The organism is Cedecea sp. NFIX57 (genome assembly GCF_900177785.1).
Lineage (GTDB): Bacteria > Pseudomonadota > Gammaproteobacteria > Enterobacterales > Enterobacteriaceae > Cedecea > Cedecea neteri_C.
This window is the reverse complement of the sequence record NZ_FXAS01000003.1, coordinates 1-227,510: the sequence shown is the minus strand read 5'-3', so window position 1 is coordinate 227,510 and position 227,510 is coordinate 1. Positions and strand designations below refer to the sequence as shown.

The following is a 227,510-nucleotide window of genomic DNA, read 5'->3' as shown; positions in this document are numbered from 1 at the left end:
CCGGCCTGCGGCTAAATCTGTTCGCTATTCTCATCGTCGTGCTTGGCGCGCTGGTCACCGCAGTGGTCTACACGCTATTTGATGTGCCGTTGCCGGTGGTGCTGGGGATCTTCTCCGGTGCGGTCACCAATACACCAGCGTTGGGTGCCGGGCAGCAGATCCTGACCGATCTCGGCACGCCTGCACAATTGGTTGACCAAATGGGGATGAGCTACGCGATGGCCTATCCGTTTGGGATTTGCGGCATCCTGCTGACCATGTGGCTGTTACGCATGGCCTTTCGCGTCAGCGTTGACAAAGAGGCCCAGCAGTTTGAGGCCAGCAGCGGCCAAAATCACGCCCAGCTGCACACCATGAATATCTGCGTTGCCAACCCAAACCTGAATGGTCTGGCAATTCAGGACATCCCTATTCTTAACAGTGACGAAATAATCTGCTCCCGCCTCAAGCGCGGCGAACTGCTGATGGTGCCTTCTCCGGGGACGATCGTTCAGACTGGCGACCTGCTGCACCTGGTCGGGGCCGAAAAAGATCTGCACAAAGCGCTGCTGGTGATCGGCAACGAAGTGGATACTTCGCTTTCTACGCGAGGCACGGATCTGCGGGTTGAGCGCGTGGTGGTGACCAACGAAAAGGTGTTAGGCAAGAAGATCCGCGATCTGCATCTGAAGCAGAAATACGATGTGGTGATATCCCGCCTTAACCGCGCCGGGGTCGAGCTGGTGGCCAGCAGCAACGCCAGCCTGCAGTTTGGCGATATCCTCAATCTGGTCGGACGGCCTCAATCGATTGATGCGGTGGCCGCAGAGGTCGGTAACGCGCAGCACAAGCTACAGCAGGTGCAAATGCTGCCGGTGTTTATCGGCATCGGGCTCGGCGTACTGCTGGGCTCCATTCCGCTGTTTATCCCCGGCTTTCCGGCCGCGTTACGCCTTGGGCTGGCTGGCGGGCCGCTGATTATGGCGCTGATCCTCGGGCGCATCGGCAGCATCGGTAAGCTTTACTGGTTTATGCCGCCGAGCGCGAACCTGGCGCTGCGCGAGCTGGGTATCGTCCTGTTTCTGGCGGTGGTTGGGCTCAAGTCCGGCGGGGATTTTATCGACACGCTGCTGGTGGGTGACGGCGTAAGCTGGATTGGCTACGGCATTCTGATCACCGCGGTGCCGCTGATTACCGTCGGCCTGCTTGCTCGCCTGCTGGTGAAGATGAACTACCTGACGCTGTGCGGCATGCTGGCGGGCTCGATGACCGACCCGCCTGCGCTGGCCTTTGCCAATGGGTTGCATGCGACCAGCGGAGCCGCCGCGCTTTCTTACGCCACGGTTTACCCGCTGGTGATGTTCCTGCGCATTATTACGCCTCAGCTGCTGGCGCTACTTTTCTGGGGGCTATAGCTCACCGCCGCCCGACTGTTCGGGCGGCACTCTCGAATGATCCCGGCGGAGGTGGTAATCCACCTGATATTCGCTGGCATTTCTGAACATCACCGAATAGTTAAGAAATTCGCCTTTGTCGCTGTAGGAGAGCGAAGTGATGCGCAAAATCGGTGTCGCCTCGGCGATGTTCAACAGTTTTGCCGTTTTGGTGTCGGCAAGCACCGGCGTCAGCGTTTCATAGTTGCCGCTGATGACTATCTGGCATTCGTCTTCGATATAGCTGAATTTTGATCCTTCAAGGTGGGCCAACGACAGGTTGCGGAAGATTTTGACCGGCATGTAACTGTCTTCCACCATCAGCGGCTTGCCGCCGACGGCGCGCACGCGGCGGGAGTAATAAATTTTTTCGTCGATCTTAATGCGCAGTAGGCTGGCTATCGCCGGGGGCGCGGGCATCACGTTAAACTCCAGCACCTCACTCAGCACCTCTTTGCCCTGGCTGCGCATCACTTCCACAAAACCCGTGAGGTTGGTGGTTTCGTGGTGAACATCTTTTTTGGTGACCCAGGTGCCGCTGCCCTGGCGGCGCGTGACCAGTCCCCAGCCCACAAGCAAATCTACTGCTTTGCGAATCGTCATACGCGACACGCCAAATTCCTCGGCAAGCTTCTTTTCCCCAGGCAATGGGCTGCCGATGGTGTAGTCGGCAGAATTAAGCCGCAGTCTTAGTCGGTCAGCAATGGATTTGTAGATCATAGCTGGACATCTCCAGGCGTTATCCCGCCGTTATATGTCGGTTAATTGTCTAGTTTTAACTTTAAAAGTAGACAACTTTGACCAAATAAAAACCATGAATACGATCACGAATCGCTGCGCCTGACGCGGCGTGCCACCGCCCGCGCTCATATCCTCAGCTTCAGGCCAACTAAAAAAATAAGGCCGCCTCTTACTCTACGAAGTTGTTACATGAGGATTTAAAAATGCTCAGTCAAATACAACGCTTTGGTGGTGCAATGTTTACCCCGGTTTTGCTGTTCCCCTTTGCCGGGATCGTGGTCGGGCTTGCCATCATGCTGCGCAACCCGCTGTTTGTTGGCGAAGCGCTCACCGCACCCGACACCTTGTTTGCTCAAATTGTTCATATCATCGAAGAAGGCGGCTGGACGGTGTTCCGCAATATGCCGCTGATTTTCGCCGTGGGTCTGCCTATTGGTCTGGCAAAACAGGCCCAGGGACGTGCCTGCCTGACGGTACTGGTCAGTTTCCTGACCTGGAACTACTTCATCAATGCGATGGGGATGACGTGGGGACACTACTTCGGCGTCGATTTTAGCCTTGAACCCACGGCGGGCAGCGGCCTGACGATGATGGCCGGGATTAAAACGCTCGACACCAGCATCATCGGCGCGATTGTTATCTCCGGCATCGTCACCGCCATCCACAACCGCTACTTCGATAAGCCGCTGCCGGTGTTCCTCGGTATTTTCCAGGGCAGCTCTTTCGTGGTGATTGTAGCCTTCCTGGTGATGATCCCCTGCGCCTGGCTGACGCTGCTCGGCTGGCCAAAAGTGCAGCTCGGCATCGAATCGCTACAGGCGTTTTTACGCAGTGCCGGGGCGCTCGGCGTCTGGGTATACACCTTCCTTGAGCGCATTCTGATCCCGACCGGGCTGCACCACTTCGTCTATGGCCCGTTCATCTTCGGCCCGGCGGCGGTTGAAGGCGGCATTCAGGTGTACTGGGCGCAGCACCTGCAGGAATTCAGCCAGAGCACCGCTTCGCTGAAATCCTTGTTCCCGGAAGGCGGCTTCGCCCTGCACGGTAACTCGAAAGTGTTTGGCTCGGTGGGCATCGCGCTGGCGCTCTACTACACCGCCTCGCCGCAGAACCGCGTGAAGGTTGCCGGGCTGCTTATCCCCGCGACGTTAACCGCCATGCTGGTCGGCATTACCGAGCCGCTGGAATTCACCTTCCTGTTTATCTCTCCGCTGCTGTTCGCCGTTCACGCCTTCCTGGCCGCCTCGATGGCAACGGTGATGTACATGGCGGGCGTGGTAGGCAACATGGGCGGCGGCCTGCTTGACCAGTTCCTGCCGCAAAACTGGATCCCGATGTTCCATAACCATGCCTCGATGGTCTTTACCCAGATAGGCATCGGTATCGCCTTTACCGGCGTCTACTTCGTGGTTTTCCGCGCTCTGATTCTGCGTTTCAACCTGAAAACGCCGGGCCGGGAAGACAGCGAGATCAAACTCTACAGCAAGGCTGATTACCAGGCGGCACGGCAGCAAACCAGTGCGGCAGTCAGCCAGGATGCGAAGCACGGGCAGGCGCATGGCTTCCTGCAGGCGCTCGGCGGCGCGGCGAATATTGCCAGCCTGAACAACTGCGCGACTCGTCTGCGTATCACCCTCGGCGATATGGCTTTGACCGAAGCCGACGACGTGTTCAAAGCCCTTGGTGCCCACGGCGTGGTACGCAGCGGCAACGGTATTCAGGTGATTGTCGGGCTGCATGTCCCGCAAATTCGCGACCAGATTGAAACCCTTATCAAAGAGCAAGCTTCAGACGAACACCTATCCATGACGGAGGCAGTATCATGAAAAAATTCTCGGTAGTTGTAGCAGGCGGCGGCAGTACTTTTACTCCAGGCATCGTGCTGATGCTGTTGGCTAACCAGAACCGCTTCCCGCTGCGGGCGCTGAAGTTCTACGATAACGACGGCGCACGCCAGGAAACTATCGCCGAAGCCTGCAAAATCATCCTGAAAGAGCAGGCGCCGGATATCGACTTCAGCTATACCACCGACCCGCAGGAAGCGTTCAGCGACGTGGATTTTGTGATGGCGCACATCCGCGTGGGCAAATATCCAATGCGCGAAAAAGACGAGAAAATCCCACTGCGCCACGGCGTACTCGGCCAGGAAACCTGCGGCCCGGGCGGGATAGCCTACGGTATGCGCTCCATCGGTGGCGTGCTGGAGCTGGTGGATTACATGGAAAAATATTCGCCAAACGCCTGGATGCTGAATTACTCCAACCCGGCGGCCATTGTGGCGGAAGCGACCCGTCGCCTGCGGCCGAACTCAAAAATCCTGAATATCTGCGATATGCCTATCGGCATCGAAAGCCGCATGGCGCAGATTGTGGGCCTGAAGGATCGCAAAGAGATGAAGGTGCGTTACTACGGCCTGAACCACTTTGGCTGGTGGACCCACGTAGAAGATAAAGACGGCAACGATTTGATGCCTAAAATTCGCGAACATGTGGCTAAATATGGCTATGTACCGCCAAAAGACGAGCATGGGACCGAAGCCAGCTGGAACGACACGTTTGCCAAAGCAAAAGATGTCTGGGCGCTTGATCCGGACACGCTGCCGAACACCTATCTGAAATACTACCTCTATCCTGACTATGTGGTGCGGCACTCAAACCCGGAGCGCACCAGGGCAAACGAAGTGATGGATCACCGCGAGAAACACGTGTTTGGTTCCTGTAACGCCATTATCAGCGCCGGGAAATCCTCTGCGGGTGAGCTGGAAATTGACGAGCATGCTTCGTACATCGTTGACCTGGCGACGGCAATTGCCTTTAACACCCAGGAGCGGATGCTGCTGATTGTGCCGAACAACGGGGCCATCAATAACTTCGACCCGGAAGCGATGGTGGAAATTCCTTGTCTGGTAGGCAAAGACGGGCCGGAGCCGCTGGTGGTGGGGAACATCCCGCAGTTCCAGAAAGGGTTGATGAGCCAGCAGGTCGCCGTCGAAAAACTGGTGGTGGATGCCTGGGAACACCGCTCTTATCAGAAACTGTGGCAGGCGATTACCCTGTCGAAAACCGTGCCGAGCGCCTCCGTTGCCAAAGCGATTCTTGATGATTTGATTGAAGCGAACAAAGACTACTGGCCTGAATTGAAATAAGTTTTCTTAGGCTATTACGAAGCGCGGCGGAGACGTCGCGCTTTTTTTATGGCGATGCTTCCCAGATTGCCTTCCCCAGTCTGGACATTTTTTGTACCCGGCGATAAAGTGGTTAGGGTTATTAAGGTTAGATTGGTTAGTTGGGTTATTTGGAGGGCGCGATGGTATCAAGGCAAACCGGACGTATTGAGAAGAAAAAAGACCGGGTGCTGTTTGACAGCGAGAGCGTGAAACTCACGCTTGCAAAAGGCGTTCGCGAGCAAAACAGCAAGCGCGAAGCCGGGCTGACCCTGCAGCTTGCGCTTCGCGGTGGCGTTTCCGGGCTGGAAGAGCTGCATACCCAACTCACTCATCTGCTGGAGGCAACCGAAGAGCTACAAACGCAACAGCAGGCGCTGGAGCTTAATGACGGTTATGAAAAGCTGGTGGAACTCTATGGCGAGAAGCTTATCGGTGAGGGCGCGCTTGTCGCCCATGAACCAACAGCAAGCTACACTGCAGATTCATCAAAGCGTTACGCGGCACAAAGCAGTTTTCTTCCTCCGGCTCAGCAGCGCGAGGTGATTAACCAGGCCCGCCTGGCACAGGCGCGGGACAGGCTAACGGACGAAGGTTGGCTGACTACCCATGAAATCGCCATGTTGGGCGGTTACTCGACGAAGAATGTCTCGGCTCAGCCAACGCGCTGGAAGGCGGCTGGAAAAATTTTCTCGGTCATCAAACGCGGCGTTGGGAATGTCTATCCGCGCTATGGCCTTGATGAAAACTACCGTCCTCTACCTGTAATGAAAGTCATTCTGGATGCCTTCGCTCAGCACAAAACGGCCTGGGGGCTGGCAGAATGGTTTGCGACTTCTAACGGCCTGCTGGCGGGAAAAACACCTGCCGAAATGATTGCTACTTATCCGGCGAACGTGCTTCAGGCCGCTGAATACGAGGTCAGGAGGCTGCAGGATGGCGCCGAAGGATGAGGCCAAAACGAGAGCCCTTTTTGGCGAGCCTGTGCGGCTTGCCCCTGAACTTCCTGAACCGGGAGACGCGATCCCGATTTTTAAAGAAACTTTGCCGGCGGGAAAGATCCTTTATCGCTGTCATGCCCTGATCTGGCCTGGCAACGGTTTTAATCCTGGGCGCGAACTGACCGGTAACGATTGCGGTGCCAGGTTCAGCCCCTTCAAAGATAGGCAGGGGCGGCTGGTGCCGAGTCTGTATGCGGCAGACAGCATGGCAGGAGCGCTGGCCGAAACGCTTTTTCACGACCTGATTGGCGGCGAGCGGCGGGGGTTTTTATCCATCAGGCCGTGGCGGCACTGGGGAATGAGCCAGCTGGTGCTCAGGCGAGAGCTGACGCTGGTGACGCTTAAAACGGCAGACCTTTACCGGATGGGGTTATCAAAGCAGCTTTTTCTGTTAAGCGACCGCCCGGTTTACCCGCAAACGCAGCGCTGGGCGCGCGCGATTCACGATCAAAATCCCGCCATTGACGGCATGGTCTGGAAATCCCGACAGCATGATGACAGCAGTGCTTTCCTTTTTTATGGCGACAGAACTCGTCCTGAGGATTTAGCATTTCAGCACGAAGCTTGTGGGATATTTTCAACGCCAGAAGTGGTGGAAGAGATTGTGAAGATGGCAGACAGGCTCGGCATTGTGCTCAGCGACGAGTAGTTCGCTTTGGCAATCCTTCACACTCTGCATCACCATTCATTTTTTATTGCAATCCTCACTCCCCGCAAACGGTAAAAGCATGCTAAATATTAGTTTTCCTTCGCTAAGTAACGTGCCGCCGATGTTAAAGCCAACTCTTATTCTGGTTGCCCTCTCTTTCTGTGCCAGTTCGTTTGCTGCGCAGCAGGATGTTTTGCCGCCCACCTGGACCAGCCAGCTTGGAGTGGGGATGAACGTTGACTGGGCGGTAACAGAGCGAGGCATCCGCGAATTTGACCCTCTGACGGTGCGTGACTTTCAGCAGCGAGGCTTTGGCCATGTCCGTATTCGCGTTGCGGGGCCAATAACCCATCAGAAACTGGTGCATTTACGGCGCATCGTTGATGCCTGCGAGCAATACCATATCGTGCCGGTGATCAGCTACCGGGCAGCGGAGCTGAAAGCGAAACCGACCGCTGAAAATGCGGAAGATATTGTTGAGTGGTGGACGACCGTGGCGCGCTTTTTTGCCAAAAATGACGATTCGCTGGTATTCGATATCATCGGGCAGCCGGAGGAGAAACTCAGCGCCAACCCTCAGTTGCTCAACCAGATTTACGACAAAACCGTGAAGGCGATTCATAAAATCAGCCCTCAGCGGCATATCTTTGTTGCGCCACGCAACCACGCCTCCCCGGAAGCGCTGGCCACGCTTAAAATTCCTGAATCCCGCCATGGACTGGTCATGGCAGACTGGCACCTGATGCCGGGCGGCCCAAAAAACTGGAACGGCAAAACCTGGAACGGAAAAAACCAGTGGACGACGGGGACGGATGCGGAAAAAGCGGCGATCCATGCCCGCATTGAAACTGCCGTGCACTGGCAGCAGAAAACCGGCCACCTTTCCTGGGTCGGCAACTGGTCTCCTGGCAGTAAACTGCCGGTCGATCAGCAGGTTGCGATGGCGACGTTTGTCGCCTGTGAATTGCAAAAAGCGCAGATTCCGTATGCAGTCAACGGCGATGAGAAATTCTACGATGGGGAAGAGGGCGCCTGGCGGCCCGATATGGCGCCAGTGCTGGACGCCATTCTCAAGCCTCAGTGCCAGTAATTATCACTCAGCGTGAATTATCTGTTGCTGCATTTCGGGTAATTATGTATTTTTATGCATATTAACTGCATAAAAACATCATATATCCAGGGGCTTCTATGTTTACTAAAGCGATGAAATCAGTAGTGGCTGGCGGGTGTTTGCTCGCGGCATTGTTCAGTTCTGCTCAGGCGCTGGCGCAAACCTACGTCGTGGGTTCCGGTGGCACCTACCGCCCGTTTGAATACGAAAACAGCCAGAAACAGCTGGAAGGTTTCGATATTGACATCATCAAAGCCATCGCTAAAGCCGAAGGGTTTGATATCAAGCTGGTTAACACGCCGTGGGAAGGTATCTTCGCCACGCTGAACTCCGGCGATCGCGACATCATCATTTCCGGTATTACCATCACTGACAAACGTAAAGCGATGGTCGATTTCTCCACACCGTACTTCCCGGCCGAGCAATCTATTGTGGTACCGACCGATTCTAAAGTGGACTCCGTAACTTCGCTGAAAGGCAAAAAAGTGGGCGTGGTTAACTCCAGCACCGGCGACATTGTGGTGTCCGACGTTCTGGGTAAAAACAGCACCGACATCAAGCGCTTTGACAACACGCCGCTGATGCTGCAGGAACTGACAGAAGACGGTATCGACGCCGCCGTGGGCGACGTGGGCGTGGTGAAGTACTACATCAAATCCCACCCGGAAAAACCGCTGAAGCTGGTGCCGGACAGCAAGTTTGAGCGCCAGTACTTCGGCATCGCGGTTGCTAAAGGCAACACCGAGCTGAAAGGCAAAATCGACGCTGGCCTGAAGAAAATCATTGCCGACGGCACCTACGCTAAAATTTACGCCACCTGGTTCGACAACAACGTTCCAACCCTCCCGGCAGAGTAATTATCAATCGGGGCCGTTCCGGCCCCAAAAAGGACAGGTATGACCGGATTTCGCTGGGAGATAATCTCAGAATATGCGCCGTTGTTTATGCAGGGCGCGCTGATGACCATCAAGTGCACCATTATCTGCGTGATTTTAGGCACAACTTGGGGGCTGCTACTTGGGCTTGGCCGTATGGCTCACGCCGATGACGGCCCGTGGAAGCACGTGCTGCGTTATGCCGTGCAGTGGCCGGTGCGCGTTTACGTCAGCGCGTTTCGCGGCACGCCTTTGTTCGTGCAGATCATGGTGGTTCACTTTGCGCTGGTGCCGCTGTTTATTAACCCGCGCGACGGGATCATGATCACCAGCGGGATGATGTCCGTGGACTTCGCCCGCGACCTTCGCTCCGAATACGGCGCGTTTCTCTCCTGCGTGGTGGCGATCACCCTCAACGCCGGGGCCTACGTGTCCGAGATTTTCCGCGCCGGTATTCAGTCCATCGACAAAGGGCAGATGGAAGCGTCACGGGCGCTGGGCATGGGCTGGGGCAAAACGATGCGTAAGGTTATCCTGCCGCAGGCGTTCCGCCGCATTCTACCGCCGCTGGGCAACAACGCGATTGCCATTGTGAAAGACTCATCGCTGGCCTCCGCCATCGGTCTCGCCGACCTGGCCTACGCGGCGCGTACCGTTTCCGGCGCTTACGCGACCTATTGGGAACCGTACCTGACCATCTCCGTGGTGTATTGGGTGCTGACGTTCCTGCTTTCGCTGCTGGTGCAACATATGGAAAAGAGGTTTGGCAAAAGTGATTCACGTTAAGGATTTACAGAAACAGTTTGGCAAAACTCACGTACTGCGCGGCATCTCCTGCGATATCGCGCCTCAGGAAGTGGTTTGCGTGATTGGCCCTTCCGGCTCCGGCAAAAGTACGTTTCTGCGCTGCCTGAACGCGCTGGAAAAACCGGACGGCGGCGAAGTCGTGGTTAACGGTTTTGCGGTACACGACCCAAAAACCAACCTCAACACGCTGCGCGAAGGCGTGGGCATGGTGTTCCAGCGTTTTAACCTGTTCCCGCACATGACGGTGCTGGAAAACCTGATTATGGCGCCCATGTCGCTGAAAGGGCTGTCCAAAGCGGAAGCGGTGAACCGCGCCGAAAAGCTGCTGCAAAAGGTAGGGCTGCTGGACAAAATCGACGCTTGGCCTTCGAGCCTTTCCGGCGGCCAGCAGCAGCGCGTGGCGATTGCCCGTGCGCTGGCGATGGAGCCGTCGATTATTCTGTTCGACGAGCCAACTTCGGCGCTGGATCCTGAACTTGTCGGTGAAGTGCTGGCGGTGATGAAACAGCTGGCGCAGGAAGGGATGACGATGATTATCGTGACCCACGAAATGGGCTTTGCCCGCGAAGTGGCGGACCGGGTGATTTTCATTGACCAGGGCGTGATTCAGGAACAGGGTGTGCCGGCGCAGATCTTTAGCGCGCCGCAGAACCCGCGAACTCAGGCCTTCCTCAGCAAGGTTCTGTAAAAAAGGGCGCTTATGCGAAGGGCGCTTATGCGCCCTTTCTCGTTTTTATGCAAACTGGCGGATATGCCGGTCGATAAGCGCCAGCAGCCTCTGGTTATCCACGGTTTGCAGCAGCTTCACCGGCTTGCCCTGCGGGGCGTCAACGTTCACCGCCAGCCGTAAATGTTCCGGACCATAGCGCAAGGTTCTGCCGCGACTCAGCCCGCTCAGAGAGACATCCACATAATCTTCCGTCCAGCTCACCAGTTCCGGCTCAAGCAGCCAGGCGACGGTCAGTACGTCGTGGATCCAGCAGCCAGGCAATTGGCGAGTTTGCATGGAAAAATCCATCCACGGGCGAATGGTGTCCACGAGAAAATGGCTCAGGCGGTTATCGCAGGTGGCCAGCGTGTCTAAATCCTGGTGCGTCATCATAGTTTGGGTGGTGACGTCCATCGGCACCAGAACGATGTTTGCGCCGCTGGTTAGCACAGCGTGTGCGGCCTCCGGGTCAACGCCGAAGTTGGTGTCCTTCAGGTAGCCGTCAACGTTAAACACGCCGCCCATGATCACAATCTCTTTTACCGCGCTCGCCATCTGCGGGTAAAGCTGCAAAGCCAGCGCCACGTTGGTCAACGGGCCGATAGCTATCAGCGTGATTTCACCGGGATTTGTACAGATAAGTTCGCCCATCTCATGCACCGCCAGCGGGGCTACTTCGGCCAGCATTTGCGGGGCATTAACGTCCTTCCACAGGTGGCGCAGGCCCACTTTATCGACTTTATGATCCAGATGTTCCCTCCACGGTGCTGAAGGCTCGATCAGCGCGCGCGAAGCGCCACGGGCGACCTCAACGGACATACCCAGGCGAGCAACTAAATCTGACGCGACGGCGTAGCCCACTTCGCTTGGCGTATTGCCGGACACGGTGGTAATCAGCTCCAGAGAAATCTCCGGCGCCGCCAGCGCCAGGGCAAGGGCCAGACCGTCGTCTACGTTAGCCCCGGCAACGCCGTTACCCGGATCGCAATCGATAATTAAACGCTTCATGTTACTTATAACTTCCTGCTGTGGTGAGGGAGCGGCAGCCGCAGGACTCGCCAATCTCCAGCTCAAAATCGAATTCGTGTTTATGCGGCTGCCCGTCCCACTTTTTCAACATCTCAATGGCCTTCTTCGCCATCTGAGTGACCGGCTGGCGAACCGTCGTTAAAGAGGGCACGTTGAAGGCCGATTCCAGGGTGCCGTTGAAGCACACCAGGGCCAGGTCTTTCGGCGCGGAAAGCCCGTGTTCAGACAGCGCTCTCAGGCAGCCAAAGGCCTGCTGTTCATTGGTGGCAAACAGCGCGCGGGGCAATTTGCCAGCCAGCATTTGCTGTGTGGCGTCGTAGCCGCCCTGGCGGGTGTAATCCGTTGAAAAAATCCATTCAGGGCGCACGGTAAGGCCCGCGTCTTCCAGCGCCAGCCGCCAGCCGCTGATGCGATCCTGAGTGTTCAGCATCTCCTGCGGCCCGCAAATAATGGCGATATCGCGATAGCCGTGCTCAATCAGATGGCGGGTTGCGCGCCGCGCGGCGTGCTGCTCGTTAACCTGAATCGAGCAAACGTTCAGCTCCGGCTCAACCCTGTCCAGCATCACGCAAGGTGTGCCGCTGGCCTGGATAAGATCGATGTAAGGGTGCCTGTCGACGCTGGTATAAATCAGCCCGTCCACCTGGCGATGCAGCAGGTTATTGATAAGCTCCAGCTCGCGGGCGCGGTCATCGCCGGAATCCCCCAGCAGCAAGACCCGGCCATCGGCAAAGGCCTCCTGCTGGAGCGCGTGCGCCATGGACGAGATAAAAGGGTTGGCGATATTGGGCACGACTAAGCCATAGGTGCGCGTGGTGCCGCTGGCCAAGGCCCTGGCAATGCCGTTTGGGCGGTAGCCGGTTTTCTTGATGGCGGCGAGCACGCGCTCACGCGTCGCCTGCGCGACCGGACGCGGGCCGTTGTTAATCACGTAGCTGACGACCGCGACGGAAGTCCCTGCTTCTTTGGCGACTTCAGCGCGGGTAACGCGGTGTACTTGAGGCTTAGTCACTGAATACCTGCTTTATTTGGCTGGCGGGCGATAAACGGAGCCACAGCATAAAGCTTTGCTCCGTAAAAATCGCCGTCAACTCTGTGACAAATCAAATAGCGTCTTCCGGCAGATTAAGGTCGCGCCCCCGGGTTTCCGGCGCAAAGAAGGTGGTCACCAGCCCGATGCCCGCCATCACTGCAAAGTAGAGCGCGATAGGCCACCAGTGCCCGGTCCAGGAGAGCAGCGCGGCGGCAATCAGTGGCGCAGTTCCGCCGGAAAGCATAGACCCCAGCTCTTTGGCAAACGCCATCTTGGTATAGCGATTTGTCACGCCAAAAAGCTCCACGCCCCAGGCCGCCTGCACGCCGAAAATCCCCAGTGAAGCCAACCCCATGCCGACGACAATGGTTGGAATAACGATCATCGGCTCGCGTGAGTCCAGCAGCATAAAGGCCGGGAAAGCGTAGAGAATCAGCAGCAGGCAGAACCAGCGGTAAACGATCCGGCGGCCAAAGCGGTCGGAGAGCCAGCCGGCAAAAGGAATAATGGCGAAGCCCAGCACCGAGGCGATCAGCACCGCCAGAGTGGGGACGGATTTATCCACCGCCAACACTTTGGCGACGTAGCCAATGATAAAACCCTGGGCGAGATAAGAAGGACCGTTCTCACCAATGCGTAGCCCGACCATGGTCCAGAAGGCGCGGGTCCGCTGCCAGAAACTGCGTGGATCTTTCTGCTGCTCGGCCAGCCCCTTTTCCCGCACCTGTTTACGCTCGGCTTCCAGCAGCGCTTTTTGGCGCTCAAATACCGGGGTTTCACGCAGGTGCTGGCGAATAATCAGGGCAACAGCGGCAATCAGCATGCTGCACAGGAACGGAATACGCCAGCCCCAGGCAAGCAGCGTCTCTTTATCCATTTGCAGCACCAGCAACCAGGTCAGAGAAGCCAGCAGCGTGCCGCTGTTGGAGCCCAGCCCGATAATGGAGGACACCAGGCCACGGCGTTTCACCGGGGCGTATTCACCCAGCATAACGGTGCCGCCGGACAGCTCCGCACCCGCGCCAAGCCCCTGGGCAAAACGCAGAATAACGAGGCAGGTTGGCGCCCAGACGCCAATTTGCGCGTAGCTCGGGATCAGGCCAATAAGCGTGGTGGAGCAGCCCATCAGCGCAATGGTAATGACCATCACCATTTTTCTGCCGTAGCGGTCGCCCAGCCAGCCAAACAGCAGGGCGCCTATTGGCCGGGCAACAAAGCCTACGGAGTAAGCGGCAAAGCTGGAGAGTAGCGCCATGACAGGCGTGGCATCCGGGAAGAACACATCGCCAAAAATGATCCCGGCCGCCAGGCCATAAAGCGCGAAGTCCGCGTATTCCATTGTGGTACCGAGCCAGCAGGAGAAGGTGGCGCGAATAAAATCACGTTTACCTTCCGGCGTGGCCAGGCGCTCTTCTGCCGCGTGCTGTGCATCGGCCGGAGGAGGGGAAAAAGTGCTTGTCGTCATTAGAGTTCTCACAGAGATCGAACGTTATCTGTTGGCGAAGATGCCATTTTTAATCATTTCTCGCAGTGTATCTACGCGCGTAGATTGATCAAATAATTAAACCGGAAGTGAGAGTAAGGTAACTAAATGACAAAAATATGACGGGGAAGATGACCCTCACCCTAACCCTCTCCCTGGAAGGGAGAGTGGATGGAACAGCGTGCTGGGTAAAGTGAGGAGCTAATCAGATGCCGGATTTTCTCCCTCGCCCCTCCGGGGAGAGGGCCGGGGTGAGGGGCCGTAAACTAAACTGTCTCACCATGATGCTGAAAACGCTGCGCCAGCGGCAGCCAGCAGCACAGGATCAGCACGCCCATCGCCGTCATCAACATCCCGATGCTGTACTGCCCGGTTTGCGGCATCAGCGCGGAGAACCATGCCATCACGCCGGAGCCGATGTTTTGCAGGCCGCCAACCAGCGCCCCTGCGGTGCCGGCGAGGAACGGGAATGGCTCCATCGCGCCGCTGGTCGCCAGCGGGAACAGCATGCCCGCGCCGAAGAAGAACAGCGCCGCAGGCACCAGCAGCGTCCAGATATTCATGATGCCAAACCAGCCAGGGATCCACATCAGAATACCGGCGAACAGGCAGCTTAATACCGCCTGCCACATCAGGCTGGAGAAACGCACGTTCTGGCGACCCGCATACCAGGAGCCAAAAAACGCCGCCGGAATAGGCAGAATAAACAGAATGCTGACCACCACGCCGTTCAGGCCGAGTACGCCGCCCATCAGCACGCCGGAGCAGGCCTCAAACACCGCCACGCCCGCCAGGCCACCGACCAGCATCAGCAGATAGCAGTTAAAGGAGATATTACCGAGCAGCATTTTGTAGCTGCGCATCAGACGCGGCGGCGTGGCGTCAACCGGGCGGGTTTCAGGCAGCCAGCGCCACATAGAAAATGCCACAATGGCACACAGCAGCAGCAAGAAGCCGTAGCAGGCCCGCCAGCCCCAGACGCTGTCCAGCATCCCGCCAATAACCGGCGCCAGTAACGGGCTCACCAGAATACCCATGTTCAGCAGGCTGTTGGCCTGGCGTAAATCACCGCCTTCGTAGAGATCGCGCGGCATGGTTCTCGCCATCACGCCTGCGACCCCGGTGCCCATGCCCTGCAGGGCGCTCGCCAGCACCAGAATATGCAAATTAGTGGTAAACAGCGCGCCGAGCGTCGCCAGCATGAAAATCACCATGCCGGCGAGGATCACCGGGCGGCGGCCAATGCGATCGGAAAGCGGGCCATAAAACAGCTGAGACACGCCGTAGGTAAACAAATAGGCCGCCATCACGCGCTGAATTGCGCCGCTGCGCACGCCCATTTCATGAGCCATATCGGGAATAGAAGGAATATAAATCGTCTGTGTCATCTGCCCGACAGCAACCAGCAGAATCAACATCATCAGCAGGTGGATATTGGCTAACTTTCTCATGGCGTCCGATCGTTTACCTGAAAAAAGAGAGAGGCTTCGCAGCGTATTTTGCTGTGTATGTTTTGAAAGCGAGAGGAATCTATCACAACGGAAGCAATAAGCCAGATGATGAGGCTGTTTTAACAACAGATTTACGTGTTCGTTTGTAAAGCGAAAGCGGCAATTTTTATTGCCACCAAATGCCTGTTTTTGCCCCGCAACGGTGCAATCTTCGTTAACCCTCAGGGAATTACATTTATTTACATGTTAAATACAAATGCGTATATTTCTCATCCGCATTTAATGGTGCGCGTCTTTATAAAAATCAAGAAAAAGTGCCGGCTACGGAAAACGCCGCAGCACTGCAAAAATGAGGGTTTAACATGGCATTGGTTAACTTCTCCAGGGATCGGTTCACGTTACGGGCAGGCGGCCCATCACTCCTGGCGGCGGCTATTGCGCTCGCGCTACTGCCTTCTGTGCAGGCAGAAGATACCATCACGGTGAATACTCAGGGGGATAACCCGCTGGCAGGACAGGAACAGGATTACAGCGTCAAAACCACCACCACCGGCACCAAACTGCTGCTGGTTCCGCGCGATATTCCGCAATCCGTTAGCGTCATCAGCCAGCAGCGTATTCAGGATCAGGATCTGCAAACCATCGGCGAGGTGCTGGATAACACCACCGGCATCAGTACCAAACTGGTGGACAGCAGCCGCGCCACTTACTTTGCGCGCGGCTTCTTCATCAGCAACTATGCCTACGACGACATGCCGACACAGGTTAGCGACGTCTGGGACTTTGGCGATACCGGTTCGGATACCGCCGTGTTTGAGAATATTGAAGTGGTGCGCGGCGCGGCGGGGCTGATGAGCGGCAGCGGTAACCCTTCGGCGTACATCAATATGGTGCGCAAGCACGCCGACAGCCGTGAATTTAAAGGCAACGTCTCCGCTAGCTACGGCAACTGGGACAAGCAGCGCTATGTGGCCGATCTCTCCGCGCCGCTGAGCGAGTCCGGCAACGTGCGGGGCCGCGTGGTCACCGGCTACCAGGACAACGATACCTGGCTGGATAAAAGCCATTACCGCAAGAAATTTATCTACGGCGTAGTGGATGCCGATTTGACCGACTCCACCACGCTTTCTGTCGGCTACGACTACCAGGAAAGCAATGACGACAGCCCGACCTGGGGCGGCCTGCCCACCTGGTACGCCGATGGCAGCCGGACAAACTTCAGCCGCAGCGCCACCACCGCACCGGACTGGGCTTACTCCAACAAAGACGCCACCAAAGTGTTCGCTAACCTGGTCCAGCGCTTTGATAACGGCTGGGAAGCGCGAATTAACACGCTGCACGCCGAAACCAACTTCGACTCTAAGCTGATGTACGTCACCGGCTTGCCGGATAAAGTCACCGGGGCGGGCACCAGCGCTTACGGCGGCTGGAACCGGGGCGAGCGTAAACAGGATTCGGTGGATGCGTTTGTGCGCGGCGGTTTTGACCTGTTTGGCCGCCAGCACGAGCTGATGTTCGGCGGCAGTTACAGTCGCCAGCGTAACCACTATGACAATGCCATGCCGAACACCGGCTTGCCTTACGGTGGCATCGCAATGGACAGCTTCTACAGCAGCGTCGCAGACCCAAGCTGGTCAGCCTTCTCGCTGTACAGCAAAGATGTGGTGCGCCAGCAGTCCGCCTACACCGCGGCACGTTTCTCGCTGGCTGACCCGCTGCACCTGATTGTGGGTGCCCGTTATACCGAATGGGATGCGGACTACAATCCGTCCACCGCGCCGCAAACCAGCCTGAGCAGCAAAAAACACGACGTGACGCCGTACGCGGGCCTGGTTTACGACATCAACGACACCTGGTCGGCGTACACCAGCTACACCTCCATCTTCCAGCCGACCGACAAGCGCGACGTTAACGGCGATTATCTCGACCCCACCACCGGGAAGAGCTACGAAGCGGGCGTGAAAGCGGACTGGTTTAACACGCGCCTTACCACCTCATTGGCGGTGTTCCGCATCGAGCAGGATAAAGTGGCACAGTCGCTTGGCACGCCGGTTAACGGCAACCCTGGTGAAACGGCGTATAAGTCTGTGGACGGCACTGTAAGTCGCGGCGTGGAGTTTGAGCTGAACGGTGCGCTGACCGATAACTGGCAGCTCACCTTTGGCGCTTCCCGCTATGTCGCGGACGACAACAACGGTGACGCTGTGAACCCGGACCAGCCGCGCACCACGATGAAGCTGTTTACCCGCTACCAGCTGCCGATGCTGCCGGAAGTGACCGTGGGCGGTGGCGTGAACTGGCAGGGTAAAACCTGGCAGGATGCCTACGGCCCGAACGGCAACACCCGCATCAAGCAGGGCAGCTACGCGCTGGTGGATCTCTTCACCCGCTACCAGGTGACAAAAAACTTTGCCGTACAGGGCAACATCAACAACCTGTTCGACAAAGAATATGAATCCTGGCTGTCTGACTATGTGGTTTATGGCGCCCCGCGCAGCTTCTCGCTGACGGCAAACTACAGTTTCTAAGCGTTATGGGGAGGTCAGTGACCTCCCTGACTTTTCCCGCGCCAGCGCCAGGAAAGCGGCCAGCCCGGCAGAAGGATGCCGCCTGCCGGAATAGTAAAGGCAAAGCCCTGGGAAGGACGGCGTCCACGCTTCCAGCAGGCGCACCAGCTTGCCAGAGCGGATTTCGTTGGCGACGTTTTGCTCCATGAAAAAGCCAATCCCGACACCTTCCAGCACCGCCTCCCGCGCCAGCGAGGCCTCGTCCAGCGTCAGCGGGCCGCGCACGTCAATGGGCGCGACTTCGCCCTGTTTTTCCAGATGCCAGCGGTAGAGCGAGCCGTCCGGCAGCCGGACGCGAATACAGGCGTGATTCAGCAAGTCGCCCGGCGTTAGCGGCGTGCCGTGCTCTGCCAGGTAAGCTGGAGACGCGGCCACGGCAAAGCGTTGGGGTTGCCCAAGCGAAAGTGCAATCATATCGGCGGGCACCAGCCCGGCCACGCGCACGCCAAGATCGAACCCTTCCGCCACGATATCGACCAGCTTTCCTTCGGTCACAATATCGACCTGCATTTCCGGATAGCGACGTAAAAACTCAAACACCAGCGACGAAAGCACCTGGCGAGCGGCAAAAGGCGGTGCGTTGATGCGCAGCACGCCGGACGGCGTATCGCGGTGCGCCCGCACACTTTCAAGGGCATCGTTCAGCCCCTGAAGAGACGGGCTAACTCTCTCGATAAACAGCCTCCCGGCCTCCGTCAGCGACACGCTGCGGGTGGTGCGGTTGAACAGGCGCACGCCAAGTTCAGCCTCAAACTTTGCCAGCGTATGGCTGAGCGCCGTGGTTGAAACGCCGAGGTCGATAGCCGCCGCGCGGAAAGATCCCCGGCGGGCGATGGCCTGCACGGCTTCGATATCGGCCAGGGCTATACGCGACATTGTCCCGATTCCTTCATCATTTCATCCCGGTTTGTCCCAATTGTTTAAATTATACCGCGTTCTTAGAGTAGTGATACGGCAGGTAAATCGACTTTCTGGAGAACGTAAAATGACTGACTTTTTGACACTGAAGGGCAAAAGAGCGCTGGTGACGTCCGGCACGAAGGGCGCAGGCGCGGCGACCGTAGCGCTGTTCCGCGAGCTGGGCGCGCAGGTGATGACCGTGGCTCGCCATGCGCCTGAAAACGTTCGTGACGACGAGTTTGTCGCGGCGGATCTCGCCACGCGTGAGGGCTGCGAGCAACTGGTAAAAGCGGTGCAGGCGCGTCTCGGTGGCGTGGATATCATCGTGCATATGCTCGGCGGATCCTCATCCCCGGCTGGAGGCTACGCGGCGCTGGACGAAGCGCAGTGGCAGCGCGAGCTGGCGCTTAACCTTTTCCCGGCGGTGCGGCTGGACAGGGCGCTGCTGCCGGGCATGACGGCGCAGGGTTCGGGGGTGATTATCCATGTCTCTTCCATTCAGCGGATTTTACCGCTGCCGGAAGCGACCACGGCCTATGCCGCAGCCAAAGCGGCGCTTTCCGCCTATAGCAAAAGCCTGTCGAAAGAGGTTTCCCCGCAGGGCGTACGGGTGCTGCGCGTGGCGCCGGGCTGGATTGAAACTGAGGCCTCTGTCCGCCTGGCGGAACGGCTGGCGCTGCAGGCGGGCACGGATTACGAGGGTGGGAAGCAGATCATTATGGATTCGCTGGGCGGGATCCCGTTGGGCCGCCCCGCAAAACCAGAAGAAGTGGCTAATCTGATCGCCTTCCTGGCCTCAGACCGTGCCGCCGCGATCACCGGCACGGAGTACATCATTGACGGCGGAACGGTGCCAACCGTTTAGAAATGCACTGGCTGGCCGAAACCGTCGCCGCTGTCGGTGCTGTTATCCCGGCGGCCTCTGGCTTCCAGCTGGTCGGCGCGGATGCGGTCCCGGATGTCCTGGCGCTGTTCCGGCGTCAGGTAGCGGCTGTTGTAGTAGGGATCGGGCCACGGCGAGCGCATAAAGCTGTCGTCCAGCCGCTGCCTGTCCTGGCGATCTATTCCTGAATTGTTCGATGACGAACAGGCCGCCAGCAGCAGCGGAGCCAGCAGAACGAGTGCATATTTAGAGGCCATTTTTCTTCCTGAAGCGGCAAGCAATGAAAGTGAGGCAGTATCGCGCATCAACCTGGTGATGTGCGTTATCTGCCGCCAATATTGCGCAGCTTATCACGAAATAGTCAGCCGCTCAGAATGCCGACAGCGCCTGCGAGCAGGCCATGCCGTGCTGATACAGCTCCTCCGCGTAAAAGTCCGGCACCGGGCTGTCTTTAATCGCCTGGGCCACGGCGGCGACGTCATAATTTACCGTTTGAACCGCTAGTTTTAACTTACCCTGACGGTAATGCCCCTTCAGCCAGGTGGCCTGCGGCTCACCGGGTTTGATTCGCCCGACGGCACCGGTATTGGCGACGATTAGCCTGCGGCCATCGCTGCGCGCTAATTCGCGAATATCCGCGTAGTGCGTATGCCCGGAAACCATCACATCGAACTGATGCGTGGTTTGCCACTTCATCAGTTGGCTGCAGGAAAACTGGCGATGCACATACTCCGAGAGCGAATCCGGGCTGGCGTGAACCAGCAGAAATCTGAGCGGCCCGGCGTGAAACGTTCTCGACCGCGGCAGGGCGCTGAGCCAGCGGCAGTTGTCTTCCGTCAGCGTTCGTTTGCTCAAGGCAATGGCCTGTTCACGGGCTTGTTGTTCCTGGACGGAGTGCTTAGCCAGCGGCGTGACCGGCTCGTCCATTGCCACGCGGCGGTCGTGGTTGCCCATCACCACCGGAATGCTGCGGCTGCGAATCAGGTTTATTACTTCATTCGGCCACGGCGCAAAATCAACCAGATCGCCCAGACACCAGATTTGCTTGATGTGGTGGCGGTCAATGTCCTGCAAAACGGCCTCAAGTGCTGGTAAGTTGGCATGAACATCGCTGAAAAGTGCAAAATGGAAATCAACATCTTTAGCGTTCATTGGGCTGACTCCCGGTGCGGTCCCGCAAGGTGAGAATAACAATTAGCGCAACGAAGAAAGCGAACAGCGCGGCGCAAACCAGCATCAGCGAGAAGCCGCTGGCGTAGCTGTGGCGGATCAGCGTGCTTAGCGTCTGAGCCTGTTGCTCCGGCCACAGCGCAAGGGCGCGCTGCACATCTCCGGCCACGACCTGAGTCATAAAATCGTCCCGTACCGGCAGGTTGTTTGCCTGCATTACGGAGGTCAGCGTATGGCGCGTATGCCCGGCCAGAATCGCCCCCAGCAGCGCAAAACCTTGCAGAATGCCGGAGAACCGCGCCGTGGTGCTGATCCCCGAAGCCATCCCCGCCCGTTCGTGAGGCACGGTGCCCATAATCGCCTTCTGCGTTTCGCCGTTGAGGATGCCGCCACCGCTGCCCAGCACGGCCATACCGGCGATAACTAGCCAGGGCCACTGCGCCAGCACGCCGCCGGCGATAATCAAGTTGCCGACGCCAACCAGTGCTAATCCAGTGGCTAAGATCCAGCGGGCAGCCATGCGATGTGCCATCCAGCGCGCTACCATCGGGAAGAACAACATGGCGAGGGCGAACGGCAACATGCCGACCCCGGAGGCCAGCGCGGTTTTACCCTCGACGTTTTGCAGCATCAACGGCAGCAGGGATGTCATCACCTGTGCCGTCGCCGCGTAGGTGAACATCGCCAGCACCGCGCCAATAAACGGCAGCGAACGGAACAGGCGAAGATCGAGCATCGGCTGAGTTTTGTAACGTTCGACCAGCGCAAAGAACAGAAAGAACCAGGCTGAGGCGATAAAGCGCCCCATCACTTCGGGGCTGCCCCAGCCGTGCTCCGGGGCGAGGATCAGCGCCCAGGTGAGAGAAAACATGGCGGCGATAAACAGCGAAATACCATGTATATCCGGCTTACCGGCGGCTGGATTGCTGGACTCTTCAATGGTCCGCAGCACCGATATCGCCAGCAGCAGGCAGATGGGAATGTTGATGTAGAACGCCCAGCGCCAGCCGAAATACGCGCTGATGATACCGCCCGCCAAAGGCGCAAGCACCATGGTGATGCCCATCATGCCGCCCCAGATGGCCCACGCACGTCCTCTTGCCTGCGGCTCACGGAAAGTGTGACCGATGATCGCCAGCGCCGGAGCCAGTAAAAAGGCCGAGCCTACGCCTTGCAGCGCGCGGGCAATATTCAGCATCAGGATGGTGGTGGCCGCCCCGCAGGCGAGTGACGCCAGGGCAAACAGCGCGATGCCGAATAAAAAGATCCGCCGCCTGCCGAAGCGGTCTGCCAGCGAACCGGCGGGCAGCAACAGGGAAGAGAAGCAAAGTACGTACGCGCCAATCACCCACTCCATATCGACAAACGTGGCGTCCAGCCCGCGGGCGATGGTCGGCAGCACGACGCCAACGATATTCGTGTCGATGACCGTCATCGCGCAGCCCATGGAGGCAACCAGCAACACGGTGGTGTCGTTTTTGGCCACGGGCGCGGCCAGCACAGTAGACATAAAAGCTCCGAAAACACGGGAAAAACACGCTTTAAGCTTCGCGATCCGGGGCGCGGTATTCAATTTCTACGTTAGGCATTATTATTAGTTAATGCCTAATAATCAGGAGTAAAAATGGAGCTTCGCCACTTGCGCTATTTTCTCGAAGTTGCCCGAACGCTCCATTTTGGCGCGGCGGCGGAAACGCTGAACATCTCCACGCCGACGCTGTCGGTGCAAATCAGCCAGCTTGAGCGGGAGTTTGGCACGCCGCTATTTTTGCGCACCAAAAGGCGCGTGCAACTGACTCAGGCCGGAGAAATTTTCCGCGAAGAAGCGGAAGCCACGCTGCGGCAGGCTGAATTGACGCGTGAGCGGGTGCTTAGCGCTGCACGCGGCGAGCAGGGCTACATTCGCGTCGGCTATGTGGCGTCTTCGCTTTGGTCGGGCACGCTCAGCGCGGTGATGGGGGCGTTTCGATCGCAATACCGGGCCGTCTCGCTTGGCGCACGAGAAGTGCTGATGGATAGCATGGCGGCGGAGCTGGTGGAGGGCAAAATTGACGTTGGGTTTGTGCGCGCCCGGGTTGCGCTGCCGTCGGAAGTCGGGCATTTGCTGGTGCAAAGCGACTGTTTTTGCCTGGCGCTGCCCGCTTCCCACCGCCTTGCTTCAGGCAAGGAAGCTATCGACCCCGCCGCTCTGGCCGGGGAAAGTTTTATTCTGCCGGAGCAGACTTCCGGCTCACATGAAGTCGCCCGACGTGGCGGATTTGTGCTCAGCGATGCCATCCGCTCCAGCACGCTGACCGAAGTGCTGGCGCATATCGCATTGGGCAACGGCATCGCGGTTATCCCGGAGATCATGGCGAAAACTATCGGCGTGCCGGACGTGGTCTATCGCCCGATTGCCGGGGCAGAAATCCCTTCGGCGATCTGGATGCTTTACCGCAAGCGAGAGCGCACGCCGCTGATTAAGCGCCTTATTCGCTTCGCAAAAGAGCACGTTTCGGGTGGGTCAGGAAACGTTTGAACACACTCTTTCACCCCCGGGTTTCATTTGGCGGTTAATCTTGATCCAGAGCAGTTCTTAACCTGACCTGAACCCTGGAGAAAGCATGATCAAGCCTCGTTTGTTTATCCCGGCCTTAAGCCTCCTGCTGCTGAGCGTGGGCGCTGCGGCGGCGGACAATGTCATTACCCCGGTACGCGGCACCATTGACGCGGTCAATGATTCTTCACTGCAAATCACCACCCGGCAGGGGGAAAAGCTCTCCGTTGGCCTGACGGACAAGACCCGAATCAACGGCGTGAGCGAAGCGAAGATGAGCGACATCAAGCCTGACAGCTTTGTTGGCACCGCTGCCGTGCCGCAGGCAGACGGCACGCTGAAGGCGCTGGAGGTGCACGTTTTTGCCCCGAGTCTGCGCGGTTCCGGGGAAGGGTTTAATCCGTTTGAATCTGCCAACGGCCAGGTAAACACCATGACCAACGGCACGGTCGGCACCCTCGTGAACAGCCACGGGCGCACGATGACAGTGAAATTCCACGGCCAGCAGAAAACCGTGCAGGTGCCGGACGACGTGCCGGTGGTGCTGATCAGCCCCGCCGACAAATCCGTGCTGAAGCCGGGCGCGAAAGTGGTGCTGTTCGCCACCAAAGACGACAAAGGCCAGGCCGTCGCGCGCGGGATTTCCGCCGGGGTTAACGGGCTGACGCCGCCGATGTAATTTATGGTGATGCTTGTTTGGATCTATACAGGCTGAATCGCTGAGCTGTATTTTCCCCTCTCCCTTTCAGGGAGAGGGCCAGGGTGAGGGTCTAGTGAATATTATTTCCGGCCGGGTTATCGATCATTGCCAGACCGGAATCTGTGCGTACAAAGCGGGGCGCTCGCAGGCTTAAACATCTGGATTAGCAGAGCGTTGCAATATTTTCGCAGGTTATCTAATTCTGCTACAAGGAGAGGCATAACCCTTTACATCATTATTTCAGTGATGAGTTTTTCAATAAAATATTCCAGCACCAGAGAGGGGCAAACATCATCTATTAATGTATAAGATTTTTATCGCACTGGAAATGAATAAGACGTATTGCGGATTTCTGGACGACTGCATGAAATAAATTGCACTCTAAAACATTAATGTGCTTTGGTGGAAATATTTTAATATTCTCAACCAATCATTTTACTTAGATATTTTTGATATTTTAATTTTGGCGGAAAGTCACAGGAGTCGAACCTGCCCGGCGCCGCTGGCGGCACCAACTGGAGTTGAAGTCCAGCCGCCTCACCGGAGACGACGACCTTCCGCGCCTGCATTGCTACATGGAGGCGGGGCGCAGTATACCGGGTTTCCTGCTGCTACCCAATGGGTCAGTAAGAATATATCCCGCGCCTAAAGCGAAATTATTTACTAAATCAGTCTAACAGCCTGGGAATCACTCTGTTGACGCGGTTCGCCAGGCGATATCTCTCATGGCATCTCTTGCCGTCAGGCTAATACTACTCAGTTGGAAGAAGCCGTGGATCGCGCCCAAATAACGCTGGCAACTTGCGGTAACACCTTGTTCTGTAAGGCGGGAATAAAGTCGCTCACCTTCATCGCGCAGGGGATCGTATTCGGCGGTGATGATATGCACCGGTGGCAGCCCGGCAAAATCCTCGCGCCACAGCGGGCTGGCTTCCGGGTGCATCACATCCGTTCCCGGGAAATAAGCTTCAAAGCCGCTGAGCAAGGTATCGCGGGTGATGACATAGTCTTCGCCGTTCTGCCGGTAGCTTGGTAGCGTGGCACCGGCATCGAGCATGGGATAAATCAGCATCAGGTTGGCCGGGAGCGATTCCCCGGCCGCTTTCAGGCGCAGGGCAGTTACCAGGGCGATATGCCCGCCCGCGCTGTCTCCGGCAAGCGTGATACGCTCACTATCGACACCTAAATTCATGGCGTGCTGCCTGATTAATATGGCGGCACGCTCGGCATCATCATGGGCGGCAGGGTAAGTGTGTTCGGGGGCCAGGCGATACTGCACGGCAATTACCCGGCATCCGCTGTGAAAAGCTAACTGGCGGAGCTGATTATCGTGAGTGGCAAACCCGCCGCTGACAAAGCAGCCGCCGTGATAATAAATCACTGTCGGCAGTGTTCCACTGGCGTTGAGTGGGGAAACGACCCGCAACGGCATTCCCTCCAGTGAAATATCTTCCACCTGGACTCTGGTTTCCGTTTCACCGGCAAGCACGGTACTGGCGATATAGCCCGCCCGGCGGTCGGCAAAACTTTGCTGCCGGGAAGAGGGGCGGCCGGCGGCAATAAAGTCATTCACCAGCCGGGCAATAGCGGGTTCAAGAGCCATGATACGTCCTTTTACTGGATGAATATCCATATCCTATGCTGACAAACTGGTCGGGTAAACCCATTATTTATGGCGGGGTAGGGTTCAGCCAAAAAAGAACCAGGCCGTTTTGATCAGCCCGTTTTCTACTTCAAAAACCGCCATGCTTTCAATCGGTTCATCGCTCAGGCCGTGGATCTTCTCGTGGTCGAACACCTTGTTGCCCATCGCGGTACGGGAAATGATTTCTGCGCGCAGGGCCGGGTTATTGAAGCGGTGCTCTTTATAGAAGGCATAAAGGGCATCGCGCCCTTCCAAAGAAGGCGTAGTGGCTGGCGGACGGTAAGCGGTGAAGTCTTCGCTAAAGCAGGCGGCAAAGGCCTCGAGATCGTGAGCGTTGTACGCCTCGAACTGGCGGATGACGGGTTCTGTGACTGACATAAAAGTATCCTGATAAGAGAAGCTGGCGGGCTGCCAAAGTGTTGTTATGTGCCGGAACAGAGTCTCTTGCCGAGTGGAAAATGTCTAATGGAAGAAGAGGGCAGAGTGTGCGTTGGCATGACCTGCTACGGAAACGCCTCTTCCCCAGTCTCCCTTAGCAATACTCATTAACAACCGGTTGCATTTCATCCAGCTACAATCCGGCGTCTAAAACAATAACGGGTTGGCAAAAATGAAAAAATTTTTCGGGATGATGTTGGTGGGTGTGGCTGCGCTGTCGGCGGTGGCTTGTTCAAGCAGTTACGTGATGTCGACTAAAACCGGCGAAATGATCGTGACCAAAGGCAAACCGGAGCTGGACAAGCAAACGGGGCTGACGCGTTACTACGACGCACAGGGCGTGGAGCATCAGATCCAAAACGTTCAGGTTGTGCAGATGATTAAGCGCGGCTGATTGCCGGGAAAAATAACCGGCCAGTGAAGGCTGGCCGGTAGGGCAGATTTATTCCCCTTCGCCAGGGAATAAGAACGGGTTGATGCTGCTGCGGGCGAAGCCTTCCTGCTCCATGCGGGCATCGAGCACCAGCGAGGCCAGATCGTCGGCGACGGCTTCCACTTTCGGATCCTTCTCCTGATAGAGAATTTTCAGGTAGGTGCCGCAGTCGCCGCAGCTTTCGGCTTTAATCGCCGCCTGTTCGCTGTCCAGCGACCAGTAGTTTAAGTCGCGGGTCTGCTCGCAGTTGCTGCACTTCACGCGCACCACATGCCATTCGGTTTCGCACAGGTTGCAGTGCAAATAACGCAGGCCGTTAGTGGTGCCGATATGCACCATGCTGGAGACTGGAATCGAGCCGCAAACCGGGCAGAACTGGCGCTGTTCGCCGTATTCGGCTTTGGCTTTGCCGGGGATAAGCGTCGCCATTTGCGCCCAGTAGAGCGACAGCGCAGCCCAGATAAACGGTGCCTTGTCGCTGCTGACTAACGCGAAGTCGGCGTTGAACAGCGCGGTGGCCATCTCTTCCAGCTCCTGCGAAGAAGCCTTTTCAAGATTTTCAATCACCGCTAACGCCGGGCCGTCCATTTCTGGCTTCAGCTCGGCAATCAGCGACTGCAGCAGGCGCTGCCAGTGCGGGTCACGCGGCAGGACGTGAATATCCAGCGGCGGCTTGCCGGTTTTAGCGGCTTCGGCAATTAGGGCGGTTAAATCCATCTCCAGCGGGTGGTCGTACAGCACCACTTCCTGCGCATGGGCAATCAGCGCGGCAAAGCGCAGATAGTCGCCCAGCGGGTTGCTGGCAGCCAGCTCGCGCAGGCGTTCGGCGCGGCGGTTGTAGAGATTTTTGAGCCTGGGGAATAATAACGGCGGAATCACTTCCGCCGTGCGTTTCTCGCTCTTCTCCAGCTCATCTTGCGGGATTATGCGAATACTCATTCAGATGACTTTTCCTGTTTCTGGCGGACTTCGCGGTACCATTTCGGGTGATGTTTCTTTGCCCACGTCGTGGTAACCCAGCCCTCCACCATCGCGGTGATGGTGCCTTTTACCCAAAGGGCGGCGTAAATATGCACCATGATAACCACAATTAACGCTACCGCGGCAAATGAATGCAGCATTAACGCAAATCGAATAACCGGAATAGGGAAGACTGGCGCAAAGTAAGGACGCCAGATAATCACGCCGCTCGCCAGCAACAGCACCAAGAAAATAATCGCCGCCCAGAACACGCATTTCTGGCCGAAGTTATAGCGCCCGGTGTCTCCCACTTCCTCGTTGACGACGATCTTACGAATATTCTTCGCCCAAAAGATATCATCCCGATTGATTAGGTTGTGGTGCCAGTAACGGAAAAACATGATGATGAAGGAGGCGAACATTACCACCCCAACGAACGGGTGGAGGATGCGTGCCAGCTGCGGCGTGCCGAGAATGCCCATCAGCCAGTTGAAGGACGGGAAGAAAAAGCCCAGTCCGCTCACCGCCGCTAGCACGAAGCAGAAGGCGGTGATCCAGTGGTTGATGCGCTCCGGCGCGCTGTAGCGCTGAATGGTCGGTTGCTTTTTCATTTACGCACCTCGTCGTCGTCATGGTGCAGATTATCGTCCTCTTCATCGGCACGGTTCGGGCCGACCCCAACGTAGTGGAAGACGCTGGCGGCAAAGGTCGCCGCAAAGCCGATGGCGGCCAGCGGTTTCCAGACGCCTTTCCAGAACTTCACGGTTGGGCTGATGGACGGGTTCTCCGGCAGGCCGTGATACAGCGTCGGCTTGTCCGCATGGTGCAGCACATACATCACGTGCGTCCCGCCAACGCCTGCCGGATCGTACAAACCTGCGTTGTCATAACCACGGGTTTTCAGTTCCGCCACGCGCTCGCCGGCGAGGGTCTTCATATCTTCCTTCGAGCCGAAATGAATCGCCCCGGTCGGGCAGGTTTTCACGCATGCAGGCTCCTGGCCCACGGTGACGCGGTCTACGCACAGGGTGCATTTGTAGACGCGGTTGTCCTCCGGGTTCAGGCGCGGCACGTCGAACGGGCAACCCGCAATGCAATAGCCGCAGCCGATGCACTGTTCAGACTGGAAGTCGACGATGCCGTTGGCATACTGAATAATAGCCCCTTCCGACGGGCACGCCTTCAGGCAGCCCGGATCCGCACAGTGCATACAGCCGTCTTTGCGGATCAGCCATTCCAGTTTGTCGTTCTGCTCCACTTCCGAGAAGCGCATCACCGTCCAGGATTTGGCGGTCAGGTCCGCCGGGTTGTCATACACCCCGACGTTGTGCCCCACTTCATCACGGATGTCGTTCCACTCCGAGCACGCCACCTGGCAGGCCTTACAGCCGATGCAGGTGGTGACGTCGATAAGCTTGGCGACCTCTTGCTGGTGATCCCGCGCCTGAGGCGCGGGCGTGAAGCCGTTAGTGGCGGAACGACGGATAATGTCCTGAGATTGATAAGCCATAATTCGTCTCCGTTACACCTTTTCCACGTTGACCAGGAACGCCTTAAACTCCGGCGTTTGCGTGTTGGCATCCCCGACAAACGGCGTCAGGGTGTTGGCGATAAAGCCTTTCTTCGCCACGCCTTCGTAACCCCAGTGAATCGGGATCCCGATGGTGTCCACCTTCTGACCGTGAACGTCCAGCGTGCGAATACGCTTGGTCACCACCGCTTTGGCCTTGATGTAGCCGCGGTTGGAGGAGACCTTCACCGTGTCGCCGTGGGCGATGCCGAGCTTGTTGGCAAGCTTTTCGCCAATCTCGACAAACTGCTCCGGCTGCGCGATGGCGTTCAGCAGGGCGTGCTTGGTCCAGTAGTGGAAATGCTCCGTCAGACGATAGGTGGTGCCGACATACGGGAACTTGTCGTGCGTGCCCATTGCTTCCAGGTCATCTTTAAACACGCGGGCTGCCGGGTTGGAGACCACGTTCGGGTGCAGCGGGTTAGTGCCCAGCGGCGTTTCAAACGGCTCGTAGTGTTCCGGGAACGGCCCTTCTGCCATCTTGTCGAGAGCAAACAGGCGACCCAGCCCTTCCGGCTGCATGATAAACGGCCCGACGCCGCTGTCCGGTGCGGCAGTGCTGTAGTCCGGCACGTCGATACCGCCCCATTTCGCGCCATCCCAGGAGATCAGGCGGCGTTTTTCATCCCACGGTTTACCCGACGGGTCGGCGGAGGCACGGTTATACAGAATGCGGCGGTTAAGCGGCCACGCCCATGCCCAGCCAAGCGTGTTGCCCAGGCCTGACGGATCGGCGTTGTCGCGACGTGCCATCTGGTTGCCGTCCGGCGTCCAGCTCCCGGCGAAGATCCAGCAGCCGCTGGACGTCGTACCGTCGTCGCGCAGCTGAGCAAAGGAGCTGAGCTGCTGCCCTTTTTTCACCAGCACCGCACCGGTGGCCGGGTCAATCAGGTCTTCCAGCGCTTTGCCGTTGCTTTCCATGGCCACTTCTTCCGGCGCCGGGTTGTCCGGCGTCAGGTACTTCCAGGTCATGTTCAGTACCTGCTCAGGCACTTTGCCGCCGTCGCGTTCGTACATGTGGCGCAGGCGGGTGAAGATGCCAGAGAGGATTTCGCCGTCGTTCAGCGCTTCCCCTGGCGCATCCGCCCCTTTCCAGTGCCACTGCAGCCAGCGCCCGGAGTTGACGATGGAGCCGTTCTCTTCCGCGAAGCAGGTGGATGGCAGGCGGAACACCTCGGTCTGGATTTTCGACGGATCAACGTCGTTCATCTCGCCGTGGTTCTGCCAGAAGTTGGACGTTTCGGTGTTCAGCGGGTCGATGGTGACCAGGAACTTCAGCTTCGAGAGCGAGGCCACAACCTTGTTCTTGTTAGGGAACGAGGCCACCGGGTTAAAGCCCTGGCACAGATAGCCGTTGACCTTGCCCTGGCTCATCATCTCGAAGTACTGCAGCACGTCGTAGCCTTTGTCCCACTTCGGCAGCCAGTCGTAGCCCCAGCCGTTTTCTTTCGTCGCTTTGTCGCCAAAGAAGGCTTTCATCATCGAGACGAAGAATTTCGGGTAGTTGCCCCAGTAGTTCACCTGGCCTTTCAGCAGCGGTTTCGGCGTGTTGGCTGCCAGATAGCTGTCGATATCCACCTGTTTTTCGCTCGGCAGGTTCATATAACCCGGCAGGCTGGTGGAAAGTAGGCCAAGGTCGGTCAGACCCTGAATGTTGGAGTGGCCGCGCAGGGCGTTAACGCCGCCGCCTGCCATTCCCATGTTGCCGAGCAACAGCTGGATCATCGCCATGGTGCGGATGTTCTGCGCGCCAATGGAGTGCTGTGTCCAGCCCAGGGCGTACAGGAACGATGCGGTTTTATCCGCCACGCTGGTTTCGGCGATGTACTCGCACACCTTCAGGAAGTCTTCTTTCGGTGTACCGCAGATGCTGGTGACCACGTCCGGCGTGTAGCGGGAAATGTGCTCTTTCAGCAAATTCCACACGCAGCGCGGATGCTGAAGCGTCAGGTCGCGTTTGGCGAAACCTTCTTCATCCAGCTCGTAGTTCCAGGTGGTTTTGTCGTACTTGCGGTTTGCCGCGTCGTAGCCGGTGAACAGGCCGTCGTCGAAGCCGAAGTCTTCACGCACAATCAGGTTGGCGTTGGTGTAAGACTCGACGTACTCGCGGTTAAATTTGTTGTTGTTTATCAGGTACAGCAGCACGCCTGACAGGAAGGCAATGTCGGTCCCGGAACGGATAGGCGTGTAGAAATCCGCCACCGAAGCGGTTCGCGTAAAGCGAGGATCGATAACAATCAGCTTCGCGCCGTTGTGAATTTTGGCTTCCATCGCCCAGCGGAATCCCACCGGATGCGCTTCTGCCGCGTTCCCACCCATCACCACGATGAGGTTGGCGTTTTTGATATCAACCCAGTGGTTGGTCATCGCACCGCGACCAAATGTTGGAGCAAGACTTGCTACCGTTGGTCCGTGTCAGACACGCGCCTGGTTATCCACGGCAAGCATGCCGAGGGCGCGGGAAAATTTCTGGGTTAAATAGCCGGTTTCGTTGCTGGATGCGGAGGCGCAAAGCATCCCCGTGGAGAGCCAGCGGTTGACCGTGGTGCCCTGTTCGTTCTTTTCGATGAAATTGGCGTCGCGGTCTTCTTTCATCAGCTTCGCGATGCGGTCAAAGGCATCGTCCCAGCTGATTTGCTGCCATTTATCGGAGCCTGGCGCGCGGTAAGAAGGTGTTTTCAGGCGGCTTTCGGAGTGGATGAAGTCCACCAGACCGGCCCCTTTCGGGCACAGAGCGCCGCGGTTTACCGGGTGGTCCGGATCACCTTCGATATGGAAAATTGAGGCTTTTGCGTTTTTTGCGCCGTCGCCGAGGCTATACATCAATAGCCCACAGCCCACGGAACAGTATGTGCAGGTGTTACGGGTTTCACGGGTGCGTAGCAGCTTGTACTGCCGGGTTTCCGCGAGCGCAGCGCCGGGGGCAAAACCCAGTGCTGCTGCCGTGGTGCCTGCCATACCGCCAGCGCAGATCTTAAAGAACTGCCTTCTGCTGACCTGCATGGATCGCTCCTTACATTTCGACATTTCACATTGCTTAGGATTTATTTTTGCGGGGTTACCCGCAAAGGTTCACAATTGGAACCAGTATAGATTTTGATGGCTTACTTCCCTTCATCCGGAAGGGGTATTAAGTAGAATACCACATTGGTACTGAGGGTGTTCTCGAATGGTTAAAACAAAGTGAACAAATTTCACCACTCTGAAAAAGAAACCGTGGCGCAGATCGCTGGGGCAAGCACCGTTGAGCTTTGGCACCGGGGCAATCTCACCGTAGCCGAAACCGACTGGCTGGCGGAGGAAGTGCCTGTCGCGCTGGTCTACAACGGCATTTCACATGTTGTGATGATGGCTTCCCCCAAAGACCTCGAAGCGTTTGCGCTCGGGTTTTCCCTGTCCGAGGGCATCATTGAAAGTCCCGCAGAGATTTACGGGATGGATGTGTCGCCGTCCTGCAACGGTATTGAAGTGCAGATCGAGCTGTCCAGCCGCCGCTTTATGGGGCTGAAAGAGCGCCGCCGTGCGCTGGCCGGGCGAACCGGCTGCGGCGTTTGCGGTGTCGAGCAGTTAAACGATATTGGCCGCCCTGTGCCGCCGCTGCCGTTTACCCAGACGTTTGCCCTGGAAAACCTGGATGCGGCGCTGAAAAAAATGCGCGACTACCAGCCCATTGGCGAGCTAACCGGCTGCACTCATGCGGCGTTATGGCTCGATCCTGACGGGCAGATCCTCGACGGAAGGGAAGATATTGGCCGCCACGTAGCGCTGGATAAAATGCTCGGCGTTCGCAGCCGTAATCCGTGGCAAAACGGTGCCGCGCTGGTGTCGAGCCGGGCTAGCTACGAAATGGTGCAGAAGGCCGCAATGTGCGGCATTGAAATCCTGTTCGCGGTGTCTGCGGCCACCTCATTAGCCGTTGAAGTTGCGCAGCGTACAAATCTGACGCTGGTGGGCTTTAACCGGCCCGGACGGGCAACGGTTTATACGCATCCTGAGCGGCTGCGTTAGATTTTAGCGGACGGATTTCATCCGTTCGCTGGCAAGATTATAAACCTGGCTTCTTTCGCGTTTCCCAACGGCAACGACGGCGATCACCAACACTTCATCAATGACCTGATACACCAGCCGGAACCCGCTGGATTTCAGTTTGATTTTGTAGCAATCCTTCATGCCACGAAGTTTTGCTGCCGGGATGTGTGGGTCCTCGCAGGATTTCTTTAGCTTTTTGGCGAACTGCTGTTGTATGGCTTTATCAAGTTTGTGCCATTCTTTCAACGCGTCTTCCCTGAACTTCACCGTATAGCTCATAAATAACTGTCCAAATCCACGTCAATCAGTGGCTGGTTGTTACGTTCATTGACCAGCTTCACCAACTCCTGGTCATCCAGCGCATCAAGCATTTTTTCATAAAGCTCGGCTGGTACGCAGTAAAACGCCGGCTGGTTGCGATTTAGTATTGCAACGGGGAAGCCGTCTCCAGCGTTAACCGTCGCCATCGGATTTTTTTTCAGTTCGCTAACGCTAGCGCTGGTGTCGCTCAGGATGATGCTAGGCATAAGTCACCTCTTAAGACTGTTTAATGGGTCTTTATTATAGATCTAAGAGACCTGTTAACAAGTCTTTTGGGCGTTTTTTGTTCTTTTTTAGATAGCGGCTATAGTTACTGCGAGTGATAAGGGATAAAAGTTAACGACGTTTTTCTTCCCTAACTAAAACTTAGTAGTATCTTTATAAACCCTATTTGGTTTTAAATAAATTATGTCTCTACATCTCAGCAAATATCAATTATCTGGGGGCTCCATGCCATGGAATTTATAGAAAAATTAAATACACTTTCAGCAAAAATAAAACAGCAAGCTGGCGCTATACAGACGGAGGAGGCAACAAAAACGGCCTTTGTTATGCCATTTATCCACAGCGTGCTTGGTTATGATGTTTTTGATCCGACTGAAGTTGTGCCTGAATTTATATGTGATGTTGGAACGAAAAAGGGCGAGAAAATCGATTATGCCATTCTTAAAAATGGAGAAGTGCAGATATTAATTGAATGTAAGAAGATTGGTGAGCCACTTAATATTAATCATGCATCGCAACTTTTCCGTTACTTCCATGTTACTAATGCACGCATCTCTATTTTAACCAATGGGCAGCTTTATAAGTTTTACACCGATCTGGACTCACCTAACAAGATGGATGAAAAACCCTTTCTTGAGTTTGATTTGCTGGATATCGACGAGTACGTTTTGCCTGAGCTGCTAAAGCTAACAAAGTCTGCATTTGACGTTGAGTCGATTATCAATGCAGCGGGTGAATTGAAATATGTAAGTCATATTAAAAAATTGATAGCACTGCAGTTTTCTGAGCCAGAAGATGACTTTGTGAAATTTTTCGCCTCCAGAGTTTATGATGGCATGATCACGCAGAAAGTCAGGGAGTCATTTACCGAGCTTACGCGTAAGGCCGCTAGTCAATTTTTAAATGACCAGGTCAATGAGCGATTAAAGTCAGCAATGAGTGGCGTACAGCCTTCGGGTGTGAAAGATGTTCAGCTATCTGTTAATGACGTGGAGACAGAGGAAAAAACAGAAGACAGTGAAATCGTCACCACGGTTGAAGAGTTGGAGGGCTACCATATTGTCAAAGCGATTGTTCGCACCGTTGTTGAAGCTAATCGTATAAATCATCGTGATACAAAAAGCTACTTTGGTATTTTGCTGGATGATAACAACCGCAAGCCTATATGCCGCCTGCATTTTAATCGCGCGCAAAAATATATTGGTATTTTTGACGAGGCTAAAGCTGAGACACGGCATCCTATATCAAGCCTTGATGATATTTATCTCCATGCAGAGATATTGAAAGCTACCGCTTGTTCCTACAATTAAAGAGCATACTCTTCGTTCCTGAAGAATAAGGCGAAAAACAGGCAGAGGAGAGTGTGTATCCCCTCTCCCTGCCAGGGAGAGGGTGAGGGTCATTCCTCAGAACAGGCCCAGCGGTTTGTCGGAATAGCTCACCAGCAGACACTTCGTCTGCTGGTAATGCTCCAGCATCATCTTATGGGTCTCGCGCCCGATCCCCGACTGTTTGTAGCCCCCGAACGCCGCATGCGCCGGGTAGGCGTGGTAACAGTTGGTCCACACGCGCCCGGCCTGAATGCCGCGCCCCATTTTGTACGCCAGGCTGCCGTTGCGGCTCCACACGCCCGCGCCAAGGCCATATTCGGTCTCGTTTGCCAGCTCCAGCGCCTCCTCCACGGTTTTAAACGTGGTGACGGCGAGCACCGGGCCGAAGATCTCCTCCTGGAATACGCGCATGTTGTTTTTACCGAACAGGATGGTCGGCTCAAGGTAGTAGCCCGCCTGCAGGTCGCCCGTCAGCGCTTTTCTGCGCCCGCCGGTGAGCACGTCCGCACCTTCTTTCTTGCCGATGTCGATATAGTTGAGGATGGTTTCCATTTGCCCCTGAGACACCTGCGCGCCCATCTGGGTGCGGCTGTCCAAAGGGTTGCCGCTGCGGATGGCTTCTACCCGGCGAATGGCCCGCTCGATAAAGCGCTCGTAGATAGATTCCTGCACCAGCGCGCGGCTTGGGCAGGTACAGACCTCACCCTGGTTGAAGGCGAATAGCGCAAAGCCTTCCAGTGCCTTGTCAAAGAAGGCGTCTTCCTCTTCCATCACGTCGGCAAAGAAAATGTTCGGGGATTTGCCGCCTAACTCCAGCGTGACCGGGATAATGTTTTGGGTGGCGTACTGCATGATCTGCTGGCCGACTTCGGTGGAGCCGGTAAACGCCACTTTAGCGATGCGTTTAGACGTCGCCAGGTATTCACCAATTTCACCGCCCGCGCCGTTCACCACATTAACCACGCCAGGCGGCAGTAGATCGCCAACCAGCTCCATCAGCAGGAGCACGGAGAGCGGGGTCAACCGCGCGGGTTTCAGTACGATGCAGTTGCCCGCCGCCAGCGCTGGCGCCATTTTCCAGCTCGCCATCAGCAGCGGGAAGTTCCACGGGATAATCTGCGCCACCACGCCAAGCGGTTCATGGAAGTGATAGGCGACGGTATCTTTATCCACCTCACTGATGCCGCCTTCCTGGGCACGAATGCAGGAGGCAAAGTAGCGGAAGTGGTCGATAGCCAGCGGCACGTCGGCGGCGCTGGTTTCGCGAATCGGTTTGCCGTTGTCCCAGGTTTCTGCCGTCGCCAGCAGCTCAATGTTTTGCTCCATGCGATCGGCAATTTTCAGCAGAAGGGTGGCGCGCTCCTGCACGGACATCTGCCCCCAGCCTTTTTTGGCTGCGTGGGCGGCATCCAGCGCCAGGTCGATGTCGGCCTTGCCGGAGCTGGCGATTTCGCACAGCGGCTGGCCGGTCACCGGGGTGAGGTTTTCATAGTATTGACCACCAACCGGGGCAACCCACTGGCCGCCGATGTAGTTGTCATAACGAGGTTTAAGCTTGAGCGGGAAACCATACTCGCCGGGGATAATACGGGTATCGGGAGGATTGTTTGTCATGGCAGTCTCCTTGTGATGGTTCACTCACTAGGGTAGTCCGGGCTGCCTGTTTCTTCGCCATTTCGCGTCGGCTTTACGACACGCTTCACGGATTCCCTGCGGAGAAGAGGGCAGACCTCTTCCCGCAGAATGGAAAATCACGCAGCTAAAAATAGCGCCTTATCGCGCAGCAGATGGTCGTTGCCGCGCCGCCGGGTGAAGCCAATTTTGTCGAAATACTCCAGAATCTGAATCGCCAGTTTGCGGCCCACGCCCAGCCTGTCGCGGAAGTCAGCGGCGTTGGTCGCGCCGTGGGTTTGATCCAGCTCGCGGATCAGATCGGCAAACGCCTGCAGGCGATCGTTGCGGTAATAACGATCTTTCAGAATCGCGGTGACCAGCCCTTGCTGAGCGGCGGATCTTAGCAGCTGGCGCATGGCCTGCTCTTCCTCGCCGGTTTCTTTGGCCAGGTCGCGCACCCACCACGGCTCGTCGCCAAAGAGGACGTCGACTTTATCCCACACGGCCTGTTGTGTAGCGGAAAACCCTGGCTCATGCCCCGGCAGATGCAGCCAGCCCTGGCGGCTCATGAGCAGGCCTTCACCTCGCATTTTTTCGATGAGCGACAGCACCAGGCCTTCGTCCTCTGCGGGCAACGCCATGCGGCGCAGGCGTTCTCGCCCCGGCCCCGGCTGATCGTCATGCTGTTGGTGGTAGCGAGCCAGCGCGTCGAGCAGTTTTTGCTGCCAGATAGCGGCCACGTCCGGGCTTAGCAGCGCGTTGCCTGCCTGCAAATAGCCTGGCTTCGCAAGCAGGGCCTGAAGCCCTTGTGTTGTTAACTGACGCGCCCAGCCAAATTCGTTGAGCAGCACGGCTCCGCGAGTCAGATGTGTTCTCAACGCCTGTTGGTCATCGGTGACTGCTGCCAGCTCACCCAGCCAGCTCAGGAAAGCGGGCTGGCGTTTACCACGACGTGGCGCATGGAGCAGCACGGCACGGGCCCCGGCGAGCGTGGTGCGGGCGCTGATATCGCGCAGCACCAGGCGGTCGTTATCCGCCAGCCACAGCGGCACATCCAGCACCAGCTCGGCTAAATTACCTTCGAGCAGGGAAACACGCCCGGTTACGTGGCGAGCAGAATGGTGAATATGCAGCGGCTGCCACTGCTGGAGCGGCTGCAGGGGTTGCAGCTCGACGATGACGCGCTCAACCGGCTGCAGCGGTTTTTCGCTTAACAGCCAGTCGCCCCGGCTGATATCCGTTTTTTCCGCGTCACCGCTGATATTCAACGCAATGCGCTGCCCGGCCATGGCGCGGGTTACCGGCTGGTTTTGAGCATGGAGGCCGCGCACGCGCATCGGTTTTTCTGTGCCGGTCAGCCAGAGTGAATCACCGATATTAACTTCCCCGCTCAGCGCCGTGCCGGTCACTACCAGTCCTGCGCCCTTGACCGTAAAGGCACGGTCGATGGCAAGGCGGAAGCGATGTGCAGTGGCGTGAGGGCGTTCGCCCAGCCCTTTGAGATGCTGCTGTAGCGCTTCAACGCCTTCCCCGCTGGTGGCGGCGGTAACAAAAATAGCGGCATCCGCCTCACCCAGCAGCGTGACAACTTCATCGCGGACCTCTGCAATGCGGCTGTCGCTCACCCGGTCGGCTTTGGTCAGCGCGACGGTAATCTTCGGGTTACCTGTCAGCTGTAAAATCGCCAGATGCTCGCGGGTTTGCGCCATCACGCCGTCGTCGCAGGCGATGACCAGCAGGGCATGATCGATGCCGCCGACGCCCGCCAGCATGTTGGCCAGAAACTTTTCATGCCCTGGTACATCGATAAAGCCGATAACCCGGCCATCCGGCTGCGGCCAGTAGGCGTAGCCGAGGTCGATGGTCATGCCGCGTTTTTTCTCTTCCGGCAGGCGGTCTGCGTTTACCCCGGTCAGCGCCTGAAGCAGGGTGGTTTTGCCGTGGTCGACGTGCCCGGCGGTGGCGATAATCACTGTGCGAGTCCCTCCAGCAGTAGTTCTTCGTTTTCCAGGCAGCGTAAATCCAGCCACAGGCGGCCTTCGGCCACGCGGCCAATCACCGGCCTTTCCAGCTCACGCAGAGTTTGCGTCAGCATGGTGAGCGTTGTGCCGCGTCCGTCTTTCGGCGTGAAAGTCAGAGCTGCGCCCGGCAGGCGATCAACGGGCAAAGAGCCGCTACCGATTTGCGACAGGCATGCCTCAACGCGCACGTCGAACTGCTCGCCAAAGCGCTCTTTAAATGCGGGTAGCAGGCGGCTGGCCTGCTGGTGGATCTCTTCGGCGCTGCGGGTCAGCAGGCGCAGGGTTGGCAGGCGTTCAACCAGCGTTTCCGGGTGTTGGTACAGCCGCAGTGTGGCTTCCAGCGCCGCCAGCGTCATTTTGTCGGCCCGCAGCGCACGCTTCAGCGGGTGGCTCTGAATGCGCTCGATTAGCGCCTTTTTGCCGACGATGATCCCGGCCTGCGTGCCGCCGAGCAGTTTGTCGCCGGAGAAGCTCACCAGGCTCACACCGTCGGCAATCAGCTGCTGCGGCATTGGCTCAGGCGGCAGGCCCCACTGGCTTAAATCGACCAGCGAGCCGCTGCCCAGGTCGGTGACGACCGGCAGGTTCAGTTCGTTACCCAGCGTAACCAACTCGGCCTCGCTGACGGTTTTGGTGAAGCCTTCAATGTGGTAATTGCTGGTGTGAACCTTCATCAGCAGCGAGGTGTTTTCACCCGCTGCCGCGCGGTAGTCTTTCAGGTGTGTACGGTTGGTGGTGCCGACTTCAACCAGCGTGCAGCCCGCCTGGCGCATGACGTCGGGGATGCGAAACGCGCCGCCAATCTCCACCAGTTCGCCGCGCGAAACCACCACTTCGCTGCCGTTGGCACAGGCCGCCAGCATCAGCAGGACCGCCGCCGCATTGTTGTTGACGATGCAGGCATCTTCCGCCCCGGTCAGCTCGCAAAGCAGATCGGCAATGGCGCGATCGCGGTGGCCGCGTCCGGCGTCGTCCAAAGAATATTCCAGCGTGACGGCGGAGCGCATGGCTTCTGTCACTGCCGCAATAGCTTCTTCTGCCTGTAAGGCCCGGCCAAGATTGGTGTGCAGTACCGTGCCGGTCAGGTTGAACACGGGCTGGAGAGCGCTGCGCTGGCTGGCCTCGAGCACGCTACGCGTTTTCTTCGCCCAGTCTTCGCTCCAGTCCGGCAGTGTGTTCGCCGTGCGGATGTGCTCGCGCGCTTCGTTTTGCAGCGTTCTCAGCGTGGTAACCACGCGGGTGTGGCCGAACTCGGCAAGCAGGGCGGTAAAGGCGGCATCGCGCAGCAGGCGGTCGGTCGCCGGAAGATGGCTAAAAAGTGTTTGAGCTGTCGTCATGGCAGGGGCTGAATTAAGAAATTTGTGGGCGATATTACAGGGGACAACGTCCCCTGTCCTGGCCGCAGATCATGCCGCGGGCGGTTCGGTACGGGCAAAACTCTCGCGCTGGAACAGCTGTTCCACCAGCTTGACCAGGTGCGGGCGGTTCACACACCAGCCTGGCGCAACGCGGCGGAAATTGAGATAGCCCACTGCGCAGGCCGCAGAAATACTGGCCAGATTGAGCGGCTCTGCGGCCAGCGTGCCGTCGGCGGCGTATTCTTCCAGCAGGTCGAGGGCGCGGCCAATCTTCTCGCGCTGGCGCACCAGGACTTCTTCAGACTGCTGTTCCGCCGGGCGCAGTTTCTCACGCACTGACGTTAACGCCGCATCCAGAATGCCATCGGAAAGCGCCTCAAGCTGGCGCACTTTCAGTGCCGCCTTTGGGTCGTGCGGGATAAGCGCTGGCGCAATGTTCAGCAGCTCAAGGTATTGGGCGATGATCGGCGAATCAAACCAGCGCTCGCCTTCATCGGTAATAAGCGTTGGGACTTTGCCTAGCGGGTTGTACTGCGGGGCCGGGCTGTCGCCAACCCACGGATTGACATTAATAAATTCAAAACTGAGGCCTTTTTCAAGCAGGATGACCGAGATCTTTCGCACATAGGGGCTGGTGTAGTTACCGATCAGTTTCATGACATTATCCGTTTTTGCCAACTTGAGGTAAGTATGAAACAGATACCCAACATTGGTGAAAAAGTCTACGCCTGCGGCGCTTTTATGTAATCGACGAAGGCGCGAAGCGCACTGGGCATGTACTGGCGGCCTGGATAATAGAACTGGAACGGCGGCAGCTCAGGCAGCCAGTCCTCAAGCATCGAAACCAGCCTGCCGCTCGCCAGATGGTCTTCTACCTGCTGCTGATAAAGATAGCCGATGCCTGCGCCGCACAGCACCGCTGCCAGCTCGGAGTCGAGATCGTCCACGATGATGTTGCCGCAGGGCGTCACTTCCAGCTTGCCTTCCGGCCCGTAAAACTCCCAGCAATAGGGGCGGCCGCTGTGAAAGCGGAAGGTAACGCTGCAGTGATTAACCAGCTCGCGTGGGTGCACTGGCGCAGGGTTTTGCGCCAGATACTCCGGTGTGGCAACCACGCAAATCCTCGCTTTTGGGCCGATGGGGACGGCGATCATGTCTTTTTCCACCGTGGTACTGAGGCGTATCCCGGCGTCGTACTCCTGCTTCACGATATCCACCAGCCTGTCGTCGGTGGTCACTTCGACTTTGATGTCGGGATAGCGGGCGGTAAACCCGGCGACCAGCGGCATCAGCACAAGGCGTGAAGCCAGCCGCGAACTGTTAATTTTGAGGGTGCCCATCGGCGTGTCGCGAAATGAGTTCACCTCATCGAGAATGGTATTAATTTCGTCGCAGGCCGGGCGCAGGCGCTCGTAGAGGTTGCTGCCAGCCTCGGTTAGCGAAACGCTGCGGGTGGTGCGGTTGAACAGCCGGATTTTCAGGCGCTGCTCGAGCTGCTTGATGCCGTGGCTAATTGCCGAAGGAGAAAGCCCCAGCTCGTCTCCGGCGGCACGAAAGCTTTTGTGCCTCGCCACGGCGATAAAGGTCGCGAAGTCGGTAAAATTCAGCGCCATTAGTGAAAATTCTTCATTAACTCATCTCAAATACTACGTTTTACAGAATTATCCAGCGGTCGTAAAGTGAACGCACATCCCCACTGACTGAGATAACTCCATGAAATCAGAGAATATGTATATTGTTTGGGCGCACCCACGCAGCGAATCGCTAACCGCGCAGGTGGTACAGGAAATTCAGGGCGAGGCGGCGGAGCGCGGCATTAATGTCTCTTCTCTCGATTTGTACCGCAGCGGCTTTAACCCGGCGCTGGGCGTGGAAGACGAGCCGGACTGGAACAACCCGCAGAAGCAGTACTCCCCGGAAGTTCACCGCCTGTTCGGTGAACTGGAAGATAAAGACACGATGGTGATCGTGTTCCCGGTGTGGTGGTACAGCTTCCCGGCCATGCTTAAAGGCTACCTGGATCGCGTGTGGAACAACGGTCTGGGCTACGGGCCAGGCAGTAAGTTAGGCGGGAAGAAAATCCGCTGGGTGGCACTGGTCGGCGGTTCACAGGCCGGTTTCGTGAAGTACGGTTGGGAAAAAAACATGACCGACTTTATTAGCGGCTCAATGAGCTACCTTGGCATTCAGGATGCAAAAATCGACTTTCTCTATAATACCATCGGCGTGGAAGAGGGGATTGGCGACAGCGACGCCCATTACCAGCAGCTGTTTGCTCAGGCGCGTGGCATTGTCTCAGATTTAGATAACTAACTTTTCATTCCTGCGCGGCATTCAACGCCGCGCTTTCTGCCAGCCGCTTCGCTGTAATTTACTTTCATCCTTTTCTTGCCCGCCGTTTGTTGTCAACGCCCAGATTTTAACTGGATCACATTAGGATTAACCTGCCTAAAAATACTTTGTGAGTTAGATCACAAATAAATAACAAAGGTGTCATAACTAAATGTGATGTTTATCACATTAAAAGGTCAGTCAGGGTTAAAAATTCCACGGTGTACTTTTTTTACACTGCAATTATGTGATCATCATCACTCAATGTGGATGGGTGATCCCTGAGTATTAGTGATCTAACTCACATAATTGGGCGGTTGCTGGACAGCTTAACGATTCAGTGCCAGATTCGCGTCACTTTACTGCATAAGGCCGGCGACCCTGCCGCTACGTTAACAATAAACCTCGGGCTGCTTTTCAGCGCGGAACACCAACAAGGGGTATGTGTATGTCATCCGATATCAAGATCAAAGTGCAAAGCTTTGGTCGTTTCCTCAGCAATATGGTTATGCCAAATATCGGGGCGTTTATCGCCTGGGGTATTATCACGGCCTTATTTATTCCTACCGGATGGTTGCCAAACGAAACGCTGGCGAAGCTGGTAGGCCCGATGATCACTTACCTGCTGCCGCTGCTGATCGGCTTTACCGGTGGTCGCCTGATTGGCGGTGACCGCGGCGGCGTGGTGGGTGCGATTACTACCATGGGCGTTATCGTCGGTGCAGATATGCCGATGTTCCTCGGCGCAATGATTGCGGGTCCTCTGGGCGGCTGGGCAATCAAGCACTTCGACAAATGGGTCGACGGTAAAATCAAATCCGGCTTTGAAATGCTGGTGAACAACTTCTCTGCCGGTATCATCGGGATGATCCTGGCGATTCTGGCATTCCTCGGCATCGGCCCGGCGGTTGAAGTCCTGTCCAAAGTTCTGGCGGCAGGCGTTAACTTCATGGTTGTGCACGACATGCTGCCGCTGGCGTCTATCTTTGTAGAACCAGCCAAAATCCTGTTCCTGAACAACGCCATCAACCACGGTATCTTCTCGCCGCTGGGTATTCAGCAGTCCCACGAGCTGGGCAAATCCATCTTCTTCCTGATTGAAGCGAACCCGGGTCCGGGTATGGGTGTTCTGCTGGCGTACATGTTCTTTGGGCGCGGTAACGCCAAGCAGTCTGCTGGCGGCGCGGCTATCATCCACTTCCTGGGCGGTATCCACGAAATTTACTTCCCGTACGTGCTGATGAACCCACGTCTGATCCTGGCCGTTATCCTCGGCGGTATGACCGGCGTGTTCACCCTGACCGTGCTGAACGGCGGCCTGGTATCTCCGGCATCCCCTGGTTCCATCCTGGCGGTACTGGCGATGACGCCGAAAGGCGCGTACTTCGCTAATATCGCGGCTATCTGTGCGGCAATGATTGTTTCCTTCGTGGTCTCCGCCATTCTGCTGAAAACCAGCAAAGTGAAAGAAGAAGACGACATCGAAGCTGCGGCTCGCCGTATGCAGGAAATGAAAGCCGAATCCAAAGGTGGCGCAGCGCCGCTGGCGGTAGGTGCTGGCCTGTCTAACGACCTGAGCCACGTGCGTAAAATCATCGTTGCTTGTGACGCAGGTATGGGCTCCAGCGCCATGGGCGCAGGCGTGCTGCGTAAGAAAGTGAACGACGCTGGCCTGAAAAACATCTCCGTGACCAACTGCGCGATCAACAGCCTGCCGGACGACGTTGACCTGGTGATTACCCACCGTGACCTGACCGAGCGTGCGATGCGCCAGGTGCCGCAGGCACAGCATATCTCCCTGACTAACTTCCTCGACAGCAGCCTTTACGCCAACCTGGTTGAGCGCCTGTTGGCTTCTCAGAACCTGAGTCAGAAAGAAGAAAAAGTGATGCACAGCCTGGAAGACAGCTTTGTTTCCAGCGAAGACGCGGTGTTCAAGCTGGGCGCGGGTAACGTGTTCCTCGGCCTGAAAGCCAGCAATAAAGAAGAAGCGATTCGCTTTGCCGGTGAACAGCTGGTGAACGGCGGCTACGTGCAGCCGGAATACGTGGACGCGATGTTTGAGCGTGAAAAACTGACCCCGACTTATCTGGGCGAAGGTATTGCGGTTCCTCACGGCACCGTGGAAGCGAAAGATCGCGTGCTGAAAACCGGCGTGGTGTTCTGCCAGTATCCTGAAGGCGTTCACTTTGGTGAAGAGCCGGAAGACGTGGCTCGCCTGGTTATCGGGATTGCTGCCCGCAATAACGAACACATCCAGGTGATCACCAGCCTGACCAACGCGCTGGATGATGAGTCGGTGATTGAGCGCCTGGCGCACACCACCAGCGTTCAGGAAGTGTTGGATCTGCTGGCCGGTAAGAAGTAGGACCCTCACCCCAACCCTCTCCCTGAAAGGGAGAGGGAGTAAACGGGGGAAGTTCTGGATGTTCCCTCTCCCCTTTGGGGAGAGGGCTAGGGTGAGGGGATTCGCATACAGTATCCTTACCCCAGCCCTCACGGGTGAAATAATCAGGAAGGTTAACGCAATGAAAGCATTACATTTTGGTGCAGGTAATATCGGTCGTGGCTTTATCGGTAAACTGCTGGCGGACGCCGGTCTGCAGCTGACTTTTGCCGACGTAAACCAGGTGGTTCTGGATTCCCTGAACGCGCGTCACAGCTACCAGGTTCACGTAGTGGGCGAGCAGCAGCAGATTGATACCGTCTCCAACGTGAATGCCGTCAGCAGCATTGGCGATGACGTTGTGGCCCTTATCGCTCAGGTTGATCTGATCACCACCGCCGTCGGCCCGGTTGTGCTGGAGCGCATCGCGCCAACGCTTGCCAAAGGCCTGGAGCTGCGCCGCGCGAACGGCAACGAAACGCCGCTGAACATCATCGCCTGTGAAAACATGGTGCGCGGCACCAGCCAGCTGAAAGAGCACGTCAAGAAAGCGCTGTCTGCCGAGGCGTGGGCGTGGGTTGAGCAGCACGTTGGCTTTGTCGATTCTGCGGTTGACCGCATTGTGCCGCCGTCGGAATCCGCCACTAACGATCCTCTGGAAGTGACCGTGGAGACCTTTAGCGAGTGGATTGTCGATAAAACCCAGTTTAAAGGTGACCTGCCGAACATTCCTGGCATGGAACTTACTGATAATCTTATGGCGTTTGTCGAGCGCAAGCTCTTCACGCTGAATACCGGGCATGCTATAACCGCGTACCTCGGTCAGCTGGCCGGGCACCAGACTATCCGCGATGCCATTCTTGATGAGAAAGTGCGCGCCGTAGTGAAAGGGGCGATGGAAGAGAGCGGCGCGGTGCTGATTAAGCGCTACGGCTTTGAAGCCGACAAACATGCCGCGTACATCAAGAAAATCCTCGGTCGTTTCGAAAACCCGTATCTGAAGGATGACGTGGAACGCGTTGGCCGCCAGCCGCTGCGTAAACTCAGCGCGGGTGACCGCCTGGTTAAGCCGCTGCTGGGGACAATTGAGTACGGTTTGCCTCACGTGAACCTGATTAAAGGGATTGCGGCGGCAATGCACTACCACAGCGAGCAGGACCCGCAGGCGCAGGAGCTGAAACAGCTGCTGGCGGAGAAAGGCCCGCAGGCGGCGCTGGCGGAAGTGTCCGGTCTGGATGCGAACAGCGAAGCCGTGACTGAGGCGGTGAAGGCGTATAACGCCATAGCGTAACCCTATGCAGGCGCGGTGGATACCGCGCCTGAAACATGTTTAGTGATGCAGGCAAAAATGGAAGAAACCCAGGCCTTTGAAAACCGCGTGCTTGAGCGACTGAATGCCGGCAAAACCGTAAGAAGCCTGCTGATTGCTGCCGTCGAGCTGTTAACCGAAGCGGTAAATATCCTGGTGCTGCAGGTGTTCCGCAAGGACGACTACGCGGTGAAATATGCGGTTGAGCCCCTGTTGGACGGCGACGGCCCGCTGGGCGACCTTTCGGTACGCCTGAAGCTTATCTACGGACTGGGCGTGTTGAATCGCGCTGAGTACGAAGACTGCGAGCTGCTGATGGCGCTCCGCGAAGAGCTGAACCACGACGGCAACGAGTACAGCTTTACCGATGACGAAATGCTTGGCCCGTTCGGCGAGCTGCACTGCGTGACGGCGCTCCCGCCGACGCCGACCTTCGTTGACGGCAGCGATCCTGAGCTGCTGGCGATGCAGCGTCAGCGCTACATGCAAATTGTTCGCTCCACAATGGTACTTTCCCTGACAGAGCTGATCTCCCGGATCAGCTTAAAAAAAGCCTTCCAGAAATAGCCGCTTTTCGCCCTGTCCCTCAGGATCGTGTATCCTTGCCAGCAAGCCATCTTTATTCACGGTAAGTCAAAATGAAAGAAATCGAAAAAGCAGAAATTAAACGCCTTAGCGACCGTCTGGACGCTATCCGCCACGAAATGCCAGGCCTGCACCTGATCAACGAAGCGGAAAAATATGCCGAGCTGGAAAAAGAGCGGCAGAAGCTGGAAATCGAAATTGCTCGCCTGCAGGCGGTGCGTAACCAGAAGCTGAGCAAAGAAGCGCAGAAGTTGGTGGCGCTGCCATACAAGCGTGCGATTACCAAAAAAGAGCAGGCTGATATGGGCAAGCTCAAGAAAAGCGTGCGTGGCCTGGTGATTGTTCATCCGATGACCGCTCTGGGTCGCGAGATGGAACTGACCGAGATGACCGGTTTCTCCCGTACGGAATTCTGACCGCGCTCTCTTTTCGGTGAAATAAGCCGATAAAACCCGCCTCATCAGCCTCTTAAATCTCCACCTGGCTCTATAGTTAAGTGCCGGGTGTGGATTTCTTCTGCCCCAGCCCCACCACTGGACAATTTGCCCGTCTCAACGCGAGGCCGCAGGGAACGCCAACCCTTTGTTTATCTTTCTTGCTGCGAGAGTAAACATGAAAAATAAGGCTTTGACTCTGGTTCCCGTCTGTCTGGTCGGTTTCACCGGCGCGCTTCCTTTATCCGCCTCCGCCGCCTGTTCGTCGTCAGCGCCGAATAGCGGGGATACCGTGACCTGTAGCGGTTCGGGTATTCCGCCGGTGGTTGCCACCGCAGGCAGTAATAACGTCACGATTAATCTCGACTCAACCGTGAGCGGGAGCTATTCGCTGACCACCCAGGCGACGCCGTTTTCGGTGGACAGCGGCAGTAATATCAACAACGCCGGGGCGCTGACTCTCTCTGATAACGGCACGGGCGTGGCGAACCGTGGGGCGCTGCTGCTGGGCGTGAATAACGGTAATACGCTGACTAATGGCGCGACGGGCACGCTGACCACCACCGGGGCCTACAACGACGGCATGGCCGCTAACGGCAATAACAATACGCTGATCAATAACGGCACTATCATCACCAGCGGCAATAACTCTTACGGCATGACCGCGGCCTGGGGGCAGAGTAATCCTGGCGCTGCAGGAAATACCATCACCAATACCGGTACTATCTCCACGTCGGGGAATAACGCCAGGGCCATTTCGCTGCTGGGTGGCAGCGGCACGGTGAACAACAGCGGGACACTGACCACTTCCGGGCGGGACGCGCCCACGGTGTTTTTGCAGGGTAACAACGGCACGCTAAACAACAGCGGCCTGATTCAGACCACCGGCACCGCCTCTTCCAGTGGCAGCGTGGACGGCGTGGTAGCGAACACGCTCGGCAGCAGTTTTAACACCACGATCAACAACCTGGCCGGCGGGCAAATCATCAGCAATAACGGCATCGGTATCCGGTCGACTAACGGCAACATCACCATCACCAACGCCGGGCTGATTCAGGGGGGAAGCGGCACGGCGATCCTTAGCGGCAACGGCAGCATTTCGCTGATCCTCCAGACCGGCTCACAAATTGTTGGCCTGGCCGATGGCGGGCTGGGCAATAACAGCGTGACGCTTGAGGGGGCAGGCAGCGCCACAAATGATTTTGTTAACTTCAAAACGTTAACGATGAATGGCAGCGACTGGACGTGGGCCGGAAATGGCTCATTTGCTACGGCATTGATGCAAAGTGGAACCTTTGATTTAGCCGGAACGCTCGGCAATGCTTCCGCGCCCGTGGCGGTGACGGTGGTCAACGGTGCTACCCTGGGGGGTTACGGTATCGTCAATGGTGATGTCGTTAATGGCGGCAGAATTGCTGTCGCAAATGCATTAACAGCACACGCCAACGAAATGCCCGGTAACTTCCAGATTAACGGCAACCTGACCAACACAGGGCTTGTTCAGCTTGGTGGCAGCGGCGTGGGGAATAGCCTGACCGTAGCCGGAAACTATAGCGGTCAGAACGGCATGATTGCGCTGAATAGTGTTCTGGCGGGGGACGGGGCTGCGTCGGATAAGCTTATCCTCAGCGGCGGTAGCGCTTCGGGCAGCAGCACGTTGAAGGTCACTAATCTCGGCGGCGCCGGGGCGCCAATTGTGGCCGATGGTATCCAGGTGGTGCAGGCCACTAACGGCGCGACCAGCACGGCGAATGCCTTCACTCTTTCGGGGGGCACCGTTAGCGCAGGGGCATATTCCTATTATCTCGCCAAAGGCGGCGTCTCCGACGGCAGCGGCGGGAGTTGGTATCTGCGCAATACTGTCGTACCGGACTCGACAACGTCGGTCACCCCGGCAGAAGAAACGCCTGAGTCCATCGTGGATGCTTCTCACGGCAATGAGACGCTGAACGTTTACCGACCAGAAGTTGCGCTGTACGCCGAAGTGCCCGCCGTTGCTCGCCAGCTTAACCTGCAGCAGATCGACACCTTCCACGACCGCCAGGGTGAGCAGAGCCTGCTGAGCGGCGATAACAAAGCACCGGCCTTCTGGGCCAGAAGCTGGGGAAGCCACGCGGATATTCATCAAAGTGGAGATGTGAACCCGTCCTTCAATGGCACATTGTGGGGGCTGCAGCTGGGGCAGGATTTGTATACCGCCACTGAGGATAGCGGGGCGACGCATCACCTCGGTATCCTGTTCGGGTTCTCCAGAGCGACCGGGGACGTTGATGGTTTTGCACTGGCGAAACAGGGCATGCGCGTCGGCAAAATGCAGCTGAATAACTACAACTACGGCGGCTACTGGACAAGGGTTGCGGCCTCCGGCTGGTATACGGACGCGGTGTTAATGGGCAGCGCGCTGCGGCTGAATACTAACTCGGTCAACGAGGTGAGTGCTTCTTCCAGCGGCAATGCGGTGACCGGCTCTGTTGAGACGGGGTTGCCCGTATCCCTCGGCGAAGGGGTGACGCTTGAACCTCAGGCACAGCTGGTCTGGCAAAGAACCTCGCTGGATTCGCTGCATGATGGCGTCTCCGATGTTCGCTGGAACAATGGCAACACCTGGCAGGGACGGGTTGGGGCCCGGCTGCAGTGGGCGTTTGAGGCGAGCGGCGTGAACTGGAAGCCTTATCTGCGCGCCAATGTGCTGCGGTCATTCGGTCAGGATGATGAAACCGCTTTCGATGGCAGCACGACGATCGCTAATAGCATTGGGCAAACGGCCGGTCAAATTGGAGCGGGGCTGGTGGCGCAGGTGAGCCAGAACGGCAGCCTATATGCTACGACAGGCTACCTGACAAACTTCGGCGGCGAGCGGCAGCGGGTAGTGACGGGGAATGTCGGCGTGCGCTGGATCTGGTGACTGCCCAGCGCCGCTTTTATTATGGTTACTTTGTGTTCAGTTTTTTTGAAAGAGATAAGCGAATTGTTCCGCTAAAAAACAAAACACGGCGGCGCTATTCTTATCTCATCGAAGGCAGTCAGCCTTCCAACTAAACAAAATGCAAAGGTAATTATCATGAAAAGCATCAAATATTTTGCCGTAGTTATGACTCTCGCTGCTTCCTTCTCCGGTTTTGCTGCGGAAGCACAGCCAGCTGCCAGCCAGAAAATGGGCACCGTATCGGTCAGCGGCGCGTCTAACCTCGACAGCCTGCAACACCAGCTGCAGCAGAAAGCCGAGCAGGCAGGCGCGAAGTCTATCCGCATTGTTTCCGCCGGTGGCGATAACAAAATGTACGGCGTGGCTGAAATCTACAACTAAGTCTTGAATCACGCAGTATGGGCCGCCTCGTGCGGCCCGTGTTTTATCTGAACTCCCGGGCCAACAGGCCAAAAATCCAGTCATCCTGCCAGCGTTCATTCAGCCAGTAGTTTTCCCGCAGCGTGCCTTCCTGCTGAAACCCGACTTTCTCCAGCACTTTCTTCGACGGAACATTTCCGGCGGTGACCGTGGCCACAAGCTTGCGGATGCCTATCTCCGCAAACGCAAAGGCGCACACCTCGTACAGCGACTCATACCCGTAGCCTTGCCCGTGAAACGACGGGTCGAGTAAAAAGCCGACTTCCGCGATATCGTCCTCGCGCAGAATAAAACCGGTGACGCCAATCGGCACGCCGGTTTTGCGGTGACGCATCACCATACAGAGCCAGTGGCGGCTGCCCGGCTGCCATCCGGGAAGACGGGCGTCAAAAGCCTGGCGGATCTCTGCCTCCGGTCGGTTATCGGCCACGTAGCGCATGACGTCCGGCTGCTGCTGCAGGTAGCGGAAAAATAGCCAGTCGGCTTCGGTAATTTGGCTGAGCGCCAGGCGAGGTGTCAAAATTGTCGACATGGCGTTAATCCACAATAAACAGGACGGCACCTGATGCCGTTGAGGAGCGGTGAGGCTCCGCGCCGTCTGCCACCTGGTAGCTCATACCTGGGGTTAGCGTAAACTGGCGGCCATCTTCGAGCTCAGTTTGCAGCTCGCCCTTCAGGCACAGCAAAACGTGTCCTTTTTGGCACCAGTGATCGGCCAGATAGCCGGCGGTGTATTCCACCATGCGCACGCGGATCGGCCCAAACTGCTGCGTGCGCCACAGCGCTTTGCCGGTAATGCCGGGATGTTCGGTAGGGGTGAGAGTTGCCCAGTCGGTGGTAGTAAAAGGCAGGTCGGTGATGTTCATGCGGCTCCTGATTATCGTTGTTGTTGTCTTACCCTCCTTTTGATAGCAGTAAATAAAAAGCGGTGCCAGCGTGTGGCACCGCTTAAGCGTTATTCCCAGCGTGATAAATCATCCCTCGTCAGCCCCATATCCCTGAGTTGCTCCGGACTCAGCTCGCGCAGCGCCCGCAAAGCCTGGCGGCGCTGGCGGCTGCGGCGAAAATACTGGTAAAGCATCACCAGGCCATAAAACGGTCTGCGATGGTGGTTCTCTTCAAAGCCCATGATGTGACTCCTTGCGGTTTGCCTGGAGTTATCATGGGGCCAGCGGGCAAAAGCAGACAGATTCAAAAATTACTTTTCTTTAACATACAGAAGGGCTAAAACATGAGCTGAATGGTATTTATTGCGCCATTCTGTATCGGTTTTTCCTTCTGTATGGTTTCCGGTGAGGATACAGCATGACGCGTTACCAACATCTTGCCACGCTGCTGGCTGAGCGCATTGAGCAGGGGCTATATCAAAGCGGGGAGCGTTTGCCCTCGGTGCGTAGCCTGAGCAGCGAACATGGCGTCAGTATCAGCACCGTGCAACAGGCGTATCACGTCCTGGAAGACCAGCAGCTGATTTCCCCTCAGCCACGTTCCGGCTACTTTGTTTCACCGCGCAAAGCCGTGCCGCCGCTTCCACGCCTTTCGCGTCCCGCGCGTTGGCCCGTGGAAGTTAAGCAATGGAGTGAAGTGCTGGAGATGATTAATCTCCGCTACAGCGGCGAAGCGCCGGGATTTTTCAGTGGAGCGCCTGATTTCACGCAATCGACCGTCAAGCCGCTATTGCGGGAAATGGGCAGATTGAGCCAGCATCAGGCCGCTGAAGTACTGGGTTATGACGAAATTCAGGGCACCAAAGTGCTGCGTGAACAAATTGCCCGTCTGTTGCTGGACAGCAACTGTGTGGTGAACGCTGACGATATTGTGGTGACCAACGGTTGCCACGAAGCGCTGTCGATTGCCATTCGTGCGGTCTGTGAACCGGGGGATATCGTGGCGGTTGAGTCGCCGTCATTCCACGGCACCATGCAGATGCTGCGAGGCTATGGCCTGAAAGTGGTGGAGATCCCAACCGACTCTGTGACCGGGATGAGCCTGGAGGCGCTGGAGCTGGTGCTTGAACAGTGGCCGATTAAAGCGATTTTTCTGGTGCCGAACTGCAATAACCCTCAGGGGTTTATTATGCCAGACGCGCGTAAAAAGGCCGTACTCAGTCTGGCGAAACGCTACGACATTGCCATTATCGAAGATGACGTTTACGGCGAGCTTACCTACGAGTACCCACGCCCGATGACCATTAAATCTCTGGACGTCGGTGACTGCGTTTTACTTTGTGGCTCATTTTCTAAAACGCTGGCACCCGGCCTGCGTATTGGCTGGATTGTTCCCGGCCGCTATCTCGACCGCGTCCTGCACATGAAGTATATCGGGACCGGCAGCACGTCGGTCTTTACTCAGCATGCGATTGCCGGGTTTATCCGCGAAGGCCACTATCACCGCCACCTGAGACGTATGAGGCAACAATACCAGCGGAATCTCGATCACTTTTCCTGCCGTGTGAGGCAGTACTTCCCCTGCGGCATTTGCGTAAGTCGACCGCAAGGCGGTTTTCTGCTTTGGATTGAGCTGCCGGAAAACGTTGATGTGGAACGCTTTAACCTCCTGCTACGGGAAGAGAAAATATACGTCGCCAGTGGTTCACTCTTTTCTGCTTCCGGCAAATATCGCAATTGCCTGCGTCTTAACTATGCTTTGCCTCTCGATGCCGTCACCGAGGCGGCGCTAAAGCGAGTGGGTGAAATCGCCGAGCAAGCGCTAGAAAATACCTGACTAAATCGCTCTTTTTATCGCCATTGATTCCCGGCGGGCTGCTTTACACTCGGCTGTAATGGCGAAGTTTGGCCTTGGCATTAATAACCATAAAAAATAGCCGCCTGGGGCGGAAAAAACAGTTTTTTCTGCGTTCGGCAACGTCAGGCCGGACATCGACAAAGGACTATCATGAGCAGCGCAACATTGCAGATGCGGGAGCACTTTGAGACGTGTCTGGGAATTATTCGGCAAGCTTCGCTTCAGATCCTGCCGCTATTGAATATTCGTGCCGCCGAAGGCAAAGATCCGCAATGGTTTTTCCAGCAGCTGGAGCAGGCCCGCATGGCGCTGGGAAGCTGGGGGGCGGTGGCAAAGCGGCTGAATCTTAACGACTCTGAGATTTCACAATTTACGCTGCTCCTACGCCATTTACAGCAGCTGGTGCCGCAGTATGAAAGCGGGCAGGAAGTTAGCCAGAACCAACTCCTCGCTGCCCTGCGGTTCACCAGCTATCTGGAGCATGTGCGCTTCAAGCAGCCCCTGCTGGGCTATTCCACCGAGCTTTCCTCCGACGTTGACGGGCTACAAAAAGGCGCCCAGCAGCAGATGCGCGCCATTGAGTTAATGTTGAAAGGGCTGGTTAATCAGGCCTGGGAAAGCCAGGCGGAGCTGGTCAATCAGCTAAAAAGCCAGTTTGGGGCTGACAAAGTTCGCCGCTGGCTGAAGCGAGGCGAGCGGGGCGACGTGCTGAGCGGCATGAAGTTCAGCGAGCTGGCGTTGATGCTGGTGGATAAGAAAGAGTTCGCCCATCACTACGCCAAAATTTACCAAAACTCGCCTCAGCTGGGTTTTCTGATCGACCAGCGTAAAACCCTGCAAATTTTTCTCGATGGCACCCGTCAAATCCGCAATGACCTGATGCACAAGCAGCCGCTGACGACCGTGCAGGTGGCTTTGTTGGACAGCTATTTCGGTGAAATCAGCGGCCCTGTCCAGAAAGCCTTTAGTGAAGGCCGCACCAAAGTGAATCCTTCCTCGCTGCTGGACGCGGATGATGCCGCGCTGCAAAGCTACCTTGAACAGGCGCGTAAAAATCATGCGGCTCAGGGCGGTGACCCGGAAGAGATCAGAGAATCCATTGAGCGTTATGACCCGCGCACGGCCAAAAAACAGCATGACACTACCGACATGATCTCCACCGCGCTTTGGGCATCTGTAGGGATTGTGGTGGTAGCGGTGGCGGTGATTGGTCTCTATCTGTTGAGTGATGACTCTTCAAAGCCTGAGGTGACGGCGGCTCCGCCAATCGTGAGTGCGCCGGTGCAGCAGAAAGAGCGGCCGGAATCCAACAGCCCGCGGGACATGCTCGCCAATATGGGTATCACCTGGGATGAAAATAACCTGCGGGCGGCGATTAACCGTAACGACGCCCGTATTGTGCGTCTGTTCATGCAGGGCGGGATGAACTGGAAAGTCTATTTTGCCGAGCAGGCATTGGCGGTGGATGACCGCGATGTGCTGACCATTTTGCTGCAGTATCGCCCGCAAATGGATGAAACCCGGCCCTGCCGCAGGCTGATCGGCTCCACCGAGTTAGGCATGAAGAAAGGGCAAAAGCTGACTTCGCTGAGAAAGCAATTCCTCGCCAGCTTCTGCAGTTCTGCCCCGGCGGTACAGCGCCAGAAGGAAGAAGTTGAGCGCGCTCAGCTGCGCCTGGCGGCGCAGAAGCAGCGTTATGAAGATGCGACCGCTCAGGGGCTGGAGCCGGAGCCGGTGGACGAACAGACCGTCAAAATTCAGCAGGCGATATACAACGCGATGCGCTAGCCGTGCCGGGCAGCCTTCGGGCTGCTCAGCGCCTTAAAGCAGCCCTTTATCACGGAACGTCGCGGCGGTGGCTTCATTCAGATCGTAGCTCGCCAGGTCCTGCGGGCTGACCCAGGCGTACTGCTCAAACTCTTCGTTAATGGTTATCTCGCGGTTTTCGCTGGTACAGTCGAACATCAGGTAAATCATGTACACCTGCTCTTTGCGCCCATCGGCGTAGGTTTTCATCCGCACATCATCGCGGAAGGTCCACGGCTCGATATGCGAAATAATCAGCGCTTCGCCCAGCTCTTCCCGAATTTCACGCCGCAGCCCTTCTTCCATGGTTTCACCCGGCTCAATGCCGCCGCCGGACAGCGCCCACTGGCCGGGAAACACCCCGCGATCTTGTGGCATTTTGCACAGCAAATATTGGCCCTGATTCTGAATAATCGGGCAGGCAATCACTCTTTGTCGCATGGTTATCTCCCTGAAAATAAGCCGCTGTGTTATAGCACAGATAAGAAAAAGGGTCTGCGCGCTGGCAGACCTTTGGGGGGAAATTTTATCCGTTAATACAATAATATTTTTATAATAATTCCATTTAATATATTTATTAGATGAATGTATAAAATTAAATAAAGTGAGTTAGCTTTATGCTGTGAGTGAAAAATAATGACCAGGGTCTAAGTTTTTACTGAAAATATAAAAGATATTACGCGCCGTATGTATATGCCGCTTATCATAAGCGGCGCTCAAGATGAGCCTCGTGAACAATATACCAGGAAGGTATTTATGCCGGCACTTCAGTTTCCCTGTACGATATTTAAAACCCAGAAAAAGATGGATGACTATACCGCCAGCGATATGCAATGCGGCGATCTGTCTGACATCGTTTTGAAGGCGCGGTTTCATCTGTTAGACGTTTCCACCAGGGTAAACCCTTACACATTGACGACAATCAGTCCCTTCGCCCAGCCGCACTTAATGTTCCCTGGCTATCTAAAGGAAGGTGAAAAACTGACCCAGAGGGAGTGCGCAGAGATCCTTTTTGATGAGTTTCGGCACCTATCCCGTCCGTTTGCGTTGCACCGCCCGTACAACTTGCTGATCGAGCTGATGATTACCCATATGCAAAAAAATAGTGACGAATCGTTCTGTCATCCATTACTGGATAGCGCGTTGGAGGCGCATATTTTGAGTGATAGTTCGCCTGAAAACAGCACGCGACTTTATTTGCAGGAAGCTTTTAGGCTATTTATTGACTGGGAGAGAGGCTGTTATCCTGCCGGGAACAAGGGGCAACTGACAGATGCAGTTAAGAGTGGAAAATTGCCAAAGTTTGACCGCTTCCAGGACAACTTTAACGGCCTAGGCATCACCGTGCACGATACCTGGGCAACGCATATCACGATTAAGTCTCTGGTGGTTGGTAAAGAGCGCTATCGTGCCGTTGTGCATTATAAAGTCCAGGACCACTTTGGGCTGGATGATGACGATATTTCAAAGGTGAAATTTAGCCAATTTCGATTTTTCCGGATCTGGTTTGTCCTTCAGCGCTACAGCCAGTTTGCCTTTAAACCCTTTATGACCAATATGGAGGCCACCATCGAAATTACCGGAGGACGTAATGAAAGTAAGAAATAATAAAACACTTTCCCTGTTATTTTTTGTGGGCTGTGTCTTAGCAGGTAACCTGCTATGGCAGTCACTTCGCACGGTTGAGATTGTCGCTGTCCATCAGAGAAACGCCTATAGTGATGTTTTAGTTAAAAATTTCCCTTTTACGAGTAGAGGTAAAATAAACTGGTGGCTGGAAAATAAAGAGATGCTGAAAGCGAAGTATGATATCCCAAGACCTGCATCTTACGGTGGCTATACGATTATTTTTTGGCTTTTCGGTGAGGGCTATAAAGAAGAAGGAAAGTATGACCGACTCTGTTTCGATGATATGGAAACAAAAGTCAACTGTATTGATAAAGACTCAGTTTTTAGAATCAGTAATAGTAAAAATACAGGATTAGAGCTCACTGTTAATGGCAGTGTCTACAGGCTGGAAGAGAATGGCAATCTTATAAATATATATTGAGAGTATATTTTTTATTGATTTAATATCAAGCGAGTAACTTGTATCGCCGGGGGCTAAATGAAATACAAAAATAAGAAAGCACTTTCCTTGCTAGTTGTGGTGGGCTGTGTCTTAGCAGGTTACCTGCTATGGCAGTCACTTCGCCCGGTGGAGATTGTCGCTGTTCATTACGATGGTAACTATAGCGATGTTTTGGTTAAAAATTTCCCTTTTACGAGTAGAGGTAAAATAAACTGGTGGCTGGAAAATAAAGAGATGCTGAAAGCGAAGTATGATATTCCAGGGCCTGCATCCTACGGCGGCTATACGATTATTTTTTGGCTATTCGGTGAGGGGTATAAAGAAGAAGGAAAGTATGATCGACTTTGTTTCTATGATATGAAAACAAAAGTCAACTGTATTGAGAAAGATTCAGTTTTTAGAATCAATTACAGTAAAAATAGAGGGCTTACGTTCACAGTTGATGATGGTATTTACAGGCTGGAAGAAAATGGCAATCTTATAAAGATATATTGAGAGTATGTTTTTTATTGATGATTACTGTGGCGGGAGGCATTAAAAATGCAACACTATTTATGCTATTCAAGCATAAGAACATCTCTCAGCCCGGTTGGTGAAAATCACACAATCCGGGCTGAGTTTCCTCAACTTGATCTGTAAAACCCTTTAGAAGCGATACTGAATCCCGACGCCGTAGGTGTAGCTGTCGTTACTCAGGCCGGCTGACCCACTGCCCTGAGTCCAGGTTTCCCCGGTATTATTATCGCGGGTCTTGGTTGACGCTTTTGCTTCAGCAAAGCGTGTCCAGGTTAATTCCGTGTACAGCCGGGTATTTGGCGTGACGTAATAACCGGCCGAGACGGTTGCAGCGTAATAATTGGAATGGCTACTTTTCTCGCTAAAGCTCAGCTGACGCATATAGTGCTCGTCATTATCCTGGGCATTAACCAGCGGGCTGAATTTAAATTGCCCTGCAATATCAAAGTCCTGATAGCGGTAGCTACTGGTTAGCCCAATATAAGGCACGCTGAATTTCTGGCTATAGCCAATCCCCGGTTTCCCGGCAGTGAATTCACCGACAAGGGCTCCGTTGAAATAATTGTATGAGCCGCCTCTGGCCGTCCAGCTATAGCGAGTTTCCTGATAACCGGTGACGATGCCGAGGCTATAAGCAGGTTCTTTTAACAGCCAGCCGGTCAGGTTGAGATCGAACTGATTGGCGTAATTCAGGCTGGTATCCGGGTGGGTAGATTTGTCGCTCCAGTGGCTCTGGCCAGGCGTTTGCCAGTCATAGTCGGACATATGCGAGCCGCGAGAGGCGAAGGTTGTCCAGCCGTTAGCATTGAGGGTGATGTAGCGCTGTGCGTCCCAGCTAATACCGCCTTTAATAATAGGTGTATTTTTGATTTTCCATTTCAGTTCACTTAATTTACTGCCATCGCCTTGATTATAAACGAGCTCTTTAGATTCTCCGTTTAAAACGCTGGTGGAAATATTCGTGCTAACTGCATCGGGTGAGAAATTAAAGCTGGTTGAAGCGAGTAGCGCCGGGCTAAACAGCAATGCGGCGGCTACAGGCAGGTATTTTTGCTTGTGCATGATGTATCGTTCTGTTTTCTATAACATTGGTTTGGTGTTGCAAAAAATAAACCTGTACGGACAGGTTAAAGGCCGTAAAGGGTTATTGTTGCGCGATAAATTATGTTGTTGAAAATTATTATTAGTTTGTCTTGCCAGGCAAAACGGGGGCTATTTTATGGACTGCGACTTGACAGGGGAAAGATTATTTTCTACCGCTTAATATTTGAGCTGTGAATCGTTTGATTTTAAAGAAAATTAAAATTGTAGCTTTTTGTTACAAGGATATATCATAACTATTCATATGTATTTATTGAGAAAATTTAGCTTAAGTCATATTTGGAGGGTTTAAATAGGTAAGCGAGCTAATAATTATTTGGCGATGAAAACTCTGCTGCCCGTAGCATATTCATTTCATTCTCTTTTTTACATGACACTTGCTACTGCGCCGCTGAGCACTCGGCGTAATATCGAAAAAATGTAAAGCTGCTACTCTGCATGCCGACACTACACCCAGACACTTTGACCAGGAATGACTTATGGAGCCGTTACTGACCACCCCGCGCCTGACGCTGCGCAAGTTTACTCGTGCGGATTTGCCTGTTTTTATTGAATACCGTAACCAGCCGGAAGTCGCTCGCTACCAGAGCTGGGATGGCTATAGCGAAGCCGATGCCGAGGCATTTTATGCTCAGCAGGCACCGCTGGACTTTAATACCGATGAAAGCTGGTTCCAGATTGCGGTCGTCCGTAGCGATGATCAGCGTTTATTGGGGGACGTTGCCGTTCACTTCTTCGATGAAGGCCAGCAGGCAGAGCTGGGCATGACCTTTGACGAACGGCACCAGCGCCAGGGCTTCGCTTTTGAAGCTGTGCGTGGGGCGATTGAACTGCTGTTCACCACCTTCAACAAACATCGCCTGGTGGCGACGGTTGATGCCAGGAACGAAGCCGCCGCCGGCCTGTTGGAGAAACTGGGTTTTCGTCGCGAAGCACACTTTCATAAGAATATTTTCTTTAAAGGTGAGTGGGGGGATGAATATGCCTATGCGCTGTTGCGCAGCGAGTGGAAATAAAAAATGGCCTGCTTAGCGGGCCATTGTTATTTAGCCGAGACTAATGGCCGATAATATCAATGAATGAGTGTAATATTCACTGAGCGTTATTTTATGATTTTGTGCGTTTTAATTTAGCGCCTAAGGCGATGTTTAGCTTTTGTTTAACCTTCAATTTACATTCTTATTATACTGATCCCACTTCCTTTCAGGTATGCATTCGCGGTCTTCCGGCGGCGTGCTTCTATTCGTCTTTCAAAAAATAAAAATGTTCCGGAGATTTATCTGTTAAAAGTATTGTCCGGAGCAGTGGCAAGGACATCAATATGTCAGATCTAAACATCACTCTTGATACCGCGGCCCTGACTCATCCGCTTTCTCAATGGGGCAATACAGCGGCAGAATCCGTTGTGGGCGACCTGGAGCAGGGCAAAGTTATCTTTCTTCCCCAACTGGCATTTGTGCTGACCGAACAGGAAACAGCGCTGCTTAACCCGGCTGTCGTGGATCCGAAACGTAAAAACATCAGCTACCAGCCGCTAAAGGATAAGCTGACCGGCGTGGCCGTTGTTGAACAGGAACCAGAAGTTCGCGCATTGTTAAAACGCCATTACGAATCCTGCCTGCAGCTGATTGCCACTCTTCTACCCGAATACCAGCAGGTGCTGCATTCGCCGACCAACAGCCTGCGTCTGCATCCCGTTAAGCAGTGGACGCAAAACACGTCCTGGCGTAAAGACGACAGCCGCTTGCACGTAGATGCGTTCCCGTCCCGGCCTAACTACGGCGAGCGCATTCTGCGTATTTTCACCAACATCAATCCGGCCGGTGAAAGCCGTAGCTGGCGAGTGGGCGAAGCCTTCCCGACGCTGGCCGAGCGTTTCCTCCCGCGGCTGAAAAGCTATTCCCCGGTAAGCAGCTGGCTGCAGAACGCCGTCGGCATCACTAAAAGCCGCCGCAGTTACTACGACCACCTGATGCTGCAAATGCACGACGCGATGAAGGCCGATGCGGGCTACCAAAAGCAGGGGCCGCAGGTCGCCATCGACTTTCCGCCGGGCAGCAGCTGGATTTGTTTCTCTGACCAGACGCCGCATGCCGCCATGGGCGGGCAATTTATGCTGGAGCAAACTTTCCTGTTGCCGGTGGATTCGATGCAGAATCCGCAGCATTCCCCACTGAAGGTGCTGGAAGAGTTGTTGCATAAGCCGCTGATATAACACGTTGAGCAGCCAATAAAAAAAAGGCCAGAGTTACCTCTGGCCTTTTTGGTCTATCCCGAGAGGGATTAACGCATAGTGACAAACTCTTCCGCTGCGGTCGGGTGAATCGCCACGGTGTTGTCGAAGTCTTTCTTGGTTGCGCCCATTTTCAGCGCCACGGCGAAGCCCTGCAGGATTTCATCCATGCCGAAGCCAATGCCGTGGATGCCGACGATTTTCTCGTCCGGGCCAGCACAGACCAGCTTCATGCGGCATGGCTGGCGGTGAGAGGTCACGGCGGTGTACATGGCGGTGAAAGAGGATTTGTAGACCTTCACGTTATCGTCGCCGTACTGCTCGCGCGCCTGCGGTTCAGTCAGGCCAACTGTACCGATTGGCGGGTGGCTGAACACCACGGTCGGCACGTTGCTGTAGTCCAGATGCTCGTCCGGCTTGTTGTTAAACAGGCGCTCGGACAGGCGACGACCGGCGGCAACCGCCACTGGGGTCAGCTCAACCGCACCGGTGTTATCACCCACGGCATAAATCCCCGGCACGCTGGTGTTCTGGAACTTATCAACCTTGATGTAGCCTTTGGCGTCCAGCTCAACACCGGTCACCTGCAGGTTGAAGTTGTCGTTAGCCGGTTCGCGGCCAATCGCCCAAATCAGGGTGTCGACGGTTTCCGCCCGGCCGTCTTCCAGCTCCAGCGTCAGGCTGCCGTCTGCATTTTTCACTACCGCCTTTGGAATCGCGTTGGTGTGCAGGGTTGGGCCTTCTGCTTCGATGACTTCCAGCAGCGTTTCAACGATCAGCGGGTCAAAGGTACGCAGCGGCGCGTGTTTGCGCACGAAGAGGTGCGTTTCTGAACCCAGAGCGTTGATCACGCCCGCGATTTCCACCGCGATGTAGCCCGCGCCAACAACCGCCACGCGTTTTGGCAGGCCCGGCAGCTCGAAGAAGCCGTCGGAGTCGATGCCGTACTCAGCGCCAGGGATGTTCGGGTGGCTTGGGCGGCCGCCGGTAGCGATCAGAATATGGTCTGCGGTGATGGTTTCGCCGTTAACTTCCACGGTGTGGGCATCCACGAACTTCGCAAAGCCGCGAATCACGTCCACCTTATTCTTGCCCAGTACGTTGTCGTAAGAGGTATGAATACGGTCGATATAGGCGGTGCGGCTGGCGATCAGCTTGTCCCAGTCGAAGTGGTTCAGCGTGGTGTCAAAGCCGTAGTCCGGGCCGTAGTTGTGGATCGCTTCGGCGATCTGCGCCGCGTGCCACATGACTTTTTTAGGCACGCAGCCGACGTTCACGCAGGTGCCGCCCAGATCTTTCGCCTCAATCAGTGCGCATTTCTGCCCATACATTGCCGCACGGTTAATCGAGGCGATACCGCCGCTGCCGCCGCCAATAGCGAGGTAGTCATAATGTTTGGTCATGATGTTTCCCTTTTGAGTCGAAAATTAGGCGCGATTGTAGCGCGCCGGGATAAAGGTTCTACCAATTGTTGTAATAGCCACGTCATACTTCAAGCTGCAGCGGTGTTGGCTGCACTCCTGAACCCCAGTCACTTACTTTAGTAAGCTCCTGGGGATTCACTCCCTTGCCGCCTGGCCGCAACTCGAATTATCTAGTGGCTAGCTTTCTTATTCAGGCACAATCCAGCTCAACGTGGTGGAGCCGGTCCCCGTTGGCACCAGCTTTTTGTGCAGCCACGGCAGGACGTTCGCCATCTGCTGTTCCAGCTTCCACGGCGGGTTAATCACGATCATGCCGGAGGCCGTCATGCCGCGCTGATCGCTGTCCGGGCGAACCGCCAGCTCGATCTGCAGGATGCGGCGGATGCCGGTCTCTTCCAGGTCGCGGATCATGCGTTTTATTTGCTGACGCAGCACCACCGGGTACCACAGCGCGTAGGTGCCTGTCGCAAAACGCTTATAGCCTTCGGCGATCCCTTTCACCACGTCCTGGTAGTCGGTTTTGATCTCATACGGTGGGTCGATGAGAATCAGCCCACGGCGGGAAACCGGCGGCAGCTTCGCTTTCAACTGCTGGTAACCGTCGGCGCGCTCAACGCGGGCGCGATCGTCCTTCTGGAACTCCGAACGCAGCAGCGGGAAGTCGGACGGATGCAGCTCGGTCAGCTGCAGGCTGTCCTGCTCGCGCAGCAGGTGGCGGGCAATCAGCGGGGAGCCTGGGTAATAACGCAGGTTGCCGCTGCGGTTCAGATGCTGCACCGCGCCGATATAGGCTTCCAGCTCGGCAGGCAAATCGTCCTGCTGCCAGATGCGCGCGATACCTTCCAGATACTCGCCGGTGCGCTCCGCATGCTCGCTGCTCAGCTGGTAACGCCCGGCGCCTGCGTGAGTGTCGAGATAGAGAAACGGTTTCTCCTTCTCTTTAAGCGATTCAATAATCAGGCTTTGAACGGTGTGTTTCAGTACGTCGGCATGGTTACCGGCGTGAAAGCTGTGGCGATAGCTGAGCATGAGGGATGGTGTTCCACGAATAAGAAAACAAATTTCCCACAGTTTACCGCAGATTGCGGCGGATTACCGCCCGGGCGCGAGGCTGTTTCAGTCGGGGAGAAAGCGTTTCAAAACATAACGGTGTCATAAAAACGTCAAATTACCAGGATAGCGTCGCTGCCAGGCAAGGTAATCGTTTGAATAAAAGGAAAAATAATGAAACTTCGTATTTCTATGCTGGCCGCTGCGTTAGCCGTATCTCTGCCCGCGCTGGCTAAGGATGTGTCTCTTCCGCAGGCCGCGGCGATAGCCAATAGCGTGACCCCGGCAAACAGCAGCCAGGCGTTTGATGATCTTGAGATGCAGTCCCTGGCGGCGCTGCGCAATGCCCTGAAAGGCGATGCGGATAAACTGACCCGCGATCAGTTAGATAAAGCGAAGCAAAGCAAAAAGCTGGCGGATACAGCCTGGCTGAAAGCAAGCGGCTATGACTTCCAGACTAAAGCCAACCAGAAGGCGGGTATTGAGCTGCTTTCCGCGTTCAGCAAGCTGCCGGATTCGGTGATTAAGCAGAACCTTGAAACGGTCACCAACATCAACCTGAATGCCGTACAGACTTCGCGCCATCAGGCGCTGGCGGATGCCGAGGGCATCAACCACCTCTACTTCCTGAGCGACGCCATGGGGCCGCGCCTGGGGAAAGCCTTCCTGGCCGCCTACGATAAAGGCGAGCTGAGTAAAGCCGCAGCGCTGATTAAAGCCTCCGAAGTCAGCACCAGCGCGGCGAAGAAGCACTTCAATAACCCGCGTCCGTTCCTGATCCAGGGCAACACCATTCACCTCGTGCCGGATGATGTGGTGATTAAAGATAACAAACCGTACACCGCAGACGGCGGCTCCTTCCCAAGTGGCCACACCAACACCGGTTACACCGACGCGCTGCTGATGGCCGAGATGGTGCCGGAGCGCTTTGAACCCCTGGTTGAGCGTGGCGCGCGCTACGGTTACTCGCGCATTGTGCTGGGCGTGCATTACCCGCTGGATGTGATGGGCTCCCGTATGGTGGCGCAGCGCAATGTCGCCAACTACCTGAACGACCCGAAATACCGCGTGTTGTTTAACGAAGCCCGCGATCAGCTGCGTACCGCGCTGGAAAAAGAGTGCGGCACCTCTTTGGCTGAATGTGCGAAATCTTCCGCGAAAGACGATCCTTACCGCGCCCCGGCGATGAAAGAACTTTACCGCTTCACCATGACTTACGACCTGCCGCAGCAGAAGGGCGAGAAGCAAGCCCTGAAAGTGCCGCAAGGGGCGGAAGTTCTGCTGGAAGCCGCGCTGCCTAAGCTTTCCGCCGCCCAGCGCCGCGACCTGATGGTGAAAACCGCGCTGCCTGCGGGCTACCCGCTGTCCGGCACGACGGCAGACCAGCAGTTCTGGCAGCGCCTGAACCTGCCAGCGGCCTACGCAATGGCCGCGAAATCCCACTGATTGACCGCCCGGGGCAGCGCCTGCTGCCCCTTTTCCCGGCTAGCTCAGCGCAATGTCCGGGATTGAAATTCGCTACACTTGACCCCATGCTAGACTCCATGCACAAAGCGCCGCTTGAGCGCTTCTCTCTCCCTTTTAATCAGGAACGCGCTTATGACCAATCCTTTACTGACCTCTTTTGAGCTGCCGCCGTTTTCCGCCATCAAACCGGAGCATGTTGTTCCCGCTGTGACTAAAGCGCTGGACGACTGCCGTGCGGCGGTGGAAAGCGTGGTTGCGCAGGGCGCGCCTTATAGCTGGCAGAACCTGGTTCAGCCGCTGGCAGAAGTGGACGATCGCCTGGGCCGCCTGTTCTCCCCGGTCAGCCATCTGAACTCGGTACAGAACAGCCCGGAGCTGCGCGAAGCCTATGAGCAAACGCTGCCGCTGCTGTCCGAATACAGCACCTGGGTTGGCCAGCACGAAGGCCTGTATAACGCCTACAGCAATCTGCGCGACGGTGCGAACTACGCCAACTTGAGCGTCGCCGAGAAGAAAGCGGTGGATAACGCCCTGCGTGACTTCGAGCTGTCCGGGATTGGTTTGCCAAAAGACAAACAGCAGCGCTACGGGGAGATCTCCGCTCGCCTGTCCGAGCTGGGGTCCACCTACAGCAACAACGTGCTCGATGCCACTATGGGCTGGAGCAAACTGATTACCGATGAAGCCGAGCTTGCCGGAATGCCGGAAAGCGCCTTAGCGGCAGCGCGCGCTCAGGCGGAAGCCAAAGAGCAGGACGGCTGGCTGCTGACGCTGGATATCCCGAGCTACCTGCCGGTGCTGACTTACTGCGACAACCGTGCGCTGCGCGAAGAGATGTACCGCGCCTATTCTACGCGGGCTTCTGACCAGGGGCCGAACGCCGGGAAGTGGGATAACACCCCGGTGATGGAAGAGATTCTGGCGCTGCGCCACGAGCTGGCTCAGCTGCTGGGCTTTGGCAACTACGCGGAAAAATCTCTGGCCACCAAAATGGCGGAAAACCCGCAGCAAGTGCTGGAGTTCCTGTCCGATCTGGCAAAACGCGCCCGCCCACAGGGTGAAGCCGAGCTGGCTCAGCTGCGCGCCTATGCGAAAGAGCATTACGGTGTGGAAGAGCTGGAGCCGTGGGACATTACCTGGTACAGCGAAAAACAGAAACAGCATCTCTACAGCATCAGCGACGAACAGCTGCGCCCGTACTTCCCTGAAGAGCGCGCGGTAAATGGCCTGTTCGAAGTCGTGAAGCGTATCTACGGCATCACCGCGAAAGAGCGAAAAGATATCGACGTCTGGCACCCGGACGTGCGCTTCTTCGAGCTGTATGACGACCAGGGCGAGCTGCGCGGCAGCTTCTATCTTGACCTTTACGCTCGCGAACACAAACGCGGCGGGGCGTGGATGGATGACTGTGTGGGCAAAATGCGCCGTGCCGATGGCTCGCTGCAAAAACCGGTGGCCTATCTGACCTGTAACTTCAACCGCCCGGTGAACGGCAAACCTGCGCTGTTTACTCACGATGAAGTGATCACCCTGTTCCATGAGTTCGGTCACGGTCTGCATCATATGCTGACCAAAATCGAAACCGCAGGCGTGTCCGGTATCAACGGCGTGCCGTGGGATGCGGTCGAGCTGCCGAGCCAGTTTATGGAAAATTGGTGCTGGGAGCCGGAAGCGCTGGCGTTTATCTCCGGCCACTACGAAACCGGCGAATCTCTGCCTGTCGAGCTGCTGGAAAAAATGCTGGCCGCGAAGAACTACCAGGCGGCGCTGTTTATCCTGCGCCAGCTGGAGTTCGGCCTGTTCGACTTCCGCCTGCATGCGGAATTCAACCCGGAGCAGGGCGCGAAAGTGCTGCAGACGCTGGCCGAAATTAAGAAACAGGTTGCCGTGGTGCCGGGGCCGAGCTGGGGCCGCTTCCCGCACGCCTTCAGCCACATCTTTGCCGGCGGTTACGCGGCGGGCTACTACAGCTATCTGTGGGCCGACGTGCTGGCGGCAGATGCCTTCTCTCGCTTCGAAGAAGAGGGCATTTTCAACCGTGAAACGGGTCAGTCGTTCCTCGACAACATCCTGACCCGTGGCGGTTCGGAAGAGCCGATGGAACTGTTCAAACGCTTCCGCGGGCGTGAGCCGCAGCTGGACGCGATGCTGGATCACTACGGTATTCAGGGTTAAGCCACCACGTGAAAATCTGTTTACTGACTGAAGCAGGCGCCGACTCCGGCGCCTTATCTGTTTTGAGCGAGCGCTGGCAGCTCGAGCATGATGAAGAGGCGCTGATGGCGCTGGTGCTGACGCCTGAAAGGCTGGAGCTACGCAAACGCGACGAGCCAAAATTGGGCGGCATTTTCGTCGATTTTGCCTCTGGCGCGATGGCGCACCGCCGTAAGTTTGGCGGTGGGCGTGGTGAAGCGGTAGCAAAAGCCGTGGGCGTGAAGGGTAGCTATCTGCCGGATGTGGTCGACGCGACGGCCGGGTTAGGGCGAGATGCCTTTGTGTTGGCGTCCGTAGGCTGCCGCGTGCGAATGCTGGAGCGCAATCCGGTGGTTGCCGCGCTGCTCGATGACGGCCTGCGCCGTGGTTACGAAGACCCGGAAATCGGCGGCTGGCTGCAGGAGCGATTACAGCTCATTCATGCCTCAAGCCTGACGGCACTCAGCGATATTACGCCGAGGCCGGATGTGGTGTATCTCGACCCGATGTTCCCCCATAAACAAAAGAGCGCGCTGGTGAAGAAAGAGATGCGTGTTTTCCAGTCTTTGGTGGGGCCGGATGAGGATGCGGACGGACTGCTTGCCCCGGCCAGAGCGCTCGCTAAGAAAAGGGTGGTTGTGAAGCGCCCGGACTACGCGCCGCCGCTGGCCGACGTCGCCACGCAGAATGCGGTGGTGACCAAAGGGCATCGGTTTGATATTTATGCCGGGACGCCGGAGTAATTACTAAAACGCTGGAAAGTACCTCGCAGAAGAGATTGCTTCCCCTCGCCACTTTACGGCTGCATTGGCATGTTGTAGGCCATGCAGCCGATCCGACGTTATGCCCGCCAGCTCAGGCGCCAGATGACTCCCGAAGAGAACTTGCTGTGGTATCAACTCCGCAGCAGGCGTTTTGCCACGTATAAGTTTCGGCGGCAGCATCCGATTGGACTTTATATCGTGGACTTTGCCTGCTGCGCTGCTCACCTGGTGATCGAGCTGGACGGTGGGCAGCATGAGATGCAAAGGGGCTATGATGAACGAAGAACGAAGTATCTGAATGAGCAAGGGTGGCGGGTGAGGCGATTCTGGAATAACGAGCTGCGGGAGAATCTGGAGGGGGTGTTGACGGTGATTTTGCAGGATCTGAGTGAGCTGTGACCCTCACCCCGACCCTCTCCCTGGAAGGGAGAGGGGGAAAATCAAAGGATTGTGCTCTATTCAGTCGCTGGGGAGTGGGCCAGGATGAGGGGTTAATGCTTACCGCAATTCAGTCCCCTCTCCCCTTTGGGGAGAGGGTCAGGGTGAGGGGAAAATGTTACTCGTCTTCTTCATCACGCAGCGGAACAATCAGCATATCCACATGCACGGTATTGATTAGCTGGCGCGCAGAGGACATCAGCTTGCTCCAGAAATCCTGGTGGTGACCACAAACCACTAAATCCATATCGTATTTTTTAATGGCATCGACCAGCACCTGGCCCAGATCGCCGCTGCCGCTCAGGGTTTCGGTAATCGGGTAACCTGCCCCGGTAGACAGCTCGGTGAGCGCGTGGTGAGTCTCTTCGGAAATGCGTTTCTGCATATCGCCCAGATTGACATCAATCAGCCCGGTATACAGATCGGAGTAATTCACATCGACATGAATCAGGGAAACTTTCGCGTTGTAAGGCCGAGCCATTGAGACGGCTTTTTCTACCAGGACTTTACTCTCAGGGGAGAGGTCAACCGCGATCAGAATGTGTTTGTAAGCCATAATGTTACTCCTTCCATAAGTTATCGATGACTCTCGCCGTCATCTTTTAAACCGTAGCGGCATGAGCTACGGTCACCCGATCTAAAGACTTCAATTGTAGATGGTATTTCGCTTTTATCGAACCTTCTTCAGCCCGACAATGCGCCATCCCTTAATCACATTCAAGCGAAAAATGAATGCGGCCACTTTGATAAAGATTAACGCGGTGGTAAAAAAATTAAGGGATCTCCTACACTATTAAATGAGCCGGGCGGGAAGAGATCTGTGACCTGTATCGGTTATTCGTTGCAGGATTGTCTGACAGGGTTTTCGGGGAGAGCGGTTGTCCCGAAGCAAAGGCTTCGAGGGCTTCGCCGGGAGGGGTACATGATCAGCACCGTCGCGCTGTTCTGGGCGCTTTGTGTAGTTTGTGTGGTGAATATGGCGCGCTATTACTCTTCACTGCGCGCGTTACTGGTGGTGCTGCGCGGGTGCGATCCACTGCTGTATCAATACGTTGATGGCGGCGGTTTTTTCACCTCACATGGTCAACCCAGCAAGCAGGTCAGGCTGGTGCGTTACATTTACGGCCAGCGCTATGTCGATCATCATGATGAGGAGTTTATTCGCCGCTGTGAGCGCCTGCGCCGCCAGTTTATTCTGACGAGTTCGCTGTGTGGTCTGGTGGTGATTAGCCTGATTGGATTAATTATCTGGCACTAGTTTGTAGGGCAGCGTTATGGACAAGCATAAAAAAAGCGGGCCAGTTTCCTGACCCGCTTTTTCTTTGGCTGCGGCTTACACGAAGCGCAGCGCAATCCAGTACAGCCCACCGGAAAGCAGAATCGAAGCCGGCAAAGTGAATATCCAGGCCATCAGGATATTGGTTACCGTCTTACGCTGCAGGCCGCCGCCGTCCACGATCATTGTCCCTGCCACGGAGGAAGAGAGTACGTGGGTGGTGGAAACCGGCATCCCGGTGTAGCTTGCCAGACCGATAGAAACGGCGGCCGTCATCTGCGCGGACATCCCTTGTGCATAGGTCATGCCTTTCTTACCGATCTTCTCACCGATGGTGGTCGCCACGCGACGCCAGCCGATCATTGTACCCAGACCAAGAGCCAGAGCCACCGCCAGAATAATCCAGACCGGCGCGTACTCGATGGTGCTAAGCATGTCGCCTTTCAGTTTCTTCAGCAGGCGCTGGTCGTCGGCGCTCACTTCCGGCAGCTTCACCACTTTATCGGTGGTATCGGAGATGCACAGCATGATGCGACGCAGCTGGCTACGTTGCTCGATGGTGAGTTTGTCGTAGCTTTCGATGTCGGTCAGCATTAGCTTCGCGCGGTCCAGCGCATTAATCGCGTTGGCCGGGTGGCAGTGGAACTGAGCCGGTTCAGTCGCGCCCGCTTCTGGAGAAGGGATCAGCTGTTCCGTGCCGGTGGCTTTCTTCAGCAGGTCAGGACGTTGCTGGAAGAAAGTTTCGACGTTGTTTACCGCGTCACGGGTACGGGTGATTTCGTAGCCGGAAGCATTCATGTTAACCACGAAGCCCGCCGGTGCGACGCCAATCAGTACCAGCATAATCAGACCGATACCTTTCTGTCCGTCGTTAGCGCCGTGAGAGAAACTCACGCCGATAGCGGACAGGATCAGCGCGATACGCGTCCAGAAAGGCGGCTTTTTCTTACCGTCTTGCTTTTCACGTTCCGCAGGCGTCAGGTGAATACGCTGCTTTTTCTTGGTGTTGCTCCAGTAACGGCGCAGCAGGAAAATCAACCCACCGGCAATCACCAGCCCGACAATCGGGGACAGAATTAAGGAAGCGAAGATCCCAATCACTTTCGGGATATTCAGCGCGTCGACAACCGAGGTGCCGGTCAGCAGCGCGTTGGTCAAACCGATACCGATGATGGCACCGATAAGCGTATGGGAGCTGGAGGCCGGCAGACCAAAATACCAGGTGCCGAGGTTCCAGATAATAGCGGCCAGTAACATAGAGAACACCATGGCGAGACCATGAGAAGACCCTACGTTTAACAGCAGATCTGTAGGCAGCATATGCACAATGGCATAGGCTACGCTCAGCCCACCGAGCAGAACGCCGAAGAAGTTAAACAACGCAGCCATTGCCACCGCAAGTTGCGATCGCATAGCGCGGGTATAAATTACCGTTGCTACTGCGTTGGCCGTATCGTGGAAACCATTAATGGCTTCGTAGAACAGCACAAATGCCAGAGCAAGCAAAAGTAAAAGCCCGGTATGAAGATCCAGGCCGGCAAACAAATGTAGCATAGACGTTACGCCATTTTGAGGACATGAACGCGGCGCATTATGTAAGACAACCTCCACCGCGGCAAAGTGAAATCTGGACTTTTTTTGATTTTAGTCGCCATCTGGCGCACAGGTGGAATGATTTACATTTTGTTTATCAATCACCTGCATTTGTTATTCACCTTAAAGCTGGTGCGACCAGCCTCAGGTCTTTACAATCCGTTGCCTTAAGCATAGTCGGGAGTCGGTCGTGGAAAAGTTTGATGCCATTATTATAGGTGCGGGTGCAGCAGGAATGTTTTGTGCGGCGGTTGCCGGGCAGGCGGGCAGCCGCGTATTGCTGATTGATAATGGGAAAAAACCGGGCCGTAAAATCCTGATGTCCGGCGGCGGGCGCTGCAACTTTACCAATCTTTATGTCGAGCCTGCGGCGTATCTGAGCCAAAACCCGCATTTCTGCAAATCTGCCCTCGCGCGCTACACCCAATGGGACTTTATCGACATGGTGGGCAAGCACGGCATCGCCTGGCACGAGAAAACCCTCGGGCAGCTGTTCTGCGACGATTCCGCCCAGCAGGTGGTCGATATGCTGGTGGCCGAATGCGAGAAAGGCAAAGTAACGATGCGCCTGCGCAGCGAAGTGCTCGGCATTGAGCGGGACGAACAAGGTTGCACCCTGCAGCTAAACGGCGGCAGCGTGCAGGGCGCGAAACTAGTTATCGCCAGCGGCGGCCTGTCGATGCCTGGGCTGGGGGCGACCCCGTTCGGCTATAAAGTCGCCGAACAGTTTGGCCTGAAAGTGCTGCCGACCCGTGCGGGCCTGGTGCCGTTCACGCTGCATAAACCATTGCTCGAACAGCTGCAGGTACTGTCCGGCGTCTCGGTGCCGTCCGTCATCACCGCAGAAAACGGCGTCAGCTTCCGCGAAAGCCTGCTATTTACCCATCGCGGCCTTTCTGGCCCCGCTGTGCTGCAGCTTTCCAGCTACTGGCAGCCGGGCGAATTTGTCAGCGTCAACCTGCTGCCGGACACCGATCTGGACGGTTTTATCCACGAGCAGCGTAACGCACACCCAAATCAGAGCCTGAAAAACACGCTGGCGATGGTGCTGCCGAAACGCCTGGTTGAGTGCCTGCAGCAGCTGCAGCAAATCCCGGACGTCACGCTGAAGCAGCTTAACAGCCGCCAGCAAAGCGAGCTGGTTGACACCCTGCAAGCCTGGCGCGTGCAGCCGAACGGCACCGAAGGCTACCGCACGGCGGAAGTGACTCTCGGCGGCGTGGATACCAACGAACTCTCTTCCCGCACCATGGAAGCCAAAAAATCCCCGGGCCTCTATTTTATCGGCGAAGTGATGGACGTCAGCGGCTGGCTGGGCGGCTATAACTTCCAGTGGGCCTGGAGTTCTGCCTGGGCGTGCGCGCAGGCGCTGGTTGAAGGTGACTGAGCCAAATACTGTCGTTTAAGTCGTCTGCTGTGTTTCAAAAGAGCACAGCCAGTCGGTAAATTTTTTTACTGCCTCATCATGCCTGCCGTGCCAAAGCAGTGAATAAGAGCCGGTATTGATCATCCGATCGCCAAACGGCGAAATCAGTCTCCCGGAGTTGAGATGTTTTGCGCAAAAAAGCGAAGGGATCACCGCCAGCCCTAACCCGTCTTCAGCCGCCTGGATCGCGGCAAAGGTGTGGTCAAGCGTAATGACGTTGGACACGGTGTCCTGGCTGTCAGAAAACGCGTCTTGCCAGCTTTTCCACAAATCTTCCCGCGCCCTGATGGCCAGTTTTACATGACCTTCTAACCTTTCCGGAGCGGGTAATGGCCGGGTTCGCAAATACTCTGTGCTGCAGACGAGCAGGCTGGTTTCGTTGAGAAATGGCTGAGCTTTAAGACCTGCAAAATGCGCCGGGTTTCTGCGTATGGCGATATCAAAAGGAACGGAGAGATTCACGGGCCCGATACTTGTAGTGACGTCTACGGTGAGTTCTGGATGCAATTCATTGAAATCCGTCAGGCGAGGCATTAGCCAGTGCATGGCGAATGTCGGCAGGCACTGCACGGTTAGTCGGGCTGAAGGCGCTATAGCGCTTAACTTTTTTTCGGCCTCAGAAAGTTCAGTTAATAACCGGGTTGCTACCCTGGAAAAGGCTTCTCCTGCCTCCGTCAGCCTGACTGATTTATGAGCCCGGAAAAATAAGGGCGTGCCCAGCTGATCTTCAAGGCTTCTTATATGGCGGCTCACGGCACCGGTCGTGATGAACAGCTCATCTGCCGCTGCGCTAAAACTGTTTCTGCGGGCAGCGGCCTCGAAGGCCGGTAGATGAGGAAGAGAGAGTGGTTTTTTCATTAGGTTGAGTTTAGCTCAACCTAATGGTGGCGAAAAGATCGTTTGTCAGAGATACACGTCACTCTTTAACATCAAACAAAACCCATTCCCGGTTAGTAAAAAATGTTAAGTACAAATATAAGATCGGCTGAATTGGCTGATATAAATAATATTATTAAAATTTACTCGCATTATGTTTTGCATTCTACGGTGACATTTGAAATTCAAGTGCCCGGACATGACGAGATGTCTGCCAGATTAAAAAAAGCCTGCGACACACGTTGCCCATTTCTTGTTTGTGAAGTAGACAACCAGGCTGCGGGGTTTGCCTATGCGTCGCTTTATCGGCTGCGTGAAGGTTACCGCTATACCGTTGAGGGCTCTATCTATATCGCTTCTGATTTTCAGGGAATCGGGCTGGGCGTAACGCTGTTAAACGCTCTTTTTGATCGCTGCCGGGCAGCAGGGTTCAAACAAATGATCGCAGTGGTCACGGGTGAAATAGACAGTCCCTCATACAAATTCCATAAAAATAATGGATTTGCTTATTGCGGTAGCTTGAAAAATGTAGGGAATAAATTTGATTCGCTTATAGATACGCACTTTTTCCAAAAGGAAATATAAGTGAAGCCGTTCTTCACGCTTTGTGTGGCCCGTGTCGGCGCCAGTTTTGGCACCATGGCTTTTGCCGGTGCGCTGCCGATTATTCGTGCTGAGTGGCATCTCGATGCATCATCGGCGGGTGCTATCCAGACGGTATTTAACATTTCGAATGCGGTAGGCTTATTTGCAGCGTCATGGCTGTGTGATTATCTCGGTGCGAAAAAGGTCTATTTAGTGTTCTCGTGGCTGGCGGCGGGAGCGTTGTTTCTTTTTGCCTACGCAGCGCATTCATACCTTTCTGCGGCTTTCATCATGACATTGGTTGGATTAACGCAGGGTGGCGCTTATACCCCCGCGATGCTATTAGCCATAAAGATGAGTCGCCCGGATAAAAGAGGTTATTCGGTGGGGCTGATTTTGACCGCCGGTTCCTTTGGTTATCTTCTTTCGCTTTTTATTTCCTCCTGGGGCGCGGCCTATAAAAATGCGTCATTTGCTTTTTATCTCTGTACGCTTGGTGTATTAGTTGGGGCGGCACTCGGTGCTTTAGCATTATCAAATTATAAAGAAGAACTACTCAGAAAGATCCCTGCAAAAAAGGATGCTCAAAAGCACAGCTTTACCTGGGCTGCTTTGCTCTTATTGGTGGGCTATATAGCGCATAGTTGGGAGTTATTAGGGGCCTGGGCATGGACGCCAAGTATGCTCGCTCATGTACTGAAGAATGAAAGTTTTAATCCGGTAACGACCGGGTTAATCATTGCTTTTACGGTTCATTTATCCGGCATGCTTTCAACCTTAATAGTCGGCTCACTATCAGATTATTTTAATCGTACATCGGTGCTGATTTTTATGGGCGCAGCAGGAGCAGTTGGTTCATTGTTTATGGGGATATCGGTTTCATGGGGAATGATGTGGTCAATTGGCTTTGCCTTTCTCGGCAGCTTTTTTATCCTGGGGGATTCTGGCGTCTTGTCTGCGGCTATTGCTGATAACGTCCCGGCTGAAAAACTGGGAAAAATAATGGGCGTTCGTTCTTTGCTCGGTTTTGGCTGTGGTTCTTTTTCTCCCCTGTTATTTGGTGTGGTGATGGATGCCAGTCACAGTTGGTGGCTCGCCTATGCTGTCCCTGGGGTAGGTGGCGTTATTGCTTGCATAGCCGCTATCGTTCTTAAATTAAAAGAAAAATCAAAGTATCGCTTAGCTTGATATCAGGCTAATTCTAACCGGCTGTTCGAACCTGTTTTCTATTCATTGGCATGTACTAGTAACATTGAAACGAGGTGTGAAATGGAAAGTTTGAAAGACTGGAATCCAGCGCTGTATTTAAAGTTTGAGAATGAACGCACAAGGCCGGCGATGGAATTATTAGCCAGAATTAATCATCCGCTAGCTAAAACGTATACCGATATTGGCTGTGGCCCAGGAAACTCAACGGCATTACTCTATGCATTGGCACCTGAAGCGGAAATAACAGGGCTGGACAATTCGCCAGAAATGTTAGCCAGAGCGCGGGAAAACCTCCCCGCTTGTCAGTTTGAAAATGCGGATATCGCAACATGGCAACCTGCTAATAAACAAGATGTTATATTCGCCAATGCGTCTATGCAATGGATACCCAATCATCAGCATGTTTTTCCACATCTTGTGCAGCAGTTGAGCGAAGAAGGCGTATTGGCCGTACAAATGCCAGATAACTGGGGAGAGCCTACGCATACCCTTATGCGGCAAGTTGCGGCTGAATTTGATTGCGCCGATTCAGACCGCGAAGCGTTGCTGACAATCAATGAATATTATGATCTTTTAACCAATTCAGGTTGTGAAGTTGATATCTGGCGGACCACATACTTTCATGTCATGCCATCCATTCAGGCGATAGTTGACTGGCGATCGGGCAGCGGCATGCGGCTTTATTTGCAGGCGTTAACCAGCCAGCAAAGAGAGCGTTTCCTCGAAAGGTATAGCTTCCTTCTTAATGAACATTATCCCGCACAAGCGGATGGAAATAGAGTCATGGCATTTCCTCGCCTATTTATTGTGGCGAGAAAAAAATAAGACAATGTTTTAATTAATATTGCAGAGGTAGTCGTCCCTCTCTTTTCTCCTCTGGGCAATCCCGTCTTGCGTGCCGGAATGATAGATTGTGATATGTTATGCACTATTGCAGCTATTTGAGGGCTAAACGTGACAGATTATGACGCATTGCCTGAACAGCGCCAGGCGATGATCCACCAGATCCTGACTGAAACGGGCAGGGTGATCGGGGCCGATGTGGCGCGGAAGCTGGGCGTGTCCGAGCACACTATCCGCCGGGATCTGCAGGAGTTGGCGCGTCGAGGCCTGTGCAAAAAGGTCTACGGCGGTGCCATCAGCCAGTTTCAGCAGTCTGCCAGCTTTGAAACCCGCGTGTCACAGGATGTGGTTGAGAAGTCCCAGGTGGCGCGGAAGTGTGCCGGGATGATCAAAGCCAATACCTGCGTGTTTCTCGACGCTGGTTCAACCTATCTGGCGATGGTGGAATTTATTTCTGAAGAGCTGGATCTCACCATTGTCACCAATTCCCCGCAGATTGCTGCGGCGCTGAGCGGGCGCACGCGTGGCGAGTTGATTCTGTTGGGCGGCAAAGTGAACCCGCTGACCGGCAGCACGCTGGGTTCCGACACGGTCAATCAGCTGCGCGGCATGGTTTTCGACCAGACCTTTATCGGCGTGTGCGGGCTGGATCCGCAGGCTGGCCTGAGTGCGGTGTATTACGAAGACGCCTGTTTTAAGCGGGAAGTGCTGAGCCAGAGCAACGAGGTGATCGCCGCCGTGACGGCCAACAAGATGTCCCAGGTGGCGCGCTATAAAGTGGCGCCCTGCGAAGATATAGATATTGCGGTGGTCAGCGCCGAAACCAAAATTGCCGATTTCGGCGGCGTTAACCTGCGGATTGAAATCGCGGGCTAGCGAAAGGGCGGCGTGTAGGCCGCCCTGCTTCAACCTTATTTTTGCAGCACCAGCAGGCTTTTGATCGTGTGCTGGACTGCACTTTCATCATTGCTGCCGGTAATAAATCGGGCAGCGGCCTTGGTCTCTTCAAACGCATTACGCATCGCGAAGCTATATTCCGCCTGGGCCAGCAGCTCCAGATCGTTATACCCGTCGCCAAAGGCGAGAGTTTCCGCCGGGCTGACGTTCAGTAACTGCTGGAGCCTTTGCACCGTTGTCCCTTTATGGACGCCGTAATCCGCAATATCTATCCACGCCGCTTCGGACACCACGATGTAGACATCCTGCTCAAATGAGCTGAGTACCGGGCGAGTCTGCGGGCAGTTTCCGGCTTCGTCATAGACGCTTATCTTCACGAAATCACACTCGAGTTCGGCAAAAGAGTCCACCTGCGCCAGGCTGGCGTAGGACTGGCGCATTTTGTCCTGCAGCCGCTGCGGCACGTCTTTGCGAACAAACGCGCTTTCGCTGCTGCAGGCAACAATCACGTGGCTGTCGCTGGCGGCCTCCAGCGTGTCGATAATGCGTAATCCCAGCGCATTCCCGATCAGCGACTCGTAGACATATTCGCCGTTCCTTTTGATGCGCGTGGCGCTGTCGCCGATGATCCATAAGTCTTCACGATAATCGGCGAACAGCTCTTCTACCCGCTGGCACTGCTTGCCGGTACAGGCGGCAAAATGGACGCCTTGTTCCGCCATTAAGCGGTGAGTCTGGGCAAATAATTCACGGTCATAGTCGCCGTGACTATTGAGAAAAGTGCCATCCAGGTCGGTAATAATTAGCTTTATCATGTTGTTATCCCATCGGTAAGTGTTCTGTAGGCGTTTATATTTTTAGTTTTGAAACGAAGGGCAGGTTGCGGTACTTGTTTTGCCACGGCATGCCGTAGCCAATGAGCAGATCGTCGTTGTCCATGATGTAGGCATAACATTGCTCGACGGGGATCTCTACGCGGCCTGGCTTCACAAATAAGGTGGCGATGGAAAGGGATTTCGGGGCGTAATGTTCGATTAAATGCTCGACCAGCCGCTTCATGGTACCGCCGGACTCAATGGCGTCATCCACCAGGATAACGTCCTTCCCCCTGATGCCAATATTGTCGTGATAAACGATAGTGGAGCTGTTATGTCTGTCGCCGGGCGTGTGCGGGCAGGAAATATAGTCCATTGAAATATCGAAGGTGAGCTGCCTGACCAGGTCGGCGGTAAACAGGATCCCACCGGGCACGACCGTGATTACCACCGCTTCGTGATAGCGACTATTCAATTGCCGGGCGACTTTGGTGACGCCATCGGCAATCGTCGACTCATTCATCACGATGTGTCCTACATGATTGTTTCTCACTGCTGCATCCTCGCTAAAGTGTTATTGCTCGTTGTTGCTCGATTAAAATAAGATCTAATGCTCGATTGTGCAATGTTAGCGTGATGACAGCGTATTTTTTGTGATCTAAAACGATCGTGCAGGCAGGGTATGCTCAATACTGCATTACCGAGCATTGAGCAAAGGGATTTACTGGCGGAGATCGAATCGGATTGGCAGCGTGAGGGTGATTTGCGGCTGGCCTGGGGCGATATCGTCCGTGGGGGCGGGCAGCGGAACCGCGCGAGTCGGCAGGGCAAGGGCTTCGCGATCCAGCGCTGGCGTGCCGCTGCTTTTTGCCAGCGCTACGCTGAGGACCTGGCCGTCCCGGTTCAGCGTCAGGCTCAGGTAAACCACGCCCTGGGCCTGCTGGCGCAAAGCCTGAGCCGGGTAATGTTTGAAGCGGTCGAGCCGCTGACGCAGTAGCCCGACCCAGTTCACTTCGCCTGGGCTGGGGGCACTCACCGCGCTGCTTCCTGCCCTGCCGGCGCTTTGCTGCGGGTGGCTGGCCGGGGCGTGGGTTTCGGGTGCAGGTGGCGCAGGGGCTGGCTGCACTTCCGCATCGTGCGGCTTAACCGGCTGAGGTTTGGCGATGACCTTATGGCGCATTTTTTTAGCCACAACGATCTCCGGGTTCGGGGCTTCCACGCTTTTCACCTCCTCTTTCGACTCGGCCTTCTCCTGAGGTGCCGCCGACTGGATCTGTTTGATCTTATCGGGCTGCTTAGCTGGCGTGGCGACAGAGGCCGGATCGTCTGTCGGGAGGATCATCAGCGCAATGGGCGGCGGCGCGGTGGCCGGTTGCTCCTGCGTGGGCCGGTGGGTTAGCCAGAGAAAAACGCCCGCGTGCAGCAAAAGCGCCAGCACCAGCCCGATGCTGCGGCGTGAGGGAGGCAGGCCGTCGGACCAGGCAGGAAAAGGCTGTCTCATCGGCAGGGTAGAAGGCATGACAAAATACTCCGCAGCCGGGTTAAGGCTGTTGTTTCAGTGGGGATAAGAGAGAGGACACGTGAAACGCCCAAACGGGCAGGCTGACATGAATAACGAGACAACTGACATGGATTACCCTGTCACGAAGCATTATTCACTGCGTGAAAGGCTGACCCAGTAACGAGATAGCGTATTTATTCTGACGGGCAGGACGCGGGGTAACGCAGCCAGAATCTGGTCAGTATCCGCCAGCGGGAAAACGCCGGACAGCCGCAGGGCCGCAATATCCTCGTCACAGCGCAGGACGCCGGGGCGGTAGCGGTTAACTTCCCGCAGAAAATCGCCCAGCGGCATATTGTCGGCCAGCAGCTTGCCATGTACCCAGCCAGGCTCTTTTTCACCGCCGTGCAGTCCCCCGGATTCAGCCCCGCTGAGCCATGCGCCCTGGCCCGCCGCGAGCTGTAGCCCGGCGAGGCCTGAGCTGCGCGGATAAAGTCGGACTGCGCCGTGGTAAACCGCCACGCGGGTAAGCCCCGGCTCCAGCTTCACCCGGAATTGGGTGCCCAGTGCGAGCACTTTGCCGTGTGGCGTCGTCACGCTAAAAGGCCGGGGCCATGCCGCCAGCTTTTCCTGCTGCCCGGTAGTAATCAGCAGGTCGCCGCCGAGCAGCTCAATCTGGCGCTGTTGCCCGGTAAAGTGCACGTTCAGCGCCGTTTGGGTGTCCAGCAGCAGGCGGCTGCCTTCGCTGAGTTCAACCTGCCGCTGCTCGCCCGTCCCGGTGCGGTAATCGGCGGTGAACGTTTCCCAGCCGTGCTGCTGTCGTCCCCATTCCAGCGAGCCACCGACCAGCAGCAGAGCGCCTAATCCTTTTAGCGCCCGACGCCTGCCGCTGTTTTTTAATGAAGAGAGGCTTTGCCGCGCCAGTTTGCCGTCAACCTGCCGGAAGCTGGCGCAAACGGCCTCAACGTGCTGCCATGCGCGCTGATTTTCGGCGCTTGCCGCCAGCCATTTTTGCCAGTTGATTTTATCCTGCTCGCTAACGTCGTCCGACATCATCAGCGTCAGCCATGAGGCAGCGGCGTAGGCGCTCTCCCGGTCGATTGCTTGCCCGTTTTGATCAATAAAAGGATGGGAGGTCATGAGCTGAGCGCGAAGAAACAGTGCAGGTTGGCGCGCTGAAGATACTGCTTCACGGAGCTGCTGGAAACGCGCAGGCGCTCGGCGATATCGCTATAGCGCATCCCCTGCAGGTGGGCCAGCAAAAAGGCTTCCCGCACCTGCGGCGGCAGGCCGTCCAGCGCCGCATCAATCTGTTCCAGCACTTCCAGAATCAACAGCCGGGTTTCAGGGGAAGGGTGTTCCATCTCTGGCTGACTGGCCAGCGCCTCCAGCCAGGCCTCTTCGATTTTCTTGCGGCGATAATGGTTGGCAATCAGCCGTCTGGCGACCGTGGCAAGAAAAGGGCGTGGCTGGCGAATGGAGGCCAGGTCGGGGCTGACCAGAATATTAATAAAGGTGTCCTGAGTCAGATCCTGCGCCTGTTCCGGGCAGCCGACTTTATTGCGAAGCCAGTGGTAAAGCCAGCGCTGATGATCGCAGTAAAGCTGCTGCGCAACCTGTTGGGAACGGGACATGATGTGACTCACCATTGATCGGTATCAGGGCGTGATAAATATTTAAATGATAATCATTATTATTTTCATTTCTATATTTTTATGTCAAGAGATTGCGAAGTATTTATGTATTTTTGCGGGCAACGAGAAAGCAGCGCCAGAGCTGACGCTGCGGGTAACACATTAGAACTTCTGCGAAATACTCAGTTTGATGTTGCGGCCAATACCGGACACGGATTCACCCAGGTACGGGTAGTAGTCGGTGTTAAACAAGTTGTCGACGGCAATGCGGGCTTCCATGCCTTTCACCTGCTCCGGCTGCCAGGAGGCAAACAGGCCCTGCAGCGCGTAGCCGCTGGTTTTTGGCAGCGCCCAGATGCCCGCTAACGGGTCGCCATCCTGCGGGGAGCGGTCCTGTTTACGCACCATGTCCATGGTCCAGCCGAACGTCATGTTCCACTCCGGGGCTTTTACGCCCAGCGTGGTGTGGGCGGTGACCGGAGGAATTTCTGCGATCCAGGTTTGGTTGCCCCACGGGTCGCGCGGGGAAGCGTCACGCTGCCCACGGATGGTGGAGAAGGAGAAGCTGCCGAAGATACGGCGGCTGTCGTAAAACGATTCAATCTCCAGGCCCTGAATGGTGTAACCCGGCAGGTTGCGGTAGTTCGACAGCGGAGAACCACAGTTAGCGCCACTTTTCACCGACTGTGCCTCGCACAGCACGCCGCGTCGGTAGAAGATTTCGTCTTTGCCGCGGTTGCGGAATAACGTGGTGCGAATCTGTAGGCTGTCGTCGTCCGCCAGCAGATTGTTGAAGTTCAGGATCATCCCGCCGCGAACGCTGTTGATGGTTTCCACTTTCAGGTCGCGGCTGGAGCCGGACACGTTAGACAGCGCGTACTGCACGGTGTACTGCTCATCAATGGTCGGCGCTCGCCATGTGCGGGTCACATCGGCAAACAGCGATACATTCGGCGTGGCCTTCCAGACCAGCCCAAGTGCAGGCGTAAAGCCGTGATAGCTTTTGCTGCTGTAGTCATGGCCGACTTTAGGATCGCTGCTGTTGTACATCCGGGCGATGTTTGCCTCGCCGGTGTTGGTGACGCTGTCGTAGCGCACGCCCGGCGTCACGGTAACGCTGCCGAGCGTCATGCTGTCCTGCAGATACAGGCCGCGCGTTTGCTGTTCCCCGGCGGGCATGTAATACGGCTGGAAGTAGCCGTAGTTGTAGGCGGCGTTTTTCTTGTAGCCCGGATAGTACATCAGCGCATCGCGTTGGTTTTTATGCCAGCTTGCGCCGATTTCCAGCAGGTGATCCACCGGCCCGGTGCTGAAGCGGCTCTTGTTGCTGACTTCCACGAGGTTGTCTTTGTAATCCACCCAGCTCTCATTGCCGAGCGAACCCAAATAGCTGGAGGCCCCGGCGGAGTCGGGGCGGGTATCATGCTGCTTGGTTTTGGAGTAAGCGTAGTTCAGCGTTAGATCCAGCCAGGGCATGTCCGCTGGGGCCAGGTTCCACTTCACGGAGTAGTTTTCGTCGGTCTGGTTGCGGTACACCAGCTTCCTGCGCCAGGCTTCGTCTAATCCGTATTTGTCGACATCCGCCTGGCTCGGGGCGGCGATGTCGTCCCGCTTGGCGGCGAAGGGCTGCCAGCCGGTGGATTCCGAATGCATGGCTGAAAGCGTCAGCGTCTGTGCGTCGGTCAGGTAGAGATTGGTTTTGGCAAGCCAGGTCCCCTGCCGGTTAGCGGAATAATCAAAGTGCGTGCCGTCCGGGCGGGTAATATTGCCGCCGTCGCGTTTGCTGGCGTAGAGCATGCCGTCGGCAAAGCCTTCCGGCGTTCTGCCGTACAGCGCGCCGCTGTAGATATTCTGGTTGTCGTTGGTGTGGAAACCGTACTTCAGCATACCGCCAAAGTTTTCACCGGGCTGTAAGAGGTCGGCCGCGTCTTTGGTGACGATTTTAATGCTGCCGCCGAAGCCACCGTTGCCGTTGGCGAGGTTAAACGGACCCTTATCGACGTCGATCTGTTTGATGAGCTCTGGTTCGATAAATACCGAGCCCTGGCGGTACTTCTCAAACCCTTTGGGCGCGCCGTCCAGCGTCACTTTGATGTCTTCCATGCCGCCCATGCCCCAGATATTCAGGCTTTGCCCGCCCGGACGCGGTGAACCCGCGGAAGAGACACCCGGCAGCTTATCCAGCAGGGCGGCGACGTTATCGGCCTGAATGCGCTCGATATTCTCTTTTTTCAGCGTTGAGCGCCCGGCCACGACGCTGTCATCCAGGCCGCTGAGCACGGAAAGCTCCGGCACAAGAATCGGCGCGGTCTCGCCGGAGGCTGCCGGCAGGGAAACAAGCCGATAGCTATTGCCGTCGCGCACGGCTTTCAGGCCGCTGCCCGCCAGCAGATGATCAAACGCGCTTTGTACGGAATAAGTCCCTTTGAGACCTGAGGTCGTTTTATTTGACGTTTGATCCGGGGTGAAGACCAGCATTACGTTGGCGTCATTCGCCAGCGTTTGCAGGGCGCCGCTCAAAGGCCCGGCAGGCACGGAAAATGCCTGGCTGGTGGCTGAGGTGGCTTCTGCCGCCCAGGAAAACGTGGGTAAACCGGCGGCCAGCGCCAGCAGGCCGGATAAGGCGATGCCAGACGCTAGCGGGGCGCGAGGGAGCTGTGCAGGTTGGCTCGCGTCGGAAATGGCCGTAGCCTTTCCGTTATTTTTTATCGTCATGATGTATCCCTGAAGGTGAGTCACAAGAAGTACTGCTTCAGAGAGGTCACGCGAGACTGAAAATCAGGCAGAAAATTTTTAAATTAAAAACTGGCTGCTAGTTTTCCATCGTCAGCACTATGCGGAATCGTGCCTTACCGGACTTCATTTTTTGCCATGCTTCGTTGGCCTGCGCCAGCGGGAAAATTTCCGTCATCGGCTGCACTTTGTTCAGCAGGCTAAAACGCAGAGCGCTTTCGGTTTCATACGGCGTGCCGGTCAGCGAACCTTCGACGGACAGCTCCCGGCCAACCAGCATACCCGGAGAGAGCATGAGCGGCTGCTGGCCGACCCCGAGCACCATCAGCTTGCCTTTGGGTTGCAGGGTGGGCAACAGAGAGGACGCGATAGCATTGTCCGTGACCGTGGTGACGATCGCTTTTACGCCGCCGAGCTTTTTCAGCGTTTCGGCAGGATTGCCCAGGCTGCTGTCGAGATAATCGCTGGCACCCAGCGCCAGCGCGGCAGGTGCTTTATCGCCTCCGCGCCCGATGGCGATAACCCGGAAGCCCATTTTGGCGGCATATTGCACTGCCAGGTGGCCTAAGCCGCCAATGCCGAGGATCGCGATGCTGTCGCCGGGCTGAGCGCCTGATTTACGCACCGCGTTAAAGGTGGCTATTCCGGCACAAAGCAGCGGCGCGGCGGCCACTGCGCTTAGCGCATCCGGGATTGCCACAAGGCCGGTCGCTTTCGCCAGCATCATTTCGGCATAGCCACCGTCCTGCGAACTGCCGACGACCGGTTGATGGCTGCAAAGCGTGAACTCGCCGCGACGGCAGGCATCGCATTCATTGCAGTGCCCGCCAAGTCTGCCCACGCCAACCCGCTGCCCAACACACAGGCCAACTGGTACGCCGCTGCCGAGTTTCATCAGCGTGCCGACAACTTCATGCCCCGGCACACGCGGGTAAGCCACGTTTTTTTCCGTGCCGTCGATAACGCCGCCGTCAGCACCACAGATGCCGCAGGCTTCTATTTTTATCAGCACTTCGCCTGCGCCAGGTTCAGGTATAGGGCGTTCAACAAGCTCCAGGCTGCCGTTGCCGCTGGCCTGCATCGCTTTGTAGGTCATTTGCTTTCTCCGGTGAAAAAAAACGGCACCCTCAGGAAGGATGCCGCTTAGGCTCAGGCTTTTGGCAGCGCGTCGAACGCGTCCAGGGCGTGAGCGGTATAGGTCAGTGCCGCCCCCGTGTTCAGCGAAATGGCGACCGCCAGCGCTTCGGCAATCTCTTCCCGGGTTGCGCCGTGTTTTGCGGCGGCCTTAACGTGCACCGACAGGCAGCCGTCGCAGCGGGTGGTGATCGCCACCGCCAGCGCAATCAGCTCGTGGGTTTTGGCGTCCAGGTGGCCCATGGCGGAAGCGCCCGCGTCCATCTTCATCAGCCCTTTCATAAACTCTGGCTGCAGCTTCGCGTAATCGCCCACCACACCCAGTAATTCTTCGCGATGTTCATTCCAGTTCAGCAACATACAAACCTCTCAGTTAATCTCAGGCCGCGCTATAAATGCGGACTTCCGGGGCGGCATTCAGGAATGGTTTCAGCGCTTCAACCACGTCGCGGGTAAACAATTCAGAGCCCAGATAGGCTTCGGCCTGGGCGGCGGTGTTAAAGCCGTGCAGTACCTGGACGTCCTGCTCGCGGATCAGCAGCTCTTTGGAGACTGCACCGTCGATGGTGGTCAGGAAAGCTGCTTTGTACTGCTGGTAAACGCCCGCGGCTGCGGCGCGATTCTGTGCACTGATATCAAGGGTGATTTGCAAATAAGCCATGGTTCACTGCCTCTTTTTGTGTGGCTCATGCCGTTGCACGAGCGGAAATGAAGGAGGAACAGGCGGCAGAACGAAGAAGAAAAAGGCTGCCGCTTGCCTCTCCGTGTTGGCGCATTATGTGAATCAGCTTGAGGGTTAACAAATGACTTAATCTTGACTGGCGAGATAGATTTTCTTCTTTGGTGGATGGTTTTTTTGCTGGCCTGGTGATTCTTGTTCATTGTGGATCTGTTTGCCGGGTGGCGATTGCGCAGAATGGAAAGCCAATTTGAAGGCCTGGAGCCGTTATGCACAACAAAAGCACGTTGCCGCTAAATCAGCCGACAGCTCACCCGCAAACCGAGGCTGGATCAGCGGCTTTTTGGGGATGCTTATTTTTAGCGGCTCGCTGCCTGCCACGCGCGTTGCGGTGCTGGAGCTTGATCCTCTTTTTCTGACGGCAATACGGGCCACGCTTGCGACGCTGCTGGCGGCCGGAACGCTGCTGATTTTGCGGCAGCCAAGGCCGCAGCGGGAAGACTGGTTGCCGCTTTGCCTGGTGGCCGTCGGTGTGGTGCTGGGGTTCCCGCTGCTGACGGCCCTGGCTTTGCAGCACACAACCTCGGCACACTCGCTGGTCTACATCGGCCTGCTGCCACTGGCGACCGCCTGTTTTGGCGTGCTGCGTGGAGGTGAAAGGCCAAAAGCAGCTTTTTGGCTGTTTTCTCTGGCGGGTGCTGCGCTGGTGGCGGGTTTTGCTTTGAGCCACGGAGCAGCGAGTAGTTGGCAGGGTGATGCGCTAATGCTGGGCGCTATTGCGCTGTGCGGGCTGGGTTATGCCGAAGGTGCGGTGTTGACCCGGCGGCTGGGCGACTGGCAGGTGATTTCGTGGGCGTTAGTGATTTCTTTGCCGCTTAGCGCCCTGGCTGCTGTTTTTACCGTTCCGGCTGCGGGAGCCGCCATCAGCCCTCAGGCATGGCTCGCGCTCGGTTACGTGTCGCTGTTCAGCATGTGGATAGGGTTTATTTTCTGGTATCGCGGTCTGGCGCTGGGCGGGATTGCCGCTGTCGGACAGCTTCAATTGCTGCAGCCCTTCTTTGGCCTGTTGCTTGCCGGGCTGCTGCTTCATGAAGAAGTGCATACATCGATGATCGCCGTGATGCTTGGCGTGCTGGTTTGCGTGTTCGGCGCTAAGCGCTTTTCTCGCTAGAAAGAAAAACCGCCGGTGAAGGCGGTTTCTCAGGCGTTAGTCGATATTCAGCTCGGAGAAGCTGGTAATGACTTTGCCGACAATGCCGTAGTCGATAGCTTCTTTCGGCGACATCCAGTAGTTGCGATCGGTGTCCTGTTTCACCTTCTCCAGTGGCTGCCCGGTGGCCTCGGCGATCATCTTGTTCACGCGGTCGTGCATGCGAATGATCTCTCTGGCTTCGATCTCAATATCCGTGGCCTGGCCGCGCACGCCGCCCAGCGGCTGGTGGATCATAAAGCGCGTGTTTGGCAGCGAATAGCGGTGTTTTTTGTCTGCCGCGAGGAAGATGGTGATCCCGGCGCTGGCAACCCAGCCGGTACCGATGATATGGACTTCCGGCTTGATGAATTTGATCACGTCATGAATGGTGTCCGCCGCCTCAACGTGGCCGCCCTGGCTGTTGAGGTACAGCTTGATGGGTTTGTCGTTGATGCTTTGCAGCAGCAAAAGCTGGGCAACCACCTCTTTGGTGATCGCCTGAGTGATTTCACCGGAGATAATAATCGAGCGGGAATCCAGCATTTTTTGCTGCATCAGCCCTGACGCGTTGGCGGGGGTGGCGCTTTCTTCAGGTTCATCTTTTTCTAAATAGGTCAGCATAATCAGGCTCCTGCCAGGTTTATGGCGTAATCAGGGATGCACTTGAGCATAGCACTTCATTCAGACGCTGCACGGCGCGAACGATCTCTTCGTCGCTGTAGCCGCCGAGGCCCAGCAGAATGCCGGACTTCTGTTTTTCAGGCGTAAACATGTGTGACACCGCGCGAACAGCGATTCCGGCCTGCATTGCCCGCTCCACAACCTGATGGTCGTCCAGGCCATGGCGCAGCCAGAGCACCATGTGCATGCCCTGGTCGCAGGGCTGCAGCCAGGCCACGTCTGGGGAAATGTATTGTTCTACTGCCGCCATTAACACGCGGCGTTTTTCGGCATAAACACCACGCATTTTGCGCAGGTGGCGGTCGAGATGCCCCTCTGAAATAAAGCTCGCCAGCACGTGTTGGTCGGCCCCCGGCGGCTGCCTGTCCATCAGAATTCGTGCCCCGCAGAAGGCTGAAACCAGCTGCTTAGGTACCACGGCGTAGCCGAGGCGCAGCGACGGGAAGAGGATTTTGCTGAAGGTGCCGAGATAGATAACGTTCTCCGGCCCCAGGCCCTGCAGCGCCGGGAACGGGTGGCCCGCATAGCGCATCTCGCTGTCGTAGTCGTCTTCAATAATCCAGGCCTGGTTGGCCTGCGCCCATGCCAGCAATGCGGCTCGGCGCGACATGCTGAGCGGCATACCTAACGGATATTGGTGCGAGGGCGTGACAAACGCAGCGCGGGCGTTGGGGGCCAGCTTTTTCCCCAGCTCAACGTCCAGCCCTTCGTCGTCCACGGCGACTCTGACCATGTTGCGGTCGCGGAACATGGTCTCAAACAGTGAGGTCGCCCCCGGGTAGCCCGGCTCTTCCATCCAGACGGCATCGCCTGCCTCCAACAGGATTTGCAGCGTCAGGTACAGGCCGTGCTGGTTGCCGGAGGTAATGATGACCTGCTCCGGGGTACAGCGCACCGAACGTGATTTTCTGACGTATTCACAGATAGCCTCGCGCAGAACCAGAACGCCTTGCGGGTCGGCATAGCCCGACGGGGCACCGGCGCCCCGCGCCCGAATGCGGTTGCCTAGCCTGCGCCACACGTCGTCCGGGGCCGTGTCGCCAACCGGCACGGAGACGGCAAACGGCTTCGGCGCCAGCGTTTTAAGCTGTTCGCCCACTCTGGCAAAGGCCTGAGCCTGGGCAGAAAGTGGGATGGCTGCCGCTGAACGAGCCGCTGGTTCGGGCTGCGGGCTTTCCGGGGCGTAGGCCACGCGGGTGCCGGAGCCGTGTTTCGACTCCAGAAACCCTTCCGCAACCAACTGCTCGAATGCCTCCAGCACGGTGCCGCGCGCCACGCTAAGAGCGCCCGACAATATGCGGGTGGAAGGCAGCAGGTCGCCGCTTTTCAGCTCGCCTTTGTGAATGGCGTTTTTCAGCGCTTTGGCTAGCTGCAAACTAAGCTGCCCGCTGCGGCGGTCAAGCTCGCCAATGGCGGGGGTATCTACGGCTCGGGCTTTACGTGACATGAATTGTGGCTCGGTCATATTGCTATTATCTGGTCCTTAATCATAAACCACTTTGGGCATATGCTGGGCAAAATTACCGCGAATGAAGGTTTGCCCATGTATATTCCTCGCCCTTTTCAGGAACACGATATTACTGTGCTGCAGCGGCTGATTCAGGCTAATCCCCTGGGCCTGCTGGTCGTACAGATTGAAGGTGTGCTGGAAGCTTTTGATATCCCCTTTGAGCTTTGCCCTGATGAGGGGGAATTCGGTACTCTCCGGGCACATATCGCCCGCGCGAACCCGTTGTGGCGAGGCGTTCAGCCCGATCAGGACGTGCTGGTGGTGTTCCGTGGCGCGCAAGGCTATATCTCCCCGAGCTGGTATCCGGGCAAGCAGGAGCACCACAAAGAGGTGCCAACCTGGAACTACCAGACCGTGCAGGCGCGGGGGAGGATTGCGGTGCGGGACGATGCTGACTTTATCCTGCGGCAGATAACTAGTCTGACGCGACAGCAGGAAGCGCAGAGCGATCTCCCATGGCAGGTAAGCGATGCGCCCCCGGCGTTTATCGACTCCATGCTTAAAGCGATTGTCGGGATAGAAATCCCGCTGGCCTCGCTGGTCGGCAAGACCAAGCTCGGGCAGAACAAAAAGCGTGAAGATCAGGTCGGGGCCGCGCAGGGGCTGATGGCAAAAGGTGAAGTGGCCATTGGCGAGGCGATGTTAGCCAGCCTCGCCGGGCGCGATAAAACGTAACCGGATTATCCCGGCAGACGTTTTTTCGGCCTGCCGGGGCCCAGCAGGATCGCCAGTTTTGCCCCGCCCTGGGTGGATTCCATGAGGATTTTACATACGCTGGTGAGCGGCACCGAGAGCAGCATGCCTACAGGGCCGAGCAGCCAGCCCCAGAAGAGCAGGGAGAGAAATACGACGAAGGTCGACATCCCCAATCCGCGCCCCATCATGCGCGGCTCCAGAATATTCCCCAGCACCATATGCACCACCAGGAACAGCGCCCCGACCATCAGCATTTCATAGGTGCCGTTGAGCAGCAAAGCCTGAATCATCGGCGGCACGGCGGAGATCACCGATCCAATATTGGGAATGTAGTTGAGTAAGAAGCCCAGCACGCCCCACATCAGCGCAAATTGCACGCCCAGCAGCTTTAGCCCCAGCCAGATAACTATGCCGGTCAATAAGCTGATAAAGGTCTTCAGCGCCAGGTAGTGGGTAACGCCTTTTAGGGCGCGGTGCATACCGGCGATATGCAGCTTAGGGTTGGCCAGCGCAAAACGGAGTTTATAAGGCACATGGCGCACCTCAAACAGCATAAAAATCACCGTCATCGCCAGCAGAATAACGCTGGCCATCGCCCCGGAAAGCCCGGTCATCAACGTTGTGGCAAAGGTCATCAGCTTGTCGGAGTCCAGCTTTTGCAGCAGGCGTTCCGGCGACAGCGGCAGGTGCAAAAACGGCATCGCATGTTCGATTTCACGCACTTTCTGCGTCAGCAGTTTGTTGAACTGCGGCATTTGCTCCATGAAGTCATTCATCGACGTTGCCAGCACGCCGACCAGCAAAGTGAGCATCACCAGCATGACCAGCACCACGATGGCAATCGCCAGCGGGCGGCTAAGGCCGCGGCGCATAAACCAGGTCACCAGCGGATTGAGCACAATGGCGAAAAATACCGCCAGTAATAGCTGAACGACGATGTCGGCTGCGGCGTGAATACCGGCGAGAATAATCACCAGGGCCGCGAGTTTGAGCAATATATGCAGGCCGGTCTTATCAGGTTGTGGGGCTGTCATGCAGAGGTCCGATCGGGAAAAGGTGCTTTTAGTGTAGTGCTTCCAGGCAGGGCGACGGCGGCAGTCTGTCTGAAAATGAAGGAAAAAAATGGCCCCGCGAAGGCGGAGCCATTGATGTAGCGCGCGGCGATTACTTAATGACGATGGTGTTGATGATGTTTTCCGCGTTGGTCTGCGCCAGCTGCTGGTTATCCGCAGGCAGCGTGATTTGCATGGTCAGCAGTTTATCGTCCACTTTACCAATGATGATGGAGGAGTACGCGGTCTGCCCTTTGGCGGAGATCACGCTGTCCAGTTGCTGCAGGGTGTGGCCTTTAATCTCGATGGATTTGTTGGTCACCACCTGAAGCTGCGGGTCGCGCGCGCGCTGCTGCTCTTCGAGGCCTTTTGCCAGCGTGGCAAGGTCGCTGGTCGGGTTGTCGCTGACAATCACGATCACCGCTTTCTGGCCGGTTGCGTCAGAATAAACGTGCATGTTGTTGGACTGGGTGCCCACCTTGCCGCTCTGATCGCTCATGTCCGCTGGCAGGGCAAAGCTCAGCTTGCCGTCCAGCAGTTCAACTGGCTGACCGCTGGCGCTGCTGGCTTCCGGCGCGCCGGTGGTGGCGGTTTTGCTGTCGTTATTATCACAGGCGGCAAGACCCACTACCAGCAGGCCAATACCGACATATTTTACCAGTTTGCGCATCGCGTTCTTCCTTTCCGTTAGCAAGCCAAAAGGCCAATCCTTGCATCTTAACACAAGATATTCAGCCCGCGTTTAACCAGGCTGCAGCGCGGAGATTTCAGATTTATCTGCGAGGCGTTTCAACAGCATATTCAGCAGAACGCCGTACATCGGCAGGAAGAAAATCAGGCTGATAAGCACTTTGAAGCAGTAATCGACCACGGCGATTTCCACCCAGTGCTGGGCCATAAAGGCGTCCGGGCTGCGCCAGAAGGCGATAAAGAAGAACGACAGCGTATCGCTCACGTTACCGAACAGCGTGGACACCGTAGGCGCCAGCCACCAGCAGTGGTTCTGGCGCAGGCGGTTAAAGACGTGCACGTCCAGAATCTGGCCGAGCGCGTAAGCCATGAAGCTGGCAACCGCGATACGGGCAACAAACAGGTTGAAGTGCATTAACGCTTCAAAGCCCTGCCAGCTTCCCATGTAAAACAGCGAAGAGATGCCATAGGAAATCACCAGCGCCGGGATCATCACCGCGAAAATAATCCGCCGCGCCAGCGGAGCACCAAAAATACGCACCGTGAGGTCAGTCGCGAGGAAAATAAACGGGAAGCTGAAGGCGCCCCAGGTGGTATGAAACCCGAAGACGGAGACCGGAAGCTGAACCAGATAATTGCTGGAGGTGATCACCAGCAAATGAAAAAGCGATAGCCAAAACAGCGCATTAGTGCGCTGGCGAGAGCTGAACTGCATCATGTTGTAGCCTTTTTAGTAGTGGGGTGAGGGAACCCAGTCAAAAATGTAAAGCGCGGGGATGATACTGCTTTAGTTTCTCAATGCAATGGTTAATTTTAACGCAATCGTTCACGCGGCTTGCGCCAGATTTTACCCGGCGTAAACTAGCGCGGTTTTTGACGACCTGAGAGTGCTATGACCGATTTGTTCGCAACCCCTGACCACACGCTGGATGCTCTTGGCCTGCGCTGCCCGGAGCCGGTGATGATGGTGCGCAAAACCGTGCGCAATATGCCCGTCGGCGAAACGCTGCTGGTGATAGCCGATGACCCGGCCACCACGCGCGATATTCCCGGTTTCTGCCGCTTTATGGAGCACGAGTTGGTCGCCAGCGAAACCGATGCGTTGCCTTACCGTTATTTACTGCGTAAGAGCCATTAATTCTCTCCCCAGGCTAATCCGCTGCTCAGAAAAAGAGAGCGGGTGATATGCCAAATCGCCGGGACAGTTTGCGGATGTGGTCGGTGGTTAGCTGGCGTTCACCGCTGAGAATGCGGGAGACCATCGACTTGCTGCCAATTTCTTGCTGAAAATCGCTCTGTTTTAAATGGTGATGCTCCATCAGGGTTTTCAGTATGGCTATCCCGGCAGGTATGGCCTGCATTTCCTCGCGAAATGCCTGCACGTCCGGCTGCGCGTTTTCCCAAGCCTGGATCTTACTACTGAGAATCTCAACCAGGGGACTTTCTGGATCATTGATGAGCAGATATTCGACTAGCTCCAGCGCAGCCAGATAATCTTTTTCGCAGGTGCTGCCCGCCAGCAGCGGAACTGCTGTTTTTAAGGCTTCAGTGGCCTTCAGTGCATCCGCAATCATCGCTTCTTTCCCCGGTGTTTTTCAGTAAATCGCATGTATTCGCTGTGCGTCATTATGTAGCGGATGTAGAACTTCTGGCTGGTAAAAAAGATAAGCGCAATCAGCCTGAGTTCATTTCCGGCTATATTGATGACGTAATGTTTATCGAGATATTTAAAGTTATCCAGCGTGGGATAAACCCGCTTAAGTGATTCCGGCGTTGGGAAAAAGCCTTTTTCCAGCACTTTGCCAAGGATTTGCAGTTCCTGCTTATGTCTGGGAAATTTTTGACCGGCTTCCACAAGCGCCTTAAGCGTAATCAGATGCATCACTTCATCCTGAAGTTGACTGATTGGCAATTAATATGCCCATAAGTTGCCAATCAGTCAACTTATGGGCGGGGATTAATTTTTACACAGGAGCATCCTTGCCCCTGCTTGTGGAGTAAAAACCGGAAGCTGCCTCGAAAACTATTTCTTCCGCAGCAGGCGAATGGCGTTCGCCGTGACCAGTGCGGTAGCGCCTGAGTCTGCCAGCACCGCCAGCCACAGGCCGGTCAGGCCGAGCAGGGTGGTGACGAGGAAAATCCCCTTCAGCCCCAACGCAATCGTCACGTTCTGACGAATGTTGTTGTGGGTCGCTCTGGCAAGTCGCACCATACCCGCCAGTTCGGTCAGGCGGTTGTGGGTCAGCGCGGCATCTGCCGTTTCCAGCGCGACGTCGGTACCGCTACCCATCGCGATGCCGATGGTGGCCGCTTTCATCGCCGGAGCATCGTTGATGCCGTCGCCGACCATCGCCAGCGGCGCGGTGGCATTGAGTTTGTTCACCGCCGCCACTTTGTCTGCCGGCAGCAGGCTTGCGCGGTAATCAATGCCCAGCTCGCGGGCGATTGCCGCCGCCGCACGTGGGTTATCTCCCGTCAGCATCACGCCCTGAATGCCCAGTTGATGAAGGGCAGTAACCGCTTCACGCGCGTCGCTGCGCAAAGTGTCACGCATGGCGATGGTTCCCAGCAGCTGCCCTGAACGCAGCACCACGATCACCGTCTGGCCCTCTTCTTCCTGCTTCGCGATACGTCTTTGCCAGGTTTCGCTGAGTGTCTGGCCGTCAAGTTTGGACGGGGAACTGAGCAGCAGCGTTTCGCCCTGAATGCTGGCTTCTACGCCAACCCCGGCGAGCGCGCGGTGGTTTTCTGCGGCGACAGGAGGCAAGTTGCGCTGTTGCGCCGCGTTGACAATGGCCTGCGCCAGCGGGTGGGTGGAGCCTTGTTCAACCGCCGCGGCGAGCGCCAGAAGCTGGTCTTCTTCTGTTCCTTCTTCCACCGCAATCTCCGTAACCTGAGGTTTGCCTGCCGTCAGAGTGCCGGTTTTATCAAACGCGACCTGCTGAATTTGGCCGAGGCGTTCCAGCGCGGCCCCGCCTTTAATCAACGCGCCTCGACGAGCAGCTGCGGCCAGACCGGAAGTAATGGCCGCAGGCGTGGAGATAACCAGTGCGCATGGGCAGCCGATCAGCAGCAGCGTCAGGCCTTTATAGATCCACGGTTCCCAGCCCTGGCCGAAGAACAGCGGCGGGATGACGGCGGTTAGCAGCGCGAGCAGCATGATGATCGGCGTGTAAATCCGGCTAAAGCGATCGATAAAGCGTTCGATAGGCGCGCGGCGTTCCTCGGCTTCTTCAATCAGCCTCAGTATTCGGTCGATGGCGCTGTCGCCGGGCTCGGAAATCACCTCCAACTGAACAAGGCGATCCACGCTGGTGCTGCCTGCGGCGACTTTTTCGCCCTGCTGGCGCTCTACCGGCACGGATTCCCCGGTTAGGGCGCTTTCGTCAAAGCTTGCAAAGCTGCTGAGCAGGCGCCCGTCGGCGGGGAGTCTGCCACCGGCGGCGACTTCAATCACGTCGCCCGGGCGAAGATCGGCCTGCGCGACGGTTTCGCGCTCGCCGTCCCGGAGGCGAATAGCGACGTCCGGCTTTAGCGCCATCAAGGCGCTTACCCCGCGGCGTGCACGGCTGGCGGCATAGGACTCGAGGCGTTCGCCGATGAGGAACAGCAGCAGAACCATCGCCGCCTCGGCGGTGGCGCCGATAAACAGCGCGCCGATTGCGGCGACGCTCATCAGCGTTTCAATGGCGAACCAGTTGCCGCTGCGAATCAGACGCACGGCCTGGCGCGCAATCGGCCACAGGCCAACCAGCGTGGTGGCGATAAACGCCAGGTTGCCGAGCGGATGGTTGAATTGCTCAAGCCCCCAGCTGATCACCATCAGGACGATAAGCAGGATCAGCGGCAGGTTCTCTTGCAGGCTGCTGCTTTTTTCCTGCTTCGGGGCGCTGGCGTCGTTCAGCGTGTAGCCTGCCGCCTTGACCGCTTTTTCAACGTCGCTGCGGATGTCTCTTGAGGCGCTGACCAGCAGTTTTTCAGTCGAAAACACCACCTGAACTTGCTGCACATCGCTCACCTGTTTCACCGCATTTTCCACTTTGCGTGCGCAGGCCGCGCAGTCCATCCCCGCGACGTGCCAGCTGTAGCGGCTGCCGTTGTCGGCAATTTCTGGCTCTGGTTTTTGTGCAGAGCAGGCGTCATCGGCGCAGCAGGAGGGGCCTTCCGCCTGCAGCGGGCTTAGTTTGGCAAACGCAAACTGCGGTGGCTTTTTGCCGTCTTGAGGTGTGTTGAGCATGGCGCCCTCCGGTAATGATAATTTTCTCATTACCGATGTTACTCTCTGGAGTCAACTCCAGAGTCAAGCGTCTTTTTTTATCGCCCGATGTTTCTGACTGGCCGGCGGCAGTTTTAAGGATTGGCCTTTGCTTCCCCGCGGTGCTTCCCCTAGTATTATCCGCAGGTCGGGATGAGAATGAATTGATGAAAAAACCACTGACAATCAAGGATATTGCGGAGCTGGCTCAGGTGTCTATCGCCACTGTCTCCCGGGTGCTGAACAAAAACAGCTGGGTGGCGGATAAAACGCGTAGCCGGGTTGAAAAAGTAATTCAGGAGCATAACTTCAGCCCGAATCTGCTGGCGCGAGGGATGATTTCTAAGAAAACCCAGACGCTGGCCATTGTCGTTTCCGATATCAGTAACCCTTACTTTGTGATGCTGGTGGCGCAGATTGAGCACGAAAGTTTGCGGCTGGGCTACAAGGTCACGCTGTACGACACCCAATCGGCGAACAAAGCCTCCCGCGAAGCGCCGGTCGTGCCCGAAGAACATATTTTTAATTCCATTACCGACAGCCAGATAGACGGCGTGATCATTCTCGGCGGCAATATCGACTACAACGATATCGGCGAAACCTACCTCCAGGAGCTGAAAAAGCTGATCGCTAGCGTGCCGGTTGTGGTCGTCGGGCGCCAACTGCCGGGGGTGGAATATGCCTGCGTTGAACGCGATCAGGCGGGCTGTGTGCGTTTAGCCACTCGGCACCTGATTGAAAAAGGTTATCGGCGCATTGGTTTTATCGGCGGATCGAAGAATGTGTATATTACTCGTGAGCGGGAAGCGGTATTCCGTGCCGAACTGGAAGCTGCGAATTTACCGGTAGAAAATAGTTTCGTCGTACTGAATAATTTTTATTTACAGCATGGCTACGAGGCAATTGAAACACTGATTTCAACAAATGAAGGCTTGCCGGATGCGATTGTGGCAATTAACGATCATGTCGCCAAAGGCGCGATCCGGGCACTAAAAGATCACAATCTCTCTGTGCCAGATAATATCGCCATAGTGAGCTGTGAATATTTCCCAGGTAGCGAATACTTTATTCCACGCATTACCACTGTTGACCACCAGAATGCTTTGATTGGCAAAGAGGTGATGGCAAGGTTAATGGCGATATTGAATGAAAATTCTGCCGGTATTGCGGTGGAAAAAATTCCTCTTACACTACTGAACGGCGAATCCTGTTAGTTTTCAACGGCGGATCTCTTTTCCAGTCATCCGCCCGTTTCTTCCCCTCACGTTATTTTTTGATCCCGTTAACAGTTGCGCGATCTGGCGTTGACAAGCCTTATCGGACTCCTCTAGCCTAAAACCTGAAAACGTTTTCAGGTTTTGATTACAGGAGAGCCGATGAAACCGACAATGATGACCTACATCCATGAAGAGCAGGCGACGTTAAGCGCCATGTTGTCTCGCTATCCGTCCGATCTTCCGGTGCTCGGTGGGCAGAAAGAGTGGCTGGTGCTGGCCACGGGCTCCAGCATTAACGCGATCAAAAGCGCGAAATACTACGTGGAAAAACTGGCGGACGTTCGTGTCACCGTCGAAGAGCCGTTCCACTTTCAGCATTACGAAAAATTCAGTGACACCACGGATTTGGTGATAGGCGTTTCCCAGAGCGGGGAAAGTACCTCGACCATCAACGCTATCCAGCATATTCGGCAGACTCATTCGGTCAAAACGCTGGGCATCACCAGCAAAATCGGGAGCGAACTTGCCCGCGCTGTGGATCACGTTATCGATATCGAAATTGGTGAAGAACGCGTCGGCTACGTCACCAAAGGGTACGTTGCTACGATCCTGAAATTTATGCTGCTGGGTGTATTTGCCGCTCGCCGCAGCGGGAAGATCAGCGCCGAACAGGAAGCGGCTGAGCTGCATAAGCTGGACGTTGCGGTGAAATCAATTCCGGGCGTAATTGCCGACACCGAAGCTTTCTTCAGCAAATGGCAGGCCGAACTGGCCGCTTCTCCGCGCTTCACTTCGATTGGCTACGGGCCGAGCGTTGGCGTTATCAAAGAGATGGAAACCAAGTTCGCCGAGACAATTCGCGTGCCGTCCCAGGGCGTTGAACTGGAAGCGTTTATGCATGGGCCTTATTTCGAAGTGAACGGCAACCATAGAATGTTCTTTATTGATACGCCGGGCGTGGCTCGCGAACGTTTATTGCTGCTGAAAGCCTATGAGCAGAAATATACCGACTACGTGTACACCATCAAATTAGGTGAGGACAACGATCCGCGCACGCTGGCGGTTAAAGCCGATGTTGATGCGTTTATTGCCCCGCTGATTATGGTTATCCCGTTCCAGATATTGGCGCACCATATTGCCGAGGCAAAGGGTAATAATCTACCGCAGCGGATCTTTACCGATTTTGGTGTATCCGTAAAAAGTAAAACGAAGCCGGGCGATTACGCCTGAGAAACAGTGTTCCCTACACAATAATAACGTCCCTACCTTGCTACTGAGGAATGATTATGGCTACCTTCAGTCAACTTGCCCGACAGATAATTCAGCACGTCGGCGAGGCAGAAAATATAGAGCATCTTACCCACTGCGCAACCCGTTTGCGTTTTACTATTAAAGATAAAAGTAAGATCAATAAAGACGCGCTTTATAAGCTGCCGGAGGTAGTCAAACTGGTTGAAAACCCGGGGCAATTCCAGATTGTGATTGGGCCAAAAGTTGAAAAAGTCTTTCTGGCTATCACTGCGCAGATGGGGGAACCGTCCTCAGAAGCCGAGTCTGCGCCGCAGGGCTCGATGATTAACCGCCTGCTGGCCACGCTTTCCGCTATCTTCACGCCTTACATCGGCGTGCTGGCGGGCGTGGGCGTGGTGAAAGGGATTGTGGTTTTGCTGCAAACAATGAACCTGGTGGATACCCATTCGTATGTGTTCACCGTGTTCAATGCACTTTCCAGCGGCGTTTTCGTCATGCTGCCGCTGTTTATCGCGGTGACGGCTGCGGAGCGCTTTAAGGCCAATAAATTTAGTGCCCTGGCGCTGACGGCGGCGATGATTTTCCCGCTGACGGATGCCAGCGTGCCTGGCGCCTTCCACGTTATGGGCCTCGCGCTGAACGTGAAAATCTACGGCGGGGCGGTGATCCCTGCGGTGTTTGCCGTGCTGTTCCTGAGCCACGTCGAGCGCTGGCTGAAAAAGGTGATCCCGGAGATTGCCGCGCTGGTGTTCGTGCCGTGTTTGTCGTTGATCATCAGCGGCTTTGTGGTGTTTACCGTGATTGGTCCGGTGGCTGATTATGTCGGTGTCGGCATCGCCAACGGCTATGCATGGCTGTACAACCTCAGCCCGGTGATTTCCGGCGCGCTGCTGGCGGGGATTGGGCAGCTGTTCGTGGTGTTTGGCGTGCACTGGGGCATCATTCCGCTGGCGCTGATTAATATTCAGGTCAACGGCTACGACACCATTATGGCGATGTTTATGTCGGCGGTAATGGGGCAGTTTGGGGCGGTATTTGGTGCCATCTTTATTGCCCGTAACCTGAAAGATAAGCAGATTGCGATTTCCGCTTCTCTCTCCGCCTTCTTCGGCATTACCGAACCGGCGCTGTACGGCGTGAACCTGAAATACCGCATGCTGTTTGTATTTGGCTGCATTGGCGCCGCGCTGGGCGGCGGAATTACCGGCCTCCTGGGCGTGAAAACCTACAGTTTCCTGCCGGTGCTGAACGTATTCGAACTGGGGCTGTTTAGCGGGCCGGAATCGAAGATGATTTACGAGGTGATTGCTATCGCGGTGGCGTTTACGGTGCCTGCGGTGTTGACCATTATCTACGGCAAAACCCGCAGGCTGGAACCTGCCTCCCTGGCGGAAGACAGGCGTTAATCTCAGATATACAGGGCGCGAACAATCATAAAGTGCCCGGCGAAGTAGCAGGCGGCGGCAATGGCGCTGTCGCCTCTGAAGCGGTGACGATAGTGGCTGACCAGCCAGACAATGTTGCCCAGCAGCAGCAGGCTGGCCCCCACAAACCCGGAGAAACTTGGGTCCGTCGGGCGGAAGAAGTAAAGCTCGGCGGCCAGCCAGACCATCACCAGCGTCATGCCGATAAACGTCAAAATAGGCACGCGTAGCGCTTCCAGCCGTGTCCAGATAGTCGCGACCAGCAATGCGCCAATAATCAGCAGTGCCAGCGGCAATGGCCAGAAAATGGCTAGACTCATCTGGCTGGCAAAATAGATGGTGTACAGCAGATGTGAAAGGAAGAATGCCCCCACGGCATATAGCAGACGTTGAGTGGGCAATAGCGTGAGCGCATCGCCGACCAGCGTTGCCAGCAGACCCGCCACAATTAGGTAGCCCGTCGCTTCAAACATCGGTGCCTGCCAGGCCAACAGTAGCAGGAGTAGCAGGGTGAGTGGCTTGAAAAGCCAGCGCTGCCAGGTGGAGCCGCGCCAGGATGAATCAATGTAAATCCAGGCCGATAACGCAACAGCAATAAATGACCAAAGCATGGCATATCCTTATTTTAATTGTTGGCGTAACACCGTTCAGTCTAGTGGCTAAGCGGCGCAGATGACAACGGCGCGGCGCCAGGGTTATGCTGAAAAGTGTCTGACAATTAGAGAAAAAGCCATGAGCAAGCCCCCAGTTTTTATTATCGCCATCGTTGTGGTCATCGTAGTCGCCGCCTCTTTTCGCTATTTTCAGCAGCGCCGCCAGAATATCGAAAACGACGCGGCACCGCTGAGCGTAAAAAAAGTGGTGGTGGCGACTAAGCGTGAAAAACCCTCCAACGACCGACGTTCGCGCCAGCGTGAAGTCACTCCGCCGGAAGACTCGATCCGCTATGAGGTTTGGTTTGCGCCACGGAGCGGCGGGATGGAAATGAAAATGCGAGTTGAAGCGGCGGAATACCACGCAGTGACGGTGGGAGATAAAGGTACGTTGAGTTACAAGGGGACGCGCTTTGTCAGCTTCGTCCCCGAAGAGACTCACTTACCCTGACGCAGCTTTTTCTGCCAGACCAGCAGCTCAAACACGCCAAACACAAAGATCTTAATCTGTTCACCGCGGGCAAGCGCCGGGCCGTCTTTGGGCTGCGTGGCTTTCAGCAGGCTGAGCTGCAGGCCGTGCATAATCACCATGAAGATCAGCGCGACGTTAACGAAAATGTTCAGCGGGCGCGGATAAGGGTGAACCAGGTTAAAGATCAGAAAGCCCCAGACGCAAAGCATCAGCAGGCGGCCAAAGTTAATCAGAATCGGCATTATGCGGCTCCTCGAGCTTCACGAATAAACAGGCGATAAGCCACCTGACCGGCGACTTTTTCACGGTGCAGCGCCCAACTGGCCGGCACCGCGGGTAAACCATTTTCCACTTCACTTTCTACGTAGATTAGCGCGTCATCCGCCAGCCAGCCGTTTTTCTCGAGCAGGCTGAGCGTTTCATCCAGCAACCCCTTACGGAACGGCGGGTCGACAAAGACGACGTTGTGCTGTGTGCCGGGCTGCGCGAGCACATTTAACGTATTAGCGTTGAGCACTTTGCCATTGCTGGCTTTTAGCGTCGCGAGGTTCTTTTGCAATTGCTGGGAGACAGCGCGATCCATCTCAATCAGCGTCGCGCTGGCGGCATAGCGAGAGAGCGCCTCCAGCCCGAGCGCGCCGCTGCCGGCAAAGCAGTCGAGGCAATGGGCATCTACCATTGACGGGGCCAGCCAGTTAAAAAGCGTTTCGCGCACGCGGTCTGTCGTCGGGCGCAGGCCGGGGCTGTCCGGAACCGGGAGTTTTCGGCCGCGCCATTGGCCGCCGATGATACGGATCTGGCCGGAACCAGAGGATTGGGGTTTCTTCATTGCTCTCACTGCGATGCTAAATTTTGCGGTTATTCTAGCGGCGCTCGCCCGGCCAGGAAACCTTAATCCACTGGCGTGATGCCGCGCCGGGAAAGTGATAGACTAACGCACTATTTTTTATGCCCGTGGCAAGCAGAATCGGGTCTGTGCCATGAATAAACAGCGAGGAGTGTAGTCGCAAATGGCGAAAGAGAAAAAACGTGGCTTTTTTTCCTGGCTGGGATTTGGCCAGAAAGAGCAGCAGCCGGACGTCGAAGCAGAACAAAAAGTAATAGAAGAACAACCGGTTACTGAGCAGCCCCTCGCGCAGGATGAACCTCAGCAGTCTGAGGCTGCCGAGCAGGAACAGCAGAATTTAGTTAGTGAGCACTCACTGGAGGAGTCCGAAAAGTTTGCTGAGCAGGTCGTGGAGGTTAACGCCCAGCTCGTAGAAGAAGCGGAAGAAAAAACGCTGGCTGCCGAGCCGGAAATTATTCCTGAGCCCGAAGCGATCGTTGAGCCAGAGGTCGTGGCTGAACCAGAACCTGTGGCGGTTATCGCGCCTGAACCGGTTGTTGAACCTGAAGCCGTTGCTGAGCCAGAGGTGATTGAACCTGCGATTGTCGTGACAGAGCCGGAAATCATCGAACAGCCTGTTGCGGCCGTGGAGCATGAAACACTGCCGCTGCCGGAAGAGATTGCCGAAAATGTAGAACAGCCTGACGAATGGCAGGCCGAGCAGGACGAAATCGTCAACGAAGAAGTGGCTGAAGCCGAAGCGTTGTTCGCGCACGAAGCTGCCGTTGAAGATGAAGCCGTGGCTGAAGAAGTTCTTGATGACGAGCCGGAAGAAGAGGCTGTCGAAGAGGTTGCTCCGGTTGCCGTGCTGCAAGAGCAGGAAAAGCCGACCAAAGAAGGCTTCTTCGCTCGCCTGAAGCGTAGCCTGGTCAAAACTAAACAAAATCTCGGTTCCGGATTTATCAGTCTGTTCCGCGGCAAGAAAATCGATGATGATCTGTTTGAAGAGCTGGAAGAGCAGCTGCTGATTGCCGACGTTGGGGTTGAGACAACCCGGAAAATCATCGCCAACCTGACCGAAGGCGCAAGCCGTAAGCAGCTTCGCGATGCGGAAGCGCTGTACGGCTTGCTGAAAGAAGAGATGAGCGAAATCCTCGCCAAAGTGGACGAACCGCTGAATGTGGAAGGCAAAACGCCGTTTGTTATCCTGATGGTGGGCGTTAACGGCGTGGGTAAAACCACCACTATCGGCAAGCTGGCGCGCCAGTTCGAGCAGCAGGGTAAATCCGTGATGCTGGCGGCGGGCGATACCTTCCGTGCGGCAGCGGTTGAGCAGCTTCAGGTTTGGGGCCAGCGCAACAATATTCCAGTTGTGGCCCAGCATACCGGCGCGGATTCTGCTTCGGTTATCTTCGATGCTATCCAGGCGGCGAAGGCGCGTAACATTGATGTGTTGATTGCCGATACCGCAGGGCGTTTGCAGAATAAATCGCACCTGATGGAAGAATTGAAGAAAATTGTCAGGGTTATGAAAAAGCTGGACGAAGATGCCCCGCATGAGGTTATGCTCACCATCGACGCCAGCACCGGTCAGAATGCCATAAGCCAGGCTAAACTGTTCCACGAAGCGGTGGGGCTGACGGGCATCACCCTGACCAAACTGGATGGTACCGCCAAGGGTGGCGTAATCTTCTCTGTGGCAGACCAGTTCGGCATTCCGATTCGCTACATTGGCGTCGGCGAACAAATTTCTGATTTACGACCGTTTAATGCGGGCGACTTTATAGAGGCACTTTTTGCCCGAGAGGATTAACAATGATTCGCTTTGAACACGTCAGTAAAGCCTATCTCGGTGGGAGACAAGCGTTGCAGGGAGTCACCTTCCATATGCAACCGGGCGAGATGGCCTTTCTGACCGGCCATTCTGGCGCAGGGAAGAGTACTCTGCTCAAGCTTATCTGCGGTATCGAACGGCCCAGCGATGGGAAGATTTTTTTCAGCGGCCATGACATTAGCCGCCTGAAGAGCCGTGAAGTGCCGTTCCTGCGTCGTCAGATTGGGATGATCTTCCAGGATCACCATCTGCTGATGGACAGAACCGTGTACGACAACGTGGCCATCCCGCTGATCATCGCGGGCGCCAGCGGCGAAGACATCCGTCGCCGCGTGTCTGCGGCATTAGATAAGGTCGGCCTGCTGGACAAAGCGAAGAACTTTCCTATCCAACTCTCCGGCGGTGAACAGCAACGCGTGGGCATCGCTCGCGCTGTGGTAAACAAGCCTGCTGTGCTGCTGGCGGATGAACCGACCGGGAACCTTGATGATGCGCTGTCGGAAGGTATTCTGCGCCTGTTCGAAGAGTTTAACCGCGTGGGCGTGACGGTACTGATGGCGACCCACGACATGGGGCTTATCTCGCGTCGCAATTACCGTATGTTGACCCTCAGCGACGGCCATTTGCATGGAGGCCTGGCAGGTGAATAAACACAGTGCGCTCAACCATATCAAGCGCTTCAGCAACAAGCTGGATAAAATCAACCAACTGAATAAGTTGGGTGACCTTGGCCGTTCGGTGAAAAAACGTGGCAAAGGGCCGCAGTCCAAAAGCAAAGCCCTGAAAGGCGGCGTGAATGAGCAGTTCCGCTACGCCTGGGAAGGCGCGCTTCAGGATCTGAAGAGCAAGCCGCTGGCGACCTTCCTGACGGTAATGGTGATTGCCATCTCCCTGACGCTGCCGAGCGTCTGCTACATGGTTTACAAGAACGTAAACCAGGCAGCGACGCAATATTATCCGTCCCCGCAAATCACCGTTTATCTCGATAAGGCGCTGGACGATAACGCCGCGCAGCAGGTGGTGGGCGCTATTCAGGCGGAGGAGGGCGTGGATAAAGTTAACTACCTCTCCCGCGAAGAAGCGCTGGGCGAGTTCCGTAACTGGTCGGGTTTTGGCGGCGCGCTGGATATGCTGGAAGAGAACCCGCTGCCGGCCGTGGCCGTGGTGAATCCTAAACTGGATTTCCAGAGCACGGATCACCTGAATACGCTGCGTGACCGCGTGGCGAAGATTCACGGCGTTGATGAAGTGCGCATGGACGACAGCTGGTTTGCCCGTCTGGCAGCGCTGACCGGGCTGGTCGGGCGCGTGGCGGCGATGATCGGGATTCTGATGGTTGCCGCGGTGTTCCTCGTCATAGGTAACTCGGTGCGTCTGAGCATCTTTGCCCGCCGCGACACTATCAACGTGCAGAAGCTTATCGGGGCAACCGACGGCTTTATTCTGCGTCCGTTCCTGTACGGCGGTGCGCTGCTGGGCTTTAGCGGTGCATTCCTGTCGCTGATCCTGTCGGAGATTCTGGTGATGCGCCTGTCTTCGGCGGTAACGGAAGTGGCGCAGGTGTTCGGGACTAAGTTTGATATCAGCGGGTTGGGCTTTGACGAATGCCTGCTGCTGTTACTGGTCTCGTCGATGATCGGCTGGCTGGCAGCCTGGCTTGCCACTGTTCAACATTTACGCCGTTTTACGCCGGAGTAAAAAGTTTTTGATATACTCATTCCCTGCTACGATAACGTCGTCCGCAGGGAGTGCGTTTTACACCGTAGGGCCCCCTGCGATGCTGCAATAACCGTCACACTTTGTGTGTAATCTATTCACAGCTTTACATTGAACTTGTGGATAACATCACTGTCTGAGAGTACAGTGAAAGGTACGGTCTGTGCCTGACGTGTTGTCGGTGCGCCTCAGCCACTTGAATGGCAAGCCGTACTTAGTCTCTAAGAGAGGGTTTGAATGACCAAAGAAATGCAAAATTTAGCTTTAGCCCCTGTTGGTAACCTGGAGTCTTATATCCGGGCTGCAAACGCCTGGCCGATGTTAACGGCTGAGGAAGAGAAGGAGCTGGCTGAAAAGCTGCATTACCAGGGCGATCTGGAAGCAGCGAAAAAGCTGATCCTGTCTCACCTGCGCTTTGTTGTTCATGTTGCGCGTAACTATTCCGGCTACGGCCTGCCGCAGGCAGACCTTATCCAGGAAGGCAACATCGGCCTGATGAAAGCAGTACGCCGTTTTAACCCGGAAGTGGGTGTTCGCCTGGTCTCCTTTGCGGTGCACTGGATCAAGGCTGAAATTCATGAATACGTGCTGCGTAACTGGCGTATTGTGAAAGTCGCGACCACCAAAGCACAGCGTAAGCTGTTCTTTAACCTGCGTAAAACCAAGCAGCGTCTGGGCTGGTTTAATCAGGACGAAGTCGAAATGGTGGCCAACGAGCTTGGCGTGTCCAGCAAAGACGTGCTTGAGATGGAGTCACGCATGGCGGCGCAGGACATGACTTTCGACATGTCGAATGACGACGACGCTGACGGCCAGCCGATGGCGCCGGTGCTCTTCCTGCAGGATAAGTCTTCCAACTTTGCTGACGGCATTGAAGACGACAACTGGGAATCTCACGCCGCAGACAAACTGAGCGATGCGATGATGGGCCTGGATGAGCGCAGCCAGCAGATTATTCGCGCACGCTGGTTAGACGAAGACAACAAAAGTACATTGCAGGAACTTGCCGACCGCTATGGCGTGTCCGCCGAGCGTGTTCGTCAGCTTGAAAAGAATGCGATGAAAAAACTGCGCGCCGCTATCGAAGCTTAACGCTGATACCGTACTGCGCACCGAGAACGCCCCACTTTATGCTGGGGCGTTTTGCTTTTTATGCTCCGGCATACATGCCAGCAGCACGGCAAACGCCGCTTCCATTTCGCTTTCCGGCAGGCTGGCGAACCCCATCAACAATCCCTTCTTGCGCTGTTCGGTCAGGTAATACCGCGATAACGGCCGCACCAGAATATTGCGGGCGTTGGCGCGCTCAGCAATCGCCACATCATCGGCTTCATCCGGCAGGTTCAAAATCAGATGCAGCCCGGCGTTGTCGCTAAAATCTGACAGCGCCTGTGGCCCGCAGTGACGGGAGATCAGGTCGGTCAGGAAGGCGCGACGGCGGCCGTAAAGCAGGCGCATCCGGCGAATATGGGCCGAATAATGCCCGGCGGTAATAAACTCTGCCAGCGCCTGCTGGATAAGGGAATGACCGCCGCGATACAGCTCCGCATGGGCGGTTTTCAGGTCATTGACCAGCGGGCGGGGCAACACGACGTAGCCGAGCCTTAACCCCGGATAAAGCGTTTTACTGAACGTGCCGATGTAAACCACTGGCGCGTCGGTGACCAGCCCCTGCAGCGCCGGAATAGGCTGGCCAGAAAAGCGAAATTCGCTGTCGTAGTCATCTTCAATAATCCAGCTGCCGTGCTGGCGGGCGAGTGCCAACAGACGCTGGCGGCGCTCCAGGCTCATCACCGCCCCCAGCGGGTACTGATGAGACGGCGTGACGAAGATTAAGCGCGGCGCCTCGGTAACTTTCTCCGGCGGGCAAAGGCCGTTCTCATCGACGGTGAGCGGCGTGACCCGCACATCATTCATCGTCAGTACGTGGCGAATGCCCCAGTAAGAAGGTTCTTCGATCCACGCCAGGTCGCCTCTGTCGCACAGCATCCGGGTGACCAGATCGATTGCCTGGTGGATCCCTTCGGTGATCAGGATTTGGTCGACCTGGCAGTTTACGCCCCGTGAAACACGCAGATAGTCGACCAGCGCATGCTGCAGTTCAGGCGTGCCGCCGTTGCAGCTATAGCTCAGGCGCTCCGGCTTAGGGCGGCGGCTGATGCGCGCCTGGATCTTGCTGAATAGTGGATGAGGGAAGGCGTTGACGTCTGGTACGCCGGGAATAAAAGCTCCCCACTGGCGCGGGCTGGCGCTCACCTGCGAAAGAAGATGCTGGCCGCGGCGGGAAATAGACACCTCGGGTTCAGGCGCCACGCCACCTTCGCCAGGGCTTCCCGTGGAGGTGAAGCGATCCGGCAGCGTTTTTTCAACAAAAGTTCCGCTGCCCTGGCGGGATGAAACGTACCCCTCGGTCATAAGCTGCTCATAAACTGTTAACACAGTGTTACGTGAAATGCCGAGTTCGCTGGCTAAGTCGCGGGAGGCGGACAGGCGGCTGTGGGGCGGCAATGAACCATCCAGAATGGAGCGCCGTAGTGCGTTATACAGGCGCTTATGCAGCAGGGTATCGGTCTCTGCCTGCAGCCTGACAAGAATCAAATCACCCACTAAATCTCGCAATTGGATCCCTCAGATAAACTGAATTGGTACTCGATTATAGGGCCAATACCTGTGTAAATAAACGACATTGTTTCTGATTTGTTGCGACAAAGTGACTGACTTAACAGGAGAGACCAAGGTGAAAAGTGCAGAGCTGAATCAGCGTCGTTTACAGGCCACGCCGCGCGGTGTAGGCGTGATGTGTAGCTACTTTGCAGAGAAAGCGGAGAACGCCACCCTGTGGGATGTGGAAGGCAACGAGGTTATCGACTTCGCTGCTGGGATCGCCGTGCTGAACACCGGCCATCGTCACCCGAAAGTGATTGCCGCTGTAGAAAAACAATTGCAGGCCTTTACCCACACGGCTTACCAGATTGTCCCTTATGAAAGCTACGTTTCGCTGGCCGAGCGCATTAACGAACTGGCGCCGATTGATGGCCCGGCGAAAACTGCGTTCTTCACCACCGGTGCAGAAGCGGTTGAGAATGCGGTGAAAATCGCCCGCGCTTATACCAAACGTCCCGGGCTGATCACCTTTGGCGGCGGCTTCCATGGCCGTACCTTTATGACCATGGCGCTGACCGGCAAAGTGGCACCTTACAAAATCGGTTTTGGCCCATTCCCTGGCTCTGTCTACCACGCGGTTTACCCGAATGCCGCTCACGGCGTGACAACAGACGATGCGCTGAAAAGCCTGGATCGCATCTTTAAAGCCGATATCGCTGCGGACCAGGTTGCGGCCATCATACTGGAGCCGGTTCAGGGAGAAGGCGGCTTCAACGTGGCGCCACCTGAATTTATGCAGGCGCTGCGTCAGCTGTGTGACACCCACGGCATTCTGCTGATTGCCGATGAAGTGCAGACCGGCTTCGCGCGTACCGGCAAGCTGTTTGCGATGGACTATTACGACGTCAAAGCCGATCTGATGACGATGGCGAAAAGCCTGGCCGGTGGCTTCCCGTTGTCCGGCGTTGTCGGCCGTGCCGAAGTAATGGATGCCCCTGCGCCTGGCGGCCTGGGCGGCACTTATGCGGGCAACCCGCTGGCGGTTGCGGCGGCTCACGCAGTGCTGGATGTGATCAAAGAAGAACAGCTGTGCAAGCGTGCGACCCAGCTTGGTGAACACCTGAAAGAAGTGCTGAATCAGGCGCGCCAAAGCTGCCCGGCAATTGTTGACGTACGTGGGCAAGGCTCGATGGTAGCAGTGGAGTTTAACGATCCGCAGACCGGGAAACCTTCGCCAGAATATACCCGTGAAGTTCAGCTGAAAGCTCAGGAGAAAGGGCTGCTGCTGCTGAGCTGCGGCGTCTACGGCAACGTTATCCGCTTCCTTTATCCGCTGACCATTCCTGATGCTCAGTTCACCAAAGCTCTGGCTATTCTGTCCCAGGTGCTTAAGGGCTAATCCCCGTAGTTTGCGGCGGCAGGGAAGCCCGCCATACATAAGGCGGCCGCAGCGTTTTTTCCCAGCGTGAAGTGGTTTATCACCCTGATATCCCCTGTTTTCCGGCGGGCGTTACCGCCGGAGTAATACGGAAAATATTATGTCTGAAAACTCCACCTTCTCTCCCGCCGTTGCGCGCGGGGAGCGGATAGCTGTCCCTGGAAAATCTCTGAGTTTCGTTGAAGGTGTGTCGATGATTGTCGGCACTAACATTGGCGCGGGCGTGCTTTCTATCGCCTATGCCTCAAGTAAAGCGGGCTTCTGGCCGCTGCTATTCTGGCTGGTGCTGGTGGGCAGCCTGACCACCGTGACGATGCTTTACGTCGCCGAATCGACGCTGCGCACTCGCCAGCATTTACAGCTCAGCGGGCTGTCGCTGCGCTACGTCGGGCGCTTTGGCGCGCTGATGATGTTCCTTTCCGTCTGCGTAAACAGCGTCGGAGCATTGACCGCCTATATGACCGGCAGCGGCAAGCTGCTGCACTCTTTGTTTGGTATCTCCCCGGCTCTGGGCAGCGTGCTGTTTTTCATCCCGGCGGCGGGCGTGCTGTACATGGGCCTGAAAGCCATCGGGCGTGGGGAAAAGTTCATTAGCGTTGGCATGGTGGTGATGATCGCGGTGCTGGTGATTGCCACTTTGCTGAAAGAGACGACCAGCGTCGGCTACCTGCTGGAAGGTAACTGGCTCTACATGGTGCCGGTGTTCAACGTGGTGGTGTTCTGCTTCTCGGCGCAGTACATCGTGCCGGAGATGGCGCGTGGTTTTGCCGACAAGCCCGAAAAGCTGCCGAAAGCCATCATCGTTGGCATGGTGGTGACCTTCGCGCTGCTGGCCCTGGTGCCGATGTCGGTCATCATGCTTAACGGGCTGGACAATATCTCTGAGGTGGCGACGATTTCCTGGGGGAAAGCGCTGGGAGAGTGGGCATTCTTCTCGGCGAACCTGTTTGCACTGTGCGCCATGCTGACGTCGTACTGGGGGCTGGGCGGAAGTTTCCTGACCAATATCTTTGACCGCTTCCGCCTGGGCAGCGATGAGCCTTCTCTGAAGCGTTTTCTGGTGCTGCTGGTGGTGGCTATCCCGCCGTTTGTGCTGGCCTACAGCGGGCTGGTGTCGTTCGTTAATGCGCTCTATTTTGCCGGCGTGTTCAGCGGGGTGATTTTATCGATTATGCCGATCCTGATGATCAAAGGCGCCCGCCGCAACGGCGATGTCACGCCGGGCTGGACCTGCCCGGCGTTTATGACTCACCCGCTGATCCAGATTTTCATTGTGTTGCTGTATCTCTGTAGTGCCGTTTATGCGGTTGCTTCCGCTCTGGGATATTTGCCGGCAGGTTGGTGATTCCGAGGCTTGCTCCCCCGCGTCTGGAGGCTTTCCGGCGCGGTTATTTTTTTGTCACATTCCCGTTATCTAACCTTCAAATATGTCTTTCCAAATTATCGTAAATGGCGCTATGTTTAGCATAGTGTGCTGCCGTAGCGCCGGCTGCTGCCCTTAAGTTAGCTATCATATGCTTTTCTTATACCTACAAACAGAATAATGCGCTAACAAACAACAACACAACAAATTCAATAACCATAACAATGGGGACTCTCAGGATGAAAATGACGGGTAAAGCCTTACTGGCAGGATGCATTGCACTGGCAATGAGCCACGCGGCGATGGCAAAAGATATTAAGGTCGCGGTAGTAGGGGCAATGTCTGGGCCGGTCGCGCAATACGGCGATCAGGAATTTACCGGTGCCGAGCAGGCGGTGGCTGACATTAACGCCAAAGGCGGGATCAAAGGCGACAAACTGGTTATCACCAAATATGACGATGCCTGTGACCCGAAACAAGCGGTCGCGGTAGCGAACAAAGTGGTGAACGACGGCATCAAGTACGTTATCGGTCACCTGTGCTCTTCTTCCACTCAGCCAGCGTCTGACATCTACGAAGACGAAGGTATTCTGATGATTACCCCGGCGGCTACTGCTCCTGAGCTGACCGCGCGTGGCTATAAGCTGACTCTGCGTACCACCGGTCTGGATTCCGACCAGGGCCCAACCGCGGCGAAATACATTCTGGAACACGTGAAGCCTAAGCGCATTGCGGTCATCCACGACAAGCAGCAGTACGGTGAAGGCCTGGCGCGTTCCGTGCAGGACGGCCTGAAAAAAGGCGGCGCTAATGTGGTGTTCTTCGACGGGATCACCGCCGGTGAGAAAGACTTCTCCACGCTGGTTGCCCGCCTGAAGAAAGAAAACATCGATTTCGTTTACTACGGTGGTTACCACCCGGAAATGGGGCAGATCCTGCGTCAGTCCCGCGCCGCTGGCCTGAAAACGCAGTTCATGGGGCCTGAAGGTGTAGCGAACGTTTCCCTCTCTAACATCGCCGGTGATTCCGCAGAAGGTCTGCTGGTGACCAAACCGAAGAACTACGATCAGGTTCCGGCCAACAAACCGATTGTGGACGCGATCAAAGCTAAGAAACAGGATCCAAGCGGTGCATTCGTCTGGACTACCTACGCAGCCCTGCAGTCTCTGGCAGCTGGCCTGAACCAGAGTGCAGATCCGGCGGCAATCTCTAAATACCTGAAAGGGGCGACCGTGGATACCGTAATGGGGCCGCTGTCGTGGGATGAGAAAGGCGACCTGAAAGGCTTTGAGTTCGGCGTGTTCACCTGGCATGCCAACGGCACAGCCACTGACGCAAAATAAAAGCAAACGGCAACCAAAGGGTTGCCGTTTTAGTGTTTACTCCCTCTCCTTTCGGGAGAGGGTCGGGGTGAGGGCTGCTCACTTCCCCCAGCCACCGCTCTGCTCGCGGAACCCGGAAGCCTGCATAAACGCCGTCATCACGGCATGATCTTCAACGCCAACATCCGCCAGCCACCAGTGCGCAACCGCTGGGTTATCCCGCATGACCTCTTCCAGCAAATACTGCCCCACGCCTCTGCGGCGGGTAATTTCACGGACGCGCAGAGAATCCAGCGCTCCGGCATCGCCTGTGAGCGTGACGCGCACCGCACCGAGCAGCCGCTCGTTAAATTTTGCGGCGTAGATCCTTTCATTGTCGCTGAGGGTCAGCGAACCGCTGGAATATTCCGGCCAGATCTTACCGAGGTCAATTTTATCCTGAGCGCTAAACTCAAACAGACGAATGATAGTGAGTTTCATAAGTGACCTAACCAAAAAGCGGGAAAACCTCGAGTGTAACCAATTTATTTGCCTCAGACGCTTTATCTTTTTTATGCCGTTCAGCAGTTGATTACTTTTTAGCGTAAAGGTAAGCCAGCCTTTAACGCGGCAGATTGAATCCTGACCAGGATAAAGCACTAAAATCCAGTGAATTGTTCGGCTCTTTGTACCGCTATTTTATGCTGATTTTGGTGCTTTTTTTTGTTTAACTATGGCGAAATACAGAATATTATCTCTACTTAATCGCCTGAAAAATAGAGAGTTTAGCCTGATAAATTGTAAATTTTACCGCTAACTCCTTAAAGGCACTGATAAAAATGGTCGTTGATTATAAAAGGTACTGAGTGCTTTTTAACCAAGTTATGGGGATGGAACGAATGAAGATGAACGCGAAGACATTACTGGCCGGGCTGGTGGCGTTGGCCGTGTCTCACGCGGCAACCGCGGGTGATATTAAAGTGGCTGTTGTCGGGGCAATGTCAGGTCCGGTCGCGCAGTGGGGCGACATGGAATTTAACGGCGCTCGCCAGGCTATCAAAGACATCAACGCCAAAGGCGGGATAAAAGGCGACAAGCTGGTTGGCGTTGAATATGACGATGCCTGCGATCCAAAACAGGCCGTGGCGGTTGCCAACAAAATCGTTAACGACGGCGTAAAATACGTTATCGGCCACCTGTGCTCCTCTTCCACCCAGCCGGCTTCTGATATCTATGAAGATGAAGGCATCCTGATGATCACTCCGGGCGCGACCAACCCTGAGCTGACCCAGCGCGGCTACGGCATGATCATGCGTACCGCTGGCCTCGACTCTTCCCAGGGCCCAACGGCGTCCAAATATATTCTGGAACACGTTAAGCCGCAGCGCATCGCGATCATCCACGACAAGCAGCAGTACGGCGAAGGCCTGGCGCGCTCCGTGCAGGACGGCCTGAAAAAAGGCGGCGCGAACATTGTGTTCTTCGACGGGATCACCGCCGGCGACAAAGATTTCTCCACCCTGGTGGCGCGTCTGCAAAAAGAAAACATCGATTTCGTTTACTACGGCGGCTACTACCCGGAAATGGGGCAGATCCTGCGCCAGGCGCGCGCCGTTGGCCTGAAAACCCAGTTTATGGGGCCGGAAGGCGTAGGTAACGCTTCTCTGTCCAACATCGCTGGCCCCGCGGGCGAAGGGATGCTGGTGACCATGCCTAAGCGCTATGACCAGGATCCGGCCAACAAAGCTATCGTGGATGAACTGAAAGCGGCGAAGAAAGACCCGAGCGGCCCGTATGTGTGGATCACCTACGCGGCAGTTCAGTCTCTGGCCACCGCTATGGACCGCACCGGCAGCAAAGATCCTGCTGCGCTGGTGAAAGATTTAAAAGCACACGGTGCAAACACCGTGATCGGGCCGCTGAACTGGGATGAGAAAGGCGATTTGAAGGGATTTGAATTCGGTGTCTTCCAGTGGCACGCCGATGGTTCGTCCTCCGTGGCGAAGTAAGGCGAAGGCTGCACAGTCATCCCACCCCCGGCCTATGCTGGGGGTTTTTAAAAGGTTAAGTTATGTCCGAGCAGTTTCTCTACTTCCTGCAGCAGATGTTTAACGGCGTCACGCTGGGCAGTACCTATGCGCTGATCGCCATCGGTTATACGATGGTGTACGGCATTATTGGCATGATCAACTTCGCTCACGGCGAAGTGTATATGATCGGCAGCTACGTCTCTTTCATGATCATCGCCGCGCTAATGATGCTCGGAATTGATGTGGGCTGGATGCTGGTAGGCGCAGGCTTTATTGGCGCCATTATCATCGCCAGCGCCTACGGCTGGAGCATTGAGCGCGTCGCCTACAAGCCGGTGCGTAACTCCAAGCGCCTGATTGCCCTGATTTCCGCCATCGGGATGTCCATTTTCCTGCAAAACTACGTCAGCCTGACGGAAGGTTCGCGCGACATCGCACTGCCAAGCCTGTTTAACGGCCAGTGGATTGTGGGGGCGAGCGATAACTTCACCGCCACCATCACCACCATGCAGCTGGTTATCTGGGTTGTGACCTTCCTGGCTATGCTGGCGCTGACGCTGTTCATCCGTTATTCCCGCATGGGCCGCGCCTGCCGTGCCTGTGCTGAAGATCTGAAAATGGCCAGCCTGCTCGGGATTAATACCGACCGCGTTATCTCGCTCACCTTCGTCATTGGTGCCGCAATGGCGGCAGTGGCTGGCGTGCTGCTGGGCCAGTTCTACGGCGTTATCAACCCATACATCGGCTTTATGGCCGGGATGAAAGCCTTTACCGCAGCGGTACTTGGCGGCATCGGCAGTATTCCTGGCGCAATGATTGGCGGCCTGATCCTTGGCGTGGCCGAAGCGCTGACTTCAGCCTACCTGAGCACGGAATATAAAGACGTCGTCTCCTTTGCGCTGCTGATTGTGGTGCTGCTGGTGATGCCTACCGGGATCCTGGGTCGTCCGGAGGTTGAGAAAGTATGAAACCGATGCATATTGTGTTTTCGCTGCTCTCCGCAGCCATGTTCTTCGTTTTAGCATCGGTATTTATGGGCGTTCAGCTGAGCCTGGACGGCACCAAACTGGTGGTAAACAGCGCGCCTTCCGTGCGCTGGGAATGGGTCTTTATCGGCACCGCTGCGGTGCTGGTGTTCCAGCTGCTGCGCCCGTTGTTCCAGAAGGGCATGAAGAAAGTGTCCGGGCCGAAGTTTGTGCTGCCGGCGCTGGATGGTTCCACGGCGAAGCAGAAGCTGTTCCTGGTGGCGCTGCTGGTTGCCGCCGTGGCGTGGCCGTTCCTGGTGTCACGTGGCACCGTGGACATTGCTACATTAACCATGATTTACATCATCCTCGGCCTGGGGCTGAACGTGGTGGTGGGGCTGTCTGGCCTGCTGGTGCTGGGCTACGGTGGCTTCTACGCTATCGGCGCTTACACTTTTGCGTTGCTGAACCACTATTACGGCCTGGGCTTCTGGACCTGCCTGCCGCTGGCGGGCTTGGTGGCAGCTGCCGCGGGCTTCCTGCTCGGCTTCCCGGTGCTTCGCCTGCGTGGTGACTACCTGGCGATCGTGACGCTGGGCTTCGGCGAAATCGTCCGTATCCTGCTGCTGAACAACACCGATATTACCGGTGGTCCGAACGGCATCAGCCAGATCCCAAAACCGACCTTCTTCGGCCTGGAGTTTAGTCGCACCGCCCGAGAAGGCGGCTGGGATACCTTCAGTAACTTCTTTAACGTGGCCTACGACCCGAGCGACAGGATTATTTTCCTGTACCTGGTGGCGTTGCTGCTGGTCGTACTGTCGCTGTTCGTGATTAACCGCCTGCTGCGTATGCCGCTGGGCCGCGCCTGGGAAGCGCTGCGCGAAGATGAAATCGCCTGCCGCTCTCTGGGTCTGAACCCTACCCGCATCAAGCTGACTGCGTTCACCATTAGCGCCGCCTTTGCGGGCTTTGCCGGGACGTTGTTCGCCGCACGCCAGGGCTTTGTCAGCCCGGAATCCTTCACCTTCGCCGAGTCGGCGTTTGTGCTGGCGATTGTGGTGCTGGGCGGGATGGGCTCGCAGTTCGCGGTGATTCTTGCCGCTGTTCTGCTGGTGGTTTCCCGCGAGCTGATGCGTGACCTGAACGAGTACAGCATGTTGGTGCTCGGCGGCCTGATGGTGCTGATGATGATTTGGCGTCCACAAGGGTTACTGCCGATGACGCGTCCGCATCTGAAGCTGAAGAAAGAGCAAGTGAAAGGAGAGCAGGCATGAGTCAGCCATTGTTATCCGTAAGCGGTCTGATGATGCGTTTCGGCGGCCTGCTGGCCGTCAACAATGTCTCCCTCGAGCTGCATCCACAGGAAATTGTTTCACTTATCGGCCCGAACGGCGCCGGTAAAACCACGGTGTTTAACTGCCTGACCGGCTTTTACAAGCCGACCGGCGGCACCATTTTGCTGCGCGACCAGCATCTGGAAGGCTTACCGGGCCAGCAGATTGCGCGCATGGGCGTGGTGCGTACCTTCCAGCATGTTCGCCTGTTCCGTGAAATGACGGTGATTGAGAACCTGCTGGTGGCGCAACATCAGCAGCTGAAAACCGGTATTTTTGCAGGCTTGCTGAAAACCCCTGGTTTCCGTCGTGCGCAGAGCGAAGCGCTGGACAGAGCGGCTACCTGGCTCGAGCGTATCGGGCTGTTGGAGCACGCTAACCGCCAGGCAAGCAACCTGGCCTACGGCGATCAGCGTCGCCTTGAAATTGCTCGCTGCATGGTAACCCAGCCGGAAATCCTGATGCTGGATGAACCTGCCGCTGGCCTTAACCCAAAAGAAACCCATGAGCTGGATGAGCTGATCATGGAGCTGCGTAATCACCACAACACCACGGTGTTGTTGATTGAGCATGACATGAAGCTGGTCATGGGCATTTCTGACCGTATCTACGTGGTGAACCAGGGAACGCCGTTAGCCAACGGCACGCCGGAGCAAATCCGCAACAACCCTGATGTGATCCGCGCCTATCTGGGTGAGGCTTAAGATGGAAAATGTAATGTTGTCGTTTGACAAGGTGAGCGCCCACTACGGCAAAATCCAGGCGCTGCACGACGTCAGTCTGCATATTAAACAGGGCGAAATTGTTACGCTCATCGGCGCTAACGGCGCAGGTAAAACGACGCTGCTTGGTACGCTTTGCGGCGACCCGCGTGCGACCAGCGGCCGCATCGTGTTTGATGGCAAAGATATTACAGACTGGCACACGGCACGCATCATGCGTGAGGCCGTGGCGATTGTGCCGGAAGGGCGCCGCGTTTTCTCCCGCATGACGGTGGAAGAGAACCTGGCGATGGGCGGCTTTTTTGCCGAACGTGACCAGTTCCAGTCGCGCATTAAGCGCGTCTACGATCTGTTCCCGCGTCTGCACGAACGCCGCATCCAGCGGGCGGGCACCATGTCCGGCGGCGAGCAGCAGATGCTGGCGATAGGCCGCGCGCTCATGAGCCAGCCGCGTCTGCTACTGTTAGATGAACCGTCGCTGGGTCTGGCACCGATCATCATCCAGCAAATTTTCGACACCATCGAGCAGCTGCGCAGCGAAGGGATGACCATCTTCCTCGTGGAGCAGAATGCCAACCAGGCGCTGAAGCTGGCTGACCGGGGTTACGTGCTGGAAAACGGCCACGTCGTGCTGGAAGATACCGGCGATGCGCTGCTGGCTAACGAAGCGGTGCGCAGCGCTTACTTAGGCGGCTAGTAGAAGCAAAACGGCAACTTCGGTTGCCGTTTTTTTGTTTGCACTTTCTCCCTGGAAGGGAGAGGGAATAAACAATGTTTCCCATAGCTTTTGTTTTCTCCCTCTCCCCTGTGGGGAGAGGGCCGGGGTGAGGGCATCAGGCGGCTCCTTCTTTCTTGCACCTAACCCTCGCTCAAAGGGGAAAAGAAAAATATATCTCCCGTCGACAAAGAAACATTTCATTCACTCTGTTGTAACTATTCTGTCATCCAGCCGTTATTTTTCTGTCATTCGAGCGTGTCATGTTACCTCGCGAGCATAAAACGCGTGATTTCGCGCATCCGGCACAACAAGAGAGATAACCGAATGACATCGTTACGACACACAGCTTTAGCGCTGACGCTTGGTCTGGCATTTGCCTCCCAGGCGATGGCCGTTACCACGATTCCTTTCTGGCATTCAATGGACGGGGAACTGGGTAAAGAAGTGGATTCTCTGGCAAACCGTTTCAATGAAACGCACCCTGATTACAAAATTGTGCCGGTTTATAAAGGCAACTACGATCAAAGCCTGGCGGCGGGTATCGCGGCATACCGTTCCGGTAACGCCCCGGCCATCCTGCAGGTATATGAAGTTGGCACCGCGACCATGATGGCTTCTAAGGCTATCAAACCGGTCTACGAAGTCTTTAAAGACGCAGGTATCAAGTTCGACGAATCTCAGTTCGTCCCGACCGTGGCCGGGTACTACACCGACTCTAAAACGGGCCACCTGCTGTCCCAGCCTTTCAACAGCTCCACTCCGGTGCTGTACTACAACAAAGACGCTTTCAAGAAAGCCGGTCTGAACCCGGATCAGCCGCCTAAAACCTGGCAGGACGTGGCGGCATACAGCGCCAAACTGCGTGCAGCGGGCATGAAGTGTGGTTACGCCAGCGGCTGGCAGGGTTGGATCCAGCTGGAGAACTTCAGCGCCTGGCACGGTCTGCCGTTTGCGACCAAAAACAACGGTTTTGACGGCACTGATGCTGTATTGGAGTTCAACAAACCTGAGCAGGTAAAACACATCGCCCTGCTGGAAGAGATGAACAAGAAGGGTGATTTCACCTACTTCGGCCGTAAAGACGAGTCCACCGAGAAGTTCTACAACGGTGACTGCGCGATCACTACCGCGTCTTCCGGCTCCCTGGCTGACATCCGTCAGTACGCGAAATTCAACTACGGCGTAGGCATGATGCCTTACGACGCAGACGTGAAAGGCGCACCACAGAACGCCATCATCGGCGGTGCAAGCCTGTGGGTTATGCAGGGCAAAGACAAGCCAACTTACACCGGCGTGGCCGAGTTCATGCAATTCCTGGCTAAGCCAGAAATCGCCGCTGAATGGCACCAGAAAACCGGCTACCTGCCAATCACTACCGCTGCTTACGAGCTGACCCGTAAAGACGGCTTCTACGACAAGAACCCGGGTGCGGATACCGCGACTCGCCAGATGCTGAACAAGCCACCGTTGCCGTTCACTAAGGGCCTGCGTCTGGGCAACATGCCGCAGATCCGTACCGTGGTTGACGAAGAGCTGGAATCCGTCTGGACCGGTAAGAAAACGCCACAGCAGGCGCTGGACGCTTCTGTTGAGCGTGGTAACCAGCTGCTGCGCCGCTTCGAGCAGTCTACCAAGTCTTAAGTTCTACCCTCGCCTTCTCCCGAAAGGGAGGGGGCAGAGTACGGCGCTCTCTGTGAAAGGAGAGCGTTGTGCTAAGGGGCAAAGCATCGCCTGTTCTAACATTAACCGAGTAACCCTATGTCATCATCTCGCCCGGTGTTCCGTTCAAGTTGGCTACCCTATGCGCTGGTTTTGCCGCAGCTGATCATCACCGTCATTTTCTTTATCTGGCCGGCGGGCGAAGCCCTCTGGTACTCGCTGCAAAACCTTGACCCGTTTGGTCTGTCCAGCCATTTCGTTGGCCTGGATAACTTCGTGCAGCTCTTCCACGATAGCTACTATCTGGACTCTTTCTACACCACCATGATCTTCAGTGGCCTGGTGGCGGGCTGCGGGCTTCTGGCTTCGCTGTTCTTCGCCGCGCTGGTGGATTATGTGGTGCGCGGCAGCCGTTTTTATCAAACGCTGATGCTGCTGCCTTATGCCGTTGCGCCCGCCATTGCCGCGGTGCTGTGGATTTTCCTGTTCAACCCAGGGCGCGGGCTGATTACCCACACGCTGGAAGAGTTTGGCTACAACTGGAACCACGCGCAGAACAGCGGCCAGGCCATGTTCCTGGTCGTGTTCGCGTCCGTGTGGAAGCAGATTAGCTATAACTTCCTGTTCTTCTTTGCCGCTTTGCAGTCGATTCCGCGTTCACTGGTGGAAGCCGCAGCCATTGACGGAGCTGGCCCCGTGCGCCGCTTCTTCTTTATTTCGCTGCCGCTGATTGCCCCGGTGAGCTTCTTCCTGCTGGTGGTGAATCTGGTGTATGCCTTCTTCGACACCTTCCCGGTGATTGACGCGGCAACCGGCGGTGGCCCGGTGCAGGCAACCACCACGCTTATCTACAAGATTTATCGCGAAGGCTTTACCGGGCTGGATCTCTCTTCCTCGGCGGCGCAATCGGTGGTGCTGATGCTGCTGGTGATTGTCCTGACGGTGGTTCAGTTCCGCTTCGTTGAACGTAAGGTGCGCTACCAATGATTGAGAACCGTCGCGGGCTGACTATCTTCAGCCACACCATGCTGATTCTGGGCATCATCGTCATTCTTTTCCCGCTGTACGTGGCGTTTGTTGCCGCGACGCTGGACAACAAAGCCGTCTTCGATACGCCGATGACGCTGATCCCTGGTACTCACCTGTGGGAAAACATCAGCTATATCTGGACCAACGGCGTGGCGGTCAACAGCGCCCCGTTCGGCCGGATGCTGTTTAACAGCACGGTGATGGCGCTGGTGATCACCATCGGCAAAATTGCCGTGTCGATGCTGTCGGCCTTCGCCATCGTCTGGTTCCGTTTCCCGCTGCGTAACCTGTTCTTCTGGATGATTTTTATCACCCTGATGTTGCCGGTCGAAGTGCGTATTTTCCCGACGGTTGAGGTTATCTCTAACCTGAAAATGCTCGACAGCTACACCGGCCTGACGCTGCCGCTGATGGCGTCGGCCACGGCCACGTTCCTGTTTCGCCAGTTTTTCATGACGCTGCCAGACGAGCTGATGGAAGCGGCACGCATCGACGGCGCCTCGCCGATGCGCTTTTTCTTTGACATCGTGCTGCCGCTGTCCAAAACCAACCTGGCGGCGCTGTTCGTGATCACCTTTATCTATGGCTGGAACCAGTATCTCTGGCCGCTGCTGATTATCACCGATGCCGATTTGGGCACCGCCGTGGCGGGCATCAAAAGCATGATTGCCAGCGGTGATGGCGTGACGCAGTGGAACCAGGTTATGGCAGCGATGCTGCTGACGCTTGTCCCACCGGTTGTTATTGTTTTAGTTATGCAGCGCGCCTTTGTGCGTGGTCTGGTTGATAGTGAGAAATAGCCCATGGCTGGTTTAAAATTACAGGCAGTAACCAAGAGCTGGGACGGCAAAACCCAGGTGATTCAGCCGCTGACCGTAGACGTTGCGGATGGCGAATTCATCGTGATGGTCGGCCCTTCTGGCTGCGGTAAATCTACGCTGTTGCGTATGGTCGCCGGGCTGGAGCAGGTGACCAGCGGGGATATCTGGATCGACAGCCAGCGCGTCACCGACATGGAACCCAAAGAGCGTGGTATCGCAATGGTGTTCCAGAACTATGCGCTCTATCCGCACATGACCGTGGAAGAGAACATGGCCTGGGGCCTGAAAATTCGCGGCCTGGGCAAAGAACAAATCCGCCAGAAGGTGCTGGAAGCCGCTCGCATTCTGGAGCTGGACGCACTGTTAACCCGCCGCCCGCGCGAACTGTCCGGCGGCCAGCGCCAGCGCGTTGCTATGGGCCGCGCCATCGTGCGCGATCCGGCGGTATTCCTGTTCGACGAACCACTGTCTAACCTCGATGCCAAGCTGCGCGTGCAGATGCGCCTTGAGCTTCAACAGCTTCATCGCCGCCTGAAAACGACCAGCCTGTATGTGACGCACGACCAGGTTGAGGCGATGACTCTTGCCCAACGTGTGATGGTGATGAACAAAGGCGTGGCGGAGCAGATTGGCACGCCAGTCGAGGTTTACGAGCGCCCGGCGAGCCGCTTTGTGGCAAGCTTTATTGGCTCTCCGGCGATGAACCTGCTGGATGGCAGCATCAGCGTCGACGGCTCACGCTTTGAGCTGGACGGCGGCGATGCCTTGCCGACCGGCAGCCAGCATTTGCAGTGGGTGGGTCGGCCAATGACGCTGGGTATCCGCCCGGAACATATTGCGCTAAGCTCACAGGCTGCAGGTGGCATCCCGATTGTAGTGGAAACCCTTGAAATGCTGGGGGCTGATAACCTGGTCCACGGCCGCTGGGGCGGTCAAAAAGTGGTGATTCGCCTTGGGCATCAGGAACGTCCGCAGCCGGGCACCACGCTTTGGGTGCATCTGCCGGAAGAACATCTGCACTTCTTTGATGGCAAAAACGGACAACGTTTATGAGCAACTGGCCTTATCCAAAAATCGTCGCCCACCGTGGCGGCGGTAAACTTGCGCCGGAAAACACCCTCGCGGCAATCGACGTCGGGGCACGTTACGGCCACACCATGATTGAGTTTGATGCCAAGCTCTCGCGCGACGGGCAAATCTTCTTGCTCCACGACGACACGCTTGAGCGCACCAGCAACGGCTGGGGCATTGCTGGCGAGCTGACCTGGGACAATCTGCTGAAAGTTGACGCGGGAAGCTGGTTCAGCCGTGAATATGCGGGCGAGCCGCTGCCGCTGCTTTCTCAGGTGGCTGAACGCTGTAAACAGCACGGCATGATGGCCAACATCGAGATCAAGCCAACCACCGGTCTGGAAGCCGAAACGGGCAAAGTGGTTGCGCTGGCTGCCCGTGAACTGTGGGCCGGGCAAACGGCACCGCTGCTTTCTTCCTTCGAGATTGAGGCTCTGGAAGCCGCACAGCTTGCGGCCCCTGAACTGCCTCGCGGTCTGCTGCTGGATGAATGGCGTGATGACTGGCAGGAACTGACGACGCGTCTTCAATGCGTGTCTATTCACCTGAATCATCAACTGCTTGATGAGGCTCGGGTGAAAGCGTTGAAAGCCGCTGGACTGTACATTCTGGTGTATACCGTGAACGTTCCCCACCGCGCAGCCGTGCTGCTGCAGTGGGGCGTCGATGCCATCTGTACCGACCGCATCGACGAGATAGGCCCGGATTTCTCCGCATAACGCCTTACGGTGTGACTGGCGGCGGCAGCGTTGAACTGTTTGGCTTCAACATGCCGCTGTTATTTCCTTTTAGCATCCCACCATTGGTGTTCGGCAGCGGGTTCATGCCCGGCTGCGACTGCAGGACACGCTGCTGATTGTTGTTCAACTGCGTCTGAAGCTGCTGTTGCTGAAGCTGATTTTGCGATTGTATCTGCTGCTTTAACATCCCCTGCTGCTGAGACTGCTGCGTTTGCATCTGCGTCAGCATCCGCTGCTGGCTCGGGTTCTGATAGCCCGGCAGGTTAGGGTTGTTGGTGGTGTTGAGCGGCTGTGCGAACGCGGTTAGCGGCAGCAAGGCTGCCAGAAGCCATACCTTTTTCATCATTATCTCCTCCCATCAGGGGTTGCTTAAGTTTACTCCGTTTCCTTTATCACGGTGATTATTTCGGATTTGTGAACCAGGCTTAAGCGGGGACTTTCCCCGGGTAAATGAGGATATAACGATGATAAAGCAGTGGAAAACGTTGCGCTGGGTCGCCATTCCGGCCCTGACAATCGGACTGTGTTTGACGGTGATAGCCGCTCCTCCGCCGCCGGTTTCTTACGGCGTGGAAATGGACGTTTACCATCCGGTGCGCGCGGAGCACGGCATGGTGGCTTCGGTGGACGCAGCGGCGACTCAGGTGGGCGTCGATATTTTAAAGCAGGGCGGTAACGCGGTGGATGCCGCGGTCGCCGTGGGTTATGCCCTTGCGGTCACGCACCCGCAGGCGGGGAATATCGGCGGCGGTGGTTTTATGATGTTGCGCACCAAAGACGGCAAAACAACCGCGATAGACTTCCGGGAAATGGCGCCGGAAAAAGCCAGTCGGGATATGTTCCTCGATGATAAAGGCAATGCGGACAGCAAGAAGTCGCTGACCTCGCATCTCGCCTCAGGTACGCCGGGCACGGTGGCCGGCTTTAGCCTGGCGCTGGAAAAGTACGGCACCATGCCGCTGAATAAAGTCGTGCAACCGGCGATCAAGCTGGCGCGGGACGGCATCGTTGTGAACGACGCGCTGGCGGACGACCTGAAGCAGTACGGGGCGGAAGTGATCCCGAATCACGCCAACAGCAAGGCTATCTTCTGGAAAGCGGACGGAGAGCCGCTGCAGAAAGGTGACAAGCTGGTGCAGACCCATCTGGCGAAAAGCCTGGAAATGATTGCCGAGCAGGGGCCGGGGGCCTTCTACAAGGGGGCGATTGCCGACCAGATTAGCGAAGAGATGGCGAAGAACGGCGGGCTGATAAGCAAGGCGGATTTGGCCAATTACAAAGCCATTGAGCGTAAGCCCGTCAGCGGCGAATACCGGGGCTACGAAGTCTATTCCATGCCGCCGCCGTCTTCCGGCGGGATCCACATCGTGCAGATCCTCAATATTCTCGAAAACTTCGATCTGGCGAAATACGGCTTTGGCAGTGCGGGCACCTTGCAAATCATGGCCGAGGCGGAAAAATACGCCTACGCCGACCGCTCGGAATACCTCGGCGATCCGGACTTTGTGAAAGTGCCGTGGCAGGCGCTGACCAGCAAGGCTTATGCGAAATCGCTGGCAGAGAAAATAGATATCAACAAGGCTCGCCCGTCGAGCGAAATCAAGCCGGGTAACCTGGCGCCGTACGAAAGTAACCAGACCACGCATTTCTCCGTGGTGGATAAAGACGGTAACGCGGTGGCGGTGACTTATACGCTGAATACCACCTTCGGCACCGGGATCGTGGCCGGGAATACCGGCATTCTGATGAACAACCAGATGGATGACTTTTCCGCTAAACCGGGCGTGCCGAACGTGTACGGGCTGGTGGGCGGGGAGGCCAATGCCGTGGGGCCGCACAAGCGTCCGCTATCTTCTATGTCGCCAACCATCGTAGTGAAAGACGGGAAAACCTGGCTGGTCACGGGCAGCCCAGGCGGGAGCCGAATTATCACCACAGTGCTGCAAATGGTAGTCAACAGCATCGATTTTGGCATGAATGTGGCAGAAGCGACCAACGCGCCGCGCTTCCATCATCAGTGGCTGCCTGACGAGCTGCGGGTGGAGAAAGGCTTTAGCCCGGATACGCTCAGGTTGCTGAAAGAGAAGGGGCAAAACGTCCAGGTGAAGGCCGCGATGGGAAGTACGCAAAGCATTATGATTGCGCCGGACGGGAAGCTGTATGGTGCGTCTGACCCACGTTCGGTGGATGATTTAACCGCAGGGTATTGATTGCCCCTCACTCCGGCCCTCTCCCCGTGGGAGAGGGTGAAAACCGCATGTAATATTTTTATCCCCTCTCCCTTTCAGGAGAGGGCGAGGGTAAAATCACTCTGGCTTAAAACGTGCCATAAAATAGGCATCTACATACTCGCCGTCGCGCAGCGCAAAGCGCTTCCCGGTGCCTTCCACCTCGAAGCCAAACTTGCGGTACACCGCCAGCGCAGCAGCGTTATCGGTATACACCGTCAGCTCTATCCGCTCGATGCGCAGCCACTTATCGCACAGGTCGACCATTTCTTTAAGTAAAGCTGAAGCTATGCCTTTCCCCTGATGATCGTAATGCACACCCATGCCGAAAGTGGCGACGTGGCTGCGGCGCGGAGATTGCTCCACCGTGAGCGTTAGCTGCCCCACAATCTCATCGTCGATGCATGCCACCAAATGTCGGCTCCCCGGTCGGGGGTCGGTAATTCGGTCATGCCAGGCTTTTAGAGAAGGATGAGGTAGCTGTAGCGTATCGCGATAAAGCGCCGGATGGGCATACATTTTTTGTAAAGCTTCCGCATCGCCAGGTTCGGCGTGACGCACAACAACTGATTTCATCCTTTTCTCCTCAATGAGTTATAGAAAACCTTTTAAACATCATTGACTTTGCACAACAAGTCAACGCTATTTTTTTCAAAAAACGCTTTACAAGTGCGAATGATAATGATTATTATTGCCATGCGTTCAGGGGAGACCCCTACGGAGACATCCTGAAAGCACGACATTGCTCACATTGCTTCCAGTATTACTTTAGCCAGCCGGGTGCTGGCTTTTTTTTTGGGTCCGATTCGGGCTACCTTACTTGCCATTTTGTCCCCGGGCTGTGCTCGAAATCCTCACGTATCTATATACGCTCCGGTTCCTGCGCGCAGGCCGTGAACAAACTGCCTGCGACGGCTACGCTCGACCTTTAAAATTAAAGATGGTTTGAAGTCTGCGGCTATAACGTGGCGCGGCTTTGCAGTAAGGTACAGGCAGCTCAAATCAAAAAGGATAATGAAATGACTCTGCACTGTGCCTTCATTGGCTTTGGTAAAAGTACCACCCGCTACCACCTTCCGTTCGTTCTGGTTCGTAAAGACAAACTCAACGTGGCCCATATCTTCCGCCGCAGTGAAAAACCGGATCTGGAACAACAGCCGCAGTACGCGGGCATTCACTTTACCAGCCAGCTCGATGACATTCTTAATGATCCGCTGGTCAAACTGGTGGTGATTTGCACCCACGTTGACAGCCATTTTGAGTATGCGAAAAAAGCGCTCGAAGCGGGTAAGAACGTGCTGGTGGAAAAACCGTTTACCCCAACGCTTGCCGAAGCGCGCGAACTGTTTGCGCTGGCAAAAGAGAAGGGGCTGGTCGTTACGCCTTACCAGAACCGTCGCTTTGATGCCTGCTTCCTGACGATGAAAAAAGCCATTGAGAGCGGCAAGCTCGGCAAGATCGTGGAAATTGAAAGTCACTTCGATATGTATCGCCCCGATGCGCCAGCGAACCCGGGCCAACCGGCTGACGGCGCGTTCTACGGCCTGGGCGTACACACCATGGACCAAATTATCTCCCTGTTTGGCCGCCCGGACCACGTTGCCTATGACATCCGCAGCCTGCGTAATAAAGCCAACCCGGACGATACCTTTGAAGCCCAATTGTTCTACGGCGACCTGAAAGCGATCGTGAAAACCAGCCATCTGGTGAAAATCGACTACCCGAAATTTATCGTGCACGGGACCAAAGGGTCATTTGTGAAGTACGGCATCGACCAGCAGGAAACCAGCCTCAAAGCGTACATCATGCCGGGTGAGCCAGGATTCGGGGCCGACAATAGCGTGGCGACGCTGGAGTACGTTAACGAAGCCGGGGAAACGGTGCGTGAAGAGTGGAAACCGGAAGTCGGCGACTATGGCTGCGTCTATGATGCGCTGTACGACACGCTGATCGACGGCAAGCCTAATTACATCAGAGAAATTGAAGCTCTCACCAACCTGGAAATCCTTGAGCGCGGTTTCGAACAGCCTTCTCCTGCGACAATAAGCCTCGCCTGATTGTTTTTTGATTCCTCTAACTTATTCACTTTTTTTGAACAGAGGAGTCAATTTTCACCCTCTATGATCCTCCGCGAAATGGGTCCACACTTATCCCATCAAACGAATTGCGGAGGACATACCATGATCTACTTAAGAAAAGCACAGGACCGCGGCCATGCGAACCACGGCTGGCTGGACAGCTGGCATACCTTCTCTTTTGCCGACTATTATGACGCCAACTTTATGGGCTTCTCGGCGCTGCGGGTCATTAACGAAGATGTGATCGATGCGGGCCAGGGTTTTGGGACCCATCCGCACAAAGACATGGAAATTCTGACCTATGTGCTGGAAGGCGCGGTTGAGCACCAGGACAGCATGGGCAACAAAGAACGTGTGCCTGCGGGTGAGTTCCAGATCATGAGCGCCGGGACCGGGATCCGCCACTCTGAGTACAACGCCAGCCAGACCGAACCGCTGCGCCTGTACCAGATTTGGATCATTCCAGAAAAAACCGGGATTACGCCGCGCTACGATCAGCGCCGTTTTGATGCTCCTCAAGGGCGCCAGTTGGTGCTTTCCCCGGATGCTCGCGACGGCTCACTGAAGGTTTACCAGGATATGGAGCTGTCTCGCTGGGCGCTGGCCAAAGATGAGCAGTCGGTTTATCAAATTCCTGCCGACCGCCGCATCTGGATTCAGGTCGTAAAAGGCGACGTGTCCATTAACGGTACGCAGGCAAAAACCAGCGACGCGATCGCGGTCTGGGATGAGCAAGCGATTTCCGTTCACGCCAGCGAGGCGAGCGAGATCCTGTTGTTCGACCTGCCGCCGGTATAACGTTACCCGTCACAACCTGCCCCTGAAAAAGGGGCGGGTTTTCTTTTGTCCGTGCTAAACTCGGCTGTCGAAACTTCATAAGCCAAGCAGGACGATGAAAAAGAAAAGACCGGTACTACAGGATGTTGCAGATCGCGTTGGGGTGACCAAAATGACGGTCAGCCGTTTCTTACGCAACCCGGATCAGGTGTCTGCCGCGCTGCAGGTAAAAATTGCCGCCGCGTTAGATGAACTGGGCTATATCCCGAACCGTGCGCCGGATATCCTCTCTAATTCAACCAGCCGGGCCATTGGCGTTCTGCTTCCTTCGCTGACTAACCAGGTGTTCGCCGAAGTGCTGCGCGGCATTGAAAACGTCATTGATGCCCACGGTTATCAGACCATGCTGGCTCACTACGGCTATAAGCCGGAACTGGAGCAGGAACGTCTGGAATCCATGCTATCCTGGAATATTGACGGCCTGATTCTGACCGAGCGCAACCACACGCCCAGAACGCTGAAAATGATTGAAGTCGCCGGGATCCCGGTAGTGGAGCTGATGGACAGCGTCTCTCCTTGCCTGGATATTGCCGTGGGGTTTGATAACTTCGAGGCGGCTCGTCAAATGACGGCCAGTATCATTGCTCGTGGCCATAAACATGTCGCTTATCTGGGCGCGCGTCTCGACGAACGTACCCTCATCAAGCAAAAAGGCTACGAGCAGGCGATGCTCGACGCCGGGCTGACGCCGTACAGTGTGATGATTGAAAACTCCTCGTCTTACTCCACCGGCATTGAATTGCTGCGCCAGGCAAAACGCGAATATCCCCAGCTCGACAGCATCTTCTGCACTAACGATGACTTAGCGATTGGTGCGGCATTTGAATGCCAGCGACAGGGGCTGCGTATCCCGGAAGATATGGCGATTGCCGGTTTCCATGGCCACGATATCGGACAGGTAATGGAGCCGCGTCTGGCGAGCGTGCTGACCCCGCGAGAGCGCATGGGGCGTATCGGGGCGGAGCGTCTGCTGGCGCGTATTCGCGGCGAAATCATTACCCCGAAAATGCTGGATTTAGGCTTTACGTTGTCGCCTGGTGGCTCGATCTAGGCCAAAATTTTATTTGATGCAGCTCACACTTATACACTTTGCAAACTAATGGTTATTGCTTAATGCTCAGCCAGGCTGGAAAATGTTATCGGTAACAGTTACCCGTAACAAAACCAGGCGCATTGCTTTGTGTCAGAGTCGGAGCCATCATGAGCACTACTAACCACGACCACCACATTTACGTCCTGATGGGCGTCTCCGGCAGCGGTAAATCCGCCGTTGCCAGCGAAGTTGCCCATCAGCTTAACGCCGCGTTTCTTGACGGCGACTTCCTGCATCCCCGCAGCAACATTCTGAAAATGGCTTCCGGCGAGCCGCTGAACGACGACGATCGTACCCCGTGGCTGAAAGCGTTGAACGACGCTGCGTTTGCGATGCAGCGCACCAACAAGGTTTCGCTGATCGTCTGTTCGGCGCTGAAAAAGCACTACCGCGACCTGTTGCGTGACGGTAACCCAAACCTCTCCTTCATTTACATGAAAGGCGATTTCGAAGTAATCGAAAACCGCCTGAAGGCGCGTAAAGGCCACTTCTTTAAAACCCAGATGCTGGTGACCCAATTCGAAACCCTGCAAGAGCCGCAGGCGGATGAAAAAGACGTGCTGATCGTGGATATCGACCAGCCGCTGGACGGCGTCGTCGCCAGCACCCTCGCATTGATCAACAAAGGCAGCGCAGAGTGAGTACATTAACGCTTGTTTTAACCGCAGTCGGCTCCGTGCTGCTCCTGCTGTTTTTAGTGATGAAGGCGCGTATGCATGCCTTCGTGGCTTTGATGGTGGTTTCTATTGGTGCCGGGCTTTTCTCCGGCATGCCGCTCGACAAAATCGCCGACACCATGCAGAAAGGCATGGGCGGTACGCTGGGCTTCCTGGCGATTGTGGTCGCCCTCGGTGCCATGTTCGGCAAAATTCTGCATGAAACCGGCGCGGTGGATCAGATTGCCGTCAAGATGCTGAAGTCCTTCGGCCACAGCCGCGCGCATTATGCGATTGGCCTGGCGGGCCTGATTTGTGCGCTGCCGCTGTTCTTTGAAGTGGCTATTGTGCTGCTGATTAGCGTAGCGTTTTCGATGGCGCGCCACACCAGGACGAACCTGGTGAAGCTGGTGATTCCTTTGTTTGCCGGCGTCGCTGCTGCCGCGGCATTCCTGCTACCAGGGCCTGCGCCGATGCTGCTGGCCTCCCAGATGCATGCTGACTTTGGCTGGATGATCCTGATTGGCCTGTGTGCCGCGATCCCGGGCATGATTATTGCCGGGCCGCTGTTCGGGAACTTCATCAGCAAATTTGTTTCGCTGGAGATTCCGGAAGACATCTCTGAACCGCATCTGGGAGAAGGCAAGCTGCCGTCCTTTGGCTTCAGTCTGTCGCTGATTCTGCTGCCGCTGGTGCTGGTTGGCCTGAAAACTATCGCCGCTCGCTTTACCGCGCCGGGCTCTTCGCTGTACGAATGGCTGGAATTCATCGGCCACCCGTTCACCGCGATTCTGGTGGCTTGCATGGTGGCTATTTATGGCCTGGCTTACCGCCAGGGCATGGACAAAGAAAAAGTGATGGCGGTGTGCGGTCAGGCGCTGCAGCCAGCGGGCATTATCCTGCTGGTTATCGGTGCCGGTGGCGTGTTCAAACAGGTGCTGGTTGACTCCGGCGTGGGCCCGGCACTGGGGGAAGCGCTGACCGGTATGGGTCTGCCCATCGCGATCACCTGCTTCGTGCTGGCGGCGGCGGTACGTATCATTCAGGGTTCCGCTACTGTGGCCTGTCTGACGGCGGTTGGTCTGGTGATGCCGGTTATCGAGCAACTGAACTATAACGGCGCTCAGATGGCGGCTCTGTCGATTTGTATCGCGGGTGGCTCTATCGTGGTGAGCCATGTGAACGACGCGGGCTTCTGGTTGTTCGGTAAGTTTACCGGCGCAACCGAAGCACAAACGTTGAAGACCTGGACGATGATGGAAACCATCCTTGGCACCACCGGGGCGATTGTCGGGATGATTGCATTCAGTCTGCTGTCTTAATCTCTCGTCTTACCCCCGCTTAAAACACCCGGCAATGGCCGGGTGTTTTGTTTTACGGGTTAAGCTTCTCTCTTCTCGTGACGCTATGACACCCTATTAAACCGGGAGTGTCCGCATGAAAAAGTTTCTCTTCTTACTGTTATTGCCGCTGTTCACCGGCTGCGCGACGCTTGTGGGTAACAACGACGCCACGGTGTATATCGACAGTACGCCAAAGCGCGCCGCCTTTACGATTTTTGATGGCAATAGCGGTATCGCCGCACAGGGCGTTACGCCGGAGTCCGTGACGCTTAAAAAGACGGACGGCAGCTACTTCGGAAAGAAAAACTACACGTTGACGCTCAAGCATGAAGGGTATTACTCAACGCCGCTGCCGCTGGAAACCCGCTTAACTCGCTGGTATCTCTTCGGCAATATCATTTTCTTCGGCGTGCCGGGGTGGCTGATTGTCGATCCGTTCTTTGGCGGCATGTATACGCTGAAGCAGGAAAGCCTGTATCCCATCCTGCGCAAGTGCCAGCCGGGACCGTATCGGGATATGTGTTCGTGATGGGGAAATAGGGGGTTAGGAGCAGGACTCGATTCGTCCCCTCTCCCTTTTAGGGAGAGGGTTAGGGTGAGGGTTGGTCTTACCCCCGCATCCAGGCGCGGATGCCGTCCAGGAACATCTGGGTGGAAATCATCACCAGTACCAGCCCCATCAGGCGCTCCAGGGCGTTAACCCCTTTCTCACCCAGCAGGCGCAGGAACAGGGAAGATTGCAGCAGAATAGCCACGGTACCGCCCCAGGCCAGCATCAGCGCGGCCACTAAATGCCCCATCTGGTTGGGATACTGGTGCGACAGCAGCATCAGTGTGGCCAGCAGAGAAGGGCCGGCAACCAGCGGAATTGCCAGCGGCACGATAAACGGTTCTTCACCCGCAGGTAGACCGGACGAACTGCCTTCCTGCCCAGGGAAAATCATCTTGATGGCAATCAGGAACAGAATGATGCCGCCTGAAATCGACACGGTTTCAGCGCGCAAATTCAGGAAACCAAGAATTTTCTCCCCGGCAAACAGGAAGATAAGCATCAGCAGCAGAGCAATAAGCAGTTCGCGGATCATAATGGCCCGGCGGCGCTTTGGCTCCGTGTGTTTTAGGACCGACATAAAGATCGGCAAGTTACCCAGCGGATCCATAATCAGGATCAGGAGTACCGCGGCGGATATGATTTCAGTCATTTGTTTTCCCCAAAATCTGGCAAGTTGTTTCTATTAATAAGCTTTGTTTCTGACACGGTGGATATCATTGATTAATTTCACTTGCGACTTTGGCTGCATTTTGTAAGGTTGAGTGATGTTCTGGCCCACGGCCAGCGCTTACACACGCAATCATCTCTGCAGGATTAAGTCGCTATGAAAAATGTTGGTTTTATTGGCTGGCGCGGTATGGTCGGCTCTGTACTCATGCAACGCATGGTGGAAGAGCGCGATTTTGACGCCATTCGTCCGGTTTTCTTCTCCACTTCCCAGCTTGGGCAGGCAGCCCCTACGTTTGCCGGCACCACCGGCGGTACACTGCAGGACGCATTTGATCTGGAAGCGCTGAAGGCGCTGGATATCATCGTGACCTGCCAGGGCGGCGATTATACCAACGAAATCTATCCAAAGCTCCGTGAAAGCGGCTGGCAAGGTTACTGGATCGACGCAGCTTCTTCTCTACGCATGAAAGATGACGCGATTATTATCCTCGACCCGGTGAACCAGCACGTTATTCAGGAAGGCCTGAACAAAGGCGTGAAAACCTTTGTTGGCGGTAACTGCACCGTCAGCCTGATGCTGATGTCCCTCGGCGGCCTGTTTGCCAACGACCTGGTTGACTGGGTTTCTGTGGCGACATACCAGGCGGCGTCCGGCGGCGGCGCGCGTCACATGCGCGAGCTGCTGAACCAAATGGGCCAGCTGTACGGCGAAGTTTCTACCGAACTGGCAAATCCGGCTTCTGCCATCCTTGATATCGAACGTAAGGTCACCGAACTTGGCCGCAGTGGCAAGCTGCCAGTGGATAACTTTGGTGTGCCACTGGCCGGGAGCCTGATCCCGTGGATCGACAAGCAGCTCGACAACGGCCAGAGCCGTGAAGAGTGGAAAGGCCAGGCTGAAACCAACAAAATTCTTGCGACCTCTGCCGCTATCCCGGTTGACGGACTGTGCGTGCGCGTAGGCGCGCTGCGCTGCCATAGCCAGGCATTCACCATCAAGCTGAAGAAAGACGTATCCATTCCCACCGTGGAAGAGCTGCTGGCCGCGCACAACCCGTGGGCGAAAGTGGTGCCAAACGACCGTGATATCACCATGCGTGAACTGACGCCAGCCGCGGTTACCGGCACGCTGTCGACGCCAGTTGGCCGTCTGCGCAAGCTGAACATGGGGCCGGAGTATCTCTCCGCCTTCACCGTTGGCGACCAGCTACTGTGGGGCGCCGCCGAACCGCTGCGCAGAATGCTGCGGTCACTCGCATAATTACACTTATTTACCCGAGGGGCTTTGTGGCCCCTCTTTTTTTGCCTGCCATTTAAGGTACAACGGAAGTCATTAATTAATTTCACGAGGAGTTAATAAAGCGTTGGCTATGCTTAAGTCAGCACGCGCAAGCGTTTTGGCGAGTATTGGGCGAACTGGCTTACAGGAGTTGCGCGCCGTTCGTCGGGGTCAATGATAAGTGTCGTATCCGCACGCAGGCGTAGGGCGGGTCATCGGTGACACATAAAAAAGGAAAATGCCATGTCTGTTCTGCCGGAAAAAGACGTGATTAATGCGCTAATTGCGGGTCATTTTGCCGATCCGTTTTCCCTGCTGGGAATGCACCAAACTGACGCCGGGCTTGAAGTCCGGGCGCTGCTGCCTGACGCCACCGAAGTCTGGGTGATTGAGCCTAAGACGGGGCGTAAGGTCGCCCAGCTTGATTGCCTCGATTCCCGCGGCTTCTTCTGTGGGCTGATTCCTCGCCGTAAAAACGCTTTTCGCTACCAGCTTGCGGTTATCTGGCATGGCCAGGAAAACCTGATCGACGATCCCTACCGTTTTGGCCCTTTCATTCAGGAACTGGACAGTTGGCTGCTTTCAGAAGGCACACATTTACGCCCTTACGAAACGTTGGGTGCACACGCCGATACAATGGACGGTGTGTCCGGCACTCGCTTCTCGCTTTGGGCTCCGAATGCCCGGCGAGTCTCCGTGGTGGGGCAGTTTAACTATTGGGATAGCCGCCGCCATCCCATGCGCCTGCGGAGAGAAAGCGGCATCTGGGAACTGTTTATCCCAGGGGCGCATAACGGCCAGCTTTATAAATTTGAACTGCTGGACGCCGAAGGGCGGCTGCGTATTAAAGCCGATCCTTATGCTTTTGAAGCGCAAATGCGCCCGGAAACGGCTTCGCTGATTTGTGGCCTGCCAGAGAAAACTACGCTTAGCCCCGAGCGGCAGAAAGCTAATGGCTTTGATCAGCCCATCTCCATCTATGAGGTGCACCTCGGCTCCTGGCGTCGCCACACCGACAATAATTTCTGGCTTAGCTACCGGGAGCTGGCGGATCAGCTCATTCCCTACGTTAAAGAGATGGGCTTTACCCATCTTGAACTGCTGCCGGTTAACGAACATCCCTTTGACGGCAGCTGGGGCTATCAGCCGCAGGGGCTTTACGCCCCGACGCGCCGTTTCGGCACCCGCGATGATTTTCTTTACCTGATCAGAACCGCCCACGAAGCCGGGCTTAACGTTCTGCTGGACTGGGTACCTGGCCATTTCCCGACGGATGACGCCGGCCTGGCGAAGTTCGACGGCACCGCGCTGTATGAGCACGGTAATCCGCAAGAGGGTTACCACCATGACTGGAACACGCTGATTTACAACTATGGCCGCCGGGAAGTCAGCAACTATCTGGTGGGCAACGCGCTCTACTGGATTGAGCGGTTTGGCATAGATGGCCTGCGCGTGGATGCTGTGGCCTCGATGATTTACCGCGATTATAGCCGGGAAAGCGGCCAATGGGTGCCGAATGAATACGGCGGGCGTGAGAACCTGGAAGCGATTGAGTTTCTGCGTAGCACCAACCGCATCATCGGCGAGCAAACGCCGGGCGCGGTGACGATGGCGGAAGAGTCCACCGATTTTGCCGGCGTTTCTCGTCCACCGAGTATGGGCGGGCTAGGCTTCTGGTTTAAATGGAACCTGGGCTGGATGCACGACACGCTTGATTACATGAAGCTCGACCCGGTTTACCGCCAGTACCATCACGACAAAATGACTTTTGGCATGCTGTACAACGGTACCGAAAACTTTGTGCTGCCGCTGTCCCACGATGAAGTTGTGCACGGCAAAAAATCGATTCTCGATCGTATGCCGGGAGATGCCTGGCAGAAGTTCGCCAACCTTCGTGCTTATTACGGCTGGATGTGGGCATTTCCGGGCAAAAAGCTGCTGTTTATGGGCAACGAATTTGCCCAGGGGAGAGAGTGGAACCACGACAGCAGCCTCGACTGGCACCTGTTGCAAGGCGGCGATAACTGGCATCACGGCGTGCAGCGCCTCGTGCGCGACTTGAATCATACCTATCGGCGCCACGCGGCATTGCATCAGCTGGATTTTGACGGTTACGGTTTTGAATGGCTGGTGGTGGAAGATAAGGCCAATTCGGTCTTTATTTTCGTGCGGCGTGATGCCGAGGGCAATGAAGTGATTGTTGTCAGTAACTTTACGCCGGTGCCGCGCTACCACTATCGCTTCGGCATCAATCAGCCAGGGCGCTGGCGTGAAGAGCTCAACACCGACTCCATGCACTATCACGGTAGCAACGCGGGCAACAGCGGTACGGTGAGCAGTGAGGCGGTGCCGAGCCACGGCCGCGACAATTCGCTGTGTATTACGCTGCCGCCGCTGTCCACGCTCTGGTTGATCCGTGAGGGCGACGCATGACGCAGCTTACGCAAGGCAATCCGGCTCCCTTTGGGGCGTATTTCGACGGCAAAGGCGTTAACTTCACGCTCTATTCTGTGCATGCGGAAAAGGTCGAGCTGTGCCTGTTCGACGAGCATGGACACGAGCGCCGCTACGACATGCCTGCGCGCTCCGGAGATATCTGGCACGGCTATTTGCCGGATGGCAAGCCGGGACAACTGTACGGCTACCGGGTTCATGGCCCTTGGGCGCCGGAACAGGGCCACCGTTTCAACCCGGCGAAGCTGCTGCTCGATCCCTGCGCTCGCGTGGTCGTGGGCGGTGCCGAAGACCATCCGCATTTTCACTGCGGCTATGATGAGCCCAACCTTGAAGACAGCGCTCCACACATGGCGAAGTGCGTGGTGGTCAGAGAGAAATTTGACTGGGAAGACGACCGGCCGCTACGAACGCCGTGGGGCAACACGGTTATCTATGAAGCCCACGTTCGCGGGCTGACGCTACTTCACCCCGGCATCCCGGAAGATCTGCGTGGGACTTATGCAGCGCTGGGGCACCCGATGATGATCGACTACTTCAAACGCCTGGGCATCACAGCGCTTGAATTGCTGCCCGTGGCGCATTTTGTTACCGAACCCCGCATTTCGCAGCTTGGGCTGAGTAACTATTGGGGCTACAACCCTCGAGCTTTCTATGCCGTTGAAAGCTACTACGCGATAGATCAAAACCCTCACAACGCCGCCAATGAACTGCGAGGTGCCATCAAAGCGCTGCATCAAGCCGGGATTGAAGTGATCCTCGACATTGTGCTGAACCACAGCGCGGAGCTGGACAAGGACGGCCCAACCCTGTCGCTGAGCGGAATCGACAACCGTAGCTATTATTGGTTAATGGACAACGGTGATTACCAAAACTGGACCGGCTGCGGGAACACCCTGAATCTCAGCACGCCGGGCGTGGTTGCCCAGATGATCGATTGCCTGCGCTACTGGGTAGACAGTTTTCACGTGGACGGTTTCCGGTTCGATCTGGCTTCGGTGATGGGGCGCACGCCCGAATTTCGGCAGGACGCCCCGCTGTTTGAGGCGATCAAAAACGATCCTCACCTGTCGCAGGTGAAGCTGATTGCGGAGCCCTGGGACATCGGCCAGGGGGGTTATCAGGTCGGCAATTTCCCACCGCTGTTTGCCGAATGGAACGATCATTTCAGGGACGGGATGCGCCGCTTCTGGCTCCAGCAGGATCTCTCTTTGGGCGGCTTCGCCTGCCGCTTTGCCGGCTCGAGCGATGTTTATCGCCACGGCGAAAGGCTGCCTTCCACCAGCATTAATTTAATCACCGCCCATGATGGTTTTACGCTGCGGGATTGCGTAAGTTTTAACCAGAAGCATAACGAAGCCAACGGCGAAGATAATCGCGACGGCACCAACAGCAATTTTAGCAACAACTATGGATTTGAAGGGCTTGAAGCCAGCCTGATTACCAAGGAACGGCGGCGCGACAGCGTACATGCCCTGCTCACCACGCTGCTGCTCTCGCAGGGCACACCGATGCTGCTTGCCGGGGATGAACACGGCCACAGCCAGCACGGCAACAACAACGCCTACTGCCAGGATAACGTGCTGACCTGGCTTGACTGGGCTGAGGGCAACGACGGCCTGACGGCCTTTACGGCGGCGCTCCTCCAGCTGCGGCAGGCTATCCCGGCGCTGACCGCCAACCGCTGGTGGGAAGAGGGTGATGGCAACGTCCGCTGGCTGAATAAAGACGCGCAGCCCCTGAACGTCGATGAATGGCAAAACGGCGTACATCGCCTGCAAATCCAGCTGTCCGACCGCTGGCTTATCGCAATTAACGCGACCGAAGAAGTTGCGGACATCGTTCTACCTGAGGGGGAATGGCACGCCGTTCCTCCGTTTGCCGGAGAGGACAACCCGGTCGTGATGGTTGTATGGCATGGTCCCGCGCACGGAGTTTGCGTGTTCCACAAGTCATGAAAAAGGAGTTCGTCATGGTTAGGTTTGAGAAAAACGATCCGCTGATGTTGGCCCGCCAACTGCCCATCAAATCTGTTGCGTTAATTCTGGCCGGTGGCCGCGGGACTCGACTGAAGGATCTCACGTCGACCCGCGCCAAGCCTGCTGTTCACTTTGGCGGCAAGTTCCGCATTATTGATTTTGCGCTATCCAACTGCATTAACTCCGGTATTCGCCGCATTGGGGTAATTACTCAGTATCAATCGCACACCCTGGTGCAGCATATTCAGCGCGGCTGGTCTTTCTTTAGTGAAGAGATGAACGAGTTTGTGGATTTGCTGCCCGCTCAGCAGCGCGTACACGGTGAGAACTGGTACCGCGGCACGGCGGACGCCGTGACCCAGAACCTCGACATTATTCGCCGTTACGACGCCGAATATGTGGTGATCCTTGCCGGGGATCACATCTACAAGCAGGACTACTCGCGGATGTTGATCGATCACGTCGAAAAGGGCGCGCGCTGCACCGTGGCCTGTATGCCAGTGCCGGTGCATGAAGCATCAGCGTTTGGCGTTATGGCGGTGGATGCGGACGAAAAAATCATCGATTTCGTAGAGAAGCCGGAAAACCCGCCGACGATGCCCAACGACAGCAGTAAGTCTCTGGCCAGCATGGGCATTTACGTTTTCGATGCGGATTACCTGTTCAAGCTTCTGGAAGAAGATGACCAGGATGAAAACTCCAGCCACGATTTTGGCAAAGATATTATCCCGAAAATCACCCGTGCGGGCGAAGCCTACGCTCACCCGTTCCCGCTCTCCTGCGTACAGTCCGACCCTAACGCCGAACCTTACTGGCGCGATGTGGGCACGCTGGAAGCCTACTGGAAAGCGAACCTTGACCTGGCCTCGGTGATGCCGGAACTGGATATGTATGACCAGGCCTGGCCGATCCGCACCCATATGGAGCCGCTGCCGCCCGCTAAATTCGTTCAGGATCGCTCCGGTAGCCACGGTATGACGCTGAACTCGCTGGTGTCCGGCGGCTGCATTATTTCGGGTTCAGTCGTCGTGCAGTCGGTGCTGTTTCCTCGCGTGCGTATCAACTCGTTCTGCAACATCGATTCATCCGTCTTGCTGCCGGACGTTATTGTCGGGCGCTCCTGCCGGTTACGCCGCTGCATTATCGACCGCGCCTGCGTGATCCCTGAGGGAATGGTGGTTGGCGAAAATGCCGAAGAGGACGTGCGCCGTTTTTACCGCTCTGAAGAGGGCATCGTACTGGTCACGCGTGAGATGCTGGCGAAGCTGCAGGGCTGAAACGCGTTGAAGATTGGCCTGCGCACGGTGATGCCGTGCGCGGTTATTTTATCGTTCGGCGTTGCCTGATGATTAAGACACAGCGCCGCGACTTTCCATATGGGAGCGATAATGCAGGTCTTACATGTCTGTTCCGAGATGTTTCCTTTGCTGAAAACGGGCGGCCTTGCGGACGTGCTGGGCGCTTTGCCCGCGGCACAAATTGCCGGCGGTGTTGATACGCGCGTCCTGCTGCCCGCTTTTCCTGATGTACGGCGAGGAATCGAAGATATTCAGGTGGTTGCTCACCGACAGACGTTCGCGGGCGATATGCGCCTGCTCTACGGCCACTACAACGGCGTTGGCGTTTACCTGATTGATGCCCCCCATCTTTATGAACGCCCGGGCAGCCCATACCACGACACAAACCAGTTCGCTTACCAGGACAACGTGCTGCGCTTTGCGCTGCTTGGCTGGGTTGGGGCAGAAATGGCCTGTGGCCTGGATCCTTACTGGCATCCTGATGTGGTCCATGCCCACGACTGGCACGCCGGGCTGACTCCGGCCTACCTCGAGGTTCGCGGGCGGCCAGCGAAGTCGGTATTTACCGTTCACAACCTTGCCTATCAGGGAATGTTCTATGCTCATCACTTAAGTGAAATTGATTTGCCGTGGTGGGTTTACGACATGAACGGGCTGGAATTCCACGGCCAGATTTCGTACCTGAAGGCCGGGCTTTACTATGCGGACCACATTACCGCCGTCAGTCCAACCTATGCGAGGGAGATTACTGACCCGCATTTTGCCTATGGCATGGAAGGGCTGCTGCGCCAGCGCCAGCGTGAAGGGCGTCTGTCGGGCATTTTAAACGGCGTGGACGACAAGATTTGGAACCCGGAAAGCGACCTGCTGCTGGCCTCGCGGTATAACCGCGATTCGCTGGAGGATAAAGCCGAAAACAAACGACAACTGCAGGTGGCGATGGGGCTGAAGGTGAACGACAAAGTCCCGCTGTTCGCGGTGGTCAGTCGGTTAACCAACCAAAAAGGGCTGGATCTGGTGCTTGAGGCTCTGCCCGGGTTGCTGGAGCAGGGCGGCCAGCTGGCGCTGTTGGGCGCCGGGGATTCCGTGTTGCAGGAAGGGTTCCTGGCAGCAGCGGCCGAGCATCCCGGTCAGGTCGGCGTCCAGATTGGGTATCACGAGGCATTTTCTCACCGCATCATGGGCGGTGCTGACGTGATTTTAGTTCCGAGCCGCTTTGAGCCCTGCGGCTTAACGCAGCTCTACGGCCTGAAATATGGCACTTTGCCGCTGGTGCGGCGAACCGGTGGCCTGGCCGACACCGTGTCTGATACTTCGCTTGAGAATCTGGCCGACGGTGTGGCTACCGGTTTTGTGTTTGAAGACAGTAATGCCTGGTCGCTGCTCCGCGCGATTCGGCGTGCTTTCGTGCTGTGGTCCCGTCCGTCGCTGTGGCGTTATGTGCAGCGGCAGGCAATGAATATGGATTTTAGCTGGCAGGTAGCGGCGCAGTCATACCGCGACCTTTATCAACGCTTGATGTAATTACCCATACACCAGGAATCACTGATATGAACGCACCCTTCTCCTATGCATCACCCACGCTGAGCGTCGAGGCGCTTAAACACTCGATTGCCTATAAGCTGATGTTTACGGTGGGGAAAGACCCTGCCATCGCCAATAAACACGAGTGGCTTAATGCGACGCTCTTTGCCGTACGTGACAGGCTGGTGGAGCGCTGGCTGCGTTCCAACCGCGCCCAGCTTTCTCAGGAAGTCCGCCAGGTTTACTACCTGTCGATGGAGTTTCTGATTGGGCGCACGTTGTCGAACGCGCTGCTTTCTCTCGGCATCTATGAAGATGTGAAAAATGCCCTCGAAGAGATGGGCCTCGACCTCGAAGAGTTGATTGACGAGGAGAACGACCCTGGCCTTGGCAACGGTGGCTTAGGGCGTCTCGCCGCCTGTTTCCTCGATTCGCTGGCGACCCTGGGGCTGCCGGGGCGTGGCTACGGCATCCGCTACGACTACGGGATGTTTAAGCAAAACATTGTTGATGGCCGCCAGAAAGAGTCGCCGGATTACTGGCTGGAGTACGGCAACCCGTGGGAGTTTAAGCGCCACAATACGCGCTACAAGGTGCGTTTCGGCGGACGTATTCAGCAGGAGGGGAAAAAGGCTCGCTGGGTCGAAACCGAAGAGATCCTGGCGGTCGCCTATGACCAGATTATTCCGGGCTACGACACCGACGCGACCAACACGCTGCGGCTGTGGAACGCCCAGGCGAGCAGCGAGATCAACCTCGGTAAGTTTAACCAGGGTGATTACTTCGCGGCGGTGGAAGACAAAAACCACTCCGAGAACGTGTCCCGTGTGCTTTATCCCGATGACTCGACCTATTCGGGGCGCGAGCTGCGTCTGCGCCAGGAATACTTCCTGGTTTCATCAACCATGCAGGACATCCTGAGCCGCCATTATCAACTGCATAAAACCTATGCCAATCTTGCGGATAAAATTGCGATTCACCTGAATGACACCCACCCGGTGCTGTCTATCCCAGAGCTGATGCGGCTGCTGATTGACGAGCATAAGTTTGAATGGGAAGAAGCGTTCGAGGTGACCTGCCAGGTCTTCTCGTACACCAACCACACGCTGATGAGCGAGGCGCTGGAAACCTGGCCGGTGGACATGCTCGGCAAAATCCTGCCGCGCCATCTGCAGATAATCTTTGAGATTAACGACTACTTCCTGAAAACCCTGCAGGAGCAGTACCCGAACGACACGGGGCTACTGGGCAGGGCATCTATTATCGACGAATCCAACGGCAGGCGTGTGCGAATGGCCTGGCTTGCGGTGGTGGTCAGCCATAAGGTGAATGGCGTGTCTGAACTGCACTCCAACCTGATGGTACAGTCCCTGTTTGCCGACTTTGCCAGTATCTTCCCGATGCGTTTTAGCAACAAAACGAACGGCGTAACGCCGCGCCGCTGGCTGGCGCTTGCCAACCCGGCGCTGTCTGAAGTGCTGGATGAGAATATCGGGCAGACCTGGCGCACGGACTTAAGCCAGCTGAACGACCTTAAACAGCACATTGACTACCCGACGGTGCATCAGGCGGTGCGCAAGGCCAAGCTGGCGAATAAAAAACGGCTGGCAACGTACATCGGGCAGCAACTCAACGTGGTGGTGAACCCGGATGCTTTGTTCGACGTGCAGATTAAGCGCATTCATGAATATAAGCGTCAGTTAATGAACGTGTTGCATGTGATCACCCGCTATAACCGTATCAAAGCCGATCCGGAGGCGGAATGGGTGCCACGCGTGAATATTTTCGCGGGTAAAGCGGCGTCGGCCTATTACATGGCGAAGCATATTATCCATCTTATCAATGATGTAGCTGAGGTGATCAACAATGACCTGCAGGTTAAAGATAAACTGAAAGTGGTGTTTATCCCCAACTACAGTGTCAGTCTCGCCCAGTTGATTATTCCAGCGGCAGATCTCTCCGAGCAAATTTCGCTGGCGGGAACCGAAGCTTCCGGCACCAGTAATATGAAGTTCGCACTTAACGGAGCACTGACCATTGGTACGCTGGACGGTGCTAACGTGGAGATGCTCGACCACGTCGGCAAGGACAACATCTTTATCTTCGGCAACACCGCAGAAGAGGTGGAGGCGCTTCGCAGTAAAGGCTATAACCCTCGGGAGTATTACGAGAAGGACGAAGAGTTGCGCCAGGTGCTGACGCAAGTCGCGACGGGGGCATTCAGCCCCGGAGAGCCGGGGCGTTATCGGGACTTGGTGGACTCGTTGATTAACTTTGGCGATCACTACCAGGTGCTGGCGGATTACCGCAGCTATGTGGACTGCCAGGACAAGGTGGATGAGGTTTACCAGCAGCCGGAGGAGTGGACTATCCGCACCATGCACAATATCGCCAATATGGGCTATTTCTCGTCCGACAGGACGATTCAGGAGTACGCCGACGAGATTTGGCATATCAAGCCGGTGAGATTGTAACTTTTCCCCTCACCCTAACCCTCTCCCCACAGGGGAGAGGGGATCAGAATAGCGATGCTTATTCATCCCCCGACTTACATGGGAGAAAAGGACCAGATTCTTTCCTCCCTCTCCCCATGGGGCAGAGGGGATCAGAACGGCACTATAGCTTTACTCCCTCTCCCTTTTAGGGAGAGGGCCGGGGTGAGGGTAAACTCAGCAAAGCTCCAGCTGCACGTTATTCTCTTTAATCACCTGCATCACGCCCGCCGGTGGCACCACGTCGGTATAAACGGTATCCACCAGGCTAATGCTGCCCAGATTCACCATCGCATTACGGCCAAACTTCGAGTGGTCCACGACCAACAACACGCTGCGGGAGTTTTCGATAATCGCGCGTTTGGTGCGAACTTCGTGGTAGTCGAACTCCAGCAAAGAACCATCGCTGTCGATGCCGCTGATGCCGAGAATGCCAAAATCGAGGCGGAACTGGGAAATAAAGTCCAGCGTGGCCTCGCCGATAATGCCGCCATCGCGGCTGCGCAGCTCTCCGCCTGCCAGGATGATACGGAAATCTTCTTTCGCCATCAGCGTGTTGGCCACGTTGAGGTTGTTGGTCACAATGCGCAGATTGCTGTGATTAAGCAGCGCATGCGCCACGGCCTCCGGCGTCGTGCCAATGTCGATAAACAGCGTAGCGCCGTTAGGGATTTGGCTGGCAACCTTCTGCGCAATACGCTCTTTTTCCGCGGTTTGCGTTGCTTTTCGGTCGTGCCACGGCGTGTTAACCGAGCTGGAGGGCAGGGCCGCACCGCCGTGGTGGCGCAGGATCATGTTCTGATCGGCCAGGTCATTTAAATCCCGGCGGATGGTTTGCGGGCTGACGGCAAACTGTTCCACCAACTCTTCGGTACTGACGTATCCCTGCTGCTTAACCAGCTCAATAATCGCGTCATGACGTTGTGTCTGCTTCACAAGCTACTCCAGCATTGTTATGTTCGTTTTCGCGCATTCAGGGTATCTACCAGCGCCATCGCCAGGCCAACCAGCATGCCGGTCAGGTGCGCTGGAATGACAGCGGACTGAGTAAAGACCTCAATAACCAACCAAATCACGGCAAACGCCAGCAGCCCGCGCTGCATCTGAATGCCGCTTTCAGGGTCCCGTTCTCCGCGTAACCAGACATAACCCATCAGCGCAAACACCGTGCCTGACAGGCCGCCAAATAGCGGGCCGGTAAATTTCGCCTGCATAAAACCGCTCAACAGGGTGGAGATAAGTGTCAGCGTCAGCAGTTTGCCGGTGCCGAGGCGTTTTTCCAGCGCGCCGCCTAAATACCACCACCATAGTAGGTTAAAGAGGATATGCATCAAGGAGAAATGCAGTAATCCGTGCGTGAAATAACGCCAAAACTCAAAGCGCTGCTCGGGCACGAGCGGCCAGCCAAGCACGGAGATCACCGGGCCGAAACCCACGATATTGAGCAGGACAAACAGCGCGATGCACACGCCAATGACGATAAGCGTCAGCGGGCCGGCGCGCTCTTTGATGGTGGCGAAAAACGGATAGCGTTTATAGCTGAAACCCACGCCGCTGTGGCCGGTGCTCCAACTGGCGGCCTGGTAACGCGGGTCGCCAGGGTTCGCGACGAACTTTTCCAGCTCGGCGCGAACGTACTGTACCTGGCTTTCATCGGCCAGCCAGACATCGCTTTGCGTATGCTGCTGAATAGTAAGAATAACGCCCTGCGTTGCCATGTAATCGACAAAAGCCTGCGCCACGCGCGGGTTGGCGAAAGAGGTAATCATGATCATGAAAGTTTAACCAACTTCGTCTATAAAGCCGTACAAAGGCAAGCAGTATACCTGCAGGGAGCGACAAGGGCTGAACTTTACGCGCCGTGCGCGACTTCAGCCGGGAAATGGCGGTGCCAGGCGTCAAAGCCACCGTCGATGCTGTAGACCTGGTCATAGCCTTGCTGCAGCAGATATTGGGCGGCGCCTTTGCTGCTATTGCCGTGGTAGCACATCACCATGACCGGCGTGTCGAAGTCGGTTTGCTGCATAAAATTCACCAGCGTGTCGTTGGTGAGGTGGTAGGCCCCCGGCGTGTGTCCCATGGCAAAGCTCTGCGGATCGCGGATATCCACCAATACCGCCTGCTGCTGCTGGAGTTTCTGGTGTGCTTCTTCCACACCAATACATTCAAATTGATCCATGGTTTTACTCGTCGAGAAAGAAAGGAAACAAGGGGCATGTTAAGGCATCGCGCCCCGCTGGCGCTGATATTAACGCCAATATGTTATCCATATCACGTAGAAATGTTTTTATTTCGTTACCAAAGCGAGCGAACACTTGCTATCATGAGCGATATCGAACATTTTTGAGCTTTAACGAAAGTGCGTGAGGGCAACATGGAAACCAAAGATCTGATTGTTATTGGCGGTGGAATCAACGGCGCCGGTATTGCGGCGGATGCCGCTGGCCGCGGGTTATCCGTGTTGATGCTGGAGGGACAGGATTTGGCCTGTGCGACCTCTTCCGCCAGCTCTAAGCTGATTCACGGCGGCCTGCGCTACCTGGAACATTACGAGTTTCGCCTGGTGAGTGAAGCGCTGGCCGAACGTGAAGTGCTGTTGAAAATGGCACCGCACATTGCCTTCCCGATGCGCTTTCGTTTACCGCACCGGCCACACCTCCGTCCGGCATGGATGATTCGAACTGGCCTGTTTATGTACGATCATTTGGGCAAACGCACCAGTTTACCGGCTTCTACCGGCTTGCGTTTTGGCGCAGACTCCGTGCTGAAGCCTGAGATCGTGCGCGGTTTCGAATATTCCGACTGCTGGGTGGATGATGCTCGCCTGGTGCTGGCCAACGCCCAAATGGTGACCCGCAAGGGTGGAGAGGTGAAAACCCGCACTCGCGCTACCAAAGCAACCCGTGAAAACGGGCTGTGGGTCGTCGAAGCGCAGGATATTGATACCGGCGAAACCTTCACCTGGCGCGCAAAAGGCCTGGTGAACGCCACTGGCCCATGGGTGAAAACCTTCTTTGACGAAGGGCTACACCTGCCGTCGCCTTACGGTATCCGCCTGATCAAAGGCAGCCACATTGTGGTGCCTCGCGTGCATACCCAGAAACAGGCCTATATCCTGCAAAACGAAGATAAGCGTATCGTGTTTGTGATCCCGTGGATGGATGAGTTCTCCATCATCGGCACCACCGACGTGGAGTACCACGGCGACCCTAAAGCGGTGCAGATCGACGACAAAGAAGTGGGCTATCTGCTGAATGTTTATAACGCGCACTTCAAAAAGACGCTCACCAAAGACGATATCGTCTGGACCTATTCTGGCGTGCGCCCGCTGTGTGACGATGAGTCCGATTCTCCGCAGGCGGTAACCCGCGATTACACCCTGGATATTCATGACGAAAATGGCCAGGCACCGCTGCTGTCGGTCTTCGGCGGTAAGCTGACGACCTACCGTAAGCTGGCTGAACATGCGCTGGATAAGCTGGAGCGTTACTACCCGAATATCGGTCCGGCCTGGACCAAAGAGTGCCGCTTGCCTGGCGGTGATATCGGTGGCGATCGCGATGATTATGCGGCCAAACTGCGCCGTCGCTACGGTTTCCTGACCGAAAGCCTTGCCCGCCACCTGGCGCGCACTTACGGCAGCAACAGCGACCTGGTATTGGGTGAAGCTAAATCCGTGAGCGATCTGGGCGACGATTTTGGCCATGAGTTCTATGAAGCCGAGCTTCGTTACCTGGTGGAGCATGAGTGGGTCAGATGCGCGGAAGATGCGCTGTGGCGCCGAACCAAATTGGGCATGTGGCTGAATGAAGAGCAGCAGGCGCGGGTGGCGCAGTGGCTGGTAAAGCAGGCGGCTAAAGCGGGATTGTCGCTGGCGTCTTAACCGGGATATCTCTTCCCTTTCGCTGTTTCCGACGGCTCAACCGCCCCTCACCCCGGCCCTCTCCCCAAGGGGGCGAGGGAGAAAAACGACAGGCAATATTGTTTATCCCCTCTCCCTTCCAGGGAGAGGGTTAGGGTGAGGGTAAAAACCCCCAGAAGCTACTCAGAACTGAAAGTGAACCTGACCTCTGCATAGACAACATTTCCAGTTAAACCCCATACCCCATCATCTTCAGCAATTTCTGTGCATGCTGCACCGCGTCCTGGCGGTGAGCTACGCCGAGCTTCTGGTACAGATTCCGGATATGCGTTTTGATAGTCGTCGCCGCAACGTCCAGTTCTCCGGCGATTTGCTCGTTGCTATAGCCGGAATAAATCAGCCCCAACACCTGCCACTCTCGCTGCGTCAGCGGGCTGGTGCGGATAAGCTCCGGCACTTCCGGGTGATTCAGCAGGCGGTTCACAAAGCTCTCGTCAAAGTGCGCAAACTTGTGGCGGTGATGCTGGTTTATCTCGCGCAGGATACGCTGAGCGCGGTGCTGATCCAACTCCGGCAGCGTGTTGAGCTGGATAAGCTGGCGCAGCTGCTGCGCCATCGCTTCCCCTTCGATTACGAAGTGGCTGATAAACCCGGTGCGGTTTGCCAGCGACAGGGCTTCCAGCAGGACACGCTGAGCGTCACTTTTACGCCCTGACTGCCAGTAAAGCTGGTTGAGCAGCAGCAGGTTGCGGTTGAGGTCGCTCATCAGGCGCAGGCTGCGGGCATTTTCGTTTAGCTCCTCCAGCACCATTTCTGCCGGATCGTACTCACCCAGCAGGATTTGTACGCGGGCGATGTTACGCCACTGGCTTTGCAGGAAGTGGTTATTGGCAAATTCTGGCTTCGGCGTCTGGCGCAGCCAGTTGGCCGCCGACTTTTTATCGCCAATCATTTGCCAGTAGATCACCCGCACCTTATCAGCGTTGGAGACCCAGTCGCTGTGCCAGGGACCGTTCCCAAGCAAATTTTCAAGGCGGTTAAGGTGATTACGAGCATTATCCAGGTCACCGCGCGCCAGAGAACACTGCACCAGCAGCGCCAGGCACTGCAGCTGTTGCTGCGGCTGGAAGCTGGAAAGTACCTCCATCCCGCTGCGGGCTGCCGCTTCGGCTTCGTCCAGCCGGGCCCAGGCCCAAAGCAACTGGGCGCGGATACGTTGCAAAAACTCATGCAGCGGCAATTGTTCGAGGTGCTGCTCGCGGATCAGCACAAAGGCTTTTTCCTGCGTTTCCCATGCGGCCTGTAAAAAACCTTGAGCCAGCAGAATTTCGCTTTGCTGAATAAGGCTCCACAGCGCGTAGTGCCAGACATCATGGCGGCGGGCCATTTGCTCTGTCTGCTGCATAACGGAAAGCGACTTCGTAAGGTCGCCCTTGCAGTGCAGCACTTCGCCGTGAACCGAGGTGGCGACAATACGGCTGTAAAAATTGGCCAACGGCAGCATTTCCAGCGCCACCATGGCCAGACGTTCAGCTTCCGCCGGATCGCCTGCGTTGATGGCAACCTGGGCTCTGAGAGCGTTAAATTCACCGTGCAGCGTGTCGTCGATAACCAGGTTCATTTCCTGCTCGGCGCGTGCCAGCAGCGTGTTCACTTCGCTGTAGCGGTGCTGGCTTTGCATCAGCCAGGCCTGCAGCAGCACAAGTTTTGGGTTTTCCAGCAGACTTTCCCACGGCAGCGCCTTAAGCGACTCTTCCAGCAGCGTCAGTTCACTGTGGTTAAACAGCGCCCACGCGTGACCCAGCAGAATGTCGCGCAGCATATTGGCATCGCCTGCCGCCAGAGCGTGGTGAATAGCCTCGCTTGGGAAGCCTTGCGCCATCCAGCTTTCAGCGGCCGCCCGATGAATGTCCGGCAGCTCTGCAGCCAGCTCCCATTGGCAACGCTGGCGAAGGAAACTGCCGAAAAGCGGGTGGAAACAGAACCATTCGCCAGAATCATCCATGCGCTGCAGGAACAAGCCCTGGCGCTCGGTCTCTTCGAGGCGCATCTGGCCGTTTTCTTCGCCTGTGACCTGGCTTATCAGCGTGTCATTCATGGAGCGCAGAATGGAACTTCGCAGCAGGAAATTGCGGGTATCGGCATCCACGTTATTCAGGACTTCATCCACCAGATAATCGGAAAGATGGCTGGCGTTAATGCCCGACAGGCGACGTGCAGAATGTTGAGCCGGCGTGTTGCTCTGGCGTGCAGACAAGGCAATCAATTGTAGCGCAGTGACCCAGCCCGCAACGTCATCACACAGGCGGCTGCTGTCCGCTTGCTCAATCGGCGTTGCCAGGCGGTTATCGAAGAACTGTTTGGTTTCCTGATGCGTAAAGGCGAGCTGCTGGCTACCGATTTCCAGCAACTGGTCGCGTACGCGAAGGTTGGCAATACCAAGCTGCGGTAAGTTACGCGACAGAATCACCAGCGTCAGGTTTTCTGGCTGATGGCGAATGAAAAAGCGCATGGCTTCGTGGATCACCGGGTTGGCGATCAGGTGGTAATCATCAATCACCAGATATAGCGGCTTATCCCATCCTGCCAGTTCGATGAACAGCTGTGAAAAGAGCGAAGACAGGCTGGCATATTGCCGCTTTTGCGCCATGATTTCGCTACTGACACAGTGGCCCCCGGTAGCGTGCTGCAGGGCAGCAATCAGGTAACTGGCAAAGCGTTCCTGCTGGTTATCCCCTTCGTCAAGGGAGTACCAGCCCAGCTCTTTTCGCCCGGCAGCCCATTGTGAGACCAGGGTCGTTTTACCATAGCCGGCAGGGCTGGCGATCAGCGCTAAGCGATAGTTGGCGGCAGTCGAAAGCTTTACCAACAGGCGGTCGCGAACCACAGTGTTTTCCAGCCGAACAGGACGACTTAATTTGGATGGGATTAACATAGTTGATCACTTCACTGTGTATAAATTTCCCCGACATATTCCGCGCCCGCAGGGCGGTCTTACCGCGCTGCAGAAGGAATCATGGAGGGAAATGTTCAAGGATGCGATTTTTTTTACGCTTCGTAATTAATGCTTACCGATAAGGTCTGCCAGAATGCTTTTTATTGCAAGGTTGTTGAACTTTCCGTTCTCGGTAAGTTGCACCCTGTCACAGTTCCATTTTTTTCATGAATACGTTTGCTCACTCCCTATGGCAACACGGCTGAAACCTGTTACATCGTCTCACCGAGTGGCAGGGATCACATTTTTCACTCATCCTCGCTACTCCTCCCCGCGTAATCCGCGCCGGGAGGAGGAAGTCCCCCAGGCTGCCCGGCACACTAACGGGTAATGATTTTCGAACATTACAGGACCGATTTCCTATGTCACAGCCGATTTTCAGTAAAGAACAGTTCCAGTCCGCTCTGACGCGCCAGTGGCAGCGTTACGGCCTCGATGATGCCAGTGAAATGACCCGGCATCAGTGGTGGCACGCGGTTAGCGGTGCGCTTGCCGAGCTTTTATCGGCTCGACCAGCAGCAAAACCTGACGCCAAACAGCGCCACGTAAACTACATCTCGATGGAGTTTCTGATTGGTCGTCTGACGGGGAATAACCTGCTTAACCTGGGCTGGTTCACTGAGGTGAGCGATATCCTGAAGGGTTACCAGATTAACCTCACCGATTTACTGGAAGAAGAGACGGATCCGGCATTAGGCAACGGCGGGCTGGGTAGACTCGCGGCCTGTTTCCTTGATTCTATGGCCACGGTCGGGCAATCGGCCATCGGCTATGGCCTGAACTATCAGTATGGCCTGTTCCGTCAGTCCTTTAAGGATGGCAAACAGATGGAAGCCCCGGACGACTGGCAGCGCGGCAGCTATCCCTGGTTCCGCCACAACAGCGCGCTGGATGTGCAGGTTGGGGTTGGCGGTAAAGTGGTGAAGAATGGAAAAAAACAGCGCTGGGAACCGGCCTTTATTTTCCAGGGCGAGGCTTGGGATCTCCCTGTGCTGGGATACCGAAACGGCGTGGCACAGCCGCTGCGACTGTGGCAGGCAAAACATGCACATCCGTTTGATCTGACGAAATTTAATGACGGCGAATTCCTTAAGGCCGAGCAGCAGGGCATTGATGCTGAAAAGCTCACCAAGGTGCTCTACCCGAATGACAATCACCTGAACGGCAAAAAGCTGCGCCTGATGCAGCAGTATTTCCAGTGCGCCTGTTCGGTGGCAGACATTCTGCGCCGCCATCATCTGGCGGGACGCAAGCTCGCCGAGCTGCCGGATTACGAAGTGATTCAACTGAACGATACCCACCCAACCATCGCTATCCCGGAGCTGCTCCGTGTGCTGATTGACGAGCATCAGCTGAGCTGGGAAGACGCGTGGGCGATAACCAGTAAGACCTTCGCCTATACCAACCACACCCTGATGCCTGAAGCGCTGGAGTGCTGGGACGAGAAACTGGTGAATGCGCTGCTGCCGCGCCATATGCAAATTATCAATGAGATTAACAAGCGCTTTAAGCTGCTGGTCGACAAAAACTGGCCGGGGGATGAAGCCGTTTGGGCGAAGCTCGCCGTGGTGCATAACAAACAGGTACGTATGGCTAACCTGTGCGTGGTGGGTGGCTTTGCGGTGAACGGCGTGGCGGCGCTGCACTCTGAGCTGGTGGTGAAAGATCTGTTCCCGGAATACCACCAGCTATGGCCGACCAAATTCCATAACGTCACGAATGGGATTACGCCGCGTCGTTGGATCAAACAGTGCAACCCCGCGCTTGCCGCGCTGTTCGACAAGACGTTGAAGAAAGAGTGGGCGAACAACCTCGACGTGCTGGAAGGACTTGAAAAGCATGCCGATAACGCCAAATTCCGCCAAACCTGGCGTGAAATCAAGCACCAGAACAAAGTGAAACTGGCTGCATTTGTGAAGGCTCGTACCGGCATCGTGATCAGTCCGGATGCGTTGTTCGACGTGCAAATCAAACGGCTGCACGAATACAAACGCCAGCACCTGAACCTGCTGCATATCCTGGCTCAGTACAAAGAGATCCGCGAGAACCCGAAGGCAGACCGCGTGCCGCGCGTTTACCTGTTTGGCGCGAAAGCAGCGCCGGGCTATTACCTGGCAAAAAATATTATCTTTGCGATCAACAAGGTGGCCGAGGCGATCAACAACGATCCGCTGGTGGGCGACAAACTGAAGGTGGTTTTCCTGCCGGACTACTGCGTGTCTGCGGCGGAGATCATGATCCCGGCGGCCGACATTTCCGAACAGATCTCTACTGCAGGCAAAGAAGCTTCTGGCACAGGCAACATGAAGCTGGCATTGAACGGCGCGCTGACGGTGGGGACGCTGGACGGCGCCAACGTTGAAATCGCCGAGAAAGTGGGTGAAGAGAATATCTTTATTTTCGGCCACACCGTCGAGCAGGTTAAAGCCCTGAAAGCCAAAGGCTATGACCCGGTGAAATGGCGCAAAAAAGATAAAGTGTTGGATGCCGTCCTCAAAGAGCTGGAACAGGGCAAATACAGCGAAGGAGATAAACATGCCTTTGACCAGATGCTGCACAGCATCGGTAAAGAAGGCGGCGATCCTTACCTGTTGATGGCGGACTTTACCGCCTACGCCGAAGCGCAGAAGCTTGCTGACAAACTTTATCTGGACCAGGAAGCCTGGACGCGCGCGGCCATTTTGAACAGCGCCCGCTGCGGCATGTTCAGCTCCGATCGCTCAATCCGCGATTACCAGCAACGTATCTGGCAGGCGAAACGCTAAGGGAGCGCCATGGAGAGTAAACGTCTTGATAGCGCCGCGCTGGCGGCAGGAATCAGCCCGAACTACATCAACGCCCATGGCAAACCGCAGGCTATTCCTGCGGAGACAAAACTGCGTCTGCTCGAGGCCATGAATCGCACTGCTTTACCAAAACAGTCGGCCGATCCTGTGCCAGCGGTTGTGGTTTTCACTGCCGGAAAGCGGATGCAGCTGGTACTTGAAGGTGAGGGCGAATTTAGCTGGGTGCTGACGACCGAAGAAGGCCACACCCACGACGGACAAGTTTCTGGCGGCAAGAAACTAACGCTGCCGACGAAGCTGCCGGAGGGCTACCACTCGCTGGTGGTCAGCCGACAAAAACAGCGCTGGGCGAGCCGGATTATCGTCGCCCCGCCGCGTTGCTATGAGCCGGATGCCTTATTGCAGGGCAAAAAGCTGTGGGGCGCGTGCGTGCAGCTTTACACGCTGCGCTCGGCGTCTAACTGGGGCATCGGTGACTTTGGCGATCTAAAGCAGATGCTGGGGGATGTGGCGAAGCGTGGCGGCGCGTTTATTGGCCTCAACCCGATTCATTCGCTTTACCCGGCTAACCCGGAGAGCGCCAGCCCGTATAGCCCATCGTCACGCCGCTGGTTGAACGTCATCTATATCGACGTTAACGCGGTAGAAGATTTCCAGAACAGCAAAGCGGCGCAGGCGTGGTGGAAAAAATCCACCGTGCAGAAACAGATTCAGGCCGCGAGAGATGCCGAGTGGGTGGATTATTCCGCCGTTACGGCGCTTAAAGTTGCGGCGCTGCGTTTAGCGTGGCAGCAGTTCTCCGTGCGTAAAGCCAGCGATGAACAGGTTGTTGCGTTTGGCAGGTTTGTTGCGGAAGGGGGCGAAGGACTGTTCTACCAGGCCGCCTACGATGCGCTTCATGCGAGTCAGGTTAACGAAGATCCCCTGCGTTGGGGCTGGCCGGTGTGGCCGGAAGGCTATCGCGACGCCCATAGCCCGGAAGTGAAGCAGTTCTGCGAGCAGCATCGCGATGAGGTTAACTTCTGGCTTTGGCTGCAGTATCTCGCCTGGCGTCAGTTTAAGGCCTGCTGGGATACCAGCCAGCATGACGGTATGCCGATAGGCCTTTATCGCGACCTGGCGGTGGGCGTGGCGGAAGGTGGCTCTGAGACCTGGTGTGACCGTGAACTTTACTGTCTGAAAGCCTCTGTTGGCGCACCGCCGGATATCCTGGGCCCGTTAGGCCAAAACTGGGGGCTACCGCCGATGGATCCCCACGTCATGGCCGCTCGCGGCTATCAGCCGTTTATCGAACTGCTGCGTGCCAATATGACCCACTGCGGCGCGCTGCGCATTGACCACGTTATGTCGCTGCTGCGGCTGTGGTGGATCCCCTACGGCGAGACGGCGGATAAGGGCGCCTATGTGCAGTATCCGGTGGACGATCTACTTTCGATTCTGGCCCTGGAAAGCCAGCGCCACCGCTGCATGGTGATTGGCGAGGACTTAGGTACCGTGCCGGTTGAAATTGTCGGCAAGCTTCGCGACAGCGGCGTTTACTCTTACAAAGTGTTGTACTTCGAGCACGATGGCGAGAAGCAATTCCGGGCCCCGGCCACATGGCCAACGCAGTCGATGGCGGTTGCGACTACGCATGATTTACCTACGCTGCGTGGTTACTGGAATAGCGGCGATTTAACGCTGGGCAAAGCGCTGGGGCTTTATCCTGACGAAGAGGTGCTGGCGGGGCTATATGAAGACCGCGAGAGGGCTAAACAGGGTTTGCTGGACGGGCTGCATAAGTACGGCTGCTTGCCGAAGCGGACGGGGCACAAGGCCGCGTTAATGACGATGACCGACACGCTCAACCGTGGAATGCAGCGCTATATCGCCGACAGCCATAGCGCGCTGCTGGGGCTGCAGCCGGAGGACTGGCTGGATATGGCCGAGCCGGTGAATATTCCTGGCACCAGCGATCAGTATAAAAACTGGCGGCGTAAGCTAACCGCTTCGCTGGAAGCGATGTTTGCGGACGAACGGGTGAATAAGCTGCTGAAGGATTTGGATAAGCGGCGTAAGAAGCTGTGATTTGGTGACCCTCACCCTAACCCTCTCCCTGGAAGGGAGAGGGAACCGAATGGTTAAATCTGCGAGCTTTTTTTCCTCCCTCTCCCCTTTGGGGAGAGGGTCGGGGTGAGGGGCTTATCTAATTAATAGTAAGAGTGCTCACCGCGCTGGTGTTCGGTCAGGTCGCGCACGCCTTTCAGCTCAGGGAACTCAGCCAGAAGCTGTTTCTCGATCCCTTCTTTCAGCGTCACATCCACCATAGAACAACCGTTACAGCCGCCGCCAAACTGCAGGATGGCGTAGCCTTCATCGGTAATTTCCATCAGCGTCACGCGACCGCCGTGGCCAGCCAGCTGTGGGTTAACGGTAGCCTGTAACATGTACTCAACGCGCTCCATCAGCGGCGCGTCGTCAGAAACCTTACGCATTTTTGCGTTAGGCGCTTTTAACGTCAGCTGGGAACCCAACTGGTCGGTGACGAAGTCGATTTCGGCATCTTCCAGATAAGGCGCACTCAGCTCATCAACATAAGCCGTTAACTGCTCGAACGGCAGCGCCGTGTCGGTCGCTTCAACCGCATCCGGCGGACAATAAGACACACCACACTCCGCATTCGGGGTGCCAGGATTGATTACGAATACGCGGATTTGCGTCCCTTCTTCCTGATTTGCCAGCAGTTTGGCAAAGTGGGATTGTGCAGCATCGGAAATACGGATCATAACGATTGCTCAATAGTTGACTATTTTAGTCGGTTATAATACGCCCATCGTCGAGGGTCTACAAGGTTCGACACAGGCACCATACCTGGACAGTCGCTGCGCCCTGCTTTTTCAGCAACCGCGCTATCTCCGCAACAGTACTACCCGTCGTCACGACATCATCCACAATAGCCATATGGCGACCCGCGACGGGAATTTCAACCCTAAAGATGCCTTTCAAATTCCTCTTTCGCTCTTCGGCCGTTAACGTGTGCTGCGCCGGCGAAGAACGTATGCGTTTGATTGCAGAGGGATAATGCTCTCGTCCCAGCCAGCGTGAGAGTGGAGTAGCAATAAGTGCGCTTTGGTTGTAGCCCCGTTGCCACGCCCGGGTATGGTGCAGCGGCACACTCAAAATGGCATCGGGCAAGTGAAGCCTCTTTTCACGCCTGGCCATCAGGATACGCAGCAGCAAAAGACGGGCTAAGGCCGGCGCAAGTGACGGCGTACCGGTAAATTTCAGGTGATGGATAAGCGTACTTAACGGCGGCAGGTAGTCTGTCACATAGGCGATTGCATCCCACTCCGGTGCTCTTTGCAGGCAGCGTCCGCAGGGCAAATGTCCGCTTAACGCCGGTAAACCACACTGCAAACAGCAGGCCAGGGGCTGAAGCAGTGAAGCGGTGCAGCACGAGCAAATGCCCCATGTCGGGCAAGCAAGCGGTAACTGGCATAGCCAACAGCGGCCAGGGATTGCTAGCATAGCGTTCTCCTTGCTGATGAAAATGAGAACGGTAACTGATGAGTAAGCTGTGGTGGCAAACAAAAGGTGAAGGAAAACGCGATCTTGTGCTGCTGCACGGATGGGGACTGAATGCGGAGGTTTGGCACAACATAGAATCAGAACTCGGCTCGCAATTTCGGCTGCATCTGGTCGACTTGCCGGGGTATGGTCGAAGCAAGGGGTTTGGGGCGCTAACGCTGGAAGAAATGGCCGACGTTGTACTGGCTAAAGCCCCTGAGTGCGCCCTCTGGCTTGGCTGGAGTTTAGGCGGCCTGGTCGCCAGTCAGGCCGCACTCGCCAGGCCCGAGCGCGTGAAGGCGCTGGTGACAGTGGCTTCCTCCCCCTGTTTTACCGCCGCAGAAAACTGGCCGGGCATTAAGCCGGACGTGTTGGCCGGGTTCCAGCAGCAGTTAAGTGAGGATTTTCAACGCACCGTGGAGCGTTTTCTGGCGCTGCAAACCTTGGGCACGGAAACGGCGCGGCAGGATGCTCGTCTGCTGAAAAGCGTCGTTCTGGATCAGCCGATGCCGGAGGTGGAAGTACTTAATGGTGGACTTGAGATCCTGAGAACCGCCGATTTGCGCACGAGTCTTGCCGCATCAGCTGTACCCCATTTACGCATGTATGGCCGACTGGACGGGCTTGTGCCACGCAAAGTGGTTCCCCTGCTGGACGCCCTGTGGCCGCAGTCCAGCTCGGTTATCTTCGACAAGGCCGCCCATGCGCCGTTTATCTCTCATCCGGCGGAGTTTTGCCAGGCGGTACGGGAGTGGGAGCAAAGCCTGGGGCGGTAAGTTGTTCATCCGTGGCGAAAAAAGCAATTTGTGCCAATACTCAATTATTCACCTTGCGAAGGGTGAATAATTAAACCGTTGCGGGGTGAACCCCGGTTATTAAAAAAGCAGATACCTACGGAGAGTACTGGCTATGAAATTGATAACAGGCATTGTTACTGGATTGTTGGTTGGTGCTGTTTCCTTTGGCGCTTTTGCGGCTAAAGAGCTCGAGAAAGATAAAGTGGCTGGCATGAAATTAACGAAGATCGGCACGATCGTAACGGATAAAACTTCCGCTCCGATGGATGCGAAGCGCGATCTGGTTAAGCAAGCCGATAAGCTGGGCGGTGACTATTACGTAGTGACCAGCGCCGAGAAATATACCAAAAACGTTCGCGCCACTGCGGATGTCTACAAGATAGCGAAATAACACGCATTTTATGAAGCCGGGCGGGGATGACCCGCCCTTTTCATTTAACGCAGCGCCCAAACTTCCCGGGCGCACTTTTTCCCTTCTGGACAGCTTTTGCAGCTTCCCGTCAGGCAGCTGCTCGGGTCTTCACTGATACGTGTGGCTTTACCCATCGCTTCCAGTCGATCGAGCATGGCGGCGACCAGTGGCAGAGGCGTGGCAAGCTGCTGGCTTATCTGCTTCGCCTCGAGGCGGCCCTGAAGCGCCAGGGCGTTACGGATATCAATCAGGCTTGCCATCATCGCTCCTTAGTGACAGTCACCGGTACTGCTCTGGCAGCAGGACGAAGGCGTTTTTCTGGTGGCAAGTAGCGATACATCCACGCGGCTTCTTGCCCGGCGCAGGCCGCCAAGCAACAGGACGTTGAACAATATTACCGCCAGGATGCAAACCAGGCTGAACTGAGGATGCTCGCTGAAGGTAACGCTCTGGTAGTACAGCGTAGAGAGCGAGTAGGCGATGTTCAGCCCCCAAAGCACGGAGAACGTCATCCAGCCCCGACTTGATTCACGGGCTATCGCGCCCATCACAGAGATGCACGGAATATAGAGCAGAACGAAAATGAGATAGCTATAGGCGGCGGCTTCACTGCCAAACTTGCTGCTCATCACGCCCATCGGCCCGGAGGACATTTCGCCGTCGCCTTTGCTGGCTTCAATCGGGTTCGTCAGTACGCTCAGGCTGAAGGTGTTTTTCAACCCCTGCCAGGTTTCATCGGCTGCGGCGCCCAGCTCATCAAGCAGGTTAAAGCTTGCGGCATCAAATTCCTCGTTATGGATATCTTCGGCGGTATAAAGGGTATTCAATGTACCGACCACCACTTCTTTTGCCATCGCGCCGGTAAACAGCCCAACGGTGGCCTGCCAGTTGTCGTCGTGGACACCAATCGGCTTCAGCAGAGGGGTTAACACGCGGCTGACGGAGGCAAGGGCGGAATCGTTAATGTTATCTACCGGCTTACCGCTAAAGGAGAAGCTATTCAGGGCGCCGATGAAAATACTGACGATCACGATGACCTTCCCGGCGCGCAGCACGAAGCCTTTCAGGCGCTGCCAGGTTTGCAGAATCAGGCTCTTGAGATGTGGGACGTGGTAAACCGGCAGCTCCATGACGAAGGGCGAGGCTTCGCCGCGCATGATGGTGTGCTTCAGCATCAGGCCGGTAAGAATAGCCATTACGATGCCGAGAATATAAAGCGAGAACACCACTAACGCACCCTGCTGGCCGAAGAATGCGGCGGCAAACACCGCGAAAATCGCCAGGCGTGCGCCGCAGGACATAAATGGCGCCATCATGATGGTCATCAGCCTTTCGCGTGGCGCATCAAGCGTGCGGGCACCCATGACCGAAGGGACGTTGCAGCCGAAGCCGACGATTAGCGGCACAAAGGATTTGCCCGGCAACCCCAGGGATTGCATCAGGCGATCCATCACAAAAGCGGCGCGAGCCATATAGCCCGAATCTTCCAGGAAAGACAGGAACAGGTACATCATGCCGATTTGCGGTACCAGCGGCAGCACGGTATTGATCCCGCCGCCGATGCCCTGGGCCAGGAAAATCGTCAGCCATTCCGGGAAGTGCAGCGTATAACCGAGCCACTGAATACCGTGAATGAATATCGCCACCGAGCCGCCATCAAAAATGGGCTGTAGCGCGCCGCCGATGTTAATCGCCAGCAGGAACATCAGGTACATCACCAGCATGAAGATCGGCAGGCCGAGGTAACGATTGAGGATGATTTTATCCATCGCCACCGTCAGCCGGTTGGGTTCGGCGGTCAGGCTATTGCTAACTGCATCACAAATGGAGGCGATGCTTTGATAACGTGCATCCGCAATGAGCAGGGCTGGATCGTCAACGGTCTCGGCCAGACGGCCCCGCGCAGCGTCAAGATTGTCTGTGGCATTACCTGCATAAGCGAGGCTGTAGATATCCCCTTCCAGCATCTGCAGCGCCAGCCAGCGGCGCTGCGTCACCGGCATGTCCTGCGGCATATCTTCGGCCAGCTTTTTTGCCTCTTGCAGCAAAATCTGCGGATAGAGCACCAGCTCGTTATTCTCGTTGGGTTGCTTGCGATCAATGGCGAGTTTCAGGCTTTCAATACCGCGCCCACGAGTCGACACCAGCGGCACGACGGGGCAGCCAAGGCGAGCGGCCAGCGCGTCGATATCGATGCGGATGGCCTGCTTCTCGGCGATATCCAGCATGTTCAGAGCCACCACGCACGGAATGCCCAGCTCGAGCAACTGGAGCGTCAGATAGAGGTTACGCTCAAGGTTAGAAGCATCCACTACGTTGATTAGCAGATCGGCATCGCCGCTCAGGATGTAATGACAGGCGATTTGCTCATCAAGCGAAGTTTGCGACGAAATGGTGGTGAGTGAGTAGGTGCCGGGTAAATCAACCAGCGTGACCTGGTGCTCAAGGGTGGAAAACTGACCTTCTTTGCGTTCTACGGTGACACCCGCCCAGTTCCCCACGCGCTGACGGGCACCCGTCAGCTGATTAAATAACGTGGTTTTACCCGAGTTAGGGTTGCCGATTAAACCTATGGTTAAGTTTTTCATTTTATTCGTGAACTTCGTTGAATGTGCAAAAGGCGCGGACGCTTCCCTACCGTTAGGCAACGGCTTCGATATTGACCAGCGCGAGATCTTTTTTGCGCAGCACCAGGCTTACGCGGCGCGTTTCGATATGAATAGGGTCGCCGAGAGGCGCTACACGGACGACGTTGAATGAAGAGCCCGGCAGCATGCCGAGGGACAATAATTTTTGTCGATAAGCCGGACTGATTTCACTGGCGAAGCCAGTAATTTTCCACGCGCTATTCGGTATGAATTGCATAGGACCTACTTAGAGCTGGGCTCTGCATTGACGCTGACTGAATGATCGTTTTATTCGCAGGTGATGCGTGTAATAAAAACGAATTAAGTTATCGGAAGAAAGAGAAGAAATATCGTTCAATGCAATGATAATGAGAATGGTTACTGTCGACAATATTTATTTTTCTGGGTGGATTTAACCAAAATAGGTATTTTCGAGGCTGGTCTGGCGAGGCTGTTATTAACTTCGTAAAGAAAGATGTTTATTAATTGCATGAAAAATAGAGTAATAGCTTCTCATTGGAGAGCGATGGATGTTATTTCGCTATTGCTGATGTTACAGGGATGATAATCACTGGTTTCACGGTGGGGTAAATATTGAAAATTGATTTAGATCAAGAGTACGTTATTTTTCTGCTTTTATAGCCTACGGAAGAAATAAAACCTCTCCCCAAAGGGAGAGGTCAGACAATTAACGTTTCTTGCCCATTGCTGCGGCCAGAGCATCCATCATCGCGCTGTTCCCACCGCCGGCGTTTTCTCGCCCGCGTGGTTTTTGCTGCGCTGCTGGTCTGCCTTTTTGCTCGCGAGAGGCATTGTTACCGCTATTGCCGCGACGGCTGCCACCTTCGCCTGGCTGCTCGTCAAGACGCATGGTTAGGGCGATGCGTTTGCGCTGCAGGTCCACTTCCAGAACTTTGACCTTTACGATATCGCCCGCTTTCACCACTTTGTGCGGATCGTCGATGAATTTGTCCGACAGGGACGAGATATGCACCAGGCCGTCCTGATGCACACCGATGTCGACAAATGCGCCGAAGTTGGTGACGTTGGTCACCGCACCTTCCAGCACCATGCCCGGCGTCAGGTCATTCATGGTTTCAACGCCTTCGGCAAACTGTGCAGTTTTAAATTCAGGGCGCGGGTCGCGGCCCGGTTTTTCCAGCTCTTTGATAATGTCCGTCACGGTAGGGACGCCGAAACGCTCATCGGTAAACTGGCTGGCTTTCAGATCGCGCAGTTCGCTACTGTTGCCCATCAGGTCCTGTAGCGCCTGTTGAGTGGCGGCCAGGATACGCTCGACCACCGGATAGGCTTCCGGGTGCACGGTGGAGGAATCCAGCGGGTTATCGCCGTGGTTGATACGCAGGAAGCCCGCACACTGCTCAAAAGCTTTTGGCCCCAGGCGGCTGACTTTTAGCAACTGCTGGCGGTTCTGGAAGCGGCCATTTTCGTCGCGCCAGTTGACGATGTTTTGCGCCATCATGCGGGTCAGGCCAGCTACGCGGGTAAGTAGCGGCACGGAAGCGGTGTTGAGATCTACGCCAACGGCGTTCACGCAGTCTTCGACGACTGCATCCAGCTTTTTCGCCAGTTGAGTCTGGCTGACATCGTGCTGGTACTGGCCCACGCCGATGGATTTCGGGTCGATTTTCACCAGCTCTGCCAGCGGGTCCTGTAGACGACGGGCGATAGAGACCGCGCCGCGGATAGAAACGTCCAGGTCCGGGAATTCCAGCGCCGCCAGCTCGGAAGCAGAATAAACGGAAGCACCTGCCTCGCTGACGATCACTTTCTGGGCGGTGACTTTCGGGAACTGTTTTTGCACATCCAGGAAGAAGCGCTCGGTTTCACGGGATGCGGTACCGTTGCCGATAGCGACCAGCTCGACGTTATGTTTCTCACAAAGCGCCGCCAGGGCCACGGCGGCTTTTGCAGCCTGACCGGTATGCGGGTAAATGGTATCGGTCGCGACCAGTTTGCCGGTGGCGTCAACCACCGCGACTTTTACGCCGGTGCGCAGGCCAGGATCGAGGCCCATCGTGGCGCGCAGTCCGGCCGGGGCAGCCATCAGCAGATCGTGAAGGTTGCGGGCGAAAACATTGATGGCTTCATCTTCGGCGCGTTCGCGCACGGTGCCCATCAGCTCGGTTTCAAGGTGCATTAACACCTTGATACGCCAGGTCCAGCTCACCACGGCCTTGCGCCAGCTGTCGGCCGGGGCATTGTTCAGGCGCAGATTCAGATGAGAGATAATCAACTGCTCGCAGTAGCTCTCGCGCGGCGGCTCATCAAACTGCGGGTCGGCATTCAGCGACAGCTGTAAAATGCCTTCGTTACGCCCGCGGAACATCGCCAGCGCACGGTGAGAGGGAACGGTGGCAATGGCTTCGTGGTGGGCGAAGTAGTCGCGGAATTTCGCGCCTTCTTCCTCTTTACCGCTTACCACGGCGGAAACCAGGTGCGCATTCTTCCACAAATAGTCGCGTACTTTTGCCAGCAGCGCGGCATCTTCAGCGAAGCGTTCCATCAGGATGTAGCGCGCCCCGTCCAGCGCAGCTTTGGTGTCAGCGACGCCTTTGTCGGCATCCACAAAGCGGGCGGCTTCCTGCTCCGGGTCGTGCGAAGGCTCGTTCCACAGCAAATCCGCCAGCGGCTCAAGACCAGCTTCGATAGCGATTTGCCCGCGGGTACGGCGCTTGGGTTTATACGGCAGGTAAAGGTCTTCGAGTTCGGTTTTGCTCAGCGTGCCGTTGATGGCGCCGGCAAGTTCGTCGCTCAGTTTACCCTGCTCGGAAATAGACTTGAGGATGGCCTGACGGCGCTCTTCCAACTCGCGCAAGTAGCTAAGACGAGTCTCCAGTTGACGCAGTTGCGTGTCATCCAGACCGCCGGTGACTTCCTTACGATAACGTGCAATAAACGGCACGGTATTCCCTTCATCCAGCAGGCGAACGGCAGCTTCTACCTGTTCGTTTCTGGCCTGAAGCTCACCCGCAATAATGCGGCAAAGCGAATCATTCATCATGGCTTTTCATCTGTGTAGTACGGAAAATTCAGCAAACAGTTATACGGATCGGGGCGCGAAAATGCCAGCCGACGACCCCCGGATATTGGGTTTCAGACAGTTCTGTGCGCGTTACTCGGGTTTAGGGTACTCAATTTCATTGACGTACCACTGGGCTTCTCCCCCTGGTGTTTGCACCACGGCTAAATCGCCCACTTCTTTTTTGAGCAGCGCGCGCGCCATCGGCGAATCAATAGAAATGTAGTCCTTGCGGCCAAAGATTTCGTCGTAGCCGACGATGCGAAAACGCAGCAGATCGCCGTCGTCGTTTTCTATTTCGACCCACGCGCCGAAGAAGACTTTGCCTTCCTGCTGCGGTGAGTAATCGACGATTTTCAGGCGCTCGAGGGATTTGGTGATGTAGCGAACCCGGCGGTCAATTTCACGCAGGCGTTTTTTGTTGTATTGGTAGTCGGCGTTTTCGCTGCGATCGCCGAGGCTGGCGGCCCAGGTCACTTTTTTGGTCACTTCGGGGCGCTCTTCACGCCACAGATAATCCAGCTCTTTTTTGAGCTTTTCGTAGCCTTCACGGGTGATTAACGGCGTTTTCATCTTTCTGCCCTGCAGCCTGTAAAATCAGAGTGTGATTTAAACCGATGCTCAATGAGGAATGCAACCGGCGCATTTTGGGAAGCAAGTCACCAAATTTTGATTTAAAACGTTGATAACCGACTGTTTAATATGCTTTGTAACAATTTCGACTAGAATGTATACCAGAATTGACTGGTTGTATTAGCGCAGTTTTTTAAGAATACACACTCAACTGTTCGAGCCTTTGGGAGTACAAACGATGCAAGAGAACTATAAAATTCTGGTGGTCGATGACGACATGCGTCTGCGCGCGCTGTTAGAGCGTTATCTCACCGAACAGGGCTTCCAGGTTCGCAGCGTCGCTAACGCCGAACAAATGGATCGCCTGCTGACCCGTGAATCCTTCCACCTGATGGTGCTGGACCTCATGCTGCCGGGCGAGGATGGTCTTTCTATTTGCCGCCGTCTGCGCAGCCAGAGTAACCCAATGCCGATCATTATGGTGACCGCGAAAGGCGAAGAAGTTGACCGTATCGTCGGCCTGGAAATCGGCGCTGATGACTATATTCCTAAGCCGTTTAACCCGCGTGAACTGCTGGCCCGAATTCGTGCCGTGCTTCGTCGTCAGGCCAACGAGCTGCCGGGTGCGCCTTCCCAGGAAGAAGCGGTTATCGCTTTCGGTAAGTTCAAGCTGAATCTCGGCACCCGCGAAATGTTCCGTGAAGACGAGCCTATGCCGTTGACCAGCGGTGAATTTGCGGTGCTGAAAGCGCTGGTCAGCCACCCGCGCGAGCCGCTTTCCCGCGACAAACTGATGAACCTGGCCCGTGGCCGCGAATATTCCGCGATGGAGCGTTCCATTGACGTGCAAATCTCCCGCCTGCGCCGCATGGTGGAAGAGGACCCGGCGCATCCGCGTTATATCCAGACCGTTTGGGGTCTTGGCTACGTCTTTGTCCCGGACGGCGCTAAGGCATGAGGCGAGTTCGCTTCTCCCCCAGAAGCTCGTTTGCCCGTACGCTGTTGCTGATCGTCACCTTGCTGTTCGTCAGCCTGGTGACGACTTATCTTGTCGTTCTGAACTTCGCGATTTTGCCGAGCCTGCAGCAGTTTAATAAGGTGCTGGCGTACGAAGTCAGAATGCTAATGACCGACAAACTGCAGCTTGAAGACGGCACCCAGCTTGTGGTGCCGCCTGCGTTTCGTCGTGAGATTTATCGTGAGCTGGGCATTTCACTTTATTCCAACGAGGCGGCGGAAGACGCTGGCCTGCGCTGGGCGCAGCACTACGAATTTCTGAGCCAGCAAATGGCGCAGCAGCTTGGTGGCCCGACCGAAGTGCGCGTTGAGGTGAACAAAAGCTCCCCGGTTGTCTGGCTGAAAACCTGGCTGTCGCCGAATATCTGGGTCCGCGTTCCGCTGACTGAAATCCATCAGGGTGATTTCTCCCCGCTGTTCCGCTATACGCTGGCGATCATGCTGTTGGCGATAGGCGGCGCATGGCTGTTTATTCGAATACAGAACCGACCGCTGGTCGACCTGGAGCACGCTGCGCTGCAGGTCGGTAAAGGGATTATTCCTCCTCCTTTGCGCGAATATGGCGCTTCGGAAGTGCGATCGGTGACTCGCGCATTTAACCATATGGCCGCGGGCGTGAAACAGCTGGCCGACGATCGCACGCTGCTGATGGCGGGCGTCAGCCACGATCTGCGCACTCCGCTGACGCGTATTCGCCTGGCGACCGAAATGATGGGGCAGGAGGATGGCTATCTGGCCGAGTCGATTAACAAAGATATCGAAGAGTGTAATGCGATTATCGAACAATTTATCGACTACCTGCGCACCGGGCAGGAGATGCCGCTGGAGATGGCGGATCTCAACAGCGTACTCGGGGAAGTGATTGCGGCAGAAAGCGGCTACGAGCGTGAAATTGACACTGACCTGCAGGCCGGTGAAATCCGCCTGAATATCCATCCGCTGTCTATCAAGCGTGCGGTTGCCAACATGGTGGTGAATGCGGCGCGCTACGGCAATGGCTGGATCAAAGTCAGTAGCGGCAGCGAGTTAAACCGCGCCTGGTTCCAGGTGGAAGATGACGGTCCGGGCATTGAACCAGATCAGCTGCAGCATTTGTTCCAGCCGTTTGTGCGCGGCGATAGCGCCCGCAGTACCAGCGGCACCGGGCTGGGCCTGGCCATCGTGCAGCGTATCATCGACAACCATAATGGGATGCTGGATCTCGGGAAGAGCGAGCGAGGAGGGCTGCGTATCAGGGCTTATCTCCCGCTGCCGATAACCCGGGTGGTGACTCATCGGGAAAGCTAGTTTCCCTGTGGCCCAATAAAAAACGAACCCCGAAGGGTTCGTTTTTTTTCGCCTAATACTTCAGATTTACAGCTTCGGACCAGCTTCGACCAGGGCCGCCCCGGCAGGGGTGTCGGTGTATTTCTCGAAGTTTTCGACAAACAGCTTCGCCAGCTGCTCCGCTTTTTCCTGCCACTGCTCCGGAGAGGCGTAGGTATTACGTGGGTCCAGAATCTGGGTGTCCACGCCTGCGAGAGCGGTTGGAATAGCGAGGTTAAACATCGGCAGCGTAAAGGTTTCTGCGTCGTCCAGTGAGCCGTCGAGAATAGCGTCGATGATCGCGCGGGTGTCTTTGATCGAAATGCGTTTGCCGGTGCCGTTCCAGCCGGTATTCACCAGGTACGCCTGCGCGCCGGATGCCTGCATACGTTTCACCAGCACTTCCGCATACTGGGTTGGGTGCAGCGACAGGAATGCCGCGCCGAAGCAGGCGGAGAAGGTTGGCGTTGGCTCAGTCACGCCGCGCTCGGTGCCCGCCAGTTTGGCGGTAAAACCGGACAGGAAGTGGTACTGAGTCTGGTTCGCGGTGAGACGGGAAACCGGCGGCAATACGCCGAAGGCATCCGCAGTCAGGAAGATGACTTTGGTGGCGTGGCCCGCTTTCGACACCGGCTTAACGATGTTGTCGATGTGATAAATCGGGTAAGAAACGCGGGTGTTTTCCGTTTTGGACGCATCGTCGAAGTCGATTGTGCCGTCAGCACGGACGGTGACGTTTTCCAGCAGCGCATCGCGGCGGATCGCGTGATAGATATCCGGCTCTGCCTCTTCCGACAGGCGAATAGTTTTGGCGTAGCAGCCGCCTTCAAAGTTAAACACACCGTCGTCGTCCCAGCCGTGCTCATCGTCGCCAATCAGGCGGCGTTTCGGGTCGGTAGACAGCGTTGTTTTACCGGTGCCGGACAGCCCGAAGAACACCGCCACATCGCCTTTTTCACCGACGTTTGCCGAGCAGTGCATGGAAGCGATGCCCTTCAGCGGCAGCAGGTAGTTCATAATAGAGAACATCCCTTTCTTCATCTCGCCGCCGTACCAGGTGCCGCCGATAAGCTGCATGCGTTCAGTCAGGTTAAACGCTACAAAGTTTTCGGAGTTCAGGCCCTGTTCTTTCCAGTTTGGATTGGTACATTTAGCTCCGTTCATCACCACAAAATCAGGCTCAAACGTCTCCAGCTCTTCGTCCGTTGGGCGAATAAACATGTTTTTCACGAAGTGGGCCTGCCAGGCAACTTCGGTGATAAAACGTACTGACAGGCGGGTATCGGCGTTGGCGCCGCAGAAAGCGTCAATAATAAACAGGCGCTTGCCCGACAGTTGATGAGTGACGAGCCCTTTAAGCTGGTGCCAGGTTTCTTCGGAAAGCGGTTTGTTATCGTTTTTGCCTTTACCGTTGTCGGCCCACCATAAGGTGTCGCGGGTGGTGTCATCGCGGACGATGTATTTATCTTTTGGAGAGCGGCCGGTGAAGATCCCGGTATCTACGGAGACAGCGCCTAAGTTAGTGACCACACCGCGCTCAAAACCCTGCAGGTTAGGGTCGAGTTCTTCGCGGTAAAGGGTGTCGTAATCGGGGTTATAGACGACTTCGCTGACGTCATGAATGCCATAAGCCTTGAGATCTTGCGGGGTTATGCCTTTAACTCGCATTTCACTGCTCCTTAGCCAATTTATACTGCCGAATATTGTAGGGTTGTTTAGGGGGTGTTAACCGCGACCACTATCATAAATTTACGCGCCTGCTTAAATTTAACAGGGGAAATGCACAGGGGATGCCGCAACGGGGGCAGAGTATGGCAGGAATTCGCTGGCTTTCGGGGAAAATATAGCGGATATGTTAATAATTAGGATAATAACGGAGAACTTTGTGAATGAACGCGCTCTCATACGCAACTCAATGAAACAAGACCGTCATTTGCAAGTCGCAGCAGTCCGTTACACTAAGTCCAAAATGAGTTAATAAGGGATGACAACCATGTTCATGTCTGAACCGTTACCTAAGGCGACCCGCTGGGGGATTTTGCTGGTGGGGTTTCTTTTAGGCGTGGTGCTGTACCTCACCGAAGGAGACAGGGTGAGTAGCCTCTGGCTGCGAGGGGATAATCAGGCCCTGTATCTGCGCTCTCTGTCCGTGGTGCTGGCGGCGACGCTGGCGCTTATCACCGTGCGTTTCAATGGTCTGCGATTTTGGGGCCTGGCGCTACTCCCCTTGCCGATTGTGGCGTTGATGAGCGGCTGGGTGAACTGGACGACTCAGGGACTGGAAAGCTGGAACCGGCACGATATTGTGCTGGGGTATCTCTGTTCGCTGGCGGCGATGCTGTTTCTGGCCCTGCCCTGGCTGCAGGGACGGCTGCACTCGAATCGCGGTTGGGGAGGCTGGCAGGTATTCTACGGCCAGCTCTGGCGGAACGGTATTACTCTGCTGCTGACCGGGCTGTTGGTGCTCTTTTTCTGGGGCGTGCTGGCGCTTTGGGCCGGCTTATTCAAGCTGGTGGATATCACCTTCTTTGATCGCCTGTTTTTCAGTTCGTCGGCATTTGGCTGGATTGCTACCTGTACGGCAGCGGCGCTGGCGGTCACGCTTTGCCGTGACCAGGTTCGGGCTATTAACGCGGTAAAACATTTCTTCAGCGTTTTTGCGACGGGGCTTTTACCGCTGCTTTCGCTGATTTCTCTGATGTTTTTAGCGACGCTGCCGGTGGTCGGTCTGGGGTCTATTTCACTGCACTTTTCCTGTAATGCGCTGCTCAACACGCTGACGCTGATGGTGATGGGCACTGCCGCAGTGGCTTATCACCCGGAAAGAGAAACCCGACCTTATCCCGCTTTGCTTGATGGCGCGATAAAGCTGACGTTATTGCTGTCGCCGGTTTACGCCTTGCTGGCAAGCTATGCGCTGTGGTTGCGCGTTTCGTCATACGGCTGGACGCCGACAAGGGTATATGCGGCACTGATAACCTTCACCGTATTGGTGTGGGCCTTTGGCTATATCGCCACGATTATTCGCCAGCGTTGGGAGCCTGTTCTACAGCCGGGAGGGATTAACCGCGCGGTGCTTTTGCTGGCGCTGGCCTTGTTGGTTGCGGTGAATTCTCCGCTTCTGGACCCTTACCGGATCAGCGTTAATAACCAAATGGCGCGTTACCACAGCGGCATCCTGAAGCCCGAGAAGGTGAGTATGACCATGCTGCAATATGCCGGGCGGCGGGGCTATGATGCGCTCAGCGAGCTGCAAAAAGACCCGGTGTTTGTCGCCAGCCCTGACCGCAGAAGACAATTGGCAATGTTGTTGAGCAACGGCAAAGCGGGCGGTGTGGCGGTTGCGAAGCTGACGGTTGAATCTCTGCGTCAGCGTATCGTGCTGGCGGATAAAAACCGCGTGCCGGAAAACGCGTGGTGGCAGGCCATGGTAAAAGATGAAAGTTACCAGGCCCGTGAATGCCTGGATGACGAGGATAAGTGTCTGCTGGTTGGGATGGATCTGAACGGCGATGGGCAGGATGAATGGCTGCTGTGCCAGCCGGAAATGAGCTACTGCAAAGTGTATGGCAAGGTCGACGGAAGCTGGAAGGATATCGGCCAGGCCCGTGATTTGGACAAAAACCAGATGATGTCAGCGCTGAAGCAGGCTGCTTCTGAAGGAAAACTGACGGCGGCGGCGAAGGTCTGGCAGGACGTGATGGTGCAGGGGCAGCGGGTTAAAATTGACTATTACCGCTGAAAATAAAACGCCTCCGATTGGAGGCGTTTTGCAAACTTAGTGAACTTGCGGATCCGCCGGAGAGGCATTGTTGCGGATCGCTGCGATGTCCATGGAGTCAAACACATAGCGGCTGCCACAGTAATCGCAGTTCATGTCGATTTCGCCGTCTTCGGCCAGAATGCTGTCGACTTCTTCATCCGGCAGCGTGCGCAGCGCGTCAGCACAGCGCTCGCGTGAGCAGGTGCATTTGAACTCTACGTCCTGCGGATCGTACAGCGTGACTTCTTCTTCGTGGTACAGGCGCCATAACACATCGGTCGCTGGCAGCGTCAGCAGCTCTTCGGCCTTAATGGTTTCGGTCAGCGTCGCCAGGTGGTTGAAGTCGTCGGTTTCAGCGTTTTGCGCCGGCAGAACCTGCAGCAGCATGCCGCCCGCAGCTGCTTTACCGTCAACTTCGCCGGTACGAATAAACAGGCGAGTTGGCAACTGCTCGGAACGCATGAAGTAATCTTCCAGGCAGGCGGCCAGCGTATCCCCTTCCAGACCGACTACGCCCTGATAGCGCTCGCCTTCGGCTGGGGTGATGGTGATCACCAGATAACCATTACCCACCAGATCTTTTAATGCCGCATCTGCCGGGATATCACCCTGTACGCGAGCCACGCCGCGCATTTGCTGTTTGTTATTACCGTTAATCACGGCCAGCGTCATTGGGCCATCCCCCTGGAGCTGAACGGTGATATCGCCGTCAAACTTCAGCGTGGCTGTCAGCAGGCTGGTGGCGACCAGCAGTTCGCCCAGAATTTTTTTGACCGGCTGCGGATAATCATGGTTTTCCATGATCTGCTGCCAGGTTTCGGAAACCGTCACCAGCTCGCCGCGCACGGCGTGGTTTTCAAACAGATAGCGGTGTAGTTGGTCGTGTTGAGTCATCGTCATCTCTCTTACTGGTCGGCGAATTTAGTCTTCGCCACCGTGTTTAAATTTCATCAAATCTCGCCGCTCTTTTTTGTCCGGGCGGCGATCGGGATGCGGCATGGTCAGCGCGTTCATTTTGCGCGCCAGCGCCACTTTCTCCCGTTTGGCGATGCTTTCCGCCGTCTCTTCATAAAGCTGAGTGGCTTCTGTGGCTGGCCTGCGCTGTTCGGTAATACCCAGTACGGTTACGGTGCGCTCGTCGTTTCCCTGACGCAGCGTGAGAACCGCGTTCAGCTCAATCAGTTTGCTCGGCTTGCTGCGCTGGCCGTTGTAGTGCACTTTCCCGCCTTCAATCATTTCCCGCGCAACCGCACGGGTTTTGTAAAAGCGTGCGGCCCATAGCCATTTATCCAGGCGTACGCCCTCGGCGGTTTTTTCTTTCATTGCGCCTCCTTAAGCGGAAAGCGAAGGAATCAGGCTGCGGTAATCGCTCAGGCCTGGGTGGCGCTCAAACGTTTTTTCCGCTTCACCTGAATCCGGGTTCAGAACGCCAAAGCAGTAGCGAATCCCAAACGTTGCGGCTGCATCAAGAATGGCTTCGCTGTCGTCGATAAAGACGGTTCGGGCCGCATCGAATCCGGTATGTCCGGCCACCGCCTGCCATAAACGCTGATCTTCTTTCGGATAACCAAATGTGTGGGTAGAAAGTAATAAATCAAGGTGCTGGTTCAAACCCGTATGCTCAAGCTTCACCGCCAGGTTATGCGGGTGCGCGTTGGTGAGCAAAATTCTGCGCTTGCCGCTGGCTTTCGCCGCCTCAAGAAACGGCACGGTATCTTCACGCAGCGCGGCTTTTGGCCCCTGTTCTGTGGTCATGGCACAGATATCCAGCCCGAGGCGTTCGCTCCAGTAGTCGAGACAGTACCAGTTTAGCGTATGCTGCACGGCGTGGTATTCGCGGGAAATTAATTCATAGGCATCCTGCAGGGGAATACCGCGCTCAAGGCTAAGGGTTTCCGGTACCAGCTTTTTCCAGAAATGGTTATCAAAGGCCAGGTCCAACAGGGTCCCGTCCATATCCAGCAACAGGGTGTCAACATCCTGCCAGGCAATAGCACCAGACATAGCTTTAGTCTCGATTGAGGGAAAATAGCGTACCAGGGTAGCACAACCCGGTACGCAAAGTTTACCCGTAGCGGCTACTTCAGCGGCGTGGGCGGAGTCAGTGTGGGGTTGAGGCAGCTATCATAATAGCGCTGAATTTCAGCCAGCCGCGTACTGGCACGGCGATAGCGAGTCACCGCCAGAACGCCGTTTATCGCGGCGCAGGCCAGCATCGCAATCAGCATCAGAGAAATACCGATGTAGCTCCAGAGGCTGTGTGTATCGGAAATCCGATGCAGGGTGACGTGCTGTGTGCCGTTAGCGTCCGTGTAGATGCCGGTAATGATACCTTCGGCGTGGAACGGTGTTTGCAGCAACATTTCCGCCAGCCGCTGGAATTCGGTCCATTGTTCCTGAGCCGGGAAGTCATACAGCGACATTGGCGGCAGCGGTTGGTCCACGAGATCGCCGCCTTCATCGTTGATGATGATGTAGCCGCCCGGCGCCGGGCTGTTTAACGCCTGAGCTGCGCGGGCGGTTTCACGGATAAAGAATGGCGCGGTTGAGGTGGTCACCAGGTTATCCAGCGACTCGGCGCTAACCGGCCGTAGAAGGACATTCACCCCGGTCAGTTTTCCTGAATCCGCACGCTTGATCAGAGAATCCCAGTCTTTAGTGTTGCCCAGGTTTACGAGCGCATTTTTCAGGCGCACACACTCTTCCTCTGCGGTACACAGCGCCTGCGTTTTTTTCACAATCCCGGCAAAATCATCCAGCAGGACCATGCCTGATTTCTGAATGGCGTCCGCGAGCTGGGGGTTTACCTTGCTGTCAGCTTCGCCACCCTGAGGATGGATTTGCCCGCTGACAGCTTTGGTCAGGGCGACCGCTTTGTCCATGATTTCCGACTCAGGCAAGGGCAGAGGACGGGCGGTATTCCAGATAATTTGTGAACAGTCGAAGGGGGTGAACGGGAAATTTTGCCGCGCGTGATAACCGCCGGGCGTTTGAATATTACACATCCCCGTGCCGTTGACTCTAAGCGTATCGCCAACCTGCAGCTTGTATTTGGCGAGGTCTTCAACGCTGGTGGCTTCGATGGACTGAGCGCCCTTTAACCATGAGGCGCTGAGCTTAATGGGCATTTCCAGTGGCACCCAAATGGTCATCATCAGCAGGACCAACAGCGCACCAGCGGCAATAAGAAGGTTGCGCACCCAGTGCTGTAGCGGGAAGTTACGCACTTCATCATGCAGCGAAAGGAAACGCCCCTGACGCACTACATGGCGGTCAAGGTAGATATCGATGTCGGTTTTCTGCCCCAAATCCTGCGCCACAAAAGGCTGCCAGTGCGGTGGATAAACCAGGTCGATAATCCCCAGGGAGATATTGCTCATCTGATCCTGGTTGGATTCACCAAACAGCCCCCAGCGCTTAGGTGTGCCGCGCAGGCAATGGATTTCGCGCAATGCCGTTTTTGCCGGAGGAGCCAAGAGGCCCCATAACCCGGCGGCAATGAGCAAAACGGCACCGCCAATGAGCCAGGGCAGGAACACGGGCGGCGTCACGAGACTCAGGAACAGCATGATAAAAGCGATGCAAATAAGTGCGGCTTCACGGACGCCGTCAGGGCGGCTCAGGGAATATTCTTCCTGGGTTTCCTGGCGAATATTTAGCAGCTCAATTTGCTCGCTTTCTTCGCCCCGGATGGATGCCTGAGTGCCTGGATAACCTTCCAGGGCATACTGCTGCGTGTCCAGCGTATCGTTTTGCAGCGTATTGCCATTGAGTGAAATCACCAGCGGGATGCTGCTTGTCCGAATCAGCTCCACGTCGTTATCGTTGGTGATGTATTGCTCCCAGAATGGCGGCAAATGCACTTCAACAGAATCAAGATAATAACGCCATTTATTGGCGTCATCGGCAGAGAGGCCGTAGCGAGTGATAGATCGGGTCAGGGAGAAAACCATGCTGCTTTGCGCGGTGAGCGTTAACCTTGGCGGTGGATTGCTTGCACCGGATGGGCCGATCAGTTCCTGAGAACGCGAATAGCGCTCGAGGTAATTTTCGACGGCAACGCGCTCTTCTGGGGTCAGTTTACGCGTGGTGGCACCGGAGAAGGAACGATCGTGCGAAACCCGGGCACGAAGCCTCAGGCTTCGCCAAATCAGCCATCCGGCAATCAGTACGCAGGCCAGCATAGCAGCTAACAGAAATAATAAGGTGCTCATGCTTTCCCCATCAAACAATCGTCTTTTTCATCAAAATCGGCAAAAGATCGGCCTTTCAAAAGGTTAAGACGCCAGAAGTCATTATCGGCAGGTAAAGCTGCAAACTTGAGCTGTTTTTAAGGCGACCGGCCTACAGTAACACAATGTTAGCAAAGCGACTTCGTCCGAAATACAAGTAAATTCCTATTCAATAGTACCTGCCTTGACAGGGGGCTGCATTGCGTGTTTTGGCTCAATAGAAGTTACAAAAATGTAAATAATAGCCAATGCTCGTTGCACGATATGTGCGGCATGCCGCACAATAACTTACCTCTTTCACTGTTGATCCCGGCCACATGAGCAAATCACTAATAAAACCAACGATTTTAAATGTCGAAACCGTGGCGCGTTCGCGGCTTTTTAACGTCGAAACGGTGGATCTGGAATTTAGCAATGGCGTTCGCCGCGTCTACGAACGCATGAAACCGTCTTCACGTGAGGCGGTTATGATAGTACCTGTTGTTGATGACCACTTGATCTTAATCCGTGAATACGCGGTTGGCACAGAATCCTATGAGCTAGGGTTTTCTAAAGGGCTGATCGACCCGGGTGAAACGGTGTTTGAGGCCGCCAACCGCGAGCTGAAAGAAGAAGTGGGTTTTGGCGCGAACGAGCTGACGTTTTTGAAAACGCTGACGATGGCACCGTCCTATTTTTCGAGCAAAATGAACATTGTGGTTGCAGAAGATCTGTATCCCGAGTCGCTTGAAGGGGACGAGCCGGAAGAACTGCCGCAGGTACGGTGGCCGCTGGCGAAAATGATGGATTTGCTCAATGAAGATGATTTCAGCGAGGCGCGTAACGTCAGCGCTTTGTTCCTGGTTCGCGAATGGTTAAGGCAACAGGGTCGACTGTAAATCTGACTGCAAAAGAATAAAAAGGGCCGCTTAGCGGCCCTTTTTATTTTGGCTCGGGTTAGAACAACTCGTGCTCTTCCCCGTTATCGATAAGCGTCGTGCCTACTTCATGCACGGCCTGCTGCGTAGGCTGCGTGCCTTCGATGAAATACTCTTCACGACTGTTGCCGCCGTTGGCTAACTGCCCGGTACTCCGGTCAATATTGACGGTGACGATCCCTGGTGGAGGTGTCATTGGCTCTTCTGGCACGCCTGACAGAGCAATTTTCATGAAATCATCCCACGCTGGCTGGGCGCTCTTTGCGCCGCCTTCGTAGCCGGAAATCTGATCTTTAATTGCACCTGAAGCTGTGGTGCGGCCAAGGTCGCGGCGATGATCGTCGAAGCCAATCCAGACCGACGTGACCACGCCTGGACCGTAGCCGGAGAACCAGGCGTCTTTCGAACTGTTGGTTGTCCCGGTTTTGCCGCCGATATCCTTACGCTTCAAATCACGGCCAGCGCGCCAGCCGGTTCCCTGCCAGCCTGGTTCACCATAAATGTTGCTGTTAAGCGCGCTTTTGATCAGGAACGCCAACGGCGTGTTGATCACGTGTGGGGCGTACTCCTCACCTTGCGCTTTTGCTACCAGAGCGCTGTTAGCCTGCTCCAGTTGCGGCATTGGCACGCTGCTGTTTTGCGGCGTTTGCGAGACGGCAACGTCTTCTACGTCCTGGTTTTCCAGTACCGTTGATTTCGGCGTATCACCGTAAATGACCGGAATATCACAGCTGGCGCAGGCAACTTTGGGCTTCGTCTCAAACACGGTGTTCCCTGCGTCATCGACAATTTTGGTGATGTAGTAAGGATCAACCAGGAAGCCGCCGTTTGCCATGACGGAGTAACCGCGGGCAACCTGCATTGGCGTAAATGAGGCGGAGCCCAGCGCCAGTGATTCGGTATGAACAATATTTGCGGCAGGGAAGCCAAAGCGCTGCAGATATTCAGCGGCATAATCGACGCCCATCGCCCGCATTGCTCGTACCATCACCACGTTCTTGGACTCGCCCAACCCCTGACGCAGACGGATCGGCCCGGCGTATTGGGCCGGAGAGTTCTTCGGCCGCCAGTCGGAACCCGCCCCGGCATCCCAGCGTGAAATCGGCACATCATTAAGAATGCTCGCCAGCGTCAGGCCTTTGTCCATTGCCGCGGTATACAGGAATGGCTTGATGTTTGAACCAACCTGCCGCAGAGCCTGGGTCGCACGGTTGAACTTGCTTTGGTTAAAGTCAAAACCGCCGACCAGCGCCAGCACGGCGCCATCGTGTGGATTGAGCGAAACCAGCGCCGAGTTAACGTCAGGCACCTGGCTAAGCCACCAGGCATCGTCCACCTTGCGTACCCAAATCTGCTGTCCGGCCTGTACCACGTCCGTTACTTTGCGTGGCGTAGCGCCTTGCGCGGTGTCGGAACGATACGGACGCGCCCAGCGCATGCCTTCCATACCCAGCGAAACGGAGCTGCCGTCGGCCAGCATCGCCGATGCTTCATCAGGCGTGGCAAGGGTGACAACCGCCGGGAATAATGGGCCATAGACCGGGAGATTTTTCAGCGAGGCGGTGATTTTTTTCTTATCCCACGCGCTTTCTCCCACTTTCCACAGCACATTAGATGGGCCGCGGTAGCCATGGCGCATATCGTAGGCCATGACGTTGTTGCGAACGGCTTCCTGGGCACCTTGCTGAATTTTACGACTCAGCGTGGTGTAAACCTTGTAGCCATCTTCGTAAGCTTTGTCGCCGTAGCGGGCGACCATATCCTGACGTACAAGCTCTGAAAGGTATGGCGCTGAGAAGGCGATTTCAGGCGTGTGATAGCTGGCGTCAATCGGCTGACTGCGCGCTTCATCGTACTGGCTTTGGCTGATGTAACCTTCGCTCAGCATACGCGACAGCACCACGTTACGACGTGCCGTTGAACGATCCATGGAGTACAGCGGGTTAAACGTTGACGGCGCTTTAGGCAGCCCCGCAATCACCGCTATCTCGCTCAGGGTCAGCTGATCGACCGTTTTGCCGAAGTAAACCTGAGCGGCAGCGCCGACGCCATAGGCGCGGTAACCGAGGTAGATTTTGTTCAGGTAGAGCTCAAGGATCTCGTCTTTGTTCAGCATCTGTTCAATGCGAACCGCAAGAAACGCTTCCTTAATTTTACGCATCAGGGTGCGTTCGGGGCTAAGGAAGAAGTTACGCGCTAACTGCTGCGTAATGGTACTTGCGCCCTGAGAAGCATGGCCCGAGAACAGCGCTACGCTTGCAGCACGGAAGATGCCCACCGGGTCAACGCCGTGGTGCTCGTAAAAGCGGCTGTCTTCTGTCGCGATAAATGCTTTTACCATCACCGGAGGGATCTGGTTCAGGGTCAGTGGAATACGTCGTTTTTCGCCGTACTGAGCGATCAGCTCGCCGTCAGCGCTGTAAACCTGCATTGGAATCTGCAGCCGCACATCTCTCAATGTTGCCACGTCGGGCAGCTGGGGCTCGATGTATTTGTATAAACCGTAAATCGAGCCAGCTCCCAGCAGAACGCAACAGACTGCAAGGATTAATAAATACTTTACGAACTTCACCTTAAATTTCCCATCAGGTTTCAATTGGGCAGTTTCTAAACAACCGCGCGGTAGTATAAAGGCAAGCCAGGAGCTTTGATATACCCGTTACTGTTTCGGGGTCAGGGCTGTTTATTATCCGGATAAGGAGATCGAAACCATGATGTTTCCTGGTTGGCGGATTGGCCTGGATATCCAGGCGGAAGGCGTGCGTGCCGCGGCGGTACAGTGGCACCGGCAAGGGTGGCAGTTGCGCCATTGGTGGTATTTACCTTTCCCGAAACAAACACTTGCGGACGGCATGTTACCCGAACCTGACACCCTGCGCGAGGCACTTGCTGCATGGCGTAAAGAAATCCCGGTGCGCCATCATCTGCGGGTTGGTTTTCCGGCACAGCGGGCTTTGCAACGTCAGGTACCCAGACCGCCACGGCGATTGCAGGAATCAGCTCAAGAAAAGTATATCGCGGGTGCAACGGCTCGCCAGCTACAAATGCCCACGGAGCAACTCTGTTATGACTACCTGACGGAGGATTCATCATTTTGCGTGACGGCGGTGAAACAGGCGGATATTGCTGCACTGCAGGCCATTTTTGCCAGTATGAATCTCTTTCCCCGGACGATAACGCCGGGAGACAAAATTCTGAGCGCCTTGCCTCAGGGTTGCTATCCAGCACACTGTCGTTTTCTTGTTCATGAAGAGCGAGGCTACTGGCTGTGGGCGTCAGTGAATAATCGCGAACGCTCCGGCTGGTTGGATAAACGGCAGGCAGTGGATTTCCCGGCCCTATGTCAGCAACTAGAGGCCAGCGCCTGCGACATTGCCTTTAGTCACGCTGACGTTGAAAGCACTTGTCCTGCCGGAGCAGAAAAACTGAATGCGTGGCAACCCATTGTCCGCCAGCTACCACCTCTGCCACGTCACGGTGAACTTTATACACTCGCATTGGGGCTGGCCCTGGGATCCGAACGCTAATGATGCCGCTGATAAATCTCCTGCCGTGGCGGCCGCTGAGACGCCGGCATCGGCTCAAAATCTGGGGCTGCATTCTGTTGTTTGGCGTGCTGTTGATTACGGGGTCTATGCTGCTTTGGACACATTCTCTCGCCGTAAAAGTGCGCTGGCAACAGGCTAAGGCTACCCAGTTGGAGGTGCAGGAATCCGCCCTGAAGGCGCTGTTATCGCGTCAACAAAAAGAGTTGAAGGAGCGTCAGCAGCGGCTGGCGATCTTGCAGGCGGAGGTGACGCGGAAAGACAATATTTCACGCTGGGAAAATGTGCTGAATATGCTGGCCTCACGGTTGCCTGAAAATAGCTGGCTGCAGAGGGTTAGTTGGCAAAATGAAAGCGCAACCATCTCCGGCGTGGCGGGCGATGCACGAGAACTGGATCGGTTTGAGGCAGTTCTGGCCGATTTACCAGGAGCGTTCAAGGTCAAGTCTGGTGAGCTGCGTGATGAAAAAGGCAAAGGTCTGGTCTTTACCTTCACCTTGACCCCCATGGGTGGCGAACATGCTGAATAACCTGGATCGCCTTATGGATGGGCATGTTGCATATCGGGTGTTGAGCCTGTTGGGGTGCCTTTTTGCCACCGCGTTAATCTGTTTGTGGCTGTGGATTTGGCCCCTGCGGCAAGAGTTGCGGATGCAAGAACCGCACTATCGGCAGCGCTGGCAGCATGTGCTTTCCCTGCAGCGGCAAATCGCAGCTTTGCCGAAGCCAGAGCCGCTGCCTGATAGCGTTCCTCTGGAGGTGTTTTCTGCCATGGAGGCTATAAAACGGTCTGGCGGGAGACTGGTGAAGTGGCAGCCCGATTCGCGGCATTCAACGTTGGAAATCCTGCTTCCATGGCCCAGAGTGCCGTCGTTTTTTAGAGCGTTGGCCGGCTATGCCAGCCTGAAACTGCCGACCTTTATCTTGAGCGAAGCCGGGGAACATGTGCGGGTTGTGATCACTCTGGAGTTTACCGATGAAAGTCGTTAGCTGGATGTTACTGGCCGTGCTCAGTGCGCCGCTGCAGGCGTTGCCGCGTAATCCCTTTCTTTTGCCCGCATCGCCTTGTGAAGCGCTGCTTAAGCGTCTGGATAGCTGGCAGTTGCGTGGTGTGTTTTACCCGACGGGCTCTGCAGAAAGCATTGCCTTAATGCAATTCTCGGGGAAACGCTGGCAAAGGGTAAAAGAAGGTTTGTTTCTGGAGCCAGATGTGCAGGTGACCACGCTTCTTGAGCGGCAACTGAGAGTTTCGCTCAACGGTGCCTGCGAAGGGCGCTACTACCACTGGAAAATACAGGGAGGGATCAATGATAAGGCATATCGTGGGAAGCGTACTGATACTGACGTCCCTGATGGGGCGGGCGAACGATCGCGTTACTCTGACGTTAGATGAAACGCCGGTCGTGCAGGTTCTGCAGGCGTTGGCCGAGCAGCAAAACTTCAACGTGATGATTGCGCCTGAGGTGGCGGGAAATCTCTCGCTACGTTTGGCTGATGTGCCATGGGAGCAGGCTTTCCAACAGGTACTCAGATTGGCAAACCTGACTTCATCTAAGACGGGCAATATTCTTCAAATCCAGCAAAAACAGGATCCGGCGCAACGGCGAGCTCAGCAAGAGGCCGCTCGTAAGCAAAAAGCGCTCGATCAGCCGTTGGTACAAGCGGTTTATACGCCGCGCTACGCTGAAGTGGCCGACCTTGCTGCAGGGATCAAAGCTAATGAAGAAAAACTGCTTGGGCCGAGGGGCAGCATTACCGTAGATAAGCGCACAAATCGGCTGGTAGTCCGCGACAGTCAGCAGGCACAAAAACGCGTTGCGGCCTGGATTAAAGAGATGGATGTATCGATGGGGCAGGTCGAGCTGTCCGCGCATATTGTCACCATTAACCAGGACAAGCTACGCGAGCTCGGCGTGAAGTGGAGTGCTCCGGCAGGTGAAACTGCATCAGGGCAATACCAAACCACAACCGTCTCAAGTGAGTTAGCGGTGAAAGCGGCAACCACGACAGTGGGGTTTAATATTGGCCGCATTAACGGCCGGATGCTTGAGCTGGAGCTCAGCGCGCTTGAACAGCAACAGCAGTTGGAAATCATCGCCAGCCCACGCCTGCTGGTGGCACATCAACAGTCTGCCAGCATCAAACAGGGCACAGAAATTCCCTATCAAGTCTCTAATGGCAAATAATGAAGCCACGTCGGTGGAATTTAAGGAGGCGGTGTTGGGTATGGAGGTCATGCCGACGATAAGTCACCACGGAACCATTCGCCTGCAGCTTCGCATCAGCCAAAATATGCCAGGACGCAGCATCCAGCACGCAGATGGGGAAGCGCTCGCCATTGATAAGCAAGAGATTGAAACGCAGGTCGAGGTGAAGGACGGTGAGACGCTGGCGTTAGGCGGAATCTTCCAGCAGCAGAACAACCACACCCGGGATAGCGTCCCTTTACTTGGAAATATTCCTTTTATCGGCCAATTGTTCCGGCACGACGGGAAAAAGCACCAACGTCGGGAATTAGTCGTGTTCATCACGCCCAGGTTGATTGCGTTGCCTTAGCGTCTTTCCTCTTCAGCCTGCGGGTTTTTCTGCCAAACAGCGCCCAGGTGTTTGACGGCAGAGAGGAATTAGCTTACAAGGTGTACCGTTTCGGGAGGCTGGGTATTAAGAGCCTGTGGCCGGTAAAGCTGGCGCACGCTTTTCGTCCCGAGCCGGGCGCCAGGTGATTTATTCGGTTGCCAAACCCCCTTGAGTGTTGAGATAATTTTTAGTCTGATTCTCGAACTCACGCTTATGAGGTTTCAGTTCATGTCCCGCCGCAGCAAGTTGTTACCGGGCGGGTTTATCATCAACGAATTGTCTTAGTAGTACCGAAAAAATGGCAGAGAAACGCAATATCTTTCTGGTTGGGCCTATGGGTGCCGGCAAAAGCACTATTGGGCGTCAGTTAGCTCAGCAACTCAATATGGAATTTTTCGATTCTGATCAAGAGATTGAGAAACGTACCGGAGCTGATGTGGGCTGGGTATTCGACGTTGAAGGCGAAGAAGGCTTCCGCGATCGCGAAGAAAAAATCATCAACGAACTCACTGAAAAACAGGGCATCGTGCTGGCTACCGGCGGCGGTTCCGTGAAGTCTCGTGAAACCCGCAATCGTCTTTCCGCCCGTGGCGTAGTGGTTTACCTTGAAACCACCATTGAGAAACAGCTTGCACGTACTCAGCGCGATAAAAAACGTCCGCTGCTGCAGGTTGAGACTCCACCTCGTGAAGTGCTGGAAGCGCTGGCTGGCGAACGCAATCCGCTGTATGAAGAGATTGCAGATGTCACGATTCGCACCGATGATCAAAGCGCCAAAGTGGTCGCAAACCAGATCATCCATATGCTGGAAAGCAACTGATTCTGGCTTAATCATGAAACGCCTGCGGGCAAAGCAACGATAAGGTGGGCTCCGCGTAATGGAGAGGCTGACAGTCACTCTCGGGGAACGTAGTTACCCTATTACCATTGCCGCCGGGTTATTCAATGACCCGGCTTCCTTTTGGCCGCTGAAGGCTGGCGACCAGACCATGCTGGTTACCAATGAAACCCTTGCACCGCTTTATCTAGACAAGGTTCGTGGTCTTCTGGAACAGGCAGGCGTTAAAGTGGATACCGTCATTCTCCCGGATGGCGAGCAGTTTAAAAGCCTTGCGGTGCTTGATACCGTCTTTACGGCGCTGTTGGAAAAACCTCACGGCCGCGACACCACTTTGATTGCTTTAGGTGGTGGCGTTGTGGGCGATTTAACCGGTTTTGCCGCAGCGAGCTATCAGCGCGGGGTGCGTTTTATTCAGGTCCCTACCACACTGCTTTCGCAGGTGGATTCCTCCGTTGGCGGCAAAACGGCCGTTAACCATCCCCTTGGTAAAAATATGATTGGCGCGTTCTACCAGCCAGCTTCGGTGGTGGTGGATCTCGATTGCCTGTCGACTTTACCTGCGCGGGAGCTGGCTTCGGGCCTGGCGGAAGTTATTAAATACGGCATCATTCTGGACGGCGAGTTCTTTGACTGGCTGGAAGAGAATATCGACGCATTGTTGAGGCTGGACGGCAAGGCAATGGCGTATTGCATTCGTCGTTGTTGTGAGCTGAAAGCCGAAGTTGTTGCCGCAGACGAGCGAGAAAGCGGCTTACGTGCTTTACTGAATCTGGGTCATACGTTTGGCCATGCCATTGAAGCTGAAATGGGCTATGGCAACTGGCTGCATGGCGAAGCCGTAGCTGCCGGGATGGTGATGGCGGCGCGTACCGCTCAGCGCCTGGGTCAATTCAGTGAGGCAGAAGTTCAGCGCGTGATCGCGCTGCTGGTGCGAGCCGGGTTACCGGTTAACGGGCCGCAGGAAATGTCCCCTGACGCGTATATGCCCCACATGATGCGTGACAAAAAAGTATTAGCCGGTGAGCTGCGTTTGATTCTGCCGCTGGCGATAGGGAAGAGTGAAGTGCGCGGTGGAGTACCGCACGATGTCGTTCTATCAGCCATTGCTGATTGCCAGCAGGCTTAAAACTAGAATTTTTATAGTATTTAACTTCGGGCGTGATGCAGAGATGAGCATACGCCTTTGAGTGGGGTGTTAAATGGATGAATTTAAACCAGAAGACGAGCTGAAACCCGATCCAAGCGATCGTCGTCCTGGGCGTTCCCGCAAACCTGACGAGTTCGATAAAGAACCGCAGATCAACGTTGATGACGTCGATCTTGATGCGGACGAACGCCGTCCTTCTCGTTCACGTCGTGAGCGTGAAGAAGAGGTTGAGGAAGAGTACGAAGGTGATGACGGTCTGGCCGCAGAACCTCGTCCGGCGCGTGGGCGTAAAAAGGCAGCAAAACAGAAAGCACCTGCTTCTCGTCAGCACATCATGATGGGCGTCGGGATTCTGGTTCTATTGCTGCTTATCATCGGCATTGGTTCTGCCCTGAAAGCGCCTTCATCCACCCCAGATACAGCCGAGCAAAAACCAGGCGCAGAGAAGAATATCGATCTCTCCGGTTCCAACGGTGCGGCACCTGCCGACCAGGCAAACGCTGCTCAGCCACAGCCAGGGAATACCCCAACTGCTGGTCAGCAGAATCCGCAGGATGTTTCCTTGCCGCCTATTTCCTCTACGCCAACCCAGGCGCAGACCCAGCCGCAGCCGGAAGGGCAGCAGCGTGTTGAAGTCCCTGGGAACCTGAATAACGCGCTTACTCAGCCTCAGCAGCAGGGCCAGATTGACAACGTGGTCAGTAATTCCACGCTGCCAACTGAACCGGCTACCGTTGCGCCAATCGCGGGCAGCAAAACCGAGCCGCGTAAGCTGGCCGGTACCCAGGAACCAACCCGCACCGTTGAATCTCGCCCTGAACGCAAGAAAACGGTGATTGAGCCTGTGCGTAAAGCCGAGCCTAAACCGCAGGTGAAAGCTGAAAGCAAACCAGTGGCAACGGTGAAACGTAGCGAACCTGCCCCGGCGGTGTCTGCTCCGGTCACCGCACCATCAACCAGTGCTGCCACTTCAACCCCGGCACCGAAAGCGACAGCGTCTACTGCGCCTAAAGCGACACCGCAGGCTGCAGCGACGGCCAGCACTGGCGGCACGGTAACGGGTGATGCGAGCGCCATTAAGAGTGCGCCAGGTAGCCACTACACGCTGCAGCTGAGCTCTTCTTCAAACTCCGCAAACCTGAATGCGTGGGCGAAAAAAGAGAACCTGCAGCACTATATGGTTTACCAGACTCAGCGTAACGGCCAACCCTGGTTCGTGCTGGTGAGCGGTGTTTATGCCACGAAAGATGATGCCAAACGCGCGGTGACAAGCCTGCCGGCAGACGTTCAGGCTAAGAATCCGTGGGCAAAACCTATTCATCAGGTGCAGTCTGACCTCAAGTGAAAATAAGCGCAGTCGCTGTCGGAGCCTTTCCACAGCTGGATAAGGTGTAAATAGTAAGACAGCATGAAAAAAAATCGCGCTTTTCTGAAATGGGCAGGGGGGAAATTCCCCCTGCTGGACGACATAAAAAAGCATCTGCCGGAAGGCGACTGTCTGATTGAGCCTTTTGTTGGCGCCGGGTCGGTATTTCTTAATACCGACTATTCGCGCTACATCCTCGCCGATATCAATAGCGACCTGATTAACCTCTACGACATTGTCAAAAATCGCGCGGATGAATACGTGCGGGAGTCTCGTTTGCTCTTTACCAAAGCGCAAAACGAAGAAGCGATTTATTACGCCTGCCGGACCGAGTTTAACCAGTGCACCGACAAGTTCCGGCGCGCGGTGTTGTTTTTGTACCTCAACCGTCATTGTTACAACGGCCTGTGTCGTTATAATCTGCGCGGTGAATTTAACGTGCCGTTTGGCCGCTACAGCAAACCTTACTTCCCGGAAGAGGAGCTGTACAACTTTGCCGAACGGGCTAAAAATGCCACTTTTGTCTGCCAGTCTTATGATGTCAGCATGGTAAACGTTGCTGCGGGTTCCGTAGTGTATTGCGATCCGCCCTATGCGCCGCTTTCCGCCACCGCCAACTTTACCGCTTATCACACGGACAGCTTCAGCATGGTGCAGCAGCAGCATCTGGCCGAACTGGCTGAAAGGCTGCGGGAGCAGAGTATTCCGGTGCTGATTTCGAATCATGACACCGAGCTGACTCGCCAGTGGTATCAGAACGCCACCGATTTCCATAAGCTGCAGGTTCGCCGCAGCATCAGCCGAAACGGTGGTAAACGTAACAAGGTGGACGAACTTCTGGCCCTTTATAAAGGAAAGGTTGCCTGAGCCGTTTCGCCCGCCGCCGAAAGATGAATGACTCCTGGAGAAGCGGATGAAACAGTATTTGATTGCCCCCTCAATCCTCTCTGCCGACTTCGCCCGCCTGGGCGAGGATACGGCTAAAGCGCTTGCCGCAGGTGGTGACGTCGTCCATTTTGACGTCATGGACAACCACTACGTCCCCAACCTGACGATGGGGCCGATGGTGCTCAAGGCACTGCGCGATTACGGCATTACGGTGCCTATCGACGTTCATCTGATGGTGAAACCGGTTGACCGCATCATTCCTGATTTCGCCGCTGCCGGTGCCAGCATTATTACTTTCCATCCAGAAGCCTCTGAACATGTCGATCGCTCTCTGCAGCTGATCAAAGAGCACGGCTGTAAAGCGGGCCTGGTACTGAACCCGGCGACCTCGCTTTCCTGGCTGGATCACGTCATGGACAAACTGGATGTGATTTTACTGATGTCCGTCAACCCTGGGTTTGGTGGCCAGTCGTTTATTCCACACACGCTTGAAAAACTGCGCCAGGTTCGCGAGCGCATTGATGCATCCGGCTATGATATTCGCCTTGAAGTAGACGGTGGCGTAAAAGCCGACAACATTGCGGAAATCGCCGCAGCGGGCGCGGATATGTTCGTCGCGGGTTCCGCGATTTTCGGCCAGCCTGATTATAAAGCGGTTGTTGACCGCATGCGTTCTGAACTGGCTAAGGTAAGTCATGGATAAGTTTCAAAAAATTCGGGGTATTGCCTTCGATCTTGACGGCACGCTCATCGACACGGCGCTTGGCCTCAGTCAGGCCGTTGATCTGGCGCTTTATGCGCTTGAACTGCCAGTGGCGGGCGAAGATCGTGTTGTTACCTGGATTGGTAACGGCGCAGATATCATGATGCAGCGGGCGCTTAAGTGGTCGCTGAAGGATAAAGAGCCCGACCTCGCGCAGCTGAATATGGCGCGCAAACTGTTCGATCGCTACTATGCGGAAACGGTTGAAGAGGGGAGCTTCTTGTTCCCAGGCGTAGCCGCAACACTTGCTGCTCTGAAAGAGAAAGGCTTGCCGCTCGCCGTGGTTACCAACAAACCTACGCCTTTTGTTACGCCGCTGCTGGAAGATCTGGGCATCGCCCATTATTTCCAGACCATTATCGGTGGTGACGATGTGAAAGAGAAAAAGCCGCACCCGGAAGCGCTGTACAAAGTCATGGAAGCGCTGGGGCTGGCGGCTGATGAGCTGCTTTTTGTCGGTGATTCCCGCAATGACATTCAGGCTGCACAGGCGGCCGGCTGCCCAAGCGTCGGCCTGACCTGGGGCTATAACTACGGCGAAGCGATTGGGTTGAGTAACCCGGACGTTGTGTTCGATCGTTTCGAAGACTTATTGCCCGCTTTCGGGCTACCACCTTTAGCAAATCAGGAAGCAGAACATGAGTAAGCCCATCGTATTTAGCGGCGCCCAGCCGTCTGGCGAATTAACTATCGGTAACTACATGGGTGCGTTGCGTCAGTGGGTAAACATGCAGGATGATTACCACTGCATTTACTGCATCGTTGACCAGCATGCGATCACCGTTCGCCAGGACCCAACCGCGCTGCGCAAAGCGACGCTGGACACTCTGGCGCTGTATCTGGCCTGCGGCATTGACCCGAAAAAAAGCACCATCTTCGTTCAGTCCCACGTGCCTGAACACGCGCAGCTGGGCTGGGTGCTGAACTGCTACACCTATTTCGGTGAGCTGAGCCGCATGACTCAGTTCAAGGACAAATCTGCCCGCTATGAAGAAAACATCAACGCAGGTCTGTTTGACTACCCGGTGCTGATGGCCGCAGACATTCTGCTGTACCAGACCAATCAGGTCCCGGTGGGTGAAGACCAGAAGCAGCATCTGGAGCTGAGCCGCGACGTGGCCAGCCGCTTCAACGCGCTGTACGGTGACATCTTCAAAGTGCCGGAGCCGTTCATTCCTAAGTCTGGTGCCCGCGTGATGTCCCTGCTGGAGCCGACCAAGAAGATGTCTAAGTCGGACGATAACCGCAATAACGTCATCGGCCTGCTGGAAGACCCGAAATCCGTAGTGAAGAAGATCAAGCGCGCGGTGACCGATTCCGAAGAGCCGCCTGTCGTTCGCTACGACGTGAAAGAGAAAGCGGGCGTTTCTAACCTGCTGGACATTCTTTCCGGCGTCACCGGCAAAGCGATTCCTGAGCTGGAAGCCAGCTTTGAAGGCAAAATGTATGGTCATCTGAAGGGCGAAGTGGCGGAAGCCGTGTCCGGTATGCTGACCGAGCTTCAGGAGCGCTACCACCGTTACCGTAACGACGAAGCTTTCCTGCAGCAGGTCATGAAAGAAGGTTCAGAAAAAGCCCGTGCTCGTGCCGGTGAGACGCTGAAAAAGGTCTACGAAGCGATCGGTTTCGTCGCTCACCCATAATCTTTCCCTATGAATAACCCGCCGCCTGGCGGGTTATTTCTTTTTTGTGACTGCATTCTCCTTTTGTCATTTTCCCCTTTGCCATCTATATTCAATTTTATGAAGATATATTCATTCAATAAATTGAAGATAACCGATGAGCCGCAGCTTTATTAAAAAAGAGGGCGTTGCCCAATCCAGTCTGGCCCGTTATTTACTGGGTGAGAAATGTGGTAACAGACTGAAAACCATAGATGAATTGGCAGGGGAGTGCGGCTTTTCCGTTGGCCTGACGCAGGCCGCTTTGAAGACGCTGGAGAAGGCCGGAGCGGTGAGTGTTGAACGCCGTGGCCGCAACGGTAGCTACCTGTTGAGCATGGATAACAAAGCCCTATTGGCGTTCGCGGACATCGGCAATGTAGTGTGTGCTATGCCGCTGCCGTACACCCGGCTTTATGAAGGGCTGGCCAGCGGTTTGAAGGCGCAGTTTGACGGGATCCCGTTTTATTACGCCCATATGCGTGGCTCGGATGTTCGCGTGGAATGTTTGCTGAATGGGGTTTATGACCTGGCCGTCGTATCCAGGCTGGCTGCGGACAGTTACCTCAGCAACCCGGATCTTTTTATCGCGCTGGCACTGGGGCCGCACACTTACGTGGGTGAGCATAAGCTCATTTGCCGAGCCGGGCAGCAGGAGAGTATTCGCCGTATTGGGATTGATCCGCGTTCGGCGGATCAGCGCATCATGACGGATGTTTATTTCGCCGGGCAGGATGTGGAATTGCTCGACGTGTCCTACCACGAGTGCCTGCACAGAATCGCGAAGGGCAGCGTGGATGCAGTGATTTGGAACGTTAGCAACGAGGCCGATTTAACGGCCCTGGGGTTGACCGCCCTCCCGTTAAACGGGGACAAATGCTTCCTGACGGCATCGGAAGCGGTGGTGCTGACGCGCAGCGAAGATATCCCCATTCAGCAATTGCTGCGAACGGTGGTGGATAAGAATGCCCTGCTGGCTCATCAGCAAAGCGTGCTGAGCGGTGAACAGGAACCAAGCTATTGACAGAGGTAATCAGTATGGAAGACCGGCTCAATCTGCTGTGTGAAGCAGGCGTCATCGACCGGGATATTTGTGATGGCATGAAAGCGGTTGTGACGCAGCTCGAGAGCCACTGGGCTATCCCGCTGCAGAACGACCAGGGGGCAATGGCGATCACCCACATGGCTAACGCACTGATGCGCAGCCGTCGTGGGGAAGAGGTGAACCCGTTGGATGCCGAACTGTTGGCGGAGATTAAAAGCGACAGCGTCTTTGGCGAAGTGGAGCAGGCCCACCACGCATTACTGTCGCCGTTCAACGTGCAGTTGCACCCGAACGAAGAAGGGTATCTGCTGGCTAACCTGTTCAGCCTGTGGCTGATTCATAAGAGCTAACGGATTTATCGGCAGCGTTTTTTCTCAACTTAAATATTCAAAAAAATGATTATTTAAGAGGTTTATTTCTCAGGTCGCGAGGCAAGGCATGTTTATTGAGGCACTCAAGGCACAGAACCCGGCGTTGATTGATGCCGCCAGAACGCTTTGGCGGCAGGGCGCAGTACTTCCCGATACCTGGATCATCGATGTCGATCAGGTTCTGGAGAACGGCCGGAAGCTGCTCGCGGCCGCGCAGAAGCACGGCATCACGCTCTACTTTATGACCAAGCAAATCGGGCGTAACCCGTGGCTTGCCAACAAGCTGATTGAGCTGGGCTTTAAAGGCGCCGTGGCCGTTGATTTTAAAGAAGCCCGCACGCTGCGTGAAGCCAATGTGCCCGTTTCGCATGTGGGCCATCTGGTGCAGGTGCCGGTGGCCCTGGTTGAAGAAAATGTGAACAGTGAGACGGAAATCATCACTCTTTTTTCGCTGGAAAAAGCCCGTGAAGTTTCTGATGCCGCGCTGGCGAGCGGGCGCGTTCAGGCTGTGATGCTGAAGGTGTTCGCCGAGTACGACCGACTTTACCCGGGTCAGGAAGCCGGTTTCCCGCTGGGTGAATTGGATGATGTGGTAGGTGCCATTCGCGCTATGCCGGGCATTCGGCTTGCCGGGCTGACGCATTTCCCCTGCCTGCTCTGGAACGAAGAGCAGCAACAGACGCAGCCCACCCGCAACTTGATCACGCTGCTGAAAGCGCGGGACCTGCTGCACGAACAGGGGATTGAGATCGAGCAAATCAACGCGCCGTCGGCCTCAAGCTGCAGCACTTTTTCGATTCTGGCGGAGCACGGGGTCACTCATGCCGAACCGGGCCACGCGCTGACCGGCACCATTCCGGCGAACCAGCATGGTGACCAGCCGGAGGCGATTGCGATGCTCTATCTGACGGAAGTTTCCCACCAGTTTCAGGGCAAAAGCTATTGCTTCGGCGGCGGATATTATCGTCGTGGCCATGCGCAGAATGCGCTGGTGTTCAGCAGTGATACACAGCTCGAGCAGGCACGATTGCTGCCGCCAGATATCACCAGCATTGACTATCACCTGGCGCTGGAAGGCAGCTATCCCGTTGGCAGCCCGGTGGTGATGTGCTTCCGCACGCAGATTTTTGTCACCCGCAGCGATGTGGCGCTGGTGTCCGGCATCCAAAGCGGGAACCCGGTACTTGAAGCGCTGTACGACAGCCTTGGGCATCCTATTCCGGGAGGTCAACATGAGTAAGTTTCTGGTGCTGGTGATAGACAGCTTTGGCGTAGGCTCGATGGATGATGTGCCGGAGGTCAGGCCGCAGGACATCGGCGCGAACACCTGCGGACATATCCTGCAGCATTTTCCCGACCTGCGTTTACCCATGCTTGAGAAGCTGGGCCTGATTAACGCGCTGGGCTTTACGGCCAATGTGATGCAGCCGAGCGCCGATGCCGTGTATGGCACTGCGGCACTGCAGCATGAGGGCGGTGACACCTTTATGGGGCATCAGGAAATTTTGGGTACTCGGCCACAAACGCCACTCCGTATGCCGTTTTCTGCAGTGATCGACGACGTTGAACGTGAACTAAGCGCTGCAGGTTGGCAGGTTGAACGCAAAGGCGCTGAACTGCAGTTTCTGTGGGTAAATCAGGCCGTCGCCGTGGGCGATAATCTTGAGGCCGATCTCGGGCAGGTGTTTAACATCAGTGCCAACCTCAGCGCCATACCGTTTGAGCAAGTACGTGCCATTGGCGAAGTCGTGCGCCGCTGCGTCAAAGTGGGTCGGGTCATTGCGTTTGGTGGCTTGCTTGAGAGCAGCGAGCAGCTGATTAACGCCGCGGAAGAGAAACAGGGGCTTTATGTCGGCATTAACGCCCCGCGTTCCGGGGTATACAAAAGTGGGTTCCAGGTGGTGCATATGGGTTACGGCGTGGATGCCAGCGTTCAGGCTCCGCAGCAGCTGCATAATGTCGGCGTTAAAACCGTGCTGGTAGGCAAAGTGGCGGATATTGCCATTAACCCACACGGAACCAGCTACCAGAATCTGGTCGACTCACAGCACATTCTCGATATCACTCGGGATGAGCTGAATAAACCTGGCAGCGCCTTTATTTGCACCAATATTCAGGAAACCGATCTGGCGGGACACGCAGAAGACGTTGTGCGCTACGCCGAGCGGCTTGAGCTGGTAGACAAAAACCTGGCTCTGCTGATGGCCGATATGCAGGTCGGGGATTGCCTTGTTGTGATGGCGGATCACGGGAACGACCCGACGATTGGCCACAGTAAACACACCCGTGAAAACGTGCCGTTGCTGGTTTGGCAGCCCGGTATAACAGGCACTTATCTGGGCGCACGCGCTACGCTTTCAGATGTGGGCGCCACAGTTTGTGACTTTTTTAGGGCAGCCGCGCCGCAGAACGGAACGTCGTTCCTGCCGCTGCTGAATATCTCTTCAACAGGTGGAGTGAACCATGACGGGGCATAAGCATATCGACCCATCGGGCTATACCTATGCCCACGAGCATCTTCATATCGATCTTTCCAGCTTCAAGGACAACATCGATTGCCGACTGGATCAGTACGAGCTGATTTGCGGTGAGATGAAGTCACTCTACGCGCATGGTGTGCGCAATATCATTGAAATGACCAACCGCTACATGGGGCGTAACCCACAGTTCCTGCTGGATATCATCCGTGATACCGGGATGAACGTGATGGCCTGCACCGGTTATTACCAGCACGATTTCTTCCCGCCGCATGTAGCCACCACGCCAGTGAAAGTGCTGGCGCAGGAGATGATCGATGAAATTGAAATCGGTATCGACGGCACGGCATTAAAAGCCGGGATCATCGCGGAAATTGGCTCCAGTGTGGACGTTATCACCCCGGTGGAGAAGCGAGTTTTCCAGGCGGCAGCCATCGCCCATCATGAAACCGGCAGGCCGATCTCTACCCACACGTCATTCAGCACCATGGGCCTTGAACAGCTCGCGTTGCTGAAGTCATGGTGCGTGGATCTTTCCCGCGTCACCGTCGGGCACTGCGATCTGAAAGACAATCTGGACAACATCCTGCGGATGATCGATCAGGGCGCCTACGTCCAGTTCGATACCATCGGCAAAAACAGCTATTACCCGGACGAAAAACGCATTGCGATGCTGAGCGCGCTCAAAGATCGCGGGCTGCTCGACCACGTCATGCTGTCGATGGACATTACTCGTCGCTCCCATTTGAAAGCGAACGGCGGGCCTGGTTTTGACTATTTGCTTACCACGTTTGTGCCGATGCTGCTGGAGGCCGGTTTCAGCCAGCCAGACGTCGATTTGATGTTACGTGACAACCCCTCTGTCTTTTATAAGTAAGGATTTCCCATGAAAAAGATCGGTGTCGCTGGCCTACAGCGCGAACTCATCAAACAGACCATCGAAACCGCTGCGCCGGGCAGCTTCGAAGTGTTTATCTATAACGACATGGACGCCGCGCTGAAGGTGAAATCCGGCCAGCTTGATTACTACATTGGGGCCTGTAATACCGGGGCGGGTGCGGCATTGTCTATCGCCATCGCGGTGATTGGCTACAACCGCAGTTGCACCATCGCCAAGCCCGGTATTAAAGCGAAAGAAGAGCAAATCGCCCGCCTGGTCTCAGAAGGCAAAGTGGCGTTTGGCCTTTCCGTTGAGCATATCGAGCACGCCATCCCACTGCTCGTTAACCATTTAAAATAAAGGCATCCGTATGGAATTCTACCTTCACCTTGTTGTTGTTGCCTTGCTGACCGGGATGACGGCTTTACTGGCGCACCGCTCCGCGGCGGTGTTCCACGACGGGATTCGACCGATTCTGCCGCAGCTTATTGAAGGCAATATGAACCGTCGCGAGGCGGGGAGTATCGCTTTCGGCCTGAGCATCGGGTTTGTGGCTTCCGTCGGGATCTCCTTCACCCTGAAAACCGGGCTGCTCAACAGCTGGCTGCTGTTCCTGCCGACCGACATCCTCGGCGTGCTGGCGGCCAACAGCGTGCTGGCGTTTGGACTGGGTGCCGTCTGGGGGATTTTGATTCTTACTTGCCTGGTGCCGGTGAACCACCTGCTGACCGCGTTGCCGGTAGATGTTCTCGGCTCGTTGGGTGAGCTGAGCTCTCCGGTGGTCTCTGCCTTTGCGCTGTTCCCATTGGTGGCGATTTTCTACCAATTTGGCTGGAAGAACAGCCTGTTCGCGGCGGTGGTTGTACTGCTGACCCGCGTGCTGGTGGTACGTTTCTTCCCGCAGCTGAACCCGGAATCCATCGAGATCTTCGTGGGCATGATTATGCTGCTGGCGATTGCGATTTTTCAGGATCTGCGCTCCCGCGGTGAACATGAACACGATGCTCACGGGCAGTCGGTGTTTGAAGAGCGGACGTCCCGGATTATCAAGAATCTGCCGTATATCGCCATCGTTGGCGGGCTGATTGCCACCGTTGCCAGCATGAAGCTGTTTGCGGGCAGCGAGGTGTCCATCTTTACGCTGGAGAAAGCCTACAAGATTGGCCTGGATCCGACGCAGTCTCAAAGCCTGATTGATCAGGCCGCATTGGCCGAGTTTATGCGTGGTCTGGGCTTTATGCCGATGATTGCCACGACGGCGCTGGCGACAGGCGTTTACGCCGTGGCCGGGTTCACCTTTGTCTTTGCCGTCGGCTACCTGATTGCTAACCCGCTGCTCGCTTTTGTGGTCGGGGCGCTGGTGATTTCTGCCGAAGTTCTGTTGCTGCGCTCCATCGGGAAATGGCTTGGCCGTTACCCTTCGGTACGTAACGCCTCGGACAACATCCGCAACGCAATGAACATGCTGATGGAGATGGCGCTGCTGATTGGCTCTATCTTTGCCGCCATCAAGATGGCGGGCTATACCGGCTTCACCATTGCGACGGCGCTGTACTTCCTGAACGAATCACTGGGCCGCCCGGTGCAGAAAATGGCCGCGCCGGTTGTGGCGGTGATGATAACCGGCATTGTGTTGAATATTCTGTTCTTCTGCGGCCTGTTTATCCCGGCCTAAGGGGGGTGTGTGGAAAGCTGGCCATTGCAAAGCCTGAGCCTGGCTCAAGCCCAGCAGAAGCAGTTCGCCTTGGTGGATATTATCTGCCGGCATTTTCCAGGCGCTGATTTTTTGAGCCTGGGGGATGTCGGCCTGGTACCTGGCCTGAATCAGCCCAACAGCACGCAGCGGGTTGAGGCCGTACTGGCTGATTTCTTTTCTGCGCCAGCCGCCGCGCTGGTGCAGGGGGCCGGAACCGGTGCGATTCGTAGCGGGCTGATGGCATTGCTAAACGCTGGCGATAAGCTGCTGATTCATCAGGCTCCTCTGTACCCTACGTCGGCAGTTATCGCCGAACAGATGGGGCTTGAGCTAATCAGGGCGGATTTCAATAAGTTAAATGACGTGGAGGCCGCTATTGTGGCTCATCGTCCGGCTGCAGCCTTGATTCAGCATACCCGCCAGACATTGGATGACGCTTATTCGCTCGCTGAGGTGGTGACCTGCTTTAATCGCCACGCTTTGCCGTCGCTGGCCGACGATAACTATGCGGTGATGAAGGTCGACAAAATCGGCTGCGAGTGTGGGGCCACGTTGTCGACTTTCTCCTGCTTTAAACTGTTTGGCCCGGTGGGCGTCGGCGTTGTGGTCGGCGACAAATCGGCCGTTCAGGCGGTGCGCCAGAGCATGTACTCCGGCGGCAGCCAGGTGCAGGGCTTTCAGGCTATGGAGGTGCTGCGCGGTTTGGTCTTCGCCCCGGTGATGCATGCCGTTCAGGCAGAGGTGAACGATACGCTGGTTGAGCTATTGTCTCAGGGCGCTGTGCCTCAGGTTAAAAGTGCATTTATCGCCAATGCGCAGTCGAAGGTGCTGCTGGTGGAGTTTCATCGACCGATTGCCGAAAAAGTGTTGGCCGCCGCACAAACGCTGGGCGCATTACCTTACCCGGTAGGGGCGGAATCTAAGTATGAAATCCCGCCGCTCTTTTATCGGCTTTCCGGAACGTTCAGGCAGGCCGAGCCGGAGCTTGAAAAGCGGATGATCCGCATTAACCCGAACCGCAGCGGGGCGGAAACCGTGCTGCGAATTTTGCGGGAAAGTTGTGCTGAGGCAGAAAAGTGAAAGGGAGGCGAAAGCCTCCCTTGGTATTTAGTGGTTTGAGAACCAGTTTAGCCTGTCGCGAAGACCCACCACGCGGCCCACGATAATCAATGCCGGGCTGCCGACCTGGGTGGCCAGCTCGCCTAATTGGTTCAGCGTGCCGTCCACGACGCGCTGATTCACTGCCGTGCCGTTTTCTACCAGCGCCACCGGCATACTCTCTTCCATCCCGTGGGCGATCAGCTGTTGCTGAATGGCCGAGGCCTGGTTCAGACCCATGTAAAACACCAGCGTTTGCTTCTCTGCCGCCAGATTCGCCCAGTCGAGTTCGCCGCCGGTTTTCAAATGGCCGGTGACCAGGCGCACGCTTTGCGCGTAATCCCGGTGAGTAAGCGGAATACCTGAGTAGGCGGAACAGCCGGAAGCGGCGGTAATTCCGGGTACGACAGAGAACGGAATTCCGCCGTTGCACAGCGTTTCCAGCTCTTCACCGCCGCGCCCGAAGATAAACGGATCGCCACCTTTCAGGCGAACCACGCGCTTACCTTTTTGCGCTTCACGCAGCAGGATTTGGTTAATCTCTTCCTGCGGCACGCAATGGTAGCCCGCGCGCTTGCCTACGAACACGCGATCGGCATCGCGACGGACCAGATTCATGATGTCGTCCGACACCAGGCGGTCGTAAACCACGACGTCAGCCTGCTGAATTTGCTGCAGGCCTTTCAGCGTCAGCAAGCCTGCATCGCCGGGGCCAGCGCCAACAAGCACGACTTCGCCACGGTGATCGAGTGGGGTGGAGAACAGTGATTCCGTCTCTTTTTCAACGGCAAGCTGGTCTTCGTTGGCCAGATACTGCGCCAGACGATCGTTAGTAAAGAATTTTTCCCAGAAGCGGCGACGCTCGCCCATGGTGGCAAAAGTTTGCTTCACGCGACCGCGCAGAGTGCCAGCAAAGGCGGCAATTTTACCCAGATGCAGCGGCAGGCTGGCTTCCAGCTTTTCGCGTAGCAGCCGGGCCAGAACAGGGGACGTACCGCCGGAAGAGACGGCGACCATCAGCGGGGAGCGGTCGATAATCGACGGCATAATGAAGCTCGCCTGTTTCGGCGCATCGACCACGTTGCAGAAGATTCGACGGGATTCAGCGGCATCGCTAACTTGCTGATTCACCTCGTCGTCGTCGGTGGCTGCAATCGCCAGCCAGCTTTCGTCCAGCAGCGTTTCAGAGAACGCCCCTTCGGCCAGCGTCAGCATATTTTGCTCAGCCCACACCTTAAACTGTGGGCTGAATTCGAGGGCGTTAACGGTGATGCGCGCACCTGCCTCCAGCAACAAACGCGCTTTGCGTTCAGCGACATCGCCACCGCCTACCAGCAGGCAGGCGCGGCCACGTAACTGACAAAATATCGGCAGGTGATCCACGGTCAATCCTCAATTAATTACGGGCGGTTTCCGCTGCGCCTGCGGCGGCAGGCTGCGGGCGTTCGGCTTTCGGCGTAGCATACCAATAACCCAGACCCATGAATACCACGCCGGAAAGGGTGTTCCCCAGCGTGACCCACAGCAGGTTATGGCCGATGCCGGACAGCGTGTAAGCCTCGCTATGATGGCCAAACCAGGACAGGGCAAACAGCGTCATGTTGGCGATGGAGTGCTCGTAGCCGGAGGCGATAAACGCCAGCAGGCACCACCAGATTGCGAGGAACTTCGCCGTGCCTTCGGTACGGATTGCCATCCAGATTGCTAAGCAAACCAGCCAGTTACACAGCGCCCCTTTAAAGAAAAGCACCATCGCTGGTGCAGTCGTTTTTGCCAGCGCGACGGTGTGCACAATGCTGGTATCTACCGGCAGCAGGCTACCGCCGCCCCAGCTATACAGCAGCGCGACAAATACCGAACCGACCAGGTTGCCCAGCCAGGTTTGCGGCAGAATTGCCCACATCTGGCCGTGAGAGATAGTGCCAGCTTTCACGCCGAAGGTCAGGAACATGGTGTGGCCGGTGAACAGCTCTGAACCGGCAATAATCACCAGCGTCAGGGCGATCCCGAAGGTCGCACCCATCACCAGCGGACGAATGGCCGGATCGAGTAAATTACCAAGGGTGAAAATCAGTATGATGCCAAGGCCAACGTAGGCGCCCGCCATGGCGGAACTCACCCAGAAGCCCAGAGGGTTTGTCTGTGAGAGACGATTAATACGCGCGGCATTCGCCGCACACTTATTGATGGTATCGGTGAACATTTTTGCTATCCCAATGAAGTTAAAAAATAAAAATTAAAAAAAGAACTGATTTCCCCTCACCCTAACCCTCTCCCAGGGGGAGAGGGGATCGCCGGAGAAGCCTTTGTGACTTTCTCCCTCTCCTGGAGGGAGAGGGCCGGGGTGAGGGCGAATGGATTACGCTTTTATCTGCACCAGCCCGTCCTGCACGCGAGCTTCATAGTGCGGTACGGAGCGGCTTTCATCTTCCATGCACAGGCCGTCCCGCAGGCGGAAGTGTTGCTTTTTCAGCGGGCTGGCAACCCACAGCTCGGCCTGATGTTCTGCAATCAGCCCGCGGGAAAGTACGCTGGCTTCAAAGAACGGGTCGATATTGCTGATGGCGTAAACCTGCTCGTCTTTACGTGGGCGGAAAATAGCCACTTGTGTCGAACCGACCAGGGCGCAAACGCCGGTTGCTGGCAGGATATCGTCTAGCTGACAAACGGTTGTCCACTGGCTCATGCGTGTTCCTCCACTTCTACCAGAGTGACCGGAATACGCTCATACGGCGTGGCCGGACGGTGTTGATCGCGCTCGCTAACTGTCTGCACATTCGGATCGCGCTGCGGGCTGTTGATAAAGTGTTTGAAGCGAACCTGCGCCTGCGGCGTATTCACTGTTTCTGTCCACTCGCAGATTACTTTTTCGCGCAGGCGGTTGAGCTCTGCTTCAAGCTGATCGTTCAAGCCGAGCTTATCGTCGACAATCACGCTACGCAGGTAATCAATGCCGCCTTCCAGGTTCTCCAGCCACACGGAAGTACGGGTGAGTTTGTCGGCGGTGCGGATGTAGAACATCATGAAGCGGTCGAGATACTTGATGATGGTATCGTGGTCGAGATCCGCCGCCAGCAGGTCCGCGTGGCGCGGTTTCATACCGCCGTTACCACATACATACAGGTTCCAGCCCTTCTCTGTGGCGATAATGCCGACGTCTTTGCCCTGCGCTTCCGCACACTCGCGGGTACAGCCAGAGACGCCAAACTTCATTTTGTGTGGGGTGCGGATGCCTTTGTAGCGGTTTTCCAGCTCGACGCCGAACCCTACGCTGTCGCCCACGCCGTAGCGGCACCAGGTGCTGCCGACGCAGGTTTTCGCCATACGCAACGCTTTGGCATAGGCGTGGCCGGTTTCGAACCCGGCTTCAATCAGCTGACGCCAGATTTCCGGCAGATCGTCCTTTTGTGCGCCGAACAGGCCGATGCGCTGGGAGCCGGTGATTTTGGTGTAAAGGTTATATTCGCGGGCGATACGGCCCACTTCCATCAGCCCTTCAGGCGTGATTTCGCCGCCTGCTGAGCGCGGGATCACCGAGTAGGTGCCGTCTTTCTGGATGTTGCCGAGGAAGTTATCGTTAGTGTCCTGCAGCGGCGTTAGCTCCGGCTGCAGCACATAGTCATTCCAGCAGGACGCCAGCAGTGAACCCACGGTAGGTTTACACACTTCGCAGCCGTAACCCTTGCCGTATTTTTGCAGTAGCTGGTCGAAGGATTTGATTCCTTCCACGCGGATCAGGTGGTACAGCTCCTGGCGCGAGAAGGCGAAGTGTTCGCACAGGTTGTTGTTCACTTCGATACCGGCTTTGGCCAGCTCGGCGTTCAGCACCTGAGTTACCAGTGGAATACAGCCGCCGCAGCCGGTCCCGGCTTTGGTTTCGGCCTTCAGCGCGGCTACTGTGTGGCAGCCTTTATTGATGGCTTTGATCAGATCACCTTTGGTGACGTCAAAGCAGGAGCAGATTTGCGCGCTTTCTGGCAGTTTATCGACGCCAATTGAAGGTTTGCCGCTGCTGGCGTGTGCCGGCAGGATCAGCGAATCCGGGTTCTCCGGCAGCTCAATCGCGTTCAACACCAGCTGCAGCAGGTTACCGTAGTCGCTGGTGTCGCCCACCAGCACTGCGCCGAGCAGGGTTTTGTTGTCTTCGCTGACCACCAGACGTTTGTAAACCTCTTTGCTTTCATCGAGGTAAACATAGCTGCGGGCGTTTGGCGTGCGGCCGTGAGCATCGCCAATACCGCCGACGTCAACGCCGAGCAGTTTCAGCTTGGCGCTCATGTCCGCACCTTCAAAGGCGTTTTCGCTCCCGAGCAGGTGGTCTGCGGTAACCTGAGCCATTTTATAACCCGGCGCAACGAGCCCGAAGACGCGGTTATTCCAACTGGCGCACTCTCCGATGGCATAAATATCCGGATCGGAAGTCTGGCACTTGTCGTTGATGGTTATCCCACCACGCTGGGCTGTTTCGAGCCCACATTGTGTGGCCAGCTTGTCTTGAGGACGAATACCGGTGGAGAAAACGATGAAATCCACTTCCAGCTCGCTGCCGTCGGCAAAACGCATTGTTTTGCGAGCTTCGGTGCCCTGCTGGACGATTTCCTGGGTATTTTTGCCGGTATGGACACGCACGCCCATACGCTCGATTTTGCTGCGCAGCTGCTCGCCGCCCATGCGGTCAAGCTGTTCGGCCATCAGCATTGGCGCGAACTCGATAACGTGGGTTTCCACGCCGAGGTTTTTCAGCGCCCCGGCCGCTTCCAGCCCCAGCAGGCCGCCGCCGACGACGGCACCGCGTTTGCTGCGGCGGGCGCAAGATTCAATGGCGTTAAGGTCTTCGATGGTGCGATAAACGAAACAGTCCTGGGTTTCAGAGCCTTTAATCGGTGGGATCCACGGGTAAGAACCCGTCGCCATCACCAGTTTGTCGTAATAAACGGTGCGGCCGGTATTGGAGTGGATCACTTTTTCCTGGCGGTTGATGGTGATGGCGCGTTCGCCAATCAGGACTTTTACGCCATGTTTTTCGTAGTAGCCGTCGCGGACCAGGGAGAGTTCTTCAGCGGTATGATGGGAGAAATAAGAAGAAAGGTGCACGCGATCGTAGGCTTTACGCGGCTCTTCACAAAATACGGTGATGTCGAACTGGTCCGGCGGGGCTTTATCAAGTAAGTCTTCGATAAAGCGATGGCCGACCATGCCATTACCGATCACTGCGATTCTGACTTTGCTCATAATTGCCTCAATTTCTTTTCTATTATCGCCTACCTTAACGATTCAGCCGTGGTGATTATTGATGCAAATCAAATGCGCCTTTATATACCCATTAAGAGGTATATCATTGATTTTGATGTATTTTTGTAAGTTATGGAATTGACTGGTTTTTCGCCAGGGCAGAGATGAGGGGATATTCAGTTCAGCAAAGGGTTCGCGCGGAGCCGGGCAACAATCAGATCAACAAAAGTGCGTACTTTTGCAGAAACGTGGCGGCCTTCGGTATGCACCACATGTATGGGGAATGGCTCAAGCTCGTAATCGCTTAGTACGATTTGCAGTGTGCCGTCGCGCAGGGCCGACGCTATCTGATAATCCAGGACTCGCGTCAATCCCCACCCCGCTTTTGCGGTGGCAATTGATGACTCGTTGTTGTTGCACTGGAGCGCGGCATTGATCATGACGCGTTGCTCACCCGCAAAGCGCCACTCCGGTGAGGCCCAGGCGCTGGCCGAAGAGGCAATACGATGGTTTTTAAGATCCGCAGGTGTTATCGGCGTGCCGTATTTTTCCAGGTAGCCCGGCGAAGCACATACGACCCGGCGAACGGTACCGACTTTGGTTGCCGTCAGTCCTGAGTCGGGCAGGTGCCCAATACGTACGGCAACGTCAATGCCTTCTTCGATGATGTTCACCTGGCGATCAACGAACAACGACCTGGCGCGCATGGTTGGCCATGCATCAAGGTAATCAGTGATGACAGGCAGGACGAATTTCTGGCCGAACAGAACAGAGGCGGTGACCGACAGGATCCCGGACGGCGTGGCATAGGAGCCTGCCGCTGCAGCCTCGGCTTCCTCTATGCTGGTGAGAATCGTGCGGCAGTCGTTGAGGTATTGCAGGCCAGGCTCGGTCAACTTCACTGTGCGTGTGGTGCGAATAAATAGCCGGGTTCCGATGACCTCTTCCAGCGCGGCAATCGCGCGGGTGACCACCGGGGCACTGATATGGAGCTGGCGCGCTGCAGCGGCAAAACTCTCGGTTTCTGCGACTTTGACGAAAATTTTCATCGCCTGCCAACGATCCATGGTCAACCTCATGCCTGACGAAAAGGGGGCTTCAGTATTCGCTATTCGCCGGGTATCACGCAACCGCGGTGTTATAACTCAAGCTGAATGCGGTTTTCTTCACCTACGGGCAGCTGTGCCGGAACTGCGCAGCAAATCAGTACCTCATCATTTGCCATGCTTGCGGACGGGATTTTCGGGTAGGTGACTGAGCCTTTGAGGAGTTTAGTCCGACAGGTTCCACAGTGGCCTTCCCGACAGCTGAATTCCGGGGTTAATCCCCTGGCTTCGGCCAGTTCTAAAAGCGAACCTGAATCCGGCAGCCAGCGAGCTTCTTTTAGCGAACTCATAAAAGCAATCGGTATGGGGCTGGTGGAAGGCTGTAGGGCGCCAGGTTTTGCCGTTTGGCTGTCTGTGGTGCGAACCAGCGCTGAGGGGCCAAAGGCTTCAGCATGGATTCTGTCATCGCCGATGTTGTATTTCCGCAGTCCGTCGTAGAGGGATTGGGGGAACGTCGCCGGACCGCAAAGGTAGAAATCGTGGTCGTTAAACGGCAGACGACTGGTCAGCAAAGGCATATCGATATGGCCATGAACATCATAGTCCACACCAGGTTGAGCACTTCCAGGACGACTGAGGACGCGAATCACTTGCACGGCACCTTTGGCTGCCGCGACCAGCTCGCCAATCTCCTGAGTAAAAGGCAAATCTTCCACCTGTCTTGCTGCCTGGAACAAAAATGTTTGTCGAATACGTTGTTTGCGTAACCCTTCATAGACAATGTGCCGCAGCATGGCGAGCATCGGGGTAATGCCCACGCCGCCGGCCAGCAATACGGCAGGGCGTGGCGCATGCGCATCAAGGATGAAACCACCCGCCGGAGCACGAACGTCAATAATATCGCCAATGGAAACGCCGTTGTGCAGGTGGCTGGAGACACTTCCTTCCCGCTTGACGCTAATGCGATAAAAGCCGTCGGACGGAGCCGATGAAAGCGTGTAAGTACGGATTGCAGGGGCTTCTGCGCCGTGAAGTTTCACGCGAATGGGCAAGTGCTGTCCGGCGAGATGGGGTTGCAGACCCGCGCCATCATCCGGCTGAAGATAGAAGGAGCGGATCGAGCGGCTCTCATCGACAATGTTTACCACGCGAAATGGTCGCCAGCGTGTTGCCAGCTCTGTGGCTTTTATCTTGCTCGCAGCTTCCTGCCAACTGCCGGTCATCAGTGAATGAGGGGAATGCCCTTCAGCCTCAGACTTCCAGCGCAATGCCAGCGCGTTGCGGCGGCGTACAACCCGGTGGGCTTTAAACGTCCACAGCCGTTCTGCGCCCTGGAAGGCGGCGATTTCCGGTGAGTCCAGAATGACTTTTGCTTCGCCGGTCATTTGCAGCATGTCGCCGCTGATAAAGTCCACGAAAAGCAGACCAGCCTGGCCGTTAAGCAGAATATTACCGAGCGTGGCAAAAAAGAGATTGCCGTTGAAGTCAGGAATGGTCAGCGTGCCGTCGTTGTTAACCCGGATGAAGCCTGGTTTGCCGCCACGGTGGGAAACATCTGCCTGCTGTTTACCGTCTCTTTCGGCCCAGGAGGCGACAAAAAAGGCATCCGCTGCCTGAATCATTGCGCTTGCTTCAGCGTCCAGCCCCGGAAGCGTCTCTACCGTACCACCTGCATGACTACCGGGCGCACGGGTAAAAGTGAATTCACGTAGTTGAATATAGCGCGGGCAGTTACCGAAGCTTTGGTCGACTTCAACCTGAAGGGCGCCCTCCGTCTGCAGCAGCGTGCCGTTCATCCGGTTACGCCGTCGGGTATGAAGCTCGATTCCCAGCAGGCCAATAGATGCGTTGGGCACCATCCCTTCTCTGGCCGGATCTTCACCTGGCACCGACGCTGTAATCGTCAGGTGGGTTGAGGTCGGAGATAAGACAAAACCAGGCTCACCTTCCAGAAATGTTGCCCACGCTTCGCCATTCGGGGCGATGCTGCCGATGACGATAAAAGGCAACTGAGCGTAGAAGTCACGATGCTGTTCAGGCATGTAGTCGCGTATCACTCGCTGGCCCACTTCAGCCATGCGTTCGGTTACGCCAGCCTTATCCTGCAGGAATATTTCACCTTCATGCCAGACCGACTTTTTCGTTATCTTCTCGCTCATTTTTTTCTCCCCGAAAGCGTGAGGCTAGGCTACGGCGTTAAGGCCTGCGGCCGTTTTGACGAAAGGTACAAATCCAGGTAGTGCTTCAATACGGCGCAGGAAAGCCATAACGGCTGGATAACCGGAGAGATCTACATTCCCCTCAGGTGCGCTGGAGGTATAGCTGTAAATGGCGACATCAGCGATGGTTGGATGATCGCCGACCAGCCATTCCCGGTTGGCGAGATGCTGCTCAAGGCGTCCCAGGAAGATGTGAGCACGCGCAATCACCTCGTCGGGGTTAAATTTGGCACCGAAAACCGTTACCAGGCGGGCTGCGGCAGGACCAAAGGCGAGGTCTCCGGCGGCGACGGAAAGCCAGCGTTGAACGGCTGCCGCGCCCTGTGGGTCTTCCGGCAGCCAGGCACTTTGGCCACTTTTTTTCGCCAGATAGACAAGAATGGCGTTGGAGTCAGGGATCAGCGTGCCTTCATCGTCCAGCAGAGGGACCTGCCCAAACGGGTTCAGCGCAAGATATTCCGGCTGCTTATGGGCGCCGGCCTTCAGGTCCAGCTCAACAAGCTCATGGGGCAGGCCGAGCAGGGAAAGAAACAGACGAGCGCGGTGGGCATGGCCTGACAGAGGGAAGTCATAGAGTTTCATAAATCGGTTCCTGATTGGCTGAACGGGAAAGGCCCCGAACGATGCAAACAGGTTGCCACAGGCAATAGTGGGCAGGAATAAGCCTTATCGGCAATTCATTATTGCGAAAATCGTAATAATAGCGGGAGAGTCAAGGAACCCCCTCCCGGCTGGGAGAGGGCAAATCTCAGGGCGATTAGTGCGCAGCAGCCTCTGCGCCATGACGACGGTGTTTGGTGACGAAACCAAGCAGCAGGCACATGACGAAGACGACAGCGTACAGGCCATTGGCGGTGTGCAGCGCAGCCAGAGGGCCGCTGTGCGCGACAATTGGACCGGTGACGATGAAGGTCAGCATGGTGCCCACGGTGCCACAGGTCAGGACAAAGTTAACCAGCTTCGGTGAAGACACTTTGGTCTGCTGTGAACCCAGGGTGATGATGGTGGTATAAATGGCGCTGGAGAAGAAACCAAGCGACAGAATAAACCAGGCCAGATGAGCCGGGTCACCGTGGTTAAACAGGTACATCAGCACGGTGGCTGCGCCGGCGAGCACGGTCAGAATGCGCTGCAGGTCGAAGAAACGCAGGATGAAGCTGAACGCCCACATGCCGAACATGTAAGACATCCAGAAGTCACTCACCAGCTTGCCGGCATCGTTGATGCTCATGCCCAGGCCTTTGGCGTATTCTGGTACCCAGGAAATAAAGCCCAACTGGCCGAGGATGTAGCACAGCGCCGCGATGGACAGGAACAGCACGCCAACGCCCCATTTTTCTTTGGTGACAGGCTGGTCGTCTTTCTTCGCATGTTTGCCCAGCGCCGGGAACTCACAGCCCAGGGTCAGCAGGAAGATAGCAACATAAACCAGGCCGATACACACGTAGACCCAGTACCAGTTGATGCTCCGAGCCAGCAGAATAGCGGCGACCATCGGGAAAATCATCCCGGCCATGCTGAAGAAGGAGTCGGTAAACAGCAGGCGGGAACCGCGCTGACGCCCTTCATACATGTGGGTGATCAGGAAGGTACCAATCGACATGGTTATCCCGCTCACCAGCCCCAGAACGAACATGGAAGCGGAGAAGATCGCGAGGTTATGACCGAAGATCAGGCCAGCGACGGCCAGCACCATCAGCAGGAAACCAAATCGCAGCTGGGTTTTCAGCGGCACGATTTCCATCAGCCAGGCGTTCAGGAAGATAGAGATTAAAATACCGGCATTAAGGAACGTAAAGGTATTACTCATGCTGGACACCGGCAGATTAAAGTACTCTGCGATGTTTCCCATCACCATCCCGGTGACGATCACCAACGCCCCGGTCAGGGCGTAGGAGAAGAAGCTAATCCATAAGAGCTTGGTTCGGTTGCTGTTAGTCATAACGAGCCTGTGCAAGGAAATGTAAAGCGCATTGACAGCGCGGCGGACGGGCAGATTTTAGTCATTTGCGTGATCTATTTAAATGAATTATGAATTTATTGCTGAAATAAACTGAGTGAATCATGAAGTGCATCACATATTTCAATCTATTTCAGCGTGTTGGCGCGGCAACTTGTTGATTTGCGTGTAAGTAAAAAACCGTAAATGGCTGGCGTCGGCTGCGGTGCCTCTTTACAATCAAGCCACTTGCTTCACTCACTGCCTTCGTAAGGAATTGTTCATGCTCAAATCGACACTGGCGGCTGTTGCAGCTGTATTCGCCCTCTCTGCGCTTTCACCTGCGGCGCTGGCTGCAAAAGGCGATCCGCACGTCCTGTTGACCACCTCGGCTGGCAATATTGAGCTTGAGTTAAATAGCCAGAAAGCGCCGGTTTCGGTCAAAAACTTCGTGGATTACGTCAATAGCGGTTTTTATAACAACACCACCTTCCACCGCGTGATTCCGGGCTTTATGATTCAGGGCGGTGGCTTCACCGAAGATATGAATCAGAAGCAGCCTAACGCGCCGATTAAGAACGAAGCGGACAATGGCCTGCGTAACACTCGTGGCACCATTTCTATGGCGCGCACCGCAGACAAAGACAGCGCAACCAGCCAGTTCTTTATTAACGTGGCTGATAACGCCTTCCTGGACCACGGCCAGCGCGACTTTGGCTATGCCGTGTTTGGTAAAGTGGTCAAAGGCCTGGACGTTGCCGATAAAATTTCCCAGGCGCCAAGCCATGACGTTGGCCCGTACCAGAATGTGCCGACGAAACCTATCGTGATCCTTTCTGCGAAGGTTCTGCCGTAAGTATCCCCGCGCGGGCGTTTTTCGCCCGCTCTGTCCCTTCCCCGAAGCAGCGAATTTCAATAAGTGGTGAGCCAGGCGTCAGAAAGCGTCTAGAATAGCGCGTTCTTTTTTGCCCTGGAGCCGCCATGTTACTGCTTATCGACAACTATGATTCCTTCACCTGGAACCTCTACCAGTATTTTTGCGAGCTGGGTGAGGAGGTGTTGGTGAAGCGTAACGACGAAATTGGGCTGGACGATATTGAGCGTCTGGCTCCGGGCAAGCTGGTGATCTCTCCTGGCCCTTGCACCCCGACTGAGGCAGGTATCTCCCTTGCCGCCATTCATCACTTCGCTGGACAACTCCCTATTCTGGGTGTTTGCCTCGGACATCAGGCTATCGCACAGGCGTTTGGCGCGAGTATTGTGCGGGCAGAGCAGGTAATGCATGGTAAGACGTCCGCCATCAGCCACAACGGTAGCGGCGTGTTCCGTGGGCTGAATAATCCGCTGACGGTGACGCGCTATCATTCGCTGCTCATTGATCCCGATACTCTGCCTGACTGTTTTGAGGTCACGGCCAGGACGGATAAACAGGAAATCATGGGTATCCGTCACCGTTCGCTGGATCTGGAAGGCGTGCAGTTCCACCCGGAAAGTATTCTCAGTGAACAGGGGCATGCGCTGCTGGCGAATTTCCTCCAGAGGTGAATTGTCACTTGCCTGCATTTGGTTTTTTATGCATATTTCGTGATTATATTTTCATTCATGTCTAACGCATAAAAACGGGTGGGGAATAAATGGGAACTGAACAATCAGCGGTTACGCGGGCAACCTTCGATGAAGTGATTCTGCCGATTTATGCACCAGCAGAATTTATTCCAGTGAAAGGAAAAGGCAGCCGCGTGTGGGATTCCGCCGGGAAGGAATACGTAGACTTTGCCGGAGGTATCGCCGTGACCGCGCTGGGGCATTGCCACCCCGCGCTGGTGGAGGCGCTGAAAACCCAGGGCGAAACTCTGTGGCACACCAGCAACGTTTTTACTAATGAGCCTGCCCTGAAGCTTGCCCGTAAGCTGATTGATGCCACTTTTGCCGAGCGCGTTGTGTTCATGAACTCCGGTACGGAAGCCAACGAAACGGCCTTTAAGCTGGCCCGCTATTATGCTTCGACCCGCCACAGCCCGTACAAAAGCAAAATCATCGCCTTCTACAATGCGTTTCACGGGCGTTCGCTGTTCACCGTTTCCGTGGGGGGACAGGCTAAATACTCCGACGGCTTCGGCCCGAAGCCTGCCGATATTATCCATGTGCCGTATAACGACCTTGCTGCAGTGAAAGCGGTAATGGACGATCATACCTGCGCGGTGGTGGTGGAGCCAATTCAGGGCGAGGGCGGAGTGACCGCCGCAACGCCAGAATTCCTGCAGGGGCTGCGCGATTTGTGTGATGAGCACCAGGCACTGTTGGTCTTTGATGAAGTGCAGTCCGGTATGGGCCGCACGGGCGAGCTTTTCGCTTATATCAACTACGGCGTCACACCGGATATTTTGACCAGCGCCAAAGCCCTGGGCGGCGGTTTCCCGGTGAGCGCGATGCTGACAACCAATGAAATTGCCTCCGCGTTCCACGTCGGCAGTCACGGCTCGACCTACGGCGGTAACCCGCTGGCGTGTGCGGTGGCCGGGGCGGCTTTCGATATCATCAACACGCCAGAAGTCCTTAAAGGCGTAGCAGCCAAACGTCAGCTTTTCGTCGAGCAACTGCAAAAGATAAACGCACAGTTTGATCTGTTCAGCGACATTCGCGGCATGGGACTGTTGATTGGCGCAGAGCTTAACGAGAAGTACAAAGGGCGCGCCCGCGAGTTTCTCTATGCGGGCGCGACAGAAGGTGTGATGGTGTTGAACGCCGGGCCGGATGTTATGCGCTTCGCGCCTTCGCTTATTGTCGAGGACGCGGATATCCAGGAAGGGATGCAGCGCTTCGCCAAAGCCGTTGCCCACGTGGTGGCGGGGTAAAACTAACCCGAGCGCCGCAGGCGGCGGCTCAGCCAGATCCCATGATGAGGCCGCTGGCGCCAGGCTACCGATGAGATGGTATGCATGGTGTTCAGATGGCCAATAATCCGCTGTAAATGCTGCTCCATGGTGCTTAACGGCCCCGTGGGCAGCGTATCCGGTTCCAGAATATTGGCGTCGTTCGACCCCCCAGGCCCGTCATACTCCAGCCTTTGCTGGCAGCGCTGTAACCCAATTTCACAAGACTGCAGATACTTTTGCGCCAGGTCCGGCGTCAGCATGTTGTGCTCGCGCGCCAGTGTGGTCATGGCGTTGATATGCTCGACGATGAACTGGCTGTGCGTCACCCAGAGTTTCATGTCTGCCAGGTAGTGAGAGTTAAATCCTGGCTCTTGCATCGCCTGATTGAGCGAGTTGAACAGCGCGTTGTGCGCCTGGTTGACCCGCATACGCTGCCAGGCCAGCGGGGTGGGCTCCGGATCGTTGCTTAATATCAGCCGAATAGCGTCCTGATCCGCCTCCAATGCGTCGTGGGCGTTCTGGCGCAGCAGGCCGGTTTGCCACTGTGGCCAGAGCCAGATCATGCCGCCAAAGGCAATCAGGCAGCCGAGCAGGGTGTCTATGAGCCGGGGAATGATGTAACTCTCGGCGCTGAGGGTGATGAGCTGCAGGGTATATACCGCCGTGACGGTGAAACCGATGGTGGCCCAGCCGTAGCTTTTGCGGATAAACAGGTAGCTCACCAGCGTAATCATTAACATCGCCAGCAGGGTGTAGCTGTCCGGGACGTGGAAGTGCAGGGTGATACCCGCTATACACAGCCCTGCCATGGTGCCTGCCGCCCTGTGAACGATGCGCACCCGCGTTGCACCATAGCCGTTTTGCGTCACGAACATCACCGTCATCAGGATCCAATACGGCTTTGGCAAGTGTAAGAAGGAGCCCAGCAGGCTGGCAATGGTCAGCATCACGCCTAAACGTGCGGAGCTGCGCAAAGCGGAGGATTTGAACGAGAGATAGCTTTTCAGGGCCGGGAAAAACGGTAAACGGCGTTCCCTGTCCTCCATTAAATCCCTCACGTACAGCGGCCGCTGGGTTTTCAGTACCCGGGCAATGCGGCTGAAGTGGTAATGGCAGAACTGCCCCACAGGATTGTCCGGGTTCTGGCGGGCGATTTTTTCCAGCGCGTCGATTTGCTTGTCCATGGTAAAACGCGTTGGGTAGCGGTGATAAAGAATATCGTCTGCCAGCACGCGCAGGCGCGCGGCGATGGTTTGGGCATTCCAGCGGATCACGGCTTCCGCATGGCTCTGCTCGACCAGCTTCTGAACCTCTTCCGGCTGATGCAGGCTAACCGAAATGTGCTCCTGCAAATCCAGCGCGACCTGGAAAGCACGTAACAGGCGCTTGTAGCCGTTTTGCTGGTTGGCGGACAGCATATGCAACTGCTGATAACAGGTGGTTATCAGGTCGACGGCTTTTTGCTGGCGGGCAAGCAGCGGCGGCAGCGCCTTTTCCGGATCGGTGTGCTGGGTTAGCAGGCTGTATTTTGCTTCGCAGTAATCTGCAAGCTGGCGATACAACAGGCTGAGCGACTCTCTGAGCGGCTGTTCACGCCATAGCCGGAACCAAAACCAGTTGAAGGCGCCGTACCAGATGGTGCCGAAGATATAGAGCACCATGGGTTTCCAGATCGGCATATTCCCGGCCATGCTGAGCGTAAAAATAGCGGCGATCAGCGACGCGGGCAGCAGGCGTGCGTGAAGTGAGCTGATTTCCGCCGTGACGCCGAGCAGCAGAGCCATGACGATCAATATCGCCGGCAGCGGGATGTGGGTATAAAGCAGCAGAAGCTGCAGGATAAGGCTGCTGAGGGCGAACAGGCTGCCGCCGATAATCAAACGTTTGAAGAAGCGTTTGTGCGGTGTGTCCAGCCCGGCAATGTTGCAGCAGGCGGGAACTAACGAGAAGAGCAGGCCGTTTTGCAGGCTGCCAAGCAGTAGGCCGATAGCCACGGGAAGACACAGCACCAGCGTTTGCCTCAGCGCGTAGTTAACTTCCGGGTGGTAAATTAATCTCTTCCACATAGCCTGAATTGTAGAGACAAAAAAGGCGTGTTACCGAAGCCACACGCCTTTATAAGGGCTAATTAACGTGTGCCGTAAACGACAATCGTTTTACCGTGGGCGGAAATGAGGTTCTGATCTTCCAGCATTTTCAGAATACGGCCAACGGTTTCGCGGGAGCAGCCCACGATCTGACCGATTTCCTGGCGGGTGATTTTGATTTGCATCCCGTCCGGGTGGGTCATGGCATCCGGCTGTTTAGCCAGGTTAAGCAACGTCTGAGCGATACGGCCGGTCACGTCGAGGAACGCGAGGTTGCCGACTTTCTCAGAGGTGACCTGCAGGCGGCGTGCCATCTGGGAAGAAAGGCGCATCAGGATGTCCGGGTTGACCTGAATCAGCTGACGGAATTTTTTATAGGAAATTTCAGCTACTTCACAGGCGGTCTTGGCACGAACCCAGGCGCTACGCTCCTGACCTTCTTCGAATAAACCTAATTCACCAATGAAATCACCCTGATTCAGATAAGAAAGGATCATCTCCTTGCCTTCTTCATCTTTAATCAGAACAGCTACGGAGCCTTTGACGATGTAGTACAGCGTCTCCGCCTTTTCACCCTGGTGAATCAGCGTGCTCTTCGACGGATACTTATGAATGTGGCAATGAGACAAGAACCATTCGAGAGTCGGGTCTGTTTGCGGTTTGCCAAGCACCATGCGCGGTTATCCTCTGTTATAAACTGGCTACCAAAGACAAGACGTGAAACCTCTTGTCTGGCGTTGCAATCGTGAAATTTTCCCAAGCCCTGGGAGCTGGCGGGCAGGTTAACCCTGCGGCCTGTAATTAGTCGTTTCCTCTGCTTACGGCATAAACGTCTCTGTATCGCAGCAGCATCCGGATTGTTTTAGCATAGCTTTTGGTAAGTGTCTTGTATTGTCTCGTTTCAGCATGACCTGGATCGCCTTACGTTGCCAGTTTTCACGTAGACGCGTAATCTGAAAGAATATTTTCTCAACGGGAGTAAGTAAAATGCAGGCAAGAGTTAAATGGGTGGAAGGCATGACTTTCCTCGGTGAATCCGCTTCTGGCCACCAAATTCTGATGGACGGCAACTCCGGGGATAAAGCGCCAAGTCCGATGGAAATGCTGCTGATGGCCGCGGGTGGTTGTAGCTCAATTGACGTGGTGTCGATTCTGCAAAAAGGCCGTCATGAGGTGACGGATTGTGAGGTGAAACTGACTTCCGAACGTCGTGAAGAAGCGCCACGCCTGTTTACCCACATCCATCTGCATTTTGTTGTGAGTGGTAAAGAGCTGAAAGAAAGTGCGGTTGCCCGCGCCGTTGAGCTGACTGCAGAGAAATATTGCTCGGTGACGTTGATGCTGGAGAAAGCCGCAGAGATTAGCCACAGCTACGAACTTATTGAAGCATAAGTAGAAAAGGGCGGTGTACAAACCGCCCTTACGCCATCAGGCAATTTTCCTGCCTTCCGCCAGCCTCTGCACCAACGGGGCCATGATCAGCTCCATCGCCAGCCCCATTTTCCCTCCCGGCACCACCAATGTATTAATGTGGGAGATAAACGACCCCTGCAACATCGCCAGCAAATAAGGGAAGTCGATGTCGTCCAGCCCGCGGAAGTGAATGACCACGAAGCTTTCGTCCAGCGACGGAATGGCCCGGGCGGCAAACGGGTTAGAAGTATCCACCGTCGGAACGCGCTGGAAGTTGATATGGGTACGTGAGAATTGTGGGGTAATGAAGTTGATGTAATCATCCATGGAGCGCACAACGGAATCCATCACCGCTTCCCGCGAATGCCCACGCTCGCTGGTGTCGCGCACCAGTTTCTGGATCCATTCCAGGTTAACGATGGGCACCACGCCTACCAATAAATCGACGCAGTCGGCGACGTTATGCTGAGGGGTGACCACGCCGCCGTGAAGACCTTCATAAAACAGGACGTCAGTGGGCTCCGGGAGCGGCTGCCAGGGGGTAAACGTTCCCGGTACCTGATTCCACGGCACGGCTTCATCGTAGGTATGCAGGTATTTACGCGATTGCCCTTTGCCGGTCTGGCCGTACTCGATAAAGGTTTGTTCCAATAGCCCGAAATCGTTGGCTTCTGGCCCAAAGTAACTAATATGGCGGCCGGCATCCCGTGCCTTGCGGATAGCCATGTCCATTTCCGGACGGGTATAACGGTGGAAACTGTCGCCTTCAACTTCGGCGGCGCGCAGGTTGAGCTGCTGGAAAATTTTGCGAAAAGCGAGGCTGGTGGTTGTCGTTCCGGCGCCGCTGGAACCTGTGACCGCAATAACCGGGTGTTTGGCTGACATAGGGTGAAAACTCCGTGAGGGATCGGAAAAGAGAGCTGTATCTGCTTGTTATACTTTTCAGCCAGTATAGATCACCCTGCCAGTTAGCGGTCAGCCGCGAAACTGCCCGCGCGGCATAATGTTCACCGTTTCATGGAGTTCAGACCAAACCAGCACGGCCTCGCCGCTTTGTAACTGGCGCTTCACGTCGGCGACTTTTTGCGTCAGCGAGCGCTCCTGCTCACCATAATCTGTGCCTTCCCGTAATACAAAAGATTCAATCAAATTGTCGAGCGTTTCGGGGTCGAGATCTTGCCAGGGGATGATCATTTCAATGGTCCAGGAAACGGGTTAGCCAGTCGGGAATACGCTGCTCAAGCCACATTTGTGGGCGCAGCAGAGTGCCGCCAACAAAGCCAACGTGGCCGCCATAAGTCGTGAGCTGATACTGGATATTGGGCGGTAGCGTTTCACGGTCCGGGATGACGTGGTGATCCATGAACGGGTCGTCTTTGGCATGGATAATCAGCGTCGGAGCGGCGATTTCCGGCAAAAGCGGCATGGCGCTGCACTGGCGATAGTAGTCCAGCGCGTCGGCAAAGCCATGGATCTTCGAGGTAATTAAGTCATCGAACTCGCGAATGCGGCGCAGGCTTTTCAGCTTGCGCAGGTCGATAGGCAGCGAGCCTGGGTAGCTCTTCAGCTTGCGGGCGGCATTTTTCTTCAGCAGGTTCAGCAGGTAATGCTGATAAACGCGGGAGAAGCCCTGTTCCATGTGGTAGCAACACTGCTCGAGCATCAACGGGGCGGAAACAATCACGCCGGCTTTCAGGGTGCAGGCTGCGCCCTGTTTTGCCATCAGGCAGGCGAGCATATTCCCACCCAGCGAAAAACCAACGGCGGCGGTGGGGACTTCACCGTAACGCTGATTCAACCATTCGAGGAAGTAAGTGCCGTCTTCCGTTTCGCCGGAGTGGTAAATGCGTTCTTTGCGATTTGGCACGCCACTGCAGCCGCGAAAATGCATCACCACGCCCAGCCAGCCGCGTTTTTTCGCCGCTTCTATCATGCCATGGGCGTAGGGGCTGTGGAGGCTGCCTTCCAGCCCGTGAAACACCACCAGACGCGGTTTGTGCAGGGCGGTTTGCGGATCTTCGCTCCACGCAAGATCGACAAAATCTCCGTCCGGCATGTCCAGCCGCTGCCAGTGGGGTTTGAAATTGATTCGACGACGAATCAAACGTGGGATCATGGTTTGCAGATGCGGGTTACTGAGTCCGCGCATCGGGCGGAAATCGTCACCTTCATCATGATGAATATTCAATTCTAAAGGACTTGTACTGGCCATATCACACTGTTAGTTTCGTTTAGTTCGCTAATTATTCTTCGGGTGTGGAGCACCCAATTCATGGACTTAACGCTTTTTCTTTCGATGCTGGGCTTTCTCTGGGTCGCCGCCATCACACCTGGCCCTAATAATACGCTACTTACCGCATCCGGGGCGAATTACGGTTTCTTCCGCAGCCTGCCGCTGATGATTGGCATCATGCTCGGAATGCAGTGCATTTTAGTGCTTGTTGCCTTTGGCGTGGGTAGCTTAATCCTGCTTTACCCTGCTCTGCACCTTATCCTGAAGATTGCCGGGAGCGTTTACCTTTTGTGGCTGGCCTGGAAAATTGGCACCGCGAAATACGAGCGATTAGAGACGGATGCGGCGCCGCCGTCTCCGGTACCTTTCTGGCAGGGCGGCCTGCTGCAGGTAATTAACCCTAAAGCCTGGCTGATGGCGCTGGGCGCGGTAGCCAGTTTCAGCCTGGCGGGCGCAGCCTACCTGCATTCCGTGGCGATGATTAGCGTAGGGATTGCGCTGGTCAACATTGTGGCCGGAGTTATCTGGATAGCCTTTGGTAGCCTGATTGGCCTGTTCCTGCGCAGCCGTCGTTCCTGGGCTATTTTCAACGTCAGCATGGGCGTGTTAACCGCCGCCTGCGTGCTGCTTATCTGGCGCTGAGGGCAAACCCTCTCCCCGCGAGGAGAGGGAAAACCTGGGGTTTAGTCGGCCTGTAGCATCTGTTCAAGCTGTTCCTGAGCGTCCAGCCATTCCATTTCGCACTCTTCCAGCGCCGACTTCACTTTTACCTGCGTTTGCAGGCATTCGTTCATCTCGGCTTTACGGCTCTGGTCGTAGATAGCGCTGTCTGCCAGCTTCTCTTCTACCTCTGCAAGCTGGGCGTTCAGCTTTTCCATCTGTTTTTCGAGCTGGGTGATTTGCTTGCGCAGCGGTTGGGTCTGTGTGCGAAGTTCGGCCTCACGGCGCTTTTGGTCCTTGCGGGCCTGGGCGCTGTTAGCGTTATCCTTCATGGATTCAGCGGGCTGATTTTCCTGTTTTTGCAGGTCGCTCAGCCACTGCTGGTAATCCTCAAGGTCACCATCGAAAGCTTCCACTTTGCCGTCATGCACCAGGTACAGATCGTCCGTGGTGGAACGCAGCAGGTGACGGTCGTGCGAAACCACAACCAGCGCGCCTTCAAAGTCGATTAGCGCTTCGGTCAGCGCCTGGCGCATGTCGAGATCAAGGTGGTTCGTCGGTTCATCGAGCAGCAGCAGGTTAGGGCGCTGCCAGACAATCAGCGCCAGTACCAGCCGGGCTTTTTCACCGCCGGAGAAACGTGCCGTCTGCTCCGTGACTTTATCGCCCTGGAAACCAAAGCCGCCCAGATAGTCGCGCAGTTGCTGTTCCAATTCGCGTGGGGCAATGCGAGCCAGGTGCTGAAGTGGCGATTCATCGGCGCGCAGGTATTCCAACTGATGCTGGGCGAAGTAGCCGAGCTTGATGCCTTTGGCCAGGCCAATATCACCCTGCAGCGGCTGTAACTCACCGGCCAGCAGTTTGATTAACGTGGATTTACCCGCGCCGTTTCGGCCCAACAGGCCAATGCGTGAGCCAGGAACAAGGTTCAGCTTGATGGAGTTGAGGATCACCCGCTCGCCGTAGCCCGCGCTGACCTTTTCCATCCGCAGCAGCGGGTTGGGCAGGTTTTCTGGCGCACGGAAGCTGAAGTGGAACGGGTTATCGACGTGCGCCGGAGCAATCAGCTCCATGCGCTCCAGCATTTTCACGCGGCTCTGCGCCTGCTTGGCTTTGGACGCTTTAGCTTTGAAGCGATCGATAAAGCTTTGCAGGTGAGCCACTTTTTGCTGCTGGCTTTCGTACATCGACTGCTGCTGAGACAGGCGAGTTGCGCGCTGGATCTCAAACGACGAATAGTTGCCGGTGTACTCGAACATATTTTCCTGTTCGATGTGGATAATTTTATCGACCACCGGGTCGAGGAAGTCCCGGTCGTGAGAGATAAGAATCAGGGTACCCTGATAGCTTTTTAGCCAGCGTTCCAGCCAGATGACCGCGTCCAGATCGAGGTGGTTAGTCGGTTCATCGAGCAGCAGCAAGTCGGAACGGCAAATCAGCGCCTGGGCAAGGTTAAGACGCATGCGCCAGCCGCCCGAGAAATCGCTTACCGGGCGTTCCAGCTGTTCATTGCTGAAGCCCAGACCGTGCAGCAGGCTGGAGGCGCGGGAGCGAATGGTCCACGCATCTACCGCATCCAGCTTGCCGTGAACCAGCGCAATGGCGTGACCGTCGTTGCGTTCGTTGGCGGCGTTTAGCTCGGCTTCCAGCTTGCGGAATTCGCGGTCACCGTCGATGACATACTCTATCGCCGGCATCGCAAGGGCGGGCGTTTCCTGATTCACCCAGGCAAGCTGCCAGTTGCCGGGGAAGCTTGCGCTTCCGCCGTCGGCGCTTATCTCGTTTTTCAGCAACGCCAGCAGCGTGGATTTTCCACAGCCGTTTTTACCCACCAGGCCGACTTTTTGCCCGGGGTTGATGGTGGCGGTGGCGTTATCCAGCAGAACGCGGGTGCCGCGACGAATTTGTAACGAGGAGAAAACAATCATAAAGCGCCGTATGTTCAGAGTATGTTAAATTGTCATTGTAATTCGTTAACATGTCGCCTGGGCAACAGGTCGGGCTGCATGGTAGCCCAAAATAATGACTATGACGACGCCCTGGAGGGTAATGATGTCGCAGCCGCCGAAAGTTTTGCTGCTGTATGCCCATCCGGAATCCCAGGACTCGGTGGCTAACCGGGTTTTGCTTCAGCCGGCTCTGCAGCTTGAAAATGTGACCGTGCACGATCTCTACGCGCACTATCCCGATTTCTTTATCGATATTTATCACGAACAGTCATTGCTGCTGGAGCACGATGTCATTGTTTTTCAACACCCTCTCTATACCTACAGCTGCCCTGCGTTGCTGAAAGAGTGGATGGATCGCGTCTTAAGTCGGGACTTTGCCAGCGGCATCGGAGGCAACGCGCTGGCGGGAAAGTACTGGCGCAGCGTGATCACCACCGGTGAGCCGGAAGGGGCCTATCGCTATGACGGCTATAACCGCTTTCCTTTAACCGAAATTTTGCGACCGTTTGAACTCACCGCCGCGATGTGCAAGATGCACTGGCTGATGCCGATTATCGTTTATTGGGCTCGCCGCCAGTCTAAGCCGGAGCTGCAAAGCCATGCGAAAGCCTACGGTGAGTGGCTGGCGAATCCGCTGCAGATGGGAGGGCGCTGATGGAAGGGTCTGATTTACTGCTGGCGGGGGTGTTGTTTCTTTTCGCCGCGGTTGTTGCCGTGCCCGTTGCCGCACGTTTAGGCATTGGCGCCGTGCTGGGCTATTTGCTGGCAGGTATCGCCATTGGCCCCTGGGGCTTAGGGTTTATCAGCGATGTTGATGAGATCCTTCACTTCTCTGAGCTGGGCGTGGTGTTCCTGATGTTTATCATCGGGCTGGAGCTGAATCCGTCGAAGCTATGGCAGCTGAGGCGCTCTATCTTTGGCGTTGGGGCGGCGCAGGTCATTCTCAGCGCGGTGGTGCTCGCGGGCCTGCTGATGCTGACGAATTTCTCCTGGCAGGCTGCGGTAGTGGGTGGTATCGGCCTTGCGATGTCCTCCACGGCGATGGCGCTGCAGCTGATGCGCGATAAAAGCATGAACCGCAGCGAATCCGGCCAGTTAGGTTTTTCGGTGCTCTTGTTCCAGGATCTGGCGGTGATCCCGGCGCTGGCGCTGGTGCCACTGCTGGCCGGAAACGGCGACGATCATACAGACTGGATTAAAGTTGGCCTGAAGGCGCTGGCGTTTATCGGCATGTTGTTGGGCGGGCGATATCTGCTTCGCCCTGTTTTCCGCTTTATTGCCGGTTCTGGGGTGCGTGAAGTCTTTACCGCCGCTTCTCTTTTGCTGGTACTAGGCTCGGCGCTGTTTATGGACGCGCTGGGGTTTTCTATGGCGCTGGGGACATTTCTGGCCGGCGTGTTGTTGGCAGAAAGCGAATATCGTCACGAGCTTGAAATTGCCATCGACCCGTTTAAAGGTCTGTTGCTGGGGTTGTTCTTTATCTCTGTTGGCATGGCGCTGAACCTGGGCGTTTTGTTCACCCATTTGCTGTGGATTGCCGTGAGCGTGGTTGCGTTGGTGGCGGTGAAAGCCACCATTTTGTACGGCCTGTCGCGGGTTTATGGTTTGCGCAGCTCTGAGCGTCTGCAGTTTGCCGGCGTGCTAAGCCAGGGCGGCGAGTTTGCCTTCGTGCTGTTTTCCGCGGCGGCTTCGCAGAAGCTGTTCCAGGGCGATCAAATGCCGCTGCTGCTGGTGACGGTGACGCTGTCGATGATGACCACGCCGCTGCTGATGAAAGGCGTTGATGCGATTCTTGCCCGGCGCTTTAATCCCGGCGAGGAAACTGAGGAGACGCCTTACGTTGAGGACGATCATCCGCAGGTCATCATCGTCGGATTTGGGCGTTTTGGTCAGGTGATTGGCCGCCTGCTGATGGCGAATAAGATGCGTATCACCGTTCTTGAACGGGATATTAGCGCCGTGAGCCTGATGAGAAAATACGGCTATAAAGTGTATTACGGCGATGCGACGGAAGTGGAACTGCTGCGTTCGGCGGGAGCGGAAGAGGCCAAATCCATTGTTATCACCTGCAATGAGCCGGAAGATACGATGCGGATTGTCCACCTCTGTCAACAACACTTTCCACATCTGGCGATACTGGCGCGTGCTCGCGGCCGCGTGGAAGCACATGAATTGCTGCAGGCCGGCGTTAAGCTGTTCTCGCGTGAAACATTCTCAAGCGCCCTTGAGCTTGGGCGTAAGGCCTTGCTCACGCTGGGTATGCATCCGCACCAGGCGCATCGAGCTCAATTGCATTTCCGTCGGCTGGATATGCGTATGCTGCGTGAATTGATGCCAATTCACACGGACAGCGCGCAGATTTCCAGGGTGCGGGAAGCGCGGCGTGAACTGGAAGATATTTTTGAGCGTGAAATGCAGCAAGAGCGTCGGCAGCTGGACGGCTGGGACGAATTTGAATAAAGGTGAAGCCAATGTCAGTGCGTAAGCGTTTTATTGCCGGGGCGGTTTGCCCTAAGTGTCAGGCTAAGGATTCCCTCGCGCTATGGCGTGAGAACAATGTTGATATCGTTGAGTGCGTTAAGTGCGGCCATCAGATGCGTGAAGCCGATAAGCAGGTTCGCGAGCACGTTCGTGAGCAGGAGCAAGTGATAGGGATTTTCCATCCCGACTAGCGAGATGGAGCAGCTTTTTTTAAGCTAGAGGGTACAGCGGCGCAGATTTCCGCTACAATCGGCGCCAGTTTTTTCCCTACGCTCGTTCAGGAGATATCATGAAAGTAGCAAAAGACCTGGTGGTCAGCCTGGCCTATCAGGTACGTACAGAAGACGGTGTGTTGGTCGATGAGTCTCCGGTGAGCGCGCCGCTGGACTACCTGCACGGTCACGGCTCCCTGATCTCTGGCCTGGAAACGGCGCTGGATGGTCACGAAGTTGGCGACAAGTTTGACGTTGAAGTGGGCGCGAACGACGCTTACGGTCAGTACGACGAAAACCTGGTGCAGCGCGTACCGAAAGACGTCTTCATGGGCGTTGACGAGCTGCAGGTTGGTATGCGCTTTATGGCGGAAACCGATCAGGATCCAGTGCCGGTCGAAATTACCGAAGTGGAAGACGAGCACGTTGTGGTTGACGGTAACCACATGCTGGCTGGCCAGAACCTGAAATTCAACGTGGAAGTTGTTGCTATCCGCGAAGCGACTGCTGAAGAGCTGGCCCATGGCCACGTTCACGGTGAGCACGACCATCATCACGACCACGATCACGATGGTTGCTGCGGTGGTCACGGCCACGATCACGACCATGGCCACGAGCATGGTAAAGGTGGTTGCGGTAACGGCGGCTGTGGTTGCCACTGATCGCTGTGAAAGAGAAAAGGCCGCATTAGCGGCCTTTTTTACATCTGTTATTCAGTAATGCGGCGGTGGCGTCTCTTCGGACTCTGAAGCGATCATCGACGGCTGACTTGCCTTCAGCTTTTCAACCAGCAGGCGGAAATGCTCGCGAAGTTTGACCATCTCAAGCTCGTGCGCCGTCACGGTCTGGTTCAGCTCTTCAATCGTAATCTCCTGAAAAGCGAGACGACTCTCGAGATCTTCCAGCCGTTGTTCGGTGGATTTAGTGTGCATGGCGGTTCCTCTTTTGCCTGCGCGATGGACAATATGCGGTGATTTTACTGAAAATGACCAAGCTTTACAGCGCAGAAGCACGTTGAAGGAAACTTCTTTAAACAAAAAGAATCTCAATTTGACTCGATAACTCGCTGAGAGATTGTGTAGATTTCTTTCACGACGTTATAGTACGTCACTTAGTTTATTTGAAACCCTGGGGTGAGAGGCCCCGGCCCTTGGAGAAATGGATGAAATCATTATTTAAAGTAACGCTTCTGGCGACCACAATGGCCGTTGCCCTTAATGCCCCTGCTTTTGCGGCGCCTGCTGCTGCGAAAGATGCACCTGCGGCTCAGGCTGACAGCAAAGCGGCCTTTAAGAACGACGACCAGAAAGCGGCCTATGCACTGGGCGCATCGCTCGGGCGTTACATGGAAAACTCCCTGAAAGAGCAAGAGAAACTGGGGATCACCCTGGACAAAGCTCAGCTGATCGCGGGCGTACAGGATGCATTTGCGGATAAGAGCAAACTGTCTGACCAGGAAATTGAACAAACTCTGCAGGCGTTTGAGACTCGCGTAAAAGCCTCCGCTCAGGAGAAAATGGAGAAAGACGCTAAAGAGAACGCGGACAAAGGCAAAGCCTTCCGTGATGCTTTCGCGAAAGAGAAAGGCGTTAAAACCTCTTCTACCGGCCTGATGTATAAAGTTGAGAAAGACGGTACTGGTGATGCGCCGAAGGATACCGATACCGTTGTGGTTAACTACAAAGGTACGCTGATCGACGGTAAAGAGTTTGATAACTCTTATACCCGCGGTGAGCCACTGTCCTTCCGCCTTGACGGTGTTATCCCTGGCTGGACCGAAGGCCTGAAAAACATCAAGAAAGGCGGCAAGATCAAGTTGGTAATTCCACCAGAACTGGCTTACGGCAAAACCGGCGTGCCGGGGATCCCTGCCAACTCTACGCTGGTATTTGAAGTTGAGCTGCTGGACATTAAACAAGCGCCAAAAGCTGACGCTAAGCCAGCCGCTGCTGCAGATGCTAAAGCCGCTGACGCTGCTAAAAGCAAGTAATTAGCAGGTTGTTTGAGCCGCCGCCCACCGGGCGGCGGTTTTGTTTTTGCCGCCGGTGTTTATTCCCCCCACGCGTAATGAGGAGAATAAAGACTGGAAAGCACGTCTTACGTTGTATTACCTTAGCGGGCAGCGTTTCAATCGAGTATGAGTCTGCCCTGACACCATCAAAGCGCGACAGGCTCTCTTTAGAGTAAATTGCTGGCAACGTCTTTTATCCATAACACGCTCAATTTGCAGCAATAAAAATAATGGACGAAGTCTGCTGATTTACCCCAAACGCCCGAGAACCCCGTTGTCCGGACGTTTGTCATCAATCTGAGAGGGTGGTATTTTTTCATGTCCAATTCGCTTTTAACCAACGAAACCAGTGAACTTGATTTGCTGGACCAGCGTCCTTTTGAACAAACCGACTTCGAAATATTAAAATCCTATGAAGCGGTCGTGGACGGGTTAGCGATGCTGATTGGCTCCCATTGCGAAATCGTTCTGCACTCCCTGCAGGACCTGAAATGTTCAGCCATTCGTATCGCTAATGGTGAACATACCGGGCGAAAAATAGGCTCGCCAATTACCGACTTGGCTTTGCGCATGCTGCACGATATGACCGGTGCCGACAGCAGCGTCTCTAAATGCTACTTCACTCGCGCAAAAAGTGGCGTACTGATGAAGTCGGTGACGATCGCGATCCGCAACCGTGACCAGCGGGTGATTGGTTTGCTTTGCATTAACATGAATCTCGACGTGCCGTTCTCCCAGATCATGTCGACCTTCATTCCACCAGAAACGCAGGATCAGGAAGTCCCATCTTCGGTGAACTTTGCGTCCTCCGTAGAGGATCTTGTGATGCAAACGCTGGAATTCACGATTGAAGAAGTGAATGCCGATCGCAACGTCTCAAACAACGCCAAGAACCGCCAGATAGTGCTCAACCTCTATGAGAAAGGCATCTTCGACATCAAAGATGCCATCAACCAGGTTGCCGATCGGCTGAACATTTCCAAACATACCGTTTATCTCTACATTCGCCAGTTCAAAAACGGCGACTTCCTCGGTCAGGATAAGTAATGCGCTTTGCCTTGATGGTCACTGGCCCGGCTTATGGGACGCAGCAGGCGAGCAGCGCATTGCTGTTTGCCAGGGCGTTGCTGGCGGAAGGACACACGCTTGAGAGCGTTTTTTTCTACCGTGAGGGGATTTATAACGCCAATCAGCTGACCGCCCCGGCAAGCGATGAGGTTGACCTTGTCCGCGAGTGGCAGAGCCTGAACGCGCAGCACGATGTGGCACTGCATATCTGCGTGGCAGCGGCATTGCGTCGCGGCGTCACTGATGAAGAACAGGCCAAATCTTTGGGGCTCAACGTGAGTAATCTCCAGCCTGGCTTTACGCTTAGTGGCCTGGGAGCGCTGGCAGAAGCCGCGCTTACCTGTGAAAGAATGGTGCAGTTCTAATGAAGCGCGTTGCTTTTGTTTTTCGATCTGCGCCGCACGGCAGCACTTCTGGCCGGGAAGGGCTGGATGCCTTATTGGCGACATCGGCCCTGTCAGAAGATATCGGCGTGTTCTTTGTTGGCGATGGTGTTTTACAACTGCTGCCGGGGCAACAGCCTGCCAAAGTACTGGGCAGGGATTACATCGCCACCTTCCGCATTTTGCCGCTGTACGATATCGAACAGTGCTTCCTTTGCGCAGCGTCATTAAGGGAAAGAGGGCTTTCGGATCAGGCATCCAGGGTTATTGATGCTGAAGTGTTGGCACCTGATGTGCTGAGGGAAAAATTAAACCAGTACGACGTTGTACTCACTTTCTGAGGCGCTCATGTTGCATACCTTACGTCACTCGCCCTTTCAGTGCGATATCACCGAGATTCTGCGTTATACCCAGCCAGGCGACGATTTACTGCTGATTGAAGATGGCGTGATTGCCGCGCTGAATGGCAGCCGGGCGCTTGAATTACTGCTTTCTGCCCCCATTACTGTTCACGCTCTGCAAGAAGATGTTGAGGCCAGAGGTCTTGTTGCTCAAATTTCGTCCAAAGTTGAGCGTGTCGGCTATACTGATTTCGTCAGATTAACGATAAAACATAGCCAGCAGTTCGCTTGGTGACGGTGGATCGCTGTATATTTCTTGACACCTTTTCGGCTCAGCCCTAAAATTCTGCGTCCTCATATTATATGAGGCCGTTTTATTACGTGTTTACGAAGCAAAAGCTAAAACCAGGAGCTATTTAATGGCAACAGTTAACCAGCTGGTTCGCAAACCACGCGTACGCAAAGTTGCAAAAAGCAACGTGCCTGCGCTGGAAGCTTGCCCGCAAAAACGTGGTGTATGTACCCGTGTATATACCACCACTCCTAAAAAACCAAACTCCGCACTGCGTAAAGTTTGCCGTGTGCGTTTGACTAACGGTTTTGAAGTCACCTCCTACATCGGCGGTGAAGGTCACAACCTGCAGGAACACTCCGTGATCCTGATCCGTGGTGGTCGTGTTAAAGACCTGCCAGGTGTTCGCTACCACACCGTTCGTGGTGCGCTTGACTGCTCCGGCGTTAAAGACCGTAAGCAATCTCGCTCCAAGTATGGCGTGAAGCGTCCTAAGGCTTAATGGTTCTCCGTTAAGTAAGGCCAAACGTTTTAAATTAATGTCAAAATAAACTCTTTGAGTTTTGGACAATCCTGAATTAACAACGGAGTATTCCTATGCCACGTCGTCGCGTGATTGGTCAGCGTAAAATTCTGCCGGATCCTAAGTTCGGATCAGAGCTGCTGGCTAAATTTGTAAATATCCTGATGGTAGATGGTAAAAAATCTACTGCAGAATCTATCGTTTATACCGCGCTGGAAACCCTGGCTCAGCGTTCTGGTAAAAACGAGCTGGAAGCTTTCGAAGTCGCTCTGGACAACGTCCGTCCGACCGTCGAAGTTAAGTCCCGCCGTGTAGGTGGTTCTACTTATCAGGTTCCAGTTGAAGTTCGTCCGGTTCGTCGTAATGCTCTGGCAATGCGTTGGATCGTTGAAGCTGCTCGTAAACGCGGTGATAAATCCATGGCTCTTCGCCTGGCGAATGAACTGTCTGATGCTGCAGAAAACAAAGGCACTGCAGTGAAGAAACGTGAAGACGTTCACCGTATGGCTGAAGCCAACAAGGCGTTCGCTCACTATCGTTGGTAATAAATCCTTCGTAGTGTTACCCAAGCGGGCGCTTCATGAAGCTGCCCGCTTTGGGTTACTTAACTTGAACGTCCCAGGATATAGAGGAATCAAATGGCTCGTACAACACCCATTGCACGCTACCGTAACATCGGTATCAGTGCACACATCGACGCCGGTAAAACCACGACTACCGAACGTATTCTGTTCTACACCGGTGTAAACCACAAAATCGGTGAAGTTCATGACGGCGCTGCAACCATGGACTGGATGGAACAGGAGCAGGAGCGTGGTATCACCATTACCTCCGCTGCAACTACTGCATTCTGGTCTGGTATGGCTAAGCAGTATGAACCGCACCGCGTAAACATCATCGACACCCCAGGGCACGTTGACTTCACCATCGAAGTAGAACGTTCCATGCGTGTTCTTGACGGTGCAGTAATGGTTTACTGCGCAGTTGGTGGTGTTCAGCCACAGTCTGAAACCGTATGGCGTCAGGCTAACAAATACAAAGTTCCACGCATCGCGTTCGTTAACAAAATGGACCGTATGGGTGCAAACTTCCTGAAAGTTGTAGGCCAGATCAAATCCCGTCTGGGCGCGAATCCTGTTCCGCTTCAGCTGGCGATTGGTGCTGAAGAAGGTTTCACCGGCGTTATCGACCTGGTGAAAATGAAAGCCATCAACTGGAACGATGCAGATCAGGGCGTTACCTTCGAATACGAAGATATCCCAGCTGACATGCAGGACCTGGCTGACGAATGGCACCAGAACCTGATCGAGTCCGCTGCAGAAGCCTCTGAAGAGCTGATGGAAAAATACCTGGGCGGCGAAGAGCTGACCGAGGAAGAAATCAAGAAAGCTCTGCGTCAGCGCGTTCTGAACAACGAAATCATCCTGGTTACCTGTGGTTCTGCATTTAAGAACAAAGGTGTTCAGGCGATGCTGGATGCGGTAATCGATTACCTGCCAGCACCAACCGACGTACCGGCAATCAACGGTATTCTGGATGACGGTAAAGACACTCCGGCTGAGCGTCACGCAACTGACGACGAGCCGTTTGCTGCTCTGGCATTCAAAATCGCAACTGACCCGTTCGTTGGTAACCTGACCTTCTTCCGCGTTTACTCCGGCGTTGTTAACTCCGGTGATACCGTGCTGAACTCCGTTAAAGCTGCTCGTGAGCGCTTTGGCCGTATCGTTCAGATGCACGCTAACAAACGTGAAGAGATCAAAGAAGTTCGCGCAGGTGACATCGCGGCTGCTATCGGTCTGAAAGACGTAACTACTGGTGACACCCTGTGTGATCCAGATTCGCCTATCATTCTGGAGCGTATGGAATTCCCAGAGCCGGTAATCTCCATCGCCGTTGAACCAAAAACCAAAGCTGACCAGGAAAAAATGGGTCTGGCTCTGGGCCGTCTGGCTAAAGAAGACCCATCATTCCGCGTATGGACTGATGAAGAATCTAACCAGACCATCATCGCCGGTATGGGTGAGCTGCACCTCGACATCATCGTTGACCGTATGAAGCGTGAATTCAACGTTGAAGCGAACGTCGGTAAACCTCAGGTTGCTTACCGCGAAGCGATTCGCGCTAAAGTTACCGATATCGAAGGTAAACACGCCAAGCAGTCTGGTGGTCGTGGTCAGTACGGTCATGTTGTTATCGACATGTACCCACTGGAGCCGGGCTCTAACCCTAAAGGTTACGAGTTCATCAACGACATCAAAGGCGGCGTAATTCCTGGCGAATACGTTCCTGCCGTTGATAAAGGCATCCAGGAGCAGCTGAAATCTGGTCCACTGGCGGGTTACCCGGTTGTTGATCTCGGCGTGCGTCTGCACTTCGGTTCTTACCATGACGTTGACTCCTCCGAACTGGCGTTTAAACTGGCCGCTTCTATTGCCTTCAAAGATGGCTTTAAGAAAGCTAAACCAGTTCTGCTTGAGCCTATCATGAAGGTTGAAGTTGAAACTCCGGAAGAGAACACCGGTGACGTTATCGGTGACCTTAGCCGTCGTCGTGGTCAGCTGAAAGGCCAGGAATCTAACGCTACTGGCGTACAGATTCATGCTGAAGTTCCGTTGTCTGAAATGTTCGGGTACGCAACTCAGCTGCGTTCTCTGACCAAAGGTCGTGCATCTTACTCCATGGAATTCCTGAAGTATGATGACGCACCTAACAACGTTGCTCAGGCCGTAATCGAAGCTCGTGGCAAATAAGCCAACGCTTTTAACACAATGATCCCGTGCTCTCTCCATAAGGTGAGAGCACAATAGTAAGGAATATAGCCGTGTCTAAAGAAAAATTTGAACGTACAAAACCGCACGTTAACGTTGGTACTATCGGCCACGTTGACCACGGTAAAACCACTCTGACCGCTGCAATCACTACCGTTCTGGCTAAAACCTACGGTGGTTCTGCTCGTGCATTCGACCAGATCGATAACGCACCAGAAGAAAAAGCTCG

Annotated in this window: 212 protein-coding genes, 1 tRNA gene and 1 pseudogene (1 of these 214 running past the window's edge); 124 read left to right on the top strand and 90 right to left on the bottom strand. The window is 55.6% G+C overall.

What is annotated here, in order from left to right:
• Window positions 1-1,394, top strand: partial view of a putative transporter gene (locus B9Y90_RS03750; RefSeq protein WP_085540256.1) — the 3' portion only. The gene continues 265 nt to the left of window position 1, outside the view; 1,394 of the gene's 1,659 nt are visible here — the last part of the coding sequence; the start codon falls outside the window, past its left edge; it ends in the stop codon at window positions 1,392-1,394.
• Here B9Y90_RS03750 and B9Y90_RS03745 read toward each other — a convergent pair.
• Window positions 1,389-2,132: a GntR family transcriptional regulator gene (locus tag B9Y90_RS03745; protein ID WP_039288883.1), complete on the bottom strand. Its 744-nt coding sequence runs from the start codon at window positions 2,130-2,132 to the stop codon at window positions 1,389-1,391. The two genes, B9Y90_RS03750 and B9Y90_RS03745, sit on opposite strands and share 6 nt — an antisense overlap.
• Before the next feature lie 224 nt (window positions 2,133-2,356).
• Here B9Y90_RS03745 and B9Y90_RS03740 point away from each other — a divergent pair, with 224 nt between their 5' ends.
• The 8 genes from B9Y90_RS03740 (at window position 2,357) to B9Y90_RS03705 (ending at window position 10,447) form a co-directional block, all read left to right on the top strand.
• Complete coding sequence (locus B9Y90_RS03740; RefSeq protein ID WP_085540255.1) at window positions 2,357-3,979, top strand: alpha-glucoside-specific PTS transporter subunit IIBC; 1,623 nt, start codon at window positions 2,357-2,359, stop codon at window positions 3,977-3,979.
• Window positions 3,976-5,298 carry a 6-phospho-alpha-glucosidase gene (locus B9Y90_RS03735; RefSeq protein ID WP_085540254.1) on the top strand — a complete coding sequence of 441 codons (1,323 nt, stop codon included), beginning with the start codon at window positions 3,976-3,978 and terminating at the stop codon, window positions 5,296-5,298. Before B9Y90_RS03740 ends, B9Y90_RS03735 begins: the two co-directional genes overlap by 4 nt.
• A 161-nt stretch (window positions 5,299-5,459) precedes the next feature.
• Window positions 5,460-6,269 (top strand): hypothetical protein, encoded by an 810-nt coding sequence (locus B9Y90_RS03730; protein WP_085540253.1) that lies wholly within the window; start codon window positions 5,460-5,462, stop codon window positions 6,267-6,269.
• The gene (locus B9Y90_RS03725; protein WP_085540252.1) at window positions 6,253-6,966 is read left to right on the top strand and encodes an RES family NAD+ phosphorylase; all 714 of its coding nucleotides are present in this window, start codon (window positions 6,253-6,255) and stop codon (window positions 6,964-6,966) included. Before B9Y90_RS03730 ends, B9Y90_RS03725 begins: the two co-directional genes overlap by 17 nt.
• 121 nt (window positions 6,967-7,087) lie before the next feature.
• A complete protein-coding gene (locus B9Y90_RS03720; protein ID WP_039296379.1) occupies window positions 7,088-8,056 on the top strand; it encodes a cellulase family glycosylhydrolase in 969 nt (322 codons plus the stop codon).
• Between the two features lie 113 nt (window positions 8,057-8,169).
• Window positions 8,170-8,934: a basic amino acid ABC transporter substrate-binding protein gene (locus tag B9Y90_RS03715; RefSeq protein WP_085938922.1), complete on the top strand. Its 765-nt coding sequence runs from the start codon at window positions 8,170-8,172 to the stop codon at window positions 8,932-8,934.
• A 39-nt stretch (window positions 8,935-8,973) separates the two neighbouring features.
• Window positions 8,974-9,738, top strand: a complete 765-nt coding sequence (locus B9Y90_RS03710) for an amino acid ABC transporter permease (RefSeq protein ID WP_008460679.1) — start codon at window positions 8,974-8,976, stop codon at window positions 9,736-9,738.
• Window positions 9,725-10,447, top strand: a complete 723-nt coding sequence (locus B9Y90_RS03705; protein WP_008460680.1) for an amino acid ABC transporter ATP-binding protein — start codon at window positions 9,725-9,727, stop codon at window positions 10,445-10,447. The genes B9Y90_RS03710 and B9Y90_RS03705 overlap by 14 nt, the downstream gene beginning before the upstream one ends.
• 45 nt (window positions 10,448-10,492) lie before the next feature.
• On the opposite strand, the gene B9Y90_RS03700 is transcribed toward B9Y90_RS03705, so the two are convergent.
• The 4 genes from B9Y90_RS03700 to emrD form a co-directional block, all read right to left on the bottom strand.
• Entirely contained in the window at window positions 10,493-11,476 is a 984-nt protein-coding gene (locus B9Y90_RS03700) for a nucleoside hydrolase (protein ID WP_085540251.1), read from the bottom strand.
• A gap of 1 nt (window position 11,477) precedes the next feature.
• On the bottom strand, window positions 11,478-12,509 hold the full coding sequence (locus B9Y90_RS03695) for a LacI family DNA-binding transcriptional regulator (protein WP_085540250.1): 1,032 nt from the start codon (window positions 12,507-12,509) through the stop codon (window positions 11,478-11,480).
• 91 nt (window positions 12,510-12,600) lie between these two features.
• Window positions 12,601-13,995, bottom strand: a complete 1,395-nt coding sequence (locus B9Y90_RS03690; protein WP_085540249.1) for an MFS transporter — start codon at window positions 13,993-13,995, stop codon at window positions 12,601-12,603.
• 284 nt (window positions 13,996-14,279) lie between these two features.
• Window positions 14,280-15,464 carry a multidrug efflux MFS transporter EmrD gene (gene emrD, locus B9Y90_RS03685; protein WP_039288866.1) on the bottom strand — a complete coding sequence of 395 codons (1,185 nt, stop codon included), beginning with the start codon at window positions 15,462-15,464 and terminating at the stop codon, window positions 14,280-14,282.
• A 362-nt stretch (window positions 15,465-15,826) separates the two neighbouring features.
• On the opposite strand from emrD, the gene fhuE reads away from it, so the two are divergent.
• Window positions 15,827-17,992 (top strand): ferric-rhodotorulic acid/ferric-coprogen receptor FhuE, encoded by a 2,166-nt coding sequence (gene fhuE / locus B9Y90_RS03680; protein WP_085540248.1) that lies wholly within the window; start codon window positions 15,827-15,829, stop codon window positions 17,990-17,992.
• A 3-nt stretch (window positions 17,993-17,995) separates the two neighbouring features.
• On the opposite strand, the gene B9Y90_RS03675 is transcribed toward fhuE, so the two are convergent.
• Window positions 17,996-18,907, bottom strand: coding sequence for a LysR family transcriptional regulator (locus B9Y90_RS03675; protein ID WP_085540247.1), 912 nt, complete (start codon window positions 18,905-18,907; stop codon window positions 17,996-17,998).
• Between the two features lie 109 nt (window positions 18,908-19,016).
• On the opposite strand from B9Y90_RS03675, the gene B9Y90_RS03670 reads away from it, so the two are divergent.
• A complete protein-coding gene (locus tag B9Y90_RS03670) occupies window positions 19,017-19,796 on the top strand; it encodes an SDR family oxidoreductase (RefSeq protein WP_085540246.1) in 780 nt (259 codons plus the stop codon).
• On the opposite strand, the gene B9Y90_RS03665 is transcribed toward B9Y90_RS03670, so the two are convergent.
• The 3 genes from B9Y90_RS03665 to B9Y90_RS03655 all read right to left on the bottom strand — a co-directional run bounded on the left by B9Y90_RS03665 (window position 19,793) and on the right by B9Y90_RS03655 (window position 22,494).
• The gene (locus B9Y90_RS03665; RefSeq protein WP_039288859.1) at window positions 19,793-20,071 is read right to left on the bottom strand and encodes a hypothetical protein; all 279 of its coding nucleotides are present in this window, start codon (window positions 20,069-20,071) and stop codon (window positions 19,793-19,795) included. The two genes, B9Y90_RS03670 and B9Y90_RS03665, sit on opposite strands and share 4 nt — an antisense overlap.
• A gap of 112 nt (window positions 20,072-20,183) precedes the next feature.
• Window positions 20,184-20,966 (bottom strand): metallophosphoesterase family protein, encoded by a 783-nt coding sequence (locus B9Y90_RS03660; RefSeq protein WP_085540245.1) that lies wholly within the window; start codon window positions 20,964-20,966, stop codon window positions 20,184-20,186.
• Entirely contained in the window at window positions 20,956-22,494 is a 1,539-nt protein-coding gene (locus tag B9Y90_RS03655; RefSeq protein WP_085540244.1) for an MFS transporter, read from the bottom strand. Before B9Y90_RS03655 ends, B9Y90_RS03660 begins: the two co-directional genes overlap by 11 nt.
• Before the next feature lie 114 nt (window positions 22,495-22,608).
• On the opposite strand from B9Y90_RS03655, the gene B9Y90_RS03650 reads away from it, so the two are divergent.
• Complete coding sequence (locus B9Y90_RS03650) at window positions 22,609-23,502, top strand: LysR family transcriptional regulator (RefSeq protein WP_085540243.1); 894 nt, start codon at window positions 22,609-22,611, stop codon at window positions 23,500-23,502.
• A gap of 85 nt (window positions 23,503-23,587) precedes the next feature.
• Window positions 23,588-24,199: a hypothetical protein gene (locus B9Y90_RS03645; protein ID WP_085540242.1), complete on the top strand. Its 612-nt coding sequence runs from the start codon at window positions 23,588-23,590 to the stop codon at window positions 24,197-24,199.
• A 485-nt stretch (window positions 24,200-24,684) separates the two neighbouring features.
• Here the strand turns inward: B9Y90_RS03645 and B9Y90_RS26820 are convergent.
• From B9Y90_RS26820 to B9Y90_RS03630, 3 genes are all read right to left on the bottom strand, one after another.
• Window positions 24,685-24,779: transfer RNA gene (locus B9Y90_RS26820), tRNA-Sec, on the bottom strand.
• 129 nt (window positions 24,780-24,908) lie between these two features.
• Window positions 24,909-25,823 (bottom strand): alpha/beta hydrolase, encoded by a 915-nt coding sequence (locus B9Y90_RS03635; protein WP_085540241.1) that lies wholly within the window; start codon window positions 25,821-25,823, stop codon window positions 24,909-24,911.
• A gap of 84 nt (window positions 25,824-25,907) precedes the next feature.
• Window positions 25,908-26,243 (bottom strand): nuclear transport factor 2 family protein, encoded by a 336-nt coding sequence (locus B9Y90_RS03630; RefSeq protein ID WP_085540240.1) that lies wholly within the window; start codon window positions 26,241-26,243, stop codon window positions 25,908-25,910.
• A 232-nt stretch (window positions 26,244-26,475) separates the two neighbouring features.
• On the opposite strand from B9Y90_RS03630, the gene B9Y90_RS03625 reads away from it, so the two are divergent.
• Window positions 26,476-26,697, top strand: coding sequence for a YgdI/YgdR family lipoprotein (locus B9Y90_RS03625; RefSeq protein WP_085540239.1), 222 nt, complete (start codon window positions 26,476-26,478; stop codon window positions 26,695-26,697).
• 48 nt (window positions 26,698-26,745) lie between these two features.
• Here B9Y90_RS03625 and fdhE read toward each other — a convergent pair whose 3' ends face one another.
• The 4 genes from fdhE to fdnG are packed head-to-tail and all read right to left on the bottom strand — an operon-like array spanning window position 26,746 to window position 32,269.
• The gene (fdhE, locus tag B9Y90_RS03620) at window positions 26,746-27,675 is read right to left on the bottom strand and encodes a formate dehydrogenase accessory protein FdhE (RefSeq protein WP_085540238.1); all 930 of its coding nucleotides are present in this window, start codon (window positions 27,673-27,675) and stop codon (window positions 26,746-26,748) included.
• The gene (fdoI, locus tag B9Y90_RS03615) at window positions 27,672-28,307 is read right to left on the bottom strand and encodes a formate dehydrogenase cytochrome b556 subunit (RefSeq protein ID WP_038477697.1); all 636 of its coding nucleotides are present in this window, start codon (window positions 28,305-28,307) and stop codon (window positions 27,672-27,674) included. Before fdoI ends, fdhE begins: the two co-directional genes overlap by 4 nt.
• Window positions 28,304-29,206 (bottom strand): formate dehydrogenase subunit beta, encoded by a 903-nt coding sequence (gene fdxH, locus B9Y90_RS03610; protein ID WP_008458719.1) that lies wholly within the window; start codon window positions 29,204-29,206, stop codon window positions 28,304-28,306. The genes fdoI and fdxH overlap by 4 nt, the downstream gene beginning before the upstream one ends.
• A gap of 12 nt (window positions 29,207-29,218) precedes the next feature.
• Window positions 29,219-32,269 (bottom strand): formate dehydrogenase-N subunit alpha, encoded by a 3,051-nt coding sequence (fdnG, locus tag B9Y90_RS03605; RefSeq protein ID WP_139827337.1) that lies wholly within the window; start codon window positions 32,267-32,269, stop codon window positions 29,219-29,221.
• Between the two features lie 180 nt (window positions 32,270-32,449).
• Between fdnG and fdhD the strand changes: the two genes are divergently transcribed.
• Window positions 32,450-33,274, top strand: coding sequence for a formate dehydrogenase accessory sulfurtransferase FdhD (gene fdhD, locus B9Y90_RS03595; RefSeq protein ID WP_085540236.1), 825 nt, complete (start codon window positions 32,450-32,452; stop codon window positions 33,272-33,274).
• Between the two features lie 3 nt (window positions 33,275-33,277).
• On the opposite strand, the gene B9Y90_RS03590 is transcribed toward fdhD, so the two are convergent.
• Both B9Y90_RS03590 and B9Y90_RS03585 read right to left on the bottom strand, forming a co-directional pair.
• Window positions 33,278-33,574, bottom strand: a complete 297-nt coding sequence (locus B9Y90_RS03590; protein WP_085540235.1) for a type II toxin-antitoxin system RelE family toxin — start codon at window positions 33,572-33,574, stop codon at window positions 33,278-33,280.
• On the bottom strand, window positions 33,571-33,822 hold the full coding sequence (locus tag B9Y90_RS03585; RefSeq protein ID WP_085540234.1) for a type II toxin-antitoxin system Phd/YefM family antitoxin: 252 nt from the start codon (window positions 33,820-33,822) through the stop codon (window positions 33,571-33,573). The genes B9Y90_RS03590 and B9Y90_RS03585 overlap by 4 nt, the downstream gene beginning before the upstream one ends.
• A gap of 249 nt (window positions 33,823-34,071) precedes the next feature.
• Between B9Y90_RS03585 and B9Y90_RS03580 the strand changes: the two genes are divergently transcribed.
• Window positions 34,072-35,151, top strand: coding sequence for a type I restriction endonuclease (locus tag B9Y90_RS03580; RefSeq protein WP_085540233.1), 1,080 nt, complete (start codon window positions 34,072-34,074; stop codon window positions 35,149-35,151).
• Window positions 35,152-35,247: 96 nt separating this feature from the next.
• Here the strand turns inward: B9Y90_RS03580 and exaC are convergent, their stop codons facing one another.
• The 5 genes from exaC to B9Y90_RS03555 all read right to left on the bottom strand — a co-directional run bounded on the left by exaC (window position 35,248) and on the right by B9Y90_RS03555 (window position 41,778).
• Window positions 35,248-36,786 (bottom strand): acetaldehyde dehydrogenase ExaC, encoded by a 1,539-nt coding sequence (exaC, locus tag B9Y90_RS03575; RefSeq protein WP_085540232.1) that lies wholly within the window; start codon window positions 36,784-36,786, stop codon window positions 35,248-35,250.
• Between the two features lie 137 nt (window positions 36,787-36,923).
• Window positions 36,924-38,759, bottom strand: coding sequence for a selenocysteine-specific translation elongation factor (gene selB, locus B9Y90_RS03570; RefSeq protein WP_085540231.1), 1,836 nt, complete (start codon window positions 38,757-38,759; stop codon window positions 36,924-36,926).
• Complete coding sequence (selA, locus tag B9Y90_RS03565; RefSeq protein ID WP_085540230.1) at window positions 38,756-40,144, bottom strand: L-seryl-tRNA(Sec) selenium transferase; 1,389 nt, start codon at window positions 40,142-40,144, stop codon at window positions 38,756-38,758. Before selA ends, selB begins: the two co-directional genes overlap by 4 nt.
• A 69-nt stretch (window positions 40,145-40,213) precedes the next feature.
• Window positions 40,214-40,822: a glutathione S-transferase gene (locus tag B9Y90_RS03560; RefSeq protein ID WP_039288809.1), complete on the bottom strand. Its 609-nt coding sequence runs from the start codon at window positions 40,820-40,822 to the stop codon at window positions 40,214-40,216.
• Between the two features lie 65 nt (window positions 40,823-40,887).
• Entirely contained in the window at window positions 40,888-41,778 is an 891-nt protein-coding gene (locus B9Y90_RS03555; RefSeq protein ID WP_085540229.1) for a LysR family transcriptional regulator, read from the bottom strand.
• 100 nt (window positions 41,779-41,878) lie between these two features.
• On the opposite strand from B9Y90_RS03555, the gene B9Y90_RS03550 reads away from it, so the two are divergent.
• The 7 genes from B9Y90_RS03550 (at window position 41,879) to B9Y90_RS03520 (ending at window position 50,517) form a co-directional block, all read left to right on the top strand.
• Window positions 41,879-42,478, top strand: a complete 600-nt coding sequence (locus B9Y90_RS03550) for an NAD(P)H oxidoreductase (protein WP_085540228.1) — start codon at window positions 41,879-41,881, stop codon at window positions 42,476-42,478.
• A 466-nt stretch (window positions 42,479-42,944) separates the two neighbouring features.
• Complete coding sequence (locus B9Y90_RS03545) at window positions 42,945-44,864, top strand: PTS mannitol transporter subunit IICBA (RefSeq protein ID WP_039288796.1); 1,920 nt, start codon at window positions 42,945-42,947, stop codon at window positions 44,862-44,864.
• Window positions 44,865-45,024: 160 nt separating this feature from the next.
• A complete protein-coding gene (mtlD, locus tag B9Y90_RS03540; protein WP_085540227.1) occupies window positions 45,025-46,173 on the top strand; it encodes a mannitol-1-phosphate 5-dehydrogenase in 1,149 nt (382 codons plus the stop codon).
• Window positions 46,174-46,218: 45 nt separating this feature from the next.
• Entirely contained in the window at window positions 46,219-46,758 is a 540-nt protein-coding gene (gene mtlR, locus B9Y90_RS03535) for a mannitol operon repressor MtlR (RefSeq protein ID WP_008458691.1), read from the top strand.
• A 71-nt stretch (window positions 46,759-46,829) separates the two neighbouring features.
• Entirely contained in the window at window positions 46,830-47,192 is a 363-nt protein-coding gene (locus tag B9Y90_RS03530; protein ID WP_008458687.1) for a YibL family ribosome-associated protein, read from the top strand.
• Between the two features lie 196 nt (window positions 47,193-47,388).
• Window positions 47,389-50,115, top strand: coding sequence for an autotransporter family protein (locus B9Y90_RS03525; RefSeq protein WP_085540226.1), 2,727 nt, complete (start codon window positions 47,389-47,391; stop codon window positions 50,113-50,115).
• A 156-nt stretch (window positions 50,116-50,271) separates the two neighbouring features.
• Window positions 50,272-50,517 (top strand): YdgH/BhsA/McbA family protein, encoded by a 246-nt coding sequence (locus B9Y90_RS03520; protein ID WP_039288781.1) that lies wholly within the window; start codon window positions 50,272-50,274, stop codon window positions 50,515-50,517.
• Between the two features lie 43 nt (window positions 50,518-50,560).
• Here B9Y90_RS03520 and B9Y90_RS03515 read toward each other — a convergent pair whose 3' ends face one another.
• The 3 genes from B9Y90_RS03515 to B9Y90_RS03505 all read right to left on the bottom strand — a co-directional run bounded on the left by B9Y90_RS03515 (window position 50,561) and on the right by B9Y90_RS03505 (window position 51,685).
• Window positions 50,561-51,088: a GNAT family N-acetyltransferase gene (locus tag B9Y90_RS03515; protein ID WP_085540225.1), complete on the bottom strand. Its 528-nt coding sequence runs from the start codon at window positions 51,086-51,088 to the stop codon at window positions 50,561-50,563.
• 4 nt (window positions 51,089-51,092) lie between these two features.
• Entirely contained in the window at window positions 51,093-51,422 is a 330-nt protein-coding gene (locus B9Y90_RS03510) for a DHCW motif cupin fold protein (protein WP_039288774.1), read from the bottom strand.
• Window positions 51,423-51,511: 89 nt separating this feature from the next.
• Window positions 51,512-51,685, bottom strand: a complete 174-nt coding sequence (locus tag B9Y90_RS03505; protein WP_071842692.1) for a DUF1127 domain-containing protein — start codon at window positions 51,683-51,685, stop codon at window positions 51,512-51,514.
• Window positions 51,686-51,861: 176 nt separating this feature from the next.
• On the opposite strand from B9Y90_RS03505, the gene B9Y90_RS03500 reads away from it, so the two are divergent.
• On the top strand, window positions 51,862-53,280 hold the full coding sequence (locus B9Y90_RS03500) for an aminotransferase-like domain-containing protein (RefSeq protein WP_039288771.1): 1,419 nt from the start codon (window positions 51,862-51,864) through the stop codon (window positions 53,278-53,280).
• A 171-nt stretch (window positions 53,281-53,451) separates the two neighbouring features.
• Window positions 53,452-55,089, top strand: a complete 1,638-nt coding sequence (locus B9Y90_RS03495; protein WP_085540224.1) for an STY4199 family HEPN domain-containing protein — start codon at window positions 53,452-53,454, stop codon at window positions 55,087-55,089.
• Window positions 55,090-55,122: 33 nt separating this feature from the next.
• On the opposite strand, the gene nudI is transcribed toward B9Y90_RS03495, so the two are convergent.
• Window positions 55,123-55,548: a nucleoside triphosphatase NudI gene (gene nudI / locus B9Y90_RS03490; RefSeq protein ID WP_039288764.1), complete on the bottom strand. Its 426-nt coding sequence runs from the start codon at window positions 55,546-55,548 to the stop codon at window positions 55,123-55,125.
• A gap of 315 nt (window positions 55,549-55,863) precedes the next feature.
• Here nudI and B9Y90_RS03485 point away from each other — a divergent pair, with 315 nt between their 5' ends.
• From B9Y90_RS03485 to B9Y90_RS03475, 3 genes are read left to right on the top strand one after another with little or no spacing between them, the layout of a single operon-like run.
• Window positions 55,864-56,715 (top strand): YPO3983 family protein, encoded by an 852-nt coding sequence (locus tag B9Y90_RS03485; protein ID WP_085540223.1) that lies wholly within the window; start codon window positions 55,864-55,866, stop codon window positions 56,713-56,715.
• Window positions 56,699-57,157 (top strand): DUF943 family protein, encoded by a 459-nt coding sequence (locus B9Y90_RS03480; protein ID WP_085540222.1) that lies wholly within the window; start codon window positions 56,699-56,701, stop codon window positions 57,155-57,157. The genes B9Y90_RS03485 and B9Y90_RS03480 overlap by 17 nt, the downstream gene beginning before the upstream one ends.
• Before the next feature lie 57 nt (window positions 57,158-57,214).
• Complete coding sequence (locus tag B9Y90_RS03475) at window positions 57,215-57,673, top strand: DUF943 family protein (protein WP_085540221.1); 459 nt, start codon at window positions 57,215-57,217, stop codon at window positions 57,671-57,673.
• 150 nt (window positions 57,674-57,823) lie between these two features.
• Here the strand turns inward: B9Y90_RS03475 and B9Y90_RS03470 are convergent, their stop codons facing one another.
• Window positions 57,824-58,756, bottom strand: a complete 933-nt coding sequence (locus tag B9Y90_RS03470; RefSeq protein WP_085540220.1) for an omptin family outer membrane protease — start codon at window positions 58,754-58,756, stop codon at window positions 57,824-57,826.
• 518 nt (window positions 58,757-59,274) lie between these two features.
• Here B9Y90_RS03470 and B9Y90_RS03465 point away from each other — a divergent pair.
• Both B9Y90_RS03465 and B9Y90_RS03460 read left to right on the top strand, forming a co-directional pair.
• A complete protein-coding gene (locus B9Y90_RS03465; protein WP_085540219.1) occupies window positions 59,275-59,811 on the top strand; it encodes a GNAT family N-acetyltransferase in 537 nt (178 codons plus the stop codon).
• A gap of 305 nt (window positions 59,812-60,116) precedes the next feature.
• Window positions 60,117-61,010: a Kdo hydroxylase family protein gene (locus B9Y90_RS03460; protein ID WP_085540218.1), complete on the top strand. Its 894-nt coding sequence runs from the start codon at window positions 60,117-60,119 to the stop codon at window positions 61,008-61,010.
• A 68-nt stretch (window positions 61,011-61,078) separates the two neighbouring features.
• Here the strand turns inward: B9Y90_RS03460 and gorA are convergent, their stop codons facing one another.
• Entirely contained in the window at window positions 61,079-62,431 is a 1,353-nt protein-coding gene (gorA, locus tag B9Y90_RS03455; RefSeq protein ID WP_085540217.1) for a glutathione-disulfide reductase, read from the bottom strand.
• Window positions 62,432-62,638: 207 nt separating this feature from the next.
• Window positions 62,639-63,481, bottom strand: a complete 843-nt coding sequence (locus B9Y90_RS03450; protein WP_085540216.1) for a 23S rRNA (adenine(2030)-N(6))-methyltransferase RlmJ — start codon at window positions 63,479-63,481, stop codon at window positions 62,639-62,641.
• 195 nt (window positions 63,482-63,676) lie between these two features.
• Between B9Y90_RS03450 and B9Y90_RS03445 the strand changes: the two genes are divergently transcribed.
• The 4 genes from B9Y90_RS03445 (at window position 63,677) to B9Y90_RS03430 (ending at window position 68,325) form a co-directional block, all read left to right on the top strand.
• Window positions 63,677-64,948 (top strand): acid phosphatase, encoded by a 1,272-nt coding sequence (locus B9Y90_RS03445; protein ID WP_085540215.1) that lies wholly within the window; start codon window positions 63,677-63,679, stop codon window positions 64,946-64,948.
• A 153-nt stretch (window positions 64,949-65,101) separates the two neighbouring features.
• On the top strand, window positions 65,102-67,144 hold the full coding sequence (gene prlC / locus B9Y90_RS03440; RefSeq protein WP_085540214.1) for an oligopeptidase A: 2,043 nt from the start codon (window positions 65,102-65,104) through the stop codon (window positions 67,142-67,144).
• A gap of 8 nt (window positions 67,145-67,152) precedes the next feature.
• The gene (rsmJ, locus tag B9Y90_RS03435) at window positions 67,153-67,905 is read left to right on the top strand and encodes a 16S rRNA (guanine(1516)-N(2))-methyltransferase RsmJ (RefSeq protein WP_085540213.1); all 753 of its coding nucleotides are present in this window, start codon (window positions 67,153-67,155) and stop codon (window positions 67,903-67,905) included.
• An 81-nt stretch (window positions 67,906-67,986) separates the two neighbouring features.
• A complete protein-coding gene (locus B9Y90_RS03430) occupies window positions 67,987-68,325 on the top strand; it encodes an endonuclease domain-containing protein (RefSeq protein WP_085540212.1) in 339 nt (112 codons plus the stop codon).
• A gap of 157 nt (window positions 68,326-68,482) precedes the next feature.
• Here B9Y90_RS03430 and uspA read toward each other — a convergent pair whose 3' ends face one another.
• Complete coding sequence (gene uspA, locus B9Y90_RS03425) at window positions 68,483-68,920, bottom strand: universal stress protein UspA (RefSeq protein WP_008458645.1); 438 nt, start codon at window positions 68,918-68,920, stop codon at window positions 68,483-68,485.
• A 366-nt stretch (window positions 68,921-69,286) separates the two neighbouring features.
• On the opposite strand from uspA, the gene uspB reads away from it, so the two are divergent.
• Window positions 69,287-69,622: a universal stress protein UspB gene (uspB, locus tag B9Y90_RS03420; RefSeq protein WP_008458643.1), complete on the top strand. Its 336-nt coding sequence runs from the start codon at window positions 69,287-69,289 to the stop codon at window positions 69,620-69,622.
• A gap of 75 nt (window positions 69,623-69,697) precedes the next feature.
• Here the strand turns inward: uspB and pitA are convergent, their stop codons facing one another.
• Window positions 69,698-71,194 carry an inorganic phosphate transporter PitA gene (gene pitA, locus B9Y90_RS03415; RefSeq protein ID WP_039298603.1) on the bottom strand — a complete coding sequence of 499 codons (1,497 nt, stop codon included), beginning with the start codon at window positions 71,192-71,194 and terminating at the stop codon, window positions 69,698-69,700.
• Window positions 71,195-71,423: 229 nt separating this feature from the next.
• Between pitA and B9Y90_RS03410 the strand changes: the two genes are divergently transcribed.
• The gene (locus B9Y90_RS03410) at window positions 71,424-72,620 is read left to right on the top strand and encodes a BaiN/RdsA family NAD(P)/FAD-dependent oxidoreductase (protein WP_085540211.1); all 1,197 of its coding nucleotides are present in this window, start codon (window positions 71,424-71,426) and stop codon (window positions 72,618-72,620) included.
• A gap of 15 nt (window positions 72,621-72,635) precedes the next feature.
• Here the strand turns inward: B9Y90_RS03410 and B9Y90_RS03405 are convergent, their stop codons facing one another.
• Entirely contained in the window at window positions 72,636-73,517 is an 882-nt protein-coding gene (locus B9Y90_RS03405) for a LysR substrate-binding domain-containing protein (protein WP_085540210.1), read from the bottom strand.
• Between the two features lie 102 nt (window positions 73,518-73,619).
• Here B9Y90_RS03405 and B9Y90_RS03400 point away from each other — a divergent pair, with 102 nt between their 5' ends.
• The 4 genes from B9Y90_RS03400 (at window position 73,620) to B9Y90_RS03385 (ending at window position 77,048) form a co-directional block, all read left to right on the top strand.
• The gene (locus tag B9Y90_RS03400; RefSeq protein WP_085540209.1) at window positions 73,620-74,120 is read left to right on the top strand and encodes a GNAT family N-acetyltransferase; all 501 of its coding nucleotides are present in this window, start codon (window positions 73,620-73,622) and stop codon (window positions 74,118-74,120) included.
• Window positions 74,121-75,308, top strand: coding sequence for an MFS transporter (locus B9Y90_RS03395; protein ID WP_085540208.1), 1,188 nt, complete (start codon window positions 74,121-74,123; stop codon window positions 75,306-75,308).
• Between the two features lie 90 nt (window positions 75,309-75,398).
• Complete coding sequence (gene tam / locus B9Y90_RS03390; RefSeq protein ID WP_085540275.1) at window positions 75,399-76,154, top strand: trans-aconitate 2-methyltransferase; 756 nt, start codon at window positions 75,399-75,401, stop codon at window positions 76,152-76,154.
• Between the two features lie 129 nt (window positions 76,155-76,283).
• Window positions 76,284-77,048: a DeoR/GlpR family DNA-binding transcription regulator gene (locus B9Y90_RS03385; RefSeq protein ID WP_085540207.1), complete on the top strand. Its 765-nt coding sequence runs from the start codon at window positions 76,284-76,286 to the stop codon at window positions 77,046-77,048.
• 35 nt (window positions 77,049-77,083) lie between these two features.
• On the opposite strand, the gene B9Y90_RS03380 is transcribed toward B9Y90_RS03385, so the two are convergent.
• From B9Y90_RS03380 to B9Y90_RS03340, 9 genes are all read right to left on the bottom strand, one after another.
• A complete protein-coding gene (locus B9Y90_RS03380) occupies window positions 77,084-77,884 on the bottom strand; it encodes an HAD-IIB family hydrolase (protein ID WP_085540206.1) in 801 nt (266 codons plus the stop codon).
• 34 nt (window positions 77,885-77,918) lie between these two features.
• Window positions 77,919-78,437, bottom strand: coding sequence for a phosphoribosyltransferase (locus B9Y90_RS03375; protein ID WP_231560170.1), 519 nt, complete (start codon window positions 78,435-78,437; stop codon window positions 77,919-77,921).
• Between the two features lie 168 nt (window positions 78,438-78,605).
• The gene (locus tag B9Y90_RS03370; RefSeq protein WP_085540205.1) at window positions 78,606-79,403 is read right to left on the bottom strand and encodes an energy transducer TonB; all 798 of its coding nucleotides are present in this window, start codon (window positions 79,401-79,403) and stop codon (window positions 78,606-78,608) included.
• Window positions 79,404-79,535: 132 nt separating this feature from the next.
• A complete protein-coding gene (locus B9Y90_RS03365; protein WP_085540204.1) occupies window positions 79,536-80,525 on the bottom strand; it encodes a FecR domain-containing protein in 990 nt (329 codons plus the stop codon).
• On the bottom strand, window positions 80,522-81,034 hold the full coding sequence (locus tag B9Y90_RS03360) for a sigma-70 family RNA polymerase sigma factor (protein WP_441302645.1): 513 nt from the start codon (window positions 81,032-81,034) through the stop codon (window positions 80,522-80,524). The genes B9Y90_RS03365 and B9Y90_RS03360 overlap by 4 nt, the downstream gene beginning before the upstream one ends.
• A 147-nt stretch (window positions 81,035-81,181) precedes the next feature.
• Window positions 81,182-83,734, bottom strand: a complete 2,553-nt coding sequence (locus tag B9Y90_RS03355; protein WP_085540202.1) for a TonB-dependent receptor — start codon at window positions 83,732-83,734, stop codon at window positions 81,182-81,184.
• Window positions 83,735-83,831: 97 nt separating this feature from the next.
• Window positions 83,832-84,848: an alcohol dehydrogenase catalytic domain-containing protein gene (locus tag B9Y90_RS03350; protein ID WP_085540201.1), complete on the bottom strand. Its 1,017-nt coding sequence runs from the start codon at window positions 84,846-84,848 to the stop codon at window positions 83,832-83,834.
• Window positions 84,849-84,901: 53 nt separating this feature from the next.
• Entirely contained in the window at window positions 84,902-85,246 is a 345-nt protein-coding gene (locus B9Y90_RS03345) for a carboxymuconolactone decarboxylase family protein (protein ID WP_008458624.1), read from the bottom strand.
• Window positions 85,247-85,265: 19 nt separating this feature from the next.
• Window positions 85,266-85,547 (bottom strand): hypothetical protein, encoded by a 282-nt coding sequence (locus tag B9Y90_RS03340; protein ID WP_085540200.1) that lies wholly within the window; start codon window positions 85,545-85,547, stop codon window positions 85,266-85,268.
• A 349-nt stretch (window positions 85,548-85,896) separates the two neighbouring features.
• Here B9Y90_RS03340 and B9Y90_RS03335 point away from each other — a divergent pair, with 349 nt between their 5' ends.
• Complete coding sequence (locus tag B9Y90_RS03335; protein WP_085540274.1) at window positions 85,897-86,736, top strand: DMT family transporter; 840 nt, start codon at window positions 85,897-85,899, stop codon at window positions 86,734-86,736.
• Between the two features lie 36 nt (window positions 86,737-86,772).
• Here the strand turns inward: B9Y90_RS03335 and B9Y90_RS03330 are convergent, their stop codons facing one another.
• Both B9Y90_RS03330 and pdxR (B9Y90_RS03325) read right to left on the bottom strand, forming a co-directional pair.
• A complete protein-coding gene (locus tag B9Y90_RS03330) occupies window positions 86,773-87,378 on the bottom strand; it encodes an ATP-dependent Clp protease proteolytic subunit (protein ID WP_085540199.1) in 606 nt (201 codons plus the stop codon).
• Window positions 87,379-87,397: 19 nt separating this feature from the next.
• A complete protein-coding gene (gene pdxR / locus B9Y90_RS03325) occupies window positions 87,398-88,885 on the bottom strand; it encodes a MocR-like pyridoxine biosynthesis transcription factor PdxR (protein ID WP_085540273.1) in 1,488 nt (495 codons plus the stop codon).
• A gap of 96 nt (window positions 88,886-88,981) precedes the next feature.
• On the opposite strand from pdxR (B9Y90_RS03325), the gene B9Y90_RS03320 reads away from it, so the two are divergent.
• Window positions 88,982-89,623: an FMN-binding negative transcriptional regulator gene (locus tag B9Y90_RS03320; RefSeq protein ID WP_085540198.1), complete on the top strand. Its 642-nt coding sequence runs from the start codon at window positions 88,982-88,984 to the stop codon at window positions 89,621-89,623.
• A 5-nt stretch (window positions 89,624-89,628) separates the two neighbouring features.
• Here B9Y90_RS03320 and B9Y90_RS03315 read toward each other — a convergent pair whose 3' ends face one another.
• The 3 genes from B9Y90_RS03315 to B9Y90_RS03305 all read right to left on the bottom strand — a co-directional run bounded on the left by B9Y90_RS03315 (window position 89,629) and on the right by B9Y90_RS03305 (window position 92,104).
• Complete coding sequence (locus tag B9Y90_RS03315) at window positions 89,629-90,678, bottom strand: AI-2E family transporter (protein WP_085540197.1); 1,050 nt, start codon at window positions 90,676-90,678, stop codon at window positions 89,629-89,631.
• A gap of 130 nt (window positions 90,679-90,808) precedes the next feature.
• Entirely contained in the window at window positions 90,809-91,366 is a 558-nt protein-coding gene (locus B9Y90_RS03310) for a DcrB family lipoprotein (RefSeq protein WP_008458608.1), read from the bottom strand.
• A 72-nt stretch (window positions 91,367-91,438) separates the two neighbouring features.
• Window positions 91,439-92,104, bottom strand: coding sequence for a 7-cyano-7-deazaguanine/7-aminomethyl-7-deazaguanine transporter (locus B9Y90_RS03305; RefSeq protein WP_039288646.1), 666 nt, complete (start codon window positions 92,102-92,104; stop codon window positions 91,439-91,441).
• Between the two features lie 174 nt (window positions 92,105-92,278).
• Here B9Y90_RS03305 and tusA point away from each other — a divergent pair, with 174 nt between their 5' ends.
• Complete coding sequence (gene tusA / locus B9Y90_RS03300; protein ID WP_008458604.1) at window positions 92,279-92,524, top strand: sulfurtransferase TusA; 246 nt, start codon at window positions 92,279-92,281, stop codon at window positions 92,522-92,524.
• Window positions 92,525-92,549: 25 nt separating this feature from the next.
• On the opposite strand, the gene B9Y90_RS03295 is transcribed toward tusA, so the two are convergent.
• The 3 genes from B9Y90_RS03295 to zntA form a co-directional block, all read right to left on the bottom strand.
• Window positions 92,550-92,960, bottom strand: a complete 411-nt coding sequence (locus B9Y90_RS03295) for a helix-turn-helix domain-containing protein (protein WP_039288644.1) — start codon at window positions 92,958-92,960, stop codon at window positions 92,550-92,552.
• Complete coding sequence (locus tag B9Y90_RS03290) at window positions 92,957-93,268, bottom strand: type II toxin-antitoxin system HigB family toxin (protein WP_085540196.1); 312 nt, start codon at window positions 93,266-93,268, stop codon at window positions 92,957-92,959. Before B9Y90_RS03290 ends, B9Y90_RS03295 begins: the two co-directional genes overlap by 4 nt.
• A 141-nt stretch (window positions 93,269-93,409) precedes the next feature.
• Complete coding sequence (gene zntA, locus B9Y90_RS03285; protein ID WP_085540195.1) at window positions 93,410-95,623, bottom strand: Zn(II)/Cd(II)/Pb(II) translocating P-type ATPase ZntA; 2,214 nt, start codon at window positions 95,621-95,623, stop codon at window positions 93,410-93,412.
• 14 nt (window positions 95,624-95,637) lie between these two features.
• Between zntA and B9Y90_RS03280 the strand changes: the two genes are divergently transcribed.
• From B9Y90_RS03280 to B9Y90_RS03270, 3 genes are all read left to right on the top strand, one after another.
• Entirely contained in the window at window positions 95,638-96,855 is a 1,218-nt protein-coding gene (locus tag B9Y90_RS03280; protein WP_254902614.1) for a LacI family DNA-binding transcriptional regulator, read from the top strand.
• Window positions 96,856-97,017: 162 nt separating this feature from the next.
• Window positions 97,018-98,088, top strand: coding sequence for an SIS domain-containing protein (locus B9Y90_RS03275; RefSeq protein ID WP_085540194.1), 1,071 nt, complete (start codon window positions 97,018-97,020; stop codon window positions 98,086-98,088).
• A 56-nt stretch (window positions 98,089-98,144) separates the two neighbouring features.
• Window positions 98,145-99,515, top strand: a complete 1,371-nt coding sequence (locus B9Y90_RS03270; protein WP_231560169.1) for a PTS transporter subunit EIIC — start codon at window positions 98,145-98,147, stop codon at window positions 99,513-99,515.
• Window positions 99,516-99,517: 2 nt separating this feature from the next.
• On the opposite strand, the gene B9Y90_RS03265 is transcribed toward B9Y90_RS03270, so the two are convergent.
• Window positions 99,518-100,144, bottom strand: coding sequence for a lysoplasmalogenase (locus tag B9Y90_RS03265; protein ID WP_085540193.1), 627 nt, complete (start codon window positions 100,142-100,144; stop codon window positions 99,518-99,520).
• 121 nt (window positions 100,145-100,265) lie between these two features.
• On the opposite strand from B9Y90_RS03265, the gene B9Y90_RS03260 reads away from it, so the two are divergent.
• Complete coding sequence (locus B9Y90_RS03260; RefSeq protein WP_085540192.1) at window positions 100,266-100,637, top strand: DUF2500 domain-containing protein; 372 nt, start codon at window positions 100,266-100,268, stop codon at window positions 100,635-100,637.
• Here the strand turns inward: B9Y90_RS03260 and B9Y90_RS03255 are convergent.
• Both B9Y90_RS03255 and rsmD read right to left on the bottom strand, forming a co-directional pair.
• Complete coding sequence (locus tag B9Y90_RS03255) at window positions 100,625-100,894, bottom strand: DUF1145 family protein (RefSeq protein ID WP_096754169.1); 270 nt, start codon at window positions 100,892-100,894, stop codon at window positions 100,625-100,627. The two genes, B9Y90_RS03260 and B9Y90_RS03255, sit on opposite strands and share 13 nt — an antisense overlap.
• Window positions 100,895-100,899: 5 nt before the next feature.
• Window positions 100,900-101,487, bottom strand: a complete 588-nt coding sequence (gene rsmD, locus B9Y90_RS03250) for a 16S rRNA (guanine(966)-N(2))-methyltransferase (protein WP_085540191.1) — start codon at window positions 101,485-101,487, stop codon at window positions 100,900-100,902.
• 181 nt (window positions 101,488-101,668) lie between these two features.
• Here rsmD and ftsY point away from each other — a divergent pair, with 181 nt between their 5' ends.
• The 4 genes from ftsY to rpoH all read left to right on the top strand — a co-directional run bounded on the left by ftsY (window position 101,669) and on the right by rpoH (window position 106,126).
• Window positions 101,669-103,297: a signal recognition particle-docking protein FtsY gene (gene ftsY / locus B9Y90_RS03245; protein WP_085540190.1), complete on the top strand. Its 1,629-nt coding sequence runs from the start codon at window positions 101,669-101,671 to the stop codon at window positions 103,295-103,297.
• A 2-nt stretch (window positions 103,298-103,299) separates the two neighbouring features.
• Entirely contained in the window at window positions 103,300-103,968 is a 669-nt protein-coding gene (ftsE, locus tag B9Y90_RS03240) for a cell division ATP-binding protein FtsE (protein WP_039288597.1), read from the top strand.
• A complete protein-coding gene (gene ftsX, locus B9Y90_RS03235) occupies window positions 103,961-105,016 on the top strand; it encodes a permease-like cell division protein FtsX (protein ID WP_045784745.1) in 1,056 nt (351 codons plus the stop codon). Before ftsE ends, ftsX begins: the two co-directional genes overlap by 8 nt.
• A gap of 255 nt (window positions 105,017-105,271) precedes the next feature.
• A complete protein-coding gene (gene rpoH, locus B9Y90_RS03230; RefSeq protein ID WP_039288594.1) occupies window positions 105,272-106,126 on the top strand; it encodes an RNA polymerase sigma factor RpoH in 855 nt (284 codons plus the stop codon).
• A gap of 36 nt (window positions 106,127-106,162) precedes the next feature.
• On the opposite strand, the gene pdxR (B9Y90_RS03225) is transcribed toward rpoH, so the two are convergent.
• Window positions 106,163-107,653: a MocR-like pyridoxine biosynthesis transcription factor PdxR gene (pdxR, locus tag B9Y90_RS03225; protein WP_085540189.1), complete on the bottom strand. Its 1,491-nt coding sequence runs from the start codon at window positions 107,651-107,653 to the stop codon at window positions 106,163-106,165.
• 118 nt (window positions 107,654-107,771) lie between these two features.
• Between pdxR (B9Y90_RS03225) and B9Y90_RS03220 the strand changes: the two genes are divergently transcribed.
• From B9Y90_RS03220 to B9Y90_RS03205, 3 genes are all read left to right on the top strand, one after another.
• Window positions 107,772-109,037 carry a 4-aminobutyrate--2-oxoglutarate transaminase gene (locus tag B9Y90_RS03220; RefSeq protein WP_085540188.1) on the top strand — a complete coding sequence of 422 codons (1,266 nt, stop codon included), beginning with the start codon at window positions 107,772-107,774 and terminating at the stop codon, window positions 109,035-109,037.
• Window positions 109,038-109,176: 139 nt separating this feature from the next.
• Window positions 109,177-110,421 carry an aromatic amino acid transport family protein gene (locus tag B9Y90_RS03210; protein ID WP_085540186.1) on the top strand — a complete coding sequence of 415 codons (1,245 nt, stop codon included), beginning with the start codon at window positions 109,177-109,179 and terminating at the stop codon, window positions 110,419-110,421.
• A gap of 257 nt (window positions 110,422-110,678) precedes the next feature.
• A complete protein-coding gene (locus B9Y90_RS03205) occupies window positions 110,679-111,782 on the top strand; it encodes a branched-chain amino acid ABC transporter substrate-binding protein (protein WP_166878525.1) in 1,104 nt (367 codons plus the stop codon).
• A gap of 78 nt (window positions 111,783-111,860) precedes the next feature.
• On the opposite strand, the gene panM is transcribed toward B9Y90_RS03205, so the two are convergent.
• Window positions 111,861-112,241 (bottom strand): aspartate 1-decarboxylase autocleavage activator PanM, encoded by a 381-nt coding sequence (panM, locus tag B9Y90_RS03200; protein WP_039288576.1) that lies wholly within the window; start codon window positions 112,239-112,241, stop codon window positions 111,861-111,863.
• A gap of 398 nt (window positions 112,242-112,639) precedes the next feature.
• Here panM and livK point away from each other — a divergent pair, with 398 nt between their 5' ends.
• The 10 genes from livK to ugpQ all read left to right on the top strand — a co-directional run bounded on the left by livK (window position 112,640) and on the right by ugpQ (window position 122,811).
• Window positions 112,640-113,749: a high-affinity branched-chain amino acid ABC transporter substrate-binding protein LivK gene (gene livK, locus B9Y90_RS03195; protein WP_039288573.1), complete on the top strand. Its 1,110-nt coding sequence runs from the start codon at window positions 112,640-112,642 to the stop codon at window positions 113,747-113,749.
• A 62-nt stretch (window positions 113,750-113,811) separates the two neighbouring features.
• The gene (gene livH, locus B9Y90_RS03190) at window positions 113,812-114,738 is read left to right on the top strand and encodes a high-affinity branched-chain amino acid ABC transporter permease LivH (protein WP_008457946.1); all 927 of its coding nucleotides are present in this window, start codon (window positions 113,812-113,814) and stop codon (window positions 114,736-114,738) included.
• The gene (locus B9Y90_RS03185; RefSeq protein ID WP_008457943.1) at window positions 114,735-116,012 is read left to right on the top strand and encodes a high-affinity branched-chain amino acid ABC transporter permease LivM; all 1,278 of its coding nucleotides are present in this window, start codon (window positions 114,735-114,737) and stop codon (window positions 116,010-116,012) included. Before livH ends, B9Y90_RS03185 begins: the two co-directional genes overlap by 4 nt.
• The gene (gene livG, locus B9Y90_RS03180) at window positions 116,009-116,776 is read left to right on the top strand and encodes a high-affinity branched-chain amino acid ABC transporter ATP-binding protein LivG (RefSeq protein ID WP_039288567.1); all 768 of its coding nucleotides are present in this window, start codon (window positions 116,009-116,011) and stop codon (window positions 116,774-116,776) included. The genes B9Y90_RS03185 and livG overlap by 4 nt, the downstream gene beginning before the upstream one ends.
• Before the next feature lies 1 nt (window position 116,777).
• The gene (gene livF, locus B9Y90_RS03175; protein ID WP_085938903.1) at window positions 116,778-117,491 is read left to right on the top strand and encodes a high-affinity branched-chain amino acid ABC transporter ATP-binding protein LivF; all 714 of its coding nucleotides are present in this window, start codon (window positions 116,778-116,780) and stop codon (window positions 117,489-117,491) included.
• Window positions 117,492-117,836: 345 nt separating this feature from the next.
• Window positions 117,837-119,153, top strand: a complete 1,317-nt coding sequence (gene ugpB, locus B9Y90_RS03165; RefSeq protein ID WP_039288559.1) for a sn-glycerol-3-phosphate ABC transporter substrate-binding protein UgpB — start codon at window positions 117,837-117,839, stop codon at window positions 119,151-119,153.
• Window positions 119,154-119,270: 117 nt separating this feature from the next.
• Entirely contained in the window at window positions 119,271-120,158 is an 888-nt protein-coding gene (gene ugpA, locus B9Y90_RS03160; RefSeq protein WP_008457934.1) for a sn-glycerol-3-phosphate ABC transporter permease UgpA, read from the top strand.
• Complete coding sequence (gene ugpE / locus B9Y90_RS03155) at window positions 120,155-121,000, top strand: sn-glycerol-3-phosphate ABC transporter permease UgpE (RefSeq protein WP_008457932.1); 846 nt, start codon at window positions 120,155-120,157, stop codon at window positions 120,998-121,000. Before ugpA ends, ugpE begins: the two co-directional genes overlap by 4 nt.
• Before the next feature lie 3 nt (window positions 121,001-121,003).
• Window positions 121,004-122,074 carry a sn-glycerol-3-phosphate import ATP-binding protein UgpC gene (locus B9Y90_RS03150; RefSeq protein WP_085540184.1) on the top strand — a complete coding sequence of 357 codons (1,071 nt, stop codon included), beginning with the start codon at window positions 121,004-121,006 and terminating at the stop codon, window positions 122,072-122,074.
• Window positions 122,071-122,811, top strand: coding sequence for a glycerophosphodiester phosphodiesterase (gene ugpQ, locus B9Y90_RS03145; RefSeq protein ID WP_039298503.1), 741 nt, complete (start codon window positions 122,071-122,073; stop codon window positions 122,809-122,811). The genes B9Y90_RS03150 and ugpQ overlap by 4 nt, the downstream gene beginning before the upstream one ends.
• 4 nt (window positions 122,812-122,815) lie before the next feature.
• Here the strand turns inward: ugpQ and B9Y90_RS03140 are convergent, their stop codons facing one another.
• Window positions 122,816-123,175, bottom strand: coding sequence for a DUF2756 family protein (locus tag B9Y90_RS03140; RefSeq protein WP_085540183.1), 360 nt, complete (start codon window positions 123,173-123,175; stop codon window positions 122,816-122,818).
• Between the two features lie 121 nt (window positions 123,176-123,296).
• Here B9Y90_RS03140 and ggt point away from each other — a divergent pair, with 121 nt between their 5' ends.
• On the top strand, window positions 123,297-125,042 hold the full coding sequence (gene ggt / locus B9Y90_RS03135; protein WP_085540182.1) for a gamma-glutamyltransferase: 1,746 nt from the start codon (window positions 123,297-123,299) through the stop codon (window positions 125,040-125,042).
• A 96-nt stretch (window positions 125,043-125,138) separates the two neighbouring features.
• Here the strand turns inward: ggt and yhhY are convergent, their stop codons facing one another.
• On the bottom strand, window positions 125,139-125,636 hold the full coding sequence (gene yhhY / locus B9Y90_RS03130; protein ID WP_085540181.1) for an N-acetyltransferase: 498 nt from the start codon (window positions 125,634-125,636) through the stop codon (window positions 125,139-125,141).
• A 443-nt stretch (window positions 125,637-126,079) separates the two neighbouring features.
• Here yhhY and B9Y90_RS03120 point away from each other — a divergent pair, with 443 nt between their 5' ends.
• The 6 genes from B9Y90_RS03120 (at window position 126,080) to B9Y90_RS03095 (ending at window position 131,596) form a co-directional block, all read left to right on the top strand.
• Entirely contained in the window at window positions 126,080-127,117 is a 1,038-nt protein-coding gene (locus tag B9Y90_RS03120; protein ID WP_085540180.1) for an oxidoreductase, read from the top strand.
• A 123-nt stretch (window positions 127,118-127,240) separates the two neighbouring features.
• Window positions 127,241-127,936: a pirin family protein gene (locus B9Y90_RS03115; RefSeq protein ID WP_085540179.1), complete on the top strand. Its 696-nt coding sequence runs from the start codon at window positions 127,241-127,243 to the stop codon at window positions 127,934-127,936.
• Between the two features lie 94 nt (window positions 127,937-128,030).
• Window positions 128,031-129,026 carry a gluconate operon transcriptional repressor GntR gene (gntR, locus tag B9Y90_RS03110; protein ID WP_008457915.1) on the top strand — a complete coding sequence of 332 codons (996 nt, stop codon included), beginning with the start codon at window positions 128,031-128,033 and terminating at the stop codon, window positions 129,024-129,026.
• Window positions 129,027-129,175: 149 nt separating this feature from the next.
• Window positions 129,176-129,709 carry a gluconokinase gene (gntK, locus tag B9Y90_RS03105; RefSeq protein ID WP_085540178.1) on the top strand — a complete coding sequence of 178 codons (534 nt, stop codon included), beginning with the start codon at window positions 129,176-129,178 and terminating at the stop codon, window positions 129,707-129,709.
• A complete protein-coding gene (gntU, locus tag B9Y90_RS03100) occupies window positions 129,706-131,046 on the top strand; it encodes a gluconate transporter (RefSeq protein ID WP_085540177.1) in 1,341 nt (446 codons plus the stop codon). The genes gntK and gntU overlap by 4 nt, the downstream gene beginning before the upstream one ends.
• 115 nt (window positions 131,047-131,161) lie before the next feature.
• Window positions 131,162-131,596 (top strand): hypothetical protein, encoded by a 435-nt coding sequence (locus B9Y90_RS03095; protein WP_085540176.1) that lies wholly within the window; start codon window positions 131,162-131,164, stop codon window positions 131,594-131,596.
• A gap of 79 nt (window positions 131,597-131,675) precedes the next feature.
• On the opposite strand, the gene B9Y90_RS03090 is transcribed toward B9Y90_RS03095, so the two are convergent.
• Window positions 131,676-132,269 carry a YhgN family NAAT transporter gene (locus B9Y90_RS03090; protein ID WP_008457909.1) on the bottom strand — a complete coding sequence of 198 codons (594 nt, stop codon included), beginning with the start codon at window positions 132,267-132,269 and terminating at the stop codon, window positions 131,676-131,678.
• A gap of 174 nt (window positions 132,270-132,443) precedes the next feature.
• Here B9Y90_RS03090 and asd point away from each other — a divergent pair, with 174 nt between their 5' ends.
• From asd to glgP, 6 genes are all read left to right on the top strand, one after another.
• Window positions 132,444-133,550: an aspartate-semialdehyde dehydrogenase gene (gene asd, locus B9Y90_RS03085; RefSeq protein ID WP_085540175.1), complete on the top strand. Its 1,107-nt coding sequence runs from the start codon at window positions 132,444-132,446 to the stop codon at window positions 133,548-133,550.
• Window positions 133,551-133,811: 261 nt separating this feature from the next.
• A complete protein-coding gene (gene glgB, locus B9Y90_RS03080; protein WP_085540174.1) occupies window positions 133,812-136,001 on the top strand; it encodes a 1,4-alpha-glucan branching enzyme in 2,190 nt (729 codons plus the stop codon).
• A complete protein-coding gene (glgX, locus tag B9Y90_RS03075) occupies window positions 135,998-137,980 on the top strand; it encodes a glycogen debranching protein GlgX (protein ID WP_085540173.1) in 1,983 nt (660 codons plus the stop codon). The genes glgB and glgX overlap by 4 nt, the downstream gene beginning before the upstream one ends.
• A gap of 14 nt (window positions 137,981-137,994) precedes the next feature.
• Window positions 137,995-139,278 carry a glucose-1-phosphate adenylyltransferase gene (gene glgC, locus B9Y90_RS03070; RefSeq protein WP_085540172.1) on the top strand — a complete coding sequence of 428 codons (1,284 nt, stop codon included), beginning with the start codon at window positions 137,995-137,997 and terminating at the stop codon, window positions 139,276-139,278.
• Between the two features lie 111 nt (window positions 139,279-139,389).
• A complete protein-coding gene (glgA, locus tag B9Y90_RS03065) occupies window positions 139,390-140,823 on the top strand; it encodes a glycogen synthase GlgA (protein ID WP_085540171.1) in 1,434 nt (477 codons plus the stop codon).
• 26 nt (window positions 140,824-140,849) lie between these two features.
• The gene (gene glgP, locus B9Y90_RS03060) at window positions 140,850-143,297 is read left to right on the top strand and encodes a glycogen phosphorylase (RefSeq protein ID WP_039288510.1); all 2,448 of its coding nucleotides are present in this window, start codon (window positions 140,850-140,852) and stop codon (window positions 143,295-143,297) included.
• 195 nt (window positions 143,298-143,492) lie between these two features.
• Here glgP and B9Y90_RS03055 read toward each other — a convergent pair whose 3' ends face one another.
• From B9Y90_RS03055 to glpE, 3 genes are all read right to left on the bottom strand, one after another.
• The gene (locus B9Y90_RS03055; RefSeq protein WP_008457897.1) at window positions 143,493-144,251 is read right to left on the bottom strand and encodes a DeoR/GlpR family transcriptional regulator; all 759 of its coding nucleotides are present in this window, start codon (window positions 144,249-144,251) and stop codon (window positions 143,493-143,495) included.
• Between the two features lie 17 nt (window positions 144,252-144,268).
• The gene (gene glpG / locus B9Y90_RS03050) at window positions 144,269-145,090 is read right to left on the bottom strand and encodes a rhomboid family intramembrane serine protease GlpG (RefSeq protein WP_085540170.1); all 822 of its coding nucleotides are present in this window, start codon (window positions 145,088-145,090) and stop codon (window positions 144,269-144,271) included.
• A 77-nt stretch (window positions 145,091-145,167) separates the two neighbouring features.
• On the bottom strand, window positions 145,168-145,494 hold the full coding sequence (gene glpE / locus B9Y90_RS03045; RefSeq protein WP_008457894.1) for a thiosulfate sulfurtransferase GlpE: 327 nt from the start codon (window positions 145,492-145,494) through the stop codon (window positions 145,168-145,170).
• Between the two features lie 195 nt (window positions 145,495-145,689).
• Here glpE and glpD point away from each other — a divergent pair, with 195 nt between their 5' ends.
• Entirely contained in the window at window positions 145,690-147,198 is a 1,509-nt protein-coding gene (gene glpD / locus B9Y90_RS03040; RefSeq protein WP_085540169.1) for a glycerol-3-phosphate dehydrogenase, read from the top strand.
• A gap of 208 nt (window positions 147,199-147,406) precedes the next feature.
• On the opposite strand, the gene malT is transcribed toward glpD, so the two are convergent.
• Entirely contained in the window at window positions 147,407-150,112 is a 2,706-nt protein-coding gene (gene malT / locus B9Y90_RS03035; RefSeq protein ID WP_039288501.1) for an HTH-type transcriptional regulator MalT, read from the bottom strand.
• A gap of 422 nt (window positions 150,113-150,534) precedes the next feature.
• On the opposite strand from malT, the gene malP reads away from it, so the two are divergent.
• Both malP and malQ read left to right on the top strand, forming a co-directional pair.
• On the top strand, window positions 150,535-152,937 hold the full coding sequence (gene malP, locus B9Y90_RS03030; protein WP_085540168.1) for a maltodextrin phosphorylase: 2,403 nt from the start codon (window positions 150,535-150,537) through the stop codon (window positions 152,935-152,937).
• 9 nt (window positions 152,938-152,946) lie between these two features.
• Complete coding sequence (gene malQ, locus B9Y90_RS03025; RefSeq protein WP_085540167.1) at window positions 152,947-155,025, top strand: 4-alpha-glucanotransferase; 2,079 nt, start codon at window positions 152,947-152,949, stop codon at window positions 155,023-155,025.
• Window positions 155,026-155,147: 122 nt separating this feature from the next.
• Here the strand turns inward: malQ and nfuA are convergent, their stop codons facing one another.
• Window positions 155,148-155,723 (bottom strand): Fe-S biogenesis protein NfuA, encoded by a 576-nt coding sequence (nfuA, locus tag B9Y90_RS03020; protein WP_008457887.1) that lies wholly within the window; start codon window positions 155,721-155,723, stop codon window positions 155,148-155,150.
• A 58-nt stretch (window positions 155,724-155,781) separates the two neighbouring features.
• The gene (gntX, locus tag B9Y90_RS03015) at window positions 155,782-156,465 is read right to left on the bottom strand and encodes a DNA utilization protein GntX (protein WP_085540166.1); all 684 of its coding nucleotides are present in this window, start codon (window positions 156,463-156,465) and stop codon (window positions 155,782-155,784) included.
• A gap of 38 nt (window positions 156,466-156,503) precedes the next feature.
• On the opposite strand from gntX, the gene bioH reads away from it, so the two are divergent.
• Entirely contained in the window at window positions 156,504-157,280 is a 777-nt protein-coding gene (bioH, locus tag B9Y90_RS03010; protein ID WP_085540165.1) for a pimeloyl-ACP methyl ester esterase BioH, read from the top strand.
• A 133-nt stretch (window positions 157,281-157,413) separates the two neighbouring features.
• Window positions 157,414-157,692, top strand: a complete 279-nt coding sequence (locus B9Y90_RS03005; protein WP_039288482.1) for a YdgH/BhsA/McbA-like domain containing protein — start codon at window positions 157,414-157,416, stop codon at window positions 157,690-157,692.
• A gap of 44 nt (window positions 157,693-157,736) precedes the next feature.
• Here B9Y90_RS03005 and feoC read toward each other — a convergent pair whose 3' ends face one another.
• From feoC to greB, 5 genes are all read right to left on the bottom strand, one after another.
• Window positions 157,737-157,973 (bottom strand): [Fe-S]-dependent transcriptional repressor FeoC, encoded by a 237-nt coding sequence (gene feoC, locus B9Y90_RS03000; protein ID WP_039288480.1) that lies wholly within the window; start codon window positions 157,971-157,973, stop codon window positions 157,737-157,739.
• 9 nt (window positions 157,974-157,982) lie between these two features.
• Window positions 157,983-160,301, bottom strand: coding sequence for a Fe(2+) transporter permease subunit FeoB (gene feoB, locus B9Y90_RS02995; RefSeq protein WP_085540164.1), 2,319 nt, complete (start codon window positions 160,299-160,301; stop codon window positions 157,983-157,985).
• A 52-nt stretch (window positions 160,302-160,353) separates the two neighbouring features.
• The gene (feoA, locus tag B9Y90_RS02990) at window positions 160,354-160,578 is read right to left on the bottom strand and encodes a ferrous iron transporter A (RefSeq protein ID WP_008457875.1); all 225 of its coding nucleotides are present in this window, start codon (window positions 160,576-160,578) and stop codon (window positions 160,354-160,356) included.
• Window positions 160,579-161,028: 450 nt separating this feature from the next.
• Window positions 161,029-163,365 carry a Tex family protein gene (locus B9Y90_RS02985; protein WP_085540163.1) on the bottom strand — a complete coding sequence of 779 codons (2,337 nt, stop codon included), beginning with the start codon at window positions 163,363-163,365 and terminating at the stop codon, window positions 161,029-161,031.
• A 111-nt stretch (window positions 163,366-163,476) separates the two neighbouring features.
• Complete coding sequence (gene greB / locus B9Y90_RS02980; RefSeq protein ID WP_039288469.1) at window positions 163,477-163,956, bottom strand: transcription elongation factor GreB; 480 nt, start codon at window positions 163,954-163,956, stop codon at window positions 163,477-163,479.
• Window positions 163,957-164,194: 238 nt separating this feature from the next.
• Here greB and ompR point away from each other — a divergent pair, with 238 nt between their 5' ends.
• Window positions 164,195-164,914 (top strand): osmolarity response regulator transcription factor OmpR, encoded by a 720-nt coding sequence (gene ompR / locus B9Y90_RS02975; RefSeq protein WP_006177890.1) that lies wholly within the window; start codon window positions 164,195-164,197, stop codon window positions 164,912-164,914.
• On the top strand, window positions 164,911-166,260 hold the full coding sequence (envZ, locus tag B9Y90_RS02970) for a two-component system sensor histidine kinase EnvZ (protein WP_039288465.1): 1,350 nt from the start codon (window positions 164,911-164,913) through the stop codon (window positions 166,258-166,260). The genes ompR and envZ overlap by 4 nt, the downstream gene beginning before the upstream one ends.
• Window positions 166,261-166,326: 66 nt before the next feature.
• Here envZ and pckA read toward each other — a convergent pair whose 3' ends face one another.
• Window positions 166,327-167,946, bottom strand: a complete 1,620-nt coding sequence (gene pckA / locus B9Y90_RS02965) for a phosphoenolpyruvate carboxykinase (ATP) (protein ID WP_039288462.1) — start codon at window positions 167,944-167,946, stop codon at window positions 166,327-166,329.
• Between the two features lie 325 nt (window positions 167,947-168,271).
• On the opposite strand from pckA, the gene B9Y90_RS02960 reads away from it, so the two are divergent.
• Window positions 168,272-170,020 (top strand): DUF4153 domain-containing protein, encoded by a 1,749-nt coding sequence (locus B9Y90_RS02960; RefSeq protein WP_085540162.1) that lies wholly within the window; start codon window positions 168,272-168,274, stop codon window positions 170,018-170,020.
• A gap of 36 nt (window positions 170,021-170,056) precedes the next feature.
• Here the strand turns inward: B9Y90_RS02960 and hslO are convergent, their stop codons facing one another.
• The 4 genes from hslO to B9Y90_RS02940 form a co-directional block, all read right to left on the bottom strand.
• Window positions 170,057-170,935: an Hsp33 family molecular chaperone HslO gene (gene hslO, locus B9Y90_RS02955; protein WP_039288459.1), complete on the bottom strand. Its 879-nt coding sequence runs from the start codon at window positions 170,933-170,935 to the stop codon at window positions 170,057-170,059.
• 27 nt (window positions 170,936-170,962) lie between these two features.
• A complete protein-coding gene (gene hslR / locus B9Y90_RS02950) occupies window positions 170,963-171,364 on the bottom strand; it encodes a ribosome-associated heat shock protein Hsp15 (protein ID WP_039288455.1) in 402 nt (133 codons plus the stop codon).
• 9 nt (window positions 171,365-171,373) lie between these two features.
• Window positions 171,374-172,045, bottom strand: coding sequence for a GMP/IMP nucleotidase (yrfG, locus tag B9Y90_RS02945; protein WP_085540161.1), 672 nt, complete (start codon window positions 172,043-172,045; stop codon window positions 171,374-171,376).
• Window positions 172,046-172,119: 74 nt separating this feature from the next.
• Window positions 172,120-174,255, bottom strand: a complete 2,136-nt coding sequence (locus B9Y90_RS02940) for an intracellular growth attenuator family protein (protein ID WP_085540160.1) — start codon at window positions 174,253-174,255, stop codon at window positions 172,120-172,122.
• A 335-nt stretch (window positions 174,256-174,590) separates the two neighbouring features.
• Here B9Y90_RS02940 and nudE point away from each other — a divergent pair, with 335 nt between their 5' ends.
• Window positions 174,591-175,151 carry an ADP compounds hydrolase NudE gene (gene nudE / locus B9Y90_RS02935; protein ID WP_039288447.1) on the top strand — a complete coding sequence of 187 codons (561 nt, stop codon included), beginning with the start codon at window positions 174,591-174,593 and terminating at the stop codon, window positions 175,149-175,151.
• 58 nt (window positions 175,152-175,209) lie between these two features.
• On the opposite strand, the gene mrcA is transcribed toward nudE, so the two are convergent.
• On the bottom strand, window positions 175,210-177,762 hold the full coding sequence (mrcA, locus tag B9Y90_RS02930; RefSeq protein WP_085540159.1) for a peptidoglycan glycosyltransferase/peptidoglycan DD-transpeptidase MrcA: 2,553 nt from the start codon (window positions 177,760-177,762) through the stop codon (window positions 175,210-175,212).
• Between the two features lie 139 nt (window positions 177,763-177,901).
• Between mrcA and B9Y90_RS02925 the strand changes: the two genes are divergently transcribed.
• From B9Y90_RS02925 to B9Y90_RS02825, 20 genes and pseudogenes are all read left to right on the top strand, one after another.
• Window positions 177,902-178,717 (top strand): type IV pilus biogenesis protein PilM, encoded by an 816-nt coding sequence (locus B9Y90_RS02925; RefSeq protein ID WP_039288442.1) that lies wholly within the window; start codon window positions 177,902-177,904, stop codon window positions 178,715-178,717.
• The gene (locus B9Y90_RS02920) at window positions 178,717-179,265 is read left to right on the top strand and encodes a PilN domain-containing protein (protein ID WP_085540158.1); all 549 of its coding nucleotides are present in this window, start codon (window positions 178,717-178,719) and stop codon (window positions 179,263-179,265) included. Before B9Y90_RS02925 ends, B9Y90_RS02920 begins: the two co-directional genes overlap by 1 nt.
• 121 nt (window positions 179,266-179,386) lie before the next feature.
• Window positions 179,387-179,725: a HofO family protein gene (locus B9Y90_RS02915; protein ID WP_176227837.1), complete on the top strand. Its 339-nt coding sequence runs from the start codon at window positions 179,387-179,389 to the stop codon at window positions 179,723-179,725.
• The gene (locus tag B9Y90_RS02910) at window positions 179,712-180,128 is read left to right on the top strand and encodes a HofP DNA utilization family protein (RefSeq protein WP_085540156.1); all 417 of its coding nucleotides are present in this window, start codon (window positions 179,712-179,714) and stop codon (window positions 180,126-180,128) included. The genes B9Y90_RS02915 and B9Y90_RS02910 overlap by 14 nt, the downstream gene beginning before the upstream one ends.
• Window positions 180,043-181,291: pseudogene (pilQ, locus tag B9Y90_RS02905) on the top strand (type IV pilus secretin PilQ). Before B9Y90_RS02910 ends, pilQ begins: the two are co-directional and overlap by 86 nt.
• A 319-nt stretch (window positions 181,292-181,610) precedes the next feature.
• Window positions 181,611-182,132, top strand: a complete 522-nt coding sequence (gene aroK, locus B9Y90_RS02895; protein WP_008457837.1) for a shikimate kinase AroK — start codon at window positions 181,611-181,613, stop codon at window positions 182,130-182,132.
• 58 nt (window positions 182,133-182,190) lie between these two features.
• Window positions 182,191-183,279 carry a 3-dehydroquinate synthase gene (gene aroB, locus B9Y90_RS02890; RefSeq protein ID WP_039288428.1) on the top strand — a complete coding sequence of 363 codons (1,089 nt, stop codon included), beginning with the start codon at window positions 182,191-182,193 and terminating at the stop codon, window positions 183,277-183,279.
• A 73-nt stretch (window positions 183,280-183,352) separates the two neighbouring features.
• Window positions 183,353-184,645: a cell division protein DamX gene (damX, locus tag B9Y90_RS02885; protein ID WP_085540155.1), complete on the top strand. Its 1,293-nt coding sequence runs from the start codon at window positions 183,353-183,355 to the stop codon at window positions 184,643-184,645.
• A gap of 63 nt (window positions 184,646-184,708) precedes the next feature.
• Window positions 184,709-185,533 carry an adenine-specific DNA-methyltransferase gene (gene dam, locus B9Y90_RS02880; protein WP_085540154.1) on the top strand — a complete coding sequence of 275 codons (825 nt, stop codon included), beginning with the start codon at window positions 184,709-184,711 and terminating at the stop codon, window positions 185,531-185,533.
• Window positions 185,534-185,579: 46 nt separating this feature from the next.
• Window positions 185,580-186,257, top strand: a complete 678-nt coding sequence (gene rpe, locus B9Y90_RS02875) for a ribulose-phosphate 3-epimerase (protein ID WP_085540153.1) — start codon at window positions 185,580-185,582, stop codon at window positions 186,255-186,257.
• Window positions 186,250-186,963, top strand: coding sequence for a phosphoglycolate phosphatase (locus B9Y90_RS02870; protein ID WP_039288417.1), 714 nt, complete (start codon window positions 186,250-186,252; stop codon window positions 186,961-186,963). The genes rpe and B9Y90_RS02870 overlap by 8 nt, the downstream gene beginning before the upstream one ends.
• Window positions 186,956-187,960 carry a tryptophan--tRNA ligase gene (gene trpS / locus B9Y90_RS02865; RefSeq protein WP_039288414.1) on the top strand — a complete coding sequence of 335 codons (1,005 nt, stop codon included), beginning with the start codon at window positions 186,956-186,958 and terminating at the stop codon, window positions 187,958-187,960. Before B9Y90_RS02870 ends, trpS begins: the two co-directional genes overlap by 8 nt.
• A 136-nt stretch (window positions 187,961-188,096) precedes the next feature.
• Window positions 188,097-189,002: a GntR family transcriptional regulator YhfZ gene (yhfZ, locus tag B9Y90_RS02860; RefSeq protein WP_039288412.1), complete on the top strand. Its 906-nt coding sequence runs from the start codon at window positions 188,097-188,099 to the stop codon at window positions 189,000-189,002.
• Between the two features lie 14 nt (window positions 189,003-189,016).
• Window positions 189,017-189,373, top strand: coding sequence for a PRD domain-containing protein (locus B9Y90_RS02855; protein ID WP_085540152.1), 357 nt, complete (start codon window positions 189,017-189,019; stop codon window positions 189,371-189,373).
• A gap of 88 nt (window positions 189,374-189,461) precedes the next feature.
• Window positions 189,462-190,634 (top strand): YhfX family PLP-dependent enzyme, encoded by a 1,173-nt coding sequence (locus B9Y90_RS02850; protein ID WP_085540151.1) that lies wholly within the window; start codon window positions 189,462-189,464, stop codon window positions 190,632-190,634.
• Window positions 190,627-191,871, top strand: a complete 1,245-nt coding sequence (locus B9Y90_RS02845) for a phosphopentomutase (protein ID WP_085540150.1) — start codon at window positions 190,627-190,629, stop codon at window positions 191,869-191,871. The genes B9Y90_RS02850 and B9Y90_RS02845 overlap by 8 nt, the downstream gene beginning before the upstream one ends.
• Window positions 191,858-192,748, top strand: coding sequence for a phosphotriesterase-related protein (locus B9Y90_RS02840; RefSeq protein WP_085540149.1), 891 nt, complete (start codon window positions 191,858-191,860; stop codon window positions 192,746-192,748). Before B9Y90_RS02845 ends, B9Y90_RS02840 begins: the two co-directional genes overlap by 14 nt.
• 9 nt (window positions 192,749-192,757) lie before the next feature.
• Entirely contained in the window at window positions 192,758-193,111 is a 354-nt protein-coding gene (locus B9Y90_RS02835) for a DUF2620 domain-containing protein (RefSeq protein ID WP_038478118.1), read from the top strand.
• A 10-nt stretch (window positions 193,112-193,121) separates the two neighbouring features.
• Window positions 193,122-194,426, top strand: coding sequence for a YhfT family protein (locus tag B9Y90_RS02830; protein WP_085540148.1), 1,305 nt, complete (start codon window positions 193,122-193,124; stop codon window positions 194,424-194,426).
• Between the two features lie 9 nt (window positions 194,427-194,435).
• The gene (locus B9Y90_RS02825) at window positions 194,436-195,527 is read left to right on the top strand and encodes an aminotransferase class V-fold PLP-dependent enzyme (RefSeq protein WP_085540147.1); all 1,092 of its coding nucleotides are present in this window, start codon (window positions 194,436-194,438) and stop codon (window positions 195,525-195,527) included.
• Window positions 195,528-195,554: 27 nt separating this feature from the next.
• Here B9Y90_RS02825 and cysG read toward each other — a convergent pair whose 3' ends face one another.
• The 8 genes from cysG to tsgA all read right to left on the bottom strand — a co-directional run bounded on the left by cysG (window position 195,555) and on the right by tsgA (window position 205,984).
• The gene (cysG, locus tag B9Y90_RS02820; RefSeq protein WP_085540146.1) at window positions 195,555-196,928 is read right to left on the bottom strand and encodes a siroheme synthase CysG; all 1,374 of its coding nucleotides are present in this window, start codon (window positions 196,926-196,928) and stop codon (window positions 195,555-195,557) included.
• A 13-nt stretch (window positions 196,929-196,941) separates the two neighbouring features.
• Complete coding sequence (gene nirC / locus B9Y90_RS02815) at window positions 196,942-197,748, bottom strand: nitrite transporter NirC (RefSeq protein ID WP_085540145.1); 807 nt, start codon at window positions 197,746-197,748, stop codon at window positions 196,942-196,944.
• A 156-nt stretch (window positions 197,749-197,904) separates the two neighbouring features.
• Complete coding sequence (nirD, locus tag B9Y90_RS02810; RefSeq protein ID WP_085540144.1) at window positions 197,905-198,231, bottom strand: nitrite reductase small subunit NirD; 327 nt, start codon at window positions 198,229-198,231, stop codon at window positions 197,905-197,907.
• The gene (gene nirB, locus B9Y90_RS02805; protein ID WP_085540143.1) at window positions 198,228-200,777 is read right to left on the bottom strand and encodes a nitrite reductase large subunit NirB; all 2,550 of its coding nucleotides are present in this window, start codon (window positions 200,775-200,777) and stop codon (window positions 198,228-198,230) included. The genes nirD and nirB overlap by 4 nt, the downstream gene beginning before the upstream one ends.
• A gap of 176 nt (window positions 200,778-200,953) precedes the next feature.
• On the bottom strand, window positions 200,954-201,844 hold the full coding sequence (locus B9Y90_RS02800; RefSeq protein ID WP_085540142.1) for a LysR family transcriptional regulator: 891 nt from the start codon (window positions 201,842-201,844) through the stop codon (window positions 200,954-200,956).
• A 71-nt stretch (window positions 201,845-201,915) separates the two neighbouring features.
• Window positions 201,916-203,982, bottom strand: a complete 2,067-nt coding sequence (locus B9Y90_RS02795) for a 2Fe-2S iron-sulfur cluster-binding protein (RefSeq protein WP_085540141.1) — start codon at window positions 203,980-203,982, stop codon at window positions 201,916-201,918.
• 24 nt (window positions 203,983-204,006) lie between these two features.
• Window positions 204,007-204,624: a glutathione S-transferase family protein gene (locus B9Y90_RS02790; protein ID WP_039288372.1), complete on the bottom strand. Its 618-nt coding sequence runs from the start codon at window positions 204,622-204,624 to the stop codon at window positions 204,007-204,009.
• A 175-nt stretch (window positions 204,625-204,799) separates the two neighbouring features.
• Window positions 204,800-205,984, bottom strand: coding sequence for an MFS transporter TsgA (gene tsgA / locus B9Y90_RS02785; RefSeq protein ID WP_039288369.1), 1,185 nt, complete (start codon window positions 205,982-205,984; stop codon window positions 204,800-204,802).
• 280 nt (window positions 205,985-206,264) lie between these two features.
• Here tsgA and ppiA point away from each other — a divergent pair, with 280 nt between their 5' ends.
• The 3 genes from ppiA to argD all read left to right on the top strand — a co-directional run bounded on the left by ppiA (window position 206,265) and on the right by argD (window position 208,836).
• Window positions 206,265-206,837 (top strand): peptidylprolyl isomerase A, encoded by a 573-nt coding sequence (gene ppiA / locus B9Y90_RS02780; protein WP_039288366.1) that lies wholly within the window; start codon window positions 206,265-206,267, stop codon window positions 206,835-206,837.
• A gap of 125 nt (window positions 206,838-206,962) precedes the next feature.
• Window positions 206,963-207,526, top strand: a complete 564-nt coding sequence (pabA, locus tag B9Y90_RS02775; protein WP_085540140.1) for an aminodeoxychorismate synthase component 2 — start codon at window positions 206,963-206,965, stop codon at window positions 207,524-207,526.
• An 89-nt stretch (window positions 207,527-207,615) separates the two neighbouring features.
• Window positions 207,616-208,836, top strand: a complete 1,221-nt coding sequence (gene argD / locus B9Y90_RS02770) for a bifunctional acetylornithine/succinyldiaminopimelate transaminase (protein ID WP_085540139.1) — start codon at window positions 207,616-207,618, stop codon at window positions 208,834-208,836.
• A gap of 2 nt (window positions 208,837-208,838) precedes the next feature.
• Here the strand turns inward: argD and B9Y90_RS02765 are convergent, their stop codons facing one another.
• Together B9Y90_RS02765 and crp are read right to left on the bottom strand one after the other, a co-directional pair.
• On the bottom strand, window positions 208,839-210,923 hold the full coding sequence (locus tag B9Y90_RS02765; RefSeq protein ID WP_085540138.1) for a YccS/YhfK family putative transporter: 2,085 nt from the start codon (window positions 210,921-210,923) through the stop codon (window positions 208,839-208,841).
• Window positions 210,924-210,985: 62 nt separating this feature from the next.
• Window positions 210,986-211,618 (bottom strand): cAMP-activated global transcriptional regulator CRP, encoded by a 633-nt coding sequence (crp, locus tag B9Y90_RS02760; protein WP_000242758.1) that lies wholly within the window; start codon window positions 211,616-211,618, stop codon window positions 210,986-210,988.
• A 313-nt stretch (window positions 211,619-211,931) separates the two neighbouring features.
• Here crp and B9Y90_RS02755 point away from each other — a divergent pair, with 313 nt between their 5' ends.
• Entirely contained in the window at window positions 211,932-212,336 is a 405-nt protein-coding gene (locus B9Y90_RS02755; protein WP_085540137.1) for an OsmC family protein, read from the top strand.
• 36 nt (window positions 212,337-212,372) lie between these two features.
• Here the strand turns inward: B9Y90_RS02755 and B9Y90_RS02750 are convergent, their stop codons facing one another.
• From B9Y90_RS02750 to B9Y90_RS02740, 3 genes are all read right to left on the bottom strand, one after another.
• Window positions 212,373-213,242: a phosphoribulokinase gene (locus B9Y90_RS02750; RefSeq protein ID WP_039288349.1), complete on the bottom strand. Its 870-nt coding sequence runs from the start codon at window positions 213,240-213,242 to the stop codon at window positions 212,373-212,375.
• Between the two features lie 90 nt (window positions 213,243-213,332).
• A complete protein-coding gene (locus B9Y90_RS02745) occupies window positions 213,333-213,551 on the bottom strand; it encodes a YheU family protein (RefSeq protein WP_008457083.1) in 219 nt (72 codons plus the stop codon).
• A 1-nt stretch (window position 213,552) separates the two neighbouring features.
• Complete coding sequence (locus B9Y90_RS02740; RefSeq protein ID WP_052050119.1) at window positions 213,553-214,569, bottom strand: hydrolase; 1,017 nt, start codon at window positions 214,567-214,569, stop codon at window positions 213,553-213,555.
• 60 nt (window positions 214,570-214,629) lie between these two features.
• Here B9Y90_RS02740 and B9Y90_RS02735 point away from each other — a divergent pair, with 60 nt between their 5' ends.
• A complete protein-coding gene (locus B9Y90_RS02735; protein ID WP_008457089.1) occupies window positions 214,630-215,232 on the top strand; it encodes a LysE family translocator in 603 nt (200 codons plus the stop codon).
• A gap of 41 nt (window positions 215,233-215,273) precedes the next feature.
• Here B9Y90_RS02735 and B9Y90_RS02730 read toward each other — a convergent pair whose 3' ends face one another.
• Window positions 215,274-217,178 carry an ABC transporter ATP-binding protein gene (locus B9Y90_RS02730; RefSeq protein ID WP_085540136.1) on the bottom strand — a complete coding sequence of 635 codons (1,905 nt, stop codon included), beginning with the start codon at window positions 217,176-217,178 and terminating at the stop codon, window positions 215,274-215,276.
• Window positions 217,179-217,302: 124 nt separating this feature from the next.
• On the opposite strand from B9Y90_RS02730, the gene kefG reads away from it, so the two are divergent.
• The 4 genes from kefG to slyD all read left to right on the top strand — a co-directional run bounded on the left by kefG (window position 217,303) and on the right by slyD (window position 220,554).
• Window positions 217,303-217,854, top strand: coding sequence for a glutathione-regulated potassium-efflux system ancillary protein KefG (kefG, locus tag B9Y90_RS02725; protein WP_176227838.1), 552 nt, complete (start codon window positions 217,303-217,305; stop codon window positions 217,852-217,854).
• Window positions 217,854-219,659, top strand: coding sequence for a glutathione-regulated potassium-efflux system protein KefB (gene kefB / locus B9Y90_RS02720; RefSeq protein ID WP_008457096.1), 1,806 nt, complete (start codon window positions 217,854-217,856; stop codon window positions 219,657-219,659). The genes kefG and kefB overlap by 1 nt, the downstream gene beginning before the upstream one ends.
• Before the next feature lie 11 nt (window positions 219,660-219,670).
• Complete coding sequence (locus B9Y90_RS02715) at window positions 219,671-219,871, top strand: YheV family putative zinc ribbon protein (RefSeq protein ID WP_016538480.1); 201 nt, start codon at window positions 219,671-219,673, stop codon at window positions 219,869-219,871.
• Window positions 219,872-219,969: 98 nt separating this feature from the next.
• Entirely contained in the window at window positions 219,970-220,554 is a 585-nt protein-coding gene (gene slyD, locus B9Y90_RS02710) for a peptidylprolyl isomerase (RefSeq protein ID WP_085540135.1), read from the top strand.
• A gap of 51 nt (window positions 220,555-220,605) precedes the next feature.
• On the opposite strand, the gene B9Y90_RS02705 is transcribed toward slyD, so the two are convergent.
• Window positions 220,606-220,824, bottom strand: coding sequence for a protein SlyX (locus tag B9Y90_RS02705; protein ID WP_008457099.1), 219 nt, complete (start codon window positions 220,822-220,824; stop codon window positions 220,606-220,608).
• Window positions 220,825-221,054: 230 nt separating this feature from the next.
• On the opposite strand from B9Y90_RS02705, the gene fkpA reads away from it, so the two are divergent.
• The 9 genes from fkpA to B9Y90_RS02660 all read left to right on the top strand — a co-directional run.
• Entirely contained in the window at window positions 221,055-221,882 is an 828-nt protein-coding gene (gene fkpA, locus B9Y90_RS02700) for an FKBP-type peptidyl-prolyl cis-trans isomerase (protein WP_008457100.1), read from the top strand.
• Between the two features lie 339 nt (window positions 221,883-222,221).
• A complete protein-coding gene (locus B9Y90_RS02695; protein ID WP_008457101.1) occupies window positions 222,222-222,950 on the top strand; it encodes a helix-turn-helix transcriptional regulator in 729 nt (242 codons plus the stop codon).
• The gene (gene tusD / locus B9Y90_RS02690) at window positions 222,950-223,336 is read left to right on the top strand and encodes a sulfurtransferase complex subunit TusD (RefSeq protein ID WP_039288325.1); all 387 of its coding nucleotides are present in this window, start codon (window positions 222,950-222,952) and stop codon (window positions 223,334-223,336) included. The genes B9Y90_RS02695 and tusD overlap by 1 nt, the downstream gene beginning before the upstream one ends.
• Window positions 223,336-223,695: a sulfurtransferase complex subunit TusC gene (gene tusC / locus B9Y90_RS02685; RefSeq protein WP_085540134.1), complete on the top strand. Its 360-nt coding sequence runs from the start codon at window positions 223,336-223,338 to the stop codon at window positions 223,693-223,695. Before tusD ends, tusC begins: the two co-directional genes overlap by 1 nt.
• 7 nt (window positions 223,696-223,702) lie before the next feature.
• Window positions 223,703-223,990, top strand: a complete 288-nt coding sequence (gene tusB, locus B9Y90_RS02680; RefSeq protein ID WP_085540133.1) for a sulfurtransferase complex subunit TusB — start codon at window positions 223,703-223,705, stop codon at window positions 223,988-223,990.
• A gap of 124 nt (window positions 223,991-224,114) precedes the next feature.
• Window positions 224,115-224,489, top strand: a complete 375-nt coding sequence (gene rpsL, locus B9Y90_RS02675; RefSeq protein ID WP_008457105.1) for a 30S ribosomal protein S12 — start codon at window positions 224,115-224,117, stop codon at window positions 224,487-224,489.
• A 95-nt stretch (window positions 224,490-224,584) separates the two neighbouring features.
• Entirely contained in the window at window positions 224,585-225,055 is a 471-nt protein-coding gene (gene rpsG / locus B9Y90_RS02670) for a 30S ribosomal protein S7 (protein ID WP_008457106.1), read from the top strand.
• Between the two features lie 93 nt (window positions 225,056-225,148).
• Window positions 225,149-227,263 (top strand): elongation factor G, encoded by a 2,115-nt coding sequence (gene fusA, locus B9Y90_RS02665; protein ID WP_039288316.1) that lies wholly within the window; start codon window positions 225,149-225,151, stop codon window positions 227,261-227,263.
• A 71-nt stretch (window positions 227,264-227,334) separates the two neighbouring features.
• Window positions 227,335-227,510: GTP-binding protein (locus B9Y90_RS02660; protein ID WP_016831079.1), on the top strand; the 176-nt coding region annotated here is incomplete at its 3' end.

Excerpts from the sequence above, each read along its gene's own strand:
- envZ (WP_039288465.1), top strand. The coding sequence starts at position 164,911 with ATGAGGCGAGTTCGCTTCTCCCCCAGAAGCTCGTTTGCCCGTACGCTG.
- livG (WP_039288567.1), top strand. The coding sequence starts at position 116,009 with ATGAGTCAGCCATTGTTATCCGTAAGCGGTCTGATGATGCGTTTCGGC.
- trpS (WP_039288414.1), top strand. The coding sequence starts at position 186,956 with ATGAGTAAGCCCATCGTATTTAGCGGCGCCCAGCCGTCTGGCGAATTA.
- B9Y90_RS03280 (WP_254902614.1), top strand. The coding sequence starts at position 95,638 with ATGATAATTTTCTCATTACCGATGTTACTCTCTGGAGTCAACTCCAGA.
- feoC (WP_039288480.1), bottom strand. The coding sequence starts at position 157,973 with ATGGCAAGCCTGATTGATATCCGTAACGCCCTGGCGCTTCAGGGCCGC.
- B9Y90_RS02830 (WP_085540148.1), top strand. The coding sequence starts at position 193,122 with ATGGAATTCTACCTTCACCTTGTTGTTGTTGCCTTGCTGACCGGGATG.
- B9Y90_RS03140 (WP_085540183.1), bottom strand. The coding sequence starts at position 123,175 with ATGAAAAAGGTATGGCTTCTGGCAGCCTTGCTGCCGCTAACCGCGTTC.
- B9Y90_RS03720 (WP_039296379.1), top strand. The coding sequence starts at position 7,088 with ATGTTAAAGCCAACTCTTATTCTGGTTGCCCTCTCTTTCTGTGCCAGT.
- gorA (WP_085540217.1), bottom strand. The coding sequence starts at position 62,431 with ATGACCAAACATTATGACTACCTCGCTATTGGCGGCGGCAGCGGCGGT.
- B9Y90_RS03550 (WP_085540228.1), top strand. The coding sequence starts at position 41,879 with ATGAAATCAGAGAATATGTATATTGTTTGGGCGCACCCACGCAGCGAA.
- panM (WP_039288576.1), bottom strand. The coding sequence starts at position 112,241 with ATGAAACTCACTATCATTCGTCTGTTTGAGTTTAGCGCTCAGGATAAA.
- B9Y90_RS02745 (WP_008457083.1), bottom strand. The coding sequence starts at position 213,551 with ATGATCATCCCCTGGCAAGATCTCGACCCCGAAACGCTCGACAATTTG.
- aroB (WP_039288428.1), top strand. The coding sequence starts at position 182,191 with ATGGAGAGGCTGACAGTCACTCTCGGGGAACGTAGTTACCCTATTACC.
- B9Y90_RS02840 (WP_085540149.1), top strand. The coding sequence starts at position 191,858 with ATGACGGGGCATAAGCATATCGACCCATCGGGCTATACCTATGCCCAC.
- tusD (WP_039288325.1), top strand. The coding sequence starts at position 222,950 with ATGCGCTTTGCCTTGATGGTCACTGGCCCGGCTTATGGGACGCAGCAG.
- B9Y90_RS03495 (WP_085540224.1), top strand. The coding sequence starts at position 53,452 with ATGAGCAGCGCAACATTGCAGATGCGGGAGCACTTTGAGACGTGTCTG.
- B9Y90_RS02960 (WP_085540162.1), top strand. The coding sequence starts at position 168,272 with ATGTTCATGTCTGAACCGTTACCTAAGGCGACCCGCTGGGGGATTTTG.
- B9Y90_RS03320 (WP_085540198.1), top strand. The coding sequence starts at position 88,982 with ATGTATATTCCTCGCCCTTTTCAGGAACACGATATTACTGTGCTGCAG.
- B9Y90_RS03675 (WP_085540247.1), bottom strand. The coding sequence starts at position 18,907 with ATGTCGCGTATAGCCCTGGCCGATATCGAAGCCGTGCAGGCCATCGCC.
- B9Y90_RS03660 (WP_085540245.1), bottom strand. The coding sequence starts at position 20,966 with ATGAACGCTAAAGATGTTGATTTCCATTTTGCACTTTTCAGCGATGTT.
- B9Y90_RS03380 (WP_085540206.1), bottom strand. The coding sequence starts at position 77,884 with ATGATAAAGCTAATTATTACCGACCTGGATGGCACTTTTCTCAATAGT.
- B9Y90_RS03585 (WP_085540234.1), bottom strand. The coding sequence starts at position 33,822 with ATGCCTAGCATCATCCTGAGCGACACCAGCGCTAGCGTTAGCGAACTG.
- pckA (WP_039288462.1), bottom strand. The coding sequence starts at position 167,946 with ATGCGAGTTAAAGGCATAACCCCGCAAGATCTCAAGGCTTATGGCATT.
- greB (WP_039288469.1), bottom strand. The coding sequence starts at position 163,956 with ATGAAAACGCCGTTAATCACCCGTGAAGGCTACGAAAAGCTCAAAAAA.
- B9Y90_RS03655 (WP_085540244.1), bottom strand. The coding sequence starts at position 22,494 with ATGTCTACTGTGCTGGCCGCGCCCGTGGCCAAAAACGACACCACCGTG.
- nudE (WP_039288447.1), top strand. The coding sequence starts at position 174,591 with ATGAGCAAATCACTAATAAAACCAACGATTTTAAATGTCGAAACCGTG.
- kefB (WP_008457096.1), top strand. The coding sequence starts at position 217,854 with ATGGAAGGGTCTGATTTACTGCTGGCGGGGGTGTTGTTTCTTTTCGCC.
- B9Y90_RS03205 (WP_166878525.1), top strand. The coding sequence starts at position 110,679 with ATGAAAATGACGGGTAAAGCCTTACTGGCAGGATGCATTGCACTGGCA.
- glgC (WP_085540172.1), top strand. The coding sequence starts at position 137,995 with ATGGTTAGGTTTGAGAAAAACGATCCGCTGATGTTGGCCCGCCAACTG.
- fusA (WP_039288316.1), top strand. The coding sequence starts at position 225,149 with ATGGCTCGTACAACACCCATTGCACGCTACCGTAACATCGGTATCAGT.
- B9Y90_RS03260 (WP_085540192.1), top strand. The coding sequence starts at position 100,266 with ATGAGCAAGCCCCCAGTTTTTATTATCGCCATCGTTGTGGTCATCGTA.
- glgX (WP_085540173.1), top strand. The coding sequence starts at position 135,998 with ATGACGCAGCTTACGCAAGGCAATCCGGCTCCCTTTGGGGCGTATTTC.
- pabA (WP_085540140.1), top strand. The coding sequence starts at position 206,963 with ATGTTACTGCTTATCGACAACTATGATTCCTTCACCTGGAACCTCTAC.
- malT (WP_039288501.1), bottom strand. The coding sequence starts at position 150,112 with ATGTTAATCCCATCCAAATTAAGTCGTCCTGTTCGGCTGGAAAACACT.
- B9Y90_RS02855 (WP_085540152.1), top strand. The coding sequence starts at position 189,017 with ATGGAAGACCGGCTCAATCTGCTGTGTGAAGCAGGCGTCATCGACCGG.
- B9Y90_RS03555 (WP_085540229.1), bottom strand. The coding sequence starts at position 41,778 with ATGGCGCTGAATTTTACCGACTTCGCGACCTTTATCGCCGTGGCGAGG.
- B9Y90_RS02850 (WP_085540151.1), top strand. The coding sequence starts at position 189,462 with ATGTTTATTGAGGCACTCAAGGCACAGAACCCGGCGTTGATTGATGCC.
- ugpB (WP_039288559.1), top strand. The coding sequence starts at position 117,837 with ATGACATCGTTACGACACACAGCTTTAGCGCTGACGCTTGGTCTGGCA.
- B9Y90_RS03715 (WP_085938922.1), top strand. The coding sequence starts at position 8,170 with ATGAAATCAGTAGTGGCTGGCGGGTGTTTGCTCGCGGCATTGTTCAGT.
- B9Y90_RS03400 (WP_085540209.1), top strand. The coding sequence starts at position 73,620 with ATGTTAAGTACAAATATAAGATCGGCTGAATTGGCTGATATAAATAAT.
- ompR (WP_006177890.1), top strand. The coding sequence starts at position 164,195 with ATGCAAGAGAACTATAAAATTCTGGTGGTCGATGACGACATGCGTCTG.
- B9Y90_RS02870 (WP_039288417.1), top strand. The coding sequence starts at position 186,250 with ATGGATAAGTTTCAAAAAATTCGGGGTATTGCCTTCGATCTTGACGGC.
- B9Y90_RS02740 (WP_052050119.1), bottom strand. The coding sequence starts at position 214,569 with ATGGCCAGTACAAGTCCTTTAGAATTGAATATTCATCATGATGAAGGT.
- B9Y90_RS03545 (WP_039288796.1), top strand. The coding sequence starts at position 42,945 with ATGTCATCCGATATCAAGATCAAAGTGCAAAGCTTTGGTCGTTTCCTC.
- B9Y90_RS03670 (WP_085540246.1), top strand. The coding sequence starts at position 19,017 with ATGACTGACTTTTTGACACTGAAGGGCAAAAGAGCGCTGGTGACGTCC.
- B9Y90_RS02920 (WP_085540158.1), top strand. The coding sequence starts at position 178,717 with ATGATGCCGCTGATAAATCTCCTGCCGTGGCGGCCGCTGAGACGCCGG.
- nirC (WP_085540145.1), bottom strand. The coding sequence starts at position 197,748 with ATGTTCACCGATACCATCAATAAGTGTGCGGCGAATGCCGCGCGTATT.
- ftsY (WP_085540190.1), top strand. The coding sequence starts at position 101,669 with ATGGCGAAAGAGAAAAAACGTGGCTTTTTTTCCTGGCTGGGATTTGGC.
- fhuE (WP_085540248.1), top strand. The coding sequence starts at position 15,827 with ATGGCATTGGTTAACTTCTCCAGGGATCGGTTCACGTTACGGGCAGGC.
- uspB (WP_008458643.1), top strand. The coding sequence starts at position 69,287 with ATGATCAGCACCGTCGCGCTGTTCTGGGCGCTTTGTGTAGTTTGTGTG.
- B9Y90_RS03650 (WP_085540243.1), top strand. The coding sequence starts at position 22,609 with ATGGAGCTTCGCCACTTGCGCTATTTTCTCGAAGTTGCCCGAACGCTC.
- B9Y90_RS03345 (WP_008458624.1), bottom strand. The coding sequence starts at position 85,246 with ATGTTGCTGAACTGGAATGAACATCGCGAAGAATTACTGGGTGTGGTG.
- livF (WP_085938903.1), top strand. The coding sequence starts at position 116,778 with ATGGAAAATGTAATGTTGTCGTTTGACAAGGTGAGCGCCCACTACGGC.
- mtlR (WP_008458691.1), top strand. The coding sequence starts at position 46,219 with ATGCAGGCAAAAATGGAAGAAACCCAGGCCTTTGAAAACCGCGTGCTT.
- yhhY (WP_085540181.1), bottom strand. The coding sequence starts at position 125,636 with ATGAAATCAGTTGTTGTGCGTCACGCCGAACCTGGCGATGCGGAAGCT.
- B9Y90_RS03350 (WP_085540201.1), bottom strand. The coding sequence starts at position 84,848 with ATGACCTACAAAGCGATGCAGGCCAGCGGCAACGGCAGCCTGGAGCTT.
- B9Y90_RS03740 (WP_085540255.1), top strand. The coding sequence starts at position 2,357 with ATGCTCAGTCAAATACAACGCTTTGGTGGTGCAATGTTTACCCCGGTT.
- B9Y90_RS03445 (WP_085540215.1), top strand. The coding sequence starts at position 63,677 with ATGAAACTTCGTATTTCTATGCTGGCCGCTGCGTTAGCCGTATCTCTG.
- B9Y90_RS03710 (WP_008460679.1), top strand. The coding sequence starts at position 8,974 with ATGACCGGATTTCGCTGGGAGATAATCTCAGAATATGCGCCGTTGTTT.
- B9Y90_RS03665 (WP_039288859.1), bottom strand. The coding sequence starts at position 20,071 with ATGGCCTCTAAATATGCACTCGTTCTGCTGGCTCCGCTGCTGCTGGCG.
- ggt (WP_085540182.1), top strand. The coding sequence starts at position 123,297 with ATGATAAAGCAGTGGAAAACGTTGCGCTGGGTCGCCATTCCGGCCCTG.
- B9Y90_RS03635 (WP_085540241.1), bottom strand. The coding sequence starts at position 25,823 with ATGGCTCTTGAACCCGCTATTGCCCGGCTGGTGAATGACTTTATTGCC.
- B9Y90_RS03590 (WP_085540235.1), bottom strand. The coding sequence starts at position 33,574 with ATGAGCTATACGGTGAAGTTCAGGGAAGACGCGTTGAAAGAATGGCAC.
- feoB (WP_085540164.1), bottom strand. The coding sequence starts at position 160,301 with ATGAAAAACTTAACCATAGGTTTAATCGGCAACCCTAACTCGGGTAAA.
- ftsE (WP_039288597.1), top strand. The coding sequence starts at position 103,300 with ATGATTCGCTTTGAACACGTCAGTAAAGCCTATCTCGGTGGGAGACAA.
- B9Y90_RS03525 (WP_085540226.1), top strand. The coding sequence starts at position 47,389 with ATGAAAAATAAGGCTTTGACTCTGGTTCCCGTCTGTCTGGTCGGTTTC.
- mtlD (WP_085540227.1), top strand. The coding sequence starts at position 45,025 with ATGAAAGCATTACATTTTGGTGCAGGTAATATCGGTCGTGGCTTTATC.
- asd (WP_085540175.1), top strand. The coding sequence starts at position 132,444 with ATGAAAAATGTTGGTTTTATTGGCTGGCGCGGTATGGTCGGCTCTGTA.
- pitA (WP_039298603.1), bottom strand. The coding sequence starts at position 71,194 with ATGCTACATTTGTTTGCCGGCCTGGATCTTCATACCGGGCTTTTACTT.
- B9Y90_RS03185 (WP_008457943.1), top strand. The coding sequence starts at position 114,735 with ATGAAACCGATGCATATTGTGTTTTCGCTGCTCTCCGCAGCCATGTTC.
- B9Y90_RS03470 (WP_085540220.1), bottom strand. The coding sequence starts at position 58,756 with ATGCACAAGCAAAAATACCTGCCTGTAGCCGCCGCATTGCTGTTTAGC.
- B9Y90_RS02730 (WP_085540136.1), bottom strand. The coding sequence starts at position 217,178 with ATGATTGTTTTCTCCTCGTTACAAATTCGTCGCGGCACCCGCGTTCTG.
- rsmD (WP_085540191.1), bottom strand. The coding sequence starts at position 101,487 with ATGAAGAAACCCCAATCCTCTGGTTCCGGCCAGATCCGTATCATCGGC.
- tusA (WP_008458604.1), top strand. The coding sequence starts at position 92,279 with ATGACCGATTTGTTCGCAACCCCTGACCACACGCTGGATGCTCTTGGC.
- B9Y90_RS03290 (WP_085540196.1), bottom strand. The coding sequence starts at position 93,268 with ATGCATCTGATTACGCTTAAGGCGCTTGTGGAAGCCGGTCAAAAATTT.
- B9Y90_RS03460 (WP_085540218.1), top strand. The coding sequence starts at position 60,117 with ATGTCAGATCTAAACATCACTCTTGATACCGCGGCCCTGACTCATCCG.
- glpE (WP_008457894.1), bottom strand. The coding sequence starts at position 145,494 with ATGGATCAATTTGAATGTATTGGTGTGGAAGAAGCACACCAGAAACTC.
- glgA (WP_085540171.1), top strand. The coding sequence starts at position 139,390 with ATGCAGGTCTTACATGTCTGTTCCGAGATGTTTCCTTTGCTGAAAACG.
- B9Y90_RS03730 (WP_085540253.1), top strand. The coding sequence starts at position 5,460 with ATGGTATCAAGGCAAACCGGACGTATTGAGAAGAAAAAAGACCGGGTG.
- glpG (WP_085540170.1), bottom strand. The coding sequence starts at position 145,090 with ATGATCATGATTACCTCTTTCGCCAACCCGCGCGTGGCGCAGGCTTTT.
- rpsL (WP_008457105.1), top strand. The coding sequence starts at position 224,115 with ATGGCAACAGTTAACCAGCTGGTTCGCAAACCACGCGTACGCAAAGTT.
- B9Y90_RS03485 (WP_085540223.1), top strand. The coding sequence starts at position 55,864 with ATGCCGGCACTTCAGTTTCCCTGTACGATATTTAAAACCCAGAAAAAG.
- B9Y90_RS03405 (WP_085540210.1), bottom strand. The coding sequence starts at position 73,517 with ATGAAAAAACCACTCTCTCTTCCTCATCTACCGGCCTTCGAGGCCGCT.
- B9Y90_RS03090 (WP_008457909.1), bottom strand. The coding sequence starts at position 132,269 with ATGACTGAAATCATATCCGCCGCGGTACTCCTGATCCTGATTATGGAT.
- argD (WP_085540139.1), top strand. The coding sequence starts at position 207,616 with ATGGGAACTGAACAATCAGCGGTTACGCGGGCAACCTTCGATGAAGTG.
- pdxR (WP_085540273.1), bottom strand. The coding sequence starts at position 88,885 with ATGTCACGTAAAGCCCGAGCCGTAGATACCCCCGCCATTGGCGAGCTT.
- B9Y90_RS03700 (WP_085540251.1), bottom strand. The coding sequence starts at position 11,476 with ATGAAGCGTTTAATTATCGATTGCGATCCGGGTAACGGCGTTGCCGGG.
- B9Y90_RS03330 (WP_085540199.1), bottom strand. The coding sequence starts at position 87,378 with ATGCTGACCTATTTAGAAAAAGATGAACCTGAAGAAAGCGCCACCCCC.
- gntK (WP_085540178.1), top strand. The coding sequence starts at position 129,176 with ATGAGCACTACTAACCACGACCACCACATTTACGTCCTGATGGGCGTC.
- B9Y90_RS03370 (WP_085540205.1), bottom strand. The coding sequence starts at position 79,403 with ATGCCTTCTACCCTGCCGATGAGACAGCCTTTTCCTGCCTGGTCCGAC.
- rpsG (WP_008457106.1), top strand. The coding sequence starts at position 224,585 with ATGCCACGTCGTCGCGTGATTGGTCAGCGTAAAATTCTGCCGGATCCT.
- B9Y90_RS03645 (WP_085540242.1), top strand. The coding sequence starts at position 23,588 with ATGATCAAGCCTCGTTTGTTTATCCCGGCCTTAAGCCTCCTGCTGCTG.
- malP (WP_085540168.1), top strand. The coding sequence starts at position 150,535 with ATGTCACAGCCGATTTTCAGTAAAGAACAGTTCCAGTCCGCTCTGACG.
- ugpQ (WP_039298503.1), top strand. The coding sequence starts at position 122,071 with ATGAGCAACTGGCCTTATCCAAAAATCGTCGCCCACCGTGGCGGCGGT.
- fkpA (WP_008457100.1), top strand. The coding sequence starts at position 221,055 with ATGAAATCATTATTTAAAGTAACGCTTCTGGCGACCACAATGGCCGTT.
- ugpE (WP_008457932.1), top strand. The coding sequence starts at position 120,155 with ATGATTGAGAACCGTCGCGGGCTGACTATCTTCAGCCACACCATGCTG.
- bioH (WP_085540165.1), top strand. The coding sequence starts at position 156,504 with ATGAGTAAGCTGTGGTGGCAAACAAAAGGTGAAGGAAAACGCGATCTT.
- livH (WP_008457946.1), top strand. The coding sequence starts at position 113,812 with ATGTCCGAGCAGTTTCTCTACTTCCTGCAGCAGATGTTTAACGGCGTC.
- B9Y90_RS03580 (WP_085540233.1), top strand. The coding sequence starts at position 34,072 with ATGGAATTTATAGAAAAATTAAATACACTTTCAGCAAAAATAAAACAG.
- B9Y90_RS03295 (WP_039288644.1), bottom strand. The coding sequence starts at position 92,960 with ATGATTGCGGATGCACTGAAGGCCACTGAAGCCTTAAAAACAGCAGTT.
- B9Y90_RS03365 (WP_085540204.1), bottom strand. The coding sequence starts at position 80,525 with ATGACCTCCCATCCTTTTATTGATCAAAACGGGCAAGCAATCGACCGG.
- malQ (WP_085540167.1), top strand. The coding sequence starts at position 152,947 with ATGGAGAGTAAACGTCTTGATAGCGCCGCGCTGGCGGCAGGAATCAGC.
- B9Y90_RS02755 (WP_085540137.1), top strand. The coding sequence starts at position 211,932 with ATGCAGGCAAGAGTTAAATGGGTGGAAGGCATGACTTTCCTCGGTGAA.
- tsgA (WP_039288369.1), bottom strand. The coding sequence starts at position 205,984 with ATGACTAACAGCAACCGAACCAAGCTCTTATGGATTAGCTTCTTCTCC.
- nirD (WP_085540144.1), bottom strand. The coding sequence starts at position 198,231 with ATGAGCCAGTGGACAACCGTTTGTCAGCTAGACGATATCCTGCCAGCA.
- B9Y90_RS03745 (WP_039288883.1), bottom strand. The coding sequence starts at position 2,132 with ATGATCTACAAATCCATTGCTGACCGACTAAGACTGCGGCTTAATTCT.
- B9Y90_RS03265 (WP_085540193.1), bottom strand. The coding sequence starts at position 100,144 with ATGCTTTGGTCATTTATTGCTGTTGCGTTATCGGCCTGGATTTACATT.
- B9Y90_RS03520 (WP_039288781.1), top strand. The coding sequence starts at position 50,272 with ATGAAAAGCATCAAATATTTTGCCGTAGTTATGACTCTCGCTGCTTCC.
- B9Y90_RS03115 (WP_085540179.1), top strand. The coding sequence starts at position 127,241 with ATGATCTACTTAAGAAAAGCACAGGACCGCGGCCATGCGAACCACGGC.
- livK (WP_039288573.1), top strand. The coding sequence starts at position 112,640 with ATGAAGATGAACGCGAAGACATTACTGGCCGGGCTGGTGGCGTTGGCC.
- B9Y90_RS03630 (WP_085540240.1), bottom strand. The coding sequence starts at position 26,243 with ATGTCAGTCACAGAACCCGTCATCCGCCAGTTCGAGGCGTACAACGCT.
- B9Y90_RS02750 (WP_039288349.1), bottom strand. The coding sequence starts at position 213,242 with ATGTCAGCCAAACACCCGGTTATTGCGGTCACAGGTTCCAGCGGCGCC.
- tusC (WP_085540134.1), top strand. The coding sequence starts at position 223,336 with ATGAAGCGCGTTGCTTTTGTTTTTCGATCTGCGCCGCACGGCAGCACT.
- nfuA (WP_008457887.1), bottom strand. The coding sequence starts at position 155,723 with ATGATCCGTATTTCCGATGCTGCACAATCCCACTTTGCCAAACTGCTG.
- B9Y90_RS02835 (WP_038478118.1), top strand. The coding sequence starts at position 192,758 with ATGAAAAAGATCGGTGTCGCTGGCCTACAGCGCGAACTCATCAAACAG.
- exaC (WP_085540232.1), bottom strand. The coding sequence starts at position 36,786 with ATGACAAACAATCCTCCCGATACCCGTATTATCCCCGGCGAGTATGGT.
- B9Y90_RS03340 (WP_085540200.1), bottom strand. The coding sequence starts at position 85,547 with ATGGCTTATTTGCAAATCACCCTTGATATCAGTGCACAGAATCGCGCC.
- rpoH (WP_039288594.1), top strand. The coding sequence starts at position 105,272 with ATGACCAAAGAAATGCAAAATTTAGCTTTAGCCCCTGTTGGTAACCTG.
- B9Y90_RS03275 (WP_085540194.1), top strand. The coding sequence starts at position 97,018 with ATGAAACCGACAATGATGACCTACATCCATGAAGAGCAGGCGACGTTA.
- nirB (WP_085540143.1), bottom strand. The coding sequence starts at position 200,777 with ATGAGCAAAGTCAGAATCGCAGTGATCGGTAATGGCATGGTCGGCCAT.
- B9Y90_RS03625 (WP_085540239.1), top strand. The coding sequence starts at position 26,476 with ATGAAAAAATTTTTCGGGATGATGTTGGTGGGTGTGGCTGCGCTGTCG.
- B9Y90_RS03530 (WP_008458687.1), top strand. The coding sequence starts at position 46,830 with ATGAAAGAAATCGAAAAAGCAGAAATTAAACGCCTTAGCGACCGTCTG.
- B9Y90_RS03480 (WP_085540222.1), top strand. The coding sequence starts at position 56,699 with ATGAAAGTAAGAAATAATAAAACACTTTCCCTGTTATTTTTTGTGGGC.
- B9Y90_RS03515 (WP_085540225.1), bottom strand. The coding sequence starts at position 51,088 with ATGTCGACAATTTTGACACCTCGCCTGGCGCTCAGCCAAATTACCGAA.
- tusB (WP_085540133.1), top strand. The coding sequence starts at position 223,703 with ATGTTGCATACCTTACGTCACTCGCCCTTTCAGTGCGATATCACCGAG.
- B9Y90_RS03360 (WP_441302645.1), bottom strand. The coding sequence starts at position 81,034 with ATGGTGAGTCACATCATGTCCCGTTCCCAACAGGTTGCGCAGCAGCTT.
- B9Y90_RS03270 (WP_231560169.1), top strand. The coding sequence starts at position 98,145 with ATGGCTACCTTCAGTCAACTTGCCCGACAGATAATTCAGCACGTCGGC.
- B9Y90_RS02910 (WP_085540156.1), top strand. The coding sequence starts at position 179,712 with ATGAAAGTCGTTAGCTGGATGTTACTGGCCGTGCTCAGTGCGCCGCTG.
- zntA (WP_085540195.1), bottom strand. The coding sequence starts at position 95,623 with ATGCTCAACACACCTCAAGACGGCAAAAAGCCACCGCAGTTTGCGTTT.
- yhfZ (WP_039288412.1), top strand. The coding sequence starts at position 188,097 with ATGAGCCGCAGCTTTATTAAAAAAGAGGGCGTTGCCCAATCCAGTCTG.
- glpD (WP_085540169.1), top strand. The coding sequence starts at position 145,690 with ATGGAAACCAAAGATCTGATTGTTATTGGCGGTGGAATCAACGGCGCC.
- B9Y90_RS02985 (WP_085540163.1), bottom strand. The coding sequence starts at position 163,365 with ATGATGAATGATTCGCTTTGCCGCATTATTGCGGGTGAGCTTCAGGCC.
- selA (WP_085540230.1), bottom strand. The coding sequence starts at position 40,144 with ATGACGACAGCTCAAACACTTTTTAGCCATCTTCCGGCGACCGACCGC.
- B9Y90_RS02915 (WP_176227837.1), top strand. The coding sequence starts at position 179,387 with ATGCAAGAACCGCACTATCGGCAGCGCTGGCAGCATGTGCTTTCCCTG.
- slyD (WP_085540135.1), top strand. The coding sequence starts at position 219,970 with ATGAAAGTAGCAAAAGACCTGGTGGTCAGCCTGGCCTATCAGGTACGT.
- B9Y90_RS03690 (WP_085540249.1), bottom strand. The coding sequence starts at position 13,995 with ATGACGACAAGCACTTTTTCCCCTCCTCCGGCCGATGCACAGCACGCG.
- kefG (WP_176227838.1), top strand. The coding sequence starts at position 217,303 with ATGTCGCAGCCGCCGAAAGTTTTGCTGCTGTATGCCCATCCGGAATCC.
- B9Y90_RS02795 (WP_085540141.1), bottom strand. The coding sequence starts at position 203,982 with ATGAGCGAGAAGATAACGAAAAAGTCGGTCTGGCATGAAGGTGAAATA.
- nudI (WP_039288764.1), bottom strand. The coding sequence starts at position 55,548 with ATGCGACAAAGAGTGATTGCCTGCCCGATTATTCAGAATCAGGGCCAA.
- B9Y90_RS03430 (WP_085540212.1), top strand. The coding sequence starts at position 67,987 with ATGCAGCCGATCCGACGTTATGCCCGCCAGCTCAGGCGCCAGATGACT.
- prlC (WP_085540214.1), top strand. The coding sequence starts at position 65,102 with ATGACCAATCCTTTACTGACCTCTTTTGAGCTGCCGCCGTTTTCCGCC.
- B9Y90_RS03560 (WP_039288809.1), bottom strand. The coding sequence starts at position 40,822 with ATGAAACTGATCGGTAACTACACCAGCCCCTATGTGCGAAAGATCTCG.
- fdoI (WP_038477697.1), bottom strand. The coding sequence starts at position 28,307 with ATGAAAAAGCAACCGACCATTCAGCGCTACAGCGCGCCGGAGCGCATC.
- B9Y90_RS02800 (WP_085540142.1), bottom strand. The coding sequence starts at position 201,844 with ATGGATCGTTGGCAGGCGATGAAAATTTTCGTCAAAGTCGCAGAAACC.
- B9Y90_RS03735 (WP_085540254.1), top strand. The coding sequence starts at position 3,976 with ATGAAAAAATTCTCGGTAGTTGTAGCAGGCGGCGGCAGTACTTTTACT.
- aroK (WP_008457837.1), top strand. The coding sequence starts at position 181,611 with ATGGCAGAGAAACGCAATATCTTTCTGGTTGGGCCTATGGGTGCCGGC.
- dam (WP_085540154.1), top strand. The coding sequence starts at position 184,709 with ATGAAAAAAAATCGCGCTTTTCTGAAATGGGCAGGGGGGAAATTCCCC.
- ugpA (WP_008457934.1), top strand. The coding sequence starts at position 119,271 with ATGTCATCATCTCGCCCGGTGTTCCGTTCAAGTTGGCTACCCTATGCG.
- B9Y90_RS03120 (WP_085540180.1), top strand. The coding sequence starts at position 126,080 with ATGACTCTGCACTGTGCCTTCATTGGCTTTGGTAAAAGTACCACCCGC.
- hslR (WP_039288455.1), bottom strand. The coding sequence starts at position 171,364 with ATGAAAGAAAAAACCGCCGAGGGCGTACGCCTGGATAAATGGCTATGG.
- B9Y90_RS03095 (WP_085540176.1), top strand. The coding sequence starts at position 131,162 with ATGAAAAAGTTTCTCTTCTTACTGTTATTGCCGCTGTTCACCGGCTGC.
- B9Y90_RS03475 (WP_085540221.1), top strand. The coding sequence starts at position 57,215 with ATGAAATACAAAAATAAGAAAGCACTTTCCTTGCTAGTTGTGGTGGGC.
- B9Y90_RS03150 (WP_085540184.1), top strand. The coding sequence starts at position 121,004 with ATGGCTGGTTTAAAATTACAGGCAGTAACCAAGAGCTGGGACGGCAAA.
- B9Y90_RS03450 (WP_085540216.1), bottom strand. The coding sequence starts at position 63,481 with ATGCTCAGCTATCGCCACAGCTTTCACGCCGGTAACCATGCCGACGTA.
- B9Y90_RS02695 (WP_008457101.1), top strand. The coding sequence starts at position 222,222 with ATGTCCAATTCGCTTTTAACCAACGAAACCAGTGAACTTGATTTGCTG.
- B9Y90_RS03505 (WP_071842692.1), bottom strand. The coding sequence starts at position 51,685 with ATGGGCTTTGAAGAGAACCACCATCGCAGACCGTTTTATGGCCTGGTG.
- B9Y90_RS03210 (WP_085540186.1), top strand. The coding sequence starts at position 109,177 with ATGTCTGAAAACTCCACCTTCTCTCCCGCCGTTGCGCGCGGGGAGCGG.
- B9Y90_RS03725 (WP_085540252.1), top strand. The coding sequence starts at position 6,253 with ATGGCGCCGAAGGATGAGGCCAAAACGAGAGCCCTTTTTGGCGAGCCT.
- B9Y90_RS03310 (WP_008458608.1), bottom strand. The coding sequence starts at position 91,366 with ATGCGCAAACTGGTAAAATATGTCGGTATTGGCCTGCTGGTAGTGGGT.
- B9Y90_RS03305 (WP_039288646.1), bottom strand. The coding sequence starts at position 92,104 with ATGATGCAGTTCAGCTCTCGCCAGCGCACTAATGCGCTGTTTTGGCTA.
- B9Y90_RS03355 (WP_085540202.1), bottom strand. The coding sequence starts at position 83,734 with ATGACGATAAAAAATAACGGAAAGGCTACGGCCATTTCCGACGCGAGC.
- uspA (WP_008458645.1), bottom strand. The coding sequence starts at position 68,920 with ATGGCTTACAAACACATTCTGATCGCGGTTGACCTCTCCCCTGAGAGT.
- damX (WP_085540155.1), top strand. The coding sequence starts at position 183,353 with ATGGATGAATTTAAACCAGAAGACGAGCTGAAACCCGATCCAAGCGAT.
- rpe (WP_085540153.1), top strand. The coding sequence starts at position 185,580 with ATGAAACAGTATTTGATTGCCCCCTCAATCCTCTCTGCCGACTTCGCC.
- B9Y90_RS02765 (WP_085540138.1), bottom strand. The coding sequence starts at position 210,923 with ATGTGGAAGAGATTAATTTACCACCCGGAAGTTAACTACGCGCTGAGG.
- fdxH (WP_008458719.1), bottom strand. The coding sequence starts at position 29,206 with ATGGCTTATCAATCTCAGGACATTATCCGTCGTTCCGCCACTAACGGC.
- glgB (WP_085540174.1), top strand. The coding sequence starts at position 133,812 with ATGTCTGTTCTGCCGGAAAAAGACGTGATTAATGCGCTAATTGCGGGT.
- B9Y90_RS03465 (WP_085540219.1), top strand. The coding sequence starts at position 59,275 with ATGGAGCCGTTACTGACCACCCCGCGCCTGACGCTGCGCAAGTTTACT.
- B9Y90_RS02845 (WP_085540150.1), top strand. The coding sequence starts at position 190,627 with ATGAGTAAGTTTCTGGTGCTGGTGATAGACAGCTTTGGCGTAGGCTCG.
- B9Y90_RS03005 (WP_039288482.1), top strand. The coding sequence starts at position 157,414 with ATGAAATTGATAACAGGCATTGTTACTGGATTGTTGGTTGGTGCTGTT.
- B9Y90_RS02940 (WP_085540160.1), bottom strand. The coding sequence starts at position 174,255 with ATGAGCACCTTATTATTTCTGTTAGCTGCTATGCTGGCCTGCGTACTG.
- yrfG (WP_085540161.1), bottom strand. The coding sequence starts at position 172,045 with ATGTCTGGTGCTATTGCCTGGCAGGATGTTGACACCCTGTTGCTGGAT.
- crp (WP_000242758.1), bottom strand. The coding sequence starts at position 211,618 with ATGGTGCTTGGCAAACCGCAAACAGACCCGACTCTCGAATGGTTCTTG.
- B9Y90_RS03315 (WP_085540197.1), bottom strand. The coding sequence starts at position 90,678 with ATGACAGCCCCACAACCTGATAAGACCGGCCTGCATATATTGCTCAAA.
- ppiA (WP_039288366.1), top strand. The coding sequence starts at position 206,265 with ATGCTCAAATCGACACTGGCGGCTGTTGCAGCTGTATTCGCCCTCTCT.
- feoA (WP_008457875.1), bottom strand. The coding sequence starts at position 160,578 with ATGCAATTCATACCGAATAGCGCGTGGAAAATTACTGGCTTCGCCAGT.
- fdhE (WP_085540238.1), bottom strand. The coding sequence starts at position 27,675 with ATGAGTATTCGCATAATCCCGCAAGATGAGCTGGAGAAGAGCGAGAAA.
- glgP (WP_039288510.1), top strand. The coding sequence starts at position 140,850 with ATGAACGCACCCTTCTCCTATGCATCACCCACGCTGAGCGTCGAGGCG.
- B9Y90_RS02715 (WP_016538480.1), top strand. The coding sequence starts at position 219,671 with ATGTCAGTGCGTAAGCGTTTTATTGCCGGGGCGGTTTGCCCTAAGTGT.
- gntR (WP_008457915.1), top strand. The coding sequence starts at position 128,031 with ATGAAAAAGAAAAGACCGGTACTACAGGATGTTGCAGATCGCGTTGGG.
- B9Y90_RS02735 (WP_008457089.1), top strand. The coding sequence starts at position 214,630 with ATGGACTTAACGCTTTTTCTTTCGATGCTGGGCTTTCTCTGGGTCGCC.
- B9Y90_RS02790 (WP_039288372.1), bottom strand. The coding sequence starts at position 204,624 with ATGAAACTCTATGACTTCCCTCTGTCAGGCCATGCCCACCGCGCTCGT.
- B9Y90_RS03500 (WP_039288771.1), top strand. The coding sequence starts at position 51,862 with ATGACGCGTTACCAACATCTTGCCACGCTGCTGGCTGAGCGCATTGAG.
- gntX (WP_085540166.1), bottom strand. The coding sequence starts at position 156,465 with ATGCTAGCAATCCCTGGCCGCTGTTGGCTATGCCAGTTACCGCTTGCT.
- hslO (WP_039288459.1), bottom strand. The coding sequence starts at position 170,935 with ATGACTCAACACGACCAACTACACCGCTATCTGTTTGAAAACCACGCC.
- emrD (WP_039288866.1), bottom strand. The coding sequence starts at position 15,464 with ATGAGAAAGTTAGCCAATATCCACCTGCTGATGATGTTGATTCTGCTG.
- B9Y90_RS03510 (WP_039288774.1), bottom strand. The coding sequence starts at position 51,422 with ATGAACATCACCGACCTGCCTTTTACTACCACCGACTGGGCAACTCTC.
- B9Y90_RS02705 (WP_008457099.1), bottom strand. The coding sequence starts at position 220,824 with ATGCACACTAAATCCACCGAACAACGGCTGGAAGATCTCGAGAGTCGT.
- B9Y90_RS02925 (WP_039288442.1), top strand. The coding sequence starts at position 177,902 with ATGATGTTTCCTGGTTGGCGGATTGGCCTGGATATCCAGGCGGAAGGC.